This window comes from Sphingomonas sp. M1-B02 (genome assembly GCF_026167525.1).
Lineage (GTDB): Bacteria > Pseudomonadota > Alphaproteobacteria > Sphingomonadales > Sphingomonadaceae > Sphingomonas.
This window is the reverse complement of sequence record NZ_CP110679.1, coordinates 1,847,501-2,070,585: the sequence shown is the minus strand read 5'-3', so window position 1 is coordinate 2,070,585 and position 223,085 is coordinate 1,847,501. Positions and strand designations below refer to the sequence as shown.

Annotated in this window: 216 protein-coding genes and 4 tRNA genes (2 of these 220 running past the window's edge); 99 read left to right on the top strand and 121 right to left on the bottom strand. The window is 66.3% G+C overall.

Annotated elements, in window-relative coordinates:
• Positions 1–1,744, bottom strand: the 5' portion of a protein-coding gene (topA, locus tag OKW87_RS09945) for a type I DNA topoisomerase (RefSeq protein WP_265539107.1). Its footprint begins 851 nt before the window's first position; only the first 1,744 of its 2,595 coding nucleotides appear in the window; the start codon lies at positions 1,742–1,744; its stop codon lies off the left edge, out of view.
• 298 nt (positions 1,745–2,042) lie between these two features.
• Here topA and OKW87_RS09940 point away from each other — a divergent pair, with 298 nt between their 5' ends.
• Both OKW87_RS09940 and OKW87_RS09935 read left to right on the top strand, forming a co-directional pair.
• Positions 2,043–2,453, top strand: coding sequence for a DUF2147 domain-containing protein (locus OKW87_RS09940; RefSeq protein WP_265539105.1), 411 nt, complete (start codon positions 2,043–2,045; stop codon positions 2,451–2,453).
• 75 nt (positions 2,454–2,528) lie between these two features.
• Complete coding sequence (locus OKW87_RS09935) at positions 2,529–3,827, top strand: OmpP1/FadL family transporter (protein ID WP_265539103.1); 1,299 nt, start codon at positions 2,529–2,531, stop codon at positions 3,825–3,827.
• A gap of 37 nt (positions 3,828–3,864) precedes the next feature.
• Here OKW87_RS09935 and dprA read toward each other — a convergent pair whose 3' ends face one another.
• Both dprA and plsY read right to left on the bottom strand, forming a co-directional pair.
• Complete coding sequence (dprA, locus tag OKW87_RS09930; RefSeq protein WP_265539102.1) at positions 3,865–4,944, bottom strand: DNA-processing protein DprA; 1,080 nt, start codon at positions 4,942–4,944, stop codon at positions 3,865–3,867.
• Positions 4,937–5,542 carry a glycerol-3-phosphate 1-O-acyltransferase PlsY gene (gene plsY, locus OKW87_RS09925; RefSeq protein WP_265539100.1) on the bottom strand — a complete coding sequence of 202 codons (606 nt, stop codon included), beginning with the start codon at positions 5,540–5,542 and terminating at the stop codon, positions 4,937–4,939. Before plsY ends, dprA begins: the two co-directional genes overlap by 8 nt.
• An 89-nt stretch (positions 5,543–5,631) precedes the next feature.
• Between plsY and murI the strand changes: the two genes are divergently transcribed.
• Positions 5,632–6,429, top strand: a complete 798-nt coding sequence (murI, locus tag OKW87_RS09920; protein WP_265539098.1) for a glutamate racemase — start codon at positions 5,632–5,634, stop codon at positions 6,427–6,429.
• Positions 6,430–6,440: 11 nt separating this feature from the next.
• Here murI and OKW87_RS09915 read toward each other — a convergent pair whose 3' ends face one another.
• On the bottom strand, positions 6,441–6,608 hold the full coding sequence (locus OKW87_RS09915) for a hypothetical protein (RefSeq protein WP_265539096.1): 168 nt from the start codon (positions 6,606–6,608) through the stop codon (positions 6,441–6,443).
• Between the two features lie 285 nt (positions 6,609–6,893).
• Here OKW87_RS09915 and hemA point away from each other — a divergent pair, with 285 nt between their 5' ends.
• The gene (hemA, locus tag OKW87_RS09910) at positions 6,894–8,108 is read left to right on the top strand and encodes a 5-aminolevulinate synthase (protein WP_265539094.1); all 1,215 of its coding nucleotides are present in this window, start codon (positions 6,894–6,896) and stop codon (positions 8,106–8,108) included.
• 13 nt (positions 8,109–8,121) lie between these two features.
• Here the strand turns inward: hemA and OKW87_RS09905 are convergent, their stop codons facing one another.
• The 3 genes from OKW87_RS09905 to OKW87_RS09895 form a co-directional block, all read right to left on the bottom strand.
• Entirely contained in the window at positions 8,122–8,778 is a 657-nt protein-coding gene (locus tag OKW87_RS09905; RefSeq protein WP_265539092.1) for a class I SAM-dependent methyltransferase, read from the bottom strand.
• The gene (locus tag OKW87_RS09900) at positions 8,775–10,019 is read right to left on the bottom strand and encodes a DUF3419 family protein (RefSeq protein WP_265539090.1); all 1,245 of its coding nucleotides are present in this window, start codon (positions 10,017–10,019) and stop codon (positions 8,775–8,777) included. Before OKW87_RS09900 ends, OKW87_RS09905 begins: the two co-directional genes overlap by 4 nt.
• An 88-nt stretch (positions 10,020–10,107) precedes the next feature.
• Positions 10,108–10,674 carry a DUF1579 domain-containing protein gene (locus OKW87_RS09895; RefSeq protein WP_265539088.1) on the bottom strand — a complete coding sequence of 189 codons (567 nt, stop codon included), beginning with the start codon at positions 10,672–10,674 and terminating at the stop codon, positions 10,108–10,110.
• Positions 10,675–10,723: 49 nt separating this feature from the next.
• Here OKW87_RS09895 and OKW87_RS09890 point away from each other — a divergent pair, with 49 nt between their 5' ends.
• Positions 10,724–11,572 carry a LytTR family transcriptional regulator DNA-binding domain-containing protein gene (locus OKW87_RS09890; RefSeq protein WP_265539087.1) on the top strand — a complete coding sequence of 283 codons (849 nt, stop codon included), beginning with the start codon at positions 10,724–10,726 and terminating at the stop codon, positions 11,570–11,572.
• Here OKW87_RS09890 and OKW87_RS09885 read toward each other — a convergent pair.
• Positions 11,569–11,838 carry a hypothetical protein gene (locus OKW87_RS09885; protein ID WP_265539085.1) on the bottom strand — a complete coding sequence of 90 codons (270 nt, stop codon included), beginning with the start codon at positions 11,836–11,838 and terminating at the stop codon, positions 11,569–11,571. The two genes, OKW87_RS09890 and OKW87_RS09885, sit on opposite strands and share 4 nt — an antisense overlap.
• A gap of 63 nt (positions 11,839–11,901) precedes the next feature.
• On the opposite strand from OKW87_RS09885, the gene rpiB reads away from it, so the two are divergent.
• From rpiB to rpsD, 6 genes are all read left to right on the top strand, one after another.
• Entirely contained in the window at positions 11,902–12,348 is a 447-nt protein-coding gene (gene rpiB / locus OKW87_RS09880; RefSeq protein ID WP_265539083.1) for a ribose 5-phosphate isomerase B, read from the top strand.
• Positions 12,345–13,655, top strand: coding sequence for a serine hydroxymethyltransferase (gene glyA / locus OKW87_RS09875; RefSeq protein ID WP_265539081.1), 1,311 nt, complete (start codon positions 12,345–12,347; stop codon positions 13,653–13,655). The genes rpiB and glyA overlap by 4 nt, the downstream gene beginning before the upstream one ends.
• Positions 13,655–14,116 (top strand): transcriptional regulator NrdR, encoded by a 462-nt coding sequence (gene nrdR, locus OKW87_RS09870; protein WP_265539079.1) that lies wholly within the window; start codon positions 13,655–13,657, stop codon positions 14,114–14,116. Before glyA ends, nrdR begins: the two co-directional genes overlap by 1 nt.
• Positions 14,113–14,829 carry an RNA methyltransferase gene (locus OKW87_RS09865; protein WP_443025046.1) on the top strand — a complete coding sequence of 239 codons (717 nt, stop codon included), beginning with the start codon at positions 14,113–14,115 and terminating at the stop codon, positions 14,827–14,829. The genes nrdR and OKW87_RS09865 overlap by 4 nt, the downstream gene beginning before the upstream one ends.
• A 62-nt stretch (positions 14,830–14,891) precedes the next feature.
• Positions 14,892–15,161, top strand: coding sequence for a hypothetical protein (locus tag OKW87_RS09860; RefSeq protein ID WP_265539077.1), 270 nt, complete (start codon positions 14,892–14,894; stop codon positions 15,159–15,161).
• A 263-nt stretch (positions 15,162–15,424) separates the two neighbouring features.
• Complete coding sequence (rpsD, locus tag OKW87_RS09855; RefSeq protein ID WP_265539076.1) at positions 15,425–16,039, top strand: 30S ribosomal protein S4; 615 nt, start codon at positions 15,425–15,427, stop codon at positions 16,037–16,039.
• Between the two features lie 59 nt (positions 16,040–16,098).
• Here rpsD and OKW87_RS09850 read toward each other — a convergent pair whose 3' ends face one another.
• Complete coding sequence (locus OKW87_RS09850) at positions 16,099–18,081, bottom strand: alpha/beta hydrolase family protein (RefSeq protein ID WP_265539073.1); 1,983 nt, start codon at positions 18,079–18,081, stop codon at positions 16,099–16,101.
• A 184-nt stretch (positions 18,082–18,265) separates the two neighbouring features.
• On the opposite strand from OKW87_RS09850, the gene OKW87_RS09845 reads away from it, so the two are divergent.
• The 3 genes from OKW87_RS09845 to OKW87_RS09835 are packed head-to-tail and all read left to right on the top strand — an operon-like array spanning position 18,266 to position 20,779.
• Positions 18,266–19,252: an agmatine deiminase family protein gene (locus tag OKW87_RS09845; protein ID WP_265539070.1), complete on the top strand. Its 987-nt coding sequence runs from the start codon at positions 18,266–18,268 to the stop codon at positions 19,250–19,252.
• A complete protein-coding gene (gene aguB, locus OKW87_RS09840; RefSeq protein ID WP_265539068.1) occupies positions 19,249–20,112 on the top strand; it encodes an N-carbamoylputrescine amidase in 864 nt (287 codons plus the stop codon). Before OKW87_RS09845 ends, aguB begins: the two co-directional genes overlap by 4 nt.
• A 10-nt stretch (positions 20,113–20,122) precedes the next feature.
• Positions 20,123–20,779 carry a sulfite oxidase-like oxidoreductase gene (locus OKW87_RS09835; protein WP_265539066.1) on the top strand — a complete coding sequence of 219 codons (657 nt, stop codon included), beginning with the start codon at positions 20,123–20,125 and terminating at the stop codon, positions 20,777–20,779.
• Here the strand turns inward: OKW87_RS09835 and OKW87_RS09830 are convergent.
• On the bottom strand, positions 20,776–21,036 hold the full coding sequence (locus tag OKW87_RS09830) for a hypothetical protein (RefSeq protein WP_265539065.1): 261 nt from the start codon (positions 21,034–21,036) through the stop codon (positions 20,776–20,778). The two genes, OKW87_RS09835 and OKW87_RS09830, sit on opposite strands and share 4 nt — an antisense overlap.
• Before the next feature lie 46 nt (positions 21,037–21,082).
• Complete coding sequence (locus tag OKW87_RS09825; protein WP_265539062.1) at positions 21,083–21,688, bottom strand: uracil-DNA glycosylase; 606 nt, start codon at positions 21,686–21,688, stop codon at positions 21,083–21,085.
• A gap of 23 nt (positions 21,689–21,711) precedes the next feature.
• Between OKW87_RS09825 and folK the strand changes: the two genes are divergently transcribed.
• The 3 genes from folK to OKW87_RS09810 all read left to right on the top strand — a co-directional run bounded on the left by folK (position 21,712) and on the right by OKW87_RS09810 (position 23,072).
• Complete coding sequence (gene folK, locus OKW87_RS09820) at positions 21,712–22,191, top strand: 2-amino-4-hydroxy-6-hydroxymethyldihydropteridine diphosphokinase (RefSeq protein WP_265539060.1); 480 nt, start codon at positions 21,712–21,714, stop codon at positions 22,189–22,191.
• A 13-nt stretch (positions 22,192–22,204) separates the two neighbouring features.
• Positions 22,205–22,280: transfer RNA gene (locus OKW87_RS09815), tRNA-Lys, on the top strand.
• 72 nt (positions 22,281–22,352) lie between these two features.
• Positions 22,353–23,072 carry a phosphatase PAP2 family protein gene (locus tag OKW87_RS09810; RefSeq protein WP_265539058.1) on the top strand — a complete coding sequence of 240 codons (720 nt, stop codon included), beginning with the start codon at positions 22,353–22,355 and terminating at the stop codon, positions 23,070–23,072.
• Here OKW87_RS09810 and galE read toward each other — a convergent pair.
• Entirely contained in the window at positions 23,069–24,061 is a 993-nt protein-coding gene (gene galE / locus OKW87_RS09805; protein ID WP_265539056.1) for a UDP-glucose 4-epimerase GalE, read from the bottom strand. The two genes, OKW87_RS09810 and galE, sit on opposite strands and share 4 nt — an antisense overlap.
• A gap of 66 nt (positions 24,062–24,127) precedes the next feature.
• Here galE and msrA point away from each other — a divergent pair, with 66 nt between their 5' ends.
• Positions 24,128–24,673 carry a peptide-methionine (S)-S-oxide reductase MsrA gene (gene msrA / locus OKW87_RS09800; protein ID WP_265539054.1) on the top strand — a complete coding sequence of 182 codons (546 nt, stop codon included), beginning with the start codon at positions 24,128–24,130 and terminating at the stop codon, positions 24,671–24,673.
• Here the strand turns inward: msrA and OKW87_RS09795 are convergent.
• Positions 24,670–25,626: an L-threonylcarbamoyladenylate synthase gene (locus OKW87_RS09795; RefSeq protein ID WP_265539052.1), complete on the bottom strand. Its 957-nt coding sequence runs from the start codon at positions 25,624–25,626 to the stop codon at positions 24,670–24,672. The genes msrA and OKW87_RS09795 overlap by 4 nt on opposite strands.
• Positions 25,627–25,674: 48 nt before the next feature.
• On the opposite strand from OKW87_RS09795, the gene OKW87_RS09790 reads away from it, so the two are divergent.
• Positions 25,675–27,369: an acyl-CoA dehydrogenase gene (locus OKW87_RS09790; protein WP_265539050.1), complete on the top strand. Its 1,695-nt coding sequence runs from the start codon at positions 25,675–25,677 to the stop codon at positions 27,367–27,369.
• Between the two features lie 274 nt (positions 27,370–27,643).
• On the opposite strand, the gene OKW87_RS09785 is transcribed toward OKW87_RS09790, so the two are convergent.
• Entirely contained in the window at positions 27,644–28,240 is a 597-nt protein-coding gene (locus OKW87_RS09785; protein ID WP_265539049.1) for a hypothetical protein, read from the bottom strand.
• Entirely contained in the window at positions 28,237–28,413 is a 177-nt protein-coding gene (locus OKW87_RS09780; protein ID WP_265539048.1) for a hypothetical protein, read from the bottom strand. The genes OKW87_RS09785 and OKW87_RS09780 overlap by 4 nt, the downstream gene beginning before the upstream one ends.
• Between OKW87_RS09780 and OKW87_RS09775 the strand changes: the two genes are divergently transcribed.
• Positions 28,412–28,537: a hypothetical protein gene (locus tag OKW87_RS09775; RefSeq protein WP_265539046.1), complete on the top strand. Its 126-nt coding sequence runs from the start codon at positions 28,412–28,414 to the stop codon at positions 28,535–28,537. The genes OKW87_RS09780 and OKW87_RS09775 overlap by 2 nt on opposite strands.
• A gap of 150 nt (positions 28,538–28,687) precedes the next feature.
• Here OKW87_RS09775 and OKW87_RS09770 read toward each other — a convergent pair whose 3' ends face one another.
• From OKW87_RS09770 to OKW87_RS09750, 5 genes are read right to left on the bottom strand one after another with little or no spacing between them, the layout of a single operon-like run.
• Positions 28,688–30,085 carry a hypothetical protein gene (locus OKW87_RS09770; protein ID WP_265539044.1) on the bottom strand — a complete coding sequence of 466 codons (1,398 nt, stop codon included), beginning with the start codon at positions 30,083–30,085 and terminating at the stop codon, positions 28,688–28,690.
• A gap of 5 nt (positions 30,086–30,090) precedes the next feature.
• Positions 30,091–31,149 (bottom strand): ribonucleotide-diphosphate reductase subunit beta, encoded by a 1,059-nt coding sequence (locus tag OKW87_RS09765; protein WP_265539042.1) that lies wholly within the window; start codon positions 31,147–31,149, stop codon positions 30,091–30,093.
• Positions 31,150–31,154: 5 nt separating this feature from the next.
• Entirely contained in the window at positions 31,155–31,376 is a 222-nt protein-coding gene (locus OKW87_RS09760; protein ID WP_265539040.1) for a hypothetical protein, read from the bottom strand.
• Positions 31,373–31,591 (bottom strand): hypothetical protein, encoded by a 219-nt coding sequence (locus OKW87_RS09755; RefSeq protein ID WP_265539038.1) that lies wholly within the window; start codon positions 31,589–31,591, stop codon positions 31,373–31,375. The genes OKW87_RS09760 and OKW87_RS09755 overlap by 4 nt, the downstream gene beginning before the upstream one ends.
• On the bottom strand, positions 31,588–31,920 hold the full coding sequence (locus OKW87_RS09750; RefSeq protein ID WP_265539036.1) for a hypothetical protein: 333 nt from the start codon (positions 31,918–31,920) through the stop codon (positions 31,588–31,590). Before OKW87_RS09750 ends, OKW87_RS09755 begins: the two co-directional genes overlap by 4 nt.
• A gap of 98 nt (positions 31,921–32,018) precedes the next feature.
• Between OKW87_RS09750 and OKW87_RS09745 the strand changes: the two genes are divergently transcribed.
• Positions 32,019–32,288, top strand: coding sequence for a DUF2171 domain-containing protein (locus OKW87_RS09745; protein ID WP_265539034.1), 270 nt, complete (start codon positions 32,019–32,021; stop codon positions 32,286–32,288).
• A 71-nt stretch (positions 32,289–32,359) separates the two neighbouring features.
• Here the strand turns inward: OKW87_RS09745 and OKW87_RS09740 are convergent, their stop codons facing one another.
• Together OKW87_RS09740 and OKW87_RS09735 are read right to left on the bottom strand one after the other, a co-directional pair.
• Positions 32,360–32,737, bottom strand: a complete 378-nt coding sequence (locus OKW87_RS09740) for an endonuclease domain-containing protein (protein ID WP_265539032.1) — start codon at positions 32,735–32,737, stop codon at positions 32,360–32,362.
• A 62-nt stretch (positions 32,738–32,799) separates the two neighbouring features.
• A complete protein-coding gene (locus tag OKW87_RS09735) occupies positions 32,800–34,695 on the bottom strand; it encodes a ribonucleoside-diphosphate reductase subunit alpha (RefSeq protein WP_265539030.1) in 1,896 nt (631 codons plus the stop codon).
• A gap of 513 nt (positions 34,696–35,208) precedes the next feature.
• On the opposite strand from OKW87_RS09735, the gene chrA reads away from it, so the two are divergent.
• Positions 35,209–36,510, top strand: a complete 1,302-nt coding sequence (gene chrA, locus OKW87_RS09730) for a chromate efflux transporter (RefSeq protein ID WP_265539028.1) — start codon at positions 35,209–35,211, stop codon at positions 36,508–36,510.
• Positions 36,511–36,560: 50 nt separating this feature from the next.
• Positions 36,561–38,159, top strand: coding sequence for an amidase (locus tag OKW87_RS09725; RefSeq protein ID WP_265539026.1), 1,599 nt, complete (start codon positions 36,561–36,563; stop codon positions 38,157–38,159).
• A 7-nt stretch (positions 38,160–38,166) separates the two neighbouring features.
• On the opposite strand, the gene OKW87_RS09720 is transcribed toward OKW87_RS09725, so the two are convergent.
• Both OKW87_RS09720 and OKW87_RS09715 read right to left on the bottom strand, forming a co-directional pair.
• Positions 38,167–38,568, bottom strand: a complete 402-nt coding sequence (locus OKW87_RS09720; protein ID WP_265539024.1) for a DUF4345 domain-containing protein — start codon at positions 38,566–38,568, stop codon at positions 38,167–38,169.
• Positions 38,565–39,020: a DUF2721 domain-containing protein gene (locus tag OKW87_RS09715; RefSeq protein WP_265544078.1), complete on the bottom strand. Its 456-nt coding sequence runs from the start codon at positions 39,018–39,020 to the stop codon at positions 38,565–38,567. Before OKW87_RS09715 ends, OKW87_RS09720 begins: the two co-directional genes overlap by 4 nt.
• A gap of 75 nt (positions 39,021–39,095) precedes the next feature.
• Here OKW87_RS09715 and OKW87_RS09710 point away from each other — a divergent pair, with 75 nt between their 5' ends.
• Together OKW87_RS09710 and xth are read left to right on the top strand one after the other, a co-directional pair.
• Positions 39,096–40,196, top strand: a complete 1,101-nt coding sequence (locus OKW87_RS09710) for a GNAT family N-acetyltransferase (protein WP_265539022.1) — start codon at positions 39,096–39,098, stop codon at positions 40,194–40,196.
• 44 nt (positions 40,197–40,240) lie between these two features.
• Complete coding sequence (xth, locus tag OKW87_RS09705) at positions 40,241–41,011, top strand: exodeoxyribonuclease III (protein ID WP_265539020.1); 771 nt, start codon at positions 40,241–40,243, stop codon at positions 41,009–41,011.
• A gap of 3 nt (positions 41,012–41,014) precedes the next feature.
• Here the strand turns inward: xth and glf are convergent, their stop codons facing one another.
• Entirely contained in the window at positions 41,015–43,372 is a 2,358-nt protein-coding gene (gene glf / locus OKW87_RS09700; protein ID WP_265539018.1) for a UDP-galactopyranose mutase, read from the bottom strand.
• A gap of 165 nt (positions 43,373–43,537) precedes the next feature.
• Between glf and OKW87_RS09695 the strand changes: the two genes are divergently transcribed.
• Positions 43,538–45,712 carry a sugar nucleotide-binding protein gene (locus OKW87_RS09695; protein WP_265539016.1) on the top strand — a complete coding sequence of 725 codons (2,175 nt, stop codon included), beginning with the start codon at positions 43,538–43,540 and terminating at the stop codon, positions 45,710–45,712.
• A 7-nt stretch (positions 45,713–45,719) separates the two neighbouring features.
• Here the strand turns inward: OKW87_RS09695 and OKW87_RS09690 are convergent, their stop codons facing one another.
• Positions 45,720–47,984: an FdhF/YdeP family oxidoreductase gene (locus tag OKW87_RS09690; protein ID WP_265539015.1), complete on the bottom strand. Its 2,265-nt coding sequence runs from the start codon at positions 47,982–47,984 to the stop codon at positions 45,720–45,722.
• A 140-nt stretch (positions 47,985–48,124) separates the two neighbouring features.
• Between OKW87_RS09690 and fdhD the strand changes: the two genes are divergently transcribed.
• Positions 48,125–48,907 (top strand): formate dehydrogenase accessory sulfurtransferase FdhD, encoded by a 783-nt coding sequence (fdhD, locus tag OKW87_RS09685; protein WP_265539013.1) that lies wholly within the window; start codon positions 48,125–48,127, stop codon positions 48,905–48,907.
• 2 nt (positions 48,908–48,909) lie between these two features.
• On the top strand, positions 48,910–49,431 hold the full coding sequence (locus OKW87_RS09680; RefSeq protein ID WP_265539011.1) for a molybdenum cofactor guanylyltransferase: 522 nt from the start codon (positions 48,910–48,912) through the stop codon (positions 49,429–49,431).
• A gap of 144 nt (positions 49,432–49,575) precedes the next feature.
• Here OKW87_RS09680 and OKW87_RS09675 read toward each other — a convergent pair whose 3' ends face one another.
• On the bottom strand, positions 49,576–50,208 hold the full coding sequence (locus tag OKW87_RS09675; RefSeq protein ID WP_265539010.1) for a hypothetical protein: 633 nt from the start codon (positions 50,206–50,208) through the stop codon (positions 49,576–49,578).
• 353 nt (positions 50,209–50,561) lie between these two features.
• Here OKW87_RS09675 and OKW87_RS09670 point away from each other — a divergent pair, with 353 nt between their 5' ends.
• Positions 50,562–51,245, top strand: a complete 684-nt coding sequence (locus OKW87_RS09670; RefSeq protein ID WP_265539009.1) for a hypothetical protein — start codon at positions 50,562–50,564, stop codon at positions 51,243–51,245.
• Between the two features lie 849 nt (positions 51,246–52,094).
• Here the strand turns inward: OKW87_RS09670 and trmB are convergent.
• Genes trmB through OKW87_RS09655 form a run of 3 tightly spaced genes read right to left on the bottom strand, consistent with a single transcriptional unit; the run spans position 52,095 to position 54,683 of the window.
• On the bottom strand, positions 52,095–52,775 hold the full coding sequence (gene trmB, locus OKW87_RS09665) for a tRNA (guanosine(46)-N7)-methyltransferase TrmB (RefSeq protein WP_265539007.1): 681 nt from the start codon (positions 52,773–52,775) through the stop codon (positions 52,095–52,097).
• A 43-nt stretch (positions 52,776–52,818) separates the two neighbouring features.
• Complete coding sequence (locus tag OKW87_RS09660; protein WP_265539004.1) at positions 52,819–53,610, bottom strand: hypothetical protein; 792 nt, start codon at positions 53,608–53,610, stop codon at positions 52,819–52,821.
• Positions 53,607–54,683, bottom strand: coding sequence for a hypothetical protein (locus tag OKW87_RS09655; RefSeq protein ID WP_265539002.1), 1,077 nt, complete (start codon positions 54,681–54,683; stop codon positions 53,607–53,609). Before OKW87_RS09655 ends, OKW87_RS09660 begins: the two co-directional genes overlap by 4 nt.
• Positions 54,684–54,776: 93 nt before the next feature.
• Here OKW87_RS09655 and OKW87_RS09650 point away from each other — a divergent pair, with 93 nt between their 5' ends.
• Both OKW87_RS09650 and OKW87_RS09645 read left to right on the top strand, forming a co-directional pair.
• Positions 54,777–55,370: a phosphatase PAP2 family protein gene (locus OKW87_RS09650; RefSeq protein ID WP_265539001.1), complete on the top strand. Its 594-nt coding sequence runs from the start codon at positions 54,777–54,779 to the stop codon at positions 55,368–55,370.
• Positions 55,367–55,651, top strand: a complete 285-nt coding sequence (locus OKW87_RS09645; RefSeq protein WP_265538999.1) for a UvrB/UvrC motif-containing protein — start codon at positions 55,367–55,369, stop codon at positions 55,649–55,651. The genes OKW87_RS09650 and OKW87_RS09645 overlap by 4 nt, the downstream gene beginning before the upstream one ends.
• Here OKW87_RS09645 and OKW87_RS09640 read toward each other — a convergent pair.
• The 3 genes from OKW87_RS09640 to lnt form a co-directional block, all read right to left on the bottom strand.
• Positions 55,648–57,033, bottom strand: a complete 1,386-nt coding sequence (locus OKW87_RS09640; protein ID WP_265538997.1) for an RNB domain-containing ribonuclease — start codon at positions 57,031–57,033, stop codon at positions 55,648–55,650. The genes OKW87_RS09645 and OKW87_RS09640 overlap by 4 nt on opposite strands.
• Before the next feature lie 89 nt (positions 57,034–57,122).
• A complete protein-coding gene (gene metK / locus OKW87_RS09635; protein WP_265538996.1) occupies positions 57,123–58,334 on the bottom strand; it encodes a methionine adenosyltransferase in 1,212 nt (403 codons plus the stop codon).
• A 70-nt stretch (positions 58,335–58,404) separates the two neighbouring features.
• Positions 58,405–59,937 (bottom strand): apolipoprotein N-acyltransferase, encoded by a 1,533-nt coding sequence (gene lnt, locus OKW87_RS09630; protein ID WP_265538994.1) that lies wholly within the window; start codon positions 59,935–59,937, stop codon positions 58,405–58,407.
• A gap of 163 nt (positions 59,938–60,100) precedes the next feature.
• Here lnt and OKW87_RS09625 point away from each other — a divergent pair, with 163 nt between their 5' ends.
• Entirely contained in the window at positions 60,101–60,520 is a 420-nt protein-coding gene (locus OKW87_RS09625) for a VOC family protein (RefSeq protein ID WP_265538992.1), read from the top strand.
• Complete coding sequence (locus OKW87_RS09620; RefSeq protein WP_265538990.1) at positions 60,520–60,822, top strand: polyhydroxyalkanoic acid system family protein; 303 nt, start codon at positions 60,520–60,522, stop codon at positions 60,820–60,822. Before OKW87_RS09625 ends, OKW87_RS09620 begins: the two co-directional genes overlap by 1 nt.
• Here the strand turns inward: OKW87_RS09620 and OKW87_RS09615 are convergent, their stop codons facing one another.
• From OKW87_RS09615 to OKW87_RS09545, 15 genes are all read right to left on the bottom strand, one after another.
• Positions 60,823–62,193, bottom strand: a complete 1,371-nt coding sequence (locus OKW87_RS09615) for a PQQ-dependent sugar dehydrogenase (RefSeq protein WP_265538988.1) — start codon at positions 62,191–62,193, stop codon at positions 60,823–60,825. It abuts the gene before it with no gap.
• Between the two features lie 4 nt (positions 62,194–62,197).
• Entirely contained in the window at positions 62,198–63,109 is a 912-nt protein-coding gene (locus OKW87_RS09610; protein WP_265538986.1) for a hemolysin family protein, read from the bottom strand.
• An 8-nt stretch (positions 63,110–63,117) separates the two neighbouring features.
• Entirely contained in the window at positions 63,118–63,627 is a 510-nt protein-coding gene (gene ybeY / locus OKW87_RS09605; RefSeq protein ID WP_265538984.1) for an rRNA maturation RNase YbeY, read from the bottom strand.
• Positions 63,620–64,027, bottom strand: coding sequence for a type II toxin-antitoxin system VapC family toxin (locus tag OKW87_RS09600; RefSeq protein WP_265538982.1), 408 nt, complete (start codon positions 64,025–64,027; stop codon positions 63,620–63,622). The genes ybeY and OKW87_RS09600 overlap by 8 nt, the downstream gene beginning before the upstream one ends.
• Positions 64,024–64,281, bottom strand: coding sequence for a type II toxin-antitoxin system VapB family antitoxin (locus tag OKW87_RS09595; RefSeq protein WP_265538980.1), 258 nt, complete (start codon positions 64,279–64,281; stop codon positions 64,024–64,026). The genes OKW87_RS09600 and OKW87_RS09595 overlap by 4 nt, the downstream gene beginning before the upstream one ends.
• 47 nt (positions 64,282–64,328) lie before the next feature.
• Positions 64,329–65,339 (bottom strand): PhoH family protein, encoded by a 1,011-nt coding sequence (locus tag OKW87_RS09590; protein WP_265538978.1) that lies wholly within the window; start codon positions 65,337–65,339, stop codon positions 64,329–64,331.
• A gap of 213 nt (positions 65,340–65,552) precedes the next feature.
• Entirely contained in the window at positions 65,553–66,866 is a 1,314-nt protein-coding gene (gene miaB / locus OKW87_RS09585) for a tRNA (N6-isopentenyl adenosine(37)-C2)-methylthiotransferase MiaB (protein WP_265538976.1), read from the bottom strand.
• A gap of 98 nt (positions 66,867–66,964) precedes the next feature.
• Positions 66,965–67,816: a lysophospholipid acyltransferase family protein gene (locus OKW87_RS09580; protein WP_443025045.1), complete on the bottom strand. Its 852-nt coding sequence runs from the start codon at positions 67,814–67,816 to the stop codon at positions 66,965–66,967.
• A 51-nt stretch (positions 67,817–67,867) separates the two neighbouring features.
• Positions 67,868–68,290, bottom strand: coding sequence for a Fur family transcriptional regulator (locus OKW87_RS09575; RefSeq protein ID WP_265538974.1), 423 nt, complete (start codon positions 68,288–68,290; stop codon positions 67,868–67,870).
• 111 nt (positions 68,291–68,401) lie between these two features.
• Positions 68,402–68,815, bottom strand: coding sequence for a MucR family transcriptional regulator (locus OKW87_RS09570; protein WP_265538972.1), 414 nt, complete (start codon positions 68,813–68,815; stop codon positions 68,402–68,404).
• Between the two features lie 101 nt (positions 68,816–68,916).
• Positions 68,917–69,405 carry a GNAT family N-acetyltransferase gene (locus OKW87_RS09565; protein ID WP_265538971.1) on the bottom strand — a complete coding sequence of 163 codons (489 nt, stop codon included), beginning with the start codon at positions 69,403–69,405 and terminating at the stop codon, positions 68,917–68,919.
• A complete protein-coding gene (tsaB, locus tag OKW87_RS09560; protein ID WP_265538969.1) occupies positions 69,402–70,037 on the bottom strand; it encodes a tRNA (adenosine(37)-N6)-threonylcarbamoyltransferase complex dimerization subunit type 1 TsaB in 636 nt (211 codons plus the stop codon). The genes OKW87_RS09565 and tsaB overlap by 4 nt, the downstream gene beginning before the upstream one ends.
• Before the next feature lie 12 nt (positions 70,038–70,049).
• Complete coding sequence (locus tag OKW87_RS09555) at positions 70,050–70,643, bottom strand: malonic semialdehyde reductase (RefSeq protein ID WP_265538967.1); 594 nt, start codon at positions 70,641–70,643, stop codon at positions 70,050–70,052.
• A gap of 27 nt (positions 70,644–70,670) precedes the next feature.
• Positions 70,671–71,246: a NifU family protein gene (locus tag OKW87_RS09550; RefSeq protein ID WP_265538964.1), complete on the bottom strand. Its 576-nt coding sequence runs from the start codon at positions 71,244–71,246 to the stop codon at positions 70,671–70,673.
• A gap of 246 nt (positions 71,247–71,492) precedes the next feature.
• Positions 71,493–71,765, bottom strand: a complete 273-nt coding sequence (locus OKW87_RS09545; RefSeq protein WP_265538963.1) for a hypothetical protein — start codon at positions 71,763–71,765, stop codon at positions 71,493–71,495.
• 157 nt (positions 71,766–71,922) lie between these two features.
• Here OKW87_RS09545 and OKW87_RS09540 point away from each other — a divergent pair, with 157 nt between their 5' ends.
• Positions 71,923–74,775: a M16 family metallopeptidase gene (locus tag OKW87_RS09540; RefSeq protein ID WP_265538961.1), complete on the top strand. Its 2,853-nt coding sequence runs from the start codon at positions 71,923–71,925 to the stop codon at positions 74,773–74,775.
• 35 nt (positions 74,776–74,810) lie between these two features.
• Here OKW87_RS09540 and OKW87_RS09535 read toward each other — a convergent pair whose 3' ends face one another.
• From OKW87_RS09535 to OKW87_RS09525, 3 genes are read right to left on the bottom strand one after another with little or no spacing between them, the layout of a single operon-like run.
• Entirely contained in the window at positions 74,811–76,598 is a 1,788-nt protein-coding gene (locus OKW87_RS09535) for an AMP-dependent synthetase/ligase (protein WP_265538959.1), read from the bottom strand.
• 38 nt (positions 76,599–76,636) lie between these two features.
• Positions 76,637–78,355 carry a gamma-glutamyltransferase gene (gene ggt / locus OKW87_RS09530; protein ID WP_265538956.1) on the bottom strand — a complete coding sequence of 573 codons (1,719 nt, stop codon included), beginning with the start codon at positions 78,353–78,355 and terminating at the stop codon, positions 76,637–76,639.
• 45 nt (positions 78,356–78,400) lie between these two features.
• Complete coding sequence (locus tag OKW87_RS09525) at positions 78,401–79,405, bottom strand: quinone-dependent dihydroorotate dehydrogenase (protein ID WP_265538953.1); 1,005 nt, start codon at positions 79,403–79,405, stop codon at positions 78,401–78,403.
• A gap of 237 nt (positions 79,406–79,642) precedes the next feature.
• Between OKW87_RS09525 and OKW87_RS09520 the strand changes: the two genes are divergently transcribed.
• From OKW87_RS09520 to OKW87_RS09465, 12 genes are all read left to right on the top strand, one after another.
• On the top strand, positions 79,643–80,593 hold the full coding sequence (locus tag OKW87_RS09520) for a helix-turn-helix domain-containing protein (RefSeq protein WP_265538951.1): 951 nt from the start codon (positions 79,643–79,645) through the stop codon (positions 80,591–80,593).
• Positions 80,594–80,611: 18 nt separating this feature from the next.
• Positions 80,612–81,115 (top strand): RrF2 family transcriptional regulator, encoded by a 504-nt coding sequence (locus tag OKW87_RS09515; RefSeq protein ID WP_265538949.1) that lies wholly within the window; start codon positions 80,612–80,614, stop codon positions 81,113–81,115.
• A 1-nt stretch (position 81,116) separates the two neighbouring features.
• Positions 81,117–82,580: a Fe-S cluster assembly protein SufB gene (gene sufB, locus OKW87_RS09510; RefSeq protein WP_265538946.1), complete on the top strand. Its 1,464-nt coding sequence runs from the start codon at positions 81,117–81,119 to the stop codon at positions 82,578–82,580.
• Positions 82,577–83,059 (top strand): hypothetical protein, encoded by a 483-nt coding sequence (locus OKW87_RS09505; RefSeq protein ID WP_265538944.1) that lies wholly within the window; start codon positions 82,577–82,579, stop codon positions 83,057–83,059. Before sufB ends, OKW87_RS09505 begins: the two co-directional genes overlap by 4 nt.
• A 24-nt stretch (positions 83,060–83,083) precedes the next feature.
• Positions 83,084–83,515 carry a hypothetical protein gene (locus OKW87_RS09500; protein ID WP_265538943.1) on the top strand — a complete coding sequence of 144 codons (432 nt, stop codon included), beginning with the start codon at positions 83,084–83,086 and terminating at the stop codon, positions 83,513–83,515.
• Between the two features lie 9 nt (positions 83,516–83,524).
• A complete protein-coding gene (sufC, locus tag OKW87_RS09495; RefSeq protein ID WP_265538941.1) occupies positions 83,525–84,268 on the top strand; it encodes a Fe-S cluster assembly ATPase SufC in 744 nt (247 codons plus the stop codon).
• Positions 84,269–84,416: 148 nt separating this feature from the next.
• Positions 84,417–85,499 (top strand): SufD family Fe-S cluster assembly protein, encoded by a 1,083-nt coding sequence (locus tag OKW87_RS09490; protein ID WP_265538939.1) that lies wholly within the window; start codon positions 84,417–84,419, stop codon positions 85,497–85,499.
• Positions 85,500–85,579: 80 nt separating this feature from the next.
• The gene (locus OKW87_RS09485; protein WP_443025099.1) at positions 85,580–86,842 is read left to right on the top strand and encodes a cysteine desulfurase; all 1,263 of its coding nucleotides are present in this window, start codon (positions 85,580–85,582) and stop codon (positions 86,840–86,842) included.
• Positions 86,839–87,309: an SUF system Fe-S cluster assembly protein gene (locus OKW87_RS09480; protein WP_265538935.1), complete on the top strand. Its 471-nt coding sequence runs from the start codon at positions 86,839–86,841 to the stop codon at positions 87,307–87,309. The genes OKW87_RS09485 and OKW87_RS09480 overlap by 4 nt, the downstream gene beginning before the upstream one ends.
• Before the next feature lie 128 nt (positions 87,310–87,437).
• A complete protein-coding gene (locus OKW87_RS09475; protein WP_265538933.1) occupies positions 87,438–87,794 on the top strand; it encodes a HesB/IscA family protein in 357 nt (118 codons plus the stop codon).
• Positions 87,795–87,959: 165 nt separating this feature from the next.
• Complete coding sequence (gene mgrA / locus OKW87_RS09470) at positions 87,960–89,021, top strand: L-glyceraldehyde 3-phosphate reductase (RefSeq protein WP_322740308.1); 1,062 nt, start codon at positions 87,960–87,962, stop codon at positions 89,019–89,021.
• Positions 89,018–89,485: a GreA/GreB family elongation factor gene (locus tag OKW87_RS09465; RefSeq protein WP_265538932.1), complete on the top strand. Its 468-nt coding sequence runs from the start codon at positions 89,018–89,020 to the stop codon at positions 89,483–89,485. Before mgrA ends, OKW87_RS09465 begins: the two co-directional genes overlap by 4 nt.
• Before the next feature lie 20 nt (positions 89,486–89,505).
• On the opposite strand, the gene OKW87_RS09460 is transcribed toward OKW87_RS09465, so the two are convergent.
• The 5 genes from OKW87_RS09460 to infA all read right to left on the bottom strand — a co-directional run bounded on the left by OKW87_RS09460 (position 89,506) and on the right by infA (position 91,536).
• Positions 89,506–89,581 (bottom strand) — tRNA-Phe (locus tag OKW87_RS09460).
• 30 nt (positions 89,582–89,611) lie between these two features.
• Entirely contained in the window at positions 89,612–89,794 is a 183-nt protein-coding gene (locus tag OKW87_RS09455; RefSeq protein ID WP_265538931.1) for a DNA gyrase inhibitor YacG, read from the bottom strand.
• A complete protein-coding gene (locus OKW87_RS09450) occupies positions 89,791–90,744 on the bottom strand; it encodes a ribonuclease E/G (RefSeq protein ID WP_265538930.1) in 954 nt (317 codons plus the stop codon). Before OKW87_RS09450 ends, OKW87_RS09455 begins: the two co-directional genes overlap by 4 nt.
• Positions 90,737–91,306 carry a Maf family protein gene (locus OKW87_RS09445; protein ID WP_265538929.1) on the bottom strand — a complete coding sequence of 190 codons (570 nt, stop codon included), beginning with the start codon at positions 91,304–91,306 and terminating at the stop codon, positions 90,737–90,739. Before OKW87_RS09445 ends, OKW87_RS09450 begins: the two co-directional genes overlap by 8 nt.
• A gap of 11 nt (positions 91,307–91,317) precedes the next feature.
• Positions 91,318–91,536: a translation initiation factor IF-1 gene (gene infA, locus OKW87_RS09440; protein WP_010162480.1), complete on the bottom strand. Its 219-nt coding sequence runs from the start codon at positions 91,534–91,536 to the stop codon at positions 91,318–91,320.
• Positions 91,537–91,766: 230 nt separating this feature from the next.
• Between infA and OKW87_RS09435 the strand changes: the two genes are divergently transcribed.
• The 3 genes from OKW87_RS09435 to OKW87_RS09425 are packed head-to-tail and all read left to right on the top strand — an operon-like array spanning position 91,767 to position 94,845.
• Positions 91,767–92,918 (top strand): acetyl-CoA C-acetyltransferase, encoded by a 1,152-nt coding sequence (locus tag OKW87_RS09435; RefSeq protein WP_265538870.1) that lies wholly within the window; start codon positions 91,767–91,769, stop codon positions 92,916–92,918.
• Positions 92,919–92,929: 11 nt separating this feature from the next.
• Complete coding sequence (locus tag OKW87_RS09430) at positions 92,930–93,709, top strand: SDR family NAD(P)-dependent oxidoreductase (RefSeq protein WP_265538868.1); 780 nt, start codon at positions 92,930–92,932, stop codon at positions 93,707–93,709.
• Positions 93,706–94,845 carry an acyl-CoA dehydrogenase family protein gene (locus tag OKW87_RS09425; protein WP_265538866.1) on the top strand — a complete coding sequence of 380 codons (1,140 nt, stop codon included), beginning with the start codon at positions 93,706–93,708 and terminating at the stop codon, positions 94,843–94,845. The genes OKW87_RS09430 and OKW87_RS09425 overlap by 4 nt, the downstream gene beginning before the upstream one ends.
• Positions 94,846–95,062: 217 nt before the next feature.
• Here the strand turns inward: OKW87_RS09425 and OKW87_RS09420 are convergent, their stop codons facing one another.
• The 5 genes from OKW87_RS09420 to nusB form a co-directional block, all read right to left on the bottom strand.
• Positions 95,063–98,527 (bottom strand): class I SAM-dependent DNA methyltransferase, encoded by a 3,465-nt coding sequence (locus tag OKW87_RS09420; protein ID WP_265538865.1) that lies wholly within the window; start codon positions 98,525–98,527, stop codon positions 95,063–95,065.
• 83 nt (positions 98,528–98,610) lie between these two features.
• Positions 98,611–99,429, bottom strand: a complete 819-nt coding sequence (locus OKW87_RS09415; protein ID WP_265538863.1) for a DUF6454 family protein — start codon at positions 99,427–99,429, stop codon at positions 98,611–98,613.
• Positions 99,430–99,597: 168 nt separating this feature from the next.
• On the bottom strand, positions 99,598–101,841 hold the full coding sequence (locus OKW87_RS09410) for a sodium-translocating pyrophosphatase (protein ID WP_265538860.1): 2,244 nt from the start codon (positions 101,839–101,841) through the stop codon (positions 99,598–99,600).
• A 103-nt stretch (positions 101,842–101,944) separates the two neighbouring features.
• Positions 101,945–102,802 (bottom strand): thiamine-phosphate kinase, encoded by an 858-nt coding sequence (thiL, locus tag OKW87_RS09405; RefSeq protein ID WP_265538859.1) that lies wholly within the window; start codon positions 102,800–102,802, stop codon positions 101,945–101,947.
• Between the two features lie 196 nt (positions 102,803–102,998).
• A complete protein-coding gene (nusB, locus tag OKW87_RS09400; RefSeq protein WP_265538857.1) occupies positions 102,999–103,460 on the bottom strand; it encodes a transcription antitermination factor NusB in 462 nt (153 codons plus the stop codon).
• Between the two features lie 117 nt (positions 103,461–103,577).
• On the opposite strand from nusB, the gene OKW87_RS09395 reads away from it, so the two are divergent.
• Complete coding sequence (locus OKW87_RS09395) at positions 103,578–104,324, top strand: SDR family oxidoreductase (RefSeq protein WP_265538855.1); 747 nt, start codon at positions 103,578–103,580, stop codon at positions 104,322–104,324.
• A gap of 113 nt (positions 104,325–104,437) precedes the next feature.
• Here the strand turns inward: OKW87_RS09395 and hisD are convergent, their stop codons facing one another.
• A complete protein-coding gene (gene hisD / locus OKW87_RS09390) occupies positions 104,438–105,727 on the bottom strand; it encodes a histidinol dehydrogenase (RefSeq protein WP_265538853.1) in 1,290 nt (429 codons plus the stop codon).
• A complete protein-coding gene (hisG, locus tag OKW87_RS09385; protein ID WP_265538851.1) occupies positions 105,724–106,494 on the bottom strand; it encodes an ATP phosphoribosyltransferase in 771 nt (256 codons plus the stop codon). The genes hisD and hisG overlap by 4 nt, the downstream gene beginning before the upstream one ends.
• Positions 106,495–106,544: 50 nt before the next feature.
• On the opposite strand from hisG, the gene OKW87_RS09380 reads away from it, so the two are divergent.
• Complete coding sequence (locus tag OKW87_RS09380; protein ID WP_265538850.1) at positions 106,545–107,630, top strand: DUF2332 domain-containing protein; 1,086 nt, start codon at positions 106,545–106,547, stop codon at positions 107,628–107,630.
• Between the two features lie 142 nt (positions 107,631–107,772).
• Here the strand turns inward: OKW87_RS09380 and OKW87_RS09375 are convergent, their stop codons facing one another.
• The 3 genes from OKW87_RS09375 to OKW87_RS09365 all read right to left on the bottom strand — a co-directional run bounded on the left by OKW87_RS09375 (position 107,773) and on the right by OKW87_RS09365 (position 109,975).
• Entirely contained in the window at positions 107,773–108,663 is an 891-nt protein-coding gene (locus OKW87_RS09375; RefSeq protein WP_265538848.1) for an alpha/beta fold hydrolase, read from the bottom strand.
• 125 nt (positions 108,664–108,788) lie between these two features.
• Entirely contained in the window at positions 108,789–109,688 is a 900-nt protein-coding gene (locus OKW87_RS09370; RefSeq protein ID WP_265538846.1) for a pirin family protein, read from the bottom strand.
• Positions 109,685–109,975: a BolA family protein gene (locus OKW87_RS09365; protein WP_265538845.1), complete on the bottom strand. Its 291-nt coding sequence runs from the start codon at positions 109,973–109,975 to the stop codon at positions 109,685–109,687. The genes OKW87_RS09370 and OKW87_RS09365 overlap by 4 nt, the downstream gene beginning before the upstream one ends.
• Positions 109,976–110,010: 35 nt before the next feature.
• Here OKW87_RS09365 and OKW87_RS09360 point away from each other — a divergent pair, with 35 nt between their 5' ends.
• Positions 110,011–110,622 carry a DnaJ domain-containing protein gene (locus OKW87_RS09360; protein ID WP_443025044.1) on the top strand — a complete coding sequence of 204 codons (612 nt, stop codon included), beginning with the start codon at positions 110,011–110,013 and terminating at the stop codon, positions 110,620–110,622.
• Here OKW87_RS09360 and OKW87_RS09355 read toward each other — a convergent pair.
• Genes OKW87_RS09355 through OKW87_RS09320 form a run of 8 tightly spaced genes read right to left on the bottom strand, consistent with a single transcriptional unit; the run spans position 110,619 to position 114,922 of the window.
• The gene (locus OKW87_RS09355) at positions 110,619–111,278 is read right to left on the bottom strand and encodes a dihydrofolate reductase family protein (protein ID WP_265538843.1); all 660 of its coding nucleotides are present in this window, start codon (positions 111,276–111,278) and stop codon (positions 110,619–110,621) included. The two genes, OKW87_RS09360 and OKW87_RS09355, sit on opposite strands and share 4 nt — an antisense overlap.
• Positions 111,271–111,729, bottom strand: coding sequence for an SRPBCC family protein (locus OKW87_RS09350; RefSeq protein WP_265538840.1), 459 nt, complete (start codon positions 111,727–111,729; stop codon positions 111,271–111,273). The genes OKW87_RS09355 and OKW87_RS09350 overlap by 8 nt, the downstream gene beginning before the upstream one ends.
• Before the next feature lie 10 nt (positions 111,730–111,739).
• On the bottom strand, positions 111,740–112,513 hold the full coding sequence (locus OKW87_RS09345; protein WP_265538838.1) for a VOC family protein: 774 nt from the start codon (positions 112,511–112,513) through the stop codon (positions 111,740–111,742).
• Positions 112,514–112,536: 23 nt separating this feature from the next.
• Positions 112,537–112,896: a DUF1428 domain-containing protein gene (locus tag OKW87_RS09340; protein ID WP_265538836.1), complete on the bottom strand. Its 360-nt coding sequence runs from the start codon at positions 112,894–112,896 to the stop codon at positions 112,537–112,539.
• A gap of 25 nt (positions 112,897–112,921) precedes the next feature.
• On the bottom strand, positions 112,922–113,581 hold the full coding sequence (locus OKW87_RS09335; protein ID WP_265538835.1) for a glutathione S-transferase family protein: 660 nt from the start codon (positions 113,579–113,581) through the stop codon (positions 112,922–112,924).
• Positions 113,582–113,604: 23 nt separating this feature from the next.
• Positions 113,605–114,087, bottom strand: a complete 483-nt coding sequence (locus OKW87_RS09330) for a VOC family protein (protein WP_265538833.1) — start codon at positions 114,085–114,087, stop codon at positions 113,605–113,607.
• A gap of 11 nt (positions 114,088–114,098) precedes the next feature.
• Positions 114,099–114,488 (bottom strand): DoxX family protein, encoded by a 390-nt coding sequence (locus tag OKW87_RS09325; protein ID WP_265538831.1) that lies wholly within the window; start codon positions 114,486–114,488, stop codon positions 114,099–114,101.
• The gene (locus OKW87_RS09320; RefSeq protein ID WP_265538829.1) at positions 114,485–114,922 is read right to left on the bottom strand and encodes a VOC family protein; all 438 of its coding nucleotides are present in this window, start codon (positions 114,920–114,922) and stop codon (positions 114,485–114,487) included. Before OKW87_RS09320 ends, OKW87_RS09325 begins: the two co-directional genes overlap by 4 nt.
• A gap of 95 nt (positions 114,923–115,017) precedes the next feature.
• On the opposite strand from OKW87_RS09320, the gene OKW87_RS09315 reads away from it, so the two are divergent.
• From OKW87_RS09315 to OKW87_RS09275, 9 genes are all read left to right on the top strand, one after another.
• A complete protein-coding gene (locus OKW87_RS09315; protein ID WP_265538827.1) occupies positions 115,018–115,692 on the top strand; it encodes a winged helix-turn-helix transcriptional regulator in 675 nt (224 codons plus the stop codon).
• Positions 115,693–115,706: 14 nt separating this feature from the next.
• On the top strand, positions 115,707–116,006 hold the full coding sequence (locus tag OKW87_RS09310) for a DUF6958 family protein (RefSeq protein ID WP_265538826.1): 300 nt from the start codon (positions 115,707–115,709) through the stop codon (positions 116,004–116,006).
• Positions 116,007–116,104: 98 nt separating this feature from the next.
• Positions 116,105–117,109 carry a cobaltochelatase subunit CobS gene (cobS, locus tag OKW87_RS09305; protein WP_265538824.1) on the top strand — a complete coding sequence of 335 codons (1,005 nt, stop codon included), beginning with the start codon at positions 116,105–116,107 and terminating at the stop codon, positions 117,107–117,109.
• A gap of 50 nt (positions 117,110–117,159) precedes the next feature.
• On the top strand, positions 117,160–117,447 hold the full coding sequence (locus OKW87_RS09300) for a type II toxin-antitoxin system Phd/YefM family antitoxin (RefSeq protein WP_265538823.1): 288 nt from the start codon (positions 117,160–117,162) through the stop codon (positions 117,445–117,447).
• Positions 117,444–117,833: a type II toxin-antitoxin system VapC family toxin gene (locus OKW87_RS09295; protein ID WP_265538822.1), complete on the top strand. Its 390-nt coding sequence runs from the start codon at positions 117,444–117,446 to the stop codon at positions 117,831–117,833. The genes OKW87_RS09300 and OKW87_RS09295 overlap by 4 nt, the downstream gene beginning before the upstream one ends.
• Entirely contained in the window at positions 117,833–119,659 is a 1,827-nt protein-coding gene (cobT, locus tag OKW87_RS09290) for a cobaltochelatase subunit CobT (protein WP_265538820.1), read from the top strand. Before OKW87_RS09295 ends, cobT begins: the two co-directional genes overlap by 1 nt.
• A 19-nt stretch (positions 119,660–119,678) precedes the next feature.
• A complete protein-coding gene (locus OKW87_RS09285; protein ID WP_265538818.1) occupies positions 119,679–119,939 on the top strand; it encodes a ribbon-helix-helix domain-containing protein in 261 nt (86 codons plus the stop codon).
• Between the two features lie 77 nt (positions 119,940–120,016).
• Positions 120,017–122,404 carry a TonB-dependent receptor gene (locus OKW87_RS09280; RefSeq protein WP_443025043.1) on the top strand — a complete coding sequence of 796 codons (2,388 nt, stop codon included), beginning with the start codon at positions 120,017–120,019 and terminating at the stop codon, positions 122,402–122,404.
• A 25-nt stretch (positions 122,405–122,429) separates the two neighbouring features.
• On the top strand, positions 122,430–123,113 hold the full coding sequence (locus OKW87_RS09275; RefSeq protein ID WP_265538816.1) for a Fe2+-dependent dioxygenase: 684 nt from the start codon (positions 122,430–122,432) through the stop codon (positions 123,111–123,113).
• A 6-nt stretch (positions 123,114–123,119) separates the two neighbouring features.
• Here the strand turns inward: OKW87_RS09275 and OKW87_RS09270 are convergent, their stop codons facing one another.
• The 6 genes from OKW87_RS09270 to OKW87_RS09245 all read right to left on the bottom strand — a co-directional run bounded on the left by OKW87_RS09270 (position 123,120) and on the right by OKW87_RS09245 (position 132,158).
• Positions 123,120–124,010 (bottom strand): FAD:protein FMN transferase, encoded by an 891-nt coding sequence (locus OKW87_RS09270; protein WP_265544073.1) that lies wholly within the window; start codon positions 124,008–124,010, stop codon positions 123,120–123,122.
• An 86-nt stretch (positions 124,011–124,096) separates the two neighbouring features.
• Positions 124,097–124,960 (bottom strand): DUF4198 domain-containing protein, encoded by an 864-nt coding sequence (locus tag OKW87_RS09265; RefSeq protein WP_443025042.1) that lies wholly within the window; start codon positions 124,958–124,960, stop codon positions 124,097–124,099.
• A gap of 16 nt (positions 124,961–124,976) precedes the next feature.
• Complete coding sequence (locus OKW87_RS09260) at positions 124,977–125,498, bottom strand: DUF2271 domain-containing protein (protein ID WP_265538814.1); 522 nt, start codon at positions 125,496–125,498, stop codon at positions 124,977–124,979.
• Between the two features lie 12 nt (positions 125,499–125,510).
• Positions 125,511–126,152, bottom strand: coding sequence for a PepSY-associated TM helix domain-containing protein (locus tag OKW87_RS09255; protein WP_265538812.1), 642 nt, complete (start codon positions 126,150–126,152; stop codon positions 125,511–125,513).
• Positions 126,153–126,225: 73 nt separating this feature from the next.
• Entirely contained in the window at positions 126,226–130,830 is a 4,605-nt protein-coding gene (locus OKW87_RS09250; RefSeq protein ID WP_265538810.1) for an NAD-glutamate dehydrogenase, read from the bottom strand.
• 71 nt (positions 130,831–130,901) lie between these two features.
• Positions 130,902–132,158 (bottom strand): PAS domain-containing protein, encoded by a 1,257-nt coding sequence (locus OKW87_RS09245; RefSeq protein ID WP_443025041.1) that lies wholly within the window; start codon positions 132,156–132,158, stop codon positions 130,902–130,904.
• A 210-nt stretch (positions 132,159–132,368) separates the two neighbouring features.
• Here OKW87_RS09245 and OKW87_RS09240 point away from each other — a divergent pair.
• Positions 132,369–132,444, top strand: a tRNA-Thr gene (locus tag OKW87_RS09240).
• A gap of 158 nt (positions 132,445–132,602) precedes the next feature.
• Here OKW87_RS09240 and OKW87_RS09235 read toward each other — a convergent pair.
• The gene (locus OKW87_RS09235; protein ID WP_265544070.1) at positions 132,603–133,241 is read right to left on the bottom strand and encodes a TetR-like C-terminal domain-containing protein; all 639 of its coding nucleotides are present in this window, start codon (positions 133,239–133,241) and stop codon (positions 132,603–132,605) included.
• Positions 133,242–133,385: 144 nt separating this feature from the next.
• On the opposite strand from OKW87_RS09235, the gene OKW87_RS09230 reads away from it, so the two are divergent.
• From OKW87_RS09230 to OKW87_RS09220, 3 genes are all read left to right on the top strand, one after another.
• Positions 133,386–134,681 (top strand): serine hydrolase domain-containing protein, encoded by a 1,296-nt coding sequence (locus OKW87_RS09230; protein ID WP_265538809.1) that lies wholly within the window; start codon positions 133,386–133,388, stop codon positions 134,679–134,681.
• 94 nt (positions 134,682–134,775) lie between these two features.
• Positions 134,776–135,810, top strand: a complete 1,035-nt coding sequence (locus OKW87_RS09225; RefSeq protein WP_265538807.1) for an alpha/beta hydrolase fold domain-containing protein — start codon at positions 134,776–134,778, stop codon at positions 135,808–135,810.
• 99 nt (positions 135,811–135,909) lie between these two features.
• Entirely contained in the window at positions 135,910–137,178 is a 1,269-nt protein-coding gene (locus OKW87_RS09220) for an alpha/beta hydrolase family protein (protein ID WP_265538805.1), read from the top strand.
• Position 137,179: 1 nt separating this feature from the next.
• Here OKW87_RS09220 and OKW87_RS09215 read toward each other — a convergent pair whose 3' ends face one another.
• Positions 137,180–138,139: a LysR family transcriptional regulator gene (locus tag OKW87_RS09215; protein ID WP_265538803.1), complete on the bottom strand. Its 960-nt coding sequence runs from the start codon at positions 138,137–138,139 to the stop codon at positions 137,180–137,182.
• A 96-nt stretch (positions 138,140–138,235) separates the two neighbouring features.
• Between OKW87_RS09215 and OKW87_RS09210 the strand changes: the two genes are divergently transcribed.
• Positions 138,236–138,565: a nuclear transport factor 2 family protein gene (locus OKW87_RS09210; protein ID WP_265538801.1), complete on the top strand. Its 330-nt coding sequence runs from the start codon at positions 138,236–138,238 to the stop codon at positions 138,563–138,565.
• Complete coding sequence (locus tag OKW87_RS09205; RefSeq protein ID WP_265538799.1) at positions 138,562–139,350, top strand: SDR family oxidoreductase; 789 nt, start codon at positions 138,562–138,564, stop codon at positions 139,348–139,350. The genes OKW87_RS09210 and OKW87_RS09205 overlap by 4 nt, the downstream gene beginning before the upstream one ends.
• 370 nt (positions 139,351–139,720) lie before the next feature.
• Here OKW87_RS09205 and OKW87_RS09200 read toward each other — a convergent pair whose 3' ends face one another.
• On the bottom strand, positions 139,721–141,079 hold the full coding sequence (locus OKW87_RS09200; protein WP_265538797.1) for a serine hydrolase domain-containing protein: 1,359 nt from the start codon (positions 141,077–141,079) through the stop codon (positions 139,721–139,723).
• Between the two features lie 272 nt (positions 141,080–141,351).
• Between OKW87_RS09200 and OKW87_RS09195 the strand changes: the two genes are divergently transcribed.
• From OKW87_RS09195 to OKW87_RS09185, 3 genes are all read left to right on the top strand, one after another.
• On the top strand, positions 141,352–143,634 hold the full coding sequence (locus tag OKW87_RS09195; protein ID WP_265538795.1) for a TonB-dependent receptor: 2,283 nt from the start codon (positions 141,352–141,354) through the stop codon (positions 143,632–143,634).
• 201 nt (positions 143,635–143,835) lie between these two features.
• The gene (locus OKW87_RS09190; RefSeq protein WP_265538793.1) at positions 143,836–146,499 is read left to right on the top strand and encodes a glycoside hydrolase family 2 TIM barrel-domain containing protein; all 2,664 of its coding nucleotides are present in this window, start codon (positions 143,836–143,838) and stop codon (positions 146,497–146,499) included.
• Positions 146,500–146,639: 140 nt separating this feature from the next.
• Positions 146,640–147,422 carry a FadR/GntR family transcriptional regulator gene (locus OKW87_RS09185; RefSeq protein ID WP_265538790.1) on the top strand — a complete coding sequence of 261 codons (783 nt, stop codon included), beginning with the start codon at positions 146,640–146,642 and terminating at the stop codon, positions 147,420–147,422.
• Between the two features lie 103 nt (positions 147,423–147,525).
• Here OKW87_RS09185 and OKW87_RS09180 read toward each other — a convergent pair whose 3' ends face one another.
• Positions 147,526–147,885 (bottom strand): hypothetical protein, encoded by a 360-nt coding sequence (locus tag OKW87_RS09180; protein ID WP_265538788.1) that lies wholly within the window; start codon positions 147,883–147,885, stop codon positions 147,526–147,528.
• 51 nt (positions 147,886–147,936) lie between these two features.
• Between OKW87_RS09180 and rsgA the strand changes: the two genes are divergently transcribed.
• On the top strand, positions 147,937–148,941 hold the full coding sequence (gene rsgA / locus OKW87_RS09175; protein ID WP_265538787.1) for a ribosome small subunit-dependent GTPase A: 1,005 nt from the start codon (positions 147,937–147,939) through the stop codon (positions 148,939–148,941).
• Between the two features lie 15 nt (positions 148,942–148,956).
• On the opposite strand, the gene asd is transcribed toward rsgA, so the two are convergent.
• From asd to OKW87_RS09150, 5 genes are all read right to left on the bottom strand, one after another.
• Positions 148,957–149,808, bottom strand: a complete 852-nt coding sequence (gene asd / locus OKW87_RS09170) for an archaetidylserine decarboxylase (protein WP_265538785.1) — start codon at positions 149,806–149,808, stop codon at positions 148,957–148,959.
• Between the two features lie 71 nt (positions 149,809–149,879).
• A complete protein-coding gene (locus tag OKW87_RS09165) occupies positions 149,880–151,433 on the bottom strand; it encodes a S1C family serine protease (RefSeq protein WP_265538783.1) in 1,554 nt (517 codons plus the stop codon).
• Between the two features lie 52 nt (positions 151,434–151,485).
• A complete protein-coding gene (locus tag OKW87_RS09160) occupies positions 151,486–153,039 on the bottom strand; it encodes a hypothetical protein (protein ID WP_265538781.1) in 1,554 nt (517 codons plus the stop codon).
• Between the two features lie 69 nt (positions 153,040–153,108).
• Positions 153,109–155,277 (bottom strand): primosomal protein N', encoded by a 2,169-nt coding sequence (locus OKW87_RS09155; RefSeq protein WP_265538780.1) that lies wholly within the window; start codon positions 155,275–155,277, stop codon positions 153,109–153,111.
• Between the two features lie 71 nt (positions 155,278–155,348).
• Positions 155,349–156,014, bottom strand: coding sequence for a DUF2490 domain-containing protein (locus OKW87_RS09150; protein ID WP_265538778.1), 666 nt, complete (start codon positions 156,012–156,014; stop codon positions 155,349–155,351).
• A gap of 56 nt (positions 156,015–156,070) precedes the next feature.
• Between OKW87_RS09150 and OKW87_RS09145 the strand changes: the two genes are divergently transcribed.
• The 3 genes from OKW87_RS09145 to OKW87_RS09135 all read left to right on the top strand — a co-directional run bounded on the left by OKW87_RS09145 (position 156,071) and on the right by OKW87_RS09135 (position 158,125).
• Positions 156,071–156,457 (top strand): hypothetical protein, encoded by a 387-nt coding sequence (locus OKW87_RS09145; protein ID WP_265538776.1) that lies wholly within the window; start codon positions 156,071–156,073, stop codon positions 156,455–156,457.
• Positions 156,458–156,473: 16 nt separating this feature from the next.
• A complete protein-coding gene (gene fsa / locus OKW87_RS09140) occupies positions 156,474–157,127 on the top strand; it encodes a fructose-6-phosphate aldolase (RefSeq protein ID WP_265538774.1) in 654 nt (217 codons plus the stop codon).
• A 104-nt stretch (positions 157,128–157,231) separates the two neighbouring features.
• A complete protein-coding gene (locus tag OKW87_RS09135; RefSeq protein WP_443025040.1) occupies positions 157,232–158,125 on the top strand; it encodes a tyrosine recombinase XerC in 894 nt (297 codons plus the stop codon).
• Here OKW87_RS09135 and OKW87_RS09130 read toward each other — a convergent pair.
• Genes OKW87_RS09130 through OKW87_RS09120 form a run of 3 tightly spaced genes read right to left on the bottom strand, consistent with a single transcriptional unit; the run spans position 158,122 to position 160,087 of the window.
• Positions 158,122–158,709 (bottom strand): DedA family protein, encoded by a 588-nt coding sequence (locus OKW87_RS09130; RefSeq protein ID WP_265538770.1) that lies wholly within the window; start codon positions 158,707–158,709, stop codon positions 158,122–158,124. The two genes, OKW87_RS09135 and OKW87_RS09130, sit on opposite strands and share 4 nt — an antisense overlap.
• The gene (gshB, locus tag OKW87_RS09125) at positions 158,706–159,671 is read right to left on the bottom strand and encodes a glutathione synthase (RefSeq protein ID WP_265538768.1); all 966 of its coding nucleotides are present in this window, start codon (positions 159,669–159,671) and stop codon (positions 158,706–158,708) included. The genes OKW87_RS09130 and gshB overlap by 4 nt, the downstream gene beginning before the upstream one ends.
• Positions 159,672–159,712: 41 nt before the next feature.
• Complete coding sequence (locus tag OKW87_RS09120) at positions 159,713–160,087, bottom strand: YraN family protein (RefSeq protein WP_265538766.1); 375 nt, start codon at positions 160,085–160,087, stop codon at positions 159,713–159,715.
• A gap of 96 nt (positions 160,088–160,183) precedes the next feature.
• Between OKW87_RS09120 and OKW87_RS09115 the strand changes: the two genes are divergently transcribed.
• Positions 160,184–160,384 (top strand): hypothetical protein, encoded by a 201-nt coding sequence (locus OKW87_RS09115; protein ID WP_265538764.1) that lies wholly within the window; start codon positions 160,184–160,186, stop codon positions 160,382–160,384.
• Here OKW87_RS09115 and rsmI read toward each other — a convergent pair.
• Positions 160,381–161,214, bottom strand: coding sequence for a 16S rRNA (cytidine(1402)-2'-O)-methyltransferase (gene rsmI / locus OKW87_RS09110; protein WP_265538761.1), 834 nt, complete (start codon positions 161,212–161,214; stop codon positions 160,381–160,383). The genes OKW87_RS09115 and rsmI overlap by 4 nt on opposite strands.
• A gap of 13 nt (positions 161,215–161,227) precedes the next feature.
• On the opposite strand from rsmI, the gene OKW87_RS09105 reads away from it, so the two are divergent.
• Complete coding sequence (locus tag OKW87_RS09105) at positions 161,228–162,436, top strand: penicillin-binding protein activator (protein WP_265538759.1); 1,209 nt, start codon at positions 161,228–161,230, stop codon at positions 162,434–162,436.
• A 44-nt stretch (positions 162,437–162,480) separates the two neighbouring features.
• Here OKW87_RS09105 and hemW read toward each other — a convergent pair whose 3' ends face one another.
• The 3 genes from hemW to OKW87_RS09090 all read right to left on the bottom strand — a co-directional run bounded on the left by hemW (position 162,481) and on the right by OKW87_RS09090 (position 165,008).
• Positions 162,481–163,626, bottom strand: coding sequence for a radical SAM family heme chaperone HemW (hemW, locus tag OKW87_RS09100; protein ID WP_265538757.1), 1,146 nt, complete (start codon positions 163,624–163,626; stop codon positions 162,481–162,483).
• 18 nt (positions 163,627–163,644) lie between these two features.
• Positions 163,645–163,718: transfer RNA gene (locus OKW87_RS09095), tRNA-Gly, on the bottom strand.
• A 135-nt stretch (positions 163,719–163,853) separates the two neighbouring features.
• A complete protein-coding gene (locus OKW87_RS09090) occupies positions 163,854–165,008 on the bottom strand; it encodes an extracellular catalytic domain type 1 short-chain-length polyhydroxyalkanoate depolymerase (RefSeq protein WP_265538755.1) in 1,155 nt (384 codons plus the stop codon).
• Positions 165,009–165,260: 252 nt separating this feature from the next.
• Between OKW87_RS09090 and OKW87_RS09085 the strand changes: the two genes are divergently transcribed.
• The 5 genes from OKW87_RS09085 to OKW87_RS09065 all read left to right on the top strand — a co-directional run bounded on the left by OKW87_RS09085 (position 165,261) and on the right by OKW87_RS09065 (position 167,366).
• Positions 165,261–165,482, top strand: a complete 222-nt coding sequence (locus OKW87_RS09085; RefSeq protein WP_265538753.1) for a hypothetical protein — start codon at positions 165,261–165,263, stop codon at positions 165,480–165,482.
• Between the two features lie 37 nt (positions 165,483–165,519).
• Positions 165,520–165,762: a hypothetical protein gene (locus OKW87_RS09080; RefSeq protein ID WP_265538752.1), complete on the top strand. Its 243-nt coding sequence runs from the start codon at positions 165,520–165,522 to the stop codon at positions 165,760–165,762.
• 179 nt (positions 165,763–165,941) lie between these two features.
• Complete coding sequence (locus OKW87_RS09075; RefSeq protein WP_265538749.1) at positions 165,942–166,148, top strand: cold-shock protein; 207 nt, start codon at positions 165,942–165,944, stop codon at positions 166,146–166,148.
• 95 nt (positions 166,149–166,243) lie between these two features.
• Positions 166,244–166,477, top strand: a complete 234-nt coding sequence (locus OKW87_RS09070; protein WP_265538747.1) for an antitoxin Xre/MbcA/ParS toxin-binding domain-containing protein — start codon at positions 166,244–166,246, stop codon at positions 166,475–166,477.
• A gap of 25 nt (positions 166,478–166,502) precedes the next feature.
• Positions 166,503–167,366, top strand: coding sequence for a transglutaminase family protein (locus OKW87_RS09065; RefSeq protein ID WP_265538745.1), 864 nt, complete (start codon positions 166,503–166,505; stop codon positions 167,364–167,366).
• Between the two features lie 133 nt (positions 167,367–167,499).
• Here the strand turns inward: OKW87_RS09065 and galA are convergent, their stop codons facing one another.
• From galA to OKW87_RS09050, 3 genes are read right to left on the bottom strand one after another with little or no spacing between them, the layout of a single operon-like run.
• Positions 167,500–170,391, bottom strand: coding sequence for a beta-galactosidase GalA (gene galA, locus OKW87_RS09060; protein ID WP_265538743.1), 2,892 nt, complete (start codon positions 170,389–170,391; stop codon positions 167,500–167,502).
• Positions 170,392–170,402: 11 nt separating this feature from the next.
• A complete protein-coding gene (locus tag OKW87_RS09055; RefSeq protein ID WP_265538742.1) occupies positions 170,403–171,362 on the bottom strand; it encodes a glycoside hydrolase family 43 in 960 nt (319 codons plus the stop codon).
• Positions 171,362–172,993 carry an MFS transporter gene (locus OKW87_RS09050; protein WP_265538740.1) on the bottom strand — a complete coding sequence of 544 codons (1,632 nt, stop codon included), beginning with the start codon at positions 172,991–172,993 and terminating at the stop codon, positions 171,362–171,364. The genes OKW87_RS09055 and OKW87_RS09050 overlap by 1 nt, the downstream gene beginning before the upstream one ends.
• 102 nt (positions 172,994–173,095) lie before the next feature.
• Here OKW87_RS09050 and OKW87_RS09045 point away from each other — a divergent pair, with 102 nt between their 5' ends.
• The gene (locus OKW87_RS09045; RefSeq protein WP_265538737.1) at positions 173,096–174,412 is read left to right on the top strand and encodes an oligogalacturonate lyase family protein; all 1,317 of its coding nucleotides are present in this window, start codon (positions 173,096–173,098) and stop codon (positions 174,410–174,412) included.
• Between the two features lie 150 nt (positions 174,413–174,562).
• Here the strand turns inward: OKW87_RS09045 and bglB are convergent, their stop codons facing one another.
• From bglB to OKW87_RS08985, 12 genes are all read right to left on the bottom strand, one after another.
• A complete protein-coding gene (gene bglB, locus OKW87_RS09040) occupies positions 174,563–175,678 on the bottom strand; it encodes a beta-galactosidase BglB (RefSeq protein WP_265538736.1) in 1,116 nt (371 codons plus the stop codon).
• A 44-nt stretch (positions 175,679–175,722) separates the two neighbouring features.
• Positions 175,723–176,916, bottom strand: coding sequence for a glycosyl hydrolase 53 family protein (locus OKW87_RS09035; protein WP_265538734.1), 1,194 nt, complete (start codon positions 176,914–176,916; stop codon positions 175,723–175,725).
• A 145-nt stretch (positions 176,917–177,061) separates the two neighbouring features.
• Positions 177,062–180,052, bottom strand: coding sequence for a glycoside hydrolase family 35 protein (locus tag OKW87_RS09030; RefSeq protein WP_265538732.1), 2,991 nt, complete (start codon positions 180,050–180,052; stop codon positions 177,062–177,064).
• Positions 180,049–180,366, bottom strand: coding sequence for an L-rhamnose mutarotase (locus OKW87_RS09025; RefSeq protein ID WP_265538729.1), 318 nt, complete (start codon positions 180,364–180,366; stop codon positions 180,049–180,051). The genes OKW87_RS09030 and OKW87_RS09025 overlap by 4 nt, the downstream gene beginning before the upstream one ends.
• A 64-nt stretch (positions 180,367–180,430) precedes the next feature.
• Positions 180,431–181,891 (bottom strand): rhamnogalacturonidase, encoded by a 1,461-nt coding sequence (locus OKW87_RS09020; protein ID WP_265538726.1) that lies wholly within the window; start codon positions 181,889–181,891, stop codon positions 180,431–180,433.
• 142 nt (positions 181,892–182,033) lie between these two features.
• A complete protein-coding gene (locus OKW87_RS09015) occupies positions 182,034–183,230 on the bottom strand; it encodes a rhamnogalacturonan acetylesterase (RefSeq protein WP_265538725.1) in 1,197 nt (398 codons plus the stop codon).
• Positions 183,231–183,351: 121 nt separating this feature from the next.
• On the bottom strand, positions 183,352–185,238 hold the full coding sequence (locus tag OKW87_RS09010; protein WP_265538722.1) for a rhamnogalacturonan lyase: 1,887 nt from the start codon (positions 185,236–185,238) through the stop codon (positions 183,352–183,354).
• A gap of 160 nt (positions 185,239–185,398) precedes the next feature.
• Positions 185,399–186,940 (bottom strand): alpha-N-arabinofuranosidase, encoded by a 1,542-nt coding sequence (locus OKW87_RS09005; protein WP_265538720.1) that lies wholly within the window; start codon positions 186,938–186,940, stop codon positions 185,399–185,401.
• A 61-nt stretch (positions 186,941–187,001) separates the two neighbouring features.
• Positions 187,002–190,013, bottom strand: coding sequence for a TonB-dependent receptor (locus tag OKW87_RS09000; RefSeq protein WP_265538719.1), 3,012 nt, complete (start codon positions 190,011–190,013; stop codon positions 187,002–187,004).
• Between the two features lie 222 nt (positions 190,014–190,235).
• Positions 190,236–191,036, bottom strand: coding sequence for a rhamnogalacturonan acetylesterase (locus tag OKW87_RS08995; RefSeq protein ID WP_265538716.1), 801 nt, complete (start codon positions 191,034–191,036; stop codon positions 190,236–190,238).
• Complete coding sequence (locus OKW87_RS08990) at positions 191,033–191,797, bottom strand: SDR family NAD(P)-dependent oxidoreductase (protein WP_265538715.1); 765 nt, start codon at positions 191,795–191,797, stop codon at positions 191,033–191,035. Before OKW87_RS08990 ends, OKW87_RS08995 begins: the two co-directional genes overlap by 4 nt.
• Before the next feature lie 19 nt (positions 191,798–191,816).
• Positions 191,817–192,644, bottom strand: coding sequence for an IclR family transcriptional regulator (locus OKW87_RS08985; protein WP_265538713.1), 828 nt, complete (start codon positions 192,642–192,644; stop codon positions 191,817–191,819).
• 202 nt (positions 192,645–192,846) lie between these two features.
• Here OKW87_RS08985 and rhmD point away from each other — a divergent pair, with 202 nt between their 5' ends.
• The 6 genes from rhmD to OKW87_RS08955 all read left to right on the top strand — a co-directional run bounded on the left by rhmD (position 192,847) and on the right by OKW87_RS08955 (position 199,108).
• Complete coding sequence (gene rhmD / locus OKW87_RS08980) at positions 192,847–194,043, top strand: L-rhamnonate dehydratase (RefSeq protein ID WP_265538710.1); 1,197 nt, start codon at positions 192,847–192,849, stop codon at positions 194,041–194,043.
• A gap of 22 nt (positions 194,044–194,065) precedes the next feature.
• Entirely contained in the window at positions 194,066–194,920 is an 855-nt protein-coding gene (locus OKW87_RS08975) for a fumarylacetoacetate hydrolase family protein (RefSeq protein WP_265538708.1), read from the top strand.
• On the top strand, positions 194,917–195,666 hold the full coding sequence (locus tag OKW87_RS08970) for an SDR family NAD(P)-dependent oxidoreductase (RefSeq protein ID WP_265538706.1): 750 nt from the start codon (positions 194,917–194,919) through the stop codon (positions 195,664–195,666). The genes OKW87_RS08975 and OKW87_RS08970 overlap by 4 nt, the downstream gene beginning before the upstream one ends.
• Before the next feature lie 114 nt (positions 195,667–195,780).
• A complete protein-coding gene (locus OKW87_RS08965) occupies positions 195,781–196,683 on the top strand; it encodes an amidohydrolase family protein (RefSeq protein ID WP_265538705.1) in 903 nt (300 codons plus the stop codon).
• A 1-nt stretch (position 196,684) separates the two neighbouring features.
• Positions 196,685–197,935: an MFS transporter gene (locus tag OKW87_RS08960; protein ID WP_265538702.1), complete on the top strand. Its 1,251-nt coding sequence runs from the start codon at positions 196,685–196,687 to the stop codon at positions 197,933–197,935.
• A gap of 105 nt (positions 197,936–198,040) precedes the next feature.
• Complete coding sequence (locus OKW87_RS08955) at positions 198,041–199,108, top strand: glycoside hydrolase family 43 protein (protein ID WP_265538701.1); 1,068 nt, start codon at positions 198,041–198,043, stop codon at positions 199,106–199,108.
• Between the two features lie 12 nt (positions 199,109–199,120).
• Here OKW87_RS08955 and OKW87_RS08950 read toward each other — a convergent pair whose 3' ends face one another.
• Together OKW87_RS08950 and OKW87_RS08945 are read right to left on the bottom strand one after the other, a co-directional pair.
• Positions 199,121–200,353: a BNR repeat-containing protein gene (locus OKW87_RS08950; protein ID WP_265544069.1), complete on the bottom strand. Its 1,233-nt coding sequence runs from the start codon at positions 200,351–200,353 to the stop codon at positions 199,121–199,123.
• Positions 200,353–201,516 (bottom strand): glycoside hydrolase family 88/105 protein, encoded by a 1,164-nt coding sequence (locus OKW87_RS08945; RefSeq protein WP_265538700.1) that lies wholly within the window; start codon positions 201,514–201,516, stop codon positions 200,353–200,355. The genes OKW87_RS08950 and OKW87_RS08945 overlap by 1 nt, the downstream gene beginning before the upstream one ends.
• A gap of 117 nt (positions 201,517–201,633) precedes the next feature.
• On the opposite strand from OKW87_RS08945, the gene OKW87_RS08940 reads away from it, so the two are divergent.
• Positions 201,634–202,542 carry a DUF4861 family protein gene (locus OKW87_RS08940; RefSeq protein WP_265538698.1) on the top strand — a complete coding sequence of 303 codons (909 nt, stop codon included), beginning with the start codon at positions 201,634–201,636 and terminating at the stop codon, positions 202,540–202,542.
• A 133-nt stretch (positions 202,543–202,675) separates the two neighbouring features.
• Here the strand turns inward: OKW87_RS08940 and OKW87_RS08935 are convergent, their stop codons facing one another.
• The gene (locus OKW87_RS08935; RefSeq protein WP_265538696.1) at positions 202,676–203,605 is read right to left on the bottom strand and encodes a Gfo/Idh/MocA family protein; all 930 of its coding nucleotides are present in this window, start codon (positions 203,603–203,605) and stop codon (positions 202,676–202,678) included.
• A gap of 124 nt (positions 203,606–203,729) precedes the next feature.
• On the opposite strand from OKW87_RS08935, the gene OKW87_RS08930 reads away from it, so the two are divergent.
• From OKW87_RS08930 to OKW87_RS08920, 3 genes are read left to right on the top strand one after another with little or no spacing between them, the layout of a single operon-like run.
• On the top strand, positions 203,730–205,535 hold the full coding sequence (locus tag OKW87_RS08930) for an IlvD/Edd family dehydratase (protein WP_265538695.1): 1,806 nt from the start codon (positions 203,730–203,732) through the stop codon (positions 205,533–205,535).
• A gap of 25 nt (positions 205,536–205,560) precedes the next feature.
• Complete coding sequence (locus OKW87_RS08925) at positions 205,561–206,709, top strand: aldose epimerase family protein (RefSeq protein WP_265538692.1); 1,149 nt, start codon at positions 205,561–205,563, stop codon at positions 206,707–206,709.
• Between the two features lie 59 nt (positions 206,710–206,768).
• Complete coding sequence (locus OKW87_RS08920; RefSeq protein ID WP_265538690.1) at positions 206,769–207,029, top strand: hypothetical protein; 261 nt, start codon at positions 206,769–206,771, stop codon at positions 207,027–207,029.
• A gap of 10 nt (positions 207,030–207,039) precedes the next feature.
• Here OKW87_RS08920 and OKW87_RS08915 read toward each other — a convergent pair whose 3' ends face one another.
• The 4 genes from OKW87_RS08915 to OKW87_RS08900 all read right to left on the bottom strand — a co-directional run bounded on the left by OKW87_RS08915 (position 207,040) and on the right by OKW87_RS08900 (position 209,512).
• Entirely contained in the window at positions 207,040–207,753 is a 714-nt protein-coding gene (locus tag OKW87_RS08915; protein ID WP_265538688.1) for an EAL domain-containing protein, read from the bottom strand.
• A 185-nt stretch (positions 207,754–207,938) separates the two neighbouring features.
• Positions 207,939–208,349 (bottom strand): hypothetical protein, encoded by a 411-nt coding sequence (locus OKW87_RS08910; protein ID WP_265538687.1) that lies wholly within the window; start codon positions 208,347–208,349, stop codon positions 207,939–207,941.
• Between the two features lie 19 nt (positions 208,350–208,368).
• A complete protein-coding gene (locus tag OKW87_RS08905) occupies positions 208,369–208,620 on the bottom strand; it encodes a hypothetical protein (protein ID WP_265538685.1) in 252 nt (83 codons plus the stop codon).
• Between the two features lie 133 nt (positions 208,621–208,753).
• Positions 208,754–209,512 carry a FadR/GntR family transcriptional regulator gene (locus OKW87_RS08900; protein WP_265538683.1) on the bottom strand — a complete coding sequence of 253 codons (759 nt, stop codon included), beginning with the start codon at positions 209,510–209,512 and terminating at the stop codon, positions 208,754–208,756.
• Between the two features lie 196 nt (positions 209,513–209,708).
• Between OKW87_RS08900 and OKW87_RS08895 the strand changes: the two genes are divergently transcribed.
• Genes OKW87_RS08895 through OKW87_RS08885 form a run of 3 tightly spaced genes read left to right on the top strand, consistent with a single transcriptional unit; the run spans position 209,709 to position 212,826 of the window.
• Positions 209,709–211,343 carry a sodium/sugar symporter gene (locus tag OKW87_RS08895; RefSeq protein ID WP_265538681.1) on the top strand — a complete coding sequence of 545 codons (1,635 nt, stop codon included), beginning with the start codon at positions 209,709–209,711 and terminating at the stop codon, positions 211,341–211,343.
• Positions 211,337–212,206, top strand: coding sequence for a 2-dehydro-3-deoxygalactonokinase (locus tag OKW87_RS08890; RefSeq protein WP_443025039.1), 870 nt, complete (start codon positions 211,337–211,339; stop codon positions 212,204–212,206). The genes OKW87_RS08895 and OKW87_RS08890 overlap by 7 nt, the downstream gene beginning before the upstream one ends.
• The gene (locus tag OKW87_RS08885) at positions 212,203–212,826 is read left to right on the top strand and encodes a 2-dehydro-3-deoxy-6-phosphogalactonate aldolase (protein WP_265538678.1); all 624 of its coding nucleotides are present in this window, start codon (positions 212,203–212,205) and stop codon (positions 212,824–212,826) included. Before OKW87_RS08890 ends, OKW87_RS08885 begins: the two co-directional genes overlap by 4 nt.
• Before the next feature lie 93 nt (positions 212,827–212,919).
• Here OKW87_RS08885 and OKW87_RS08880 read toward each other — a convergent pair whose 3' ends face one another.
• From OKW87_RS08880 to OKW87_RS08870, 3 genes are read right to left on the bottom strand one after another with little or no spacing between them, the layout of a single operon-like run.
• Entirely contained in the window at positions 212,920–214,428 is a 1,509-nt protein-coding gene (locus tag OKW87_RS08880; protein WP_265538677.1) for an efflux transporter outer membrane subunit, read from the bottom strand.
• A complete protein-coding gene (locus OKW87_RS08875) occupies positions 214,425–217,610 on the bottom strand; it encodes an efflux RND transporter permease subunit (RefSeq protein WP_265538676.1) in 3,186 nt (1,061 codons plus the stop codon). Before OKW87_RS08875 ends, OKW87_RS08880 begins: the two co-directional genes overlap by 4 nt.
• Positions 217,611–217,616: 6 nt before the next feature.
• Positions 217,617–218,780: an efflux RND transporter periplasmic adaptor subunit gene (locus tag OKW87_RS08870; protein WP_265544068.1), complete on the bottom strand. Its 1,164-nt coding sequence runs from the start codon at positions 218,778–218,780 to the stop codon at positions 217,617–217,619.
• 233 nt (positions 218,781–219,013) lie between these two features.
• Between OKW87_RS08870 and hisS the strand changes: the two genes are divergently transcribed.
• The 4 genes from hisS to OKW87_RS08850 form a co-directional block, all read left to right on the top strand.
• Positions 219,014–220,261, top strand: a complete 1,248-nt coding sequence (hisS, locus tag OKW87_RS08865) for a histidine--tRNA ligase (protein WP_265538674.1) — start codon at positions 219,014–219,016, stop codon at positions 220,259–220,261.
• A gap of 136 nt (positions 220,262–220,397) precedes the next feature.
• Positions 220,398–221,468: a peptide chain release factor 1 gene (gene prfA, locus OKW87_RS08860; RefSeq protein ID WP_265538673.1), complete on the top strand. Its 1,071-nt coding sequence runs from the start codon at positions 220,398–220,400 to the stop codon at positions 221,466–221,468.
• 121 nt (positions 221,469–221,589) lie between these two features.
• Complete coding sequence (gene prmC, locus OKW87_RS08855) at positions 221,590–222,399, top strand: peptide chain release factor N(5)-glutamine methyltransferase (RefSeq protein WP_265544067.1); 810 nt, start codon at positions 221,590–221,592, stop codon at positions 222,397–222,399.
• Positions 222,400–222,649: 250 nt separating this feature from the next.
• Positions 222,650–223,085: the 5' portion of a DUF4167 domain-containing protein gene (locus OKW87_RS08850; RefSeq protein ID WP_265538671.1), read on the top strand. Its footprint extends 419 nt past the window's final position; 436 of the gene's 855 nt are visible here — the first part of the coding sequence; the start codon lies at positions 222,650–222,652; its stop codon lies beyond the right edge, outside the window.

Genomic DNA, 223,085 nt, shown 5'->3' with positions numbered 1-223,085 from the left:
CGAGGAACTTGTCGAGCTCGGCGGTGATCGCCGAGGGCTGTTGCTCCATCACCTCGGCGGTGCGCGGCTTGAAGTCTTTCCAGAAGGCTTCGAGCACGGCCTGCCATGCGGCGCGGCCGCCCGACACGTCGTCGAGCTCGTCCTCGAGCCCCGAGGTGAAGTCGTAATTGACGTATTTCTGGAAGAATCGCTCGAGGAACGCGGTCAGCAGCCGGCCGCTCTCCTCGGCGAAGAAGCGGTTCTTCTCGACCCGGACATAGAGGCGGTCCTTGAGCACCTGGATGATCGAGGCATAGGTCGAAGGCCGGCCGATGCCGAGCTCCTCGAGCCGCTTGACCAGCGACGCCTCGGAGAAGCGCGGCGGGGGCTGGGTGAAATGCTGCTCGGCGTTGACCGCCTTCTTGGCGGGCGTCGCGCCTTCGCTGAGCTTGGGCAGGCGGCGGCTATCCTCGTCGGCATCCGCGTCGGCCTGTTGGCCAGAGCGGCCAACGGGGTCGTCGCGGCCTTCTTCGTAGAGCGCGAGATAGCCGGGGAAGAGCACGACCTGGCCGGTGGCGCGCAGGCCGTGCTGGCCGGTGGCGTCCTCGAGGTCGATCGTCGTGCGCTCCATCCGTGCCGAGGCCATCTGGCTCGCGAGCGCGCGCTTCCAGATCAGATCGTACAGCCGGGCATGATCGCCGCCGCCGGCTTTGTCCTTGGAGAAATCGGTCGGCCGGATCGCCTCATGCGCTTCCTGCGCATTCTTGGCCTTGGTCGTATAGACGCGCGGCTTTTCCGGCACATAATGGCCGTCATAGCGGTTCACGACCGCTTTTCGGGCCTCCTGGATGGCATCGCCGTCCATCGTGACGCCGTCGGTCCGCATATAAGTGATCGCGCCGTCCTCGTAGAGACCCTGGGCGATGCGCATCGTGTGGCTGGCGGAGAAACCGAGTTTCCGCGCGGCCTCCTGCTGGAGCGTCGAGGTGGTGAAGGGCGGCGGCGGATTGCGCATCGCGGGCTTGGTCTCGACCGATGCGACCGAGAAGCGGCCTTCCTCGACGGCCTTCCTGGCGGCCTCGGCGGTCTTGCCGTCGCCGATCGTCAGGCGATCGATCTTGTCGCCCTTATATTTGTTGAGCCGCGCGACGAAGGGCGTGCCGTCCTGCTCCATGTCGGCGGTGACCGACCAATATTCCTGCGGGCGGAAGCTTTCGATCTCGCGCTCGCGATCGACGATGATGCGCAAAGCCACCGACTGGACCCGCCCCGCCGACTTGGCGCCCGGCAGCTTGCGCCACAGCACCGGCGAGAGGGTGAAGCCGACCAGATAATCGAGCGCGCGGCGGGCGCGATAGGCGTCGATCAGATCGGTATCGAGCTCGCGCGGATGCGCCATCGCATGGAGCACCGCGGGCTTGGTGATCGCGTTGAAGGTGACTCGCTCGACTTCCTTGGGCAGCGCCTTCTTGTTGCGGAGCACTTCCTGGACGTGCCAGCTGATCGCCTCGCCCTCGCGATCGGGATCGGTCGCGAGGATCAGGCGATCGGCGGTCTTGGCGAGATCGGTGATCGCCTTGAGCTGCTTGCTTTTGTCGGCATAGGCTTCCCATTCCATCGCGAAGCCCTCGTCGGGGTTCACCGATCCGTCGCGCGCCGGAAGATCGCGGACATGGCCGTAGGAGGCGAGGACGCGATAGTCCTTGCCGAGATATTTCTCGATGGTTTTGGCCTTGGCGGGCGATTCGACGATGACAAGCTGCATGGAGTTTTCGCGTTCCTCACGTGTACGCGTGTAAGGTGGGGGGGCTTTTGGCGGGGCGTCAAGGGTGCCGCTTATGGGTGCCGGACGCCACGCGACGCTAGGGAAAGCGGGCAAGCGTGCGACCTCGGGCTCGCCACCGCCTTGGCATTGCAGGGCTATCTGCCGGAAATCACCCGGGAAATCGACCCGATCGACTGGGCGCAGCCGCCCTTGAAATCCGGTTTCGGCACCCGACTATGGAAGGCCCGCGTGCAAGCGGACTCCAGGAGAGGGCAACCCCATGTTTTCGATACTATCCATGCTTGCGCTCGCGCCGGCGCTCGTCGCCAGCGCGCCCGCGCCCCAGGACGCCACGGCCGCAGTCGGGCGCTGGAAGACCGAGACGCGCAACGCCGTGGTCGAAATCCAGCGCTGCGGCGCATCGATCTGCGGCCGGATCCTGACCTCGGACGCGCTGCGCACCAATCCCAACCTGCAGGACGCCCGGAATCGCGACGCTGCGCTGCGCAGCCGGAAGCTGCGCGGTCTGCAGATCCTCGGCGGGTTCAAGCAGCAGGGCAATGGCTGGACCGGCGGCAAGATCTACAATGCCGAAGACGGCAAGACCTATGGCGCGGACATCAGCCTGGCCGACGCCAACACGCTGAAGCTGCGCGGGTGCGTGTTCAAGCCGCTCTGCAAGACCCAGACCTGGACCCGGATGCGCTGAGGCGCGCTGGCCACACCGTTCAACCACCCGCATTCGACCACCGTTACCAGTTAATAGCGTACAGGATTGCCCAACATGCTTCTCAAGGCCTCGCTCGTCGCCGCTTCCGCTCTCACCTCCATCTTCGCCTTCGCCGGGCCGGCCAACGCCCAGGCCTTCTACCTCCAGGAGCAATCGGCGCGCGGCGCGGGCCGCGCCTTTTCGGGCGAAGTCGCCGATACCGGCGCGCCGTCGCTGTGGTGGAACCCCGCCTCGATCGCCGGCATGACCCAGGCCGAGGCGGCGATCGCCGCCGCGGCGATCCTGCCCAAGGGCGACGTCGTCAACAATGCCACGCTGATCCGGCGCCTGGGCCAGGCCTTTGCGCCGGTCGGCGGCGAGCAGGTTTCGCGCAATCCGATCAACAAGGGGGTGCTGCCTTCCGGCGCGATCGCGATTCCGCTCAACGATCGGATCGCCTTCGGCCTCGCGCTCTCCTCGCCCTACAGCTTCACCACCGATTATGCCGAGGATAGCTGGGCGCGCTATTCGGCGGATCGCACCAAGCTGCTGACGATCGACATCCAGCCTTCGGTCGCGGTGGCGCTGACCGATTGGCTGCGCGTCGGCGCCTCGCTCAACGTCGAATATGCCGACGCCAGTCTCAGCAACGCGCTGCCCAACGTCCTCGCGACGCTTCCCGACGGCCGGCAGGAGCTCAAGGGCAATGGCTGGGATTTCGGCTGGAGCGCCGGCGTGCAGATGCACAACGACTTCATGACCGTCGGCATCGCCTATAAATCGGGCATCAAGCATCATCTGACTGGCGACCTGACGGTCAGCGGGCTTGTCGGGCCGCTCGCCGCGTCGAACCGCTCGCTGTCGGACGTCGAAGCCACCTTCAGCACGCCCGCGCAGATCATCGTCGGCACGCGCCTCCGCGTCGCCCCGAAGGTCACGCTTAACGCGCAGGCGGTACGCTTCACCTGGGCCGATTTCGACGCGATCCGGCTCGGCGCGCCGGTCAACGAAGCGCTGCCGCAAAGCTATCGCAACACGCTGAGCGTCGCCGGCGGTATCGACTATGACGCCAGCGACAGGCTCACCGTGCGCGCGGGCGTCCAGCGCGGCCAGACGCCGACCCAGAACGGGCTGCGCGATGCGCGCGTGCCCGATTCCAACCGCTGGAACTATGGCGTCGGCGGCAGCTACCAGCTGACCCCGCGGATCGGAGTCGATCTCGGCGCCAATTATGTGACGTTCGAGGACCAGACGATCGATCGCCCGACCGCCGCCTATGCCGGCACCGCCGCGCAGACGGCGATCCTGAGCGACGGTACGCTGCAGAATGCGCATGCGATCGTGCTTTCGCTCGGGGCCCGCGTCGGCTTCTGAACCAAGACGGCGGGCGCGGCTTCCGCGTCCGCCGGTTCTAGCGAAGGCTTACCCGACCGCCGGCATGGCGCTCGAGCCGGCCGGCGAGTTCGAGTTCCAGCAGGACGGTTTGCACGACGGCGGGAGCCAGCCCGGCCTGGCGGATGAGTTCGTCCACAGCGACCGGCACCGGGCCCAGCAGGCCTTCGACGGCGCGGCGCTCGGGATCGCTCGCGTCCTGCGGCGGCGGACCCGCGAAGCTGCCGCCGGGCGAACGCACCACGCGGGCATCGATCGGGCGGACGGCCTCCAGGATATCGTCCACCGACTGCACCAGCGTCGCACCTTCGCGGATCAGCAGATTGCAGCCCTGCGCGCGCGGATCGAGCGGAGAGCCGGGGACGGCCATGACGTCGCGACCCGCCTCGGCGGCGATCCGAGCGGTAATCAGCGAGCCCGAGCGTGGCGCGGCCTCGACCACCACGGTGCCCCGCGCCAACCCGGCGATGATTCGATTGCGCGAGGGAAAGAAGCGGGCGAGCGGTTCGGTGCCCGGTGGCTGTTCGGCGAGGAGCAGTCCTTCGCGCGCGACGCGTTCCTGCAGGTCGGCATTTTCGGGCGGGAAGGCGATATCGATGCCGCTGGCGATGACGCCGACGGTGCCGCCCGCGAGCGAGCCGACATGCGCGGCGGTGTCGATGCCGCGGGCGAGGCCGGAGACGACGGTGGCGCCTGCCTCGGCCAGGCCCAGCGCCAATTGCCGCGCGAAGCGGCAGGCGGCGGCGGAGGCGTTGCGGGCGCCGACCATCGCGATGCAGGTCCGCTGGAGCAGTTCGAGCCGGCCGCGCAGGATCAGGGCGGGCGGGGCGCTGTCGGTTTCCGCGAGGAGCGCCGGATACTCCGAGTCGCCGAGGAACAGGTAGCGGGCCCCGAGCTTCTCGACCGCGGCGATCTCGCGCCGGACCCTGCCGATGTCGGCGATCGCCGGCGCGCGCCCGCCGCCGCGCGCGGCCAGCATCGGCAAGGCTTCGAGCGCCGCCTCGGCGGTGCCGAACCGGGCGATCAACTGGGCATAGGTGACGGGTCCGATATTCGCCGAGCGCAGCAGCCGTAGCCGTGGCTCGCGCGGATCAGCCATTCTTGCGGCCGACTCGCGGCTCGGTGCCGTTCAGCAGCCGAGCGATATTCTCGCGATGCTTCCAAATCACGATCAGCGCCAGCCCGACCAGCGGCACGACCAGGTCGATCCGTCCCCAGAGCGCGACCGCGACGGGAGCGCTGACCGCAGCGGCCATCCCCGCTACCGAGGAAATGCGCAGCGTCGCAAGCACGCCCAGCCAAACCAAAGCGAAGACAAGGCCGGCAGGCCAGTGCAACGCGACGACGATTCCCATCAGCGTCGCCACGCCCTTGCCGCCACGGAATTTGAGCCAGACCGGATAGCAATGGCCGATGAAGGCGCCGAGCCCGCCCAGAATTGCGGTGCCCGGGAACAGCCCTTCGGCAAGCAGCACCGCCGCGGCGCCCTTGGCCATGTCGAGCAGCAAAGTCGCGGCCGCCAAACCCTTGCGTCCGGTACGCAGCACGTTGGTTGCGCCGATATTGCCCGATCCGATCTGGCGCAGATCGCCAGCGCCGGCCATCCGGGTCAGGAGCACGCCGAACGGGATCGAGCCGAGCAGATAGCCGAGCACGAGCGCCGCAGCGGGACCCGCCCATAGAATTTCGGTTGGCACTTGCGCTCCCCTTGATCGCGACGATCATAGCCGTTGCCGGGGGACGCGCAACATTGACCGCGGCGGGCGACCGGGCCATCCGGCTGCCAATGTCCGACGATCGCCCGATCCTGTTCTTCGATTCCGGCGTTGGCGGGCTTTCCGTGCTCGCGCCGACCGCGGGGCTGCTGCCGCAGGCGCCGTTGGTCTATGTCGCCGATTCGGCGGGCTTTCCCTACGGCACGCGGAGCGAAGCCGAGATCGCGGCGCGGGTGCCGGCGCTGCTGGGGCGGCTGGCCGAGCGATTCGACCCCCGGCTGATCGTCATTGCATGCAACACCGCATCGACGATCGCGCTCCAGCATGTCCGCGCGGCGCTGGACGTGCCGATCGTCGGCACCGTGCCCGCGATCAAGCCCGCAGCCGAATCGAGCAAGACGCGCGTCATCGGCGTGCTCGGCACCGAGGCGACGGTGCGCCAGCCTTATGTCGACGATCTCGCGGCGCGCTTTGCGGGGGACTGCACGGTGCTGCGGCATGGCTCCGCCGAACTGGTGGAAATGGCCGAGGCGGCGCTGGCGGGCACGGCGCCGGGACCCGATCGGCTGCGCGCGGTTCTGGAGGGATTGCTCGACCAGCCTGGCGGCGAACGAATCGACGTGATCGTCAACGCCTGCACCCATTTCCCGTTGATCAAGGGCGACCTGGCCGGCGTCGCGCCGCGGCCCATCGCGTTTGTCGACGGGGGGGCGGGGATCGCACGGCGGGTTGCCCATCTCACGCAAGGGCAATCCTGGCCGGAAAAATCCGTAGCGGGGAAGGCTGTGTTCACCGCGATGGATGCGCGGGCCGAGTCGTTGCGCCCGGCGCTCGCGCGTTACGGTCTGGTCCAGGTCGTCGCGCTTTAGGCCTGTGCGATTCAGGCCTGTGCGATCGCCGGCATCTTCATCGGATCGCGCAGCTTCGCCGAATAATGTTCGGCCAGCTCCAGATGAACACGCCGCGCCGACGAATCGTCAGCCCGCGCTGCATGTTCCCGCTCCTGGCGGAGGCGCTGCTCGTAGTATTCCAGGTCCCGGTTCGACATTTTTCCGCTCCGTTTCTGGTTGGCGAGGGCGAATGCCCTCAATCGCAGACTTGCTTGTTTGCCCGAGTCGTCTGCGATGTATGGAGTTTTATCATATTGATGCAGATGCGAATTAACCGAAATCAGATTCGGCGACGGACGGTGCAAAAGATGGAGAACCTTTCACTGCCGCCAGCCTTTGCGGGCGCTCCCAAGCAAATTGTGGGCGTCCGGCGGCTGGAAATGCCCAGATTTTGGGCGTAGGGGACCCTTCCTATGCGCACCCAAGACAGCCCGTCGCCCGCCATGGACTATTCACGGGTATTCAACCAGGCGATCGACCGGCTGCATGCCGAAGGCCGCTACCGCGTGTTCATCGACGTGCTGCGGAACAAGGGCGCCTATCCCAATGCCCGCTGCTTTGCAGGGCATAATGGCCCCAAGCCGATCGTGGTGTGGTGCTCGAACGACTATCTGGCGATGGGCCAGCATCCGGATGTTATCGCGGCGATGGAAGAGGCGCTCCACGACGTCGGCGCCGGTTCGGGCGGCACGCGCAACATCGGCGGCAACACCCATTATCATATCCAGCTCGAGCAGGAACTGGCCGACCTGCACGGCAAGGAATCGGCACTGCTGTTCACCTCGGGCTATGTCTCGAACGAGGCGACGCTCTCGACGCTGGCCAAGCTGATGCCGGGCTGCATCGTCTATTCGGACGAGCTCAACCATGCATCGATGATCGCCGGCATCCGCAGCTCGGGCTGCGAGAAGCGGGTGTTCCGCCACAACGACCTGGCGCATCTGGAAGAATTGCTGGCAGCCGACGACGCCGGCGCGCCCAAGCTGATCGCGTTCGAGAGCGTCTATTCGATGGACGCCGACATCGCCCCGATCGCCGAGATTTGCGATCTGGCCGACAAGTATAATGCGCTCACCTATCTCGACGAGGTCCATGCCGTCGGCATGTATGGCCCGCGCGGCGGCGGCATTTCCGAGCGCGAGGGGCTGGCCGAGCGGATCAACATCATCGAGGGCACGCTGGGCAAGGCGTTCGGGGTGATGGGGGGCTATATCGCCGCCGATCAGGTGATCATCGACGTGATCCGCAGCTATGCGCCGGGGTTCATCTTCACGACCTCGCTCTCGCCCGTCCTCGTCGCAGGCGCGCTGGCGAGCGTACGGCACCTGAAGGGTTCGAGCAGCGAGCGCGAGGGCCAGCAGGCGTCGGCCGCCAAGCTCAAGCAATTGATGGCGGACGCCGGCTTGCCCGTGATGCCCTCGACCACGCACATCGTCCCGCTGATGGTGGGCGATCCGGTGAAGGCCAAGAAGATCAGCGACGTGCTGCTCGCCGAATATGGCGTCTACGTCCAGCCGATCAATTACCCCACCGTGCCGCGCGGCAGCGAGCGGCTGCGCTTCACCCCCGGCCCCGCGCATGACGAGGCGATGATGCGCGAGCTGGTCGACGCGCTGGTCGAGATCTGGGGCCGGCTGGAGCTGCGCAAGGCGGCTTGAGCGTGGCGGTGGGTCAGGCCCGGCGGAGTACGCCGCTCCAGGCATAGCCACGCAGAAGCGATCGGAATTCCAGCGAAAGGCCAAGATCCTCGGCGACTCGCTTGAGGACCGCGGGCAGTTCGCGGCGGGGGAAAACATGGAAATCGTTGAGTGACTTGAAGTGCAGCCGTTTGGCCAGCGCCGGCAAACGCTCATATTGGCCGAAATCGACGATGTGGAGGCTGCCCCCCGGCGCCAGGCACCGGGCACCACGCGCGATCGCGTCCTGCCAGGGCGGGATCATCGACAAGGTGTAGCTCATGAACACCCGGTCGACCTTGTCGAGACCGAACAGCGATTGCGGATCGAAGCTGCCGGCATCGCCCTGCGCCAGGATCACCTTGTCCGAAAGCCCGGCGCGCGCCACCGATTTGCGCGCGGTCTCGAGCATCGCCTCGCTGATGTCGAAGCCGTAGAAGCGGGCATCGGGCCATTGCTTCGCGGCCATGATCAGATTGCGCGCGGTGCCGCATCCCACTTCGAGCACCGTCCCCCGGGGGGGCGGGGCAAGCTGGCGGATCAGCCGGTCGCGGCCCAGCAGATAGAAGCGGCGGGTGAGATCGTAAAAGTGGCGATGAAGCGAATAGACATCGTCCATCAGCGCTTTCTGGCCCGTCACCGCTTCGCTCATCCCTGCGGCTTCAGCGTCCAGAGGTGGGTGGCGCCATAGACGGCCGAGCGATCGCGCCGGGTCCAGTCGTCGCGCAGCGCCTTGGGGGCATAGTCCCACTGGTCGAGGATCGCCTCGGGAACGTGGCCGGCGACGACATCGGGGATGGCGGCGGTACGATAGAGGACACGCGCTCCGGGCTTCGCGGTGCGCGTGACTTCGCTCCACAGCTGGGTGAGCTGGGCGTCGGTCATCCAGTCCTGAGCGTCGAGGAAGAGGTAGCGGTCGAGCGACTGGGCGGGCATCGACTGGAGATAGTCGACCATATTCTGGTGGCGGATTTCCACGCGATCCGCGCGCTCGCGCACGGTGTCGTAGTGGCGTGCCTGCAGATAGGGCGGCAAGGGCGCATCCGGACCCTTGCCATAGCCGCGGCCAAAGGCCTGCCAGGCGAAATAATTGTCCTTGAGATCGAAGTCGCAGGCAAGCTTCTCGAGCCGGCTGCGCAGCGCGCCGGCGATGCCCTGCTGATCGTCGGCCTTGAGCAGGTCGTATTGGACGGGCGGGATGCCGAAGCCGAACAGGGCGGCGGGCTGATCGATCAGCCAGCGCAGCAGCTTCTTCTCGAAGATGGGCGCATAGCTGGCCTCGAAGATCGCCCGCTGTTCCTCAAGCGTGCGGGCCCTCAGGATCCGGGTGGGATCGGTGCCGTAGAAGCGCGCAATCTTGTGGATGAAGCCGATCAGCCGGCCGAGCAGCCCATGGCGATAGAAGCCGCGACGAAAGGCGTCGATCCGACGCGCGCCACCGGGGGTGCGATGGTCCCAATATGCGCGCGAGGTCTCGTCCAGATGCGGCCGGATATGCGCGCGATAGGCCATGATGTTGGCGGCGCTGTCGGCCGCGCCGAAGAAGCGATGAAAGGCGGCATAGTCCGGCAAATGGAGCGCAGCCTGCTGCTTGAGCTTGTTGAGCGCGACATGCGCCGGATTGAGATCGACCGCGGTAATTTTCTTCGGGTTCGCGGTAAGATAGGAAAAGACGTTGCAACCGCCCGAGGCGATCGTGACCACATGGCAATCGGGCGTGATCGCCAGCGCTTCCATGTCGATGTCGGGATCTTCCCAGATCTGCGCATAGACCAGGCCGCGGAACGCAAAGGTGAAGGCCCGTTCGAGGAGGCCTTCCTTGCTCAGATGTTCGTGCCGGTGCACCGCGCCGCGCACGGCGCCGTTCTTTGGCGTCTTCGCAATGTTTCCCATCGTCGAACTCCCCGGGCGCCCGCACGCTCGCGAAGCGATGCGAGCGCCCTAACCGCTGCATGTGGCAGTCCGGTGACGATGGCTGCCGTCAGTTCTTCGTCACGCCGCCGGCGAGCGGCCAGTCGGTGTCGCCGATCCGTGTTAGGGTCATCTCGAAAAAGCGCTGCGGCGGCTGGCCGGGGGCAATGCGATCGCCGACCTCGGTCCATTTGCCGCCTTCGAACCGTGCTTCGTAATGGATCATCGCCGGCCCGGCGGGAATGTCCCACGTCCATCCCGTTCCGGTCAGCTTAAGCTCGAAACGGCCGCTGCGGCCCTGGGCGTGGCTGTTCATCCAATAGGTTTTGGTCGCCACGTCGTAGGAGATCGTGGCGAAGGCGTTGAAGCCGACGCTGCCATCCTCGAGATAGGCCTTGCCCTCGACCAGCGTCAGGGTGCCGTCCAGGAAGGGGCCGACGCGCTCGGTCTGGGTCATGCGGATCTCGCCCTGGGGCGTCTTCGTGCTGGCGGGCCCCCGCCAGATCCCGCGCATCGGCGCGATCTTCGCCATCGCCGCCTGCTGCGCCGTGATCGCACCATGATCCATGCCCTGCGCCTGCGCTGCGATCGGCGCCAGCAGGAGCGCGCCTGCGGCTAGCCAATATCGTCTTGTCATCCTTCATCCCCGATTGCTCTGCCGGGCGCGCGGTGGCAGCCTCTCCGCCATGCTCTTCGCCCGGACCGCATCGCCAGACCGTCGCGAGGCCGCGCCCGGCAAGTCCGGTTTCGCGAATCGCGCAGGCGACTTCGCGAAACGCGTCCGGCTTGATCGGGCGCCGCCGGGTTTCCCGATCCTGTGGATCGCCTGCGCGGCCGCGGCGGGGCTGATGATCGTGACCGGCGGCTTCCGCACCGGCGAGCTGCCGCTGGCGCAGCGCGCGCTGTTCTGGATCTTGCTGATGGGCTGGAACGCGGCCAAATGGCAGAGCTGGTTCCTCCTGACCGTCCGCAAGCCGGCCGACTGGCCGCGCGCGTCGCTGTTGGGGACTTTGCTGCTCAACCTGCCCTTACCGCTCGAGATCGGGCTGTGCGGGCGGCTGGTGGGTCTGTCGATGCGGGCAGGGCCTTGGGAAACCTGGGGGCGCGCGCTGGCAATCTCTTTCCTGATCGTGGCCGTGGCGGGGCTCGTCAGCTGGACCGTGCTGCGGCGTGCGGGATCGCAGGAAAAGGGCGAGGTGGAGGATGGCCTGCTGGCGCGCGCCCGGATCCTCCCCGATAGCCTCGCTTCCATCCAGGCGGAGGATCATTATTGCCGGGTGCGCGGTCGCGACGGCGAGACCGCTCTGGTCCATTATCGCTTCGGCGATGCGCTGGCCGAGGTGGCGGGTATCAATGGCGCCCGGGTGCATCGGGGCGCCTGGGTGGCGGCGCAGGCGGTGCTCGGAGCGCGTCGCCAGGGCCGGCGCTGGCGGCTGCTGCTTGCCGACGGGAGCGATCTGGCGGTCAGCGCGACCTATTTGGGGGAAGCTCGGCGGCGGGGCTGGTTGCACCCGCCGCCTCGCCGGATGAATTAGTCGACCGTATTGTCGATCGCGTTGCCGGTATTCTCGGCACCGTTGGCGAAGGCGTCGCCAACATCGTCCGCGGTGTTCTCGATCACGGCGCCGGCGCGGTCCGCACCGTTCTCGATCATCGCGCCGGTGGCGTCGGCGGCATTTTCCAGGCTTTCACCGGTCTGATCGAGCGAATTGCTCAGATTGTCCTGCGTCGACTCCGAGCAGGCGCCGAGCGCCAGGCCGAGTGCGAGGGCGGGGGCGATCATGAGAAGGGATTTGCGCATTTTGGTCTCCAGAAAGAATGACTCGGTCTAGCCAGCTTGGTCCGGGCGGCGTAGGGACGCGCCATGTCGCGCCGCATCGCCATTGCCTCGGATCATGCCGCTTACGTCATGAAGACCGAACTTGCCAATTGGTTGCGTGGCTTGGGCCATGATCTGGTCGATCTCGGCACGCACGGCCCCGAAAGCGTCGATTATCCCGATTACGGCTTTGCCCTGGGCCAGGCGATCGAACGCGGCGAGGCGGAGATCGGCATCGCCTTGTGCGGCTCGGGGATCGGCATCTCCATCGCAGTCAACCGCAATCCCGCCGCGCGTTGCGCGCTGGTCGCCGAGCCGCTGTCCGCCAGCCTTGCCCGGCAGCATAATGACGCCAACGTCATCGCGCTCGGCGCCCGCCTGATCGGGACCGAGATGGCGCAGGCGTGCATCAGCGCCTTTCTGGAAACCGAATTCCTGGGCGACCGCCACGCGCGGCGCGTCGACAAACTCAGCCAAAGGAGCCCGTCATGAGCACCAACCCGCAGATCGCCGGGCTGCAGCCCGACGGCTTCTTCACCAAGACGCTTTCCGAGGTCGATCCGCAGGTGTTCGCCGGCGTCCGCCACGAACTGGATCGCGAGCAGCACCAGATCGAACTGATCGCCAGCGAGAATATCGTCTCCAAGGCGGTGCTCGAGGCGCAGGGCTCGGTCTTCACCAACAAATATGCCGAGGGCTATCCCGGCAAGCGCTATTACCAGGGCTGCCACCCTTCGGACGAGGTGGAGACGCTGGCGATCGAGCGCGCCAAGCAATTGTTCAACTGCGGCTTCGTCAACGTCCAGCCGCATTCGGGCGCGCAGGCCAATGGCGCGGTGATGCTGGCGCTGACCAAGCCCGGCGACACGATCATGGGACTCAGCCTCGATGCCGGCGGGCACCTGACCCATGGCGCAAAGGCGGCGATGAGCGGCAAATGGTTCAACGCGGTCCAATATGGCGTCGATCCGGTCAGCCATCTGATCGATTTCGACGAGGTTCTGGCCAAGGCCAAGGAGCATCGCCCGAAACTGATCATCGCGGGCGGCTCGGCCTATCCGCGGATCATTGACTTCGCCAAGTTCCGCGCGATCGCCGATGAAGTCGGCGCACTCTTCATGGTCGATATGGCGCATTTCGCCGGTCTCGTCGCCGGCGGCGCGCATCCGACGCCGTTCGGCCACGCGCATGTCGTCACCACCACGACGCACAAGACGCTGCGGGGCCCGCGCGGCGGCATGGTGCTGACCGATGACGAGGCGATCGCCAAGAAGATCAACTCGGCCGTGTTCCCGGGGCTCCAGGGCGGGCCGCTGATGCATGTGATCGCCGCCAAGGCGGTTGCGTTCGGCGAAGCGCTGCAGCCCGATTACAAGCGCTACATCGCGGCGGTGGTCGAGAATGCCAAGGTGCTCGCCGCGACGCTGAACGAGCGCGGCGCCAACCTTGTCTCGGGCGGGACCGACACGCATCTGGCGCTGGTCGACCTGACTCCGCTTGGCGTCACCGGTCGCGACGCCGACGAGGCGCTCGAGCGTGCGTCGATCACCTGCAACAAGAACGGCATTCCCAACGATCCGCTGCCGCCGGTCAAGACCAGCGGCATCCGCGTCGGCTCCCCGGCCGGCACCACGCGCGGCTTCGGCGCGGGCGAGTTTCGCGAGATCGGCAACATGGTCGCCGACGTGCTCGACGGGCTGCGCCAGAAGGGTGAGCAGGGCGACGCCCAGGTCGAGGCCGCGGTCCGCGAGCGCGTCCGGGCGCTGTGCGCGCGCTTCCCAATCTATCCGGATGCCTGATGCGCTGTCCCTTTTGCGCCAATGAAGACAGTCAGGTGAAGGACAGCCGCCCCACCGAAGACGGGGCGGCGATCCGGCGCCGGCGGCAGTGCGAGGCGTGCGCGGCGCGCTTCACGACCTTCGAGCGCATCCAGTTGCGCGACCTGACGGTGGTGAAGAGCCAGGAGCGGCGCGAGCCGTTCGAGCGCGACAAGCTCATCCGATCGGTCACGCTCGCCGCGCGCAAGCGGCCGGTCACCGCAGCGCAGATCGAGCGGCTGGTCTCGGGCATCCAGCGTCAGCTGGAGACGCTGGGCGACAGCGAAATCCCGTCGCAGCGGATCGGCGAACTGGTGATGGAGGGGCTCAAGGGCCTCGATTCGGTCGCCTATATCCGCTTCGCCTCGGTCTATAAGGATTTCCGCGAGGCGCGCGACTTCGAGGAATTCGCGGGCAATGTCAGCGAGGTCGGCAAGGGGTGAACCCGGTCATCGTCCTGGTCCGGCCCCAGCTTGGCGAGAATATCGGCAAGGCGGCGCGGGCGATGCTCAATTTCGGGCTGACCGAGATGCGGCTGGTGACTCCGCGCGACGGCTGGCCCAATCCGTCGGCAGGCCCGGCGGCGAGCGGCGCGGACATCGTCCTCGAACAGGCGCAGGTCTTCGCTAGCGTGGCCGAGGCGGTCGGCGATTGCGCGCAGGTCTATGCGACCACGGTGCGCAAGCGCGGCGTGACCAAGCCGGTGGTGACGCCCGAGGAGGCAGCGCGCGAGGTTCGGGCCGCGCCGGGACGCTCGGCGATCCTGTTCGGGCCCGAGCGATCGGGGCTGGCGACCGACGATGTCGCGCTTGCACGGAAAATCCTGACCGTGCCGATCAACCCCGAATTCGGATCGCTCAATCTCGCGCAGGCTGTCATCCTCGTCGCCTATGAATGGTCGAAGGGGCAGGGGCTTGCGAGCCCGCCGACGACCCATCTCGAACCTCCGGCGCCGCAAGAAGAGCTTGAGGGGATGATGGCGCAGCTCGAGGGGATGCTCGCCGATACCGGCTATTATTACCCGCTGGATCGCGTGCCGACGATCCGCCGCACGCTGCGCACCCTGCTCACCAAGCCGAGCTGGTCTTCGCAGGAAGTGCGCACCGTGCGGGGGGTGCTCTCTGCGCTGGCGGGCCGGAAACAGCATCGCAGCTGATACCTTCTCGAACTCGCAAACTTATGTTAAAGCGCCCAATTCCGATCTTTGGAGAGTTCTCAATGCGTTTCGTACCGCTGTTCGCTTTGCTTGCACTTTCAACGCCTGCCTTTGCGCAGGAAACCCCGAGCGCTGGCGCGCACCCGCAAGCGGCCAAGCCTGCGGACAAGCCGATCTGCCGTCGCATCAACACCACCGGGACCATCATGGGCGGCAAGAAGGTGTGCCATAGCAAGGCGGAATGGGCGACCATCGACGGCAGTGATGGCAACGATGGCCGCGACAATCGCCGTGCCCAAGGCAATGACGGCCAGTCGCTCAACCGCAACTAAGGCTCAGCTCCGGTCGAACGCCGCGAGTCCGTACGCGATCGAGGCTTTGGCATTTCGGTACAGCCGGGTCCGATCGGGTCTCGCATGGCATTCGCTATGGGCGGCTGCCTGACCGTCCAGCTTGACTCGGGCGTGCCCTGAGTCTAACCGCGCGCCTTCGCAATGGCCCCGCACCCCGGTGAAGCGGCGGCCCTGCCCTCCCTCAAAAGAGACGTAGAGCGATTACCGGGACCAACGTTGTTCGAATTGCACAAGGATTATCCATGTCGAAGCGTCATAGCGCGAAGCACAAGCTCGATCGCCGGATGGGCGAGAATATCTGGGGTCGTCCCAAGAGCCCGGTCAACAAGCGCGAATACGGCCCCGGCCAGCACGGCCAGCGCCGCAAGGGCAAGATGTCGGACTTCGGCATTCAGTTGCGCGCCAAGCAGAAGCTCAAGGGCTATTATGGCGACATCACCGAGAAGCAGTTCAAGAAGAACTATGAAGACGCTTCGCGGATGAAGGGCGATACCAGCCAGAATTTGATCGGCCTGCTCGAGACTCGTCTCGACATGATCGTCTATCGCGCCAAGTTCGCGCCGACGATCTTCGCCGCACGTCAGCTCGTCAACCACGGCCATGTCCGTGTCGGCGGCGAGAAGTGCAACATCGGTTCGCGCCGCATCAAGGTTGGCGAAGAAGTGTCGCTGAGCCCCAAGGCGCAGGAAATGGCGCTGGTGATGGAAGCGCAGAGCCTGGCCGAGCGTGACATTCCCGATTATGTCGTGCCGGACGGCGCTTCCAAGATCACCTTCACGCGCATCCCCACGCTCGACGAAGTGCCCTATCCGGTGAAGATGGAGCCGAACCTGGTCGTCGAATTCTACTCGCGCTGATCCGACTTCCTGCGAACGAATGAGGGCGGTCCCGCGGGGCCGCCCTTTTTCGTTATCCTTCAGGGCTTCGCCGGCAGCCCCATTGCAGTGCGCAGGAAGCGGTCGCTCTGGTCGAGCATCTGGATCCGTGCCTTGTCGTCCTCGAGCTGGTGATCGAGCCCGTCGAATTCCACATAGTCGACCTTCTTGCCCGCGCTGCGCAACCGCGACGCCATCAACCGCGATTCGCCGACGCCGACGTTCAAATCCTTGTCGCCGTGGAACAGCAGCACGGGTGCCTTGATCCGATCGACATTCTGCGCGGGCGAGCCTTCGCGGACATGGGCCCCGCGACCGATGAAGGCGTCGACCTGCTTGTAGTTGGTGAAATTCTCCGATTCCTTGCGCAGCGTTTCCAGATCGGTGACCGGCGCGATCGCGACGATCGCCTTGAACAGATCGGCATCGAGGACCTGCGACTGGAGTGCTGCATAGCCCCCATAGGACCAGCCGACGATGCCGAGCTTACCCGGCGCGGCAATGCCTTGCTTGAGCAGCCAGCGGCCTCCATCGTTGACGTCGCCGACCGCGGTTTGCCACGATTGGAAGCCGTTCTTGCGAAACCAGGCATCGCCATAGCCGGCCGAGCCGCGGAAATTGGGCTGGAGGACCGCGAAGCCCCGCGCCGCATAATATTGCGAGAGCCAGTCGAAACCCCATTCGTCGCGCGCGCCGGGGCCGCCGTGCGGCATCACGATCCCGGGGAGGTTCTTACCATCGCTCCCGGCCGGCAGCGTGAGATAGCCGGGGATCATCGTGCCGTCCGCGGCAGGGAAGGTGATCGGCGTGACCTTGGCGAGGCGGACGCCGCCGAGCTGAGGGCGGACCGGGCTGACCTCGGCCATCTTCTTGGTCTTGCGATCAAGCAGGTAATAATTGCCGGCGTCGCTGTCGCCGCCCGCGAACAGCAGGAGCTTGCTCTCGTCGGCGCTGGCATCGATGAAAGTCACGATCGGCTGGCCTGGAAGTGCCTTCGACAGCGACGTTGCGAGCGCCTTGAGCTCGGGATCGAAGAAGACCCCGCGGCGCTTCTCGGTGGCGTAGGACAGGCCGACGACGCGCTGCTGGCGGCCGATCCGGATCAAACTATCCACGTCGACGACGCCATGCTCGAATACGAGCTCGCGCTTCATGCTCCCGTCCAGCGCGATCCGGTACAGTGCGCTTCGGCCGTTCTGATTGTCATAGCCGTAGACGGCGTTGAGCGCGCGATCGACCGCGAGCGGCACGAAGCCTTTGGTGCCCTGCGGCGTGATCGTGACTTCACTCAGATCCTGCCAGTCTCGGCTGCCGGGCAGGCGATAGGAATAAAGCAGGCGGTTGCCGTCATAGCCGGTGGTCGTGTTGGGCCGGATGCCGAGAATGCGGACTGCGCCATGGCCATCGGTCCAATAGCCGAACGCGTTGCCCTTGGGCTGCTCGACGGTGCTGCGCTTGAGGCTCACGGTGTCCACGCGCTCGACGCCGAGCCCGCCGCTGGTGCGCGCGACGAGGCGGCCGGTAGTCGCCTCGGGCACGAAGGTGCGTTCCATCAGCACGGCGCTTCCCGAATCCTCGGGCAGCCAGTCCAAGATGTCGCCGCCGAACTGCGCGGCGCCGAGCGCTTCCGAATTGGCGCGGGCGGTGAGCTGCTTCAGCCCCGAGCCATCGGCATTGACTGCGACGAGGCGGGTGTAGGCGACCATCGTCGCGCCGGTGAATTCGATGAAGTAGACCGAGCAGATCAGGCGGGCCGGGGTCGACCAGCGGCAATAGCGAAGTTGGTCGGGCTTGCCGCTCGAACTCAGGATCGGTTTAGGCGCAGCGCTGCCGTCGACCGGCGCGACCAAAACTGCGGCGCCGGCGCCGACCGGCGAAATCATCGCGATCTTGCTGCCGTCGGGAGACAGGCTGGCCTGAAGTACGGCCTCCCGCGACCCGAATTTCTGCGCGTCGGCGCTTTGACCGTGGGCCGGTACGGCAACAAGCAGCGATGCGCCAAGCGTCGTGGACCAAATCTTCATCAGAACCCCCCATTCGTCATACGTCGACATTTTTTGACCCCCAGCGTGCCGGAAACAGTCGCCACGGTCGGACAATAGACCGGGGGGCGTTTCCGCCATATTGCATCGCATCTCCTTTCGCGCGAGGGCAAGCGGCTCGCTTGAGCCGAGACAAATGCCGTGCCCACTAGTATGAGCGCCCCTCATGACTTCAGCTCCTCCGCCCGAATGGGCTCCGCACGACGCCGTATGGATCGGCTTTCCGAGCCATCCTGAATTGTGGCTCGACGATCTCGAGCCGGCACGTGCCGAGGTGACGGCCTTCGCGACTGCTGTGCATGCCGAGGGGCGGGGCGAGAAGGTGATCCTGGTCGCGGCGGACGAGGAAGCGGCAGCGGCGGCGCGCAAGCATGCCGGGAGCGTCGCGCGCGTGATCGTCGAACCCTTCGGGGACATCTGGCTGCGCGATACCGGTCCGATCATCGATGGCGCGGGCGTGGCGCACGATTTCGGCTTCAACGGCTGGGGCGGCAAATATGACCTCGAGGGCGACGACGATGTCGGGCTGCGTCTGGCGCGCCGGCAGCATCTTCGCGCCGAGGGGCACGACTGGATCCTGGAGGGGGGCGCGATCGACGGCGACGGCACCGGGCTGGCGGTGACGACCGAGCAATGCCTGCTCAACCACAACCGCAATCCGGGGCTGAGCCGCGCGGAGATCGAAGGGCTGCTCAAGGCGGATTTGGGTTACTGCCGGGTGCTGTGGCTGGGCGACGGCTTGGTCAACGACCATACCGACGGCCATGTCGACAATCTCGCACGCTTCGTCGGCGAGAATAGGCTGCTGATTCCGGAGGCCACCGACAATGATCCCAACTGGCGCATCTATCAGGATGCGGCGCAGCGTGCCGCGCGCTTCGGGGTCGACGTCGTGCGCTTTCCCTCGCCCGGTCGGGTGCTGGGGCCGGACGAGGAGATCGTGCCCGCAAGCTATATGAACTTCTATATCGGCAATGCCGCGGTGGTCGTGCCGCTCTACGGCAAGGAAAATGACGAGGCGGCGATGGCCGCGCTGGGCGAACTCTTCCCGGGCCGGGCTATTGTCGGCCAGCGCGCCGATCATATCTTGACCGGCGGCGGCAGTTTCCACTGCATCAGCCAGCAGATCCCGCGGCGCCAGGAAATCCAATGACCCAGATCACCGTCGCGGCGCTCCAGCTCGCCTTCACCAGCGATATCGATGTCAACATCAAGGCGGTTTCCGAATTGGTGCGCGAGGCCGCGGGCCGGGGCGCGCAGGTCGTGTTGCCGCCCGAACTGTTCGAGGGCGAATATTTCTGCCGCGTCGAGGATGAGGGCCTGTTCGCCAATGCCAAGCCGGTGGGCGAGCATAAGGCGGTGCTGGCGATGCAGCGGCTGGCGAGCGAGCTGGCCATTCATATCCCGACCAGCTTCTTCGAGGCCGACGGTCCGCATCATTATAACAGCCTGGCCATGATCGGCCCCGACGGCGCGGTCGAGGGCGTCTATCGCAAGAGCCACATTCCCGACGGCCCGGGCTATGAGGAGAAATTCTATTTTCGCCCGGGCAATAGCGGCTTCAAGGTGTGGAACGGCCCCGGCGCGCGGATCGGCGTGGGGGTGTGCTGGGACCAATGGTATCCCGAGACGGCGCGGGCGATGATGCTGATGGGGGCGGAAATCCTCTTCTACCCCACCGCGATCGGATCCGAGCCGCATGACGATTCGCTCGACACCGCGCGGCTGTGGCGGCGGGCGATGGTGGGGCATGCGGTCTCGAACGTCGTGCCGATCGTCGCCGCCAACCGCGTCGGCACAGAAGGTTTAAAAGACGGTGTGGGCCAGACCTTCTACGGCACAAGTTTCATCACCGACGAGCGCGGCGACATCCTGGCCGAGCTCGACCGCGAGGAGACCGGGGTCATCGTTGCGACGCTGGACCTCGATCGGGTCAAGCGCCACCGTGCCGCCTTCGGCTTCTTTCGCGACCGGCGGCCCGATCTGTACGGACGACTGGTCCAGGATATCTAGGAGCCGCGCGATGGACGAGCCCGAGCCCCCCGAGACGAGCAAGCTGACACGATCGAAGCAGCGCTGGGCGAGCGAGGGCAAGTTCCTCACCGGCCATGCCGCGCGGCCCGAGGAGGATCGGCTGCCGCCCGGGCAGCATCTCGTCCGCGACTGGCCGGTGCTCGATCTCGGCCGCCAGCCCGACATCGCCCGCGAACGCTGGCGGCTCGAAGTGAATGGCAGGGTCGAACGGCCGGCGTCGCTCGACTGGGCGGGGCTGATGGCGCTTCCGCAGAGTCGGGTGACCAGCGACATCCACTGCGTCACCACCTGGTCGCGCTACGACAATGACTGGCAGGGCGTGCTGACCCGCGACCTGCTCGATCATGTCCATCCGCGCGACGAGGCGGTGGCGGTGATGCTGCACGGCTATGACGGCTATACCACCAACGTGCCGCTCGCCGATTTCGCCGCGCCGAATGCCATGCTCGTCCATGGCTGGCAGGGTCAGCCGCTGGCCCGCGAGCATGGCGGGCCGGTACGGCTGGTGATCCCGCACCTCTATTTCTGGAAGAGCGCCAAGTGGGTCAGCGGCATCGAGTTTCTGGGCGCCGACAAGCCCGGCTTCTGGGAGGTCAACGGCTATCATATGCGCGGTGACCCCTGGGCCGAGGAACGCTATAGCTAGCGTCGCCTCTCGTGCCTGCGGCCGATCCAGTCACTGGTCTTGATCGGCAGGTCGCAGCCCTGTTTCGCATAGACCATGCCCAGATACTGGTTCGCGGGCGGCTCCTCGCCGAGCTTGCGCAGGATAAGCGGCCTTTCTGACTTCACATTTTCCGGGCTGAATCTGGCGCAGGGCGTAACTTCCTCGACCGCCGGGGCGAGCGGATCGGGATCGGTCAATCCCGGCAAGAATGCGAGCGCGAGCAGCAAGCTGTGCATGAGGACCTCCTTCACGGACGGCCAAGCATAGCATATCGCCGGGCGCTTATCGAGCGTCGCGCAGCGCCACCGCCCGCGCGAACACCGCCTCGAACATCTCGGAGGTCAGCCGGTTGGTGTTCTGGTTGTAGCGCGAGCAGTGATAGCTATCGATCAGGATGCGACCGCTGGGCACGCGGTGCTCCGCCAAATGCGCGAACTGGCATTTGGGCAGGCGCCCGCCCATCGCCTTGACCGCCGACTGGTGGGCGATCTGGCCGAGCGCGATGACGATGGGCGCGACCAGTTGCCCGGCCAGGAACGGGCGGCATGTGTGGATCTCGACGGGGATCGGTTTGTTGGCCGGGGGGAGGCAGCGGACCGCATTGAGGATGACGACGCCTTTGGGTTCGCCGGCTTCGGCCAGGCCGAACTTTTCCAGCGTCGCGAATAACAGGTCGCCCGATGCGTCGCCGGTGAAGGCACGGCCGGTGCGGTTCGCGCCGAGCCGGCCGGGGGCGAGGCCGACGATCGCGATCGGTGCGTCGAGGTCCCCCAGCGCGGGCACGGGCGCGTTCCACCAATCGGGATGTTCGGCGCGCAAGGCGGTGCGCAGCGCGACGAGGCGCGGACAGAGCGGGCAATCGCGCGGCGGTTCGGTGGACGGGATCATCGCCACGCGATAGGCCCGGCGGCGTGGAAACGACAAGCTATGCCATCGCGCTCGGATCGAACCGGCGCGGCCGCCACGGCGCGCCCGAGGCAGAGATCGCCGCAGCGCTTGCCGCGCTGGGCGGGGTTCAGGCCGTCTCGCCGATGCTGCGCACCGCGCCGCTGGGCCCCTCGCGCCGCCGTTTCGCAAACGCCGTAGCGATCGTCGAGAGTCGCGAATCGCCGCCCGAACTGCTTCGCCGCCTCAAATGCATCGAGCGGCGCTTCGGGCGACGGCGCGGGCAGCTGTGGAGCGCCCGCGTGATCGACCTCGACATCATCCTGTGGTCGGGCGGGAGCTGGGGCGCGCGCGATCTGGTGGTGCCGCATGCGCTGTTCCGCGAGAGAGCATTCGTGCTTGTCCCGCTGACCCGGATCGCGGCCGAATGGCGCGATCCGGTTACCGGTCGCACGGTGCGGCAATTGCTCGCGCGGTTGACCCGCCCGGTGCCCGCCCCTAGGTGAGCCGCCTTGGTGTGGGTCCGTAGCTCAGTTGGTAGAGCAAGCGACTTTTAATCGAGAGGTCCCGGGTTCGAGCCCCGGCGGACCCACCATTTCTCGATTCCTACTACCGTTGTCATCCGGCGACGGTTGCGGCCCGGGCGCTCGCGGGCCAGACTGGCCCGATGCATGAAGTACCCGATTCCATCGAGCCGCTGGTATCCCTGAACCCGAGGCGCAGGCCATCGCTGCGCGTCCCCTGGCCGATGGTGTTCGCGGCCGCGATCGCATTGATCTTCGCCGTGATGATCTGGTTCGGGATGGAAGTCCGCGAGGGCGACGGCGCCGATCTCGACCGCGAGATCATGCTGGCGATGCGCGTGCCCGGCCATCCCGAGCAGCCGATCGGTCCGGCCTGGCTGCCCTCCGCAGTGCGCGACGTGACGGCGTTGGGAAGCAGCACGGTGCTCACCTTCGTGGTGGCGGCGACCTGCCTGTTCCTGGCGATGCGGGGCCGGATGCGGAGTGCGCTGCTGGTCCTGGCGGCGACGATCCTGGGTTCGTCCGCGGTCACGGTGGTGAAGGCGCTGGTGGCGCGGACACGTCCCGATCTGTTCGAGAAACTGATGGCGGAGGCGTCGCACAGCTTCCCCAGCGGCCATGCCGCGAACAGCGCGATCGTCTATCTCACCATCGCGACCTTGCTATTCCCCGTAGTGCAGGAACGCTCGGTGCGTGCATTCCTGTTGGGGGCCGCGCTGGCGCTGGTGGGGGCGATCGGCGTGAGCCGGGTCTATCTGGGTGTGCACTGGCCGAGCGATGTCGCCGCGGGCTGGGCGTTCGGGTCGATCTGGGCCCTGCTGTGGTGGCAGATCGAGTTGCGGGTGATCCGCCGGGCGCCCTAGCGCTCGGCTAGTTTTCGCTCCCAGGCGAGCGCATCCTGGACGATGCCGTCGAGATCGTCGTGCTTCGGCCGCCAGGGGAGGGCGGCGAGGATCGCGCTGTTGTCCGCCACCAGCGCATCGGGGTCACCGGCGCGGCGGCCCTCGAACTTGCGGACGATCTGGCGATTGGTGACGCGATCGACCGCGTCGAGCACCTGCAGCACCGAGAAGCCGCGGCCATAGCCGGCATTCAGCGTGTGGCTCTCGTCCGGTTTGGCGATCAGCAGGTCGAGCGCGTCGACATGCGCCGCCGCTAGATCGGTGACGTGGATATAGTCGCGTACCCCGGTGCCGTCCGCGGTTGCGAAGTCGGTTCCGAAGACCGAGACGGCATCGCGCTTGCCGGTGGCGGCTTCAACCGCGACCTTGATCAGGTGGGTGGCGCCAGCGGTCGACTGGCCGCTGCGACCCTGCGGATCGGCGCCGGCGACGTTGAAGTAGCGCAGCGCGCAATAGTTGATCGGATGCGCCGCGGCGACGTCGCGCAGCATATGCTCCGTCATCAGCTTCGACATGCCATAGGGATTGATCGGCACTTTCGGCGAATCTTCGCGCACCGGCACCACTTCGGGAATGCCATAGGTGGCGGCGGTGGAGGAGAAGATGAAATGCTTAACGCCGGTGGCGACCGCGCTTTCGAGCAGCGCGCGGCTGGCGACGGTGTTGTTGCGATAATATTTGAGCGGATCGCTGACCGATTCGGGCACCACCACCGATCCGGCGAAGTGCATCACCGCGACCACGTCATTGTCCCGCATCGCCTGGCGGACGGCGGCGTCGTCCTCGATGTTGGCGACGACCAGGGTCGCGCGGGCGTCGACCGCCCAGTCGAAGCCGGTGACGAGATTGTCGACGACGACGACCTTCCAGCCCGCATCGAGCAGCGCCAGCACCGCATGGCTGCCGATATAGCCTGCGCCGCCCGTCACCAGCACCGAACCGTCCCGCATCCACCGTCTCCGCATTGTCCTTGGCTCGCTCAAACCTATCTTGGGGGCACAAGCAAGGAGTTCGACATGGCTATCGAAACCGCAACGATCGCGGGCGGATGTTTCTGGTGCACCGAGGCGGTGTTCAACGACGTGATCGGCGTCACCAAGGTGGAGAGCGGCTATATCGGCGGCACCGTCGCCAATCCGACCTACAAGCAGGTCTGCGGCGGCGCGACCGGCCATGCCGAGGCGATTCGCCTGACCTTCGACAGCGACGTGATCAGCTATGCCGATCTGCTCGACGTGTTCCTGGGGACGCATGATCCGACGCAGCTCAACCGGCAGGGCAACGATGTCGGCACGCAATATCGTTCGGCGATCTTCCCACATGACGCGGCGCAGGAAGCCGAGGCGCGGGCCGCGATTGAGCGCGCCGGGGCGGACTGGCCCGCGCCGATCGTCACGACGATCGAGCCGCTGACCGAATGGTATCCGGCCGAGGATTATCATCAGGAATATTGGCAGGGCGAGGGGCAGCGGAACCCGTACTGCCTGGCGGTGATCCCGCCCAAGCTCCGGAAACTTCGGAAGAGCTTTGCCAATCGGCTGAAGGAAGGGGCCGCCGCTTAACGATGTGCGGCGCGGCGGAGGCGATCGTTGATCGCCACGCCGATGCCGACGTTCGGGATCGGGGCGATGGCGATTGCCGGGGCGGGGGATGCGTCGGCGCGGTGGAGGGCTGCGAAGAGGTTGGCGGCGCCTTCGGTTAGGTTGGCGGTGGCGGAGAGGGTTTCGTTGCCGGGGATTGGGCCGAAGCCGATTAGGTACTCGCCGGTCTCCGTTTGGGTGGCGTTGAGGCGGAGCGGCTTGCTCGGGGCGTAGTGGCTGTCGAGTTGGCCGGGCGCTGTTATCCCCCCCGGCGAAGGCCGGGGTCCAGAATCGGAGGACGTGGTAACTGGGCCCCGGCCTTCGCCGGGGTGGAGTTGTGCTTTGGTCAACGGGCCCGGCCGCAAAATCCGTTCTCCCTGTACGATGGTTGACTCCAACCCCGCCAGGGTCGGCCCATCGTCGATCACCAGAGGTATCCGCCCTGCCAAACTCGCCGCCACATGCTCGGCGCGGGTCGGGCTGATGCCTCCGCTGGCGTTGGCGGAGGGGGCGGCGAGGGGCTTGCCCGTCGCCGCGAGCAGGGCCTGCATCGCGCGGTGGGCGGGGACGCGGATGGCGATGGTCGGGAGGCCGGCGGTGACCAACGAGGCGATCCCCGAGTCCGGCCGCAGCGGCAGCACCAGCGTCAGCGGGCCGGGCCAGAAGCGCTCGGCCAACGAGCGCGCCGTTTCGTCGAACTCCGCGATCAACTCCGCCGCCGCGAGATCGGGAACATGGACGATCAGCGGATTGAAGCTCGGTCGGCCCTTGGCTTCGTAAATCCCCGCCACTGCGCGCGAATCGGTGGCGTCCGCGGCCAGGCCGTAAACCGTCTCGGTGGGCACCGCGACGCAGCCGCCGGCGCGGATCAGCGCGGCCGCCTCGGCGATCGCGGCCTCGCCGTAGGGTAAGATGCGGGGATTTGTCGGGCTCACCCCAGGGGGGCTATAGCGCTTGGCAAAGAGCGACAAGAGAGGTTTCCGATGTTCACCCCCGCCACCGCCGAGCAGCGCTTCGTGCTCGACCATATCGTCCGCCTGCACGAGATCAGCGAAGAGGCGACGCCCGATCTGGTCGAGGCGGTGCTGGACGGCGCGGGGCAGTTTGCGGCGGGCGAATGGGCGCCGCTCGATCGAATCGGCGACCAGGTCGGCGCGCAGTGGAGCGATGCGGGCGTCACTTTGCCCGAGGGCTATGCCGCGGCCTACCGCGCTTATGTCGAGGGCGGCTGGGGGACGATCGGATCGCCCGCGGAATATGGCGGGCAGGGGCTGCCGGTCAGCCTCTCGATCGCGGTGCTCGAGACGTTGGGCACCGCGAACATGGGCTTCGCGCTGGCGCCGATCCTCACCGTTGGCACCATCGAGGCATTGGTCCACCACGGTTCGCCCGAGCAGCAGGCGCTGTATCTGCCGCATCTCGCCACCGGCGACTGGACGGGGACGATGAACCTGACCGAGCCGCAGGCGGGCAGCGATGTCGGCGCGCTCAAGACCAAGGCCGAGCCGGTCGGCGACGGCAGCTTCCGGATCAAGGGCACCAAGATCTACATCTCGTTCGGCGACCATGACCTGGCCGACAATATCGTCCATCTGGTGCTGGCCCGCACCCCCGATGCGCCCGCGGGCACCAAGGGGCTCTCGCTGTTCCTGGTGCCCAAGTTCCGGCTCAATGCCGATGGCACGCCGGGTGCTTTCAACGACATCAAGGTCGTCTCGATCGAGCATAAGATGGGGCTGCACGCCTCGCCGACCTGCGTGCTCTCCTTCGGCGACCATGACGATTGCATCGGCGAGCTGGTCGGCCCCGAATTTGGCGGGATCCGGGCGATGTTCACGATGATGAACAATGCGCGGCTCAACGTCGGCCTGCAGGGCGTGCAGGTCGCCGAGCGGGCGACGCAGCGCGCGGTGGCCTATGCCCGCGAGCGCATCCAGGGGGTGCGGGGCGGCAAGCCGGTGGCGATCGTCGAGCATCCCGATGTGCGCCGCATGCTGCTGCGGATGAAGGCGCAGACCCAGGCGGCGCGGGCTTTGGTCTATTATGCGTTCGGCCAGCTCGATCGCGGGCTGGCGGGCGATGCGGCGGCCAAGGCGCGGGTCGAGCTGCTGACGCCGCTGGCCAAGGCGCATGGCACCGATCTGGGCAACGAAGTCGCTTCGCTGGGAGTCCAGGTCCATGGCGGGATGGGCTATATCGAGGAGACCGGCGCGGCGCAGCATTTCCGCGATGCGCGGATCACGCCGATCTATGAGGGCACCAACGGCATCCAGGCGGCCGATCTGGTCGGGCGGAAACTCTCGGGCGACAATGGCGGGACCTTGCTCGGGCTGCTCGCGCAGATGCGCGGGGATGCCGAGGATGACGGGCTGATCCGGCTGATCGACGCCTGTGAGGAGGTCGCGCGCAACCTGCTCGGCGTCGACACGGACGGCCGGCTCGCGGCGAGCTATCCCTTCCTGACGATGCTCTCGGTCGCGACTTGCGGCTGGCTGATGGAGCATCAGGGGCGCGTTGCGGTTCGATCCGAGGGGGATGCGGCGTTTTTGGCGATGAAGGCGGCGGCGGCGCGCTTCTATGTCGAGCAGATCGTGCCCGAGGCGATGGGGTTGAAGGCCGCGGCGATGGCGAAGGCGGATGTGCTGTATGCGATCGATGCGGCGGCATTTGCGGCCTGAGGGGGCTTAGCTTCGCACTTTTCACGCGTTTTGTGACAAAAAATTGCGTGGTTGGGTTGTTTCGTTGCGCTTGGCTGGGGGGTGGTTCGACGGTGCAAAGAGCGGACGCGTGCTGAGTCGCGGCAAGCGTATCAGGCGGAATCCTACTTTGGTAGCGTCGGTCGATGTGGGGCGGAAAAGGGGAGGCGGAGCGTGACGGCGGCCCCAACGCTGATCCGGACGAGCTTAATCATCAACATCGGCTCGCTCCTTATGGGACGATGACTTGACCAATCTAGCGCGGCAAGAAGAGCCCTTTGATGCAATCGTCGCTGCGGACGGCGATCTGGACGTGGCTCTTCTTGCGAAATCCGCTGCCTTTGTAGAGGCGACCGCCCTCCGTGAACATCCCTCGAACGGTGTCGAAGGGCTCGATCGTGCGCGCTTCCGCCGGCACCGCGTCGAGCACGCTGTGCAAATGCCTCAAGACCGCACAATCCAGATAGCGCAGGACGCGATCCGCATTCGGCTCGCCCTTCGCGCTCCTGTTCTCCGGCATCGGCAAGCCCGACCGGCGTTGGATCTCCATGAACGATTGATAGGCGGCACTGACCAGTTTCAGGTCGTCACGGGAAACCAGATCGAGACAATGCCTTAGATCGATAACGGCGCCGACCACGGCTGCGGTGGAATAATGGCCGATGCCAACCTTCCACTGGGCCCATTCCAAGGCGCGTTGCGGATCGGATTCCCAGAAATAGGCGCCCGGGCCGAGCCAGTCATAATCGCGGTCGCTTTGCAGGAGCGAGATATCGCCGCTGATCGCCCTGGAAGCCGTCGCCTTGTCGCAGCCGTGATAGCCGAGTACGAACGAGGTAGCGAGCCGGCTCAAGCGGCTGCAGTTTCCTTCTTGCCGCCGCCAAACTCGGCGCGCAGCTTACCCTTCTTGGTGTAAATGCCTTCGTTGATCAGCGTCTCACGAGCAGTAGCCTTGGACACGGTCGCGCGCTTGGTTTCTTCCTCAAGCATTTTGAGAATCCCAGCGTTGCGCTGCGCATGCGTCATGGGGTTCGGCCTCCTTTTGCCGGGAACCTTCAACCGTTTCAGCGCATATTTGGATGCGGATGAACGTGCGATTGAACGTTGCGAAATTGATGCGGTAAAAATTGCTCTGCTGCAATTGCGATGATTGCATATTCGTTAATGCAGTTTGCGCCCCTATCGGGCGAAATCTAGGAGTGCACGGTCGCGGAGCCTCGTCTGCGGTAAGTTTTGTGTCCCGGAACCGGTGGTGCCCCAGGTGTCCGCGGAGCCCCCAGAACCGTGCGGTTTGCGCCCTTTACCGCTTCACTGGATACGGGCCTCTTGGGCCAGTCTGGGTAATGCGGGGTCCAGCATGCCTAGGTATAACTGACTCGCGAATATACGGCACTTGGGCCATTTTATCGAACAATGAGTGAAGCAGGTCGCCCTGCTCATCGCCTGCCTCGTGGTTCTCCTGCACTCGTTGCCGAAGGTAGTACACAAACGTCGGCTCGATTATGTGAAGCATTTCACGAGTGGGCTGCCACTCCAGAAGAGTTTTTGCCATTCTTTTCTGGTGCGAGGATAGTGCTTTCAAAGCGGAATTTATCGAGGCGATTGGTATCGCCTCTTTGGTGCTAAGCTGGTTAATGCGCTCCACTAACTCAGATTTCGACAAAGAGAACTTTATTGGGTCCATGACAAATGCGCTTAATATCATACCATATGTGTCGTGCTTTCTGGCACGACTTCTCGGGCCCTCGACTAGGCGTTCGTAGTCTCTCTCAAATCCGGAATAAAACTCTTTAGCGACGTTTCGGACATTTTCTTTGATATGAGTAGGGTGATAGTTTTTTCGGACATCATTCGATGATCTACTTAGATCTAAACGAGAAGCGAAATCGAAGCAAATCTGCTGAGTAATTATAGGAACGCCTACGGATTCAGTGGCGACATATTGGCGAATGGCTTCGCCATTTTTAATCCCTAAATAATCAAATCCCACCTTAACAATCTTTGCTAGATCATCACTTCGCCACTGGCCCAAATCAAGAACTCTTGTTCGGCCAGATAAATCGGCATTTGCAGAGAACAGTTCGTTCGAATGATGTGCCGTGCTGAAAACTAAAACAGAAATACCCTCATCAACGAACGATTTCCACTGCTGGAATATCTCGCGCTTGACCTCAACATCCAAATAATGAAAATCTTCCACAATTAACTGCAAAGGCATTTCTTTTAAAAGCGGTATCAAATGGGATGCCGACAGCTCTGCTTGAGCAAAGTGACGCTTGTTTGATATATTTCCGTCTGCTCCCAACTTTAGGTTCAACGTCGGCATGATAGTAGAAAGCCATTTCCACCCACTCTCCCCCGACGTGCCAATACTAGCTTCAGTTCTAAGGCCCCATGCATTGCCTCGCTCAGCCAGCCGGGAGAAATCCAGGCGCTCAAGTGCGGTTGCCCAAAAATTTCTGTGGTCAAGCTTTCCTGAGCAACGAATTACGAGGGGCTCACGCTTTAGAGTAGGAACAACTTGCTGATACAAGCTGGTTTTACCAAGCTTCGAGGGACCAGTAAGCATGCAGATTTGACCTGGCGTCTGAAGAGAGGCGGTCAGTTTTCGTTCAGGCGCTCCATCGTCCCGTTCGATATATGTAACAGTAGGCTTGCCCACTGTAGGAAACACCTCGTTCAGAACTAGCCGGGACATCTGTTTTACTCCGCCGCAATCCCAGCCTTCGAGAACATATCCCCACCCAAATCCGCGGCATCCTCATTCGCCACCGGCAAGACCTTCGCCTTCTGCCGCTTGTCGAACGAGTCCCAAACCTCGTTCCAGGCCCCCCGCGTGGCCCCCTTTGAATATTCGGTCGCGCGCTGTTCGAAGAAGTTGGCGTGCTCCACCCCGTTGAGCAAAGGCGCGAGCCAGGGGAGGGGGTGTTCCTCGATCATGTAGATCGGCTTCAGCCCCAATTGGCCCAGCCGCCAATCGGCGATGTAGCGGATATACTTCTTGATCTCCTTCGGGGTCATGCCGGTCACCGGGCCATGCTCGAAGGCGAGATCGATGAAGGCGTCTTCCATGCGGACCGTCGTCTGGCACATGTCCATGATGTCGGACTTGACCGATTTGGTGAGGCAGTCGCGCTCCTTGCAGAAGGCGTGGAACAGGCGGATGATGCCTTCGCAGTGCAGGCTCTCGTCGCGGACCGACCAGCTGACGATCTGGCCCATGCCCTTCATCTTGTTGAAGCGCGGGAAGTTCATCAGCATCGCGAAGCTGGCGAAGAGCTGGAGCCCCTCGGTGAAGCCGCCGAACATCGCCAGCGTCTTGGCGATATCCTCGTCGGTGTCGACGCCGAAGGTGCCGAGATAGTCGTGCTTGTCCTTCATCTCGGCATATTCGAGGAACATGCCATATTCGCTCTCGGGCATGCCGATCGTGTCGAGCAGATGGCTGTAGGCGGCGATGTGGACCGTCTCCATGTTGGAGAAGGCCGCGAGCATCATCTTGACCTCGACCGGCTTGAACACGCGGCCATATTTCTCGTGGTAGCAATCCTGCACCTCGATATCGGCCTGGGTGAAGAAGCGGAAGATCTGGGTGAGCAGATTGCGCTCATGATCGGTGAGCTTCTGCGCCCAATCGCGGCAATCCTCGCCCAAGGGCACTTCCTCGGGCATCCAGTGGATCTGCTGCTGGCGCTTCCAGAACTCGTACGCCCAGGGATATTCGAACGGCTTGTAGGTCTTGCGGGCTTCGGTGAGGGACATGGGGGTTACTCCGAGACGAACTGAAATAAGAGGAAGGCGGCGACCGTACAGACAGCTGCGCCCATGATGCGATAGAGAAGGAAGGTGCCGTTGCCGGGCTCAGCTGGGCGCGCGCCGATCACGCGATATTTCCAGAGTTCAAGCGCCGCGAAGCGTCGTGGCGCGAATAGCATGGCCAGACCTTGCATCGCCAACAACGCGGCAAAAACGAGAAGCGCGATTTTCATGCCGCCAACACCAGACTGCCTACAGTCGCGAAGCTGCCCAGCATCAGGCCGAGCGCCGCCAGCATCATGCCGGCGATTCGCAGCGCGTAGAGCGCGGGCTCGCCCTCAGGCACGCTTAGCAGCGCCCGCGCGGCGGCGGGCTTCACCAGCAAGGTGAGCCCCGCGGCGCCCGCGGCGGTGGCCACGCCGGCCATGATGGCGAGGTCGAGCCTCATTGGTCGATGATCGTCCCGCGGTCGCGGCGTTCGCGGACGATGCGGTCGCGGTAGATTACCTTGCGCCCGCCGCCATGCGCGCCGACGCCAAATACGCAGATGCCGAGGAAATAGCCGAAATCATACCAGCCGCCATTGTTGGGCACGGCATAGACCGCAACGTCGGGGATGAGCAGCGATAGGAACCAGGCCACCGGGAAGATGAAGCCGTGCCACAGGCCGAACAGGAAGCCGGGGGCTTGCGGCGAGACGCCGCTCGAGACCTGGGTGGCGCAGGCGGCGAGCAGGGTGAGCGCGGCGAGCGCGAGCGGGGTGCGGATCGGCGTCATGCGGCTATCCTTATGTATGCGTGACTCGATGCATTCACTGCTGCATCGTTTCGCGTGCGGGTGCGTTTAGCGCCCGGACCCACCAACGGAGAATGATCATGGCCGACGCAAGCGCAATCCAGGAACATATGGAAGTCATCGGCGCCGACGGCGTGCATGTCGGCACCGTCGACAAGGTCGAGGGCGACCGCATCAAGCTGACCAAGAAGGATTCGGGCGCCGAAGTGGTCGAGGGCGAGGGATCGCATAGCGGGCACCACCATTATATCTCGCTCGGCCTGGTCGCCGATGTCGAGGGCGACCAGGTTCGGCTGAGCGCTACCGGCGCGAATGCGGTGTTGTTCGAGGAGGAAGAAAACGAGGGCTGACGTCGACTTTCCCTCTCCCGTTGGGAGAGGGAGGGAGGCGCGTAGCGCCGGAAGGGTGAGGGCAGTGTCGTTCATGCGATGCTGCCCTTTTCCATTTTTGGATTAAGCACAGCCGCGACAGCCGCGATCGCACCGTCCAGGCTCTGCATCACATCCGCATTCGTAAAGCGGATCACGCGATAGCCTTCGTTCTGGACGAAGCGCGTGCGGGCGGCGTCGCGTTCGGCCGTATCGGCATGCGTATCGCCATCCACTTCGATCACCAGCTTTTCCGAGAAACAGAGGATGTCGGCGTAGAAGGGGCCGACCGGCGCCTGGTGGCGCCATTTGTAGGTGGGGAAAGCTTCGCGCAGCGCCCTCAGCAACCGCCGTTCGGGCTCAGGCGCCTCGCGGCGGAGTTGCCGCGCGCGCGGTACCGTTCCGATCGGCTGGTTTGCATAGAGGCGCATTTGTCCTCACCCTTCCGGCGCTACGCGCCTCCCTCCCTCTCCCAAAGGGAGAGGGAATTAGCTCACTGGCACGCCAGGCATTCGTCATAATCCTTCGACTCGACTTCGATCTGGCGCAGGTCGATCGTGTTGTCGGCTTCCACGCCGCCGGCGAAGCCCGCGCGCTGGATGCTCTTCGAGCGGAGGTAATACAGCGACTTCACGCCCAGCTCCCAGGCGCGGAAGTGGAGCATCAGCAGGTCCCATTTCTCGACGTCGGCCGGGATGAACAGGTTCAGCGACTGGGCCTGGTCGATATAGGGCGCGCGGTCGCCGGCGAGCTCGAGGATCCAGCGCTGGTCGATCTCGAACGAGGTCTTGTAGCAATCCTTTTCCTCCTGGCTGAGGAAATCGAGATGCTGGACCGAGCCGGCCTGCTCGAGGATCGTGTTCCAGACCGCGTCCGAGTTCTTGCTCTTCTCGATCAGCAGCTTTTCCAGATAGGGATTCTTGATCGAGAAGCTGCCCGAGAGCGTCTTGTGGGTGTAGATGTTAGCCGGGATCGGTTCGATGCAGGCGCTGGTGCCGCCGCAGATGATGCTGATGCTCGCGGTGGGGGCGATCGCCATCTTGCAGCTGAAGCGCTCCATCACGCCCATGTCGGCGGCGTCGGGGCAGGGGCCGCGCTCGACCGCGAGCTGCATCGACGCTTCGTCGACCTGGCCCTTGATCTGCTTGAACATGCGCAGGTTCCACGATTTGGCCATCGCCCCTTCGAAGGCGATGCCGCGCGCCTGGAGGAAGGAGTGGAAGCCCATCACGCCGAGGCCGACCGAACGCTCGCGGCTGGCGGAATAGGCGGCCTTCTCCATGCCGGGCTCGGCGCGCTCGATGAAGTCCTGGAGGACATTGTCGAGGAAGCGCATGACGTCCTCGACGAAGCCCTTCTCGTCCTTCCACTGGTCCCAGGTCTCGAGGTTGAGGCTCGACAGGCAGCAGACCGCAGTGCGCTCGTTGCCGAGATGGTCCTTGCCGGTGGGCAGGGTGATCTCCGAGCACAGGTTCGAGGTCGAGACCTTGAGGCCCAGATCGCGGTGATGCTTGGGCATGTTCGAATTCACATGATCGGCGAAGACGATATAGGGCTCGCCGGTCGCCAGCCGCGTCTCGACCAGCTTCTGGAAGAGGCCGCGGGCATCGACCTTGCCGCGCTCGCTGCCGTCCTTGGGGCTCTTGAGCACCCATTCCTCGCCGTTGCGCACGGCTTCCATGAAGGCGTCGGGGATGAGCACGCCGTGGTGGAGGTTGAGCGCCTTGCGGTTGAAGTCGCCCGAGGGTTTGCGGATTTCGAGGAATTCCTCGATCTCGGGGTGCGAGATGTCGAGATAGCAGGCGGCCGAACCGCGGCGCAGGCTCCCCTGGCTGATCGCGAGGGTCAGCGAATCCATGACGCGGACGAAGGGGATGATGCCGCTGGTCTTGCCGTTGAGGCCGACGGGTTCGCCGATGCCGCGGACATTGCCCCAATAGGTGCCGATGCCGCCGCCGCGCGAGGCGAGCCAGACATTCTCGTTCCAGGTGTCGACGATGCCGCCCAGGCTGTCCGGCACCGAATTGAGGAAGCAGGAAATGGGCAGGCCGCGCCCGGTGCCGCCGTTCGACAGGATCGGGGTGGCGGGCATGAACCACAGACGCGAGATATAGTCGTAGATGCGCTGGGCGTGCGCCTGATCGTCCGAATAAGCCGAGGCGACGCGCACGAACAGGTCCTGGAAATTCTCGCCCGGCAGCAGATAGCGGTCGCGCAGCGTTTCCTTGCCGAAATCGGTGAGCAGGGCGTCGCGCGAATGATCGACCTCGACCGCATAGAGCTGGACGTCGACGCGGTGCGAATCCTTGGCCTTGGCGGACTTGGGGGCCGTGACGGCTGCTTCGGTGATGGTTTCGCTCACGCTGTTCTCGGTGTCCCTGAATTCCATGACTCTCGCCCCTACTGACCCATATCGGCCCCCATACCGGGAGGCGCTCGGTTCGACTCGGGGCGACAAGCCGATGGTAGCATCGGCGCGGCGCGGCCACGAGAACAAAAAGTGACCGTCGCCCGCTTGCAAAGCATGGCAAAACCTGACTCGCATATGGAGATGCGAGGTCAATTCTACCAGTGCTTGAGCCTGCCCCTCATTGCAACCACTACAGATTGTGCCATTCCGAGTCCGGGCACAAGACGGTAAATCACTTAGTCACCGCTCGGTTCGTCGCTAAAATGAATCGTTTCGCGGATGGCCCAAAGCCGCGACGCACGGACTTCCAACGGGTTCGGGGAACGCAAGGGAACGGAGCGCGAACTGCAAATAAATTGGCGTGGGGGAATCTGTGGACACTATGGCTTGTGTCCGGTGCCAATCCAAAGCCCCGATATGGGCGCACAAAGATTCGCATGCTTCAATTCCCACCGATCCGATGCATGATCAGCGCGATCCGGGAGGCCGCCCATGTCCGACTTCGCTCCGCCACCGTTTTCCGAACTCGTCCGCGTTTCGGCGCGGATCGGCTGGCTGAGCTTCGGTGGGCCGGCGGGCCAGATCGCGCTGATGCACCGCGAGCTGGTCGACGAGCGCAAATGGATCAGCGAGGCGCATTTCCTCCACGCGCTCAATTTCTGCCATCTGCTGCCGGGGCCCGAGGCGCAGCAGCTCGCTACCTATATCGGCTGGAAGCTGCACGGCGTGCGCGGCGGGCTGGCGGCGGGGCTGCTGTTCGTTGTGCCGGGCGCGCTGGTGATGCTGGCGCTGGCGGCGGCCTATATCAGCGCGGCGCAGCTCGGCTGGTTCGCGGCGCTGTTCCTGGGGGTTAAGGCGGCGGTGATCGCGATCGTCCTGCAGGCGCTGCTGCGCGTCGGCGGGCGGGCGCTGACGACCAATTTCAAGCGCGGAATCGCGCTGGTCGCCTTCCTGGCGCTGTTCCTGTTTTCCGCACCCTTTCCGCTGGTGGTGCTGGGGGCGGGGGTGATCGGCGCGCTTGCGCCGGCGGAATGGCTGGGGGTGAAGGACGGGCGGAGCGAGCCGCCGGGGCCGCGGCCGCGCTTGTGGAAGACCCTGGCCACGGTGATCGCCTGGGGCGCGGTGTGGGCGGCGCCGATGCTGCTGGTGCTGCTGCTGTTGGGGCGCGAGCATGTGTTGTGGGAGATTGGCATCTTCTTCTCGCAGCTGGCGGTGGTCACCTTCGGCGGCGCCTATGCGGTGCTGGCCTATATGGCGCAGGAGGCGGTGCAGACGCATGGCTGGCTGAGCGCGGGCGAGATGGCCGACGGGCTGGGGCTGGCCGAGACGACGCCGGGACCGCTGATCCTGGTGACGCAATTCGTCGGCTTCCTGGCCGGGTGGCGCGAGGGCGGCGTGCTGGGCAGCTGGGGCGGCGGCATCGCCGGCGCGGCTTTGACCACCTGGGTGACCTTCGCGCCCTGTTTCCTGTGGATCTTCGCCTTCGCGCCGTGGATCGACCGGCTGCAATCGGCGACCCGGCTCAAGGGCGGGCTGGCGGCGCTGACCGCGGCGGTGGTCGGCGTGATCGCCAATCTCTCCGTCTGGTTCGCGATCCATGTGCTGTTCGCGCGGGTCGACGAGCTGCGCGCCGGGCCGCTGCGGGTGGGGGTGCCCGACTGGGCGAGCTTCGAGTGGCGTGCGGGATTGCTGGCGGCGGTCGCAGGCGTGCTGCTGATGCGCTTCAATCTGAGCGTGCTGACGGTGTTGGCGATCGCCGCGGCGGGCGGACTGGCGCTTTCATTCGTGGCTTGAGCGGAAAGCGCGCTTTGGTAATGCTGGGCACCTGAGCGAGGGGGCACGGCATGCGACATTTGGGATTTCTGGTACTGTTGCTGACGACCGCGCCGGCGGCGGCGCAGAATGGGGTGGCCCGGGAAATGCCGGCCGCCGCCGCCGCCGTGAGCGAGAAATCGATCGACGAACTGCGCGCGATGATCGCCTCGGGCGCATCGTCGAGCGAGCAGCTGACCAAAGCCTATCTCGATCGGATTGCGCTGCTCGACCGCAGCGGCCCGATGCTGCGTTCGGTGATCGCCACCTCGCCCGACGCGCTGGAGCAGGCGCGCGCGAGCGATGCGCGGCGCAGGGCGGGCAAGCCGCTCGGGCCGCTCGACGGCGTGCCGGTGCTGATCAAGGACAATATCGAGACGAAGGAGCTGCCGACCACCGCGGGCAGCCTGGCGCTCAAGGACAATCACACCAGGCGCGACGCGCCCGTGGTGGCGCTGCTGCGTGCGCAGGGCGCGGTGATCCTCGGCAAGACCAACCTTTCCGAATGGGCGAACATCCGATCGAGCAAGTCGATGAGCGGCTGGAGCGTGGTGGGCGGGCTGGTGCGCAATCCCTATGCGCTCGATCGCTCGTCCTGCGGCTCTTCGAGCGGATCGGGCGCGGCGGTGGCGGCGAGCCTGGCGGCGGTCGCGGTGGGGACCGAGACCGACGGATCGGTGGTGTGCCCCGCGGCGATGAACGGGCTGGTGGGGCTGAAGCCGACGATCGGGCTGGTCAGCCGCACGCATGTCGTGCCGATCAGTCATAGCCAGGATACGCCGGGGCCGATGGGGCGCAGCGTCAAGGATGTGGCGTTGCTGTTTTCGGGGATGATCGGGGCCGATCCGGCGGATGCGACGACGGCGGCGGCGGACAGGCATCGCCGCGACTATGCCGCGGGGCTTTCGGCCGAGGGCTTGAAGGGCATGCGAATCGGCTATTGGCGGCCCGAGATGGCCGACGATCTGGGCGTGGCGTTCGACGCCGCGCTGGCGCAGCTGCGCGCCGCCGGGGCGACCGTGGTCGAGGTGAAGATGCCCAAGCTCGACGGGCTGGGGGACGCCGAGTTCCTGGTGCTCAAGGCGGAATTGAAGGCCGATCTGGACGCCTATCTGGCGACCACCCCGGCGAGCGTGAAGACGCGGACGCTGGCGCAGGTGATCGCGTTCAACGACGCCAACAAGGCGGCGGAAATGCCCTTTTTCGGGCAGGAAATCTTCCTCGACGCCGAAAAGACCAAGGGGCTCGCCGATCCCGACTATAAGGCGGCGCGCGAGAAATCGCTGCGGCTGGCGAAGCAGGGGCTCGATGAGATGATGAAGGCTGCCGGCGCGCAAATCCTGGTGACGCCGACCTATGGCACGCCCTGGCTGAGCGATCCGGCGCATGGCGACCAGTTCAGCGGCCCGTCGGCGAGCGAGCTGCCGGCGGTGTCGGGCTATCCGCATCTGACCGTGCCGATGGGGCTGGTCGACGGTCTTCCCGCCGGCCTGTCGTTCATCGGCGCGGCATTTTCGGACGGGCTGCTGCTGCGCGCGGGCTATGCCTATGAGCAGCAGGCCAAGGCACGGGTGGCGCCGAGCTTCGCGCCGACGATCGCGGTGGATCTGGGGCCGCGGGGGATCCGCTAGCCGGCGCTTAGCGTGCGAAGCGGCCGGCGACGCGCGCCTGCCACAGCACGAACAGCGGGACCACGCCCAGTTCGACGCACAGCGCCATGATATGCGTGTTCGAGGGCGGGCCGATGTCGATCAGCGACCAGAGCCGGCATAGCCCGCCGACGATCGGGAAGATGGCGAGCAGGCGCATGCGGGCGCCCTTTTGCTCGATGTCGGGCACGCAGCTGAGGAACAGCAGCGACATCGCCAGCAGCAGCCCCGAAAGATAGCGGAAATGGCTATCGAGATCGCGGCTCGCGCCGTCGCCGCGGAGCCATTCCGGGCCCGCGGCGATCCCCATCACCGATCCCATCAGCGGAAAGACCAGTACGACCGCGACGATCGCGATCTGGAGCAGGCGCTTCTCGAGCGCGGGGCTCATTTCTTGTCGAGCTCGAGCAGTTCCTGGCGGACGTGGATCGCGCCGAGCGACATGCGGACCTCGAACAGGAAATAGACGAGTCCGACCATCAGCAGCAGCATGGCGACGACGAAGGCGACCGCGACCACTGCACCGACATGGAGCGCGAACAGCCGCGAGACGAACATCAGCGCCACCACGAAGCAGGTCGCCAGCGCGCTCGCGACGCACAGGAAGATCGCCATGTTGATCACCGAGATGCGGCGATCGATCAGGCGCAGCTCCCAGACGTGGCGATCATGCTCGGGACCGGTGGAGCGGGGATGGAGCTGTTCGAGCCCGCGCGCGCGATCGACGATGCGCGCCAGCCGGCCGACCATGACGTTGAGGATCGCACCGATCCCGGCCAGCAGGAAGACCGGCGCGATCGCGGTCTGGATCGTTTCCGATACCGTGGAGAGATAGGGACCCATCAAGGCGCATCTATGCGGGAGTCTGGGGTGCGAGGTCAAACCGCTTGGTAACCGATTTGCGATACTGGAGGCCGGATGACCAAGCCAATGCCGCTCGATAGCTTTACGCGCCTGCCGCCCGCCGTGGCGGTGGACTGTGTCGACGGGCTCGCGGCGAGCCTGGACAGCGTGGCGGCGCGTGCGGCGCCGTCGCACCGGTTCCTGCGCTACGGCTGGTATGAGGCGGCGCTCAAGGCCTATGGCGGCGCGGCGCGGACGCTGACCGTGGCCCGCGAAGGCGAGGCGATGGCGGCGATGCCGATCGTGGCGGTGGGGCCGGCGCGACTCGGCCTGGCGGCGGTGCCGGGCAGCTATTGGCCGTTCCGCAGCTTTCCGGTGCGCAGCGATGCCGGACTCGAAGTCGGCGAAGCGCTGCTGGCGCGGCTGGGGCGCGAGGCGCGGGTGCTGCGGCTGGGGCCGGTCTATGACGGGGATCCGGGGCTCGAACTGCTCAAGGCCGCGGCGAAGGCCAAGGGCTGGGCGCTGATCGACCGCTATATGGCCGAAAGCTACCTGCTCGATATCGACGCGCTGCGGGCGGAGGGCGGCTGGCCGCGCAACTCGACGCTGCGCAAGAACCGCTTCCACGAAAAGCATCTCGCGAGCCATGGCGCGCTCGACTGGGGGTTCGTGTCGGGCGCGGCGTGGAACGCGGAAAGCTTCGATGCATTGGCGGCGATCGAGGAGAAGAGCTGGATCGCGGCGAAGACCGACGGATCGGACGCCAAGTTCACCCGCACCGGCCATGGCGCCTTCTGGCGCGCGGCGGCCGCGGATCCGGTGGTGGCGGAAATGATGTGGGCGGCGCTGCTGCGCGTCGACGGCGAGCCCGCGGCTTTCTCGTTCGATCTCAATGCGGGCGCGCTGAAATATGCGGTCGCCAACAGCTACGACCCCGCCTTCGCCAAGCATTCGCCGGGCAAATTGCTATATTATCGCAATCTGGTGCGCGGCATCGAGGACGGCATCGCCAGCGTCGACTGGGGCGCGGGGGACAGCGGCTATAAGAGCGTGATCGGCGCGACACGGGGCCCCGCGATCCGCGACTGGCTGTTCGTGCGACCGGGGGTGTCGGCGATCGCGGCAAAAGCGCTGGGCGGCCTGTGGCGGCGCGGCGGGCGCGCGCCGACCGAATAGCCGCGCCCGGCGGAACCGAAGGCCTTCGCCGGGCATGATGCCGGATGAGGATTGCCACCTATAACGTCAACGGCGTCAACGGCCGGCTGCCGGTGCTGCTGCGCTGGCTGGAAGAGACGCAGCCCGATGTCGTGTGCCTGCAGGAGCTGAAGGCGCCCGACGAGAAATTCCCGGAGAAAGCGATTCGCGACGCGGGGTACGGCGCGATCTGGCACGGGCAGAAGAGCTGGAACGGGGTGGCGATGCTGGCGCGCGGCTGCGACCCGGTCGAAACCCGGCGCGGGCTGCCGGGCGATCCCGACCCGAGCCAGAGCCGCTATATCGAGGCGGCGGTGGAAGGCGTGCTGATCGCCGGGCTCTATCTGCCCAACGGCAATCCCCGGCCGGGCCCCAAGTTCGACTATAAGCGCGCCTGGTTCGATGCGCTGATCGCGCATGCCGGGACGCTGTTCGCGATGGGCGCGCCGGTGGTGATCGCGGGGGACTATAATGTGATGCCGACCGAGCTGGACGTCTACAAGCCGGAGCGCTGGGGGGAAGACGCCTTGTTCGCGCCCGAGATTCGCGCCGCCTTCGGGCAAATGATGGATCAGGGCTGGACCGATGCGCTACGCGCGCTGCATCCGGGCGAGACGATCTACACCTTCTGGGATTATTTCCGGAACGCCTATACCCGCAACGCCGGGATGCGGATCGATCATCTGCTACTCAACGCGCCCGCCGCCAAACGGCTGGCCGCCGCGGACGTCGATCACTTCGTCCGCGGCTGGGAAAAGAGCAGCGACCATGCGCCGGTGTGGGTGGAACTCGGCTAGCGCCTAGGCCGCCGCGGCGGTCTCGGGCGGGGCCATTTCCAGTGCGGGAGCGTCGAGCTTCTCGGCGAGGCGGCGATAGGTTGCCAGCGCCTGGCCGACGACCTGGTCCATATTATAATAGCGATAGGTGGCGAGCCGCCCGACGAAGGTCACGTTGGATTCGGCCAGCGCGAGCGCTTCGTAGCGCTTGAACAGCGCCTGATTCTCCTCGCGCGGGATCGGATAATAAGGATCGCCTTCCGCGGCCGGATATTCGTAGGTCAGGCTGGTGCTTGATGCTTCCTGGCCGGTCATATGCTTATATTCGGTGACGCGAGTGTAAGCGACCGACTCCTGCGGATAGTTCACCACCGCGACATCCTGGAACTTCGCCTGGTCGACATTGCGATGCTCGAAGCGCAGCGAACGATAGGGCAGCTTGCCGTAGCGATGGTCGAAATATTCGTCGATCGGGCCGGTGAAGACCAGATGCGCGTGCGGATAGGCCGAGCGTACGTCGAGATAGTCGACGCCGAGCAGCAGATCGATATTGGGATGATCGAGCATCCGCTCGAACATGCGCGTATAGCCCTCCGCCGGCATCTGCTGGAAGGTATCGGTGAAATAGCGGTCGTCGATATTGGTGCGGGTGGGGACGCGCGCGGTAACCGACTTGTCGAGCTCGCTCGGATCCATCCCCCATTGCTTGCGGGTATAGCCCTGGAAGAAGGTCTCGTAGAGCTCGCGGCCGACTGCCGAGATCACCACGTCCGCCGAGGTGCGCACGACGTCGACCGGCTCGGCGCGATCCGCCAGGAAGGCGGCTGCATCCTCGTCGGTCTTCAGGTTCGCATCGTAGAGCAGATTGAGCGTGGTTCGGTTGATCGGCATCGGCACAAGCTTGCCGTCGCCGACATCGGCGAGCACGCGATGCTCGTAGGCGCGCCACTCGGTGAACTGCGAGAGATAATCGACGATCTGCGCCGAATTGGTGTGGAAGATGTGCGGGCCATATTTGTGGATGAGGATGCCGGCCTCATCGAGATGATCGAAGGCGTTGCCACCGATATGGGGTCGCCGATCGACCACCAGCACCTTCTTGTTCGACTGCGACGCCAGCCGCTCGGCCATCACCGCGCCCGCGAAGCCGGCGCCGACGATCATCACGTCATAGCGCTGCGGCGCTTCGGTCGGCCAGCGGGTGGGCGAGACGATCGGCTGGACGCGGCTTGCCTCGGCAATGACATTCTCGACCAGATCGGCCATCCGGCCCTGGGTGCGATCCCAGCTGCCCTCGGCGAGCAGCGCATCGACTTCGGGCCACCAATCCCGGCTGCGCGATTGGGCGAGCGCCGCATCGCAAGCGGCGATGAAGGCAGGGGTGTCGCCGGCGATGTGGACCGCGCCGACATCGCCATAATGGCGGATCACGTCCTTGATCGGCGTCGATACGACCGGGCGTCCGGCAGCCAGATATTCGGGCGTCTTGGTGGGGCTGATGAAACGCGTCGCCTCGTTGATCGCGAAGGGCATCAACGCGACGTCCCAGCCGCGCAGATAGTCGGGCAGCTCGGCATATTGCTTGCCGCCGAGGAAATGGAGGTTGGCGCGCTGGGGCAGGTCGGCCTCGCTGATCTTCACAACGGGACCCACGATCACGATCGACCAATCGGGGCGCGCATCGGCGATGGCGGCCAGCAATTGGAGGTCCATCCGCTCGTCGACGACGCCGTAGAAGCCGAAGCGGGGGCGGGGCAGCGCGATCTGGTCGACCGGCTCGCTGCCCGCCTTGCGCGCGGCTGCGAAATGCGCGGTCTCCACGCTGGAGGGGAAGGGGTGGATGTTCGGGTGGCGGTCGCGCTTCGCCTCATAGAGGCTGTAGCCGCCGGTGAAGACGAGGTCGGCACGCTCGAACAGCCGCGTCTCGAGCGGGATCAGCTCGGGCGGGGCGTTCTTGAAATTGGCGAGCTCGTCCATGCAATCATAGACGACGCAGTCACTGAGGACATGCTCCGAAAACGGCAGCATCATCGGCGTATAATACCAGCGGATCAGCGGCGCCCTGGTGCCTTCAAGCGCCTGATCGAGCAGCCGGCGAAGCGTCGACTCGTCGCTCGCGCGGTCATCCTCCGCGCGCAGATGCGGCACCAGTACTACGACGCCGGTATCCGGGCAGATCGAGACGTGCAGCCGCGGCGCATCGGCGCCCTCGACCAGGATCTGCTCTTCCCAATACAGGACGCGGCCGGTCCGCGCGAAGCGGCTCATCACATGTTGCGGCCGTTGAAAAACGAAGTTCCAGCGCAGATGGCTGAAGCAGATCAGCGTCGCCTCGGCACCGCGGATCGAATGAAATGACGCTGCCGAAGAAAGACGCTGCATATTCGAGACCTTGCTGCTGGATGAACCAGAGGAACGAGCCCATTAGTTCGCGGTTCCGACACGCAGTTGAGTAATAACCTGGATTAGCTCGATTTTCCGAAACCAAGCGCGACTGGTTTCGTTTGAATTGCGCGGCATGGTGTCGCGACTGGGAGCTTGGGTTCGATGGAGCTTTGGGGCGGCATCGAATGCACGGTCAATCGCGTCGGCGATGGCTGGCAGGACCAGAGCCGGCTCACCGGTCACCAGAACCGGCTGTCCGATATCGACCTGTTGGCGGATCTGGGCCTCGAGGCAATTCGCTATCCGGTGCTGTGGGAGCGGACCGCGCCCGATCGGCCCGATGCGCAGGATTGGTCCTGGATCGATCCGCGCCTGGCGCGGCTGCGCGCGCGGGGCCTGCGCATGATCGCCGGGCTGATCCACCATGGCAGCGGTCCGGCTTACACCGACTTGCTCGATCCCGGCTTCGCGCCCGGGCTGGCACGGCATGCCCAGGCCGTGGCGGAGCGCTTTCCCTGGATCGAGGATTGGACCCCGGTCAACGAGCCGGTGACGACGGCGCGCTTCTCGGCGCTCTATGGCCTGTGGCATCCGCATCGCCGCGACGAGGGCGCCTTCTGGCTCGCTCTGCTCAACCAGATCGACGCCACCCGACTGTCAATGCGCGCGATCCGGCTGGTGAACCCTGCCGCGCAGCTGATCGCGACCGACGATCTGGGGCGCAGCTATGCGACTGCGCCTTTGCGCGAGCAGGCCGGCTTCGACAATATCCGGCGCTGGGCGGGATGGGACCTGCTGTGCGGGAAGATCACGCCGCATCACCCGCTGTTCGCTAGGATCGCTGCCTTCGGTCTCGACGACCGGCTGCGCGCTATCGCCGACGATCCGTGCCCGCCCGACATTATCGGGGTGAACCATTATCTCACCAGCGACCGCTTCCTCGATCACCGGACGGGCCGCTATCCCGGCATCGGCAGCGGCGGCAACGGCCGCGACCGCTATGTCGATATCGAGGCGATCCGCGTGCTCGATCCGCCGCCCCAGGGGCTCGAAGGCGCGCTGCGCGAGGCATGGCAGCGCTACCGCATCCCGCTCGCCGTCACCGAAGCGCATAATGGCTGCACGCGCGAAGAGCAGATGCGCTGGATGGCGCGCGCCTGGGACGTGGGCATGGCGCTTGCGGGCGAGGGAGTCGATGTTCGTGCGGTAACGAGCTGGGCGCTGCTGGGGAGCAGCGGCTGGAACACCCTGCTCACCGCGCCCGGACGCTATGAGGCCGGCGCGTTCGACGTCAGCAGCGGCGCGCCGCGGCCGACTGCAATTGCGCCGCTGCTGAACGCCCTTGCGCAAGACGGGCCGCGGCCCGAGGCGGCGAAGCGAGAGGGCTGGTGGGAACGGCCCGCGCGGCTGCTGCATGGCCGCGTCGCTTTGCCCCTGCCGATCCAGCACCGGCTTCGCCTAGGCGATGCCCCGGCCGCGCCGATCCTGATTTGCGGCGCGAGCGGGACGCTGGGTCGGGCGCTGGCGCAGGCGTGCCGGCAGCGCAACCTGGCTTTTGTCCTTACCGACCGCGCCGGGCTGGCGCTCGACGATGTTGCGAGCATCGAGCGGGCGCTGGACCGGCATCGACCCTGGGCGGTGCTCAATGCGGCGGGATGGGTGCGCGTCGACGATGCCGAGGCGCACGAGGTCGAATGCTTCGCGGCGAACGCGATCGGCGCGGCGGATCTTGCCCGCGCCTGCGATGCGCGCGGGATCGCCACGGTGAGCTTCTCGAGCGACCTGGTCTTCGACGGCGCCGCCGGGCGGGCCTATCATGAGGAGGACGCGGCGCGTCCGCTCAACGCCTATGGCCGCAGCAAGCGCGCGGCCGAGCAGAGGATCGGCGCACTTGCGGGCGATCATCTGATCGTTCGGACCGCGGCATTCTTCTCGCCCTTCGATCCGCATAATTTCGCCTGGGGCGTGGTCGAGACGCTGCGCGGCGGCAACCGCTTCCAGGCCGCGGAAGATCAGATCGTCTCGCCCACCTTCGTGCCGCATCTCGCCGACGCCGTGCTCGATCTGGCGATCGACCGCGCGAAGGGAATCTGGCATTTGAGCAACGGCGTGCCCGTCAGCTGGAGCGATTTCGCATGCGCGATCGCCACGGCGCGGGGGCTCGACGCCGGGTTGATCGACCCGGTTCCGGGAGCCAGCCTGGGCCTCCGCGCAGCGCGGCCCGCTTATGCCGCCCTCGCGAGCCGGCGCGGTACTCTGCTGCCCCCGCTCGACGAGGCGATCGCCGCCTTCGCGCACGGAATATCCGCGCATCCGGCAGCGCGCGCGGCCGCCTGACCTCGGTTCAGGGCGCGATGCGTACCGGCACGGCCTTGCTCGCGGGGGTCTTCGACGCGCGATCATGGTGCTGGATCGGGATCAGCGGATTGAGCTCGGGATAATAACCGACGATCGTGCCGTCGGGCAGGTCGAAGGGGACGATCTCCAGTCGCTCGATCCGACGGACGTGCCCGTCGCCCGCGTCGCCGACCAGCGCCACCCGTTGCCCCGCGGTCAGCCCGGCGCGTTCGATATCGGCGGGGTTGATGAGGATGACGTCGCGCTTGCCCTCGATGCCGCGCAGGCGATCGCTATAGCCATAGATGGTGGTGTTGAACTGGTCGTTCGAGCGGACGGTGACCAGCCGGTAGCGGCCATCGGCATCGGCGACGTCGGTTGCGGAGAGCATCTCCGGCGCGGTGAACTCGGCCTTGCCGCTCTTGGTCTTCCACACCCGCTCGCGCGCGCTGTTGCCGCGATAGAAGCCGCCCGGCTCGAATATCCGCGCATTCATGTCGTGGAACTGCTCGTGATAGGTCTCGGCGATCAGGTTACGCACCAGGCCATAATCGCCGGTCCACTCCTGCCAGCGCACCTTGGGATTGGGCGGCAATGTCGCCATCGCCATTCCCGCGACGATCGCCATTTCGGATTTGAGATGCTTGCTGGCCGGGGTGCGATGCCCGAGCGAGCCGTGGATGTGGCTGAAACTGTCCTCGATCGTCACCGTCTGCGGGCCGCCGGCCTGCATATCCTTTTCGCTGCGGCCCAGGCAGGGCAGCAGAAACGCGGTCTTGCCGTTGAACAGATGGTTGCGGTTGAGCTTGGTGGCGATCTGCACGGTCAGCCGCATCCGTTCCCATTCGGGTTCGACCCGGCCCAGATCGGGGATGGCGCGCAGGAAATTGCCGCCGAGCCCGATGAACGCCTGGACGCTGCCGTCCAATATGCCTTCGCAGACATCGACCGTGGTCATGCCGGTGTCGCGCGGCGGCTCGAAGCCGAACTGCTCGGCGAACTTGTCGAGCGGCACCAGCTCGGGCTTTTCGGACATGCCGACGGTGCGCTGCCCCTGCACGTTGGAATGGCCGCGCACCGGACAGATTCCCGCGCCGGGGCGGCCGATATGGCCGCGCATCAGCAGCAGGTTGAGCAGCATGGCGATATTCTCGAAGCCATGGACGTGCTGGGTCAGCCCCATGCCATAGACGCCGACGACGCGCTCGGCCTCGACATAGACCTTGCCCGCCGCCTCGATATCGGCGCGGGCCAGCCCCGATTCCTGCTCGATCCGCTCCCAGCTGGTAGCATCCGACTTGACCTGGAATTCCTCGAAGCCGGTGCAATGCTCGGCGATGAAGGCGCGGTCGATCAGCGTGCCGCCGCGCCGCGCGTCCTCGGCGAACACGAATTTGCACAGCCCCATGATCGCGGCGATGTCGCCGCCCGCGCGCACCTGCAGGTAATGCGAGCTGATCTTGGTGCCCTTGCCGCTGAGCATCTGCGCCGGGTTCTGCGGGCTGATGAATTCGATCAGGCCTTTTTCGCGGATGGGGTTGAAGGTCACCACCTTGCAGCCGCGCTCCACCGCCTTTTGCAGCGGATGCAGGAAGCGCGGACTGTTGGTGCCGGTATTCTGGCCGAAGAAGAAGATCGCGTCGCATTCTTCGAAATCGTCGAGCGTGCAGGTGCCTACCGGCGAGCCGATCAACTGCTTGAGCGTCACCGACGTGGTCTCGTGGCACATGTTCGAACTGTCGGGCAGATTGTTGTGCCCATAGAGCCGTGCGAAGAGCGCGTAGAGATAGGTGGTCTCGAGGCTGGCGCGGCCCGAGGCGTAGAAGATCGCCGATTTGGGATCGATCGCCTTGAGCTCGGCGCCGATCGCGGCGAAGGCCTCGTCCCAGCTGCACTCGACATAATGATCGATCGTCGCGTCGTAGCGCATCGGATGGGTGAGGCGGCCCTCATGCTCGAGGTCATGGTCGCTCCAGCCGCGCAATTCCGTGACGCTGTGCCTGGCGAAGAAATCGGGCGTGCAGCGATGCGACGTCAATTCCCACAGCGTCGCCTTGGCGCCGTTCTCGCAGAATTCGAAGGCGTGTGGATGCTTCGGCTTGCCCCAGGCGCAGCTGGTGCACATGAAGCCACCGGTCTTGTTCTGGCTGAGCAGCGTGCCCAGCGCGCCGGGCGTCGGCATTTCGCGCAGCGCGGTCTGGCCCATTCCGCGCACCGACCCCCAGCCGCCGGTCGGGCTCTTATACTCGACTGTCTTCGGCCGATCGGTCATGGCTCACTCCACTGCGCTGGAACCTGCAACCACAACGCGGTTGTGCGAAGGGCGATAGCATGCTCGATCGGGCGGCGTGAACCACGTGCGGTCGGCCTTTTTGATCCGGGGGTCCCTTTGTGTCGACGGGAGTGCAAGAGATGGACGCGGGCGCCGCGCTTCTGCGCTTCGAGCGCGTCGAGGCGGCAGGCGAAGCGACGCCGATCGAGCGGGCGATCGCCAGCGAAGTGCCGATCGCGATCGAATTCAACGGCATCGGCTATGCGGTGCTGATGGCGACGCCGGCCGATCTGGTCGACCTGGCCCATGGCTTCGCGTTGGCGGAACGGCTGATCGATGCGGCGGGCGACGTGCTCGACGCGGAGGCGCATCCGGCCGAGGGGGGCATCCTGCTGCGCGTAACGCTGGCGCAGGGCCGGGCCGATCGCGTGGTCGAGAGGGTGCGCCACCGCGTTTCGGAATCGTCGTGCGGACTGTGCGGCATCGAGAATCTGGAGCAGGCACTGCGGCCGATCCCGCAGGTCTCGGCGGTCTGGCGGGGTGACGACGCGGCGGTGTTTCGCGCGTTCGCGGCGCTCGAGGCGCACCAACCGCTCAATCGCGAGACGCGGGCGGTGCACGGCGCCGCGGCCTGCTCGGCGGATGGGGGGCTTCGGCTGGTGCGCGAGGATGTCGGCCGGCACAATGCGTTCGACAAGCTGGTCGGGGCCATGCTGCGCGCGGGCAAGGGCTGGGAGGGCGGCTTCGCGCTGCTGACCTCGCGCTGCTCGTACGAGCTGGTCGAGAAGGCGGTGCTATCGACGTGCCCGATGCTCGCGACGATTTCGGCGCCGACGACGCTGGCGGTGCAGCGGGCGGCGGACGCCGGTCTGCCGTTGCGGGTATTGGTTCGCGGCGACGCGCTGCTGGCGCCGGTGCGCTAGACATGCGGATCCTCGGCGCGATCCTTGCGGGCGGCCGGTCGCGCCGCTTCGGCAGCGACAAGGCGCTGGCGGTGGTGGACGATGCGATGCTGATCGATCGCGTCCATGCGGCGCTGATGCCGCAGGTGGAGGCGCGGGTGATCTGCGGACGATCGTGGCGCGACTGGCCGAGCCTTGTCGACCGGCCCGAGCCCGGCCTCGGCCCGCTGGGGGGACTGAACGCGGCGCTGCACCATGCGCTGGACCAGGGCATGGACGGGGTGCTGAGCGTGGCCGTGGACATCGATCCGCTGCCCGCGGACCTGCGCGTGCGGCTCGCCGGGGACAGGCCGCGAACCCTGTTGCGGCAGCATGCGCTCGGCTATTGGCCCGCGGCCCTGGCGCCCGCGTTGGACCGGCATATGGCCTCCGGCGCGCGCTCGATCCGCAGCTGGATCGAAGCCTGCGGGGCGGAGCTGCACGACGACGCCGGCCTCGGGCTGCGCAACATCAATCGACCGAGCGACCTCGACGGCGACCGGTGACACGCCCGAGTTGCGGCCTCCCTCAAGCGAAAGCGCCGGGATCAGGCGACTGCAAAGGCACGCCTTGGTGATTACGCCATGCTTGACGGTATCGGCAACGAAGAGCGGAGGCACCCGTGGCGTGCCTCCGCTTCCAACGTGCGTTCAGAGGGTCGTAGTGCGGGCGCGCGAGGCGGAATGTCCGCCATTGCGGTAGAGCACTTCTTGCGCCTGATCGCGATCGGCACCGCCGACACGGGCGGTCACCAGAACACCGCCGCCTTTGAGTCTGTCGCCATAATAAGCGGCATCGTCGTCACCTACGCCATGCTTTTTGAGCGATTCATTGAAGGTTCCTGCGGCCGCACCCGCGACCGCGCCGATGGCCATGGCCTCCGGCGCCACGGAAGCTGCAATCGCGCCCAACGCTGCAAGCGGGCCAACGCCGGGGATGGCAAGCGCTGCGACGCCCAACCCCGCACCGAGTGCGCCGCCGCCGAGAATGCCGCGAAGGATGTTCGTATGCTCCTCGTCCGTGATCTCGCCGCCGCCTTCGCGCGTCGTCATCGTGCCTTTCGATTGAGCGATGAGCGAGAGGTCGGCATCGGTCACGCCTAGTTCGCGCAATTGGGAAACCGCCTGCTGGGCTTCGTCGTTGCTATCGAAGATTGCGGAGATCACGCCGCCACCTTCGGCGCTATGCGAGCCATGGGCACTCATCCCGGCATCTGCTCCCCGATCCATATGACGGCCATTCTGGTCGTCGAATCCGAATGCACTATTCTCGTTGTTGCTCATGGTTTCTCTCCTGGCGGTCGAGGGACGAAGCGAGCAGTTTCTGGCGCTGCTAACGAGCTTGCTCACTTCGATTACGACTCAACTCACCGGGCCGACTTAAGGTTTCGAACGCCAGGATCGAAGCGCGCCCAGGGTGGGATCAAACCCGCGCCTCTTCCCGCAAGGATCGTCGATGCAAACGATGCGAAATCGAAAGCCGATAGGGGCCGGCAGTTGCCCGGATCGTCCCGGCGGCGGCATTTGGAAGTACGATATGAAGGCAAGCCCGAGGCCATGGCGGCGGTGGATGCGGTGGTCACGAGCCAAAGTCGAAATTCGACCAGTGACGTCCGTTGGACGACGGAGTGCCGCGCATGGCGAAACCGTTCTCGGCGATCGACGTTTCGGTTTCCATGAAACATCTGTCCGCCTCTTCGACTGCTATTCTGGCCGTTACCCTTGCCGCGGCTGCATGCTCTTCGGGTCCTGATGAGCCTAGCGCGGCGGCCCCCACGCCAGGCGCGACGGACGTTTTGCGCACCGCCCCTGCCCCTGCTGCGCCCCCGAACCCCCTCTCTAACCGAGCAGCGGACGCTCCTGGCCCAGTCTCGCCTGCAGCCACTCCGGCGAAGCTGCTTGCGCTCGAGGGTCTCGGCAATCTTCGAATCGGGCAGCCCGTGCCTGAGAATGGCCCGTGGAGGGAGCGTGGCGCCCAGACGTCCGACGCATGTCGCACCGTCAGTTCGCCCGAATATCCCGGCGTTTACGCCATCGTCTCCGAAGGCAAGGTGCAGCGGATTACGGTTGGCAAGCGATCCGACGTGAAGCTGGCAGAGGGGGTTGGCGCGGGCGCGAGCGAAAAGGACGTGAAGAAGTGGTTCGCTGGCTTCCGCGAGGAGCCCCACAAATATGAGGACGCGCCTGCCAAATATCTGACGGCGCCAAACGCGGCCGCCGGCGGACCCGCGCTTCGCTTCGAGATCGGACGTGACGGTGAAGTGAGTCTCATACACGTAGGTACGATGCCGGTGCTCGCTTACGTCGAAGGATGCGCCTGATACTCCCGACGAACCCGGTCCGTCGCACTTTGCCCACCTACGGGCGTATCGTTCTCGACGGTCCGGCTTTCGGTCATCTAGGAGGGAGCCGATCCCGAGCGCTCCGGCACTAAGGGTGCGCCAAGGCCGGGCGGGGGACCGTCCGGCCTTTTGGCGAATAGCGCTCGGCCGGCGCATTTCTGACACGGCTGCGCTCCTTGGCTGCGACCGCGAACGGGGCTTCTTCTTCGTCGGAGCCGGCAAGCGTTCCAGCATCAGGGGCCGTCGTCGCGACCATCTTGACCCGTGCAGTGGCATCGCGATTTGGCAGGCTTACTCAACGCTAATAAGACAGACCGGATCGCCGGCTAGAAGATCTACGGCGCTGATGGTCTTGAGGCCTGAGCGCCCTAGTCGGTCAGGGTCGGTGTCAGGCGGGCAGTGGCGGGGTCTTCTCCGATACCTGTACGCCACCTAACAAGGCCTTCGATCGCTGCTCGCGGCGCCGGTTTATGATTGTTGCACTAGGAAGAATGCTCTGATTTAGTATCCGAATATGCGACTCGCCTGTGTCTTCCGCCATAAAGCTGGCCGCTGGGTGTGGAACAGGGGCATATATTTCAGCGCCTGCGTCCGGTGCGATCGGCCGCTAATCCGTTCCCAGGACAGCCGGTGGTACCCCTTGCCCAAAGGCCATGTGGTAGCATGGAAGGCGAAAGGCGCTCACACCTGCTCGAGCAAGGATGTGATCAGCCTCGCACGGAAGCAAATGCCTTTGCTGCATAGACTGGGTCCCCCTCCGCCCGTCAGTGGCTACATTCTGGATTAGGATCGCTAATCGGTATCCATCGGGCAGGGGTCTTCGGATCGTCACACCCGCACATATCGGAAATACCACACTTCGCGTCCCTGCCGCCGCGCCTTGCGCTCGTAGCGCGTCTCGGGCCAGTCGGCCGGGCGTTCGAGGAAGTCGGCGGGGACCTTTGCCTGCCAGTCGAAGTCGCGGCGGCCGTTCATCACCATCATCGACCAGCGGCAATAGGTCGGGTCGTCGGTGCCCAGGCGGAATTCGCAGCCGGGCTTGAGCTTGGCGGCGATGACGTCGAGCGGGCCGGGATTGACCATGCGCCGCTTGGCATGTCGTGCCTTGCGCCAGGGATCGGGGTGGAGGAGGTAGAGGCGATCCAGGCTGGCGTCGGGCAGCCGCTCGAGCACGGTCAGCGCGTCGCCCATGTGGAGGCGGATATTGTCAAGGCCATCGTCGCGGACATGGTTGAGCGCGCCGACGACCCCGTTGAGGAAGGGCTCGCAGCCGATGAATCCGTGATCGGGGCGGGCCGCGGCCTGGCCCGCGAGATGCTCGCCCGCGCCGAAGCCGATTTCGAGCTCGAGCGGGCGATCGTCGCCGAACAGCGTCTGCGCGTCGAGCGGTCCGTCTTCGGGGATGCTGATCTGCGGCAGCAGCTCCTCGACGAGCGCGGACTGGCCGAGGCGCAATTTGTGGCCCTGGCGGCGACCGTAGAGGCGGCGGATCGTGGCGGGATCGGACATAAGCGGGGCGGGTAGCGCAGCCGGGCGGCGCTGTGAACCGCGTTCAGTCCTTCAGCGGCTGTTCGGCCTTTATCCCCTTGTCGCTGATCGACCAGAGCCGTTTGTCGCTGGTGCCGACCACGAGCTGTACGCGTGCCGCCAATGCGCTGAACACGTGGATCTCGGTCGGGATCGGATCGAGGACATGACTGACGAACATGATTCCGCGGCGTTGCGCCGCGGTCGGCCGCTGCATTTCCAGGCAGCTATTGGCGAAGCCGCGTATGGTCGGAGCGCTGGAATCGGGGCCGACTTCGATCCGGTAATGGCCGCCGAACGGGAAGCTTTCGAGCGCGCTTTGCGGGGTAAGCATATAGACCAGCGTCGGGGCGCCAGGGGCGGTGGGCGGCAGGACGACGCTGTTGACCCGGGCGCGGGTGCATAGCTTCGGGCCGGATGCGAGCCAGGCGGCCGTCGCCTTGTCGCGCGCCGCGATCAGCGCCCGCCGCTGCGGCGAGAGGGTGCGATCGTCACCGGGTCCGAACAGCTTGGCGCTGGCCAGCCGGCTGCCCCTGAACCGCGCACTGTAGACTGCGTGCGGCTCGGCCTTGTCCTGGTCGTAGAAGATCAGCTCGGGCGCCTCGGCGGGTCCGTCGACGATCCAGCCTCCGACCGTCTTTTCCGGCTGCTTGACCTTCTGCAGCATGTCGTCGGTGCCGTGCCAGGCGGCCTGGTCATAAGCGTAGAGCAGTTTGCCGCGCGCGAAGGCGAGATCCAGCATCGTTTGCTCGCCCGGGGCAAGCTGCGCGGCTGCGGGCGCCGATGCGAGAATGAGGGGCGCGAGCCAGCGGATCATTTCAGCGCATCCGGGTGGAGCTGGACGTCCCGCTTCTTGCCCCAGCTAGTGACCATGGAATCGTAGCGCCCCTGCTTGATGATATCGATGACCTGTTGCGGGGCGGGCAGGCGATCGACCGCCGGGAAATTGATATGCCGCGCCAGTTCGATCATCCCGATCGACCAGCTCGGCTTGCTGTCGCGCTTCATGTCCTTGGCCAGGATCGCGCTGGCCAGATTGGGCCCCACGCGAACGCCGCGGCCGGCATCGTTGATGGCGATCAGATAGCTGCTGGCGGAGGCGTCGGGGCGATACACCGCCCCTGCCTCGACCAAGGCGGGATCGCGGCACCAGCTTGCCGGCGCGGCCGGGCGTTTGACGGGGTCGTCCTTGGCGCCCTCGGCAGTCGCCATCAGCGCGGCCATCAGGGCCGATCCGCTATCCTGCTTCGCCGGGTTGGCCTTGCCTGCGAAGATGAGCGGGGTCGCGCAGGGCTCGATCGGCACGGCTGCGGGCGCGGCGCCGATCTTGTCCGGCCAGGTGAGGGCGGCGAGCACCGCTTGCACGCGCGGGGCAAGCTGTTCAGGCGCCAACGTGGCGGAGGAATAGCGCACCTTGACCAGCCACTCGCCCATCGGCAGCAACGCGACCCCGGTGCTGCGAAATCTGCCCTGGGTGGCGTAGGTCGTCGCGAGCCCGCTCGCGGTGGATTGGCCCGGCGGCACGAACGCCATCGCGCCGGGAAGCCGCGTAACGCTGCCATAGACATCGGCGCGCGTCTCGATCGCCACGCGCGCGCGATCGAACCATACAGGCACCGCGCCCAGGACGAAGCGATAGACATAGACGCTGATCGCCTCCTTGTTGTCGGGGCTGTCCCAAAGGGCGACGACATCGAGCTGGTCGGGCGCATTCTCGATCAGGCGGGTCATCCTGAAACCGAGCAATTCGCCGGGGAGGCGCAATTTGCTGTGCTGGTGCTCGAACGCCTTGCCGGTGATCGGCAGATTGCGCGGTTGGGCCTGCGCGATCGCCGGAATGGCGATCGTCAGCAACATGCCGGCTGCCAGTGCTGCGAATCCCCGATGCATGCGGCACTCCCCATCCGATGGCGGGAAGACTGACAGCGGGGAACGGCCACCGCAAGCGGCGAACCTTTGCGCCGCTCGCTGGTTATCCCCGGCATGAAACCTATAAAGGCTCCGCCCGGGGCGCAGCACGCCGGCACGATCGAGCGGACCGACGCGGCGCTGGCGACCGCCGCCGCGCGATATCGCAAGCATCCCGTGGTGCGCACGCTCGGCACGGTCGCCGAGATCGCCGACCAGCCGCCGCTGATCAGCCTCTGCGTCGGCACGATTGCCGCCGGAGCGTTGCTGCGCCGGCCGCGGCTCCTGCGCGCCGGGCTGCGCATGCTGGCGAGCGAGATGGTGGCGACCGGCGCGAAGGCGGTGGTCAAGCGCTACGTCAATCGGACGCGCCCGAACAAGGCGATCGAGGATGGCCGCTATGCGCTGCATGCCGACTTGAAGGGCAGCAAGGACGAGGGGCCCTGGAACAGCTTCCCCTCGGGGCATACTGCGGGGGCAGTTTCGGTTGGACGGGCGTTCGTGCGCGAATATCCGGGCGCGGCGCCGGCGGTGGGCCTGGCAGTCGCCTTCGTCGCGGCGATCCAGCCGTTCATCGGCGCGCATTATCCGAGCGACGTCGCAGCGGGCGCGGTGGTCGGGCTGGGGTCCGAAGCCCTGGTCGACGCAGTTGCCGGTGTGCGGCTTTGAGCCCCGAGGCGATCGCGGAGCTTGAGCGGGCGATGCACGAAGCGGCCGAACGTGACGATTTCGAGGCGGCGGCGGCGCTGCGCAATCGGCTGGCGGTGGTGCGGGCAGGCGGCGGCGATCCGGCTGCCGACGAAGGCGATTTCGCCGGGCTCAAGCGGCAGCAGCCTGGAGCGATGGGGATCGGCACGCAGCACCCCAAGCCGGCGCCGCCTGCGGGCTGGAAGAAGCCGGTCAAGCCGAGCCCGATGACCGCAAATACGGCGCGGCGCGGGAAGCGCTAGGCGATCGGCTCGAAGCGGATCGTGCGCCGATCGGTATCGACGGCCGACAGGCGGACCTGCAGGCTATCGCCGGGCGCCATGCCGTTCACGTCCACGCGCGCCGTGATCGGCAGGCTGCACAATTGGATGCGCGCGCCGCGATCGTCGAGATCGGTGACCGTGGCCGCGAAGGCAGTGCCAACCTTGCCGGTCAGCATCACCGCCTCCGCCAGATCGATCACCGCGCGCTCGATCTGCCCCGCGCGAGCGTCGGCGCGCGCCATTACCTTGGGCAGGCGCTCGAACGCCTGGGTCACGGGATCCGGCACTGCCCGCCCGTTGGCGACGGCCAGCGCGGCCTGGACGACATAGCGATCGGCGAGGCGGCGGAGCGGCGCGGTTGCCTGCGCATAGGTCGCGGCCATCGCCGAATGCCATGGAGTCACGCCGGCGCGATAGGGCGTGTAGGAGGCGCCGCGCCCCGCCCGGCGGATCGCGAGCATGAACGCCGCCTCGACCGGCACCGCCGCATCGAGCTTGCGTTCATATTGTTCGAGCGTTGCCGCCTCGGGCCAATCGAGCCCGAAGGCGCGGGCGGTGAAGCGGAGGCGGCGCACTGCCGCCGCGTCGGGCTCGGCCATCACGCGGAACAACCCGGTGGCATTCGCCTGCAGCGCCTGCGCCACGGCAAGATTGGTCGCGAGCGAGAGGGCGGCGTTGTGCGCCTCGGAGGCGAGCCTGGGGCGGAAGACGAGCGCGTATTGGCCCTCGCCGGTGGACGCGACTTCCTGTTCGGGCGGATCGACCCGCGCGGCGCCGCGCCGGTCTTCCGCCGCTTGCATGCGGCGCGCTAGCTCGGCGAAGTCGGGCGGAAGATCGCTTTCGCGCACGCCGTCATAAGCGAGCTTCGCGCGGCTGCGGACTATAGCGCGTTCGGCGCCGTCGAGGCTGGCGGCGCCGTCGGGCGCGACCCGGACAGCGAAGATGACCGCAGGGCGTGGTCCGTCGGGGAGCAGGCTCGCGGCGCCTTCGGCCAGTATCGGTGGGTGGAGCCCCGCCTTGCCATCGGGCAGATAGAGCGTCTCGCCCCGCCGCCAGGCCTCGGCGTCGATCGCGCCACCTTCGTCGACGAACCAGGCGACGTCGGCGATGGCGTAATGGAGGATCAGGTCGGCGCCCGATCGCTCGATCGCGAAGGCCTGGTCGAGATCGGTCGATGACGCGGGATCGAGCGTGACGAAGGGCAGGGCGGTCCGGTCGACATGGTCGGTCAGGGGGCGGCGTGCCGTCTCCGCGGCCTCGGCGAGGACGTCGGCGGGGAAGCTTTCGGGGACCTGATATTCGCGACGGATCGCGGATAGCCCGCGAGCCAGGGCCTGGGTGGGATCAGCTAGGGTGCGCATCGCCTTGTCCTAGGCCTGCGGCGGAAGCGCGACCACAGAAAAGGGCCGGGGATCGCTCCCCGGCCCTTTGCAAGTCGCTGTTCGCTGGATCAGGCCAGAGCGGCCTTGAGATCGTCGACCAAGTCGGTCTTCTCCCAGGGGAAATAGTCGCCCTCGGGCTTGCGGCCGAAATGGCCGTAGGCCGCGGTCTTCTGGTAGATCGGCTTGTTGAGCGCCAGGTGCGTGCGGATCGCGCGCGGGGTCAGGCCGCCGAGCTTCTCGATCGCCATGATGGCTTCTTCGATCTTGTCGTCGCCGACGCTGCCGGTGCCGTGGGTGTCGACATAGAGCGACAGCGGCTTGGAGACGCCGATCGCATAAGCGAGCTGGATCGTGCAGCGCTGGGCGAGGCCCGCGGCGACGATGTTCTTCGCCAGATAGCGGGTGATATACGCTGCCGAGCGATCGACCTTCGTCGGATCCTTGCCCGAGAATGCGCCGCCGCCGTGGGGGGCGGCACCACCATAAGTGTCGACGATGATCTTGCGCCCGGTCAGGCCGGCGTCGCCGTCGGGGCCGCCAATCTCGAAGCTGCCGGTCGGGTTGATGTGATATTCGGTCTCGCCCGAGAAAAGCTCGGCGGGGAGGACGCTCGCGACCACCTTCTTCACATAAGCGTGAAGCTCGGCTTCCTTGTCGCCCTCGTCATAGCCCTTGCCGTGCTGGGTCGAGACGACGATCGCGGTGCAGGCGACCGCCTTGCTGCCTTCGTAGCGCAGCGTCACCTGGCTCTTGGCGTCGGGCTCGAGGAAGGGGGCTGCGCCCGAATGGCGGTCGGCGGCCATCTGCTCGAGGATCTTGTGGCTGTAATAGAGCGTGGCGGGCATCAGATCGGGGGTATCGTCGGCGGCATAGCCGAACATGATGCCCTGATCGCCGGCGCCTTCATCCTTGTTGCCGCCGGCATCGACGCCCTGCGCGATGTGCGCCGACTGCGGATGCAGGTTGTTCTCGAAGCGCAAAGTCTCCCAGTGGAAGCCTTCCTGCTCATAGCCGATGCGCTTGACGGTGGCGCGGACGGTCTGCTCGACTTCGTCCTTCACGCCCGGCGCCCAATTGCCGGCCTCGTCCATGATCCCCTTGCCGCGGATCTCGCCGGCCAGGACCACGAGCTGGGTGGTGGTGAGCGTCTCGCAGGCGATGCGCGCCTCGGGATCCTTGCTCAGGAACAGATCGACGATCGCGTCGCTAATCTGGTCGGAGACCTTGTCGGGATGGCCTTCGGAGACCGACTCGGACGTGAAGAGATAATTGGAACGCATGATTTTCCTCTAGGCAGGTGGGAGGAAAGCAGGCCGTTGCCATGCCATATAAAGCTTTCCTTATATCGCCCTAGCTTGCGAGACGGCGAAAGGCAAATGCCAAGGCGAGCAGCGCGCCGGCGACCAGGAAGGCGAGCCAGTTGCCGAGCCGCGCGAAGAGCGTCGGCGGGAGCGGCTCGGGGAGGGGGAGTTCGATCGCCCCCGCCTGACCGAGCGGGATCGAAGCCAGCACGCGGCCCTGCGCGTCGATCACAGCGGAAATTCCGGTCGGCGTCGAGCGGAGGACGGGAAGCCCCTCCTCGATCGCGCGCAGCCGTGCCTGCGCCAGATGCTGCGGCGGGCCCCAGCGGCCGAACCAGGCGTCGTTCGAAGGGTTGAACAGGAATGCCGGGCGATTGGCGCGGTCGACGACCTGGCCGGAGAAGACGATCTCGTAGCAGACCTGGATGCCGGCATTGCCGAAGCCCTTGAGCGGCAGGCCGCGTGGGCCGGGGCCGGAGATGAAGTCGACGTCGCCCATCACCAGTCGGGCGAGGCCGAGCGGGGCGAGCAAGGTCCGCATCGGTAGGTATTCGCCGTAAGGGACGAGATGCGCCTTGTCGTAGCGGGGGCCGAGCGTGGCGCTGATGTCGAGCGGCCAGACCGAATTGCCGGCGCCGGCGAGTTCGCCCTTGGCGTCGAAGAACAAGGCCGTGCCGCTGATCAGCGCGACGTCCTGCGGTCCCAGCAGCGCGGCGATGCGCGCGCGGACCCAGCGCGGATCGCCGCGCGCGTAGAAGCGGGGATCGGGATAGCCGTCCTCGACATAATAGTTCACCAACCCCTCGGGCCAGACGATCAGCCGCGGCGTGGCGCCGGGCCGGCCGCTGAGCTCGAGCAGCTTGACCAGCACCTGCTCGGGATAATCGACATCGCCGACGGCTTCCTGCCCGATATTGGGCTGGACGACTCGGACCAGCGGCTGCGCGGGGGCGGGGGTAGGCGCGCTCAACGGACTGGTCAGCAGCCCGAGCGCAAGCAACAAAGGAGCGCCGATCAGGATCGGGCGATAGGTGCGCCGTGCCGCGAGCGTGAGCAGGCCCGCGGCGAAGACGGCCACGCCCGACAGCGCATAGGTGCCGATCCACGCGGCGATCCCGGTGATCGGGGTCGGCAGCCACAGCACCCCCAGCGGGTTCCACGGATAGCCGGTGAACAGCACCCCGCGCAGATATTCGGTGACGATCCAGGCGGCCGACGCGGTCAGAATGAAGGCCATGTCCGGCTGCGGCCGGCGGGCGAGCCGCCAGGCCAGCCCCATCGCGACGGCGGGGTAAATCGCCAGATACAGCGCCAGCAGCGCCACCGCGGCATAGCCGAGCGCGGGCGGCATCTTGTCCTGATAGTCGAAGGCGTGCTGGATCCAGTTGTTGCCGACGGTGAAATGGCCGACCCCGAAAACCCAGCCGCGCAGCAGCGCCGATTTCAGCGTCGGCGCCGCGTGCACCAACCAGAGCAGGATTGCGAAACATAGCAAGGCGACCGGCCACCATTCGAGCGGGGCGAAACCGGTGGCGGACAGCAGGCCCGTGGCGAGCGCAATGAGGAGGGGGCGGAAAGACATTGCGAGGCTCTACACAATCCTCCCCGGCACGGGGAGGGGGACCAGCGAAGCTGGTGGAGGGGGCGCGCCGCAGACCAACTGCTCGCGGAAAGCCCCCTCCACCACGCGACTTTGTCGCGCGGTCCCCCTCCCCGTGCCGGGGAGGATAGGCTAAAGCTCACCCATGACCCTGCGCCCCTTCCACCTCGCTTTTCCTGTCCACGATCTCGCCGCCGCGCGCGCTTTCTATGGCGGGGTGCTCGGCTGCCCGGAGGGGCGATCGTCGGACCAGTGGATCGACTTCGATTTCTTCGGACATCAGATCGTGGCGCATCTGGACCCTGCGGCCAAGCCGGTGGCGGTCGCCAACGAAGTAGACGGGCATCACGTGCCCGTCCCGCATTTCGGCGTGGTGCTGACGATGCCCGACTGGGAGGCGCTCGCCGCGCGGGTCGAGGCGGCGGGGGTTCGCTTCGGGATCGCGCCTCATGTCCGCTTCAAGGGCCAGGTCGGCGAACAGGCGACGATGTTCTTTCTCGACCCCAGTGGCAACGCTCTCGAGTTCAAGGCGTTTGGGGACGATGCATTACTGTTCGCACGCTGATGGCTGAGCCGATAACCGTCGATATCCCGCACAAGCTCGGCCGCGAAGCCGTGCGCGCGCGGCTGGCCGGGGGCGTCGGCAAGCTGGCCGACATGTTCCCCGGTGGGGGCCATGTCGAGCAGCGTTGGGAGGGCGATGTCCTCCACTTCACCGTCAGTGCGATGGGACAGACGATCGCGAGCCGCCTCGAGGTGTTCGAGGACCGGGTCCACGCCGTGGTCGATCTGCCGCCGATGCTGGCGCTGTTTGCGGCGAAGATCCGCGAGAAGCTGAAGACCAAGGCGACGACGCTGCTGAAATAATCAGCGCGCCTCGCTCACCCGCCAGATCACATTGCCGACATCGTCCGCGACCAGCAGTCCGCCGCGCGCATCGGTGATCACGCCCACCGGGCGACCGCGCGTCGTCTTGCCGTCGGGCGAGAGGAAACCGGCGAGCACATCGATCGGCTTGGCCTGGCGCTCGGGGAAGCCGTTGTCCGCGAAGGGGACGTAGACGACCTTGTAGCCCGATTTGGGCTCGCGGTTCCAGGATCCGTGCAGCCCGATGAAGGCGCCCTTGGCGAAGCGATCGCCCAGTTGCGCGTCGGCAGCGAAGGTCAGCCCGAGCGGGGCGACATGCGCGCCGAGCGCGAAATCGGGGCGCTTGCTATATTCGCGCAAATCGGGCCGCTGGGGGCTGACGCGCTTGTCGACATAGCCGCCCCAATAATTCCACGGCCAGCCATAGAAAGCGCCGAAATCGACCTGGGTCAGATAGTCGGGCGGCATGTCCGAGCCGAGCATGTCGCGCTCGTTGACCACGGTCCACAGCGCGCCGGTGACCGGCTCGAACGCCATCCCGTTCGGGTTGCGCAGGCCCCAGGCGAAGACCCGCGCCGATTTGTTGTCGGGATTGACCTGCAGGATCAGCGCCCGGCTCTTCACGCCCTGCGCGACCGAGCCGCCGTCATAAAGCGGGCCTTCGACATCGAGGCCGTTCTCGGCGATGTTCGAGGCCGAGCCGACGCTGACATAGAGGCTTTTGCCGTCGGGCGCGGCGACGACGTTGCGCGCCCAGTGATTGCCGCCGCCTGGCAAGTCGATGATCTTTTCGGGCGCGGCGCTGATCCTGGTCTGGCCCGGGGTGAAGGGATAGCGGACCAGCGCGTCGGTGTTGGCGATGTAGAGCCAGTTGCCGACGAGCGCCATTCCGGTGGGCGAATTCAGCCCGGTGAGCAGCGCCGAGCGCTGGTCGGCGACGCCGTCATTGTCGGTATCGCGCAGCAAGGTGATGCGGTTGGCCGAGGGCGCGGTCGCGCCGGCGCGGCTCAACAGCAGGCCCATGACCCAGCCGGTGATCCCGCCACCCTCGCGCGGCGGGGAATTGGTCTCGGCGACCAGCACGTCGCCATTGGGCAGGCGATAGAGCCAGCGCGGATGATCGAGCTTGTCCGCAAAGGGTGCGACCTGGAGCCCGGCGGCGGGGGTGGGCTTGGCGCCGCCTTCCCAGCCGATCGGCTTCGCAATCCCGATCGTCGGAAAACCCTCGTCGCGCGGCGGGGTAAGTTGCGGCGCGCGGCCGGTGACGGCCTGCTCGCTCAGCTGCGCCCGATCGGGCCGGGCGAACAGCCACCAGGCGGCTGCCGCAAGCGCGACCAGCAGGGCCAGGAGTATGAGGATCCGCTTCAGCATGGTGTCACTCTTCGGGCTCGGCCAGCTTTTCCGGCGGGTGGAGGCGCAGGCGGGTGACCTTGCGCGAATCGGCGGCGACGACTTCGAGCGTCCAGCCGCTGTCATGCTTCAGGCATTCGCCGACCTGGGGAACATGGCCGGCGAGCACGAAGGCAAGGCCACCCAGCGTATCGATATCCTCGTCGACTTCGCCCAGCCGGGGATCGACCGTCTCGGCGACGTCTTCGAGCTCGGCGCGGGCATCGGCATCCCAGCCGCCGCCTTCGATCGGAACGAGCATCGCCATCGGCGCATCGTCATGCTCGTCCTCGATCTCGCCGACGATCTCCTCGATCAGATCCTCGATCGTGATCAGCCCCTCGGTGCCCGAATATTCGTCGAGCACGATCGCCAGATGGGTGCGCGAACCGCGCATCTGGGCGAGCAGATCGAGCGCGCCCATCGATTGCGGGACATAGAGCGGCTGGCGCATCATCTCGGCGATGCTCGGCGGGTGCGGCGCATTCTTGGCGAGGATCGCGAAGACATCCTTGATATGGACCATGCCGATCACCGTATCGAGCGCATCGCGATAGACCGGCAGGCGGCTATGCCCCGCCTCGGCGAAGAGCTGGACGAGATCGTCGAAGCTGGTCTGTTCTTCCACCGCGATGATGTCCGCACGCGGAACGCCGACGTCGCCGGCATCGCGCTCGCCGAAATGCAGAAGATTCTTGAGCATCTGCCGCTCGATCGGGGCCAGGTCGCCCGCGGGGCCCTTGACGCCATCCTCCTCATGCTCGTCGATCGCCTCTTCCAGGCGGTCGCGCAGCGTCTCTTCCTGATCGTCGCCGAACAGCAAGGTGCGGATTCCCCGCCATATCCCGCCGTCCTGACTAGAGTCGCCGTTACCGGTGCTACTGGGGCCGTCGGCCATCTTGCGTATCAGTCCTCGCGAACAGGATAGGGGTCGTGCAGCCCGAGCGAGGCGAGCGCGGCGCGCTCCATCTCCTCCATCGCCTCGGCCTCGCCGTCCCCCATATGGTCATATCCTAACAGATGCAGCACGCCGTGGACAATCAGATGCGTGGCATGATCCTCGACGCTGATGCCGCGCTCTGCCGCCTCCGCGACGCAGACGCCGTGCGCCAGGACGATATCGCCCAGGATCACTTCGCCGTCGTCGCTATGCTGCGTAACGGTGTCGAGCAGATCCGGTTGCACCATCGGGAAGGACAGGACGTTGGTCGGCTTGTCCTTCTGGCGATATTGGCGATTGAGCGTCTGGACTTCGTCGTCCGAAGTCAGGCGGACGGCGATCTCGATCGCGGTGGGCGATGTCAGCCATTCGGCGAAGGGGGATTGCTCCAGCGCCGCGGTGGCGGCGCGGAGGGCTAGGGGCTCCCACTCGCCTTCCGGCCAGGGGGCTTCGGGCAGGGCGGCGACGTCAAGCACCGGACCAAGCCATGTCGGTCTGCTCGAAATCATTGCCCTTGTAGAGCAAGCGCGCGCCGTGCGCCTTGGCGCAGGCATAGGCAAAACAATCGCCCATATTGAGTCCTGCGGGATGGCGTTGCTTGCCGAAGGTTGCGTATGCCTGGATCGCAAGGCGGCTCTCGGTATCGCTCACCGGTACGATCCGAATAGCGAAGCTGGCGGAAAGTTCATCTACCTTGGCCTCGGCTTCGTTGATATCGAATTTACGCACGCGGGCAAGATTCACGACGGTTTCCCAGCGCGCGACGCCCGACCAGATTCGATCCACATCCCGATCAAGCTCGTCCGTGAACCAGTCTTTCTCGGGTTCATCGAGAAGCATGGCCACCATCGCTGACGCATCGACGAACAGCGTCACAGGTCGCCGGACAATTCATCGAAGAAAGCCTTGTCCGCCTTCAACCCGGTTGGCGGCGGCAGAGGATTATTCCGGTGAAACTCAGCGAGAATTTCCCGCGCGGAGCGTCGCACCGGAGCAGCTGCGGCCTGTGCTTCGTCAAGCTTGCCCTGGACGGCGACGCGTACCGCCTCGGTCTTGGTCGTACCCATCGTCTGCGCCAGTTCCTCGACGAGTGCCGCAGTACGGCTATCCTTGATGAACAATGATGCCATTTCTACCTCCTCGGGATATCCCGATATAGGCTAGGATATCCCGCCGTTCAACTCCCCGGCCCCTCATAGGCATTGACGATCCGCCCGACGATCGGGTGCCGCACCACGTCGCCGACGCCGAAGCGGACGATCGAGATGCCCTCCACGCCGTCGAGCCGGCCCACCGCATCGTTCAGCCCGGAGGTGGGCGGCCCGCCGGGCAGATCGGTCTGGTTCGGATCGCCGCAGATCACCATCCGGCTGTTCTGGCCGAAGCGGGTGAGGAACATCTTCATCTGCGCGGGCGTGGTGTTCTGCGCCTCGTCGAGGATCACGAAGGCGTCGGCCAGCGTGCGGCCGCGCATGAAGGCGATCGGCGCGATCTCGATCTCCCCGCTGGCGATGCGGCGCTCGACCTGCTCGGCGGGCAGGCAATCGTAGAGCGCGTCGTAGATCGGGCGGAGATAGGGATCGACCTTCTCCTTCATGTCGCCGGGCAGGAAGCCCAATCGCTCGCCGGCCTCGACCGCGGGGCGCGACAGGATCAGCCGCTGGACGCTGCCGGTGATCAGCTGGGCGACTGCCTGGGCGACCGCGAGATAGGTCTTGCCGGTGCCCGCCGGTCCGAGCGCGAAGATCATGTCGTTGGAGACCAGCTCGCGCATATAATGGACCTGCGCCGCCGAGCGCGGCACGATCGTCTTCTTGCGCGTCCGGATCATGATCGCGGGCGGAGCACCCCCGCCGCCCGGCAGATCGGCCTTGACGATGCCGGTGAACATCGGCTCGCTCGACATGGCGATCACCGCCTCGATCAGGCCGGTGTCGATCACCTCGCCGCGGATCACCCGGGCGTGGAGTTCCTGGAGCACTTCGCGGGCATGCGCCACGGCTTCCGCAGAACCCTCGATCTGCACGCGCTGGCCGCGTGCATGGATATAGACGCCCAGCCGCTCCTCCAATGCGAGCAGATTGCTGTCGAACTCGCCGAAGAGCTGCGGCAGGAGCTGGGGTTTGTCGAAATTGACTTCGGCGCGCGAACGCTCGCCGGACTGGGCTTGAACAGGCTTGCGGCTCATGCGGCTCCTGGGGGCTGGGGTCGGGCACAGTCGCCCGAGATGGGCTGCATTCGTAACGTTTGAAAAATGGGAGATGCGCGGCCCGGAGAGGCGAAACCGAGGCGGGTGCGTGGGGTTCCGTGGCGCATGTGCAGATGCGAGATTGGCAGAGCATTCCCTCCAAGGACAGCGAAATCGGCTGTCCCGGCGAGAAAGTGAACCGGCGGATACAGCTCAGGCGGCGGCGCGGATCCGCTCTATCCCGGCGAGCGAATTGGGGTCGGCGCGGACGATCTCCACTTCGACCATATCCCCGACTTGCGCGTCGGTGATCAGATGGACCGATTGCAGCCAGGGGGATTTGCCGAGCATCTGGCCGGGCAGCTTGCCGGTGCGTTCGATCAGCACGTCGCAACTGCGCCCCGCAGTCGCGGCGTTGAACGCGGCCTGATCGCGCGCGATCGCCGCCTGGAGTCGCTGGAGGCGTTCGTCCATGACCTCCGCCGGCACGAAGCCGTCGGTCATCTCGGCCGCCGGCGTGCCGGGGCGGGGGCTATATTTGAAGCTGTACGCCTGAGCGTAGCCGACCTGGGCGATCAGGGTCAGCGTGTCTTCGAAATCCGCTTCCGTTTCACCCGGAAAGCCGACGATGAAGTCGCCCGAAAGCGCGATGTCGGGGCGTGCGGCGCGGACCCGGTCGAGCAGGCGAAGATAGGAATCGCGGCTGTGGCTGCGGTTCATTGCCTTCAGGATGCGGTCGCTGCCCGACTGCACCGGCAAATGGAGATAGGGCATCAGCTTGCCGACCTCGGCATGCGCGCGGATCAGGCCCTCGCGCATGTCGTTGGGGTGGCTGGTGGTGTAGCGGATGCGGGCGAGGCCCTCGATCCCGTCGAGCGCGGCGATCAGCCCGTGGAGGCCGCGGCCCTCGGCATCGTCCCATGCATTGACGTTCTGGCCAAGCAAGGTGAGCTCGCGCGCGCCGGCGTCGACCAAGGCCTTCGCCTCGTCGACGATGGCGTCGAACGGGCGGCTGACTTCGGCGCCTCGCGTGTAGGGCACGACGCAATAGGTGCAGAATTTGTCGCAGCCTTCCTGGACCGTCAGGAAGGCCGAGGGGCTGACTTTTCGGCGCGACGGCAGCGCGCCGAACTTGCTGATCGCGGGCATATCGGTGTCGAGCGCCGATTCGCCGCGCACGGCCTTGCCGACCAGATCGGGCAAATTGTGATAGGATTGCGGGCCGACGACCACGTCGACCTTGGCCCGGCGGACGATCTCCGCGCCCTCGGCTTGTGCCACGCAGCCGGCCACCGCGATCATCGGGGTGCGGCCATGCTTCCTGAGACGCCCGATATCCGAATAGACCTTTTCGGTGGCCTTCTCGCGGATGTGACATGTGTTGAGCACGACGAGATCGGCGGCATTGGCGTCGTCGGTGGCGGTCAGGCCCTGCGCGGCCATCAGCTCGCCCATGCGCTCGCCGTCATAGACGTTCATCTGGCAGCCGAACGATTTGACGTGGAAGGTCTTTGGAGTGGGTTTCATTTGGTGGGGGCTATAGCCGGCTTGATCCTCCCCTGAAAGGGGAGGGGGACCACGCGTAGCGTGGTGGAGGGGGCGTGCCTCCACGGTTTCGCTCGCGGTTAGCCCCCTCCATTTGCCTTCGGCTGGTCCCCCTCCCCGTTCCGGGGAGGATTTTTATACCCGATCCCCTCTTCGGCGAAGGCGAAGGGGCGCAAGGGGTGGCCGAGCGTCGCGACCAGCGCCGCCTCGATCCGCCGCCGGCTTTCCGCGGCGATCGCCTTCCGCCCGGGGAAGTCGGACGGCAGGAAGGGTTCGAGATAATGGACCTTCAGCGCGAAGCTGCCGCGGCGGGAGAGGATTCGCCTGGCGTTATCCACGCCGCGTTCCTGGCCGATCCAGCCGATCTCCTCGCCCGCATCGCCATAATCGAGGAGCACCGGCTGGACCATCACCCCAGGCGGCGGCGGTTCGAGCACGCGGAGCATCGGCGTCTTGAAGGGCAGCAGCGACTTGCCGTCGGTGGTGGTGCCTTCGGGGAAGATCGTGATCGCCCAAGCATCCTCGAGCGCATCGCGCAGCTGGTTGATCTGGTCGGCCACGCCCAGCCGGTTCTCGCGCTTGACGTATACGGTCCGGTTGAGCCCGGCGAGCCAGCCCACCACCGGCGCGGTGCCGATCTCCGCCTTGGCGACGAACGCGGTGCCGCTGGCGCCGCCCAGCGCCAATATGTCGATCCAGCTGAGATGGTTGGAGACGTAGAAGACGTCGCGGCGCAGCGGCGTCCCGATCTTGGTCACCCGCGCACCGACGATCCGTGCGGCGGTGCCCAGGAAGTGGCGTGGCCAGGGGGAGGGGAGGCGGAACAGGCGCCACAGATAATGGAGCGGCACGAACAGCAGGACGGCGCCCACCAGCATCGCGACGCGGGACCAGAGCCGGAACTGCTCCGCCAAGTTCAGCGGCGCGGACACGCCGCCCGCCGCCTCAGCGCGCTTTCGTGCGGCCGCCGGGTCCAACGCGGATCAGACCTTCCGGTCGAGCGAAACGCCGTAAAGCTCCATGCGATGATCGACGAGGCGGAAGCCGAGCCGCTCCGCGATCTGTTTCTGGAGCAGCTCGAGTTCGGGATCGACGAACTCGATCACGCGGCCGGTTTCGACGTCGATCAGATGATCGTGATGCGCCTCGGGCGCCGGCTCGTAGCGCGCGCGGCCATCGCCGAAATCGTGCCGGTCTAGAATGCCTGCCTCTTCGAACAGCCGGACGGTGCGATAGACCGTGGCGATCGAGATGCCCGGATCGATTGCCGAGGCGCGTTCATACACTTTCTCGACATCGGGATGATCCTCTGCATCGGAAAGCACGCGCGCGATCACCTTGCGCTGTTCGGTGATGCGCAGTCCCTTTTCGTGGCAGAGCGCTTCGAGATCAATCTTGCGGGGCATGGCGCCGATGTAACCGCATTGCCCGTCAGGGGAAAGGGAGCAAACAGCAAAACGCCGGCCTGGGCGCTAGCCCGGCCGGCGTCTGCAAAACCGCAATATGCGGTGTCGGGCTCAGCCCTTGCGGCGCTTGGTGCCGAGGCCGATCTTCTTGGCGAGCGTGCGACGCTGCTCGGCATAGTTGGGCGCGACCATCGGATAGTCTGCGGGCAGGTTCCACTTGGCGCGATACTGCTCGGGGGTCATCTGATAATGAGTCATCAGGTGGCGCTTGAGCATCTTGAGCTTCTTGCCGTCTTCGAGGCAGACGATGAAGTCCGGCTTCACCGAAGAACGGATCGAGACCGCAGGCTCCTGCTTCACTTCCGGCTCGACAGCGGCCTCACCGAGTCCCGCGAGCGCGCCGTGCACGTTTGCGATGAGCTGCGGAAGATCCGAAACAGCAACGCTATTGTTGCTGACATGTGCAGCTACAATATCCGCGGTGAGCGAGATGAGCGTCTCTTCAACGTCTGACGAAATGTTCATGGTATCCCTTTCGACCCAATTTTCTATGGGCAACTATATATGGTGCCCTGGCGTGCGCTATCGTACCTTCGCCCAGCAAAGGCAAGGCAGTTAACTTTAATCTAAATAATATTTGCGGCGAGATCGCGCGCGTAGGTATGCGCATCGAAAGCCTGGCCCGACTTGCCTCTATAGTAATTTCGGCGCTCGCCGACCTTTATGAAGCCTTCGGTGCTGTATAACCGCACTGCATCGTTGTCCGCCCGGACTTCGAGGTGCAATCGAGAGACTCCGCGACCTTCCGCTTCGGCGATGACAGCGCGCAGCAATGCTCCGCCGACTCCGCGGCCGCGCGCCTTGGGGTGGGTGGCGATCAGCAGCAACTCGGCCTCTTCTCCGGTAGATCGCGCGAGAGCGAAGCCCGCATCGGTGCCGTCGAGGCTCGCGACGATCAGCCAGACGCCGGGGAGCGACAGCATCCCCAGGCATTGCGCGCTGGTCCATGCCTCGCCGTAGCGAGGGTCGAAGGCGTCGAGCATGATCTTGCTGATCTCGCTCAGATCCTGCGCGCCGCCCTCGCGGATTTCGGTCAGATGAAGCGCGGCGCTCATGCCAGCCCGCGCTCCGCCAGCGTCTTCGCATCGGGCGCTCGTCCATAGATCGGGCGGGGCGGCAGCGCAGCGAAGGCGGGGGGGAGAAGCGCCGCGTCGGCCGCATCGGGCAGCGTCTCGCAGAACGCCCCGCCGGGATCCACCGCCGCGAGGCGGTGGACGCCGCTGCCGATCGCCTGCCGGTTGCCGAGCTTCGCCAGCGCAGCCGCAGGGCCCAGCGATAGAAAAGGCCCGTCTTCCTTCAGCGGCGAGGAGGTGAACAGCTGCATGAAGACCTCACCGTGCCCCCCTTCGAGCACCACCGCAAGCGCGGCGCGGCCCGGATCGGCGGCGAAACCCGCTGCCGCGAGCAAGGCGAGCGACGAATAGCCCTGGACGCTGCTGCCCCAGCCGATCGCCAGTCCGCGCGCGGCCGCGAGCCCGACGCGCACGCCGGTGAAGCTGCCCGGTCCCACGTCGACGAGGATATGCTCCGCGCGACCCTGGCCGGGCAGGGCGCCGATCATCGGGATCAGCAGTTCGGCATGGCCGCGCTCGACCACGTCGTGCCGGTGCGCCACGACCTTGCCGTCCTGCAGCAGCGCCACCGAACAGGCCGCGGTCGCGGTCTCGATCACCAGCGTCGTCGTCACGGAAGGCAGAGTTCAGACAATGCGATTGAACCGTTCGAATTCGGGACGCGGCAGCCGATCGAAGACGGTGGCGGGATCGCCATAGCCGAGCGTCGAGATGAAGTTGGATTTCACATTCGGCTGGTCGGCGAAGAAAGCCGCATCGACCTTGGCATTGTCGAAGCCCGACATCGGCCCGGTGTCGAATCCCAGCGCGCGCGCAGCCAGGATGAAATAGCCGCCCTGCAGCGTCGAATTGCGGAAAGCGTGGGTGTAGCGCACTTCGTCGTCGGCGAACCAGTCCTTGGCGGTCGGCGCGTGCGGGAAGAGCCAGGGGAGATGCTCGTTGAAGGCCAGGTCCATCGCAACGATCACGGTGGCGGGCGCCTTGCGGATCTTCTCGCCATTGGTGCCGCTGGAAAGCGCGGCCAGCTTGTCCTTCTGCTCCTGGCTCAGAAGCCAGACGAAGCGCGCGGCCTGCTGGTTGGCCGAGGTCGGCCCCATCTTCACCAGATCGTAGATCCGGCGGATATCGGCCTCCGTGACCGGCTGGTCGGTATAGCCGTTATAGGTACGCGCAGTACGAAAGATCGTATCGAGCCCCGCCTCATCCAGGGGTTCGCCCATATATTCTATCCTTTTCAGCGATGCGCGTCAGACCGCGCGAACCTCGGTCACTTCGGGAACATAATATTTGAGCAGTTGCTCGATCCCGTTCTTGAGCGTCGCGCTCGACGAGGGACAGCCGGCGCAGGCGCCCTGCATCTGGAGATAGACCTTGCCGGCATCGAAGCCGCGATAGACGATATCGCCGCCATCATTGGCGACCGCGGGGCGGATGCGGGTCTCGATCAGCTCGCGGATCTGCGCGACGATATCGGCATCCTCGGGATTGTCGCCATAATCGCCGGCTTCCGGGGGCACGGCGATGCCCGCCGCCGATCCGGGGCGGAACAGCGGCATGTTCGCCGAGAAATGATCGAGCAGGATGCCGAGCACGTCGGGCTTGAGCATCGGCCATTCGACGCCGGGGGCGGCGGTGACCGAGATGAAGTCGCGGCCGAAGAACACGCCGGTCACGTCGCCCAGCCCGAACAACGCATCGGCGAGCGGGGACGCCTCGGCCTCCTCGGGTGTCGCGAAGTCGCGCGTGCCCATGTCCATCACGGCGCGGCCGGGGAGGAATTTGAGCGTCGCCGGGTTGGGCGTCGGTTCGGTCTCGATCAGCATGGGTGGCATGTGGCGCTTAGCGGCGCGCGGATCAAGCATCGCTGCGCGGAGACGACGTTGGGCGGCGTTGGAGGATCCTGCCGCTTTCCACCGTCATCCCCGCGCAGGCGGGGATCCAGAGCCACGATGGAAGCGATCGGCGCACAACAGCATCTCCGGCAAACGCGCGCTCGATCGATGGCATGTCGTGAACTACCCTGGCTCCGCCTGCGCCGGGATCACGAAGGCTCGGGGAGGTGAGTCGCCTCAGCCCTGCGCCGCGTCATCCTGGTTGGTCGCGTCGGTCACATTCTGGTCGTGGCCGCTCTTGTCGCTGAAGAAAGCGGCGGCGAACAGCCCGCAGCCGAGCAGGGTCGAGATGAATACGCCGCCGACCGTCGCCAGGATCATCGACAGGTAAAGCGGCCCGAACAGCGACAGATACCATAAGGCGCCGGCAACCATCAGCACGCCGCACAAGGCGATCACGATCAGCATGCGCCGGAAATCGGACCATGCCTTTTCACGTACGCTGTTCATTATCGATTCCCTGGAACGGGGCGACAGATGCCCGCCCCCATCTCGGTCCTCCGGTAGCCCGGTTCAACTGGACAGATTGTCCCGCGTACATCTGCCGTACATCTGCGCGAAAGGTGAAAGCTGGCATGCGCGGCCGTTCACGACTAGATCGGAACCCATGCTTCGTTTCCTGCGGCTGCCGCTCCTCGCTTCCTTTGCCCTTGCAACCCTTGCCCCGACGGTCTCCGCCCAGGCGCAGACCGCGCCGCGCCCGGTCCAGACCGCGGACGATCCGTGGCTCTACAAGGGCAGCGACCTCGTCCATGACGATGAGTGGAAGTTCGGACGGCTGCCCAACGGCGTGCGCTATGCGGTGCGCAAGAATGGCGTGCCGCCGGGCCAGGTCTCGGTTCGGGTACGGATCGATGCGGGCTCGCTCCACGAGCAGGATAGCGAGCGCGGCTTTGCGCATCTTCTCGAGCATCTTTCATTCCGCGGTTCGGTGCATGTACCCGACGGCGAATCGAAGCGCGTCTGGCAGCGGCTGGGGGTGACCTTCGGGTCGGACAGCAATGCCAGCACCACCTTCACCCAGACCGTCTACAAGCTCGATCTGCCGATGGCTTCGCCCGCGGGGCTCGAGGAAAGCTTCAAGATCCTTTCGGGGATGATGACCGGTCCCGCGATCACCAAGGCGGCGCTCGACGCCGAACGCCCGGTCGTGCTCGCCGAGCAGCGCGAGCAGCCGGGGCCGCAGGTCAAGATGCAGGATGCGATGCTCGACCTGATCTTCGCCGGCCAGCCGGTGGCGAATCGCGAGCCGATCGGCACCACCGCGACGCTGAACGGCGCGACTGCCGAGAGCGTGAAGGCGTTCCACGATCGCTGGTATCGCCCCGAGCGCGCCGTCGTCGTGGTCATCGGCGATGCCGATCCGGCGATGCTGGAGGCGCTGGTCCAGAAGCATTTCGCCGACTGGAAGGGCAACGGCGCGGCGCCGAAGGACCCCGATTTCGGCAAGCCCGCCGCAAACCATGCGGTCGCCGCGAGCATCACCGAGCCTGCCCTCCAGCAGGTGGCGATGATGTCGATCGTGCGCCCCTGGACGGTATTTTCTGACACGGTGATCTTCAACCAGAAGCGCATGGTCGATCTGGTCGCCATCCGGATCATCAACCGGCGGCTGGAGACGCGCGCGCGCGCCGGCGGCAGCTTCATCGCGGCAGGCGCCGACCTGAGCGATATTGCCCGCTCGGCCAACGTCACCACCGTCCAGGTGCTGCCGACGGGCGACTGGGCCACCGCGCTGCGCGACGTGCGCGGGGTGATCGCCGACGCGCAGGCGACTCCGCCCACCCAGGCCGAGATCGACCGCGAACTGGCGGAGATTGAATCGTCGATGAAGCAGCGCGTCGCGACTGCCCCGGTGGAAGCCGGCATGAAGATCGCCGACGATCTGGTCGAGGCGGTCGACATCAACGAGACGGTGACGACGCCCGAGGCGAGCTACGATATCTTCAAGGGCGCGGTGAGCGCGAAGATGTTCACGCCCGATACCGTCCAGGCGGCATCGAAGCGCGTGTTCGAGGGCGTGGCGGTGCGGGCGCTGGTCAACAGCCACACGTCCGATCCGCAATTGCTCGCCAAGGTGACCGCGGCGCTGACCGCCGACGTGTCCGGCAGCGGCGCCAAGCGCAACGTGCTGGGCGACGTCAGCTTCGATCAGCTGCCAAGGATCGGCGCGCCGGGCGTTGTGGCGAGCCGCACGCCGATCCTGCCCGAGCTCGAGGTGGAGAAGGTCGTCTACGCCAACGGCGTGACGCTGCTGATGCGCAAGGACGCGTCCGAAGTCGGCAAGGTCTATGTCAACGTCCGCTTCGGCGGCGGGCTCAACGCGATTCCGTCGCGCGATACGCCGGCCTGGGCCGGGCCGATGGCGCTCGTCTCGGGCGGCATCGGCAAGCTGGGCCAGGAAGAGCTCGACGCGCTGATCGGCCGGCGGCAGATCGGCTTCGGCTTCGATGTCGACGACGATGCCTTCCGCTTTACCGGCCAGACCAACAAGGACGACCTCGCCGACCAGCTCAAGCTGTTCGCGGCCAAGCTGGCGGCGCCGGCCTGGGATCCGAACCCGGTGATCCGCGCCAAGGCAGGCGTGCTTTCGGGCTATGCGGGCCTCTCCGCCTCGCCGGACGCCGTGCTCGGCCGCGATCTCGAGCGGCTGCTCCATTCGGGCGATCCGCGCTGGGGCATTCCGTCGCGCGCGGTGATCGAGGGGACCACCCCCGCCTCGTTCCGCAAATTCTGGGAGCCCTTGCTCGCCAGCGGCCCCATCGAAGTGATGGTCTTCGGCGACATGGACAGCGAAGCCACCGTCAAGGCGGTGGGCGACACCTTCGGCGCGCTCAAGCCGCGCGCCGCGAGCAAGACGCCGGCAGCCGCGGTCAGCTTCCCCGCGCACAACGCCAAGCCCGTGGTCCGCACGCATACCGGCAAGCCCGATCAGGCCGCGGCAGTCATCGCCTGGCCGACCGGCGGCGGCAGCGCCGGCATCACCGAGAGCCGCAAGCTCGACGTGCTGGCGGCGGTGTTCCGCGATCGTCTGATCGATCAGCTGCGCAGCCAGGCGGGGATCAGCTATTCGCCCAACCTCGCCAGCGATTGGCCGCTGGGTATGGCGAGCGGCGGCAAGCTGATCGCGCTCGGCATGGTGCCGCCCGACAAGACCGACTTCTTCTTCACGCTGGCCCGCGGCATCGCCGCAGACATGATCGCCAAGCCGATCGACGCCGACGAGCTCAACCGCGCGCTGACGCCGATCAAGCAGCAGCTCATCCGCCAGTCGAGCGGCAACATGTTCTGGATGCGCCAGGTGGAAGGCGGCAGCGGAGACCCGGCGCGGATCGCCGCGGTGGAAACGCTGCCCCGCGACGTGGCCTTGACGACTCCCTTGGAGATACAGGCGCTGGCGGCGAAATATCTGCGGCCGGATAGGGACTGGACGATGGTGGTGGTGCCGGAGAAGAAATGATCTTCCAAGCCCCCTTGAAGGGGGGTTGCGACGGCTCAGTACAGCGCGTCGAGCCTCTCGCCATAGGCCTGCTTGAGCACGTGCCGGCGGATCTTCAGGCTCGGGGTCAGCTGTTCGTTCTCGATCGTGAACGGTCCGTCGGCGATGATGAATTTCCGCACCCGCTCGATCACCGATAGATCCTTGTTCACCCGCTCGACCGCCGCGGCCAGCGCCGCGCGGTAATCGGGGTCGTATGCGAGCCGCTTGAAATCGCAGCGCGCGCCGCCGCGCGCGCACCATTCCTGGGTCCATTCGGGATCGGGGACGATCACCGCGGTCATGTAGGGCCGCTTGTCGCCGGAGATCATCGCCTGGACGATCTCGGGCTGGAGCGTCAGCATCCCCTCCACCTTCTGCGGCGCGACATTGTCGCCCTTGTCGTTGACGATGATATCCTTCTTGCGGTCGGTGATCTGGATGCGGCCCTTGTCATCGATCAGGCCGATATCGCCGGTGTGGAGCCAACCGTCCTTGAGCACCCGCAAGGTCTCGGCCTCGTTGCGCCAATAGCCGTGCATCACCAGCTCGCCGCGCACCAATATCTCGCCGTCGGCGGCGATCCTGACTTCGACTCCTTCCATCGGCGGGCCGACCGTGTCCATCTTGAGCCCGACCCTGGGGCGGTTGCAGGAGATGACCGGCGCGGATTCGGTCTGGCCATAGCCCTGGAGGAAAGTGAGCCCGAGCGACTGGAAGAAGATGCCGACTTCGGGATTGAGCGGCGCCCCGCCCGAGACCATCGCCTTGATCCGCCCGCCGAACTTCTTCGAGATCTTGGGCATCAGCGTCGCCTTCAGGATCAAATCCATCGGCCGATCGCGCAGCGGCACGCCGCCGGCCGCCTTCTTCGCGCCGATCGCGATCGCGCGCTCGAGCAGATAGGCGGAAAGCTTGCCCTGCTTCTCGACGGTCTTGGTGATCCGCGTGCGCAGCACTTCGAACAGCCGCGGCACCACGACCATCATCGTCGGGCGGACTTCCTCGATGTTGGAGGCGAGCTTCTCGAGCCCTTCGGAATAATAGATTTCCGCGCCCAGCCCGATCGGGAAGAACTGGCCGCCGGTATGCTCATAGGCATGGCTGAGCGGCAGGAAGCTGAGGAACACCTCGTCGTCCCAGCCGAAATCCTCGGAGATGATCGTGCAGCAGCCCTCGACATTGTGGAGGATCGCGCCGTGATGCTGCATCACCCCGCGCGGCGAGCCGCCGGTGCCGCTCGTGTAGATGATGCAGGCCAGATCCTCGCGCTTGAAGGTCGCGCGCGCCGCGGCATCGGCGGCGTCGCTGGCGTGGCGGGCGATCAGCTCGTTCCAGTCGTGATATTCGATGCTGCCTTGCTGCTGGCCGATCCGGACCTCGTCGATCCCGATCACCATCCGCGCCGAGGAAGAGCGGATCGCGGCAGGGAGCAGGGTCTTGATCAGCTTGGCGTTGGAGACGACGATCGCGCAGGCGCCCGAATTCTCGATGATATGCTGGTGATCGCGCTCGGTATTGGTGGTGTAGGTTGGCACGGTCACGCAGCCCGCGGCCATGATCGCCAGATCCGTGATGCAGAATTCGGGGCGATTCTCGGAGACGAGCATCACCCGATCGCCGTCCTTCAGCCCCATCGCGCGGAACGCCGCGGCGAGGCTGGCGACCTTGCGCGCCGCCTCCGCCCAGCTGGTCGGCTGCCATGCCCCCCCGGCCTTGTGCCACAAGAAGGGCGCGTCGCCTTTTTCGCGCGCGCGCGTGAAGAACATCTGGACGAGATTGTCGAACCGTTCGAGCTTACGCATTCCTCTTCCCTTTCAGGCGCTGCTTGTGCAGCGTCCCTTCATTCCGATGGCCGGTTCGGCACCGCGCCGACCCGGCGAATCGCCTCGATTCGTCCGTCCTGATGCATCGCCACGCCTTCGCTGCGCGGATCGGCCGCGCCGGCCCAGCGGCCGCCCGTCAGCTCCACCGCATTGGCCTTGAGACCCATCGGCGCCGATTGCACCTTCTCACCCAGCGCCTGCAGCGCCGGGAGCATCGCGTCGAGCTGGGTGCCCTTCTCGGCGGTTGCGCCGGGGCCGGGGGCATAGAGCAAGCCGAGCGCGACGGCGTCCTGCGCGGTCAGCTTCCAGTCGATCACGCCGATCAGCGCCTTGGCGACCTGCGCGATGATCGTCGATCCGCCCGCCGCGCCGATCGCGATCCGCACCTTGCCGTCGGGGCCATAGACGATCGTCGGCGCCATCGAGCTGCGCGGACGCTTGCCACCCTCGACGCGATTGGCGACCAGATAGCCGTCCTTCTCGGGCGCCTTGTCGAAATCGGTGAGCTCGTTGTTGAGCATGATCCCGTCGACCGACAGGCCCGAGCCCCAGGGCCCCTCGATCGTGGTGGTCACCTGCGCGACATTGCCCGCACCGTCCGCGACCGAGAGCGAGGTCGTGCCCGGCACTTCGCTGGGGGTGACCCGGATGCGCGCCGGTGCGCCGGCGGGGGTGCCGGCGGCGACCCGCGCCATCGTCGCGGCGGGATCGATCAGCGCCGAGCGCCCGGCGATGTAGCGCGGCGCCAGCAGGCCCTTCAGCGGCACCGCGACGAAATCGGGATCCCCCAGATAGAGGTCGCGATCGGCATAAGCGAGGCGCGACGATTCGGCGAACAGATGCCAGGCGGTCGGCGAATCCTTGCCGAGCCGGGCCATGTCGAACCGCTCGAGCTGCTTGAGGATCAGCAGGACGGTGATGCCGCCCGAAGACGGCGGGCCCATCGAGCAGATCTTGTGCCGGCGGTAGCTGCCGCAAAGCACGGGTCGTTCCTTCGCGTCATAGGCGGCGAGATCGCCCAGCGTCATCCGCGAGGGGTTGCGCGCCGCGCCGTTGACCGCGGCGACGAGCTTTTGCGCCTGCGGGCCGACATAGAAACTGTCGGGGCCGAGCCGCGCGACACGATCCAGCATAGCCGCCTGCTCGGGATTTCGGACCTGAGCGCCTACGGCAAGCGGCTTGCCATCGGGTCCGAAGAAGATCGCGCGGGCGCCGGCATCGATGTGGCGCGCAAACTGGACCAGCGAATTGCCGAGCCGCGGCGACACTTCGAAGCCGTCGCGCGCGAGCCGGACGGCGGGCTCGAACAAGGTGGCCCAAGGAAGCTTGCCCTGGCTGCGGTGCGCCAATGCCATGGCGCGGAGCGTGCCGGGAACGCCCACGCTGCGGCCGCCGGCGACTGCGTCCATATGCCCCATCGGCCTGCCGTCGGGGCCGAAGAACCAGCGCCCGTCGGCCGCCATCGGCGCGGCTTCGCGGCCGTCGATCGTGGTCGTGCGCTTTCGCTTGGCATCATATTGGATGAAGAAGGCGCCGCCGCCGATGCCGGCGCTCTGCGGCTCGACGACGTTGAGCGCGAGCATCGTTGCGATCGCCGCATCGGTGGCGCTGCCGCCCTTGCGGAGTATTTCCACCCCCGCCGCTGCGGCACGGGGATCCGCGGCGCTGACGATGCCCTGCGCCTGCGCGGCGAAGGGCAGGAAAAGAGCGACGAGCAGCGCGACCATTTTCTTCATTGCTACAGCCGTAGCGAGCTTTGGAGCCGCGGCAAAGACGCAACGTCAGGCCCTCGCGATGCCCTCGACGATCGCGCGCACCAGCCCCGGGCCGCGATAGATCAGCGCGCTATAGACCTGCACCAGACTTGCGCCCGCCTCCAGCCGCGCGCGCGCCTCGTCGGCGCTGTCGATGCCGCCGGCGGAGATCAGCGGCAGTGCCCCGCCCGACGCGGCGCGCGCCTCGGCCAGCTTGGCGCGCGCCAGCACGGCAAGCGGCGCGCCCGAAAGTCCGCCGGCTTCGCGCGCGTGCGGCGACCGCAGGCTCGCGGGCCGCGAAAGCGTGGTGTTGGAGACGATCAGCGCGTCGACCCGGTTGTCGATCGCGGCGCGGATCGCACCTTCCATTCCGGCCCGATCGAGGTCCGGCGCGACCTTCAGAAACAGCGGGCGCCGCGTGCCCGCGGCCGATCGCGCGGCGTCGCAGGCCGCGAGGAGCTCGTCGAGCGCCGGTCGCGACTGGAGATCGCGCAGGCCGGGCGTGTTCGGCGAGCTGACATTGATCGTGATATAATCGGCATGCACCGCTGCCTTGGCGACCCCCAGCGCATAATCGGCGACTCGATCCGTCGACTCCTTATTGGCGCCGACATTGATGCCGAGGATGCCGGGGCGCCGCTTCAGCCCGACGATTCGCGCGAGCGCGGCGTCGATGCCGTGATTGTTGAACCCCATCCGGTTGACGATCGCTGCATCCTCGGCGAGGCGGAACAGCCGTGGCTTGGGGTTCCCCGGCTGGGGCAGGGGGGTGAGCGTCCCCACCTCGACCGCGCCGAAGCCGAGGCCGAACATGCCCGGGATCGCCTCGGCATCCTTGTCGAGCCCGGCGGCAAGCCCGACCGGGTTGGGAAAATCCAGTCCGGCGAGCCGGACTCGCTGCGACGGGTCCGTTTCGGAGTCGATGCCGAACGGCGCGCCGATTCTGCCCCAGGCGCGCAGCGCTGCGATCGCGGCGCGGTGCGCGGTTTCGGCATCGAGCGCGAAAAGTGCGGAACGGATCGGATAGGCCATCGGGGCATCGCCTTCGCACCACCGCGCGGCTGCGTCAAAGCAGCCATGTCGAATCCGTCCAATACTCCGCTCAACTCTTTGGCGTAAGACGACTTTGCGACCCGAGGGGTTTCCGCTCAATGGGGGGAACCTTTCCACTGGCCCGGCCGGGTAACTGGCCGGGCCTCTTTTTGTCCTCGCCTGCCTTCGACTATGGGCTTACCATGGGTCCAACGAGGGCGGGGGTACTCGAAGTCCATGCGCAGCAACGTCAATTGCAGGGCCAGACCGGATTCGGACGATCCCGATGCGCCGTCGCTCCCGACGATCGAGCTGAGGCATGCGACCGGGCGGCTGCTGCCCCACGTCGAATCATATTATCTGTTCCGCGGCGACGGACCTGAATATTTCGGTCTTGAGCGAGTCAATCTGGGCCAGATCCGCTTCCTGATTCGCGGCGAGGGCGAGATGACCTTTCCCGACGGTCATCGCGAGGCGTTGAAGCCGATCATGGTCGCGGGCCCCGGCAGCGCGGCAGCGAGCTATCGCATCGGCGGTTGCTTCCTGTGCTTCGGGGTGGTGCTGCGCGCGATCGGCTGGAAGGCGCTCATCGGCATTCCCGCGCACAAGGTGACCGACCATATCATGGATGGCGAACGGCTGTTCTGCGACCAGGCGCCGCAGGCGTTGGAGCGGATGCGCGGGATGGAGAGTCTCGACGACATGATCGCGGTCATCGCCCCGCTTCTGATCATGCGGCAGGAGGAAGTGAATCCGGTGCCGCCGCTTCATTTCCCTTTCCTGCGCGCGGTGCGCGAATGGGCGGCGAGCGAGGATCCGACGATCGATGCGCTCTATGCCGCGGTCGGCGCCGGAAACGGGCTCGGCGAGCGGCAGGTGCAGCGGCTGTGCCTCGAATATTTCGGCGGATCCCCGACCACGCTCAAGCGCAAGTTCCGCGCGATCCGGGCGGCGATGAAGCTCTATCAGGGCGCGAACCTGAGCGAGGTGCTGGAGCCCTTCGCCGATCAATCGCACATGATCAACGAAGTCCGCCACTTCACCGGCTACACGCCGACCTCGCTGCGCGGCAGCAACGATCCCACGCTCGCCTTCACGCTGCACAACGAAACGCTTCATTTCCTGCCCGAAGTTCTGCCCGAACCGGTTGACCTGAGAGGCAAGGGAGCCCATTTGCAATCGGACTGAATTTGTCCGATTGGGATCATGCGTCTTTCGAGCCTTGCCGATTATGCCGTGGTTATGATGGCCGCCGCCGCGCGCCATTGCGGCGTGGCGTGTCGGCTCAACGCGACGCTGCTCGCCGAAGAGACCGGGCTGCCGTTGCCGACCGTGCAGAAATTGGTCAGCAGGCTTTCGGCCGCGGGGTTGCTTGAAAGCGCGCGCGGCACCGGCGGGGGCTTCCGCCTCAGCCGGCCACCGGCGGCCATCTCGATGGCCGATATCGTCGAGGCGATCGAGGGGCCGATCGCGCTGACGACCTGCGTCGATGCCGGCCGGCACGATTGCGCGGTCGACGGCACCTGCCGGGTCAAGCCGCATTGGGATGCGGTCAACGGCGCGGTTCGCGGCGCGCTTGCGGGGGTCAGCCTCGCGAGTCTCAATGGGCCCACCGCTTCCGCGGAGGGGGCCGCTCAACGCCCGTTCATCTCGGATACGGCAATGCAAAGGGAGGGCGGGGTTGCGTTGCACCCGGCCCGTACGGGATAATATGGCCACCAGGAATGCTGAGGCGCTTGCCGCCGCGAACAAGAAATATGAATGGGGTTTCAGCTCGGATATCGAGCAGGAATTCGCCCCCAAAGGGCTGAGCGAAGATACGGTCCGCTATATCTCGGCCAAGAAGAGCGAGCCCGAATGGATGCTCGACTGGCGGCTGAAGGCGTTTCGCGTCTGGCAGACGATGGAGCTGCCCGATTGGGCCAAGCTCAAGATCCCGGCGATCGATTATCAGGACGCATTCTACTACGCCGAGCCCAAGGTGAAGAAGACGATCGGCTCCTTGGACGAGCTCGATCCAGAGATCCTGCGCGTCTATGAGAAGCTCGGCATTCCGATCGAGGAGCAAAAGGTGCTCGCCGGCGTCGAGGGCGCACGGAAGGTCGCGGTCGACGCGGTGTTCGACTCGGTTTCGGTGGCCACGACGTTCCGCAAGGAGCTCGAATCGGCGGGCGTGATCTTCCGCTCGATCAGCGAGGCGATCCGCGAATATCCCGATCTGGTGCGCAAATATCTCGGCAAGGTCGTGCCGGTGCGCGACAATTTCTTCTCTGCGCTCAACGCCGCGGTCTTCAGCGACGGCACTTTCGTCTACATTCCCGAAGGCGTTCGCTGCCCGATGGAGCTCAGCACCTATTTCCGGATCAATGCCGAGAATACGGGGCAGTTCGAACGCACGCTGATCGTCGCCGACAAGGGGTCCTACGTCTCCTATCTCGAAGGCTGCACCGCGCCGATGCGCGACGAGAACCAGCTCCACGCCGCGGTGGTCGAGCTGATCGCATTGGACGATGCCGAGATCAAATATTCGACCGTCCAGAACTGGTATCCCGGCGACGAGAACGGCCTGGGCGGCATCTTCAACTTCGTCACCAAGCGCGCCTTGTGCGCGGGGACGAATTCGAAGGTCAGCTGGACCCAGGTCGAGACCGGCAGCGCGATCACCTGGAAATATCCCAGCTGCATCCTGCAGGGCGACGGCTCGGTCGGCGAATTCTATTCGGTCGCGGTGACCAACGGCATGCAGCAGGCCGATACCGGCACCAAGATGCTCCACATCGGCAAGAACACCCGCTCGACGATCGTTTCCAAAGGCATCTCGGCGGGCCGCTCGGACAACACCTATCGCGGCAAGGTGCTGGTGAACGCCAATGCCGAGAATGTCCGCAACTTCACCCAGTGCGACAGCCTGTTGCTCGGCGATCAATGCGGCGCGCATACCGTGCCCTATATCGAAGTGAAGAACCCGACCGCGCAGATCGAGCATGAGGCGACCACCTCGAAGATCAGCGAAGACCAGATGTTCTACGCGATGCAGCGCGGGCTCGATTCGGAGGCCGCGGTGGCGCTGATCGTCAACGGCTTCGCCCGCGAAGTGCTCAAGCAGCTGCCGATGGAATTCGCGGTCGAGGCGCAGAAACTGCTCGGCATCAGCCTCGAGGGGAGCGTGGGGTGATCCTGCCGCTGCTCCTTCTTCTCGCGCAGGACATGCCCGCCACGCAGGCGGTCGAAGAGCAGGATATCGTCGTGCGCGCGACCTATGGCCTGACCACGATGCTGTTCGACAAGGGCGGCGACGGCAAGCTGCGCAATTGCCGCATCATGGTTTCCAGCGGCAGTTCGCGGCGCGACACCGCGGCGTGCGAGGCGACTCCGGTCTGCTATGCGGCGACTGCGGAGAAAGTGCCCGATTGCGTCGCCCTGACGGCGATCGCGCCCGGCGTGCCGCCGCCTTCACCGGCGAAGGGCACGGAAGCGGTGTTCGACATGCCCGGCCTCGCCCAGCCCAAGCCGGCAGACCCCGCGGCGATCGGCCCCAGCATCGACCAGGACGAAAGCCGCGAAACCGCGCGCCAGCGCGTCAAGCTGCCGCCTTTGCCCAAGGCCCCCTCCAGCGGCGCCGTGATCCGGATCAACAATGGCGCGGATGACTGACCCCGCCGCGCGAAAGGTAAGTATATGAGTATCGCATTGGTAATGGCAGTCCTGCTGCAGACGGTGAATGTCAGCGGCGGCGTCGCGGTGAACGACGTGCCGCAGATCGGCATCGCCACCCGCCATGCCCGCTGCATCGTCCGCCGCGTCGGCGTGGCGCCCGAAGCGGAGGCCGCGCGCACTTCCGCGGTCAACGCCGCGGTGCGCGAATGCCGCAGCTATATCGAGGCCAATTTCGCGCAGGGCCGGGTCAAGGTGGGCGACCGCGTCGTCAATGCCCGCTGGTGGCGGCGGATGCAGGACGTGCTCGATTCGGTCGAGCAGGACGTCGCCGCCGCGATCGTCACGCCCAAGCAGTATAAGATCATCTGGCAGCTGCCCGATGGCGGCCGCGTCGACGCCTATGACGCGTCCGACCCGCTGACCACGGTGCGGCTGCTCACCGTTCCGCTCTGAAAGACCGACATGCTCAACATTCGCGACCTTCATGCCGAAATCGACGGCAAGGAAATCCTCAAGGGCCTGAGCCTCACCGTCAACGCCGGCGAGATCCATGCGATCATGGGTCCCAACGGCGCCGGCAAGTCGACGCTCGGCTATGTGCTCGGCGGCCGGCCGGGCTATGAGCCGACCGGCGGCTCGGTGACCTTCGGCGGCGTCGACCTGCTCGAACTGGCGCCGCACGAGCGCTCCGCGGCGGGGCTGTTCCTCGGCTTCCAATATCCGGTCGAGATACCGGGCGTGTCGAACGTCCAGTTCCTGCGCGAGGCGCTCAATGCGCAGCGCCGCGGGCGGGGCGAGGCGCCGCTCTCGGGCGCCGAGTTCCTGAAGCTTGCCCGCGCCCAGGCCGATGCGCTGGGGATGGACCAGGAAATGCTCAAGCGGCCGGTCAATGTCGGTTTCTCGGGCGGCGAGAAGAAGCGCAACGAAATGGTCCAGATGGGGATCATCGGCCCGAAGCTGGCGATCCTCGACGAGACCGACTCCGGGCTCGACATCGATGCGCTGAAAGCCGTCGGCGACGGCATCAACCGCATCATGCGCGCGCCGGACAAGGCGGTGATCCTGATCACCCATTACCAGCGGCTGCTCGACTATGTGCGGCCCGATTTCGTCCATGTGCTGAGCGACGGACGCATCACGCGCACCGGCGGCGCCGAGCTGGCGCACGAGCTCGAGCGCGAAGGCTATGGCGCGGTGGCGGCGTGAGCGGGATGAATTTTATCCTCCCCGGCACGGGGAGGGGGACCGCCAGCGCAGCTGGTGGTGGAGGGGGCTCTCCGCGAGCACATCCCCTGCGGCCCGCCCCCTCCACCATGCTGCGCATGGTCCCCCTCCCCGTACCGGGGAGGATCGAATGACAGTGCTCGATCTTCCTTCGCCGCGCTCGGAAGAGTGGCGTTGGGCGGATATGCAGGCGCTGCGCGCGGCTGCTGCTGCGGAACCGCGTACGACAGTAAGCAGTCCCGGCGAACTGTTCCTCGACATCGAAGGTCCCCGCTTGCTGTTCGTCGACGGCATGTTCGAGCCCGCGCATAGCCGCCCCGGCCCGATCGAAGTGGCGCAGATCGATCCCCAGACTGCGCACCCGCTCGGCCAGCGCGCGGTGGGCGAAGGCTGGTCGCTGCGGCTCGATCGCGCGGAAGCCGTAACGCATATCCAGATCGTCCACATCGGCTCGGGCGGCGAGAATCATGTTCCCGCGCGGATCCTGCTCGCCGACGATGCGGTCGCGTCGATCGTCGAAACCTATGCAGGCTCGGGCTGGGCCAATCGCTTCACCAGGATTTCGCTCGGCACCGGCGCGCGGCTGATGCGCTCGGTGCGGCTGCTGCAGGACGATGGCTTCGTCTCGATCCGCGACGAGGCCGAGATTGGCGAGGCCGCGAGCCTGGTGTCGATCTTCCTCGGCGCGGGCGGGATGGGCAGCCGGATCGACGGAGCCTTGACGCTGACCGGCAAGGGCGCATTCGCAGAAATGGGCGGGGCGCTGCTTACCCGTGGGAGCCAGCGGCAGGAAGCCGCGGTCGCGGTGCGGCATGAGGCAATCGAAGGCAGTTCGCGCCAGACGTGGCGCGCGGTCGCCGCCGATCGCTCGGTCGCGAGCCTGGCGGCGCGGGTCGAGGTGGCGCGCCACGCGCAGCAGACCGACGGCGAGCAATCGCTGCGCGGGCTGCTGTTGGATCGGGGCGCGACGGTGAATCTGAAGCCCGAACTCGAAATCTTCGCCGACGACGTGAAATGCGCGCATGGCGCGACGGTGGGCGAACTGGATCGCAATGCGCTCTTCTACCTGGAGAGCCGCGGGATTGCCGAAGCGCGGGCCAAGGCGCTGTTGACGCGGGCCTTCGTCGCCGACGCGCTGTCGCGGATCGGCGAGGATGCCGTGCGCGAGGCGTTCGAGGCGGATGCAGACAAGTGGCTGGGGGCGGCGCTGTGAGTGCGGACGGAAATATCCTCCCCGGTACGGGGAGGGGGACCGCCGCCGAAGGCGGTGGTGGAGGGGGCGTGCCTCAAAGTATGTCGCCGGCGGAGAGCCCCCTCCACCAGCCTGCGGCTGGTCCCCCTCCCCGTACCGGGGAGGATAACAAGGCAGCCCTCGACCTCGTCGCCGATTTCCCCGCCATCCCCGTCGGCTGGGCCTATCTCGATACCGCCGCGACCGCGCAAAAGCCGCGCCCAGTGATCGATGCGATCACCCGCGGCTATGCCGAGACCTATGCCACCGTCCACCGCGGCGTCTATCAGCGCTCGGCCGACATGACGCTGGCCTATGAAGCCGCGCGCCGCCGGGTCGCGACCTTCATCGGCGGCACGCCCGAGGAAGTGGTCTTCGTCCGCGGCGCGACCGAGGGGATCAACCTCGTCGTGCAGTGCTGGGCCGGCACGCAGCTGAAGGCGGGCGACCGCATCCTGCTTTCCACGCTCGAGCATCATTCGAACATCGTGCCGTGGCAGATGGTCGCCGAGCGCATCGGCGCCGAGATCGACGTGATCCCGCTCACCGAAGACCATCGCATCGATCTCGACGCGATGGCGGCGATGCTCACCGATCGGCACAAGCTCGTCGCGCTTGCGCATGTCTCCAACGTGCTCGGCTCGCAGCTCGATTGCCGCCGCGCCGCCGATCTGGCGCACGGCATAGGCGCGAAGATCCTGCTCGATGGCTGCCAGGCGGTGCCGCGGATGCCGGTCGACATGGCCGCGCTCGATTGCGACTTCTATGTCTTCTCGGGGCACAAGCTCTACGGCCCTACGGGGATCGGCGTGCTGTGGGGTCGCAGCGCATTGCTCGAAGCGATGCCGCCCTATCAGGGCGGCGGATCGATGATCGATCGCGTGACGTTCGCCAGGACCACCTATGCCCCGCCACCGGGGCGGTTCGAAGCCGGGACGCCGCACATCGTGGGCGTGGTCGGGCTGCACGCGGCGATCGACTATGTCGAGGGCATCGGGCTCGAACGCATCCATGCGCATGAGACCGCTCTGGTAACCCAGGCGCGCGACGCGCTGTCGCAGCTCAACAGCGTGCGGGTCTATGGCCCCGCCGACAGCGCCGGGATCGTCAGCTTCGCGGTCGAGGGGGTGCATCCGCACGACGTCGCCACCATCTTGGACGAGGGCAATGTCGCGATCCGCGCAGGCCATCATTGCGCGCAGCCGCTGATGGACGCGCTCGGGGTGCCGGCGACGGCGCGGGCGAGCTTCGGGGTCTACAATAACGCAGCCGATATCGCGGCTTTGGTGAAGGGCGTGGAACGCGTGACGAGGATATTCGGATGAACGAGGAGCGCAGGATCGAAGTCGAACAGGTCGACGCCGTCGAGCCGCCGCCCAAGGCGCGGGTTCCGGTCGAGGATGTCCAGCAGACGTTCGAGCGCAAGCGGGACTATCTGGCCGGCTTCCTGGCGCAGAAGCCCGAGCCCGATCCCGCCGGCGGCCCCGGCGGCGAAGTCTATGAGGCGATCGTCACCGCGCTAAAGGAAATCTACGATCCCGAGATTCCGGTGAACATTTATGATCTCGGGCTGATCTACGGCGTCGAGGTCACTGACGACGGCCATGCGGTGGTCAATATGACGCTGACGACGCCGCACTGCCCGGTGGCGGAAACGATGCCAGCGGAAGTCGAGCTGCGCGTGGGATCGGTGCCCGGCGTCGGGCATGCCGAAGTCAATCTGGTGTGGGATCCGCCCTGGGATCCGCAGAAGATGACCGACGATGCGAAGCTTGAATTGGGGATGCTGTAATTAATCAAGAAGCCCCTCGCCTTCAGGGGAGGGGTTGGGGGTGGGGGGATGTCTCACAGAGACTGAGCCCGCGGATAGACCCCACCCCAACCCCTCCCCTAAAGGGGAGGGGCTTGAAGGAAGAAGAGATGACCGAAACCAAGACCCGCAGTCGCCCCGCCGCGCTCAACCTCACCGAGCGCGCATACGCCCGCATCGCCGCGTTGATGGCACAGGCGCCCGAGGGCGTGATCGGGGTTAAGCTGTCGACGCCGAAGCGCGGCTGTTCGGGGCTGGCTTATTCGGTCGACTATGTCACCGAAGCCAAGCCGTTCGACGAAAAGATCGATACTCCGGGCGGCACCTTGTTCGTCGACGGCGCGTCGGTGCTTTACCTCGTCGGATCGACGATGGGCTGGGTCGAGGATGATTTCACCGCAGGCTTCGTCTTCAACAATCCCAACGCCAAGGGCGCCTGCGGCTGCGGCGAGAGCTTCACGGTTTAAGCTTTCCTACAGGCACCCCAATGTGCCAAGTTGCCGATATGTTCTATTCTGCCAACCAGTTCTTCTGCCCGGTTTGAACGAATATTGCGCTCGGCTGTTCGTTAATTCCCCAATTCGCGAGAAAAGTGCGAAGCTAAGCCGCGAATCGGAACGCAAGGAAATCTGATGCCCGCCCCAATTCCCTATGCCGCCGATCCCCAGCGCTACGAGGGTCGCATGCCCTATCGCCGAACCGGGCGCTCGGGGCTCGATCTTCCGGCGATCAGCCTCGGCCTCTGGCAGAATTTCGGCGGCGCCGACGTCTTTGAGGCCGGCCGCGCGATCCTGCGCCGCGCCTTCGATCGCGGCGTCACCCATTTCGATCTCGCCAACAATTACGGCCCGCCCTACGGCTCGGCCGAGGAGAATTTCGGGCGGGTGCTGGCGACCGATCTCGCCGCGCACCGCGACGAGCTGATCGTCTCGACCAAGGCGGGCTGGGATATGTGGCCGGGGCCCTATGGCGACGTCGGCGGATCGCGGAAGTATCTCATCGCCTCGTGCGACCAGAGCCTAAAGCGGATGGGGCTCGATTATGTCGATATCTTCTATTCGCATCGCGTCGATCCCAAGACCCCGCTGGAGGAGACGATGGGCGCGCTTGCTCACCTCCACCGCCAGGGCAAGGCGCTCTATGTCGGCATCTCGTCCTACTCGCCCGAGCTGACCCGTCGCGCCGCGGCGATCCTGGCCGAGGAGCGCGTGCCGCTGCTGATCCACCAGCCGAGCTATTCGATGCTCAATCGCTGGGTGGAGGACGGCCTGCTCGACACGCTGGACGAGCTCGGCGCGGGCGCCATCGCCTTCTCGCCGCTGGCGCAGGGGATGCTGACCTCCAAATATCTCGACGGCGTGCCGGATGGCGCGCGCGCTTCGAAGGGCGGCTCGCTCAACCAGAAGCTGCTGAGCGACGACAATCTCGCGCGCATCCGTGCGCTCAACGCGATCGCCGAGCTGCGGGGCCAGACGCTCGCGCAGATGGCGATCGCCTGGGTGTTGCGCGATCCGCGCGTCACCTCGGCGCTGGTCGGCGCGCGCACGGTCGAGCAACTCGACGATTCGCTCGATGCGGTGAAGAATCTGGCGTTCACGCCCGAGGAACTGGCCGAGATCGACACGCATGCCACCGAGGGCGCGATCGATCTGTGGAAGGTCTCTTCCTCGCTCGAGGACCTCCCCCAGCGATGAGCGTAGCCTTCCGCCGCGAGAGCGACGAGGAGCATCTCGAACCCAAGTTCGAGCTGCCGCTCCCCGCCGGGCCGAACATGGTCACCGCGCGTGGCTTCGCGATGATCGAAGCCCGGGTCGCCGAGCTCGAAGATGCCATCACGGCCGAGACAGAAGACGCCGCCCGCGAAGACCGCAAACGCCAGCTACGCTATTGGAAGACCCGCCGCGCCACCGCGCGCGTTGCCCCACCGCCCGAGGCGGGCGTGGTCGGCATCGGCGCGCGCGTCCGCATCCGGATGGCCGGCAAGGAAAGGCTGCTCGATATCGTCGGCCATGACGAGGCCGATCCCGCCGCCGATCGAATCGCCTTCTCCGCCCCGCTCGCGCACGCACTGATCGGTGCAGAAGTAAGCGAAAAGGTCGATTTCAACGGCAAGGTCGAGGCGATCGAGGTGCTGGGGAGCGAAGCGATCCCGGATTGAGAGCATGCTTCGGGGAAAAGTGGTGCCCGGGGACGGATTCGAACCGCCGACACTGCGATTTTCAGTCGCATGCTCTACCAACTGAGCTACCCGGGCATCTGGCCGGCGAACGCCGGAGCGGGGCTATTAGTCGCGGTCCGCCGCGCTGTCCAGTGCGCTAAGTGCTTCCGGGTCGACGGATTCGGCCGGCACCCGATAGCCTTCGCCCAGCCAGTTGAGCAGATCGCGATCCTTGCAGCCGCGGCTGCAGAAGGGCGTGTACTCGGGGTTCGTGGGTTCGCTGCACAATGGGCAGGTATCGCGCTTCAACTGATTTGCTCCTTGGCGGACGTGAAGGCCGTCGTGCCGCCCGTGCGCCGGGCAAGTTCGTCGAGCCAGCCGGGCTCCTGCGCCAGGCGACGGGCGATGCGGCTGGTCACCATATGGGTGGCCGGGGGCGGTGGGGGAAGGCGTTCGACGCGGCGGAGCTCGGCGCGCGTCTCGGCGCCGATCGGATCGGCGCGCAGAAGCTCGAGCAGCGAGGGCCGGGTGCGGCGGCGGACGATCTGGAGGAAACCGAAGCCGTTGACGGTGGTGCGCTCGAACGGCTGGGGCAGTGCGGCGTCGATCGCCTCTGCCACCGCCTGGCGTGCCGATTTGCTGGCGAGCGTGGGGAAATCGATCCCGATCGAGCCGGCGATCCCGTGCCGCTCGATCGCGCGCGCAACGGCATGCGCCGCCGCGACCGCGAGCGGCTCGAGCGGCGCGGACCCGTCGACGTCGAACAGGGTCATGGCCGGGGTAGGCGAGACGCGCAGCGCGCCGCCGGCGAAGGCGATCTCGCCGGTCACCGCCTCGTCCAGTACCTCGGACCAGCCGGCTTCCTCCAGCGCGTCTGGCTCATGCGCGCGGAGCTGGCGGACCGGCAGGCCGCTTGCGCTGATCCGCTCGAGCAGCGTCGGTCCGGGAGCCGGCGCGGCGTCCGAGGGCACCGCCTTGGGTAGCTTGGCACGGCCGGGCTCGGAAATCGCCTCGCGGACGATCTTGACCCGCAGCGTCGATCCTTGGGTGATCCCCTTGGGCAGCGGATCGCACAGGGCTTCGCCGCCGCCGTCGAGCGCCACCTTGCCGGTGCCGCGGTCAATCAGCCGCGCGCCGGTCACCGTGCCGACACGGACGCCCACATTTTCCAGTTCGATCCGCGCCTTCCAGATGCTCCCGCGCGAGACCAGGGCGGCGCGCGCCTCGCCGATCCCGGCTTCGTAGAGCCACTCAGCCAAGCGCATATCCGGCGGATTCGAGCAGCGCCCGGGTCTCGAACAGCGGCAATCCGACCACGCCCGAATGGCTGCCCGAGAGGAAACGGACAAACGCCTCGGCCTTGCCCTGGATGGCATAGCCGCCCGCTTTGCCCATGCCTTCGCCGCTGGCGACATACCAGTCGATCTCGGCGTCGCTCAGCCGCTTGAAGGTGACGATCGTGTCGGAGACGCGCGTGCGCGCCTTGCCGTCGAGCCCAATCACGCAGACCGCGGACAGGCAGTGGTGCCGCCGTCCCGAGAGCAAAGCGAGCATGCGGCGCAGGTCCGCTTCATCCTGGGGCTTGGCGAGGATGCGGCGGCCGACTGCGATCGTGGTATCGCCGGCGAGGAGGATCTCCTCGGCTCCGCGCGGAACCGCGTGCGCCTTGTCGATCGCGATGCGCAGCACATAGTCCCGCGGGAGCTCGGCCTTGCGCGGCTCCTCGTCCACATCGGGCGCGGCGATGCGATCGGGCATGGCGCCGATCCGCGTCAGCAAATCGAGCCGCCTGGGCGATGTGGATGCTAGAACGAGCCGCACGGGGCGACCGCTTATTTGAAGCGGTAGGTGATACGGCCTTTGGTCAGGTCGTAGGGCGTGAGCTCGACGAGCACTTCGTCGCCCACCAGCACGCGGATGCGGTTCTTGCGCATCTTGCCGGCGGTGTGGCCCAGGATCTCGTGGTCGTTCTCGAGCTTCACGCGGAACATGGCGTTGGGCAACAGCTCAACGACTTGGCCCCGCATCTCAAGCAGTTCTTCTTTCGCCAAAAATAAGCCTCTCAGGTGAGCGCGCGCAGGAACGGCGGTGCCTTTACTCTGCCGCGCGCAAAAAGGGAAGGCGCGGGAACCAGATCGGCATCCCGCATACTCGAGGCATATAGCGCATCAAGGGCAGCATTTCCATGCCCTACGCTGCAGCCCTTGCCTTTGGCGCCGTCCCTAACTTACACTCTTGTCAGTTGACGGTCGATCAAGGCCGCGGTGGGCAGGAGTGCGGGATGGCAGAGGCATATATCGTCGCGGCGGTGCGTAGCGCGGGCGGACGTCGCAACGGGCGGCTGATGGGCTGGCATCCGGTGGATCTGGCAGCAGCGGTGCTCTCGGAAGTGACCGACCGCAGCGGAGTCGATCCGGCTGCGATCGACGATGTCATCATGGGCTGCGTCGGCCAGGCCGGCGAGCAGGCGCTGCATGTCGGCCGCAACGCGGTGCTCGCCTCGAAGCTGCCCGCCAGCGTCCCCGCGGTGACGATCGATCGCCAGTGTGGCAGCTCGCAGCAGGCGATCCAGTTCGCGGCCCAAGCGGTGATGTCGGGCACGCAGGATGTGGTCATCGCCGCCGGCGTCGAACATATGAGCAGGGTGCCGATGGGCACGTCGGTCGCGGGCGCCAAGCCGTTCAGCGACGCCCAGCTTGCCCGCTTCGGCGTACGCGGGTTCAGCCAGTTCACCGGCGCCGAGATGATCGCGCGCAAATATGGCTATGACCGCGCGCAGCTCGATGCCTATGCGCTCGAAAGCCACCGCCGCGCCGCCGCCGCGGTCGCGCGCGGCGATTTCGACGACGAGATCCTCGCGCTCGACGTCGAGACGGCGGAGGGCAGCCAGCGGCACAGCGTCGATGAAGGCATCCGCTTCGACGCAAGCCTTGAAGGGCTCGGCGCGCTCAAGACGCTGGCGGAGGGCGGCACGATCACCGCGGGCAATGCCAGCCAGATCTGCGACGGTGCGTCCGCCGTGATGATCGTGTCTGAGGCCGCGCTCAAGGCGCATGGCCTCACCCCGCTCGCGCGCATCGTCAACCTCACCGTGACCGCCGGCGATCCGGTGATCATGCTCGAGGAACCGCTATTCGCCACCGATCGCGCGCTCCAGCGCGCAGGCATGAAGATCGGGGAGATCGACCTGTATGAAGTCAACGAGGCCTTCGCCCCGGTGCCGCTCGCCTGGCTTGGCCATGTCGGCGCCGATTCCGATCGGCTCAACGTCAATGGCGGCGCGATCGCGCTCGGCCATCCGCTCGGCGCATCGGGCACCAAGCTGATGACGACGCTGGTCCACGCGCTGCGCAAGCGCGGATTGCGCTATGGCCTCCAGACGATGTGCGAAGGCGGCGGCGTCGCCAACGTCACCATCGTCGAAGCTCTCTGAAGGGACAGGATATGAAGTTCGAAGGCACCGCAGCCGTGATCACCGGCGGCGCATCGGGATTGGGCGCGGCGACGGCGCGGGCATTGGCGGCGGCGGGGGCGAAGGTGGCCTTGTTCGACATGAATGAAGAGAAAGGCGAGGCGCTGGCCGCCGAGCTGGGGGGCATCTTCTGCAAGGTCGATGTCCGCTCGGACGAGGAAGTCGATGCCGCTTTCGCCAAGGCGCGCGAAGCGAACGGGCAGGAGCGGATCCTGGTCAACTGCGCTGGGGTCGGCAATGCCTACAAGACCGTGAGCCGCGATCGCACCACCGGCGAGATCAAGCAATTCCCCGCCGCTGCGTTCGATTGGGTGATACAGGTCAACCTGGTCGGCAGCTTCCGCTGCATCGTCAAGAGCGCCGCGGGGATGCTCACGCTCGACCTTCCCAAGGGCGAGGAGCGCGGGGCGATCGTCAACACCGCCAGCGTCGCCGCCGAGGATGGCCAGATCGGTCAGGCCGCCTATGCCGCGTCGAAGGGCGGGATCGTCGGCATGACGCTGCCGATCGCGCGCGACCTTTCGGGCGAGGGCATACGGGTCAACACGATCCTGCCCGGCATCTTCGACACGCCGCTGATGAACGCCGCGCCGCCGCAGGTGAAGGAGGCGCTCGCCGCCGCGGTGCCCTTCCCCAAGCGGCTCGGCGTGCCCGAGGATTATGCCAGCCTCGCGCTCGAGATGCTGCGCAATCCCTATTTCAACGGCGAGGATGTGCGACTCGACGGCGCGATCCGCATGGCGCCGCGATGAGCTGGCGCGACGATCCCGAGCTGGCGGCGCTGGCCGACAGCGCCGCGCGCTTCTTCGAGCGGGAAGCCCCCCCGGAACGCATCGCCGGCTGGCGCGAGGCGGGGCAGGTCGAGCGCGCTTTCTGGCGGCAGGCGGGGGAAGCGGGGCTGCTCGGCGTCTCGATTCCGGCGGAATATGGCGGCGCGGGGGGCGATTTCCGGCATGACGTGGTGCTGGTCGAACAGGTCGGCAAACATGGTGTCGAGGGCTTCGCGCTCTCGCTGCACAATGTCGTCATCCTGCCTTATGTCCTCGCCCACGGCACCGAGGAGCAGAAACGCCGCTGGCTGCCCAAGCTCTGCTCGGGCGAAAGCGTCTCGGCGATCGCGATGAGCGAGCCGGGCGCCGGCTCCGACCTGCAGGCGATCCGCACCACGGCGATCCGGGACGGCAACGGCTATCGGATCAACGGCGCCAAGACCTTCATCTCGAACGGCCAGATCGCCGATTTCATCATCGTCGTCGCCAAGACCGATCCGGCGGCGGGGGGCAGGGGCGTCTCGCTGCTGGTGGTCGAGACGGCGGAGGCAGAGGGCTTTCGCCGCGGCCAGGCGCTCGACAAGATCGGGCTCGATGCGCAGGACACGTCCGAACTCTTCTTCGACGATGTCTGGGTGCCCGCGGACAATCTGCTGGGCAGTGCCGAGGGCATGGGCTTCCGCCAGCTGATGGCCGAGCTGCCGCGCGAACGGCTGGTCATCGCGGTCTCCAGCGTGGTGACGATGGAGAAGGCGCTGGAGGTCACCACCGCCTATGTCCGCGAGCGCCAGGCGTTCGGGCAGGCGGTGTTCGATTTCCAGAACACCCAGTTCAAGCTCGCCGAATGCAAGGCCAAGGCGGTGGTCGCCAAGGTCTTCGTCGACGATTGCATCGAGCGCCAGCTGGCCGGAACGCTGGATTTGTCCACCGCGGCGATCGCCAAGCTGTGGGTGACCGACAGCGAATGGCAGGTGGTGGACGAATGCCTCCAGCTGCATGGCGGCTATGGCTATATCAACGACTATCCGATCGCGCGGATGTGGCGGAATGCGCGGGTGCAGCGGATCTATGGCGGATCGAACGAGATCATGAAGGTGCTGATCGCGCGGGGGCTTTAGCGGGCGGCTTGTAGGGAGTGGCGCGGTTAGCTTCCCACTTTTCTCGCGTTTTGTGAAAGTTCGTTTCAGGGGTGCGCAGCATTGTTGCGTGCCCGGTTGCGGGCAGTGAGCGGGGATCAGACGATGCGAAAGAGCCGATCCTAGCTTCGCATGTTTGGCGTCAAATTGACAGCAAAAAGAACAAAAAGGGAATATATATTACCTTAAAGTGCAACGATTAGGCTGCGTAGCGCCCATCTTCCAGCTTGCGCAACCGGCCCATGCCGGCGAGCGTATCGAGCACCGGGCCGACGCCCTTGGCGTTGGTGCCCTTGAAGGCGCGGGCGACGTCGTTGGCGGCGATCGGCCGGGCCGCGCGATCGACCACCGCGGCGACCGCGACGAACCGATCGGGCAGGGCTGCCGGCCAGGCGAGGATGTCGGCCGTGGGCTGGACGGTCTCGGGCAGCGCGAGCGTCTTCTGTTCCCTGGGCGCCGAATAGCCGGGCTTCTGGAAATCGGGGCGCAGCCACTTGATCTCGCCCTTGGCTTCTTCGGCCGCGCGGACTTTGTTGAGTGCGACGAGCTCTTCTAGGATCTGCTCGTCGGTCAGGTCGGCGGGCCAGCCATAGGCTTCGGCGACGGCGGCATCGATCGTGTCGTGATACTGGCGGATCAGCGAGACGCAGCCGCGCGACGCCATGTCGCGATCCTTGTCCGACAGCACGGTCCCGGCTTTCTCGGCGGCGCGCAGCGCTTCGAGGACGTTGTAGAGCTTGGTGAGGGTCAGGTCCTCGTGGCGCGCGAGCACGTCTTTGCGGAGCGCGTCGAGCTTCTCGGCGGCGTCACGGATGCGGTCCTTGAGGGCTTCGTCGGTGGTGTCGGGGAAGGGGAAGGGGTCGAAGCAGCGCGATTTATTGTACCGAGGGTCGTTGCCAACACCCAGCCGTCCACCAGCCGCTAGCGCCCAAACAAGGTGGAACTGGCTTGAGAGCACGCCGAGCGCATAGGCGTCGTCCAACCCAAAAGTCACAAGAGCGCTGTCAGGTGCCGTATCGACGGACAAGAACACGAAAAAGCGATGCTTCGCCGTTTCGAGGGTTGCAACATATCGGCGAAGGTCAGCTGTGAATCGCCTGAACAATGGTCTCGGGTGCCCGATCACCCACCAATCCCGCGCGAACTTATCGTTCCGGCTTTGAACTCGTTCTGGCTTAACCGTAGAGATTAGATGATTATAGAGCGCTGGAAATCTGGACTGTACCCACGCTTCGCTATGACCAAAAAAGTCGATCACGAAGACATCCCGCGAACGTTGCGATAGATCGCGACCATTGAGATATGGGCGGACAAACTCTTCGAGGCTCGCATCTGACTCGGTTGCGAAATTGTTCCGTTGCTCCCGGGAGATAACAAAGCCGTCCCCGATGACTTTCATACCGACGCAACAAAGATCTTCACTCGCTCGTAGGGCCTTTGCCGAAGCTACATCAGCACCCACTCTGAAGTCAGCACCAACATATCCGATCTTCGCGATCGGAAGTGTGGCATCGCCATTGGCGACACGCTCGATAAGCGAACCCGACTTTTCACCAGCAGCGATGACGCTCATCGAAATCCGCACAGCTGCGCCGTCGCCTTCATCAACCCAAGGGTGGTCGGCAATCGCGTAGACCAATGAAACGGGCTTGGATTTGCTGGCTAGATGGCGCTCAACAATTCTGCGGTTGTAGGCCTGGGTAATTGAATTGGTGCCGATTAGGCCTGCGCGACGAGCATGGCCCTTTCCAACGATGGCCGCCGCTACGTGCCACCAACGAAGCACAAAATCCGAAGCTTCAGGGATGTCAGACTGCGCTTGCTGGATCGCGTCCACATATGTGTCGCCCAAGATCGCCCGCATACGCTTCGAGCCAATAAACGGTGGGTTCCCAATGATAAAGTCGGCCTTCGGCCACTTCGCCGCTTTCGGATTGACGTAGCGATACACCTCCACCCGCGCCGTTTCGTCAGGCACATTCTTCCCCGTAACCGGGTGAAGCTTCATCGTTTCGCCATCCCAGCGCGTCACCGGTTTGCCGGCCTCATCCCGCTCCAGCTCGCGCTTGTCCCACGTAATCAGCGCATCGCGGTTCTCGATCGTCTTGACGTCGCGCAGCACCGGATCGGGGGGCATACGGTCCTCGCCGTTCACGCGGAAATGCCATTGCAGATAGCCGATCCACAGCACCAGCTGGGCGATGTTGGCGGCGCGCGGATTGATCTCGATCCCCAGGAAGTTCTCGGGCGTGATCGTGTGGCCGCTGATCTCGGCGAGATACTGGTCGTCGCCAAGCTCCTGGAGAAGCTCCAGCACTTCGCCCTCAAGCTCCTTCATCCGCGCCATCGCGACATAAAGGAAATTGCCGGTGCCGCAGGCGGGGTCGAGCACTTTGGTCTGCGCCAGCTTGCCGTGGAAAGTCTCGACGATCTTGCGCGCGCCATCCTTGTCGCCGGCTTCGGCAGCTTCGGTGGCGGCGGCGCGCGCGCCGATCCAGTCCTCGCGCAGCGGCTCCATGATCGTCGGCCCGACCAGCCGCTCGACATAGGCGCGCGGCGTATAATGCGCGCCCAGCTTGGCGCGCTCCTTCACGTCGAGCGCACGCTCGAGCAACGTGCCGAAGATCGCCGGCTCAACCTGACGCCAATCGGCCGAGGCGGCGGCGATCAGCACGTCGATCTCCTCGGGCTCGAGCGGCAGCGCGGCGGTTTCCTTGAAGAGATAGCCGTTGAACTTGCGCACGGTTTCGCCGGCATCGCCGAGCGCGCCGACGAAGCCGCCGGTATCCATCTTCGCCCATAGATCGGCAAGCATCGGCGGCAGGTTCTCGGGCCGGTCGCGCACCTTCTTCAGCAGCGCGCTGAAGCTGTGCTTGGGGATCAGCCCGGTATCTTCGGCGAACATCGTGAACAGCAGCCGCATCAGGAAGGCGGCGGTGCGATCGGGGTTCTGCTCGCGCGCCTCGATCCGCCGCGCCAGCGTGGCGAGATGATCGGCGATCCCGCGCGTGACGCGCGCCGCCTCTGCCGAGGGATCGAGCGCCATCGGGCGATCCCAGATATCGCGCAGCCGTTCGCGCACCTGCTCGTCGCGCAGATCCTCCAGCGTGATGCGAAAGCGGCGGCGATCGGGGAAGGGCGCATAGCCCTTCCCGCTGCGCGCGAAGTCCGAATAGACGTCGATGCAATAGCCGACATCGGTGATCAGCAGGAAGGGCGGCCAGCCATGATCCGCGGGCAGCGCCTTGGCGTAGCCTTCAGCCTGGCCGGCCGCGCGCTGCATCGCGCCGGTCCATTGCCCGGTGCCGCGCTTCGCCATGCCGCGCTTGAAGCGTTCGCCGGCGGTCTGGCCGAAGAAGTCGCGCAGGGAGTCGCCCTGGCCTTTCTCCACCGCCTCGATGTCGGCGGCGCTGCCCTGCTTGGCCTCCAGGATGAAGCTGTCGCGCTTGTAGCAGTCGATCCAGCCGTTCGACGTCGTGCCGTCGATCTCGGTCTTGATGACGTTGCGCTCATAGACATAGTCGTTGGCGGCCGCGTCGGATCGTGTCGGCTGTGGTTCGCGCACGCCGATCAGGGCGCACAGATCGTTGACGAACAGATGCGTGTTGGCACGCTCGTTTCCGCCCGACTTGCTCCACTTTTCGATGAACTCGTCGACGGTCACGCATCCCCCTGGGCCGCAACTCTGCGCATGTCGGGGAGTGGGCGCAAGCGAAACCCCGCCCAAACCGGCGGGCGCCGCTCAGTTCAGCCCGTCCCCTCCAGCCGAAACCGAAACAGCCTGCTCGGCCCATCCTCGGGCAGCACGTACAGATCGCGCCCCTCGATCGCCATGCCTTCGCCGGTGAAGGGGCCGCCGCGGCCCAGGGGGCGGACGGGGCCGATGGCGCCGGTGCGCAGGGTGCGCTTCAGCTGCATCGAGGGCCAGTCGATCCAGTCGAGGGTGCCGCTCCACAGGGTCTGCGATCCGCCCGCGACCAACTGGTCGCCGACGAACTTGATGTCCTGATAGCTGGTGGCGGACGGGTTGCGGACGGTGCGGGGCGGGGCGTCGCGCGACAAGTCGAAGACGTAGAGCAGCTTGCTGTCCCAATTGCCCGCGACGAGCGTGTCGCCCGAGGCCGCGACGCAGCCGAGATGATCGGGGACGTGGATTTTCCGGCGCACCTTCAGGCTTTTGGTGTCGATTTCGACGAGGGTCGCGCTGCTGTTCGGCCTGAGCTCGGCGACGGGGACCCAGATCGAGCCGCCGGACACGGAGATGCCGCCGGGATGGTAGCGCGCGCCGTCGGTGAGATCGAGGCGGCGCAGTTGCGTGCCGCTGGCCCGGTCGAACTCGTGGAGATAGGCCTTGCGGTTCGGCTGGTCGATCGAGGTGACCCAGATGCGGGTGGGCTCGAGCGCGAGGCCCTGGACGTGGAACAGCGCGCCCTCGAGCTGCTGGGTGCCCGCCAGGCTGGCCTGCTCGATCGCGCTGCCCGAGGGATCGGGCGCGGCGGCGACGATGAGGCTGGACAGGCCCAAAAGGAGCGCAGGCAAACTCGATCGGATGGTCTTGCGGATCATCTGGCGGGCCCCGGCGCTTTGCGTGTCCGGATGCCTTGGCAGGCTTATGCGTCAGCGACGCTGCGGGCGCGTGACGCTACTGCGTAGCCGGGGAGTCGCCTTCGTGAAAAACCCCGCCCGGAGAGGCTCCGGACGGGGTTGTTCCTGTGCCCATGGTAGGTGCGCGGATCAGCCGGCGCCGCCGCCTGCCAGCGCCGCTAGCAGCAGCAGGGCGACGATGTTGGTGATCTTGATCATCGGGTTCACCGCGGGGCCCGCGGTGTCCTTATAGGGATCGCCGACGGTGTCGCCGGTCACCGCGGCCTTGTGCGCCTCGCTGCCCTTGCCGCCATGATTGCCGTCCTCGATATATTTCTTGGCATTGTCCCACGCGCCGCCGCCCGAAGTCATCGAGATGGCGACGAACAGGCCCGAGACGATCACCCCGAGCAGCAGCGCGCCGACCGCGGCGAAGCCCTGCGAGCGGCCATAGGCGTCGGCGCTGTCATAGCCGGTCGGCAATATGTCGGGCGCGCCGAAGGTGGCGACCCAGGAGATGGCGAAGAACACCACCACCGGCGCCAGCACCGGCAGCAGCGAGGGGACGATCATCTCCTTGATCGCCGCCCGGGTGACGATGTCGACGGTGTGCGCGTAATTGGGGCGGCTGGTGCCCGCCATGATGCCGGGATTTTCGCGGAACTGGCGCCGGACATCCTCGACCACCGCGCCGGCCGCGCGGCCCACCGCGGTCATCCCCATCGCGCCGAAGAGGTAGGGGAGCAGCGCGCCGAGCAGCAGGCCGACGATCACATAGGGGTTGGAGAGCGAGAAATCGACCGGCTGGGTGAGGCCGAGCTCGACCGAATAATGGTCGAGATCGGTGGTGTAGGCGCCGAACAGGACCAAAGCCGCGAGCGCCGCCGAGCCGATGGCGTACCCCTTGGTGACCGCCTTGGTGGTGTTGCCCACCGCGTCGAGCGCGTCGGTGCGATGGCGGACGTCGTCCGGGAGCCCCGCCATTTCGGCGATGCCGCCGGCATTGTCGGTCACCGGGCCGTAGGCGTCGAGTGCCACGACCATGCCCGCGAGCGCGAGGAGCGAGGTGGCGGCGAAGGCGACGCCGATGATGCCGGCGATCTGATAGGTGGCGATCACCGCGACGACGATCACCAGCGTCGGCAGCGCGGTCGATTCGAGACTGATCGCCAGGCCCTGGATGACGTTGGTGCCGTGGCCGGTCTCGGATGCCTTGGCTATCGAGCGGACCGGGCGGTAATTGGTGCCGGTATAATATTCGGTGATCCACACCAGCAGCCCGGTGACGCCCAGGCCGACCATCATGCACCAGAACAGGTCCATGCCGGTGAAGCTCGGGCCGGCCGCGAGCACCGCGCTGAACGCGTCGGTGCCGGTGGTGTCGCTGATTGCGTCGCTGAGGCCGCTGGGGCCGCCGAGCAGCGCGTTCATGTCGCCGCCCAGCGCATATTGGGTGGCGAAGTAGATTGCGGGGACCGAGAGGCCGACGGTGACCCAGAAGCCCTTGTAGAGCGCGCCCATGATCGACTGGCTCTTGCCGAGGCGGACGAAATAGGTGCCGATGATCGAGGTGATGATGCACACCCCGCCGATGATCAGCGGCAGCGACATCAGCCGCATGAGGGTATCGCTGTCGAGCCCGGTCATCAGCAGCGCGATCGAGACCATCGTGAGGCCGAGCGTGACGACATAGGTTTCGAACAAGTCGGCGGCCATGCCCGCGCAGTCGCCGACATTGTCGCCTACGTTATCGGCGATGACGGCGGGGTTGCGGGGATCGTCCTCGGGGATGCCGGCCTCGACCTTGCCGACCAGATCGGCGCCGACATCGGCCGCCTTGGTGAAGATGCCGCCGCCCAGCCGCGCGAAGATCGAGATGAGCGACGCGCCGAACGCGAGCGCGGTGAGCGCCGCGATGACTTCGCGCGAATTGGGGGCGAAGCCGCCTTGCTCGATCAGATACCAGAAGATGATCGCGATCGAGAGCAGGCCGAGCCCCGCCACCAGCATGCCGGTGATCGCGCCCGAACGGAAGGCTAGGGTGAGCCCGCCCTGCAGCGAGGTGCGCGCGGCCTCGGCGGTGCGGACGTTGGCGCGCACCGAGATGTTCATGCCGACGAAGCCGGCGACGCCCGAAAGCACGGCGCCGATGAGGAAGCCGGCGGTCGAAAGCCAGCCGAGGGTGAGGAACAGCACCACCGCGACGACCGCGCCGACGATGGCGATGGCGGTATATTGCCGGGTGAGATAGGCGCCCGCCCCTTCCTGGATGGCGGCGGCGATATCCTGCATCTTCTCGTTGCCGGCAGGTGCGCGGAGCACTTGCTGGCTGGTAAAGAAGCCATAGGCCACGGCAATCAGCCCGCAGACCATGGCAATATACACAATCGTCATGTGGTGAAGTCCTTCCCCTAAGACCTTTGAACTCGCATCGGTCGAACGCCGATTGTTGCGTGGTCGCCAAGGTATAAGCGGGGTTCGGGCGAGCGCAAGCGGCTCAACTATGCGCGTAGCCGAGCTTTTCGGGGGGCGAGTTGCCGTCGAGCAGGAGGGGGAGGGGCCCCTTCGCGATCATCGTCCCGACGCGTGTCGCGGGGATGGGCAGCGCCACATCCGCGGATGCGGCGAACAATAGCTCGTAATCGTCGCCCCAGCTTGCCGCGGCGATGCGATCGTCCGGCGCGACGCCGTCGGCGAAGGGGATCGCGTCCAGCTCGATCGCGGCGGTGCAGTTGCTTGCCCCGGCCATGCGCGAGGCGTCGAGCAGGAGGCCGTCGGAGACGTCCATCATCGCGTGGACCATAGGAGCGAGCGCCCGGCCCTCGGCCAGCCTGGGACGGGGGCGGAGGTAAGCGGGGCCGTCGCCCGCGCGGAAGCCGAGCATCGCCGCGCCGATCGTGCCGGTGACGTAGAGTGCGTCTCCGGCCTGCGCGCCGCTGCGCAAGGGAACCGGGCCGATCGCGCGGCCGATCGCGGTGCAGCCGAAGCTTGCGGGGGTGCCGGGGGCGACGGCGATCGTGTCGCCGCCGAGAAGCATGACGGCGTAGGTTTCGAGGATCTCGCGGAGGCCCGCGACGAAGCGGTCGCTGGCTTCGAGCAGGGTGGCGCCGAGCAGCACGCCGATCGGCTCGGCGCCTTTGGCGGCGAGGTCGGACAGGTTCACCGCGACCAATTTCCAGGCCACGTCGGCGGGATTGGTGCCAGGGCGGTAGTGGACGCCCTCGGCGATCATGTCGTGGGTGAGGATCAGCGTTTCGGTGCCGAATGCCAGCATGGCGCAATCGTCGCGCAGCCCCTGCGCGCCCGGGTGGAGCGGAAGGCTGCGCAGCGCGGCGATGAAGTCTAGTTCGTTCATATCCTCCCCGGCACGGAGTGCGAGGTTGGATTGCCCCCGGCAATCCAAGATCGTGCCGGGGGCACGATCGACCACGCACTGGGGACCAGCCGAAGGCTGGTGGAGGGGGCTATCCGCCTGCGACCGTCTTTGTGGCGCGCCCCCTCCACCACCAGCTGCGCTGGCGGTCCCCCTCCCCGTGCCGGGGAGGACAGGGTCACCCGCGCACTTCCTTCGCGATCGCGTCGAGCAGGCCGTTGACGAAGCCCTTTTCGCGACGGTCGTAAAAGGCGTCGGTCACGTCGAGATATTCGTTGATCACCGCGCCCACCGGAATGTCGGGCCGGGCGAGCAGCTCATAGGCGCCGGCGCGCAGGACCTGGCGCATCGGCTTGTCGAGCCGCTCCATCGACCAGTCGTCGGCCAGCTTGCTGGCGATCAGCCGGTTGATCTCATCGCTGCGCGCGGTCACGCCCTTCACCAGATCGTCGAAGAAGCCGACATCGGCTTCGGCATATTCGACATCCTCGATCGTCGCGCCCAGCCGATGCTGGTGGAATTCGTGGAGCAGGGCCGCGACCGGAGTCGCTTCCATGTCGTGCTGGTAGAGCGCCTGAACGGCGGCGAGCCGAGCGGCGGAGCGGGCCTTTGAACGGCTCTTGGCTTTGGGACTGGACATGGCGGCGCAGATAGGACCGCAGCCCGCCCAAGGCAAAGACAAACGCCCGTTTGGCCGCAAGCGCCGGGAAGCTGGGCGCCGCCCACGCCCCTAGCCGTCGCCCAGAAGGAGACGGAAATGCAAACACTCGAAGGAAAGACAGCGATCGTTACCGGCGCATCCTCCGGCATCGGCCGCGCAACGGCACGGCTCTTTGCTCGGAACGGCGCCGCCGTCGTGCTCAATGGGCGGAACGAGGCGGCGCTCGCCGACGTGCAGGCGGAGATTGAAGCCGATGGCGGGCGCGCTTCGACAGTCGTCGGGGATGTAGGCGAGGAAGCGACGCACCGGGCGCTGATCGAAGCAGCGGATCGGCTAGGCGGCCTGGATATGGCCGTCAACAATGCCGGGGTCGTCGGCGCCTACGGACCGATCGAGACGGTGTCGCTCGAAGATTGGGAGGGGCTGATGCGCACCAATCTGGCCGGCGCATTCCTGGGGGCACGTGCGCAGATCCCGGCGATGCGGGCTTCGGGCGGCGGCTCGATCGTTTTCGTCTCGTCCTTCGTCGGCACCAGCGTCGGCATCCCCGGCATGGCCGCTTACGGCACAAGCAAGGCGGCGCTGATGGGGCTGGTCAAGGGCATCACCGCCGATCACGCCGCCGAGGGTATCCGCGCCAACGCACTGCTGCCCGGCGGCACCGACACGCCGGCGGCCGGTGATACCGCGCAGAAGGAGTGGGCGGCGGGGCTCCACGCGATGAAGCGGATCGCCGAGCCCGAGGAGATCGCCCAGGCCGCGCTGTTTCTTGCCAGCCCGATGAGCAGCTTCGTCGCCGGATCCGCGCTCTACGCCGATGGCGGCAATGCGGCGGTGAAGTAAGTTTGACCCTATTCTACGATCGTCATCGCGGCGACAGCCGGGATCCAGGGTCGGGAGCGACGGCCATGTGATTCTGGATTCCGGCGTTCGCCGGAATGACGAAGTATGGAAAGCTAGTCCGTCAACCGGATCGCCACCGACCGGGCATGCGCAGGAAGCCCCTCGGCATTCGCCAGCGCCACGGCGGCGGGCCCGATCGCCGCCAGTCCGGCCGGGTCGAGCGCCAGAAAGCTGGTGCGCTTCATGAAATCGAGCACCGAGAGCCCCGACGCGAAGCGCGCGCGGCGGCCGGTGGGGAGGACGTGGTTGGGCCCCGCGACATAATCGCCGACCGCCTCGGGCGTGTGGCGGCCGAGGAAGACCGAGCCGGCATGGCGGACCAGGTCGAACAGCGCCTCGGCGTCGTCGCAGGCGAGCTCGAGATGCTCGGGCGCGAGCCGATCGACCAGGGGGATTGCCTCGGCCAGGCTCGGCACCAGGATGATCGCGCCATTGGCGTCCCAGCTGGTGCGCGCGGTCTCGGCGGTGCTGAGCATCGGGATCTGGGCGTCGACCGCGGCGGCGACGGCATCGGCGAAGGCGGCATCGTCGGTGAAGAGGATCGACTGGCTGGTCGGATCATGCTCGGCCTGGCTGAGCAGATCGGCGGCGATCCAGTCGGGATCGTTCTTGCCGTCGGCGACGACCACGATCTCGGACGGGCCGGCGACCATGTCGATGCCGACGACGCCGTAGAGCTGGCGCTTGGCCTCCGCGACCCAGGCGTTGCCCGGGCCGGTGATGACGTCGACCGGCGCGATATGATCGGTGCCATAAGCGAGCGCTGCGACCGCCTGCGCGCCGCCGACGCGCCAGATCTCGTCCACGCCGGCGATGTGCGCGGCGGCGAGCACCAGCGGGTTGATCTCGCCGTTCGGAGTCGGGGTGACCATCACGAGGCGACGCACGCCCGCCGCCTTTGCGGGGATGGCGTTCATCAGCACCGAGGAGGGATAGGCCGCCCGGCCGCCGGGGACGTAGATGCCGGCCGCGTCCACCGCGCTCCACCGCGCGCCGAGGCGGATGCCCTGCGCATCGATCGTGTCGCTGTCCGCGGGCTTCTGCTTGGCGTGGTAGATCGCGATCCGCTCCGCGGCGAGTTCGAGTGCGTCGCGCAGGCTCGGTTCGAGGCCTTCCCAGGCCGCGAGGCAATCGGTGCGATCGATCGCCCAGCCGGTCTGGTCGAGATCATGCTTGTCGAAGAGGCGGGTGAGGTCCTTGACCGCGGCATCGCCTTCGTCGCGGACGCGCTTGATGATGTGGGTGACGTTGCGCGCGACGTCCTCGTCCGCCTCGCGGCGGGCGTTGACTAGGGTGGTGAAGGCGGCGGCGAAACCGGGGATGGTGGAGTCTAGGCGGATCATGACGTTTCTCGCCCCTCCCCTTCAGGGGAGGAGTTGGGGGGGGGCCTATCCGCGGGCGCTAGTCTCCGTGAGACATCCCCCACCCCCGACCCCTCCACTGAAGGGGAGGGGCTAAGAGGGGCCACGGCCCTCCGGAATGCATCCACCAGCGGGACGACTTCGCCCGCGCGCATCTTGAATGCGGCGCGGTTGACGATCAGTCGCGAGGTTATGTGCGCGATCACCTCGACCTCGACCAGGCCATTTTCCTTGAGCGTCTTGCCCGAGGACACCAGGTCGACGATCCGCGGGGCGAGGCCCAGCACCGGAGCCAGCTCCATCGCGCCGTTGAGCTTGACGCATTCGGCCTGCACGCCGCGCGCCTCGAAATGGGCGCGGGTGATGTGGGGATATTTGGTGGCGATGCGGACGTGGCTCCAGCCGCGCGGATCGTCCTTCTCCGCCATGTCGGCGGGCTCGGCGACCGAGATGCGGCAATGGCCGATGCCGAGATCGACCGGCGCATAGAGCTCCGAATAGTCGAACTCGGCCAGCACGTCGGAGCCGACGATGCCGAGCTGCGCGGCACCGTGCGCGACGAAGGTCGCCACGTCGAAGGCGCGGACGCGGATCAGGTCGATCGCCGGATTGTCGGTCTTGAAGCGCAGCGCGCGGCTCTTCTCGTCCGAGAAAGCGGGTTCGGGCACGATCCCGACGCGCGCGAGGAGCGGCAACGCCTCGTCGAGGATCCGGCCTTTCGGCACGGCTAGGATGAGCGGTTCTTGCATGTGTGGCCGGGGCTTTACTTGGGGGGTGGGCCGGGCGCAACAAGGGTGCCGTGGCAGACGAACCGACCAATCGCGACGCTTTCCGCATCCAGGCGGGCTATTGCGAGGCGATGGCGGCGCCGATCACCGCGCGGATCGCCACCGTGCTGGGTCCGACGATTTCGCGAGAGAGCGCGACCGGGCGGCGCGTGCTCGATTGGCCGGGCGAACCGGTGGCGGACGCGCTCGTGCTGCGGCTGATCGGGGGGCTGCATGCGCTGTATCGCCGCGGCGTGGGGGCGCTTGCGCCGGTTTTCAGCGGCCAGCTTTCCGATCCCGATGTCGTGGCCGCCATCCTGCAGCGTGTGTTCGTCACGCATGACGCGGAGTTGCTGCCCTGGCTGGACGGTCCCCCGCAGACCAACGAAGCGGGCCGCTCGGCCGGGCTGATGACCGCGCTCCTTCACTTGGCCGCGCGCTATGGCTCGAAATTCGAAATACTCGAAATCGGATCGAGCGCCGGGCTCAACCTGCTGATCCACCGCTATCGCTTCGACCTGGGCGGGGTTCGCAGCGGCCCCGCCGACTCGCCGGTCGAGATCAGGCCCGAGTGGCGCGGACCGCCGCCGCCCGATGTCGCGGTCGAGATCGTCTCCACCCGCGGCGTCGACATCCAGCCGCTCGATCTGTCGGGCGATCGCGATGCCGAACGGCTCCAAGCCTATTGCTGGGTCGAGAATGTCGAGCGGCAGGCGCGGCTGGAAAAGACCATCGCGATGGTGCGCGCCGAGGGGGTGGATCTGGTCGAGGGCGATGCCGCCGATTGGGTCGAGGCGCGGCTGGCCGAGTCGCAGGCCGAAGGGGTCACGCGGGTGCTGATGCATTCGGTGGTGTGGCAATATCTGCCCGATGCGACCCAGCAGCGGATCGCCGATGCGATGCTGGCGGCGGGCGCGCGGGCTACGGCGGAGCGACCGCTGGGCTGGGTGATGATGGAGCCCAATCGCGATCTCCACCGCCACGAAGTGCGGGTTCGGGGTTGGCCGGGGGAGGTGCCGATGCAGCTTGTGGCGCTGACCCACGCGCATGGGGCGTGGGTCGAGGCGCTGGCGCCGCCTTATGCGACGCGGCCCTATGTGATGCGGGCTTACTCCTGAGAGCCTCCCCTCCCTGAAAGGGAGGGGATCAAGGGGTGGGTTTAGCGGAGGCGAGGCTCGATGCCTCGCCTTTGCTGTTGGCGCAGGAGCGCGGCTGGCGCCGCGCACCCACCCCCAACCCCTCCCTTTGCAGGGAGGGGAGCTAGTGGCGCAACAGCCACTCGCGCATCGCCGCGGTGACCGCCTCGGGCTTTTCCCAGGGGATGAAATGGCCGCCCTCCGCAATCTCCACCAGCGTCAGATCGGGCACCAGTGCGCCCAGCCCCTCCAGCTGCACCGGCAGCAGCGCGAAATCCTTCATCCCCCAGATCACGAGCGTCGGCTGGGGGATCGGCGGGAAGGGGGCGTCGAGCCAGGCGGGGCGCTCGGCATCCTCGTCGGGCAAGGGCACCTGGATCGCGCTGGCGCGGTACCAGTTGAGCATCGCGGTCATCGCGCCGGGCTGGCCCCATTCGTCCATATAGGCCGCCTTGTCCTCGCCGGCGATCCCGCCGACGATATGCTGGGCGAAGGTGGAGGCGAAGAAGCGCTCCAGCCCCGCGCCGACCAGGCCCTGGTCGAGCCGGGTGTCGCGGAAGCGATTGATATATTGGCTCGCCTTGCGTTGCGCGGGATCGTCGAACAGGCTCTTCTGGAAGACCTTCGGGTGCGGGGCGTTGAGGATGATCAGCCGCTCGATCCGCCTGGGGTTCTGCAGCGCCGCCATCCAGGCGATCGCGCCGCCCCAATCATGGCCGACGAGCGTAAAGCCTTGAATGCCGAGATGATCGGCGAGCGCGAGCAAATCCTCGACGATCTTGGCGGGGGTGTATTGCTCGACGCCTTCGGGCTTGGACGAGCGGGCGAAGCCGCGCTGGTCGGGGGCGACGACATAATAGTCGCGGGCGAGCTCGGGGATCTGGTGGCGCCAGGTGCGGTGCGATTCGGGGAAGCCGTGGAGGAGGATGATCGGCGGGTTCGCGGGGTTTCCGGCGATGGCGACGTCGAGCTCGACCCCGGTGGGGAGGGCGATGCGGGTTAGATCGACGTCCATGGCCTGCTCCTTCTTGAGCCCCTCCCCCTCGGGGGAGGGGTGGGGGGTGGGGGGCGTCTCACCGAGACCGTCGCCCGCGGATAGCCCCACCCCAACCCCTCCCCTGAAGGGGAGGGGCTTATTGGTTACGGATAGCTGACCGTCTTCGGGACCTCGGGGATCGGGATCCATTCCTTGTCGTCGCCCGGCACCCTGGGGAAATTGCCGGCGTTCCAGTCTTCCTTGGCCTGGTTGATGCGATCGCGGCTCGACGAGACGAAGTTCCACCAGACGTGGCGCGGGGTGGTGAAGGCCTCGCCGCCGCACAGCATCACGCGCGCGCCGCCGGCCGAGCGCAGCGTCGCATGCGTGCCGGGGCGCAGGACGTAGAGCGTCATCGGCTCGAGCGTCAGTCCGTCGAGTGTCGCGTCGCCCATCGAGACGTAGAGCGCGCGTTCGTCGGCGGCCGGATCGATCGGGATGCTGCTGCCGGCCTCCAGCGCGATGTCGCCATAAATCGTCTGGGCATAAGTGGTGGTGGGGGCGCTGGCGCCCCACAGGTCGCCCATGATCACGCGCGCGGTGGCGCCGCTCGCCTCGATCACCGGGAGATCCGCCGCGGCGACATGCTCGAAGGCGGGGTCCGCTTCCTCGTCGCGCTCGGGGAGCGCCAGCCAGGTCTGGATGCCCGACAATTCGGGGCCGACCGCGCGCTCGGCCGAGGGCGATCGCTCCGAATGGACGATGCCGTGGCCGGCGGTCATCAGGTTCACCGCGCCCGGCGTGATCACGGCCTCGGTCCCCAGCGAATCGCGGTGGCCGATCGCGCCGGCGTAGAGATAGGTCACCGTCGCCAGGTTGATATGCGGATGCGGCCGGACGTCGATGCCGTTGCCGACGTCGAGATGCGCCGGGCCCATCTGGTCGAAGAAGATGAAGGGGCCGACCATCGTCCGCGGGCGCGAGGGGAGGGTGCGGTGGACCTTGAACCCGCCGAGATCGTGGGTGACGGGCGCGATGGTGTGGAGGATCAGATCGTCGGTCATGCGGCTTCCCCCGGTGCGCGGGCGCGGATGGCGAGGGCGTGGATGCGCTCGGCGAGCAGATCGGCGAGCGCGCGGTTGACCAGCCGCTGCCGCTCGACGCGCGACACGCCGGCGAAGGCGGGGCTCTCGATCGTCACCGAGAAATGCGATTCGCCGCTGCCGTCGTCGCCCATATGGCCACTATGCTGGGCGCTGTCGTTGCTGACCACGAGATGCGTCGGGTCGAGCGCGGCGGTGAGACGGGCGGCGATCTGATCGGCCAAGGGGCCGCTGGCGGGAGCGTTCATGGCGCCTATATAAGCGGTTTGCCCGAGAGTGTCGCGTGCCTGCCAGCAATTCCCGCAAAGATCGTCCCAATGCCCGCTTCCACGGTCGCGTGGAGGCGGAGGGGCGGATGTGCGCCGAGCCGGGATGCGCGGAAGCCGGCGAGTTCCGCGCACCGCCGCTGGAGGGCAGCGGCCATGCCGCCGACGGTCCGCCGCGCTTCCGCTGGCTGTGCCTCGATCATGTTCGCGCGTTCAACACGGGCTATAATTTCTTCAAGGGGATGAGCCCCGACGAGATCCATGACGCGCAGAAGCCCTTCGCCGGCTGGGAGCGCGAGACCCGCGCCTTCAACGCCACCGGCGGCGCCGATCGCCCGCCGCGCTGGGCCGATTTCAGCGATCCGCTCGACGCGATCGGCGCCCGCTGGCGGGGTAGCATGCCGGTGGAGCGCAAGGACGGCAGGCCGCTGTCCGGGCGCGATCGCGAGGCGCTGCGCACGCTCGCGCTGGAAGTCGATGTCGATCGCACGGGGCTGCGCAAACGCTATTCGGAGCTGGTCCGGCAATATCATCCCGATCGCAACGGCGGGGATCGCAGCCATGAGAGCCGGCTGCAGGATGTGATCGCCGCCTATCAGCAGCTCAAGGGTTCGCCCGCCTTCGCCTAGCCTTCGCGCTGCAGCTTCTCGCGGCGTGCGATTTCGCGCGGATTGAGTTCAGGCACTTCGAACGACCCCGTCTCTACCGGGCCCGCGCGATCATAGGTGCCGATCGCCATGCCGCCGCTGCCGGTCCGCTGTTCCACCAGCATCCAGCGACCGGCCGGGGTGCCGTCGCCGAACAGCTTCTTGCCGCTGCCCAGCAGCAGCGGCGCGACCAGCAGGACCAGGCGGTCGATCAGCCCGCGCTCCAGGAGCTGCGGATAGAGGGTAGAGCTGCCCTGGATCAGCAGGTCCGGGCCCTCGCCTTGCTTCAGCTCGGCGAGCGTCTCGAGATCGGGGATGCGCTCGCTTCCGGCCCAGTCGAGCGCGATGTCCGAGCGAGTCAGCACATATTTGCGGCAGTCGCGGAAGCTGGTGGTGATCGGGCCGTTATCGGTCATGAACGGCCAGTGCGCCGCGAAGATCTCCCAGGTCCGGCGCCCCAGCAACAGATCGAAGGGCCGGCTGAAATAGGTCATGATCTGGTTGCCGAGCGCCTCGTCGTCGACCGCGGGCAGCCAGCCGCCAAGCTCGAAGCCGCCGGTGGGATCCTCGTTCGGTCCGCCCGGCGCCTGCATCACGCCGTCCAGCGACACGAACGCCATGCCGATGATCCTACGCACCCGCCGCGATCCGCCGGGCGACTTCCTCCCATTGCTCGGCCATCACCCCCCAGCCCTGCTCGAAGCCCATCTCCGCATGCTGGTTGCGCGCTTCCTCGGTCCAGTGGCGCGCGCGGCCGCGGAACAGCGTCTTGTCGCCCTGCGGTTCGAACTCGAACGACCCGACGAAGAAGGGGCCCGCCGGCTCCCAGCCGACAGTGAAGGCATCGGTGAAGACCAAGCGCCGCTCGGGGACGACTTCCAGATAGACGCCGTCATTGGGCATCACTTCGCCGTCCGGGCCATACATGGTGATCGACGAGCGACCTCCCGCGCGCAGGTCCATTTCGACCACTTCGGCCCGCCAGGGCTTTGGGCAGAACCATTCGTTGAGATGATCGGTGTAGGCGCGCCACAGCGCTCCGGCGGGAGCGTCCATCAGACGCTCGACGACGAGTTCATGCTCGGACATGGGGTGTTCCCTATCGGCTGCCGACGACGCCGAAGCGGGCGCCCTGCGGATCGGTTGCGTAGATGACGAAGTCGCCGCCGGGTACTTCGATCGGCCCATGACGAATGGTGCCGCCGGCATCGGTGATGCGCGTCTCCGCCTCGTCGATGTCGCCGACGCGGAAGAAGTAGTTCCAGCGGGGCTGCTCGCCGGGTGGGGTGCGCATCACCGCGCCGATCATCTGCCCGCCATGGCTGAGGAAGCTATAGTCGCCCATCGCGCCCATCGGCATAGCGCCATCCTTTTTCCAGCCGAACTGCGCGGCGTAGAAGTCGAGCGCAGCGGCGTCGTCGCTTGTGCTCAGCTCGTTCCATTCGCCGTGCCCCAGCGACATGCGCTTGAAGGCCGTGCTCGGTTCGGGGCTGGCACCCTTCATCACATAGAAGGGCACGCCCTGCGGATCGGTCACCATCGCCATTCGGCCTACGCCCTCGAGCGTGATCGCGGGCATCTGGATGCTTCCACCGGCGGCGGTGATGCCGGCAACCGCGGCGTCGACATCGTCAACCCCGACATAGCCGAACCAAGCCGGCTGCGGTGGCGCGCCGTCCGGAATTTTCATCAATCCGGCCACGCCTTCGCCGTCGCTTGCGGAGAAGACCCGGTAATCCTCCGGTCCGGCGACGGTCGCGCCATCGAAGCTGCCGACGCTCCAGTCGATCACCTTGGCATAAAAGGCGCCGGCGGCGTCGGGGTCGCTGGTGATCAATTCAAACCAGATCGGGGTGCCGTGTGGGTTGGTCATCCTCTGTCTCCCTGGCTTGCCGCTCAGCCCTCGCCTTCGTCGAGGATCGGATCGAAGCCGCCCCAGAACATGCGCTTGCCGTCGAACGGCATCTCGCCAAAGGCCTTCATACGCTCGTCGGACGTCATCTTTTCCCAGCCGGCGTCGCGCACTTCCTTCGAGGGCCAGAGGATCCAGGAGAAGACGATGACTTCGCCTTCCTCGGCCTTCGTCGCCATGTAGAAATCGGTGTTCGTCCCGTGCGGCACATCGTTGCCCCAGGCTTCCACCACCCGGGTCGCGCCGGATTCGCGGAAGATCGTTGCGGTCACGGCCGCCATGGCAAGATAATCGTCCTTATTGCCTTCGGGCACCGCGAGTACGAAGCCGTCCATATATGCCATGTCTCATCTCCTATTCGGTAGGGTCCTATCGATCTTCGAAGTCGGCGAGCTGGGCGGCCAGCGCCCGGCCGAATGCGGGCCGCGCCTCGGCCCGCGCCTGGTAGGCGGCGAGGTTCGGATATTGTTCGACGATGTCCTTGCCGTTGAGGATGCGCAGCACCGTGGTCATCATCAGGTCGCCGACGGTGAAGCGGTCTTCCAGCCATTCCCGTTCGCCGAGATGGTCGGCGATCTGCTTGAGCCGAAGATTGACCATCTCGAGCACCTGCGGACGGCGCTCGCGGGTCCAGGCCTCGTCCTTGTGGAAGAAGTCGATCGAGCCGAGCTGCTGGACCTGCGGTTCGAGCGTGTTGAGCGCCGCGAACAGCCAGGCGGCGGCGCGGGCGCGTTCGCCGGGATCGGCGGGCAGGAGCGCTTCGGACTGTTCGCCGACATGCAGGACGATCGCGCCCGATTCGAACAGTTCGACATCGGCGTCGCGATAGCTCGGCACCTGTCCGAACGGCTGTTCCTCGAAATAATCGGCGGGGCGCGCCGTCATCGCTTCGAGCTTGCGCACCGAATAGGGAATGCCGGCTTCCTCCAGCGCCCAGCGGACGCGTAGATCGCGGACCTGGCCGCGGGCGAATTCCGGGACCCAGGCAAAGGCGCTGATCCGGACCGGCGCATCACTGTCAACGGGCATATTCTCTCTCCTGTGGTCGGGGTTCAGGCAGCGTCGGCGGCGGCCTGGATCGTGGCTATATCGATCTTCCGCATCGTCATCATCGCCTCGAACCCGCGCTTGGCGCGGCCGGGAATAGGATCGATCAGCAGGTCGAGCAGGACGCGCGGCGTGATCTGCCAGTTGAAGCCCCATTTGTCCTTGCACCAGCCGCACATGCTCTCGGCGCCGCCATTGCCGACGATCGCGTTCCACAGCCTGTCGGTCTCTTCCTGATCCTCGGTGACGATCTGGAACGACACGCTTTCGTTGGGCTTGAAATCGGGGCCGCCGTTGAGCGCTGCATATTTCTGCCCGGCGAGCGTGAAATCGACTACCAGCGCCGCACCTTCGCCGCCGCTGGGATTGTCCGATGGCGCGCGGATGACCTGATCAATGCGGCTGTCGGGCAGCAGCGACACGTAGAAGGCCGCAGCTTCCTCGCCGACATGGTCGAACCACAAAACGGGGGTGATTTTCTGACTCATCGGCGCTCTCCTCAAGTCGAAAGGGGTAAGAGATCACGCAGCCGGGCATCGCGCAGCCACAGGCCGGCCCAAAGCAGCACTCCGATATAAACGCCGAACAATGTGTGCGTGAACAGCGGGCTGGATATCCTGGCGTGCGTGGCTACCGCTCCGCCGAGATAGGCCGTTATCAGGATCGCGCCGAGCAGCGATGTCCGCGGAAAGGCATAGAGCGCAGTGGCGATCAGCAGGATCGCGGCGAGGATGCGGATGGTAGCGGCATCGCTCGGCCAGCCCAATTGCGCATGGGCGTCGATCACCGGCTGGAGCAGGGCGAACTTCATGCCCATATCGACCATGAGGAACAGGATCAGCAGTCCGCTCAGCGACCACCCGCCGATCGTCATTGCCTGCGGGCTCATTCGGCGGGCTCGGCCTGCGCCGACATCGCCTTGAGCGCTGCGTCGACGTCCATATGCATCGGCTCGAAGATATGGCCGTCGAGATCCTCGAACGCGCGGCTGTACATGAAGCCCATATCCTGTGCCTCCCGGATATCCGCCCTACCGCCCGCCGCCGCGGCCCGCGCCACAATCGCGTCCACATCGGCGCGGCTTTCGCGCGAGATGCAGATCAGCACTTCGGTGGTGGCATGGGCGTCGGCGATCGGCTTGGGCGTGAACCCCGCGAAGAAGCTGTGGCCCAGGATCATGAACGTGATCGTGTCCGACAATATCATCGCCGAGGCATGATCGCCGCTGAAGCGCGCATCCCTGGTGCAGCCGATCGCCTCGTAAAAGGCAGTGGACGCGGCGACATCCTTCACGGGCAGATTGATGAATACCATTTGCGGCATCGGCCGTCTCCTTTTGCGAAACAGTGCGTTGCGAATCGCGTCGTTGACCTTGATGCGGGCATCAGTTATTAAAAGCAACCAGGAAGTTACAAAAAATGACCAAGCCGCCAAGGCCGCTCGAAAATCGCTGGTATGACGACGCGTGCGGGACCGCGCTGGCGCTCGAGCTGGTGGGCGAGCGCTGGTCGCTGCTGATCGTTCGCGAACTGATGTTCGGCGGACGGCGCTTTTCCGAACTGAAGGCGAGCCTGGGTGCGATCAGCGCCAATATCCTGACGCAACGGCTCGATAGCCTGGAGGCAAGCGGCGTGCTGCTGCGCCGCAAGCTGCCGCCGCCGGCTTCGGTACAGGTCTATGAGCTGACCCCCTGGGGCTATGACAGCGAGATCGCGATCCAGGAGCTGGGCCGCTGGGCCGCCAAATCGCCGCTGCACGATCCCACGTTGCCGCTGTCGGCCGCGTCGATCATGATGTCGTTCCGGACGATGATCAGCCGCGAGCGGGCGGCGGGATGGGATTCGCGCGTCGGTTTTCGCTTCGGTGCCGAGGGGTTCGTCGCGCAGGTAGCCGGTCAAGCAATTACGATAGAACGGGCCGAGCCGGAGACTGCGGATACCCTGTTCGATACCGATCCGATGACGCTGGCGTCGCTGGTCTATGGCGGGCGGCCCTTTGCCGACGCCGAGGCGGCCGGGGTGCTGCGCCTTGGCGGCGATCGTGCGCTGGCCGGGCGCTTCGTCAGCTTGTTCGTCCTTCCCCCCAAGATGTAGAAAAGGAGGCCAGCATGGCCGGCAAATCCGAGCGGATCGCGATCGAGAATGTGCTGCAGCCCGGCAAGACCTATCCGGTCGACGCCGCGAAGTTCAATGCGATGCGCGAAGCCGTGCTGGCGGTGCTGCCCGATGCCGCGCCGGGGGTGACCGTGCCCAAGCTCAAGGAGGCGGTCCTGCCGCGGCTGCCGGAATCGCTCTTCCCCGGCGGCGACAAGGCCGGCTGGTGGATCAAGGCGGTGCAGCTCGATCTCGAGGCCAAGGGCGTGGTCGCCCGTGCGCCGAGCGCTCCGGTGCGGCTACACCGCACCTGATCGCATCGCGCCGGAAGCTTTGACGTTGCGGTGCGGGATGGGACGCTCTACCTCGCATAGCCCATTCCGCGCGACATGCGGACTTCCAGGAAGCAGCGATGGCCGACATTCCCAACACCCAGCCCGACAGCCGGGAGACCACGATCCTCGACGCGCCGGACAAGATGATCCGCGTCCGCGAGCTGTTCGGGATCGATTCGGACATGGAATGCCCGGCGTTCAGCGAGGCCGACGAGCGGGTGCCCGATCTCGATCCGGCCTATGTGTTCGATGCCGATACCACGCTCGCGATTCTCGCGGGTTTTGCGCACAACCGGCGCGTCATGGTGCAGGGCTATCATGGCACCGGCAAGTCGACGCATATCGAGCAGGTCGCAGCGCGGCTGAACTGGCCCTGCATCCGGATCAACCTCGACGCGCATATCAGCCGGATCGACCTGATCGGCCGCGACGCGATCGTGCTGCGCGACGGCCAGCAGGTGACCGAATTCCGCGAGGGCCTGCTCCCCTGGGCGCTGCAGACGCCGACCGCCCTGGTGTTCGACGAATATGATGCCGGCCGCCCCGACGTGATGTTCGTGATCCAGCGCGTGCTGGAGACCGAGGGCAAGCTGACCCTGCTCGACCAGAATCGGGTGATCCGGCCCAACCCCTATTTCCGGCTGTTCGCGACCGCCAATACGGTCGGCCTGGGCGACACCAGCGGGCTCTATCACGGTACCCAGCAGATCAACCAGGGCCAGATGGACCGCTGGAACATCGTCGTCGCGCTCAACTATCTGCCCGCCGCGGTGGAGGCGCAGGTCGTGCTCGCCAAGTCGGGCGAATATGACAAGCCCGGCGGCAAGGAAGCGGTCGAGAATATGGTCCGCGTCGCCGACCTGACGCGCAAGGGCTTCATCAACGGGGACATTTCCACGGTGATGTCGCCGCGGACGGTGATCACCTGGGCGCAGAACGCCCTGATCTTCGGCGATGTCGGCTTCGCCTTCCGCCTGTCGTTCCTCAACAAATGCGACGAGGCCGAGCGCGCGCAGGTCGCCGAATATTATCAGCGCGTGTTCGGGAAGGATTTGCCCGAGAGCGTGGTGGCGAAAGCTTGAGTCCACCTGGCGAGTGGGCTAACTTAGCTAAGTCCAGTTTGGAGCACGCTATGGCCGATGCCGATCCGCAAAAGACGTTCAACGTCCACGATGCGAAGACTCAGCTTTCGAAGCTGATGGATCGTGCCCATGCTGGCGAAGAGATATTGCTGGCCAAGGCCGGGCAGCCTTGGGCTCGATTGGTGCCGCTTGATCACGCTCCAGCGGTAAAGCCAAAGCGGCAGCCCGGCGGACTCAAGGTTTTGAGAGAGATACCTGATTCGGTGTGGTTCGATCCCTTGCCGGAGGACGAACTTGAGCTCTGGGAAGGCAAGCGGCTCGACAAGTATTTTCCGTGAGCCGGTATCTGCTCGATACGCATAGCCTGATCTGGTGGTGGACCGATGCAAGCCGGCTTGGCCAAGCAGGCCGCAACATCATTGAAGAAGGTGCCAGCGAAATTTGCGTTAGCGTCGCAAGCGTGTGGGAAATCGCGATCAAAAGCTCGTCGGGCAAGCTGCCTGAAATTGAGGATTTTCGCCGCGACGATGCACCGCTGATGACGGCCAACGGCTTCATGGCCCTCGACATTCTCGATCGACACGCATTGCGGGCTGGATTTCTGGAAGGCAAACATCGCGATCCGTTCGATCGCCTGATCGCGGCGCAGGCAATAATCGATGATCTGACGGTGATTACCAAGGATCGAGAAATTGCCGCTTTCGGCTGCAAGGTACTTTGGTAATGGCGACCGACACCCCTCTCGAACAGCTGCGCACCGTCCTCGGCGGCACCGCGCGTGCGCTGTCGGGCGAAGGCGAGGCGGAGCTGTCCTTCACCTCGGACGCGCCGAACCAGAGCGGGCGGAGCATCCGCGTGCCGATGCCGTCGCGCACGCTCCCCGCCGAGCAGGTGGCCGAGGCGCGGGGATTTGCGGACGGCTTTGCGCTGCGGATCAAGCATCACGACAGCGCGATTCACAATCGCGGTGCGCCTGTCGAGCCGGTGGCGCGCGCGGTGTTCGACGCGATCGAGACGGCGCGGGTCGAGGCGCTGGGCTCGCGCGGTTTTGCCGGCATTGCCGACAATCTCGATCATTCGCTGGGTGTGCGGCTGCGCTCCGATCCGATCACGCGTGCGCGCAATCGCGAGGAAGTGCCGCTCTCCACGGCAGTGGGGCTGATGGTCCGCGAGCGGTTGACCGGGCGCGAGGCGCCGGCGAGCGTCGCGCTGGGCATGGCGCTGGTCCGTGAGTGGATCGAGGCGCGGGCCGGCAGCGATCTCGATTCGCTGGCGCTGGCGATCGACGACCAGAAGGTATTTGCCAGCCTCGCCGCCAAATTGCTTCAGGATCTCGACCTCGTCGAGGGCGAGATGGTGCCCGACGAGAGCGACGAGGGCGGCGGCGAGGACGAGGGCACCGACGAGCAGGAGCAGCCCGGCGACGAGGAAGGCGACAGCGAAGCCTCCGAAGGCGACGGCCAGGTCGAGGCCCGCGGCGAGCAGAGCGACTCCGACCAGAGCGAAGATGGCGAGCAGAGCCAGTCCGAGGCGATGGAGGATGGCGACGGCGAGCCCGGCGACGATGGCGAGGACGGCATGCAGCCGGTCCGCCCCAACCGGCCCTGGGGCGACATGCCGCCGCAGTTCGAATATCGCCCCTACACCACCCAGTTCGACGAAGTGATCGCCGCGACTGAATTGTGCGACACCGAGGAGCTCGATCGGCTGCGCTCCTATCTCGACCAGCAGCTGGTCCATCTGCAGAGCGCGGTGACCAAGCTCGCCAACCGGCTCCAGCGCCGGCTGATGGCGCAGCAGAATCGCAGCTGGGACTTCGATCAGGAAGAGGGCATCCTCGATGCCGCGCGGCTGGCGCGGGTCATCGTCAATCCGATGCTGTCGCTCAGCTACAAGTCCGAACGCGACACCGAGTTCAAGGACACGGTGGTCACGCTCCTGATCGACAATAGCGGATCGATGCGCGGGCGGCCGATCTCGATCGCGGCGATCAGCGCCGACATCATGGCGCGCACGCTGGAGCGGGTGGGGGTCAAGACCGAGATCCTCGGCTTCACCACGCGCGCCTGGAAGGGCGGGCAGAGCCGCGAGAAATGGCTGGCCGAGGGGCGCCCCGCGCAGCCCGGGCGGCTCAACGACGTCCGGCATATCGTCTACAAGCAGGCCGACGAGCCGTGGCGCCGCGCGAAGAAATCGCTCGGGCTGATGATGCGTGAAGGGCTGCTCAAGGAGAATATCGACGGCGAGGCCTTGCTCTGGGCGCACAGCCGACTGATCGCGCGGCATGAGGATCGCAAGATATTGATGGTGATCTCGGACGGCGCGCCGGTCGACGATTCGACGCTGTCGGTCAATTCGGGCTCCTATCTGGAGCGGCATCTGCGTCAGGTGATCGGTTGGATCGAGGGGCGATCGCCGGTCGAGCTGGTGGCGATCGGCATCGGGCATGACGTGACGCGTTACTATCAGCGCGCCGTGACGATCATGGATGCGGAGCAATTGGCCGGCACGATGGTCGAGCAGCTCGCCGCCCTGTTCGACACGGAGTGAGCGCGCTCGGAGCGCGGGCGTGAAGGTCGATCCGCCCCCCGGCGGCTTTCAGGGCCCGTGCAAGCGTTCGGTGACGATTGCCGGGCATGCGACTTCGATCAGTCTCGAGCCGATCTTCTGGGCCGCGCTGGAACGCGCGGCCGTGGAACACGCACTTCCGCTCAGCGCGCTGATTGCGGCCATCGACCATGCCAGGATCCAGGCGGACGACCCACCCAACCTCGCCAGCGCGCTACGCAGCTGGCTGTTCGCGGCGCCGATCCAATCACCTCATAGATGAGAATTGTTCGCATTAGCGTTGACTCTGCGAACGCTTCGCAATAGCTGAATGCGTAACGACACCTAAGGGGGATCATCGTGACGCGTTCCGTTTCTGCCGCTTCGCCGGCCTTTTTGGCGCTTGCCTGCGTGGGATTCATTGCCAGTGCTCCGGCATATGCGTCGGACCCGACCGATCCGATCACCGGCACGTCGGAAGTGGCGGATCAGGATGCGCGCCAGGATCGCGAGCAGATCATCGTCAGCGGCGAAGCCTATCAGCCGCATCAGGCGAGCCCCAAGGCGACTCGCACCGTCCGCGATACGCCGCAGACGGTCACCGTCATCACCGGCGAGACGATCGAGCAGCAGAATCTACTGACGCTGCGCGATATGCTCTCCACCGTGCCGGGCATCACCTTCGGCGCGGCCGAAGGGGGCAGCCCGCCCGCCGATTCGATCAACCTGCGCGGCTATTCGGCGAGCAGCGACATCACCCAGGACGGGGTGCGCGACAGCGCGGCCTATAGCCGGTCGGATTCGTTCAACCTCGAGCAGCTCGAAGTCGTGAACGGCGCAAGCTCGGTCTATGGCGGCTCGGGCTCGGTCGGCGGTTCGATCAATATCGTTACCAAGCGTCCGCTGGCCGAGACGCGCGTGTTGGCCAGCGCCGGCGTGGGCACCGACGAATATTATCGCGGCACGATCGACGCCAATCTCCGCGCAAGCGATCTGATCGCGGTGCGCCTCAATGCGATGGTCCACCGCAACGATGTGCCGGGCCGCGACGTGGAGAATTACAAGCGTTGGGGCATCGCGCCCTCGGTGACGCTGGGCATCGGCGGGCCGACCAAGCTGACGCTGCAATATGTCCACCAGGAAGACGAGAATATCCCGCAATATGGCGTTCCTTATTACCAGACCGCGGTGAATGCGGGGCCGATACCGGGCGTCGATCGCAGCGATTATTTCGGCTATCGCAACGTCGACACGCAGGAAATCACGGTCGACCAGGCGACCGCGATCTTCGAGCATGAGCTGAGCGACCAGGTCTCGATCCGCAACCTCACGCGCTGGCAGCAGGTCTCCCAGCTGACCGTCGTCGGGCCGCCGCAGGGCACCTATTGCCTGACCGGCGGGGTGCAGCCGAGCGGCGCGGCCTGCCCCGCGACCGTGCCGGTGGGCTATTATCTGATCGGCGGGCCGCGCGGCAATTTCCGCGATTCGCAGAACGAGCTGATGTACGACCAGATCGACCTGCGCGCGGTGTTCGACACCGGCGGCATCGAGCATACCCTGGTCGCAGGCGCGTCAGCGAGCTGGGAGAAGTATCTGCTCTCCACCGGTAACGCGCTGCGCAACGCCAATGGCACCCTGGCCTATAGCGCCTATCCGCTCATCAATTTCTCCAACCCCAACGAAGTCGTGCCGGGCCCTGCAGGCTTCACCTATGGCAGCAACGTGTACACCGGACCCGTCAACCGGATCGAGAGCGGGCGTCAGCGCGGCGAAGTCACCAATTACGCGCTCTATCTGTTCGACGCGATGAAGCTGGGCAAGTTCGAGCTCAACGGCGGTATCCGCTGGGAGAGCAACAGCGGCAATTTCCAGACCGACAGCTCGACCGCGGCGACGCTTACCGTGCCGCAGGGCCCGATCGTCATCGGCCCGCGGCTGCATAACGACGCGGAGATGTTCTCCTACCGGGTCGGCTTGCTCTACAAGCCGGTGGAATCGGTCAGCCTCTATGGCGCGTTCGGCAATTCGAAGACGCCCTCGCAAAACGCCGTCAACGGCGCCTGCACCGTCGCCACCTGCAACGTGAAGCCGGAGGGGGCCAAGAATTACGAGATCGGCGCCAAGGCAGAACTGGCCAATGGCCGGCTGTTGCTGAGCGTCGCGGCGTTCCGCAACGAGCGCGACAGCTATCGGATCGCGTCGGGCGACCCGACCATTCCCGATCAGGTGCTCGACGGCCATTCGCGCGTCGACGGTGTGGCGCTCAGCGCGATCGGGAAGATCACGCCGGCCTGGTCGATCACCGCGCATTACACCTATCTGAAGAGCGAACTGATCCAGTCGGTCTCGGACTTCTGCCTGGCCAATCCCAGCGCGGCGTGCGGCAACAGCGTGGCGGTGCGCGATCCGGGGGCCGGGGCCTCGCTCCAGAATACTCCGGAACATTCGGGAAGCCTGTTCACCACCTATACGCTGCCGTTCGGCCTGACGCTGGGATACGGCCTCACCTATCAGGGCAAGTTCGTGTTCAACCTGCCGACGCTCGCGGCGCCGACGGTCTTCAGCGTCGACGATTATCTCGTCCACAGCGCCTATGTCGCTTATGACGTGACCAAGAATCTGAGGGCGCAGCTCAACGTCAAGAATATCGGCGACAAGGAATATTATACCCGCATCCGCAACAATGGCTGGGCCACTCCCGGCGATGGCCGCGCCGCGGTGCTGTCGCTGAACTACGCCTTCCAGTAGAAAGAAGCCTGTCCGAGGCCCGCTTATGATGATCACCGTTCCCGACCTGCTCGATCGAGCCGCAGTTGCGCGGGTGCGGGCGATCATCGATGCGGCCGAATGGGTCGACGGCAACGTCACCTCCGGGCATCAGTCGGCGCTGGCGAAGCAGAATGAGCAATTGCCAGAGGGCAGCGCTGCGGCGCGCGCGGCGGGGGCGATCGTGCTCGAAGCGCTGGGCACGTCGCCGCTCTTCTTCGCGGCCGCGTTGCCGCTCAAGGTCTTCCCGCCCTTGTTCAACCGCTATGGCGAGGGGCAGACCTTCGGCACGCATGTCGACAATGCGATCCGCATCCAGCGCGGCACCGACTTTCGCATTCGCAGCGACCTGTCGATAACGCTCTTCCTCGAAGACCCCGCCGACTATGACGGGGGCGAACTGGTGGTGGAGGATCATTTCGGCGTGCACAGCGTCAAGCTGCCCGCGGGGCATGCGATACTCTATCCCTCGTCGAGCCTGCATCATGTCACGCCCGTCACGCGCGGGCGGCGGGTGGCATCCTTCTTCTGGCTGCAATCGATGGTGCGCGACGATGGCAATCGCCGGATCCTGTTCGATCTCGACCAGGCGGTGCAGCGGCTGACGGGCCAGCTCGGCGGGGCCGACCGATCGGTGATCGAGCTGACCGGCGTCTATCACAATCTGCTGCGGAGCTGGGCGGACAGCTGACGCCGATCAGCCGAGCATCGCCTCGAGCGCGGGCGAGAATATCTCCCGAACTCCCGCGCCTTCGCGGACTACCATGTGCATCGCCAGATCCTCGCGCTCGGCGATGGCAGGACCGCGCTCGGGCCCCAGTACCGTGAGCGCGGTGGCCCAGGCGTCGGCGAGCATGCATTCGGCGTGCAGCACGGTCAGCGAGGCGACCTGGTTTTCCAACGGGCGGCCCGTGCGCGGGTCGAGCGTATGGCCGAGCCGCTTGCCGTCCTTTTCGACGGTGCGCCGATAATCGCCCGACGTGGCGATAGCCAGGCCGTGAAGCGCGACGCGGAGGCCGGGCAGGCGGAGGCCGGGCGGCTGCTCCAGCTCGACCCACCAGGGCTGACCGTCGGGCTTGATGCCGTGGCCCGAAAGCTCGCCGCCAATCTCGACGAGGAAATCGGTGAGACCGAGCTGGTGCAGATGCGCCGCGACGCGATCGACGGCATAGCCCTTGGCGATGCCCGAGAAATCGAGCGCCGCGCGCGCGGTGCGGCGGGCGCGGAGCAAAAGCGCGTCCAGCTCGATAGATGCTCGGCCAGAGGGGACGGCTTCCAGTTCGGGCCGGCTCGGCGGCTCGCTCGCGCCGAAGCCCCAATGGTCGGCGGCTATTCCCAGCGCGGGATCGAATGCGCCTTCGCTTTTGTCCGAGACGGCCAGCGCGGTGGTGAGGACATGGACGAACTCGGGCGGGAGGCGTTGCCAGCTGCCGGGGGCGGAGCGATTGAAGCGGCTGATGTCGGAGGAGGGCTCCCACTGGCTCATCTGCGCGATGATGCGTGCGAGCACGGCCTCCACGCCCGCCTGCAGCCCGCCGGGCAGCCCCCGCTTGGGGGCGACCAGGCGGACGGACCAGCTCGTGCCCATCGTGGCGCCGCCGAGCGTGGTCACGGCGGCGCCCGATCGGCGTCGGTGGAAGGCCTGCGCCGAGAGCCCAGGCGGAATGGCGATCCTCAGGGAGCGAGAACCTCGAGCGTGGTCACGTAATTGGCGCGACGCGGGGCGGGGCCGACCGGGGCCGCCGCCGGGGCGGCACCCTGGGCACCGGGGCCCATCCCGCCTTCGCGGCCGCCGCCGGTGGTGACGTTGAGCCAGTACATGCCGGGCTCGGGCCAGCTGATTTTCACATTGCCCTGCGCATCGGTCTTGAGGTCCATCTGGTTGAGCTTGTCCCGGTACCGAATGCCGCCGGGGATCACGGTCACCGCCTGGTTGGCCATCGGCTTGCCGTCGAGCAGGAACTGGAAGGTCGCGGTCTCGCCGGCGACGAGGTCGTTGGGATGCGTGACCGGGACCAGCTCGATGCCGACGCCGGTCGGCTTGAGCACGGTGGTGGTGGGTTCGCCCGAGGTGATGAACACCTCGTTGCGGCTCGAGGATTCGCTGGTGCGCACGTCGGTGGCGCCGGCGGGGATCGCGTTTGCCAGCGTCGCGGTGGTGGTGCCGCGCGGCAGCGGCTTGCGCTCGCCGTTCAGCATGTAGCTGCCCATCAGCCCGGTGCTGACGACGGCGACCTTGTAGGTGCCCTTCTGGGTCAGATGGACGTCGAAGGTGGTGCGATAGCGGCCCGTCGCCTTATTCTCTACATCGAGCACGGTGCCGTCGGGCGCGAAGACCTTCGGGTCACCACGCAGCGGCTGGTGCTCGAAATAGAAGAGATCGTTCGAGACGGCGGCGTCGATCGTGACCCAGACGTCGTCGCCCGAGACGACGGTGGCGGAAGGGAGCATCCACTGGCGATGCGCCTGAAGCGCGGCGGGGGTGGCAAGTGCCAGCATCGCGGCGGCGGCGAGGATGGTGGTGCGGAATTTCTTCATGGTCTTTCCTCCCTGATCAGCGGCGTATGGTGAGCCGGACGGCGCCGAGCTCGCTGGTGCCATTTGCGGATGCGGTGCCGCCGGCGGGCCAGGCGAAGGGCAGGCGGACCAGCTCGCGGCCGCCGACTTCGCGGGCGGCCTCGACCACTAGCGTATAGTTGCCCGGGCTGAGCGTGGGCATCGCGCCGCGGCCGCCGGTGAAGCTTATCCTGTTGGCGCCGGGCGCGCGGGTGGCGCCGGTGACGCCGTCGGCGGGGAATTTCATCGAGCGGCCGGATACGCGCCACCATTGGCGCACGTCGCGGAGCCATTTGGTGCCCTCATTGGCCTTCATGTCATGATCGTACCAGACCGCCAGCGTGCGCGGCGCGGCGCCCTCTTTCTCGAGCCAGATCGCGACGTAGGGCCGGTGATACTCGGCGACGGTCAGGCGCGGAATGGTGACGGTCAGGTCCAGCGTCTGCGCGGCGGCGGGGACCGCGAGCATGCCGGTCGCGCCGAAGGCGGTCAGGGTGAGCCCGGTGAGGCGGATCTGCATATGGCCTGTTCCCTAGTGGATGAAGAAGATGGCGAGCGCCGCGGGCACGATCAGCCCGAGCCCGACCAGCGGCCAGGTGCTCTTGCGGTGGCGCGAATGGAGCTGGAGCAAAACGAGGCCGGTCAGCGAGAAGATGATGCAGGCGGCGACGAAGATGTCGATGAACCACTTCCACACCGTGCCCGAATTGCGGCCCTTGTGGAGATCGTTGAGGTAAGCGATCCAGCCCCGGCTGGTCTTCTCGCTGGTGACGGCGCCGCTGGTACGGTCGATCGCGATCCAGCCGTCGCCGCCGGGGCGCGGCTGGGCGAGATAGATTTCGTCGGCCGACCATTCGGCCTCGCCGCGCGCCGACAAGGGCAGCTTTTCGGCGAGCCAGGTCGATACCGCGGGGGGAAGCGGCTTCTTGCTGTCCGGCGCGCCGTCCGGGGCGACCTGGCTCAGCAAGACGGGCGGAAGCTGCGCCGCGACCTCCGCGGTCTGCGGCGAGCCCTCGATCTCCGCGGCGTGGTTGAGCGTGAAGCCGGTGATCGCGAACAGCAGCAGCCCGATCAGGCTGAGCGCCGAGCTCATCCAGTGCCAGGTGTGGAGCTGCTTCAGCCAGAAGCTCTTCCGGCTGCGCTTAGCTTTGGCCGGTGCGGCAGTTCCATGCATGGGGAGGGCGTTCCAGAAGTCGTTGCGCAGTTGATAACGCGAACGACTCGCAATTGCAATTTGGAATCGCGCGCTATCTCCCCAGCAGCAACCGCGCCTGTCCCGCTATCTGTGCGAGCATTGCCGCATTGGGCGCCGCCGCCTGGCGCGCACGGCGGACGAGGTGGGCGAACTGGTCGACGCGCGGGCGCTGCTCGACGAGCCATTTCTCCACGCCCGCGGCGGGATCGCCCTCCAGCCGGCTCAGGAATTCCAGCCGCAATTGCTGGAAATCGCGCGCAAGGCCGGCGATCAGCAGCCGCTCCCAGGGGTCGGCGGTTACGATGCGCGCCGCAGTCGACTGCGCCCAGTCGAGCCCCAATACCTGGCCGAGATGGGTGAAGGCGCGGGTCAGCTCGGTCTCGTCGATGCCCTTGCGCATGCCGAGTTCGGCGAGGCCCACGGCACCGTCGAGCTCGAACAGCCGCACGACCTTGGCGACCAGCTCGGCCGGTGCGCCGGTCGCCTCGAGCTTGGCGGAGATGCGCCCGCTCTGCGCGCGAACCTCGTCGAGAAGCAGCGCCTTCGCCTGGCGATCGAGCGCGTCGATGCCGGGCTTGAGCCGGGCGACGATCGCTGCGGGACTGTCGCCCGGACGGCAGATGCGCAGCAGATCGGCAACCTGGCCGCGCGCGGCGACCGCCATTTCGTCGAGCAATGCGAGCCTTGCGCCTTCGCTGATCGGCGCGCTCTCCACCGCTGCCCAGGTCTCGGGCAGGCAGAACAGCCGCTCGGCGACGACGAACATCGCGGCGATGTCGCGCACCGACGCGCCTTCCTCCTCGGCGAGCTCGAACGGGTGAAGCACGCCGAGCCGGTTGATGACGCGATTGGCGAGCTTGGTCGCGACGATTTCCTTGCGGAGCCGGTGGTCCTCGATCGCCTGGGGGAAGCGCTGCTGCATCGCCTGCGGGAAGGCGGCGAGCAGATCGTCCAGGAGTTCGGGATCCTCGCCGAGCGTGCTGTGCTCGATCGCATCCTGCAGCGCGAGCTTGGTCGAGGCGAGCAGCACCGAAAGCTCGGGACGGGTGAGCCCGCGGCCCTCCTGCGCGCGGCGGAGCATATCCTCGTTCGATGCGAGGCCTTCGACCGCGCGATCGAGCCTGCCCGCCGCCTCGAGGATTTCGATCACCCGCACATAGCTGGGCAGCGACATCGCCCCGTCATTCTCGAGGAACGAGAGCGCCAGCGTCTGGAGCCGGTTATCCTCGAGCACGAGATGGGCGACGTCGTCGGTCATATCGGCGAGCAAGGCGTTGCGGTCCTCGAACGAAAGCCGGCCCTCGATCATTTCGCGGTTGAGCGCGATCTTGATGTTGACCTCATTGTCCGAGCAATCGACCCCGGCCGAATTGTCGATGAAATCGGTGTTGATCCGCCCGCCCAGCGAGGCGAAGGCGATGCGCGCGGCCTGGGTCACGCCCAGATTGGCGCCTTCGCCGACGGCCCGCACGCGCAGATCCTCGGCGTTGACGCGCAGGCGATCGTTGGCGGGATCGCCGACATCGATATGGCTCTCCGCCGCGGCCTTCACATAGGTGCCGATGCCGCCGAACCAGAGCAGGTCGGCGGGCGCCTTGAGGATCGCGGAAATCAGGCCGGTCGGATCGATCTCGGCCACGTCGAGTCCTAGCATCGCCTGGACCTCGGGGCTGAGCGGGATCGACTTTTCGGTGCGGGCGAACACCCCGCCGCCCTTCGAGATCAGCGCGGGGGCATAGTCCGCCCAACTCGATCGCGGCAGCGCGAACATCCGCGCGCGCTCTTCCCAGCTGGCTGCGGGATCGGGCTCGGGATCGAGGAAGATGTGGCGATGGTCGAAGGCGGCGACCAGCTTCAGCGCCTTCGACAGCAGCATACCGTTGCCGAACACATCGCCCGACATGTCGCCGCAGCCGACGACGCGGATCGATTCGGTCTGCACGTCGGTGCCGAGCTCGAGGAAATGGCGCTGCACCGAGATCCAGCCGCCGCGCGCGGTGATCCCCATCGCCTTGTGATCGTAGCCGTGGCTGCCGCCCGAGGCAAAGGCGTCGCCGAGCCAGAAATCTCGCTCGATCGCGATCGCGTTGGCGACGTCGGAGAAGGTTGCGGTGCCCTTGTCCGCGGCGACGACGAAATAGGGGTCCTCGCCGTCGAGGATCGCGACCTGATCGGGATGCACCACCGCGCCCGCGACGATATTGTCGGTGATCGACAGCAAGGCGCGGATGAAGATGCGATAGCTCTCGGTCCCCTCGGCGAGCCAGGCGTCGCGATCGGTGGCGGGGGAGGGGAGGTTCTTGGGGTAGAATCCGCCCTTCGCCCCGGTGGGCACGATCACTGCGTTCTTGACGCGCTGCGCCTTCATCAGGCCGAGTATCTCGGTGCGGAAATCGTCGCGGCGATCGGACCAGCGCAGTCCGCCGCGGGCGATCGGGCCGGCGCGCAGGTGGATGCCCTCGACGCGGGGGCTGTAGACCCAGATCTCGCGCCACGGCAGCGGCTGGGGAAGCCCGGGGACCTTTGCCGAATCGAGCTTGAAGGCGAGCGCCTCGCGCGCGGCGGGGGCGAAGGCGTTGGTACGCAGCGTCGCCATGACGACGCCGCGCAGCGTGCGCAGGATGCGATCGTCGTCGATCGCCGAAACGGCGTCGAGCCCTGCGTCGATCGCCCGGGTCGCGGCCTCCACGGCGCTTTTGTCCGTGCCAGCGCGGACGGGATTGTGCGCCGCCTCGAACCGCTCGATCAGCGCCGCGGCCACCGCGGGGGCGCGGCGGAGCGCATCGACCACGGTCGCCATGCCGTAACTGAGGCCGGTCTGGCGCAGATAGCGGAACCAGGCGCGGAACAGGATGACCGAGGCGGGGGCCATGCCGCCCTCGACGATCAGCCGGTTGAAGAGGTCGTTTTCGGCAGTCCCTTCGAGCACCGCGACCAAGGCGTCCTCGATGACCGCAAGGTCGCCCCGCAAATTGCCCGAGGCGACGACGAAATCGTGCAGGAAGGTGCCGCCCGCCAGTTCGGTGGGCACTTCCTCGATCACGCGGAACCCGAAATTCTCGAACGCCGGCACCGCGTCCGACAGAGCGAGCGGAGACCCCTGGGCATAGAGCTTGACGCGATATTCGCCGGGACGATCGGGCAAAGGGATGATCCGGGCGGAGCGATCGCCGGGCGCGCCGAGCTTGGCGATCCGCAGGATGTCGCGCGCCGCTTCTTCGGGCGTGCTGGTGGTGCGATAGACAGCCGGGAAGGCGTGTGCGAACCGCAGCGCGAGACGCGTGGACGCGGCGCCGGCCTGCTCGACCAAGGCGGCCTCGACCGCGGGCACCCAGCCGCGCACCATCCGCTCGAGCCGTGCATCGAGCAGCGCCGCGTCGGGCATCACCCCGCCGCCGCGCAGATCGAGCGTATAGCGCAGCAGCGCGACGACGCCGTCTTCGAGCGAAATCGACCAGTTGATCAGCGGGCCGTTCGCCGCCTCTTCGAGCATCGCGCCGATCGCCTCGCGGCGGCCGGTGGAGACTTCGTCGCGCGGCAGCCAGACGAAGGCGAACAGATGCCGGCCGAGCAGGCTGCGGACCAGCGCCAGCTTCGAACGCGGGCGATCGGAGACCGACATCGCGGTGAGCACGAGCTTCTCGAGTGAATCCTGATCGAACGCCGTCGTCAGATCGTGCGGCAGCGCGGTCAGCGCATGCGCCATCGCCTTGCCGGTATGCCCCTTGGGATCGAAACCGAGCTTCTTCTCCAGATCGGCGAGGCGCGCGCGCAGCACCGGCACTTCCTCGGGCGAGTCGAACAAGGCCGCGCTGGTCCACAGGCCGGCGTGGATCGAAAGACCGGTCACGTCGGCTCCCGTGAGGATCGGCACCACAACGATATCGAGCGGCGCGCGGCGATGGACGGTCGAGATCGAATTGGACTTGAGGAGCAGGGGTGCATCGCCGCCGCTGCGGAAATGCTCGATCGCCGCCTGGCGCGACGCCTCGGCGAGGATAGGCGTGTCGAGCGTGTAGCGGGCGAGGCCGAGCTGATCGGCGCTGGTGCCATCGCTGCGCCACGCCTCGTGCGCGAGCAGCGTCATCGCGCCATCGTGGAACCAGCGCAGCAATGCCGCGCCCTCGACCGAGTGAATCGACGCGGCGTCGGCCGCCATCGCGGCCTGGAGTGCGGGCCAATCTTCGACCGCGTCGCGGACCTGATCGAGCGTGCGTTCGAGCTCGGACACCAGCGCGCGCCGGGTGCGGGCGTCGCCGCGCTCCATCTCGATATAGATCATCGATTCGCGGTGGCCGCCGGTGGCGGGATCGATCGAGACCAGCTTTCCGTCGGCGTCGCGCTCGACCGGCAGGATCGGGTGGATGATGCGATAGACCGCTATATCGTGCGCGGCGATCGCGCCCGAGATCGAATCGACCAGGAAGGGCATGTCGTCATTGACGACTGCGAGCCGCATTCGCCGCCGCTCTTCGTCGAGATAGGTTTCCAGCCGGATCCGCGGGGCGCCGGGCGGGCGGATCGCCGCGGTCTCTGCGACGAAGCTCGCTGCTTCCGCGCGCTCGCTCTGGTCGAAACCTTCGAGCTCCCCTGGCAGCGCTCCTTCGAGCAACCGCGCTTCGAACGCCTGCGTCAGCGACGTCATCATGCTTTTCATGGCCGCGCTATGCGCCCGGAGCCGCGCGACCTCAAGAGTCCGGGGGGTAGAAAGTATCGTGTGAGACTATCTCAGGCGGCGGCGCGGCGGATCATCCGTTCGGTGAGCGCCGGATCGTTGTCGACCCGCGCGACGATATCGAGGCCCTGCTTGCCGGCGCGCGCCAGCAGGAGGACGAATTCGTCGTCGCCTGCCTCCATCGCGACATGGGCAAGCGGCGGGCGCCCCCGCATCTCGGCTGCGGCGCGGGCGAAGAGGTCGAGGGTCGGGGCGGGGCGGCGGTGCGCGCGCTCGGCCTTCACGATCCCCTTGATGCCGCCCTCGGCCGCATCGAGGAACGCGTCGAGCCCGCCATGCGGGACCGCGCTGCGCTTCGCATGGCTGAGCACCGCGGCGAATTCGGTGACGCGGGTCTTGTCGTAATCCGCGCCGAAGACGAGCTTGACCGCGGGCGTCAGCGGCGCGCGGGCCTGGACGCTGAGCTGGGCGTCGGCGAGCAATTCGGCATAGCCCTCCCCGTCCTGCTCGGCGGCCAATGCGAAATCATAGGCTCGGCCGAGCGCGCGATAGAGCGCGGCGCGGCTGCGCGTGTCGGATGCGCGGGCGGCGGCGGCCGATTCGCGCGCGAGCATCAGCTGATCGGCGAGGCTGGCGCCGGCATCGTTCGCGGTGACCGGCTCCTCGGGCGTATCGAAGCCGCCGCTCGGTCCATCGGCCCAGACCGGGGCGCTCGCGCTGGCCTGCGGGGCGCTGCGCCGCGATTCCTCGATCTCCGCATGAAGCCTGGCCTGGGTCTCGGCGTCGACCATCTCCTTCCAGTTGATCACGCCATAGATGAAGTCGATCGAGGCGCCGTCCGACGAGAAGGGCATCAGGATGCCGCGATACAGCGTGTTGTGCCCGCGCTGGCCGACGAATTCGGCCTCGAAGCCGATCGGCGCGCGATTCGCGATGATCTGGAGATAATGATCGGTCAGCCGTGAGAGCAGCGAGCGGCTCGGCACTTCGGCGACATGGGTGATGAAGGCAGTGACTCCGCACTCCTCGCGCAGCGACGCGCCGAGATAGCGGATCGCCGGATTCTCGACCCCCGCGGTGAAATCGAGCAGCACGCTGTGCGGCCCGAAATCGGCGATATTGCCTGGATCGAGGTCGTTGATCGACGGATAGGGCCTGCCCTGCAGCAGCGACACCCAGTGATTGTAGGCGCGGACGTGCATCCGCCGCTCGTCATTGCCGATTTCGAGCGGGCGATCCGATACGGCCTCCTCCCCACCGACGTCGGGACCCGAGTCGAAGGGATCGTTGATGCCGCGAGACATGTCCATGCGCCTGCTCCATTTCGGGCCGACGGGCCCGGTACCAAGAGCGGCGCTTGTGCACCGTCCGTGGTAAACGCCGCGTAAAGCCGAGCGCGATGGCGCAACTTTTTGCAAGTTGGCCCCGCGCGCGCGCCCGGCAACCAAATCGCAACGCTTGTCAGCCATGAATCATGCTGGTAAGCGCGCCCCTCTCTTCGGGCGGATGCGCCTGGACGGGCCGCTTTAGCTCAGCTGGTAGAGCATCGCATTCGTAATGCGGGGGTCACAGGTTCGAGTCCTGTAAGCGGCACCATCCCTGGAAACCCCCGGAAAAGCTGGGTTTCGGCAAACCCCCATAGAGGATTGTTTGAGAACCGGAGCTGGTCGCGAGGCGGCTAGCGTCCAATCACCGTCGTTCAAATTGGCGATGCGGTCCCGAAACCTGCCACTCCACCATCGGCGCGACTCCATTCAGGTGCTTGCGCCTTTGGCCAACAGTCCCGTCAGTAAGATATCGACGAAGCTCTCGATAAAGGCATCGTCGATCGGCTGTCGGGTGATGAGCGCTCGCACATAAAGCGGGCCGAGGGCGAGGTCCAAGGCGGTTTCCTCGTCGATACCGGCGCGAAGTTCGCCCCGGTCCGCGGCGCGGCGGATCATCATCCGCATTGCGTCAAAGCGGATTCGCATGAACTCGGCACGATGATCGGCGAATGCTCGGTCATTGTCCGCGTTGGCGACGAACATCTGCAAGATAGACCCTCCAATAGGCGATGCGAAATAGGCGGACAGTGTTCGGGACATTGCCACGAGGTCACCGCGTAGCGATCCGGTGTCGGGCACGGGAATTGCCTCGGTGCCGAAGCTGAGGAGCGCGTCGAAGAGCACATTTTCCTTCGAGCCCCAGCGACGTTGGACCGAGGTGCCATGCACGCCGGCACGGCGGCCGATCTCGCTGAAGTTCAAGCCATCGACGCCAAGCTCCAGCAATGCTTCCCAGGTCGCTCGCAACACCGCTTCGCGCACGCGCGCCGAGCGCCCGCCGTTGCGCTTTCGCGCGGCTGGCTGCGCATCGCTTCCCTGGTTCACCACGTCTGCCACTGCACGCATCTCCTTCAACGCCTCCCAGCTAAGGCGCGGCGCGCGCTAACGCAAGGGACCTGCATTTATTTAACGCAGGGGTATTGCGTTAATGCATCGACTCGCATATTGAGCCTTTAACGCAGATGGGCTGCGTTTAAATAGGAGGCCTTCATGAGCATCCATACGCTTCACACCGATGCTGGGACACACGACCGCAGCGCTCTGCCCCTCAGCAAGCCTGAAGACGTGGGCTTCTCGCCGGAACGTCTGGCCGGCATGGACGGAGCGATGCAGGCGGAGATCGACGCCGGGCATTATGCCGGGATCAGCGTCATGGTCGCTCGCCACGGCAAGCTCGTGAAGTCCTCGCGCTACGGATATCAGTCGCTCGAGACCCGCGAGCCGATGCGCGAGGATGCGATCTTCCGCATCGCCTCGATGACCAAGCCGATCATCGCGACCGCCATGCTGCAGCTCTGTGAGGAGGGCAAATGGCAGCTCGACGATCCGGTGACGAAGTTCATCCCCGAGTTTGCCGACCTCAAGGTGCTGCAGGAGGGGCAGCTCGTGCCGCTCGACCGGGCGATGCAGATGCGCCACATCATGTCGACCTGCGCCGGCTTTGCCTTCGGGCCGGCCTTCGGTTCGACCAACCCCGCGGTCGATGCCCTTTATATGGCCGCGGACATGTGGAGCGGGACCAACGAGGATTTGATCGCCAAGCTCGCCACGCTCCCGCTGGAGACGCAGCCCGGCACCCATTTCCGCTATGGCCTTCAGCAGGAGGTGCAGGGCGTGATCCTGCAGCGGCTGACCGGTCTGCCCATCGATGTGATCTTGGAACAGCGCATTTTCACGCCGCTGGGCATGACCGACACCGGGTTCGGCGTTGCGCCCGAGCAGCGTCACCGCATCCCGCCGCGCTACATGCTCGACGAGAACCTGAAGCTGGGCCTGGCACCCGACCAGTCGGCCTTCCCAACCATCGCCGGCACCCCGCCGGGCGTGAAGCCCAAGCTGCTGCTGTCGATCGCCGGGCTCTACGCAACGGCGCAGGATTATCTGCGGTTCGCGCAGATGCTGGCGAATGGTGGCGAACTCGACGGTGTGCGCGTGCTCGCGCCATCCTCGGTGAAACTGATGACCAGCAACCTCCTGCCCGAGGGCGTGCCGGTGCACATTGTCGAGGACTTCGTCGGGGTCGGATACGGCATGAACGTCGCGATCGTGCTTGATCCGTCGCATGCCAGCTTCAACGGCGGCCCGATCGGCGCCGGCACCTTCTTCTGGGGCGGCGTCCACGGCACCTGGTTCTGGGTCGATCCCGTCAGCGACATCGTCGTGGTCGGCATGGTCCAGCAAGTGGATGCCGGAAACCCGGTGACCGGGCGCCCCTATCCGGTGGCCGACCTGCGCGGCATCTCGCGCTCGATCACCTACGCCGCGCTGCTCGACCCCACGCGCTAGGCGCCCCTCCGACCATTCTCGAACCAAGCCATCGACGCCGGCCCCGCCGGCGATCGATCCCCCATGTCCAAAGCTGAGCAGAAAGGATCCTGCAATGACCTCCAAGATCGATACCGACCCCCGCCTCGACCCGCGCATCAAGGCCGCCTTCGCCGGCATGCCGCTGGGCCAGCCGCAGCCGAATGTCACCAGCCGCGAGGAACTGCTGGCGCAGGAACTCTCGCCGCAGGGGTTGGCCATCTACGCCAGCCAGGTCGCTGTCTTCGACAGCATGGACCGCGAGGATATCGCGCCCTCGGCCGGGCTGACGGTGCGCACGCTGAGCTTCACCTCGGCGCCGGACGGCAACATTGTGCAGATCCAGTATGTCCGCCCGGAGGGCGATCAGGTTCTGCCGTGCCTTTATTACATCCACGGCGGGCGCATGATGTTCAGCTCCTGCTTCGAGGGCAACTACAAGGCGTGGGCCCGCATCATGGCCGCGCGGGGCGTCGCCGTCGCGATGGTCGATTTCCGTAACGCGGTGCATGCCGACAGCGCGCCGGAGATCGCGCCGTTTCCCGCCGGCCTCAACGACTGCCTGTCCGGGCTGCAATGGGTGCGCGACAACGCCGCCACGCTCGGCATCGATCCGGCGCGGATCATCGTCACCGGTGAAAGCGGCGGCGCCAATTTGGCCCTGGCCGTCGCCATGTCGTTGAAGCGCAGCAATGGGCTGGACGCGATCAAGGGCATCTACGCCATGTGTCCTTTCATCGCGGGTGCATGGCCGCAGCCCCAGTATCCGTCCTCGACCGAGAACGAAGGCATCTTCATCTCGGTGCAGAACAACCGCAGCGCCATGGCTTATGGGATCGAGGCATTCGAGGCACGCAATCCTTTGGCGTGGCCCGCCTTCGCGACGATCGACGACGTGCGCGGCCTGCCGCCGACGGTAATCAGCGTCAACGAGTGCGACCCGCTGCGCGACGAGGGCATCGCTTTCTATCGGCTGCTGCTCGGCGCGGGCGTCTCCGCGCGCTGCCGCCAGGTGATGGGCACATGCCACGGCATCGAGATCCTGCCGGTGGTTTGCCCCGACATTGCTCGCGCCACCGCCGCCGATATCGCCGACTTCGCGCATAGCTGACCGATTTCGCAGCCCGGGCAGCGGCGCCGGGCACGCGGAAGTCAAAGGCTGACGCCGCTGCACTCAACATTCGTCACACCCCCATCGGGAGGAACTACGATGAACGCCCTGACCCAAGCTCCAAAGCCCACCGAGAATACCGGAACCGAAGCGCTGATCTTCCAGGATGATCCGCAATTCTGGTTTGAGATCGTGCGCCTGTTCGGCGCGGCCGAATATGGCGGCAGCACGTTCGGCGAGGTGATCGCCATGGCCAGCACCATCAAGTCCGGCGATTATGACAGCTGGTACGACGGCATGAACCGCTTTGCCGACCGGCTCGCGGACGAAGCCGCCGATCAGCTTGCGCGCGGCCACAAGGTCAGCGCCCGCGACAATTTCCTGCGCGCCTCCAGCTATTATCGCAGCGCCGACTTCTTCCTCCACGCCCATGCCGACGATCCGCGGGTCAAGCGCGCCTTCGAACGCAGCACGGCCTGTTATCGCCAGGCTGCGGCGCTGTTCACCCCCGCGATCGAGCCGGTGGAGATCCCGTTCGAGGGCACCACCCTGACGGGCTATTTCCACAACGCCGACACCACCGGCGAGCCGCGCAAGACCTTGCTGCTCAACGGCGGCCTCGACGGGTCGCCGGAGGAGCTGCACTGGCTGGGCGCGCGAGCGGCGGTCGAGCGCGGCTTCAACGTTCTCGTATTCGACGGTCCGGGACAATATTCCGCGGTCCACAGCCAGGGGTTGCACTTCCGGCCCGACTGGGAGAGCGTCGTCACCCCGGTGGTCGACTATGCGCTGACCCGCAAGGAGGTGGATCCCAAGCGGATCGCGCTCCATTGCGAAAGCCTCGGCGGCTACCTCGCGCCTCGCGCGGCGGCATTCGAGCATCGCCTGGCGGCCTGCATCGCAGACGACGGCGTCTATGACCTCGGGGCTACTTCGCTCGGGCTGCTGCCTCCGGAACTGCGGGAAACCGCCGGGACGGCGCTGTTCGCACCAAGCGCGCCGGAACTGGACGCCGCCCTCGATCACGCGATGAAGACGAACACCGTGGCGAAATGGTATCTTACCCACGGCATGTATGCCTATGGCGTCGACACGCCGCGTGCCTATCTCGCAGCCTGCATGGGCTACCACCTACGCGACGGCATCGCCGAGCAGATCCGCTGTCCGACCCTGGTCTGCGAGGCGGAGAAGGACCTGTTCTTCCAGGGCCAGGCGCAGCAGCTCTACGACCATCTGACCTGCCCAAAGGCGATGATCCGGTTTACAGACGCCGAGGGCGCGGGCGCGCACTGCGAGGTTGGTGCGAGCCGCTTGGCCTATGCCCGTATCTATGACTGGCTCGATGAGACGCTGGCGACGGTCAGGTGACTCAGGGGGCGGCTGCGCGATCCACTCGTCGGCCGCCCGCACTAGGAAAAGATTGTTGGGAGAGCCGTCCGGCGGCGAAATCGCGCGCGAGCGCGATGAAGGCTTGAAAGGCCGCTGAGGAATTCCGCCGGTTGGAATAATAGAGGCACAGCGGCGCGAGCAGCGGCGTCCAGTCTTCGAGAATGCGGACGAGCCGACCCGCCTCGATGTCGTCGCGGACATCGGCCTCCATGAAATAGCCAATCCCAACGTCGTTCATTACCGCGATCCGGGCGAGCGACGCCTCGTCGAGCGTGATTGGGCCCTCAACCTCGATCTGCAGTTCGTCGCCGCCCTTCTCAAATCGCCACCGGAACAAGGCACCGTTGGGAAGTCGCACGCGAAGGCAAGGATAGGCGAGCAGATCCCGTGGCACCTGGGGGATCGTCCTGTTTTCGAAAAACGCAGGGGATGCCGCCACCGCCATCCGCCGCGTTAGACCCAGTGGGATGGCGATCGCGTCGCTGGGCACCAGATCCGCGCTGCGCACGCCCAGATCGAAGCCCGCCGCCACGACATCGACGAGCCGACCCTCGGTGACGAGGTCGATATGAACCTGCGGATAGCGGTGCAGATAGCTCAGCACGAGCGGCGCCATGATCTCGCGCGCAGCCGTCGCGAAGGCATTGATACGCAAGGTTCCGGACGGCGTCTCCTGCTGGGCGCGCGCCATATGCATCGCTTTGTGGATGTCCTCGAGCGCTGGTTTGATCTGTGCGACGAATATCCGTCCGGCATGGGTGAGCGAGACGCTGCGCGTCGTGCGATTGAAGAGCCGCACGGCAAGCTCGCGCTCGAGCTTGCCCACCGCATTGCTGATGGCCGTGGTCGACATACCGAGATCGAGCGCCGCCGATCGAAACGAGCCGCACCGAACAATTGCGAGAACCGCCTCGAGTTCGATCAGCGAATGGCGAGTCATTGTCCCGTTCTCCGTGATACCTCATGCCGATTTGTCTCGATTATCACGCCTAAAGTCCATCGCTAGATAAGCTTCGTCACCGTCCAGGAGATGAACATGTCAATGCAGCTACCCACGCCGATCGCCGATTATGTCGAGGCAAATGCCCGTCTCGATATCGACGGCATGCTGAAGCCATTTGAGCGCGACGCCGTCTTCATCGATAACGGCAAGCGCTTTGAGGGACAGGCTGCGATCCGCCTGCTTTTCCATGAAGAAGTGATCCCGGTGAAGGCGATTTTCACGCCCGATACGGTTCGGGAAGAGGGTGGCGACGTCGTCGTCGAAGGTCTCGCGCATGGCGACTTCCCGGGCAGCCCGCTCCGCTTCACCTATCGCTTCACGCTGGCGAACGGCGCCATCAAGGCACTGGAGACCACGGTATGAGCATCAAGGCAGATCCTACCGAGTTCGCCGGCAAGCGGGTGCTCGTCAGCGGTGGCACCAAGGGTCTCGGCCGCGCCACGGTCGAGCGCTTCCTGGCCGGCGGTGCGCGCGTCATCACCGCCGCCCGGGCGATCAGGGACACCATCGAGGGCGTCGAATATGTCCAGGCGGACCTGACCACGCCCGAGGGCGGCGAAACGCTGGCCAAGGCGGCGCTCGAGCGGCTGGGCGGCATCGACATTCTCGCCCATGTCGTCGGTGGCTCGGCGTCGCCGGCCGGTGGCTTCGTCGCGCTGACGGACGAACACTGGCTTGCCGAGTTGAACCTCAACCTGCTGGCGACCGTCCGCCTCGATCGCCTGCTGATCCCTCAGATGATCGAGCGGGGCGAAGGCGTCGTGGTGCACGTCACGTCGATCCAATCAGTCCTGCCGCTCCCCGAATCCACGACCGGCTACGCTGCCGCAAAGGCAGCGCTCAGGACCTACAGCAAGTCGATTTCGAAGGAGCTCGGTCCCAAGGGCGTGCGGGTCAATGCCGTCTCGCCCGGCTGGATCATGACGGAGGCAACCGGAGACTTTTTGGGAATGCTTCAGGCTGCCAATGGCGGCACGATCGAGGACGCGCGTCAGTCCGTGCTCGATGCCCTGGGCGGCATTTCGATTGGGCGTGGGGCCGAACCCGAAGAGGTGGCCGACCTTATCGCCTATCTCGCCGCCGACCGTGCTGCCGCGATCCATGGTGCCGAGATCGTCATCGATGGCGGAACCATCCGCACCGTTTGAGGGTGCCGATCTGGTGCTCGCCACGCTCTTGGGGTGAGCGGCGACGCGCGATCCCGGATTTATCAGCGCCGCGGCAGCCAAATTCCCAATGATCTGAGTGCCCAGCTTTGTCCCCTGTGGGGCGCCACTCCCGATCAATGGAGGGCACCATCGGGGCCTGCTGATTGGGAAGCATCGTGAGCGGCGATTTCCAGCGACGTGACGAGCCCGGTGAACCTGATGACGTCGAGTGCGACTACCTCGGCGATGAAGCGGCGCCTAACGCTGCCGTGCGGGGGATCGTTGGAGCGCAGCGCATCCGGCAGTTCGAGTGGCGCGCGCGAGTAGGTCGGGATAGGGACGCCGGGGCCGCGCCTGCCGGCAACCGCAGTCAGTCGATGGCCTGATAGACCAGCGCGCGCAGCTTGCCATGGTCGTCAATGTCCCCCGAAGGCAGCAGCTGAGTCATGTAGACGATGGTGAGCCCTTCCTCCGGATCGACCCAATAGGTGCTGTGATAGGCGCCGCCCCAACCGAATTCGCCGGTAGAGCCCGGCTGGCCCGCCGCCCCAAGGTCCATGCGGATCGAGAAACCCAGCCCAAACCCCATGCCGGACGAATATTCAACCGACCCCAGATGGTTGGACACCATGAGCTCCACCGTCTTGCGGCTCAGATAGCGGCGGCCGTCGAGCTCGCCGCCGCGTCGCATCATCTCGAGGAAGCGGCTATAGTCGGCCGCGGTGGACAGAAGGCCTGCTCCGCCCGAATGGGCCAGGCGCGGACCATCGAGATAGTGCCCCTGGCCGAAATGGCCCCCGGCTTTCCAGACGTTTGCGTCCGACGCTCGCCGCAGCTTGCCTTCATCGCCTTCGTATACGACCGCGAACCGGCCGGCTTTTTCGCGCGGTAGAAAGAAGGAGGTGTCTTTCATCCCGAGCGGCTCAATCAGGCGCTCGTCGAGGAATGCCTGCAGCGACTTGCCGCTGAGCTTCTCGATCACCACGCCCAGGATGTCGGTGTTGTAGCCATAGACGAACTTTTCGCCGGGCTGAGCCGCCATGGGTAGCGCCGCCATGCGCGCAACGAAGCCGGATACAGGCTCGTTGCGGTCGGCGAAATACCAGCCGAATAGGCCTGCATCGCGCCAGGCCTTTTCCGCGGGGCCCGCGCCGTAGGAGATTCCGGCCGTGTGGGTGAGAAGGTCCCGGATCGTGATCGGCCGCTTGGCGGGAACGGTCTCGTAGCCACCGCCCGGCTTGGCCACCGCTACGGTCGTTTTCTTCCATTCCGGCAAGTGCTTGCCGACCGGATCGTCGAGCAGCAGCTTGCCCTCCTCCATCAGCATCATCACCGCGACGCTGGTCAGCGCCTTGGTCTGGGAGGCGATGCGAAAGATGCTGTCTTCTCTCAGCGGATCGCGTGCTTCCTTGTCCCGCCATCCCACTGCCGCCGAGAAGACGAGCTTCCCATCCTGTTGGATCCGGACCACCGCCCCCGCCAGCCTGCCTTCGTCGACATAGCGTTGCAGTTGGGCGCGCAGTCGGCCGAGCCGCTCGGCGGAAATTCCGGAGGGTGCCGGTGCCTCGATAGTCCGGACGGGTGTTTGTGCGTTCGAAGCAGCGACGCCATTGAACAAGGCCGCTGAAACCAAGATGGCCGAAGCGATTCCCCGCATGATCAAATTCATTCGTTGCTTACCTTTCCGCCGAGCACCTTCGTCATGCGGGCGCTGCGCCGGCCAGGTCAAGTGAAGGGCGCGCGCATTACAGTAGCGCCGCGGCGGGATCGGCAGCAGCAGCCGCAGGCGGATCGTCGGGGGCAGCTTAGCGAGCCCCCGAAAGATTGCCGGGCGATAGGCGCGCCCTAGATCGCGGCATGCATGAATATAATTGATCGCAGATCATCATTTATATCGATTTTTCACAGTGAAAAAGCCCTGCTAGCGGAGCTCGACGGTCAATCGGCCTTACCAAAATAAAATGATTGGTCTTCAATCCAGTCAAACAGGAGGGGATATTCATGCGCGGATTATCGATATTGCTGGCGACCACGGCGGTCCTGCTGAGCCCGGCGGCGATGGCTCAGGACGTGCCGCCCTCCGGCGACCCGGTCGAGGAAGGCGAGATCATCGTCACCGCGCAGAAGCGCGAGCAGAATGTCCAGGACGTGCCGGTCGCGATCACCGTGGTCAGCGGCGACGACCTCGCCAGCGTCGGCGGCAGCCAGCTGCAGGACCTGACCAAGCTAACGCCGAGCCTGACGATCACGCAGGGTGGCGATCTCAATAACAATGTCATTAGCCTGCGCGGCGTCGGCACCTCGGCCTTTTCGGTCGGGGTCGAGCAGAGCGTGCTGGTGATCGTCGACGGCGTCGCCGGCGGCTTGCCCGGCCAGGGCTTCAACGATCTCGCCGATATCGAGCGGGTCGAAGTGCTGCGCGGCCCGCAGAGCACGCTGTTCGGCAAATCGGCCTCCGCCGGCGTGATCAGCGTCACGACCAAGGCGCCGACGTCACGCTTCTCCGGCAACGCCGAGGTCATGCTGACCGATGATGGCGAACAGCGCTACTCAGCCGGCATCTCCGGTCCGATCACCAGCACCCTGGGCTTCCGGGTCAACGGATCGGTCGGCCGGTTCGACGGCAACATCCGCGAGCTGCAAAGCGGCAACGACATCAATGGCCGCGACACCGAGAATGTGCGCGCGAAGCTGCAGTTCGAACCGTCCTCCGATTTCGACGCGACGCTGATCGGCTACTACACCAATACCCGCACCAATTGCTGCGGTTTCGTGGCGATCGAGCGCACGCCCGGCGTGGTGTCGTCGTTCGGCACGCCGTCGACCGTAAGCCTCGCCGGGATCACGCCGGGGCGGGACAATTTCTCCGTGCGGGTGGATCCGATCCCGGATGCCGATTCCGAAAGCTATGGCGGGTCGCTCGCGATGAACCTTGCGGTCGGCAGCCATACGCTGACCCAGATCTTCGCGATGGGCTATTATAATTCGCAGGATCTCTCGGACTTCGACGGCGCCTATGGCCCCGCGCTGGGACTTGCCACCGGCGTCTTCCAGTCGGGCACCTTCGAAGGCGAGACGCTGAGCCACGAGCTGCGGCTCACCTCGCCTTCGGGTGGCGCGCTGCAATATGTCGTCGGGACCTATTATGCCCGTAACGAGAACCGGCGGACCTTCTTTCGTCCTGGCCCGGTCGCCAATGCCAATTGGTATGGGCGCACGGTATCCGAAACCTTCGCGCTGTTCGGCCAGGCTGATTGGCGGATCGCGCCGGGCACCACGCTGATCGGCGGGCTGCGCTGGAACAACGAGAATATCGGGTTCCAATATCAGCGCTTCAACAGCAACGGCGGCAATCCGCCCTTCTTCACGAGCGGCAAGACCGATGATTCGGTCATCACCGGCAAGGTCGGGGTCCAGCAGGATCTGTCCGACGATATCATGGCCTTCGCCACCTATTCGCGCGGCTATAAGGGCAAGGGCTATGATCTGACCTCGTCGTTCGTGCGTCCGAACTTCCCGGCCAGCCGCCCGCTCGAGGCCGAAACCGCCGACAGCTATGAGGTCGGGCTGCGCAGCACGTTCCTTGACCGCCGGGTCACGCTGAACGTCACCGGCTTCTGGACCGACTATAGCAATTTCCAGTCGCAGACGCTCGAGCCCGGCCTGGGCGGCGCCTTCATCCTGGCCAATGTCGGTTCGCTGCGGACCCGCGGCGTCGAAGCCGACATGCTGGTTCGCGCCAGCAATTGGCTGCGCCTCAACGCAAGCGTTGCCTATGTCGATGCCAAGATCAAATCCTATCCCAATGGCGAATGCTATTTCGGCCAGACGCCGGCGCAGGGCTGCGTGCCCAATGCGGTTGGTGGCCGTGCGCAGGATCTATCGGGCTCGCGTCTCGCCAATTCACCGGAATGGAAGTTCAACGTGGGCGCGGACATGAACATCCCGCTGGGCAGCCTGCCGGTCGATCTGACGGTCAACGGCAACTACACATGGCAGAGCGGAACCTTCTTCGCGCTGACGAACGACCCGGTGAGCTTCCAGGATTCCTATGGCATCGCCAATCTGAGCATCGGCTTCGAAGAGAAGAACGATCAGCGGTACAGCATCACCTTCCTGGTGCGGAACCTGTTCGACGAGAATTATTTCGGCACGATCCGCAACGACGCCGGCACTTTCTCCGGCAATCCTTATCCGAACCCGTCGGCGGTCACCAATATCATCGGTCTGCGCGCCCGCGATTCGGCTCGTTATCTCGGCGTTCGACTGGGGGTCAAATATTGATCCGGGCGACGTCCGAGACACGCTGATACTCCCCCTGACGGCCGGGCAGTGCGCCCGGCCGGCTTTTTTGTCCGGGTGGTTCGCAATTACGGTTATGGCTGAACTTCAGTCACTTCCCTCCCATTTGCCCTATCAATGATGGCGGAGAGTCAGATGCGCGTTTCAAGGATTGCACTGTTCGGCGCAGCCGGTATCGCCGCGATGGCCATGCTTCCCTCGGGTGCGGTCGCGGGTGGTCCGACTCTCCCGGGAACGGCCGCCGCAGAGGCGGCAAGCCCGCGTCAGGTGACGTCGCTGACCTCCGGCTGGCGCTTCCGCTTCGGCGGCGATGCGGCGGGCGTGACCGACGCGACCTTCGACGATAGCGACTGGGAGCGTGTCGAACTGCCGCACACGTGGAACCGGCTGGGCGAATATGCGCTCACTCGCTCGCCCCAGAGCAATATGGAGCAGGGCGTCGGCTGGTATCGGCTGGCGCTGAAAGCCCCGGCCCGCGCCAGGGGGCAGCGTCAGGTGATCCAGTTCGACGGGGTCGGCGCGGTCGCGGACGTGTGGGTCAACGGGGTGCGGGTCGGCGGCCATGCCGGCGCCTTCTCGACCTTCCGCTTCGACATCACCGACCAGCTGCGCCCCGGCGCGGCGAACAGGATCGTGGTCAAGGCCGACAACAGCAAGCCTGCCCCCGGCAGCGCCACCGCCGATGTCATCCCGCTCGGCGGCGATTTCTTCGTCCATGGCGGCATCTATCGCGGGGTGTCGCTTCTCACCGTCGATGCCGCGCAGTTCGACACGCTCGATCATGGCGGCCCGGGCATCTACCTCAGCACCCCCCAGGTGACCGAAGGCTCGGCCAGCGTCGCGCTGCTCGCGCGGCTGCGCAACGCCGGGGCGGCGCGGCGCACGCTGACCATGAACAGCCGGATCCTCGACGCAAGCGGCGCAGTCGTCGCCAGCGACAGGGCCCCCGCGACCCTGACCGCGAACGGCACGCTCGAGCTGCGGCGCGCGATGACGATCGCACGGCCGATCCTCTGGCAGGGGCGCGAGAATCCCTATCTCTACCGGGTGGTCGCCGAACTGGTCGACCGCGGCCGCGTCGTCGATCGGGTCGAACAGCCGCTCGGCGTGCGCACCTTCGCCTTCGATCCCGACAAGGGCTTCATCCTGAATGGCAAGCCGACCCCTCTACACGGCGCCTCGCGCCACCAGGATCGCCAGGGCAAGGGTTGGGCGCTGAGCGCGCAGGACCATGCCGAGGATATGGCGATCATGGCCGAGATGGGCGTGAACACCGTCCGTCACGCGCATTATCAGCATGCACAGGCATGGAGCGACGAAGCCGACAAGGCAGGGATGGTCGTGAAGGCCGAGCTGCCGTTCGTGCACCAATCGTCGCTGGGCGACGGCCCGCCGACCGCCGCGCTGATCGCCAATGCCCGCGCCCAGCTCGTCGAGCTGATCCGCCAGAACTATAACCACCCCTCGGTCATGATCTGGTCGGTCGGCAACGAGATCGATATCGGCGCCGCGATCAACGCGCTGCGCAGGGGCGGCAAAGGGCCCAACGCCCAATCGCGCGCCATGCTCGTCGAGCTGAACGCGCTGGCGCGAAGCGAAGACCCGAGCCGCCCCACCGCCTATGCCGATTGCTGCGAGGCCACGCCCTCGCCGCTCTCGCGCCCGGGTGCGGAAGTTCTGAACGATGTAACCGACGTGATCGGCCTCAATCGTTATTTCGGTTGGTATTACGGGAAATCCGGCGATGCCGCGGCCGCTCTAGGCGCGCTGCATGCCAAATATCCGAACCGTTCGATCATGCTGACCGAATATGGCGCGGGCGGCGCGCTGACCCAGCATAGCGACAACGTGCTGGGCGGGCCCGTCAATGCGAATGGCAGGCCGCATCCGGAAGCGTTCCAGGCCTATGTCCACGAGGAAACCTGGAAGGCGCTGAAGCAGCAGGATTATCTGGGCGCCACCTGGATCTGGAACATGTTCGACTTCGCGTCGAACAGCCGCGAGGAAGGCGATGCGATCGACCTCAACGACAAGGGGCTGGTCAGCTACGATCGCAAGATCCGCAAGGACGCCTTCTATTTCTACAAGGCCAATTGGTCCACCGAGCCGGTGCTCCATCTGACCGGCCGCCGCTATGTCGACCGCGCCTATCCGGTCGCTGAGGTGCGCGCCTACAGCAACGCCGATGCCGTCAGCCTGACGGTCAACGGCGCGCAGATCGGCACGGTTTCCTGCCCCGACCGTATCTGCGTCTGGCCCGGCGTTGCGCTGAAGGCAGGGGAGAATGCCGTGACAGCGACGGCCACCGTCGCCGGCAAGCCCCTATCGGACACGATCCGCTGGACTGCGCCCGACGCGTCCGCCGGGCTGCATATTCGTGCCGGAAGCCTGACGGGGCTCACGTCCGCTGCTGGTGTGCGGTTCGGATCGGATAGCTTCTTCGTCGGCGGCGCCGTTCCCGAAATGCGCATGGGCGCGCGCGGGAAGCCGGCGCCGAGCGAAGTGAAGGGGACCGGCGACGCCGAGCTCTACGGATCCTATCGCGAGGGAGATTTCGTCTATGAGCTGCCGCTGCCCGACGGGCGCTGGATGGTGACGCTGCACATGTTCGAGCCCGATCCGGCTAAGGCAGCGACGCGGACCTTCGACGTCGCCGCAAATGGCGTCAATATGGTCTCGAAGTTCAATCCGGCGCAGGCGGCCGGCGGCCCGATGATTGCAGTCACACGCACGTTCCCGGTGCGCGTGACGAGCGGCAAGCTATCGCTCCGCTTCACCGGCGTCGGCGGGCCGTCGCTGGTGTCGGCGATCGCCGTGGTGCCGGATAAGGGCGGCGCTCGCCGCTAGGAGACGACCGCGCCGGCCCTGTCGGCGCGCGTCCGGCGCTTCGCGTCTCACGCGATCCGCCTGCGCCGGGCGTGTGCATGCGCGGGGACTCTTGCTGCCGATTCGCCTGATTGGTAAGACCTGTCTTGAAGGGGATGATCTTGATCGCTGCCGAAAAACCCCGGGGCGCAGTGCCGGCCGGCGGCGCCGAGCGCCTGTATCAGAAACTCGCGCGGCACTTGTTCGAGGATCTGGCGGGCGGCCGCTATGCGGTGGGCGACAGACTCCCCGCCGAGCGCGAACTTTCGATCCAACATGGAGTCAGCCGTCCAGCGGTGCGCGAAGCGATGATCGCGCTCGAGGTCCAGGGCCTGATCGAGGTTCGGCTCGGCTCGGGCGCCTATGTGCGTGCATTGCCGGGGGCACGGGATCGTCCGGATTTCACCGTCACCGCGTTCGAGTTGATGGAAGCGCGCTTGCTGGTCGAAGGCGAGGCGGCGGCGCTTGCGGCCGTGCATATCCGCGACGACGAACTCGACGAGCTGGACCGGCTGGTGGAGCAGATGGCCGACGAAAATCGGTTGCCGGGGGTGACCACCGATGCCGACCAGGCCTTTCACCTGCTGATCGCGACCGCGACGCGCAACGCTGTGATTCACAGCCAGATCGCCCAGATGTGGCGGCTGCGCTCCACCTCGCCAGACTGTGCATTGCTGCTAGCCAAGGCGCGGACGGCAAACATCCAGCCCGTCGTGGCGGAGCATAGTGTAGTGGTGGACGCGCTGCGCGCCCGCGATCCTGCGGGGGCGCGTGCGGCGATGCGTGCGCACCTCGCGTCGGTCATCGATCACTTGCTCTTCACGACCGAGGAGGATGCGATCGAGCTCGCCCGTCGCAGCATCGCCTCTACCCGGGCACGCTATGGACGCGCCGCAACGTTGTAGCCCGCAGCCTTGCATGGCGGCCTGGTCGATGCGTCATAGGGCAACCGAGCCGCGCGGTCCGCTTTTCCCGAATATGGAAGGGATAGCGGGCGCGACTGGCAAATCACTGAAATCGCAACGTCTTCTCGAAGCCAACATTCTCCTTGGTCATCTTGGCCACCTTCCTGAGATGGCTGCGGACATGGCGCTCGAACCGCGCGTCGTCATAGATGCCCGTGGCCTGATAGGCTGGCTCCCCGATCAGCTGCTTCAGGCGCTTGGCGAACGCGTCCTGCTCATCGGCGAACGCCCCAAGGGTCAGCGCGCGGCAGGCCCATTCCTCGGCAGCTGCCTTGTCATAGTCGTCCTGCGCCTCATATCCGCGTCTGTCCGCCGCCGCCTGATCCAGCCTTGCGGCCCCGAGCCGGCGCTCGAGCCATTGCCGAACCAGTTGCCCGTCCCACGTCCCTGTGGAATCGCCCATCACATTCTCCAAAATCCGACCATTGCCCAGAAAATGCGGTACAATGAAGCCATGATATCGACCGAAGAGACATTGGCCGAACTGGGCTGGCGTGATCATTTCAGCGCGCAGCTGTCGGTCGAGGAGGCCGATCGCTGCCATCCGGTGCGGGTGATGGCGGTCCATCGCGGCAAGATCGCCGTCCAGGGCGTCGGGTCCCAGCATTTCGTCTCCCCCTATATCCTGGGCGCGCGGCCGGGGGACGATCACCCGACCGTCGGCGACTGGCTGCTGATCGACCGCGAGTCCGGACTGGTCACGCGCGTCCTCGATCGCCTCAACCTGTTCACCCGTCGCGCACCCGGGGATCCGCGCAAGCAGCAGATGATCGCCGCCAACATCGACACGCTGTTCATCGTCGCATCGTGCAACCAGGATTTCAGCGTCGCCCGGCTCGAACGCTATCTGGTGCTCGCGCGCGAGGTCGGCGTGGCGCCGGTCGTCGTCCTGACCAAGACCGATCTGACCGAAACCCCGGAGCAGTTTGCCGAGGCGGCGCGCGCGATCGAGCCCGGGCTGTGCGTCGAGGCCGTCAACGGGCGCGATCCCGCCAGCGTAGCGCACCTCGCCGCTTGGTGCGGGCAGGGGCAGACCGTGGCGTTGCTCGGATCGTCGGGGGTCGGCAAGTCGACGCTCGTCAACAGCCTGCGGGGGTCGAACGACATCGCCACCCAGCCGATCCGCGCTGCCGACGACACCGGTCGTCACACCACGACCGTCCGGGCGATGCACCGGCTCGCCTGGGGCGGGTGGCTGCTCGACACGCCGGGCATGCGCGAGCTGCAGCTCACCGAAGCGGCCGCGGGCGTTTCGGAAGTGTTCGACGATTTCGTCCTGGCCGCGCAGCAGTGCCGCTTTTCGAATTGCGGGCATGGCGGCGAGCCCGGCTGCGGCGTGCGGGCGGCGATCGCCGAAGGCGCCCTCACGCTCGAACGGTTCGACCGTTGGCAAAAGCTTGCAGACGAGAATGGCGGGAACACCGCACGCCCTGCAAGATATCCGCGTTCCCGGCGCTGATATCTCGCAGAAGACTTAGTGTGGGCGATCGCCCATTCTTTCGCCAAGGCGCACCGCCCGTTCGGGGGCCCAGTCCTGGTTGAACCTGATGGCACCGGGCCGGAAAAGCATCACGATCGTCGAGCCGAGCAGGAAGCGACCCATCTCCTCGCCCTTTTTCAGGACGACGGCCTGATCGGCATAGCGCCATTCGCAAAGCGCGCCGGTCCGCTTCGGATTGACCACGCCATGCCATGCGGTTGCGATGCTGCCGACGATCGTCGCGCCCACCAGCACCAGCACGAAGGGGCCATGTTCGGGCGAGTCGAAGACGCACGCCACTCGTTCGTTGCGCGCGAACAGGTTCGGCACGCCGCGCGCAGTCACCGGATTTACCGAGAACAAGGCGCCGGGGACATAGATCATCCGGGTCAAGCGGCCGTCGCAGGGCATGTGCAGCCGGTGATAGTCCCTGGGCGACAGATACAGATTGGCGAAGCTGCCATGTCGGAACTCGGCCGCCAGCGCGGCATCGCCGCCGATCAGCTCCGTCGTCGTGAAGCGATGGTCCTTCGCCTGCAGGATGTGATGGTCGTCGATCGCGCCGAACTGGCTGATCGCGCCGTCCACCGGACAGACGAAGTCGGCTGACGCCAGCGGGCGCGCGCCATGCTTCAGGGGCCGCGTGAAAAAGTCGTTGAAGCTTGCATAGGCGGCGATGTCGGGTTCGGCGGCTTCGCGCATATCGACGCCGTATCTGGCCACGAACCAGCGGATGAGCCGGGTCGTCATGGCGCCGCCGCGCGCGCGCGCGACACGGCCGGCGAAGCTCGTCAGTACCTGCTTCGGCAACAGATATTGGAGCAGGACCTTCAGGCGATCGGACATCATGAACCTCGGGTTTTTGGGTAGCACGCGCGCCGCGCTTCAGGCGGTTCGGGCCGCTGCGCGGACGGGCTCTACGGGGTGGACGCCCCTGTCGGAGCCACCGCCGGCGGCCCGGTCAGCGCAGGGCTGCAGCGATAGGTCAGCTTCTCGTTATACACCGGCGGCAGCGCGGCGCGCAGCGCCTGTTGCTGGGTGGCGAGCGCGGCGCGTGCGGCCTGATCGGCCGAACAGCTCTTGAGCGGAACCCCGGCGCGGAGCTGGCGCGCCTTCGTCATCTGTTCGGCGGAGAGCAGATAGCGGGTGTTGGTGTAGATGCGCGTCGCCGGATCGTAATCGAGCACCGAGACCGACTGTTCCTGCTCGGGCACCAGGATGCGCTGCCAATGTGTTCCCGCTTCGGCATATTGGGTGCGGCCGTTGATGCAGCCGTCGGCGCCCAGATCGAGATCGACCTTGTCGATCGCCGTCACGGTAACGCGGCTGCGCTCGGGGATCAGGGTGCACACCATCCGGCCGCGCTCGCTTTCGCTGGGGCCGACGGCGGCTTTGGTCTTGGGCACCGCGGCGATCGCAGATTCATCGAAGCCCGGCCGGCTCAGGAACAGCGCCACCGCGCCCGCCATCAACACACCGCCGCCGACCGCCACGCCGATCGCTTCGCGTCTCCGGTCGCGCGACAATAGCAGCCCGGCGCCGCCCAGCGCGAGCGCGCCCAGGACCAGCATCACCGCCGCCCCGGCCATGAAATTCTCGCGCGTCGCGCTGTTGCGGGCGCGTGCCAGAGCGAGCGCTTCTTCGCGCTCGCTGGCCGACTGGGCGGCGGCGGCGCGCGCGGTCTGCTCTGCCTCGAGCCGCGCCTTCTCGTCGGCGTTGCGTTCGGCCGCCATCGCCTCTTCGACGCTGGTGCAGGGTACCGCGACCGACGCGATCGGCTGCTTGGCCTCGCGCAGGAAATCGGCGACCTCCTTGCCGGCGATCGCGAAGGCGAAGCTCGCATCGCCCTCGTCGCCGCGGGTGATCGCCGAATTGACGCCGAGCACCCGGCCGCAGCGATCGAGCAGCGGGCCACCCGAATTGCCGCGGGCGATGCTTGCCGTATGAAGCAGCACGCTGGTGCCCTGGAGCAGGCGGCCGCCGGCGAAACCGCCCTGCGAGCGTACCGGCGATTGCGGCGTGATGAAATCCGCCGCCGAGCGCGCGGTAGCGAGATCGACATTGCCGGGATAACCCAAGGCGATCAGCGTCTCCCCCTCGGCCGGAGCGCCCGTAAAGAGCGTGAGCGGGGCGAGCCGCGCGCCGGGGAATTCGATCAGTGCCAGGTCGCGATCCTTGTCGATCGCGACCAGCCGGCCGCGGAACGACTTGTCGCCTTCGGACGGCACCACGCCGATCACGACATTGTCGGGATAGCGATCGGCCAGCTCGACGACATGCGCGTTGGTGACGATGCGATTGGGCGCGACCGCGAAGCCGCTGCCGTGGCCGAAGCCGACCACTTCGTCGTCCACCACTGCGATCGTGACGATCCGCACCACGCCCCGGCCCGCGGCGGAGATGTCGTCGGCGCGTGCGGGAGCGGTCCAAGCGAGCAGCAAGGCGACCAACAGCAGCAACCGACGCATCATCGAATTCGACCCCCAGGAATCGCGGCAGCTTTCGGGCAAAAGCCCCTGCGGTTCAAGACGCGGGGGACGGATTGCCGGTCGGCTCGCCGTCGGCTTCGGGCTCCTCGGACGGTTGCCCGTCGAGCGCCTTGAGCGCGCCCTCGACATCGCTTGCGTCGATCTGGGCGATCAGCCGTGTCGCGCGCTGGGCCAGGCCGCGGGCGTGGGGGCTGTAGGCGAGCGGTGCCAGCAGTGCGCGGGCCTTCTCCTTGTTGCCGTCGCGCAGATACATGCGCGCCGCGTTGAAGCGCAGCATCCGATCCTGCGGCGCAAGATCGTGCGCGCGCGCCAGCCCGTCCTTGGCGATCTCGGTCGGCGGCTGGCCGAAATCGGTGAAGGTGCGGAAATAGAGGATCAGCAATTCGGGATGGTCGCGCTCAAGCTTGTTGCCCGCGACGATGATCCGGCGAATCGCCGCAGCGGTCTCCTTGCTGCGGTCGCGGGCGACAAGTGCTGCGGCGAGACGCGCCTTCGCTTTATGGACATAGGCCTCGGTCGATTTGGGATCCGCGGCAATGGCACGGTCGGCCGCGGTCTCGGCGGCGGCGAAATCGCGCGCATCGAAGGCAGCTTCGGCCAGTACGACCTGCGCGCCCGGATCGTCGGGATAGGGCGCGGCGGCCTTGCGCGCCTCGGCATAGACGCCGGCGGCGGTTTTGGCATTGACCCCGCGCCTGGACCGAATGCGCACCTCCATCGTGGCTGCCTCGCCCGGGGTGAGCTTGCGCAGGACGATCTCCGGCGCGGCGCCTTCGAGAGGAACCACATGGCGCATGATCTTGCCCGACTTGTAGCGATCGAGGTCGCGATCGAGCGCGCGCAGATCGCCGAAGGACGCGGTCGCCTCGCTCGCGGGCTTGCCTGCGTTGATCGCGCGCAGATAGTCACCCAGCTGGCCCTGGCGCTGCTTGGCGACCAGCAGATAATGCGACAGCAGCCAGCCGCGGCCATAAAGAGCGGCGCGCTGGCTGTCGCTGAGCCGGATCGTGTCGGCCATCAGCAATTGCTGGGCGGGCAATGCGTTGCGCACGTTCATCAGCGTGCGCGCGCGATATTGCGGCGGCCCGCCGACGATGACGCCGGCCTTGTCGAACTCGGCTGTGGCGTGAAGCTCGGCGAATCCCTCGACATACCAGGCCGGGATGATCGCATTGGGAAACGCGCTGAGCATCATGTGGTGCGTATATTCGTGGAGGAGTATCTGCTGCTCATCGAGCGCAGTCTTGCTGCCGTTGCCCGAAAAGCGGGGGACCACGGCCATCGATCCGCCCGCACGCGCCTTGTAGAAGCCCGCGACGAAGCTGCTGCCGGCCAGCTTCGACACGTCGTCGCGATCGTCGAGGACGTAAACGGTCAGCCGATTGGGGCGCGCCTGCTCGGGATCCTGCCACCGGTAGAGCTGGCGCATCACGCGATCGAATTTTTCGAGATTGGCGACGAATTCGCGAATGCCTTCGGGCCGCTGGTCCGAATAGACCGTAAAATGCCGGGTGCTGGCCTCATGCCAGTCGGCACGGGCAGTGGCCGGGGTCAGCAGCAACAGCAACGGCAACAGGGTGCGAAGCATCTCAGATCCCTCCCGATTCACACATGCTAACCCGGCAATGTGACGGCGGATAGGGGCAAGTCGGCAAGGTTAAAGGAAGCTGTACGGGTCCACGTCGACCGCGACGCGCACTTTGGCGCTCCATTCCAGCGCGCCCAGCCACTCGCGGATCATGTCCTGCACGTCGAAGGCGCGGCGGGCGTGGACCAGCAGGCGGAAGCGGTGGCGGCCGCGCAGCATCGCCATCGGCGCGGGGGCGGGGCCATAGACGTGCATCTCGTCCACCCGCGGCGCGGTTCGGCCGATCAGGCGGGCGGTTTCCTCGGCGGCGGCTTTGTCTTCGGAGGAGACGATGATCGCGGCGTAGCGGCCATAGGGCGGGGCGCCGGCCTCGCGCCGCGCCTCGGTCTCGGCGGCGTAGAAAGCGGCGCTGTCGCCCGAGACGAGCGCCTGCATCACCTGCGCGTCGGGCGCGTGGGTCTGGATATAGACATGGCCGGGCTTCACCCCGCGGCCGGCGCGTCCGGAGACCTGCATGATCTGCTGGAAGGTGCGCTCGGCCGCGCGCAGGTCGCCGCCGTCGAGCCCCAGATCGGCATCGACCACGCCGACCACGGTCAGGTTGGGAAAATGATAGCCCTTGGTCACGAGCTGGGTTCCGACGACGATGTCGATGTCGTGATGCTCCATCCGCTGGACGAACTCGGCCGCCTTGGCAGGCGACCAGAGCGTGTCCGAGGTGACGATCGCGGTGCGGGCGTCGGGCCAGAGTGCCGCCACTTCGTCGGCGATCCGCTCGACGCCGGGGCCGCAGGCGACGAGGCTATCCTCTTCCTCGCATTCGGGGCAGATTTCGGGCGTCGGGTAGGTGTGCCCGCAATGGTGGCAGGAGAGGCGGCGGATCAGCCGGTGCTCGACCATCCACGCCGTGCAATTGGGGCACTGGAAGCGGTGGCCGCAGTGGCGGCAGAGGGTGAGCGGCGCATAGCCGCGGCGATTGAGGAAGAGGAGCGACTGTTCCTTGCGCTCGAGCGCCGCGTCGATCGCGAGAACGAGCCGGGGCGCCAGCCAGCGGCCGCGCTCGGGGGGCTCGGCGATCAGGTCGATCGCTTCGATATCGGGCATCTCGGCTGCGCCAAAGCGGCCGGGGAGCTTCAATTCCTCATAGCGGCCGAGTTCGACCTGGTGCCGCGTCTCGATCGCGGGCGTGGCCGATGCCAGGACGACCGTACATTGCTCGAACTTGCCGCGCATCACCGCGACGTCGCGCGCGTGATAATGGACCCCCTCTTCCTGCTTGAAGCTGGTCTCATGCGCCTCGTCGACGACGATCAGCCCGAGCTTGGGGTAGGGCAGGAACAAGGCCGAGCGCGCGCCGACCGTCACCATCGCCTCGCCTCTGGCTATGGCGCGCCAGGCGCGGCGCCGCTGCGAAGTGCGCAGGCCCGAATGCCAGGCGATCGGTTCGCAGCCGAAGCGCTGGGCGAAGCGGGTGAGGAAGGGCTCGGTGAGTGCGATCTCGGGCAGCAGGACGAGCGTCTGCTTGCCCGCGGCGAGGGCGGCGGCGACGGCTTCGAAATAGACTTCGGTCTTGCCGGAGCCCGTGACGCCGTCGAGCAGGAAAGGCTGGAAGGCGCCGGCGCCGACCGACTGGCGCAGGATGCTGGCGACGTCGGCCTGGTCGGCGCTGAGGTCGGGCGGGCCGAAATGCGGGTCGGGCAAAGGGAAAGGCGAATCGGTGTCGACCGTCACCGCCTCGATCGCGCCGATCTTGCAGAGGCCGCGGATCACCCCTTCGGACACGTCGGCGACGGTGGCGAGCTCGCGCACCAGCCCCTGCCGGTCGCCGATCCGCTCGAGCGCTTGCGCGCGCTGCGGGGTCAGGCGATCGGGCACGAGTCCCGTAGCGCGATATTCGACAATGGTCGGCGCGCCCTCGAACGCTGCCGAGGTGCGCAGCGTCATCGCCAGCACCGCGGCGGGCGGGCTCAGATAATAGTTGGCGGTCCATTCGATCAGGCGGCGGACCGGCTCGGGGATCGGCGGGGCATCGGCGACCGCGATCAGATTGCGCAGCCGATTGTCGCCGACTTCGGCGTCCGAAGGCATGCGATCGGCTTCCCAGACCACGCCGGCAAGTTGGCGAGGTCCGAGCGGCGCGACCACGATCGAGCCGGGTTCGACCTGCATACCCGCGGGCACGCGATAGTCGAGCGGGCCGAGCGCGGAGTTCATGACGAGGACACGGGCGCGGGACATCAGCGCCTCATATGGGGATTCTTGCGCGCGTGGGAATCCCGTATCTGCGCCGCGGTACGACGCCGGGCGCGTCAGAGACTGAGCGTCAGCGCGAAGACCGCGATATGATCCATCTCGTCGCGATCGCCGTCGCGGCCGAAGCTGTACTGGTTGAGATAAGACACCTCGCCGCTCAGTTGCTCGCCGAGCGGAATCTGCAGCCCGATCGTGTGGCGCATCCGATCATAGCCGCTTTGCTGGCCCCAACCAGTATCGTTGACCAGCAGGAAGCTCTCATGCGCGGCAAAGGCGTCGACCCCGCCGCCGATGGCGTGCTCGTAGCGCAATTGCTGCCGCGCGCGGACGCCCATGCCGGGGCCGTCGCTGCTGAACGTCTCCTCGATCCGGGTGCGGGTGGTGAGGCCGGGGGCGAGGGTGAAGGTGATCGTCTGGCGAAACCGCTCGAAGTTCGGCAGCGGGCGGCCGCGATCATAATCCTGGACGTGGCGAAAGCCGAACGCGACTTCCACCGAATCGCTGAGCGTGTGCGTGACGATTCCACCGAACTCGCTGTGTGCGAAGCCGCCGACCTTATCATAAAAGCGGCCGATGCTCTCGAGCATGATCGTAGTGTCTTGGTCCAGGTCGGTGATGCCGTTGGCCTGGAACCAGAGCTGCTCATCGACCTGCTGTGCAGCCGCGGGCAGCGCTACGAGCAACGCGAAGGCCAGGCCAAGGACTCGTAACATTCCAGTCATATTTGCCGCTTTAGCTTGTTCCGGTTACGATCCAACCCTCAACCGAAGGGGGACATATGATCCTGACCGCCTTGGCGCTCAGCGCCGCACTTGCGCCGTGCCGCAGCTTCGACACCCGATTGCCGAGACCGCTCAGCGGCTGGACGCGCGCCGGGCAAGGCCTGGATACCGGACATTCGGTGGTGCTGCCGGCGCGGCGGGGCGAAGCCGCCACCAGCGTCCGCATCCGCAAGGCCGGAACGTTCGGCATCGCGATCGATCAGGCCGGCTGGATCGACATCGCGCCGCCGCGCGGGCGTGCGCTGCGCTATACCTCCGAGGCGAAGGGCCCTGCCTGCTCGACCATCTCGAAGATCGTTCGCTTCCGGTTGCAACCGGGCACCTATCGCGTCAGCGCATCGCGGCTTAAGGGCGGTCGGGTAAAGCTGATGCTGGTCCGCTGACTCACAAGGAATCCCCATGAAGTTCTTCGCCGACACCGCCGACACCGCCGAAATCCGCGACCTGGCCGATGCCGGGCTTGTCGACGGGGTGACCACCAATCCCTCGCTGATCCACAAGGCCGGGCGCAACTTCCTCGAAGTGGTGGCGGAGATTTGCGGGATCGTCGACGGGCCGGTTTCCGCCGAAGTCGTCGCGCTCGATTATGCGACGATGATGCAGGAAGCCGAGATCGTCCGGAAGATCGCCGACAATGTCGCGGTCAAGGTGCCGCTGACGATCGACGGGCTCAAGGCGTGCAAGACGCTGACCGACGACGGGACGATGGTCAACGTCACGCTCTGCTTCTCGGCCAACCAGGCGCTGCTCGCGGCAAAGGCCGGCGCGACCTTCGTTTCGCCCTTCGTCGGCCGGCACGACGATAATGGCTTCGACGGCATGGCGCTGATCGCCGACATCCGCCTGATCTACGACAATTACGGCTTCGACACCGAGATCCTGGTCGCGAGCGTGCGGCACCCGATCCATGTGCTGGAAGCCGCACGGATCGGCGCCGACGTGATGACGGCGCCGCCCGCGGTGATCCGCCAGCTGGTCAAGCATCCGCTGACCGACAAGGGGATCGAGGGGTTCCTGGCGGACTGGGCGAAGACCGGGCAGCGGATTGGCTGACGCCCGTCATCCCAGCGAAAGCTGGGATCTGTTGCAGCGCGCGTACCACGATTGCCTGCGATCCCAGCTTTCGCTGGGATGACGGAAGGGGGTAGGGTATGTGCGTGACCCAACCCGCCCTCCCGCTCCTCTACGCCCAGCACCTCGCGCGCGACCGGCGTCGCTCGGCGCATACCGTGCGGGCCTATGGCGCGACGGCCGAGCGACTGGTCGCCTTCCTCCAGGCGCATTGGGGCGGCGAAGTCACCCGCGAAACATTGGCCGCGATCGGCACCGCGGACCTCCGCGCCTTTCTCGCCAGCCGGCGCAACGACGGGCTGGTGAATACCTCCGCGGCGCGCGAGCTATCGGCGGTGCGCGGGTTCCTCAAATTTGCGGTAGGCGATCATGCCGATCTGCCGCGGCTGCGTGGGCCGCGGGTCAAGAAGGGCGTGCCCCGGCCGATCGCGCCGCACGAGGCAGTGGCGCTGGCCGAACTCGTCTCCGAGGAGGCGAGCGAACCCTGGATCGCCGCGCGCGACTGGGCGGTGTTGCTGTTGCTCTATGGCGCCGGGCTGCGCATCGGCGAGGCCGTGGGGCTGACCGGCGCGGTGCTGCCGCTGGGCGAGACGATGCGCGTCACCGGCAAGCGCGACAAGACCCGGACCGTGCCGCTGCTGCCGCAGGTCCGCGAGGCCGTCGAAGCCTATGCGGCGCTATGTCCATACGGCGTGTCGCGCGACGCGCCGCTGTTTCGCGGCGCCAAGGGCGGGCCACTGCCGCCGGGGGCGATTCGCAAGGGGGTGCGTTCCGCACGGGCGGCGCTGGGATTGTCGGAGCGGACGACGCCGCATGCGTTGCGGCACAGCTTTGCGACGCATCTGCTCGGCCGCGGGGCGGACTTGCGGGCGCTGCAGGAACTGCTCGGCCATGCGAGCCTGAGCTCGACCCAGATCTATACCGCGGTCGACGCCGCGCATCTGCTCGACGTCTATCGCAACGCCCATCCGCGGGCTTAGCGCTGGTCGCGCGGCTTCCAGGTCACGACGCGCCAGATATAGAGCAAAACCGCAACGACGACGATCGCCACCACCCCCGGCGCGATCCAGCGATCGATCGTCTCGAAGCTCGCGCCCAGCCAATAGCCCGCGCCGACCAGGATCGTGTTCCAGATCGCGCTGCCCGCGGCGGTATAGATCACGAAGGGCCAGAAGGGCATCTGGAGGAGCCCCGCGGGGATCGAGATCACGGTGCGGCCGATCGGCATGAAGCGAAAGACGAAGACAGTGATGCCGCCCCAGCGATCGAAGAAGCGGCGCAGCTTCTCTACATCCTCCCAGTCCATCGTCAGCCAGCGGCCCCAGCGATCGATCGCCGGGCGCAGCCGCTGATAGCCATAGCGGCGGCCGATCTCGTACCAGAAGAGATTGCCGAGGATGCAGCCCGACGTGCCGACCAGCACGAGCAGCAGGAAGTTCATCTTGCCCTGGCCCGCAGCGATGCCGCCCAGGCCCATGATCACTTCGGAGGGCACGGGCGGGATCACATTTTCCAGCACCATCAGCAGGAAGATGCCGAGATAGCCCCAATCGAGCCAGTTCATTTGGCTGCGCCGCGCTCGGCGACGCGGCGCTCGATCGCCTGCCAGATCAGGGCGGCGGTATCGGTGCCGTTGAAGCGATCGATCGCGACGATGCCGGTGGGCGAGGTGACGTTGATCTCGGTCAGCCACTCGCCGCCGATCACGTCGATACCGACGAAGATCAGCCCGCGGCGCTTGAGCTCCGGCCCGAGGACGTCGCAGATTTCCTGCTCGCGTGGCGTCAGTTCGGTCTTGAGCGCGCTGCCGCCGACCGCGAGGTTCGAGCGGATCTCGCCTTCGCCGGGGATCCGGTTGATCGCACCGGCGACTTCGCCGTCGACCAATACGATCCGCTTGTCGCCCTCGGCCACGCTCGGCAGGAAGGCCTGGATCATGTGCGGCTCACGCCACGCGGTGTTGAACACCTCGATCAGGGCAGAGAGGTTTGCGCCGTCGCTGCCCACCTTGAAGATCGCCTTGCCACCATTGCCATGGAGCGGCTTGATGACGATCTCCTTGTGCTTGGCCAGGAAATCACGCGCCTCGTCGAGGCTGCGGGTGATCAGCGTCGGCGGCATGAAGCGCGCATAATCGAGCACGAACACCTTCTCGGGCGCGTTGCGGACGCTGGCAGGATCGTTGACGACCAGCGTCCTGTCCGCGATCCGCTCCAGCAGGTGGGTGGCGGTGATATAGCCGAGGTCGAAGGGCGGATCCTGGCGCATCAGCACCACGTCGGCCTCCGCGCCGAGATCGAGCTTCACCGCCTCGCCGAACTCGAAATGATTGCCCTCGACTCGCTGGACCGTGACCGGGTGCGCGCGGGCCCAGACGCGGCCGTCGGCATAGTTCAAGTACTCGGCGGCATAATGGAACAGCCGGTGTCCGCGCGCCTGGCCCGACAGCATCAGCGCGAAGCTCGAATCTCCGGCGATGTTGATCGCATCCAGCGGGTCCATCTGCACGGCAACGGTTAGGGTCATTCGGCCTCCTCGCGCCTTCGTAGGTGACTTATGCGGGTAAGTCACCCTATCCAGGCGTTCTCGATATGGCGAGGGAGCTTGCCGGGGGCAATGAGGATCACGTCGACTCGGATATCGTCGCCCGGCGCAACATAACGCGGCATCAGATATTCGGCGGCGGCGGCAACGCGCGAGAGGCGGCGCTCGTCGATCGCGAAATCGAGCTCGGCATCGGTAGCGCGGGTCTTCACCTCGACGAAGGCGACGAGCGCGCCGCGGCGGACCACCAGGTCGACTTCGCCGGCGGGGGTGCGCACGCGACGATCGAGAATCTTCCAGCCGCGCAGCCAGAGCCACCATGCGGCGCGCCGTTCGCCCTCGCGACCGCGACTTTCGGCGGCCCGCCGGTCCCTTGTCGCGCCTTTATACCGCCTCATCTGCCCGGACTCGCGCCTGTGGATAACTTTAGTTACTTTGCACCCAACGACTCGAATTCATCGAGTCGATTCGTCGCACCGGGGGGTGTCGCACCCATGGAATCGAACGAACGTTATTATCGGCGCCGCGCCATCCAGGAAATCGCCGCCGCGCGTCGGGCGGTCACCGAGAGCGCGCAGGCGCGTCGCCGCGAACTGGCGGAATCCTATTTGCGCCGTTTATCCGAGCTTACCGGCTCGGATGAGAGCAGGATGCTCGATTGGTCGTCGGAGGCGCTCGTTCGCGAGTTCGCCTAATTTTTCAGGGCGATGGCGCGGGCATAGAGCGTCTTGCGGTCGAGCCCGAGCTTCTTGGCGACCTCGCCCGCGGCCTTCGCCGCCGGCAGCCGGGTAAGCGCCTCCAGCAGCGCCGCTTCGCCATCCTCCGCTGTGGCAGGCGCGGCTTCGCCGGGCGGGGCGACAATCACGACAATCTCTCCCCTGGGCGGGGCCTCCGCATAGCGATCGGCGAGCTGGGAAAGGCTGCCGGTCACGCATTCCTCGAACTTCTTCGTGATTTCGCGCGCGACCGCCGCCTCGCGGTCGCCCAGGCCCTCCGCCAGCGCGGCGAGGCAGGCCCCCAGCCGCGGCCCCGACTCATAGAGGATCAGCGTCGCGCGGATGCCCGCCACCTCGGCGATCGCCTCCGCGCGGGCCTGTTGCTTCGAAGGCAGGAAGCCGACGAACAGGAAGCGGTCGGTCGGCAACCCCGCCAGCGTCAGCGCGGCGATGGCGGCGCAGGGGCCGGGAACCGTGGTTACGGCATGTCCCGCCGCGCGTGCGTCGCGCACCAGCTTGAAGCCGGGATCCGAGATCAGGGGCGTGCCCGCATCCGAGACCAGGGCCACCACTTCCTGCCCCATCCGCGCGACCAGCCCGGGGCGCACGGCATCGGCATTATGATCGTGATAGGGTGTCATCCGCCCCTTCGCGCCGAGATGGCGAAACAGCCCGGCCGTCACACGCGAGTCTTCGACGGCGACGATATCGGCGTTGAGCAATATCTGCGATGCACGCGGACTGAGATCGCCGAGATTGCCGATCGGGGTCGCGACGATATAGAGGCCTGGGGCAAGTGAAGCGTTCATCCTAAGGAGAGTCATGGCAGACGCCCAAGCAGTCAAGCAACGCGGGATTTGGAACAGCGTCCGCGTCGCTACGATCGGCGCGACGATGTTCCTCGCCGCCTGCGCCAGCGGCCCCCGCATGATCCCCGAAGCGAACCGCCCCGCGCCCGCGCCGCCGCCGGCGGAGCGGCCTGTCGCGCGCCCGATCCAGCCCGGCCTGCCGCAGGATAGCGAACGCCACCGCATCGCGTTGCTGGTGCCGCTGAACGGCGCCAATGCCGGGGTCGGCCGTTCGCTGCAGAATGCCACCCAGCTCGCGATCCTCGACACCAAGAGCGATGCGATCCGGATCACCACTTACGACACCAGCGGCGGCGCGGGTGCCGCGGCGACGCAGGCCATCGCCGACGGCAATCGCCTGATCCTGGGTCCGTTGCTCGCGGAAGATGCCCGCGAGGTCGCCCCGATCGCGCGGCGCGCCCGCGTGCCGGTGCTCAGTTTCTCGAACGACACCAATGTCGCGGGGAACGGCACCTTCGTGCTCGGCTATTCGCCGATCCAGGCGATCGAGCGCGTGGTTCAATATGCCGCGCGCAACGGCGTGACCGAATTCGTCGGGCTGATGCCCTCGGGCGACTATGGCCAGCGGGTGGCGACGCCCTTTCTGCGCACCGTCGAACAGGCCGGGGGCAAGGTGATCGCGATGGAAAGCTTCGACGGGAGGCCGGGCTCGCTGACCAGTGCGACCGCCAAGTTGACCCGCTCGCCCTTCCAGGCGATCCTGATCGCCGGCAGCGCAGACAGCGCGCGGACCGCGGTCCCGGCGATCCGCCGCTCGGCGAACGGCAAGACCGCCCGCGTGCTGGGCACCGAATTATGGAACACCGATTCGTCGATTGGCAGCAAGGGCGTGCTCAACGGCGCCTGGTTCGCGAGCGTGCCCGACAATTATTACCGCCAATATGCCACCAAATATCGCGCGCGCTTCGGCACTGCGCCCTATCGCATGTCGACGCTGGGCTATGATGCGGTGCTGCTGACGGTCCGGATCGCGCGCGACTGGCGGCCGGGTTCCGAATTCCCCGAACGGCGGCTGACCGAGCGCGATGGCTTCGCCGGGCTCGACGGTGCGTTCCGCTTCGGCCGCGACGGCGTGGCGGAGCGCGCGCTGGAAGTGCAGGAGATACGGGGCGGAACGACTGCCACGGTGTCTCCCGCGCCGCCGAATTTCACGGGCAATTGAGCAAGCCCGTCATCCCCGCCTGCGCGGGGATGACGGGTTGGGGACTATGTCCGCACCAGCTCGCGCAGGATCGCCTCGAGCACCGGCATGCCTGCGTCGGTGACTCGGAGCCGGTCGCCGTCGCGAACTGCCAGGCCCTGCGTCTGCATTACTGCGACCGCGCGGAAGTCGATCGGGGCCGTGCCGCCCGCGATGCGCGCGATGCGGGCTAAGTCCACCCCTTCGCCCAGCCGCAGCCCCATCAGCAGCGCCTCGACCCCGCGATCGGCGGGGCTCAGCGCATCCTCGCGCTCGAGGCCATGGCCGTTGCGCGCGATCGCCGCGAGCCAGTTTTCGGGCTTCTTGTGGCGTATGGTCGCCGTCCCGCCGCGGCGGCCGTGCGCGCCGGGGCCCACCCCGGCATAATCGCCATAACGCCAATAGGTCAGGTTGTGCCGGCTCTCGGCGCCGGGGCGGGCGTGGTTGGAAATTTCATAGGCCGGGATGCGGGCCTGCGCGGTCATCGCCCGCGTCGCCTCGAACAGATCGGCGCCGCGATCGGGGTCGAATGCGGCGAGCTCCCCCTTCTCGAACAAGGTGGCGAAGCGGGTGCCGGGTTCGATCGTGAGCTGATAGAGCGAGAGATGTTCGGTGCCGAAGCCGATCGCGCGGGCGAGTTCGGCTTCCCATTGCGGCTGGGTCTGATCGGGGCGGGCGTAGATCAGGTCGAAGCTCACGCGCGTGAACACCGATTGCGCGGTCTCGAGCGCGGCCAGCCCCTCGGCGACGCCGTGCGCGCGGCCCAGAAAGGCGAGGGCATCGTCGTCCAGCGCCTGCAGTCCGAGCGACACGCGGTTGACGCCGGCGGCCGCAAGGTCGGCAAAACGCGCCGCCTCGACCGAGGAGGGGTTTGCCTCCAGCGTGATCTCGATTTCCGGCTCGAACCCCCAATGGCGCTCGGCGGCGGCGATGATCGCGGCGACGGTCGCGGGCGGCATCAGCGACGGCGTGCCCCCGCCGAAGAAGATCGAGCCGAGCCGGCGCCCGGGGAGCAAAGCGGCCTCATGCGCCAGATCGGTGAGCAGCGCCGCGCGCCAGGCGTCCTGATCGACAGACTCGCGGACGTGGCTGTTGAAGTCGCAATAGGGGCATTTGGACACGCAGAACGGCCAGTGGACATAGAGCGCCAGTGGAGGTGCGTCGGGGGTCATCACTATGCCTGGAGGGGCTGGAGCGGGTAACGGGAATCGAACCCGTGTATTCAGCTTGGAAGGCTGCTGTACTACCATTGTACTATACCCGCCTGGAGCCGGAGGCCGGTCGGCGTTGCGGGCGGCCCTTATGAGCAACCCGAGCGAAGCGCGCCTGCCACAAATTCGCGGCGATGGTCAACCGATGTCGGACTTCCGAATTCGCGCGAGGAGGCCCCCGTCTGAGGCTAACGCATCAGCCCGGCGGCGCGCAGTGCGTCTTCGATGATCTTCGTGACGCCGCTGGCGGCGGTGGGGGCCGGCGCGGGTTTCGGCTTGGCGGGCTTTGCCGGCGCGGGCTTTGCCGCCTTGGAAGAAGCGGGCTTCGCGGCCTTCGCCGCGGCCGGCTTGGCGCGGGCGACCTTTTCCTTCGGTGCTACCTCGGCGTCGAGCAGGCCCCAGAAGTTCGCGATGTGCCGGGTCGAGCTGATGTTCGCCTCGAGCATATAGGGGCCCGCTGTGCCGACGCCGTCTTCGCCCTGGGTCTCGAGCGGGGTGCCGTGGCCGAGTCCGGCGATGCTATATTCCTCGATCACGTCGCGGCCCTTGGCGTCGCGCCACACGCGGCGGGTCTGGCCGTCGACCGTCTCCGACAGGCTGGGCTCGGCGGCGGCGCCGTGGAGCGGGCGCCACTGGCCGATGATCGCCGCCGCGTTCGACTTGCTGACGGTGGCGTCGGCGGTTCCGTGCCACACCGAAAGCGTCGGCCAGGGACCTTCATGGCTGGACGCGTCGCGGACGAGCGCGGAGAGATCGGCCTCGCTGGGGCTGCCATGGCCGCGCATCCGATCGAATGCCTGCGGCACCGAATTGGCGGTGGCGAAGGGCAGGCCGGCGATGATCGCGCCGCTGGCGAACAATTCGGGATAGGCCGCGAGCATGACCGACGTCATCGCCCCGCCGGCGGACAGCCCGGTGACGAAGATTCGCGAATGATCGATCGAAAGCTCGGCAATCATCGCTTCGATCATCTGGCGGATCGATTCGGCCTCGCCGCGGTCGCGCCGGGCGTCCTCGGGCGCGAACCAGTTGAAGCAGAGATTCGAATTGTTGGTTCGCTGCTGCTCGGGGAAGAGCAAGGCGAAGCCATGGCGAGCGGCGAGCGTCGACCAGCCCGAGCCATGATCGTAGCCGGCAGCGGTCTGGGTGCAGCCATGGAGCACGACGACGAGCGGCGCGTTCGCGGCCAGATCCTCGGGCACGAATCGGCGGGCGCGCAGCGCACCGGGGTTGCTGCCGAAATCGATCAGGTCGGCCAGCGGTGCGGCCGGCTCGGGCTTGCCCAGCCCCGGCATGGCGCGCAGCGCCGCCAGGCGCGTGATCGTATCGTTCAGGTTACGCATTGCGGCTCACTCCCGGCCACGGCGGCGGCCCTGACACAACGCATCAACGTGCCTGGACACCGGTTGTTGCTGCGCTGCACAATAAATGGCCTCGCTCGGCGGCCCGCGCAAGGTGTGAATTCATGCTGCGTCTGCGCTGGGCTAGTAAAATCCCGGTGTATCGCCCATATAGGTCGCATCGCTCCGCTTCTATACGGGCAGGGACGCGACTGAGAGATGCACATGCTCCCGCTCTGAAGACGGAGCCCCGCCATGTCCCGTGCGCTCAATATCAATGCCACCGAAGCCCATGTCCGTTCGACCTCGGCGAAGCATAATGCTGCGATCAGCGCGATCGAGCCCTTGCTCCCGCGCGGAACCCGCGTCGTCTATATGAACGCCACCGATGCCGCGACCGTGGCCGAAGTCTATGGCTCCAAGGTGCTGACCGGCCCGGTCACCCGCACGCCTTTCCGGCCTGCGCGCCCGCGCTGAGCAGGCGACGCCCATCCCCCTTCGGAAAGGAATTCGCATGCAACCGACCTCGACCTTCTGCCGCGCGCAGGAAGCGCTTCAATTGAACCGCGCCACCGAATCGACGCTCGACAACCCGCGCCGCGTTGCAAATCTCGCCGCCGCGGCCTGGGCCAAGGAAGCGCTGGCCGCCGACAAGCGCGAGCAGCGCCAGGCGCGCAATCGCGATGCCGCGGCGGGCCTGCAGGTGAGCGGCGACACCGATTTCGAGCTTTCGGACGGTCCGGAGGATGTCGACTAAGCGCGCCTTTCGCTGTCCTCCCGCGGGCAGTCATTGCATTTTGCCGCGTCCTGCCTTATATAGGCTGGGCTATCGTCGCTTGCGACGGAACTAAGCTTACGAGCCGAACTTCCTTTTCTCGCTTCTGGCTCCATCCGCCTCTTGCGTGTGGACATCATGTTTCGTGAAAGGAACGCATCATGCCAATCGGCAAAGTAAAATTCTTCAATATGGACAAGGGTTATGGCTTCATCGCGCCTGAGGACGGCGGCGCTGACAGCTTCGTCCATATCAGCGCAGTCGAGCGCGCCGGCATGTCCACCCTCCAGCAGGACCAGCGCGTGTCGTACGACATCGAGCAGGACCAGCGCGGCAAGTCTTCGGCAGTGAACCTGCAGTCGGCATAATTCGGCCTCGGTCGAATAGCTGCTAATCTACTCCGCGGCGGGATGAAGCTCGGCTTCGTCCCGCCGTTGGCATGTCTGCCGAGAAGGATCGCATCATGAACAAGCCATTTCGCAAGCGCTTCGATTCGGTCAAGCTCACCAAGGAAGAGGCCGAGCGCCAGGGCAAGGCGGCAACGCTGGCCTGGAAGGCGTTTCCCGAGCCCGGCGCCGCCGTCGCCTTCATGAACGAGCATGACGACGCATTGGGCGGACGCCCGATCGACCTGGTCGTCGCCAGCGAAGAGGGCCTGCGCGCCGTCGAGCAGGCCATCGCCGCCCGCCAGGCCTGAGTCCTCCGATACGGGAGCGACGGCGATGCTGCTGACGATCCACCACAAGACCATTTATCGCTACAGCCAGCCGGTCTCGCTGCTGCCGCATCGCATGATGCTGTGTCCGCGCGGTACCCAGAATCTCAAGCTCGTCTCCGCGCGCTTCGAGTGCGTGCCCGAGGCGAAGCTCGACTGGACGCAGGATCTGTTCGGCAATCTGATCGCCACCGCGACCTTCGCCGCGCCTTGTGACCGGCTGGAAGTGACGGCGCACATGATCGTCGAGCAGGCCGCCTCTGCCTGGCCGATCTTCCGGATCGCGCCGCATGCGCACAGCTACCCCTTTGCCTATACCGATGACGAGCGGACCGATCTGGGCGCGCTGCTGGTGCCCGAATATCCCGATCCGGACGGCCGCCTGTCGGCCTGGGCGCGCGAGGTGGTGCTCGTCGAGCCCGCCGATACGCTGGCCCTGCTCCAGGACGTAAACGCCGCGGCGCGAATCGGCATGGACTATGTCGAGCGCCCTGAAGAGGGGACGCAGGCGCCGCTCGAGACGGTCGACCTGGCGCAAGGCTCGTGTCGTGACCTGGCGACCTTGTTCATCGAGGCGGTGCGCCATCTCGGCTTCGCTGCGCGCGCGGTCTCGGGCTATCTGTACGATCCGCCCGTGGAGGGTGAGGAGCCCAACCAGCATGGCTCCACCCACGCCTGGGCCGAAGTCTATCTGCCGAATGCGGGCTGGGTCGCCTTCGATCCCACCAACGGCCGGATGGGGGAGGGGCATCTCGTCCCCGTCGCGGTCGCGCGCAACATCACCCAGATCAAGCCGATCGAGGGGAGTTATGTGGGCACCGCGAATTTGCTCGAGGCGATGACGGTCGAGGTGACGGTGAAGCAGGCCTGAGGCCTGGACCTGTCGATTATCCGTCACCCCGGCGAAGGCCGGGGCCCATCTCGTGCGCTTTCCCGCTATTCCACAATTGTATGCGCTGCCCGTCTGGGAGATGGGCCCCGGCCTTCGCCGGGGTGACGATGTTTCATCGTTCTCGAACGACCACCAGCTTGCCGAAGCCCGAGGGCTTGCCCGGTTCGGCTTCCACCAGCACGGCCAGCGTCCGCTCGGCCTGCCCGGTGGGCAGCGTCACTTCGAGCGCCGCGGGCGCCGGATCGCGCTTTTCGGCGACCTTCACCCCGTCCAGCCATATCTCGGCCCTGCCGACCAGTTGGGTGAAGACCAGCACGCCGCCGCGCGTGCGGACACGGGCCTGCGGCCTGAACTGCACGCGATAGGCGTTCCACCGGCCCGTGCCGCTCGGACCCTCGAGCCGACCGGAACGGCCGCGCATCGTCGCATAGCGATCGTCGCTGGCCATCTGGGCGTTGGGATCGGGCCTGGCCTCGGTGAACGGGGCGCGCTGCCACGAACTCAGCAGCATCTCGGGCCGCGTCGGCTCGACGAAGCCGCGGGGCGCGGCGGCGATCCGATCGACGATCAGCGACGCCGGCTTGAGCCCCGGCGCAGTCGCCCGCAGCCGCAGCTTGCCGCGGCCGGGCGCGGCGCGGACGATCACCTGCGCCAGCCCGTTGAACAGCTTTCGCGCATTGCCCTTTTCGGGATCGTGATCGTTGGGATCGCCGTTGCCCAGGCCGATGATCTCGCCGCCCTCTATCGCGAAGCTGGCGGGCAGGTTTGCGGTCGGCACATGACGGCCTTTGGCGTCGACCGCGTCCACGGTGACCGGCTGCGCATCCTCGCTATCGCCCGCCATAACCCGGCGATCGGGGGTGAGCCGCAGCGCGACCGGCGGGCCGACCGTCTCGATCCTCGCGCGCACCACTTCGCGCCCGCCCCGATAGCCCACGGCCTCCAGCCTGCCGGGGGCATAGGGCACCTTGAATTCGGGCATTGTGAGCCGATCGACCGCCTGCTCGCCGACGGGCTTGCCGTTGAGCAGCAGCGCGACGCGCTCGACATTGGCGAGCGCCACCACCCGGATCGGCTGGCCTTCCTGGCCGGGCCAATTCCAGTGCGGCTGGAGCGCGAGCACCGGCTCGCTATCGACCCATTGCGCGCGATGCTGGTGGAAGGCGAGCTTGGGGAAGCCGCAAAGGTCCATGATCCCGAAGAAGCTCGAGGTGGAGGGCCATTCGAACGGGGTCGGCTCGCCATGATAGTCGAAGCCGGTCCAGACGAACGCGCCGGCCAGGAAGGGGCGTTCCGCTATGGCCTTCCAGCCGACGGTGTGGGTCGAGCCCCAGGGCGCGCCTTCGTCGTCATAGCTGGTCATGATGTTGCGCGCCTTGTCGGTCTTATATTCACCGCGGGTGGAGAAGGCGCTGGTATCCTCCGAGCTGGTCAGCGGCTTGTCGGGGAATGCCGCGTGATATTTGTCATATTGCGCGATCTGATAGTTGAAGCCGACGACGTCGACCGCCTGGCTGACGTTCAGGGGCGTGAACATGCCGTCGTTCATCGCCGCGGTGACCGGGCGGCTGTCGTCGAGCGCCTTCACCGCCGCGGCCATGCGGCGGACCATCTCATAGCCCTGGGGCGAGCCCTGCATCGGCTCTTCGTTGAACACCGACCACATGAAGACGGACGGGCGATTGCGATCGCGGCGGACCAGCCATTCGAGCTGCTCCATATAGTCGGGGCTGGGATTGAACACGCGGTTCTCGTTCATCACCAGCAGCCCGTGGCGGTCGCAGGCATCGAGCAATTCGGTGGGCGGGGCATTGTGCGACATGCGGATCGCGTTGGAGCCGAGCGCCTTCAAGCGCCGCACGCGCCAGTCCCACAGCGTATCGGGAATTGCGGTGCCGACGCCGGCATGGTCCTGATGGTTGCAGGTGCCCTTCAGCTTGAGCGGCTGGCCGTTGAGGTGGAAGCCGGTTCGGCTGTCGAATCGGAAGTGGCGGAAGCCGATCGGGATGCGGCGTTCGTCCATGAGCTTGCCGTCGCCGCTGACCCGCACCCGGATCGTGTAGAGCGTCGGCACGTCGGGCGACCAGAGCTTCGGATCGCTGACCGGCAGCGTGACGCGGGCGGTGGCCGGGACGAGCGGGCGAATCTCGGCGCTGGTGCCGAGCGCCGCCACGGTCTCCCCGGCGGGGCCGAGCAACTGCGCCTCGACCGTCACGCTTCGTGCGGTCTCGCCGATATTGCCCAGATCGACCGAGACCGGCACGCTCCAGCTGCCGTCGGCGGCGCGGCGCGGGTCGCAATGGACGCCATCGGTGGCGATGTGGACGGCCTCGCGCACCGCCAGCCAGATGTGGCGATAGATGCCGGCGCCTTCGTACCACCAGCCCTCCATCGGATCGGCATCCACCCGGATTGCGATCGTGTTGAGCTCATCGCCGAAGCGGGCGAGGGGGGTCAGGTCGACATGGATGCCGTTATAGCCGCTGAAGTTGCGATCGACGATCGTGCCGTTGACCCAGATCGTCGCATGCGTCGCGATCGCGCCGACATCCATCTCGAGATATTTGCCCTTGAGCGCCGGATCGAGCCGGATCGTCCGGCGATACCAGCCGACGCCGCGGCGCCGGTAGCCCTGGGCGATGTTGGCCTTGGGATCGACGGGGGCCTCGATCGCCCAGTCGTGCGGCAGTTCGACTTCGCGCCAGTCGCTGTCGTCGAAGGTCATCGCGGCGGCGCCGTGCGAGGCGCCGGCCTTCGCATTTTCGTAGCTTGGCTGGTGGCCGATGATCTCGGGCATCGCGATGTCGCCGAGATGGAAGCGCCAGCCATGATCGAGCCGCAGCCGGCCCGGCTCCTCGGGCAGCGGGCGGGGATCGAGGCCGTCGCGCGGGGCGGGCATCGGCAGGTCCGAGCCGCTATAGGGTTCCGCCTGCGCCGCGCTGGCGGTGAAGGGCGGGAAGGCGCTCGCCAGCGCGCTGGTTGCCAGAAAGGATCGCCGGTCCATGATATCCCCCGTCAGTTTGGTTTGAGCCGCACGGTCACCGGCGCGCTGCGATCGACGCGGATCGCGCCGCCCTCTTCCTTCAGCTCGGCGATCTGGAGCAGGCTGCGCCGCGCCCAGTTCGGATCGGCCGCGCCCTCGCCCGATTGGTGGACGAAATAGATGAGGTAGGCGCGCTCGCCCGCGACGATCACGTCCGGGTGCTGCGCCTTGGCGCGATCGGTGGGGCGGGTGCCCGCTTCGCCCAGCAGATGGCCGGGCTGCGCGGTCCAGTTGGTCGCGTCGGTCGAGCTTTGGACGAGCAGCCCCTTCCACGCGTCGCTGATCAGCCACCAGCGGCGTTTCCAGCGGAACGCCTTGGGGCCTTCGCCCGGGGTGGAGACGGCAGTGCCCTTCACCGTCCAGCGCTTGAGGTCCGGGCTGTCGGCGTAGCGGATCGCCTTTCCGGCGCGCTCGTCGTTGAACCACAGCCGGTAGCCGCCGCCGGGCAACGCGACCACGCTGGCGTCGATGACCCGGTCCGAGCCGAGATCGAGCCGCTCGCCGCACTCCCAGGTCTTGAGGTCGCGGCTGGTGAGATGGACCAGGAAGCGGGGTGCGTTCCAATCCTTGAACACGCCCGGCACCACCGTCAGCCACATGTGCCAAGTGTCGCCGAAGCGCTGGACCTCGGGCGCCCAGAGCGTCGCGCCGGTGCAGGACGCGGGGATCGCCGCGGTGCCGCCGTAGCGCCACGCAGCCCCGTCCTTCGATCGCGCGACGCCGATCGCGGTGCCGTGGACCCAGCTGACATCCTTGGGATCGGTCAGCTTCAGGTCGGCGCGGCGATTGGTGTAGAACAGCACCCATTCGCGCGTTGCGGCGTCGTAGACGGTCGAAGCATCCGCCGCGCCGTCATGCACCGGATCGCGGAAGAGCGGCACCGGTGCGACCGGATCGGACGACGCCAGCAACAGCGCCAGCGCCGCCAGCATCAGCGCGTGCCTGCCAGGCTGTTCCGGCCCCACAGCTGCGCATATTTCCAGCCCGACAGATCTTCGACGATCGTCTTCGCCTCGGGCGAGGTCGGCTCGGTGCCCCCGGCGCGGAGATGGTCGATCTCGGCCATCAGCACGTCATGGGTGCGTGCATTGAGCCGGAAGTGCCACGAGGCGACCAGGCCGGCGAGCATGACCAGGATCGGCCCGAGGATCAGAAGCCAGGTGATCGTGGCGATCGCCTGCGGGGTCTGCTGCATGGCCGCGCCGGGCCCTGCGGTGGGCGAGACATAGCCGCCGAGGTCAATGATAAAGCCCGTGCAGATGATCGCCGCCGACTGGGCCAGCTTGCGCACCAGCGTCATCACCCCGGCGAAAATGCCCTCGCGGCGCTGGCCGGTGACTGCCTCATCGACGTCGGGCAGATAATTGTAGATCGACCAGGGCACGAAGTTCAGCGTGCCGCGGCCGAGGCCCGCGAGCAGGATCGGCACGAACAGCCAGAAGATCAGCACCGGGCTGAACGCCGCCGAGGCCGGGTTGAGCGCCGAGAGGATGTTGCCGTCGAGCGCGGCCAGATCGGCGACGAACGCCGCGGGCCTCAGATAATAGAAAGCTAGGAACAGCAGCAGCCCGGCGGTGAAGAAGCTGATCGCGATGCGATAGGCGACCACCGGCCCGGTGCGGATCACGATGTTGATCGCGATCATCACCGAGAGCAGCTGCGCGATATACATCGTCGTCAGCAATTGCGAGATGATCAGCGTCGCCCCCATCATCACCGTCACGACGAAAATCGGGAAAGCGGTGTTGAAGATATCCTGCGAGATATAGCCGCCGAGGTAGATCGACAGATGCTGGCGGAAGGCGCGGATGCGCAGCGTCGAGAAGAGATCGCGGAACATCACGAAGGGGATCATCGCCGCGGTCTTCAGGTCGAGCGGGACTGGCCGGATCTGCTTTTCGGCCTCGCTATAGGGGCGCTCCCAGGTGAAGATCACGACCAGCGTCACCACCAGGCTGAAGATCGCGCCGAAGATCGCGGCCATGATCAGGAAGGTGCTGGGCGAATCCGCGCCGCCGAGGCTGGCGATGATCACCGTCGGCAGATAGGAAGCGAGGATCGCCGAGCTCTGCGCGACGATCATCCGCGCGCCGGCGAACTTGGCCTTCTTGCGATAATCGTTGGTCATCTCCGCGGCGAGCGTCTCCCACGGGATCAGGAACATCGTGTAGACGAATTCGAAGAAGATGAAGGTCAGCAGATAATAAGTGAAGCTGTGCCCGGCGACGAAGATCAAGGCGAAGCTGGGCAGCAGCGGAATCGTCGCGATGAGAAAGATTTTCCGCCGTCCCACGCGCCGGCCGATCCAGGTATGCCGCAGATTGTCCGAGATATAGCCGATCAGCGGGCAGGTGATCGCCTCCAGCAGCCGCGGCAGGCCGAGGATCAGCCCTGCCTCGGCGGCGGACAGGCCGCAGAAGGTGGTGAAGAAATAGAGCAGCCAGCCGGTGATGACCGCCTGCGCGCCCGCGCCGAGCATGTCGCCCGAACCCCAGCCCCAATAATTGTACCAGCGCGGCTCGCGGAGACCGGTTGCAGTGGGCGCGGCGGCGCTGGGGGCCATTCGGGTTCCTCTCGAGCGACAGGCTCGGCCTGTTCTTTACTCCATATTCTGAACTGCTATCATGATATGTGGAACGACATCAAGTCGAACGGGAGCGAGAGGATGCGGCTGGGACGCCTGTTTTGCAATGCGCTGGGGCTGTTCGCGCTCGCCGCATCCGGGGCCGCGATGGCGCAGCCCGCCGCCGAATGGATCGATCCGCTGACCGGGCACAAGGTCGTCCGGATCAGCCGCGAGGCGGACACGGCCAGCCTCTATTTTCACCAGAACAGCTATACGCCGCAGGGCGACAAGATGGTCGTCTCCGTGCCCGACGGGATCGCGGTGGTCGATCTCAAGACCTGGTCGATCAAGCCTTTGGTCAAGGACAAGCAGATTGCCTTGCTGTTCACGGGCCGCAAGACGCGCACGGCCTATTATTCGACGCGTGATCGCACCGATGTCGGCGGGCCGGGGCCGTCGACCGTGTTCGGCGTGGATATCGACAGCGGCAAGGTCCGCAAGATCGCCGACATTCCGGCGGGCTCGATCGGGTCGATCAATGCCGACGAGACGCTGCTGCTCGGCCAATGGGCCGAGAGCGATCGTCCGCTCCAGCCGGGCTCGACCGCGCAGGATCGCCGCCAGTTCGGACAGGTCAATTATCAGGCGCTGGGGCCGGACGGGAAGCCGCTGAGCTTTGCCGATGCCAAGGAAGTCCGGCTCAACGACCGGCTCGAGGCCCGCATCCCGATGGAGATCTTCACGATCGACATCCGCACCGGCGCGCGCAAGGTGGTGACGGCCTCGACCGACTGGCTCAACCATGTCCAATTCTCGCCGACCGACCCGCAGCAGATCATGTATTGCCATGAGGGCCCGTGGCACAAGGTCGATCGCATCTGGACGATTCGCGCCGACGGGATGGGCAAACGCTCGATCCATCCGCGCACGATGAACATGGAGATTGCCGGGCACGAGTTCTTCGCGCCCGACGGCAAGACGATCTGGTACGATCTGCAGACCCCGCGCGGGCAGGTCTTCTGGCTCGCCAGCTATGACCTGACGAGCGGCAAGCGCCGCTGGTACAATGTCGAGCGCAACCAATGGTCGGTGCATTTCTACCAGTCGCCCGACGGCAAGCGTTTCTCGGGCGACGGCGGCGACAGCGAGATGGTCGCGCGCGCGCCCGACGGGAAATATCTGTATCTGTTCACGCCGAAGGACATTCCCGACGTGGCGGGGATTCATGCGCCGGGGGCGGAGAATCTGATCTCGCCGGGGACGTTGGTGTCAGAGAAATTGGTCGACATGCGCAAGCATGACTATCGGCTCGAGCCCAACATGACCTTCACGCCGGACGGTAAATGGATCGTGTTCCGCGGCAATTTCGAGGGCGCGGCGCATGTCTATGCGGTGGAGGTCGCGAAGGCGCGATGATCAATTCCCCTCCCTGAAAGGGAGGGGCCAGGGGTGGGTTTAGCGCTGGTCGGGCTCGATGCCCGGCCGGCGCTTTTGCTTTGAGCTCGGGAGGCTCGCTCCGCTCGCCACCCACCCCCGGCCCCTCCCTGAAAGAGAGGGGAGAAGGCATCAGATATAGGTCCGCAGGAACTCACCCAGCGCGCAGATCGCCAGGCTCTGGCCATAGGGCATCGAGGTCAGGCGGATGTCCTTGTAGAATTGCAGATCGCTGCCCATCGCGGTGCCGAAACTGACCTGCTGGAGCTCGCCACTCTCGTCGATATTGGCGAGGACGCCCTGCACTGCCTTGATGCCGACCGTCTCATATTCCCGCGGCAGATAGCCCTTCCGGACGCCCTTGAGGATGCCATAGGCGAACCCCGCGGTGGCCGATGCTTCGAGGTATGACGTGGGATCGACGATCAGCGTGTGCCACAGGCCGGTCTCGGGATCCTGCGTCTCGGCCAGCGTCTTGACCTGCGCCGCGAGCGTATCGACCAGGAAGGTGCGGAAGGCATCGCCCTCGGGCAGGTCGAGGATCTCGATGATCTCGGGGATCGCGATCGTCACCCAGCAATTGCCGCGCGCCCACAGCGCCTCGGCATAATTGTGCCGGCCGTTGAAGTCCCAGCCGTGGAACCAGAGCCCGGTCTTCCTGTCGAACAGATATTTGATGTGGACGAGGAACTGGCGCTTCGCCTCCTCGATATAATGCGGGCGCTCGAGCAAGAGCCCGATCTTGGCGAGTGGCAGCACCGACATCATCAGCGTGTCGTCCCACAGCTCGCCGGGATTCTCGTCGTTGAAGACGATATGCTGGAAGCCGCCTTCCTCGGTCTTGGGCAGGCCGTCCTTGGCCATCAGCCACTCGGCCCAGGTGTCGAGATAGGGGATGTAGCGCAGGTCGCCCGTCTCTTCGAACAGATAGGCCAGCGTGATGAACGGCGCCATCGTGTTGATATTCTTGGTCGGCGTGCCCTCGGCAAAACGGTCCTCGAACCATTGCAGCATGATCTGCATCGCCTTGTCGTCGCCGGTCTGCTCATAATAGCGCCACATGCCGAACAGGCCGACGCCGTGGGTCCATTCCCAGCCGGCCCAGCCCTTGGTGTCGATGATCCGGCCATCTTCGAGATGGAGCAGGAACTCGCCGGTCTCGTCCTTGATGTTGACGAGGTTGTGAATCAGCTTGTCGATCGCATCGGTGATCTCGCTGCGGGGAATGTCGTGGGTGAGGGCGGCCAATTTTCGTCTCCTGGGGTCGGTTGCGGCGCGAGCGAATCGCGGGGTTATTTCAGGACGCCATAGTCCTTTGCCATCTGTTGGTAGAGGCGAATGAAGGTCGGATCGGCGTCATAGCGTCCGCCCTGCTCGCGCTTGCGACGCGGGGCGGGGGTGGCGGCGGGCGCGGCGCCGGGGGCTTCGGCGCTGTTGATGCCCTGCGCGAGCAGGTTAGGGCGCGGGCCTTCGCCGGCATTCTCGCCATTCTGCAGGAAGATCGCCTCCTGGTGGCGGGTCGGCTCCCAGATATAGCTGCCCCAGCCAGTGGGCCGGGCGCGGACCAGATCGTTGAGGTAGCGCTTGCGCGACGAATATTCGATCGCGAAGAAGCCCTTGCCCGGATAGCGCTTGCCGAACTCCGCGAAGGTTCGCTCCCAATCGCCCTCGGCCTGCTGCTGATAGCAGGATAGGCCCAGCGCATCGAAATCGACGCCGCGCTCGACCAGGCTGTCGGTCCAGTGGCGCACGATCGGCCAGTGGCGGCCGAGATGGTTGTGGAGCGCGATCGGCACGCCCGGCAACGTCTCGCGCGTCGCGGCGACCCCGGCCTTGAGCAAGGCGGCGAAGCGATCATAGCCGCCCGCGCCGACCACCTTCATATGGACGTCGTCGGTCTGCGGATTGCCGGTCGGGATCGTCAGCGGCACCCGGCCTTCGGGCCAGAGCATGCCGAACGTCGTCTCATTGCCGAGGATTGCGATGTCGGGCGCGGCGTCCGCCGCCTTGATCGCGGCCCAGGTCTCGCTGGTGTAGCGATGAACCGTGTCGACCAGCCTGGCAAAGGGCAGGTCCGCCCAGGCCGCAGGCTTGTCCTGATGCTGCGGATCGGCCCAGGTGTCCGAATAATGGAGCGTGGTGGACAAGTGGAAGCCCGCCGCCTTGATCCGCTTCGAGAAGGCGATCGTCTGCTCGAGCCCGCACCAGGGGCCACCGGGCTTGTTCTTCGAATAGCCCTGCGACGGATCGACGAAGAGACGCAGCTTGAGCGCGTTGAACCCGGCTTCGCGGAAGATTTCGAGCGGATCGCGGCGGACGCCGTCGAGATAATAGGTCGCGCCCCGGGCCTCATCCTCGGGGATCCAGGAAATGTCCGCGCCGATGAGGAAGTCGCGCGGGCGTGGGCCGGACATGGCGCGGGCGGGGAGCGGCCCAAGCGCAAGCGCTGCGCCGCCCGCGCTGATCGTCTGACGTCGCGTGAGCATCACCGAGCTGCCTCCAACGGGATGCACCCCGGCGAAGGCCGGGGCCCAGTATCGGCGCAGTCGGCAAGAGTGGTCCGCCCGATGATCGGCATCGCAACTGGGCCCCGGCCGTCTCCGGAGAACAGCACTTCAATCGTGACTCCGATCATTTGAGGTCTGCCGGCGTGGCGGGGGCGGGAACCATCCGGACGGGGATACCGCCCTTGACGTTGCGCAGCGTGACCAGCTTGACCTCCTCCAGCGCATTGCCCGGCGCGCCGTCGGATGTGACCGCCAGCGCGATGCTGTTGCGGCCGCGATGGTTCAGGATGCCTTCGGGGATCGGGAAGACGCGCTGCGGGCCGACATGCGCGATGAACTGGCCCATATTCCAGCCGTTGACGAAGATCAGCACGCGATAGGCATTGGCCGAGCGCGGCTTGCTCGTGTCGCCGAACGCGAGCCCGATCGTCGCATCCTGGCCCTTGGGCACAGCGAGATCGAAGCTGGTGCGATACCAGCTCGTGCCGGGCGCTGCCTCGGCGGCGGGGACGCCGACGCTCTTCCAGCCACGATCGACGAAGCCGGGCAGGTGCCAGCCTTCGCGCTCGCCGTGGAGGCCGCCATTGTTGGGCACGCCGCGGACCGGATCCTTGATGTCCTCGCCGCCCGCGCGGCCCTGGATCTTCCAGGCGATCGGGACCGAGAAGCTGGGTCCGGCGACGGGTTCGACCGAGGCCGAGACGAGGCCGCGGGCTTCCTTGTGGAAATCGTCGGCGTCGAGGTCCCAGTTGTGGCCGTTGTTGCGGACCATCACCGACAGGACATGCTCGCCGGGCACGCGCGCCGCATCGGGCAGCGTGAAGCTGGGCGCGCCGGTGGTGATCGGGCGGGGGAGGCCCGCGGGGATCTCGTCCTGGCCGACCAGCTTGCCGTCGAGGAAGACCTGGACCAGCCCCGCGCCACCCGCGCCGTAATGAAGCTTGAGCCGCTGCGCGTCGGGGGTGCCGGTGAAGCGGCCGCGATACCAGACATCGCCTTCGTGGAAGCCATAGGCGTCCATCAGCATGTTGGGCTGGCCATCGGCGCGCGCGGTGGTGCTGGCATAGGCCCGATTGTCGATCTTCGCCCAGTCGCGATCGTCGAACTTCGGATCGGCTTCGGGCGAACCCGCCGCGACGCGCCATTCGCCGAGCGCGGGCAAGGCGAAGGCCGCCGGGGCGCCGAGCGACGCAAGCAGCGTGCCGGTGGCCGAGCGAGTGGTGGCGAGCCTGGCGCCGTTCCAGCTTACCGATCGCACTGCGGCGGGGGCCCAGATTTCGAGCGGGGTCGCCTCCTTGGCGTCGCCGGTCAGCGTCAGCGCCGAACCCTTGAGCGTCGCCGCCCGCACCAAAGCCGGCCCGCGCACCAGCGCATCGCCATGCTGCCAGAATTTCGCGCCTTCGGCCTCGTCGCCGATCAGCAGCGTCAGATCGGGGCGTCCACCGCCGCTGATGCGCAGGCGGGTGAGGCCGCGATGCGCGTAGCTGAGCTTGAGGTCGCCCTTGGCCGCGTCGAACGCCGACGTCGCCCCGCCTTCGAGCACGGTCACCTTGGGCGCGCTGGCATAGCGCAGCACGGTCTCGCCCGGCTCGCCCGTGCGGCCATAGAGCAGCGCAAGATCGCGACCGTCGAGCTTGCGCGCGGTCTGCAGCTCGGAGGTCGAATAGACCAGCCGCTGCCCGCCCAGATTGACCCCCGCTACCAGCCATTTGGCGTCGAAGCCGTTGAGCTGCATCGGCATGGCATAGCGGCCGTCGGGCAGATCGGCGGTGACGGAGAAACTCTCATTGCCCGAACCATTGGAAGGCTTGTGCGTGATAAGCAGGAAGCGCGCGTCACTCTCGGGCGACTTGTTGTGATAGACTTGGATTTTGTCCGACGAGATCTTGGGCGTGCCCGCGGGCACCATCCCGGCGAGATCGGGCACCGCCGCGATCAGCCCGCCGAGCTGCTTGAGTTCCTCCGCCTTGGGCCGCACTTCGCGCGTTTCGGAGATCGCCGCGCCATAATCATAGCTTGTGAACACCACCGGCGCGGGCAGCCAGCCCCAGCTGGTGCCGCCATAGCCCATGTAAAAGCTCTGGATGCCGATGCCGTTGGCGAGGTTGGTGCCGTAGAAGACGCGCTGGAAGCGCTTGCCGCGCTGTATCGCGTTGCACTCATAGCCGCCGTTCGAGCCCCAATAATCGAACCAGCCGCCGCCGAATTCGGCGGCGAAGCCCGGCGTGTTGGGCGAGGCGGAAGCGCCGCCCTTCGCGCCGCCGGGGCCGTAATAGCCCCAATCGGGTGCCGCGCTGCCGCGGGTCGGCTTGCCGGTGACGGTGCAGGTGCCGCCGGGATAGCCGTCAAACGCATACAGGTCGTTCGGGCCTTCGACGGTCTTCTCGACGCCGGCGCCGGGCGGGACCCAATAACCGTTGCGGCCCTGATCGTTGTGGAAGACCGGCACGTTGATGCCGTCGGCGCGGACCTTGGCGTAGAGATGGTCCATGTAGCGGCGCTGCGCCGGGGTGGTCAGCGCGAGCTCATTCTCGATCTGGTGGAGGATGACGTTGCCGCGATTGCCCTTGCCGTCGCCGTTGATCTGGTGGCGGGCGATGATCGCGTTGACCTGGGTCAGCCATTCGTCGGCGGCCGCCATATATTCGGGATCGTCGGTACGCGCGCGGCCGCGCTGGTTGACCAGCCAGCCGGGGAAGCCGCCGCGGGTGAGCTCGGCATTCACATAGGGGCCGGCGCGGGTCATCACCCACAGCCCCTCTTCCTCGGCCATCGTCAGCAGGCGATCGATGTCGCGGATGCCGCTGAAATCATAGACGCCCTTCTTCGGGCTGTGGAATCCCCAGTCGAAATAGAAAGCGACGGTGTTGAAGCCGCTCGCCTTCATCTTCTGCAGCACGTCGCGCCACAGATCGGGCGAGGGCAGGCGGAAGGCGTGCATCTCGCTCGACCAGATGACCATGCGCTTGCCGTCGATCATCAGCGAGCGCGCGTCGTAGGAGACTCGGCCGAAGCTCTTGACGGGGGCCTCGAAGTTCGCGGTCTGCCGGGCTTCCTGCGCGGCGGCGGGCGCGGCGAGCAGGGCGGCGGCGGAGAGGAGGGCCGCGCGGATCATGCGAGGTGGAACATGGGCTTGAGGCTCCATTCCCTGGGCTTGTTGCCGGGTTCGACGAGCATCAGCGGGGCCATATGATCCCACCATTTGCGCATGACGGGATGATCGGGCAGCGCGTCGCGCTTGTTCGCGTCGGCGAGCTTGAGCACCGCGAACAGCGACAGCGTGTCTTCGTCGAGGAAGATCGAATAGTCGCTGATGCCGCTCTCGCGCAGCAGATCGGCGAGTTCGGGCCAGATCGCATCGTGGCGGGCCTTATATTCGTCCACCACACCGGGCTTCAGCTGCATCTTGAATGCGTGGGTGGTCGTCATGCCCTCTCCTGCCCATTATGTGGGATTATGCTGCAGCATTTGGTAGCGAAAAGCCGTCACGAGGTCAAACCGGCGCGGGCCAATCGGGTGCATTTTCAACGCGCGCGACGCTGGCATTGTCCAGCCGCACCGGGGGGCGGGGATCGCCGGCGGGGCGCGACAGGCGAAGGCCGCTGACCTGCAGGCCGTTCACATGCCGCGCCCACAGGCCCCAGGCCGGGCTGGGGCCGAACATGCTCGGCTCGGGATAGGCGTCGGCGAGTTCGGCGGGCAAAGCGGGGGCGGGGCCGGTGAAGCCTCCTTCGAAGGCGAGGTCTATGTCGCGGAGCTGGACGCCTTCGATCGGATGGTCGGGTAGCCCGGCGAGCGTCGCGGCGAAGCGCGGGTCGATGCCGGTCGCCTTCAGCCCGCGTATCGCGATGTTGCGCATCGCGCCGGGCCGGGTGCCCTCGGGCCCACGCAGTCGCGCGCCGAGGCGGAGGAAGAGGGGGGCGGTGGTGACCTCCTCCATCTCGATATTCTCGACGAGGACATCCTCGATCGTGCCGCCGTCGACGGTCTCGATCGCGAGGCCGCGGCTGCGCTCGAAGCGGCAGTTGGCGATGCGGATGCGGCGGAAATCGCCATTGCTCTCGGTGCCCAGCTTGATCCGGCCGGTGACGCGATCGCGATCGGGCGAAAGTTCCTGCGTGCGCTGGCGGGTACCGTCGAGCATCGTGCCTAGGTCGAAGCCGCTGACGGTGCAGTCGCGGATCGATATGTCCTCGCACGACGAGCGGCGGCCGAGGCCGAGGCTGGTCTTGAGGACGATCGCGTCGTCATTGGGGGTGTTGACCCGGCATCGCTCGATCCGCGCGTCGCGCACGCAGTCGAGGTCGAGCCCGTCGCGATCGGTGTCGATGCTGAGCCCCGCGATGTCCAGCCCGTCCACTTCGCTGGCCAGCAAGGCGAAGTGGCCGCCCTTCAAGAGGGTGAAGCCGTCGAGCGTCACCCGGCGGCAGTGCGCCAAGGCGATCGCCTTGTTTCCCAGGCCCTGCATTTCGGCATGGCTGCGCTCGAGCTTGTCGATGTCCGCCGCGGGCATCTGCGCCATCGAGAGCGGGCGTTCGCCCTTCTGCGCGCTCCGGGGGGTGCCGGGGCCGTCGCGGGTGAGCCCGATCCCGTCGATCCGGCCCGCGCCGATGATCGCGATATCCTCCGCGCCTTCGGCCCAGATCAGGCTGTTGCGCCAGTGGCTGTGGCCGAAATCCTGGTAGAGTTGCGGGCCGCGCTCCTCGGGCAGGTCGTATGCGCCGAGCGGGCCTTTGGTGGCGGCGATCAGCGTCGCGCCCGCTTCCAGCACGAGAGTCACCCGGCTCTTGAGGCGGAGCGAGAAGCTGAGATAGTTGCCCGGCGGGAGGATCACCATCCCACCGCCCGCGGCTTCGGCGGCGAGGATCGCGGCGTTGATCGCCGGGCTGTCGAGCGCGATGCCGTCGCCCTTGGCGCCGTGGTCGCGGACGTCGAAGGTGTGGCCGGTCCTCATACTATCCTCCCCGGCCCGGGGAGGGGGACCGCGAAGCGGTGGAGGGGGCGTGCCTCACCGGATTCGCTCGGGGAGAGCCCCCTCCACCATGCTGCGCATGGTCCCCCTCCCCGTTCCGGGGAGGATAAGCGCGCCGCGATGTTCAACTTCCCGCCGGTCTCACCGCACTCGCGACGATGCTCGGCGCTATCCGGATCGTGTCGAGCGCCGGGCGCGTCGGATCGAAGCTCCGCGCCTCTGGCCGCAGATGCGCAGCCAGCCCCGGCACCTGCGTCGCCACCTCCGCCGCCACCGCGCGCGCCAGCAGCCAGGCGCCGGGATTGTTGTGGTGCGTCTTGTCCTTGCCGCCGTCGTTGAACAGCGCCGGCGCGGCATCCGGCCCGAGCGCCTCGTAGATCGCCACCGTGCGCGGCTGGAGGTCGATCAGCGGCACGCCATCCTCGCGCGCGACCTTCCGCACCGCATCGGCATAGGCCGCCAGCGTCGGGCGGATCCGCCCCGCATCGAAGTTGCGCCGTTCGGGCGAGGTCACCAGAACCGGATGCGCGCCGCGCCGCCGGGCTTCGGCGATATAGGTCCGCAGCCAGGCGGGATAGGTGATCGCCGGGTCGGCATAGGTTTGCGGCCACTCGGCCTTCTGGTCGTTGTGGCCGAACTGGACGAACAGCCAGTCGCCCGGCCTGATCTGCGACAATATCTTGTCGAGCCGGAGCTCGGCCATGAAGGATTTGAGCGTCTCGCCAGACTCCGCATGGTTGGCGACCGCGACGCCCGGGCCGAACAGGGCCGGCAGCATCTGGCCCCAGCTTGCGGCGGGCTCGGCGCGCTGGTCGGTCACGGTCGAATCGCCGGCGAGATAGACGGTCGGCACGGTCACCGGCTCGATGTCGATCGACACGACCTTGGGGTCGCCGAGGAATTCGAGGGTGAGCTTGTCGTCCCAGCTGTAGCTGCCCACCTCGCGCGGCTTGAGCTTGACCGCGCTCCCGCCGGGCGCGTTGAGCGGGGGCGCGGCGAGCGCCGCGGTGCGGACGTTCACGATGAAGCTGGCGGTGGCGTATGTGCCCGGCCTGGCGACGATTTCGCCCGTCATCAGCCGTCGCGATTCGGCCTTCACCGTGGAGCGGCCGCTCAGCCGCACGGTGACGCGATAATTGCCCTCGGGCACCGCGGCGGAGAAAAGGAATTCGCTGCCGCGGCGCTCGGGCTCATAGCCATAGCCGCCGGCCTCGTACGGCTTGCCCGCCGCGACGGCGGTGCGGCCGTCGGCGGATTTGCCGGTGAGATCGAAGCGCAAGGTCGGCTGGGCGGCGGCCATCATCAGCGCGGTCAGCAGCATAGGGCCAGTTCCCCTATTTCGTCATCCCGGCGAAAGTCGGGATCCAGGGCGGCAAAGGACGTCGTTCGTGGCGCTGGATTCCGGCGTTCGCCGGAATGACGGATTAGGGGGTGGAGGCGCATCACTTCGTCAGTGAATAGGATAGATGCGGCGGCTGGTTGTACGCCGTATTCTGCCACGCAACCCCCAGCCGATAGACGGGATCGTGCATCAGCGTGACGATCCGCTCGCTGGTGGGGTAAGGCGTCGCATAGATGCGCAGCTCGCGGCTGTCGGCGCTCGGCACCACCAGTTCCTCGCGCCAGTCGCCGAGGATATCGGCGGAGAGCGACGGGTTCTGCTTGGTGCCGTTGTTCGACACGACATCCGCCGGATCGAGCAGCGTCTTCTCGGTGCTGCTGGTCCAGTCCCATTTGCCGATCTTCTTGCCGTCGAGCAGTTCGCGCAGCCGATCGCCGTCCCACCAGATCGCGAAATTCGCCGCGCGCGGATGCCCGCCGGGGATCACCTTGCCCTTCACGTCATACAATTCGCGCGAGTTCGAGCTCCAGGCCTCGGCGCCCGGATGGCGCGGGTCGATGTCGATCGCCAGGCCGCGGCCGGTATCCTTGTCGGCAGGGGTCGACCAGAGGATCTCGCCGGTGCGCGCGTCCAGCATCGCCGAGCCGCGATTGCCGCTCATCCGCATATTCTCGTGGATGCCGAACTTCTCGAGCCCGGGACGGCTGGGGTCGAGGTCAGAGACATGCATCGCATCGCCATGGCCGAGCCCGGAGGACCACAACCCCTTGCCGTTATCATCGATCACCATCGAACCGTAGAACACCTCGTCGCGCCCGTCGGCGTCGACATCGGCAATCGAAAGCTGGTGATTGCCCTGGCCGCCAAACTTCTCGTTGCCGGGCACGGCGCTGTCGAACAGCCAGCGCTGGGTCAGCTTGCCGGCGCGATAGTCCCAGGCGGCGATGGTGGAGCGGGCATAGTAACCGCGGCCGAAGACCAGGCTGGGGCGCTTGCCGTCGAGATAGGCGACGCCCGCCAGATAGCGATCGGAGCGATTGCCATAGCCGTCGCCCCAGGCGGCGGTCATCGCCTCCTTGGTCGGCTGCTGCCCCTCGGGCACGCGCGGCGGGGTGTAGGGCGCGGAGGCCAGGGCCCGGCCGGTCGCGCCATCGAACACGGTCAGATATTCGGGGCCCTTGAGGATGCGGCCCTTGAGCTCGGAGACGCGGCGGCCGTCGGGAAGCTCCTTCGATCCGGTGCGGTCGGAGATGTCGACTTCGCCCTCGCTGCTGGCCCAGCGAGCGTTGGCGTCGCCGATCGCGCGCCCGGCGCCGTCGATCGTGCCGTCGCCGGTCTTCATCGATACTTCGGCGCGGCCGTCGCCGTCGAGGTCATAGACCATGAACTGGGTATAATGCGCGCCCGAGCGGATGTTGGGGCCCATGTCGATCCGCCACAGCTTCTTGCCTTCCAGCGTGTAGGCGTCGATCAGCGTCTCGCCGCTCCAGCCCGAAAAGGCATTGTCCTTGGCGATCGAGGGATACCATTTGACGATCAGCTCGTAACGGCCGTCGCCGTCGAGATCGCCGACCGCGGCGTCGTTGGCGGAATAGCTGTAGGTCTCGCCGTCGGGGCTCTTGCGATCGGCGGGCTTGTCCAGCGGGATGCCCAGATAGCCGCCGCTCCAAACCGCGACCTGCGCGCCGGCGCGGCCGTTGCCGGTGGCGATCGCATAGCGCGAGGCGGCGGTGCCGTCCTTGTCGTGGACGCTGGTCGCGCCGCTGCCGCTGACCTTCGCGATCGCCTTGCCGTCGCGATAGAGGGTGAAGCGCGTGCCCTTGGCGTCGCTGGCCAGCAACCGCCACGAGACATGGATGCCGCCGCCGTCGATCGCCGGGATCGCGGTCAGCCCGCGGTCGAGCCGCTCGACCTGCCGTCCCGCCTGGATCGGCGCGGCTTGCGCGACCAGCGGACTCGTCGATGCGATGATGATGGCTGCCAGCATGTCACTCTCCCTACGCTTTTTCTTACGCTGCTCCTGCCGCGGCCCGGAGTCAATCCCGTCCCAACTAATGATACGACGAAACACATTTCGGGATTATTTCTCCAAACAAAACGGGCCGCGATCGTCGATCGCGGCCCGCTGCCTTGTTTTGCAAGCGCGCTTAGCGGAGCGTGAGCACCACCACCGAAGCCGGCGGCAAGGTCGCGGTCAGCGTGCCGCCGGCGAGGCTCGCGCCACCGAAGGCGACCGGCTTCACCGTCTCGGGCGCGTCGAAGCTGTTATGCGCGCCGATCGCCCCAGTCAGGATGCGACCCTGAACCGACGCGGCGTTCACCCCGGTCAGCGCGGCGCTGATGCTCGCGGGTCGATTGGGATCGACATTGACCAGAGCGACATGCACCGCCCCCGCCGCGTCGCGCGCCGCGGTCGCGCTGACCGACGGCATCGTCCACTGCTCCTTGTTGTACCAGGGCGATTTGAGCGTGATCGGCAGCATCGTCGCGTCCTGGAAGGGCCGGTACATCTCGAAGACATGGTAGGTCGGCGTCAGCACCATCCGCGGCCCGTCGGTCAGGATCATCGCCTGGAGGACGTTCACCATCTGGGCGATGTTGGTCATCCGCACGCGATCGGCATGATGGGTGAAGATGTTGATGTTGAGCGCGGTCACCACCGCGTCGCGAACCGTATTCTGCTGGTAGAGAAAGCCGGGGTTCGTGCCGGGCTCGACATCGTACCAGGTGCCCCATTCGTCCACCGCCAGGTTCACGCGCTTGGCCGGATCATATTTGTCCATGATCGCCGAATGCTTGGTGACCAATTCCTCCATCAGCAGCGTCTTGGAGATGGTGCGGGCATAGTCCTCTTCGCTGAAGCCGGTCGCCGGGCCCTTTTTCTGCCAGCTGCCGGGGACGGTATAATAATGCACGCCGATGCCGTCGACGAAGCGCCCGGCCTCGCGCATCATCACTTCGGTCCAATCATAGTCGACCGAATTGGCGCCGCTGGCGATCTTCCAGGTCTTGGTGCCCTCTGGCACCTTCACGAAGGTCGCGTAGCGCCGGGTGAGGTCGGCGGCATATTCGGCGCGCATCTGCCCGCCGCAGCCCCACAGCTCGTTGCCGAGCCCGAAATAAGGGAGCTTCCACGGCGTCTTGCGGCCATTCTTGGCGCGTTCGTTGGCGAGCGTGCCGGCGGGCGCGGTCATATATTCGACCCACTCGGCCATTTCCTGCGGGCTGCCATTGCCGACATTGCCCGAGACATAGGCCTCGGCGCCGATCAGCTCGGCGAAGTCCATGAATTCATGCGTGCCGAAGCGGTTGTCCTCGGTGACGCCGCCCCAGTGGGTGTTGATCTTGGTCGGGCGCTTTGCGCGGGGGCCCACGCCTTCGCGCCAATGATATTCGTCGGCGAAGCAGCCGCCCGGCCAGCGCACCACCGGCACCTGCAGCGCCTTAAGCGCCGCGACGACATCGTTGCGATAGCCGCGGGTGTTGGGGATCTTCGAATTGCTGCCCACCCAGATGCCACCATAGATGCCGGTACCGAGATGCTCGGCGAACTGGCCGAAGATCCGCTTGTCGATCTTGGCGCCCGGCGTGTCGGCGCGGATCGTGAGGGTGGCGGAGGGGGCCTCCTGCGCGAGGGCGGGGCTGGCGAAGGCAAGCGCGGCCGCCAGGATGCTCAAATGCAGTTTCATCGGGTCTCCGCAGATAGGATGCGGGCCGCCGACCGGACGGCGGCCCGCAAATGAGGCTCGGCTAGAACTGGAAGTTCGCGCCGAAGGTGAAGGTACGGCCGATGCGCGTTTCGAACAACGTGTCTTCGCGGACGCTGTCGATATAGAGCGTGTTGCGCGCGTCGGTCAGGTTCTGCGCCTCCAGGATCAGCTTGATGTTCTTGGTCAGGTTGTAGGAGGCCGATGCGTCGACGAAGGTGTTGGGCGCATTCGCGCGGATGTCGCTGCCGTTGGCGCCGATGATCGCGCGGGTATAGCGATCGCGATAGCTGGCGGTGCCCCGGATGCTGAAGCGATCGTCCTCATAATAGAGCGTGCCGCTTGCCGAATTCTTCGACAGGTCGATCAGGTCCGAAGTGAAGGTCGCCCCGGCCGCGCCGACGAAATAGTCGATTTCGGAGGTGACGTGGGTGTAGTTCGCCAGTGCACCGAAATTGCCGAGGAAGCCCGGCAGGAAGCGGAACTGGATCTGCGCATTGACCTCATAGCCCTTCAGCGGGCCGCCCGGCGTATTGAGCGGCTGGCGGACGGTGAAGATCTCGCTCGGCGAGGTGTTGGTGCCGGCGAGCAGGGCATCGGGCAGGCCGAGCTGGTTGAACGGAATCTGGGCCGACGCCGTCTGGATGAAGGATTTGATATCCTTGTAGAAATAGGCGACCGACAGCAAGGATCCCGGCTGGAAATACCATTCGAGCGCCAGGTCGATCGTATTGGCCCGGATGGGATCGAGGAACGGATTGTTGGTGCTCGCATTGCGCGTGGTCGCGGTGATCGACGCCGAGCTCGGGATCAAGGGACCGAATTCGGGGCGCGACATCACGCTCGCCGCCGAGGCGCGGACCAGCAGGCTCGGCGTGATCTCGCCCACGACGTTGATCGACGGCAGCCAGTCCTCATAGGTGCGATCGACCACGTTGGCGGTCGCGGTCACCCCCGTCGGGCTGGTGGCGAGTGCGCGGGTCAGATAGCCGACTGCGCGCTGATCGGTCTGGACGAAACGCACCCCGGCATCGCCGCGGATCGTGATCCCCATCGTCTCCGACGTGTCGAAATTGACCATCAGATAGCCGCTCTTCACCCGCTCGCGGATCTGCGCGGTGCCGACGCCGCACTCCGGCGTGGTGCAGAAGTCGAAATTATCGGGGAAGCCGAAGGTCGCCCGCCATTTGTCCGGATCGATCGCGGTCCAGCTCGCGGGTGCGCCGGTGCCGAAAATCTCGTCGACTCCGGTAATCTGGCGGGTGATGCTGGCGAGCGTGGTGCCGGCGGGGAGCGCCCGCGTCACATTCTGGCCGGTATATTGAGTCGCGCCGCGGGCGCGATAGTCGCTCTCGCGGAACTGCCCGCCGACCTTCACCTTGAAGCCGGGGGTCACGTCCCAGGCGGTGTTGAGCTCGAAGGTCTTGTTCTCGGTCTTGTTCATCGACGGCTTGCCCTGGGTGCTGAAACCGCCAAGGAAGGTGAAGCCGCCATCGGGGCTGGGCGCATAGGAGAAGTTGGCCGGGTTCGCGACGTCGAAGCCGAAGCCGATCTTGGGATTGTTGCCGCCATCGCGGAAATCGATCGTGAAATTGTCCACGTCGATCGCGTCGATGAAGGTCTGCAGCCGCTCCTTGCCGTCCCACAGCGAGCTCGAAATACCGGCGAAGGCGGTGATCTCGAAGCTGTCCGAGAAGCGATGCCGGAAGTTGAGGTTCGCCTGCTTGAAGGTCGAGACATAGGTGTCGACGAGGCCTTCCGAGCGCACGTCGACGCCGTCGAACAGGCCATATCGCAGCGAGCCGTTCGCATCGAATTCGATATCGCGCACCGAGACCATCGGCTGGCCGTTGTTGGTGATGCTGCGCGCGAAGGAGAGGCCGGCGATATAATTGTCGCGGCGCTCGACGTTGAGCCGCGAATAGAGGCCGTCGATCGAGATGTCGGTATCCTCGGTCGGCTTCCACTGCACGCTCAGCGTGCCGCCCAGCCGCTCGGTATCCTGTTCGGAGTTCACGTAGCGGGGGATGCGCGGGAAGAAGGCGCCGCTGCCCGGCGTGTTCGCAAAGTCGGGGTCACGCAGCGCCATGATCGTGTTGTACGCAGCGACCGTGCCGGTGCGCGGATTGCCGGTGCTGCACATCGTCGCGGTGGTGCCGCGGCCGGCGAAGGTCACCGGCGAGGGGCTCACGGGCGTGTAGCCGATCGGCGTGCAGAAGGGCTGCGCGGCGGCGCCGGTGCCGATCTGGTTGCCGCCCAGCGTGGAGGACAGGATGTCGACCGCCGAATAGCCTGCCTCGCGCAGGTGGCGCTTCTGATAGGCGAACGAGCCGAGGATGCCGAAGGTGCCGTCGGCGAACTTCTTCGAAACGATCACCGACGCACGCGGATCGAGCTTCTTGCTGACCTGGTTATAGACGCCGCGCCCGGTGGCGCTCAGCACGAAATCCTTGTCGAAATCGAGCGGGTGGGGCGCCTTCAGATCGACGGTCGCGCCCAGCGAGCCTTCCTCGACATCGGCCGACGGCGTCTTGCGCACCGCGAGCGACGAGAAGATTTCCGAAGGGAAGACGTTGAAATCGAAGCTGCGGCCCGAATTGCCCGCGCCGTAAATGTCGGACGAGCCGGTCTGCGACGTGCCTTCCATCCCGTTGATGCGGACGCGGGTAAAGCCGGCGCCCAGGCCGCGGACCGAGATGTTGCGGCCCTCGCCGCCGTCGCCGCGCGAGAGCGAGACGCCCGGGATGCGCTGCATCGATTCGGCGAGGTTGCTGTCGGGGAACTTGCCGATATCCTCGGCGACGATGCTGTCGACCGCGGCGGTCTCTTCGCGCTTGAGGTTGAGCGCAGTGTTGAGCGAGGCGCGGAAGCCCTGGACGAGGATCTCCTCGTCCTGCGTGGAAACCGGTGTCGCGCTGTTTTCCTGCGCGGTCGAATCGCCGCTCGGCGCAGTCTGCGAAAAAGCGGGGGATACCCAGGCGATCGAGGCGGCCAGCGCCGCTCCGGACACGCCGAAACTCCGGAACAAAGACGCGTGCCTGCTTTGCTTGCTCATCATGGGATCCCCTCCATTGCCAGTGCCCGGTCGCACTTTGCGTGCTGACCAATCTCAATTCTTGTTCTTATTTCCCAATATATGACTCAACATGAAGGTGTCGCCAATCCCCATTTTCGCTATTGTCCGAGCAATGTGGGAATAGGGCCACAGTCGCGCGCGGGCAGGCGCGCGCACGTTGCGGAAACCGGTGTCAGTTCAGCGATTTAGCAGACCACCGGTTCAGCGGCAGGCGGCGCTGCCCAGCGGCCTGCTGCGCGTGAGATCGGGCCGTTCGGCGAGGACCTGTTCCGCCACCGGCACTTTCAGCCCCTTCAGTTCCTGCGCAACGAGGTTCGCCACCCCGCGCGCGCCGAGTTCGCTGAAATGGGTATCGTCGGCGATTCCCTCCGGGAAGGCGGCGACCTTGTCCGCCGGGCGGTAATGGAGGAAATATTTGCGCGAGCCCTCGACTCCCGCTTGCCCGACCCAGTCGCGCGAGCGCGCCTCCAGGTCGATCATCGGTGTCGCGGTGGTGAACACGAGATCGCGCATCACTTGCGAATATTCGGCGAAATCGGCCTTCACGCGGGTGCCGTCGAACGAGCGCCGCGCCGGCGGGGTCACGAGGACCGGGAACGCACCCTTGCCGCGCGTCTCCCAGATCATCCGCAGCAGATTGTCGCGATAGGCGGTCGCCGCGGGGGCATAGCGTTCGGGGCGCGAGACGCTGGCATCGTTGTGCCCGAACTGGATGAGCACCGTGTCGCCGGCGCGCACGTCCTTGAGCAGCGCGTCCCACAGTCCTTCGGCGATGAAGGTGCGGGTGCTGCGCCCGCCGCGTGCACGGTTGACGATCTCGACGCCGGGCGCGAGCCCGCATTTGAGCATCATCCCCCAGCCCATCTGCGGATAGCGGCCAGGCGCATAATCCGCCGCTGTCGAATCGCTGGCGATGAAGATGCGCGACGGTGCGGGGGTCTGGGCCAGCGCGGGCGCGGCGACGGCGAGCAGGCTTGCAGTGACGGCCAGCAGCGCCCTCATTGCAGGTTCACGAACGCGCCGCCGTCGACCAGCAATGCCGCGCCGGTGACATAGGCGGCCATGTCGGACGCCAGGAAGACGATCGGCCCCGCCAGATCCTCGGCCTCGCCCAGCCGGCCGAGCGGGATGCGCTTTTCCATATATTCGCGCTTCGCCGCGTCGGCGAGATCGTCCTTGTTGATCTCGGTGAGGATCGTGCCGGGCAGCACCGAATTGCAGCGGATGCCGTGCTTGCCGAGCGCGATCGCCGCCGACTGCATCAGCGAATGGAGCCCTGCCTTGGTGGGGGTGTAGTGCGTCTGGAATTCGCCGCCGACCAGGGCCGAGATCGAGGAGACCGCGACGATCGCGCCGCCATTCCCCTGCGCCACCATCTGCCGCGCCGCTGCCTGGCACATATAATAGCCGCCGAGCAGGTTCACCTGCACCGTCCGGTCGACCACCTCGACGGGCATGTCGAGGAAGCTATGGAAGGGGCAGATGCCGGCGTTCGAAACCATCACGTCGACCTTGCCGAACGCCTCGACCGCCTTCGCGACGAAATCGGCCGCGGTCGCCGGATCGGCGACGTCGCCCTTCACCGCGATGCCGCGCTGCCCGGCCGCCTCGATCGCGGCGACGCAGGCCTCGGCATCGGCATCGCGGCTGTGATAGTTGATCGCGACATCGGCGCCGGCCTGTGCCGCGCCGATCGCCGCGGCGCGGCCGATCCCCGTCGATGCGCCCGTGACGAGCACGGTCTTGCCTTCCAACAACTTCACTACAGGCTCTCCTTGGAAACTATCTGCGCAGGCGTCGCGGGCCCCGCACGTCGGGGCTCCAGCCCAGATCGGTGCTGATCTTCTGCGCGGTCTCGCGGACCTCGCTGCTGAGCTCGGACATGCGATCGTCGTCCATATATTGCGCCGCGCTCGACACGCTGATCGCGGCGACGATCTTGCCCGATACGTCGCGCACCGGCGCGGCGACGCAGCGGATCAGATCCTCATTCTCCTCGAGATCGAAGGCGTGGCCCTGGTCGGCATAGCCGCGCATCCGATCGAACCAGATCGTGCGATCGGCGCGCGGCGCGCCGTGCGACTGGTCGGCGACGAACAGCCGCTCCCATTCGGCTTCGCTCGCATCGACCAGGAGCGCCTTGCCGAGCCCGGTCGAGGTGAGCGGCTGGCGATCGCCGATCCGGCTCGAAATCTCGACGCGGCGGCGCCCGGGGATCTTGTCGAGATAGAGCGCCAGATCGCCGTCCATCCGGCCCAGGTGGACCGTATCCTCGGTGCGGGCGGCGAGATCCTCCATCCGCGGGCGGGCGATCTGGACGATGTCGGCCTGGCTCTGCGCCAGGAAGCCGAGCTGGATGAGCTTGGGACCGAGCTGATAGCCGTCGCGCGGCAGATAAGTGAGGAAGCCGCGGTCGATCAGCGCGTTGGCCAGCCGGTGCGTGGTCGAACGCGTCAGGCTCATTCGCGCCGAGAGTTCGGCCAGCTTGACCGGGCCGTCGATCACCTTGTCGAGCATGTCGAGCCCGCGGACCAGCGTCTGGCTGCCCGTGACTTTCGGGGCCGGCGCGTCCGGGATTTCCGATTCAGCGTTTGACGTGTCGCGTCTCATCTCATAACATCCTATCCCATAAAGTGAGAAAGTAAAGCATCGGGAGGGGCTTGCAGTGCGGGAGCTTGAAGGCTCCAAATCCCACCAACATCAGTGTCGGACGCGCGCATATCACATGATGGTATGCGCTGCGCCAGAATTTTCACATAGTCGAACGTGGGTCGCACATCTGGTACGCGCGGCCCCTTAGGAGATCAGCAGCGTGGCTTCAGCGGGACTTTCGCGGATCAAGCATGTGCGGGCCTTCACCGTACGGGGCGGCGGGGCCGATTATCACGATCAGGGCGGCGACCACTGGATCGACGATCATATCGCGACGCCGATGTCCAAATATCCCGACTATCGCCAGTCGCGCCAGAGCTTCGGCATCAACGTGCTCGGCACCTTGGTGGTCGAGATCGAGGCCGAGGACGGCACGATCGGCTTCGCGGTGACCACCGGCGGCGAGCCGGCCTGCTTCATCGTCGAAAAGCATCTCGCCCGCTTCCTCGAGGGCCGCGATCCGCGCGAAGTCGAGAAGATCTGGGACCAGATGTATTTCTCGACCCAATATTATGGCCGCAAGGGCCTGGTCGTGAACGCCATTTCAGGCGTCGATCTCGCTTTGTGGGACCTGCTCGGCAAGCTGCGCGGCGAGCCGGTCTATCAGATGCTCGGCGGCGCGGTGCGCGACGAGCTGCAATTCTACGCGACCGGCGCGCGTCCCGACGTGGCCAAGGAACTCGGCTTCATCGGCGGCAAGATGGCGCTCCACCACGGCCCCGCCGAGGGCCTGGAGGGGATGCACAAGAATATCGCCACGCTCGCCGACATGCGCAGCAAGGTCGGCGACGATTTCTGGCTGATGCTCGATTGCTGGATGGCGCTCGACGTCGAATATGCCACCCGCCTGGCGCACCGCGCGTACAACGAATGCGGCCTCAAATGGATCGAGGAGGCGATCAGCCCCGACGATTATTGGGGCTATGCCGAATTGAAGCGCAACGCGCCGAAGGGGCTATTGGTCACGACCGGCGAGCATGAGGCGACTCGCTGGGGCTTCCGCATGCTGCTCGAGATGGACTGCTGCGACATCATCCAGCCCGATGTGGGCTGGTGCGGCGGCGTGACCGAATTGCTCAAGATCAGTGCGCTCGCCGATGCGCATGGCAAGATGGTCGTGCCGCACGGCTCGTCGGTTTACAGCTATCACTTCGTTATCACCCGCCATAATTCGCCCTTCGCCGAATTCCTGATGATGCATCCGGGGCCGACCGAAGTGGTGCCGATGTTCCACCCGCAATTGATCGGCGAGCCCGTGCCCGAAGGGGGCCGGCTCAAGGTCAGCGCGCTCGACAAGCCCGGCTTCGGCGTCGAGCTCAACCGCGATCTGCCGATGCACCGTCCCTACACCCATTGATCCAGAGAGAAGACCAGACCCCATGAAACTCTGCAGATTTGGACCCGTCGGCAGCGAACGCCCCGGCCTGGTCGACGCCGACGGCGCGATCCGCGACCTGTCCGGCATCATCGCCGATCTCGGCCCCGCCGAAATCTCGCCCGAGGGCCTTGCCAGGCTCGCCGCAATCGACCCCGCGTCGCTGCCCAAGGTCGAAGGCAATCCGCGCTACGGCGCCTGCGTCACCGGCACCCGCCAGTTCGTCGCGATCGGACTGAACTATGCCGATCACGCCGCCGAATCGAACCTGCCGATCCCCGAGGAGCCGGTGGTGTTCCAGAAGTGGGTGACCTGCATCCAGGGGCCCAACGATCCGGTGACGATCCCCAGGGATTCCAAGAAGACCGACTGGGAAGTCGAGCTGGGCGTGATCATCGGCAAGCGCGCCTCCTATGTCGAGGAAGCCGACGCGCTTTCTTATGTCGCCGGCTATTGCGTGGTCGACGACGTGTCCGAGCGCCACTGGCAGACCGAGCGCGGCGCGACCTGGGACAAGGGCAAGGGCTTCCCGACCTTCGGCCCGGTCGGCCCCTGGCTGGTCACGTCCGATGAAGTGGGCGATCCGCAGAACCTGACGATGTGGCTCGACGTGAACGGCGAGCGCAAGCAGGACGGTTCGACCAAGACGATGATCTTCACCGTCGCGCAGATCATCGCCTATCTCTCGCAATTCATGGTGCTCGAGCCCGGTGACATCATCACCACCGGCACGCCCCCCGGCGTCGGCCTCGGCCAGAAGCCCGAGCCCTGGTATCTGAAGGCAGGCGACGTCGTCACGCTCGGCATCGAGAAGCTCGGCGAGCAGCGCCAGGACTTCGTCGCATGGGTGGCCGAATGACCGTCTATACCGGTCGTTTCGAGGGCCGCACCGCGGTCATCACCGGCGGCACCGGGGGGCTCGGCCTCGCGGTGGCGCGTCGCTTCATCGCCGAGGGCGGCAAGGTCGCCTTGTGGGACATGAATGGCGAGGCGCTTGCCAAGGCGGCTGACGAGATCGGCGCGACGCACACCGTGGCGCTCGACGTCGCCGATCCCGCGGCGGTCGCGGCAGCCGCCAAGGAGAGCGCCGCGGCGCTCGGCCGGATCGACGTGCTGGTCAACTCAGCGGGAATCACCGGCGCGACCGTGCCGGTGCACGAATTCCCGCTCGAGAGCTGGCAGCGCGTGATCGACATCAACCTCAACGGCCTCTTTTATTGCTGCCGCGAAGTGATCCCGGTGATGCTCGCCAACGGCTATGGCCGCATCGTCAACGTCGCCTCGGTCGCGGGCAAGGAAGGCAATCCCAACGCCTCGGCCTATTCGGCGTCGAAGGCGGGGGTGATCGGCCTCACCAAGTCGCTGGGCAAGGAGCTTGCGGGGAAGGGCATCATCGCCAACGCGCTGACGCCGGCGACCTTCGAGAGCCCGATCCTCGAACAGCTGCCGCCGAGCCAGGTCGATTATATGCGCTCGAAAATCCCGATGGGCCGGCTGGGCGAGGCCGAGGAAAGCGCCGCGATGATCCTGTTCATGGCGAGCGAGGAATGCAGTTTCACCACTGCCTCGACCTTCGACACGTCGGGCGGGCGGACGACCTACTAACCACCAACGCGTCATCCCCGCGCAGGCGGGGATCCAGGGTGGCAGAGGACGTCGCCCGCGACTCTGGATCCCCGCCTGCGCGGGGATGACGAAATAAGAAGGCGAGGGGACCGAATGGCAAGCGATCTGCCTTTCATCGATGCGCATGTGCATCTGTGGGACCTCGACCGCATCGCCTATCCCTGGCTTACCCCGCCTTTCGCCGACGACGGCCCCAATGGCAGCGTAGAGGCCATCGCCAAGACCTATCTGCTCGACGACTACCGCGCCGATGCCGCGGGCTGGGACGTGCGCGGGATCGTCCATGTCGATGCCGGCGCCGAAGCCTCCGCCACGCTCGCCGAGACCGAATGGCTGCAGGACATGGCCGACGCGCGCGGCATGCCCAATGCGATCGTCGCCTTCGCCGCGCTCGACGATCCAGATGTGGAAGCGCTGCTCGAAGCGCATGCCGCGCATCCCAACGTCCGCGGCATCCGCCACATCGTCAACTGGCATCCCGATCCGCGCCGAAGCTACACGCACCGCGATGTCACCCAGGACGAAGCATGGGGCAGGGGCTTCGGCCTGCTCGCCAAATATGGGCTGAGCTTCGACCTCCAGGCCTATCCGGGCCAGTTCCCCGGCCTGGCAAAACTGATCGAGCGTCATCCCGAGACCCAGGTCATCATCAACCATAGCGGCATGGCGGTCCCCGGCGAATGGGAGCAGTGGCGCAGCGGCATGGCCGCGCTTGCCGCGCTCCCCAACGTTGCGACCAAGCTTTCGGGGCTCGGCTTCACCCACCGCCCCTGGACGCTGGATCAGGCGCGGCCCTATATCCGCGAGGCGATCGACCTGTTCGGCACCGATCGCGCGATGTTCGCGAGCGATTTCCCGACGGACAAGCTCTTCGGCAGCTTCGCCCGGCATCTCGATGCCTATGCCGAGATCAGCGCCGATTTCAGCGAAGACGAGCGCCGCGCGCTGTGGGCGCGCAACGCAAACCGCATCTATCGCCTTGGACTGGACGTCTAAAATGAGCGCCGCCCCCGATCACAAATGGCGCAACACGATCCTCGCCGGCCTCGCAAACTATATCGACGCCGGCAGCATCGTCGCGGGCTCGGTCGCGCTGGCATTGTGGAAAGAGATATACGGCCTGTCGGACGGCTTCATCGGCCTGATCGGCGCGTTCAGCGCCAACGCCATTTCCGCCGGGGTCGGCGCGCTGATCGGCGGCATCCTGTGCGACAAGTTCGGCCGCAAGAAGATCTACCAGTACGACATGCTCTTCTACGCGTTCGGCATGGCCTTCCTGGTCTTCGCCTCGGCGCCGTGGATGATCGTGCTGGGCTTCGTCCTCGTCGGCCTCGCGGTCGGCGCGGACATCCCCGCATCCTGGTCGCTGATCGCCGAGCAGGCGCCCGACAAAAAGCGCGGCGCGCATTCGGGCGTCGCGCAATTGCTCTGGTATCTCGGCCCGGTGGTCGTCCTGGTCTCGGCCTATTTCCTCCAGCCCTGGGGAATCACCGGCATCCGCTGGCTGTTCGCGCATCTCGCGGTGCTGGCGATCGCGCTGACCTTCCTGCGCTCGCGGATGCAGGAATCGCAGCGCTGGGAGGAAGCGCAGGCGATCAGCGCCGGCCAGGCGCTCAGCCGCGGCTGGCGCGAATTGTTCAGCCCGCTCTATCTGCGCTCGATGCTGTTCCTCGCCTCGATGTACGGCTTCTGGAACCTGTGGGCGGGGTATAACGGCTTCTTCACGCCCTATCTGATCGAGCAGAACAATCTCCCGGCCTGGACCGCGACGATGCTGCCCGCCTCTTATTTCCTGATCGGCATGTTCTCGATCCTCGGCATCTTCATGACGCTGTCGGACCGGGTCAACCAGCGGCTGCTGTTCGGCATTTCGGCGGTGCTCCACGTCGTCGGCATGGCGCTGCTCGCGATCTTCGGCTTCAAGCTGGAGGTGGTCGTGCTCCACGTCATCATCATGGGCGTGGCCGGCGGCTTCGGCGCGCAGAGCTTCTTCCAGCTCTGGTCGGCGGAGATGTTCCCCACCGCGATCCGCTCGACCGCGCAGGGGCTCACCTTCGCGGTGGTCCGCGTCGGACTCGGCATCTGGAGCCTCGCGGTGCCGACGCTCGCGGCCTATGATTTCACCACCCTCGCCTGGATCCTCACCGGCTTCCTGGTCGTCAGCGGGGTGATTGGGGTGGCCTGGGCCCCGCGCAACGAAGGCAAGTCGCTCGAGCAGATCGAAGCCGGGCGTCAAACGACACTCTAACGTCCGTCATCCCCGCGAAGGGGGGGATCCAGAGCCACAAAGACCGCAGCCCGTGACCCTGGATCCCCGCCTTCGCGGGGATGACGATGAGAAAAGGAACGAGCGTTGTTCAGAATCATATTCCTGGCGCTGGCACTGCTGTTCGCCATTCCCGCCGCCGCCCAACCCGCGCCGCCCGAAGCCCCGTTGCTGCTCCCCCAGATGCAGCTCCACGACCCCTTCATCGTCGCCGACGAGACGACGAAGACCTACCATCTCTTCACCCGCAACCAGGCGGCGATGAGCGGCGATCGCCGCCTCGGCACGATGGTCTATACCAGCAAGGATCTGAAGCATTGGACCCGCCCGCGCGTCGTCTTCGCGCTGCCCGAGGGGACTTGGGCGAAGGAGGGCTCCTGGGCGCCGGAGGTCCATGCGTGGAAGGGCAAATGGTACCTCTTCACCACCTTCCACAACGAGGCGATGCCGCTCCCGGCCAACGGAAAGCGCCCGCTCTATCGCCGCGGCACCATCCTGGCGGTCGCCGACAAGGTCGACGGCCCGTACCGCGTCGTGCGGAACGGCGAGCCGATCGCGCCCAAGGAACGGATGACGCTGGACGGCACGCTCCACGTCGATCCCGCGGGCAAGCCCTGGCTGGTCTATGCGCATGAATGGCTGCAGACGACGGTGGGCACGATCGAGGCGATTCCGCTAGACGACGATCTCGCCGCGATCGGCAAGCCGCGCATCCTGTTCCGTGCCAATGAGGCTCCCTGGGCGAAGGGCCAGCTCCAGCCCGACGGCACCAGCGTCTTCGTCACCGACGGCCCCGAATTCCATCGCACCTCGAACGGCAGCCTGGTCATGCTCTGGTCGAGCTATGGCGAGCGCGGCTATGTCCAGTCGATCGCCCGCTCGAAATCGGGCAAGCTCGAGGGGCCCTGGGAGCAGCTCGCGCCACTGGTCCGCCGCGACAGCGGCCACGGCATGCTGTTCCGCGCGTTCGACGGCCGGCTGATGATGGTCCTCCACCGCCCCTTCACCTTCGCGCTCGGCAAGCTCTACGAGATGCGCGACACGGGGGACTCGGTGGAGGTGATCCGCGAGGCGACCGAGCTCGACCTCGAGGGCTATCCGACCCACCCTTGCGTCCAGCCGCACACGCCGACCGAGCGCAAGGTGGAGTGCTGATCCTCACGGCGGTTAGTTGGGAATGGTGAGCCGCAGCACGCTCGACTCCGGCACATTCTCGCGCGGCAAGTCACGGTTCGGCGGCAAGGTCAGCCAGGTGAGCGCAATCCCGGACGGGTCGTTGACCCGGTTCAGCTGCATCCCCGCCGGTGCCGCCTCGCTCGCAACCGCCCGTTCCCCAAGCCGGGCCAGCGTCACACCGTCCAGCAGCAGGTCCGAAGCCTCGCCGTCGCGCACCACCGGCACCCGCAGCAGCTTCCCCTCCGCCACCGCGCCGCCGACGTGGAGCCGGAAGTCGAGCGAGCCATTGCCGCCAAACTCCCAGCGAAACCCCGTCCAGTCGCTGGCCTGCACCACGCACCAGCCGCGATCTTCTCGCCGCGCCAGATAGACCTGCGTATTCCCGGCCGAGTCATACTTGTGGAAGCTGATCGTCGTCCGGCCCGCGCCGTCGAACCCCACCACGCTGTTGTTATTGATCATGCCCGAGCGCACGGGCACGGGATCGACGACCTCGGCGTCCCCCAGCCGGATCGGCAGCGCCAGCGGCGTCCCGTCCGACCGCTCCCAGCGCACCAGATCGCGGCTGCGGGCGTAGGACAGGTCGTGGTTGGTCGTCGCATCGGGGGTGTCGCGCCACATCCAGGCGAGATGGAAATAGCCGTCGGGGCCCAAGGTCGGTCCGACGAAATAGGCGCTGCGCTTGCCCTCGCCATCGGCCAGCGGCGTGTCGAGCAATCGGCGCCACTTCCCCCCTTCGAGCACATTGTAGAGTTCCGCACCCCGCCCGCTGCCGCCGTCGCGATATTTGAAGATCAGCCGCCCGCCCGCATCCTTCAAAAAGACCGGATAGGTCACGCTCCTCTCGCGGACGCCGGTCATCGGCGCGGGCTCCAGCGTTCGCACGTCGCCGGCGGTGCGCGTGCGGAAATAGACGAGCGGATCATTGTGCATGTTCGCCGCGACGTGGAGTTGCCCCGCGGCGTCCACCGCCATCGCGATCGCGTTGTGGCTGTCCCAGCCGGTCCAGCTCGGCAGCCTAGTATAGGTCCACCAGGCCGATTTGCGCGACCGGCTGGCTACGCTCAGCTGGCGGGCCGCGTCGTAATAGCCGACGAAGATCCGCTCCTCGGTCACCACCAGCGCGAAGTCGACCGGATGCCCGGCCCACACCCGATCGATCGCCGACACCTCCTGCGCCGCCGCCGGCACGCACCAGCAGAGTGCCAGCGCGAACCGCAGCATCAACGATCGAGCTTCAGGTCGGCCACCGCGGTCGCCGCGAGCAGGAAGGCGCCCACGCCATAATATTGGGTGTCGGTCGCCAGGACATGTTCGGGCTGGTCGCTCACCTGCTGGACATAGCCGAGCCGCCCATCGGGCTGGATCGACCGCTCGAGTGCGGCCCAGCCCTTGCGGATCGCGGGCTCGTATTCCGCGCGCGGCAGCAGCCCCGCCTTCACCCCCCAGGCCAGGCCGTAGGTGAAGAAACCCGTCCCGCTCGATTCGGGCGGCGACTCCTCCGGCGCCAGCAGCGAGGGCGCCCAATAGCCATCGGGCTTCTGCGTCGCCTTCACCTTGGCCGCCATCTCGACGAACAACGCCTCCAGCTTGCCTCGCTCGGGATCGCTTTTGGGCAGCTTGGGGATCATCAGCGCCAGCCCGGCGACCACCCAGCCATTGCCCCGGCTCCAGAACATCTTCCGCTCCTTGGCGTCGCGCCGATCGAAGAAGCGGCTGTCGCGGTAGAAGAGGCGCTCGGCGGGATCGTAGAGGAAGTTGACCGTCGCCCAGGTTTCGCGGATCGCATAGTCGCGGTAGCGGCGATCCCCGGTCTGGCGCGACAATTCGAGCATCGCCGGCGGGGCCATGAACAAGGCGTCGCACCAGCACCAGCGCTTTAGGCATTCGGTGGCGTTATACCCGCCTTTGGGCGGCACGGTGAAGGCCAGCGTCACCCGCGGCGGATTGGCGAGGACGTGATCGAACGTCGCCTTGGTCGGACGCAGCGCCGCGGTTCCCGCGCCATTCCGGGCCGCCCATAAATAGCTCTGCGTGATCGCGTGATCGTCGGCGTGATAGGGCCGAGCGGCCGGCTTCCATGCGTTGGCGCGGCCCATGTCGAGGATCGCCTTGGCGATATCGGGCGACGCGCCATGATCGGCGAGGGCGGTCATCCCCACCCAGAATGCCGCCTGCTCCCACGCCCGCGGGTTGCGCGTCTCGCCGCCGGCGCGCGCGATCAGGCTGGGATCGTTCATCCGCGCGAGCTGCCATCGCGCCAGCCGGGTCGCCTGCTCGATCGCAGGGCTGGTCTGCGCCGCAGCGTGCGACTGGGGCGGGGCGGCGGGCGCCGTCGATGCTCCCGATGCCGACAGGAGCAGGGCTGTGGCGATACGCAGCGTCATGGGGTTCCTCTCCGGCATTTTCGCCATTCATACCGATGTGGTAACCGGTAACAACAGTCGCTTGTGCAGCTCCGGGGCGCGCGATAGCCATTGGCCAAAGCCAACCGGGAGAGAATGATGCGCAAGGCCTTTCTGCTCATGTCGCTGGCGATCGCCGCTTTGCCCGGCGCCGCGCCCGGGCAGGACCGCAAACCGATGGCGGAAGCGGCCGACAAGACCCCGCGCGCCTCGGTGGTGGTCGCGCCCTATCGCTACGACGATCTCCTCTGGGAGAATGACCGCACCGCGCACCGCATCTACGGTCGCCCGCTCGAGACGAAGGAACCGCCGTCGAGCAGCGGGATCGACGCCTGGGGCAAGAATGTCCGCTATCCCTTCATGGAGCGCCAGCTCCAGACCGGCGACCAGCATGGCTTTCACGGCGAGGGACTCGATTTCTACAATGTCGGCACCGCGCGCGGCGCCGGCGGGCTCGGCATCTGGCACGACAACAAGCTCTGGGCCTCGCGCAACTATCGCGCCGTCCGCATCCTGAAGAACGGGCCCGACGTCGCCCGCTTCGAAGTCGATTATGCCCCTTGGCCGGTCGATGTCGTCCGGAAAGTCTGGGAAACGCGCCGTTTCAGCCTGCCGATGGGCACCAACTTCACGCGGATGACCTCGACCCTGCAGTCCGACAAGCCCGATCCGCTGACGGTGGCGATCGGCCTCGCCCGGCTGCCGCATGCCGGCGCCAAGCCCGGCACCTTCACCGCCGACGTGGCACGCGGCATATTCACCTGGTGGGGCCCCGCCGACGCCGAGCAGGGCGTGATGGGCCTGGCGCTGCTGATTGATCCCAAGACGATCGAGCGAGTCGGGCAGGACAGCAGCGACCATCTGGTCCTCGTCCGCCAGACGCCGGGCAAGCCGTTCGTCTATTATATGGGCGCGACGTGGAGCAAGAGCCCGGACTTCCAGACGCGCAAGGCGTGGGAAGCCTATGTCCGGGCGGCGAAACCGGATTTCGATCCGTCGCGCGATTGACGGGTGCGCTTCATCCACCTTGTCCGTCATCCCGGCGAAGGCCGGGATCCAGAGTTACTCTGCCGTGTCGCCTGTGACCCTGGAACCCGGCCTTCGCCGGGATGACGGAATGAAGGGGGTAGGGGAGCCCCCCTCAGAACGCAAAAGCCTCGGTCACCCGCCGTTCCGCCAGCATGAAAGCGTCCGCGACGATCTGCAGCGGCCGCACATCGACGTCGCTTTCCCCCCGCGCCACCAATTCAGCGAAGCGCGCATAGAGCCGCGGATATTCGCGGTCCGGCTGCTTGCGCTCGGCTTCGCCTGGAAGCTGAAGGATGCTCCCGCCCATGCCGAGCTTCAGCATGCCCGCATCGGTATCCACCTCGATGTCCCAGGTCTGCGGCCCGGTCTGCAGGAAATCGAGCGCCACCTCGACCTTCGCAGCGCCCGAGCGCATCGCCATTCCCGCCGCCAGCGGCGCGGCGCGGCCCTCGGGCACGTCCATCCAGGCGCTGTCGAGCAGCAGCGGATCGGGCAATATCTTGGTCGCGATCGAGAGCGCGTTGATGCCGGGATCGAAAACCCCGAAGCCGCCCGCCGCCAGGATCCATTCCTGCCCCGGATGCCAGCGGCGGATATCCTCGCGCCACGCGATTCGCACCGCGTCGATGCGCTTGTCGCGCAACCAGTCGCGCGCCGGATCGACTCCCGCCGCCTCGCGCGAATGCCAGGTGGTGAACAGCACCACGCCCTTGTCCCGCGCCCGCTCGGCCAGCGCGAAAATCTCGGAGAGCGTGGCTGTGGGCGGCTTTTCCAGCATCACGTGCAGCCCGGCATCGATCGCCGCCGCCGCCTGCTCGTAGCGTCCGTCGGGCGGGGTGCAGAGCGAGACCGCATCGAGATCGGGCACCGCCGCGATCATCTCGGCCACGTCGCCATAGCCGGGCACGTCGTCGAGCCGTGCATTGCGGCTGGCTGTGGCGACCAGTTCGAATCGGTCGTCCGCGGCAAGCGCGGGGAGATGCTGATCGCGCGCAATCTTCCCGATGCCCACCAGCCCCAGCCGGATCCGCGAAACTGCCATGAAGCGCCCTCTCTCTTTTATACGATAATATGGTTCCTATTGCCAGGCGGTAGCGGTATCAACCCCGCTGGCACCGCCCGCGCAATGGCGGGCTGGATCGGGCGCGACGCCCTTGGAGAGACGAATGAACGACGCGGAAATTGGTTCGAACGGCAAATGGCCGAAGTTCAGATCGCGTGCCTGGTTCGATAACCCCGCCAATCCCGACATGACCGCGCTCTATGTCGAGCGTTATCTGAACTTCGGCATCAGCCTCGAGGAAATCCAGTCGGGTCGGCCGATCATCGGCATCGCCCAGACGGGCAGCGATCTCGTGCCGTGCAACCGCCACCATCTCGTGCTGGCCGATCGCGTCCGCGAGGGCATTCGCGACGCCGGCGGCATCGCGCTCGAATTCCCGACCCATCCGATCCAGGAAACCGGCAAGCGCCCCACCGCGGGGCTCGACCGCAACCTCAGCTATCTGAGCCTGGTCGAATCGATCTACGGCTATCCGATGGACGGCGTCGTGCTGACGATCGGCTGCGACAAGACCACGCCGGCCTGCCTGATGGCCGCCGCCACCGTGAACATCCCCGCCATCGCGCTGTCGGTCGGGCCGATGCTCAACGGCTGGTTCAAGGGCGAGCGCACCGGATCGGGCACGATCGTGTGGAAAGCGCGCGAGATGCTCGCGGCGGGCGAGATCGACTATCAGGGCTTCCTCAAGCTCGTCGCTTCCTCGGCGCCTTCCACCGGCTGGTGCAACACGATGGGCACCGCGACGACGATGAACTCGCTGTGCGAAGCGCTCGGCATGTCGCTGCCCGGCTCGGCGGCGATCCCCGCGCCCTATCGCGACCGGCAGGAGAATGCCTATCGCACCGGGCTCCAGATCGTCGAGATGACGCTCAATGACCGCAAGCCGAGCGACGTGCTGACCCGCGCCGCCTTCCTGAACGCGATCCGCGTCAATTCCGCGATCGGCGGATCGACCAACGCGCCGATCCACCTGAACGCGATCGCCCGCCACATCGGCGTCGAGCTCAGCCTCGCCGACTGGGAGGAGCATGGCTCGGATATCCCGCTGGTGGTCAACCTCCAGCCCGCCGGCAAATATCTCGGCGAGGATTTCTATCGCGCCGGCGGGGTCCCCGCGGTGATGGGGCAATTGCTCCGCGCCGGGCTGATCGACGGCACCGCGCTCACCGTCAACGGCAAGACGGTCGCCGACAATGTCGCGACGTCCGAGAGCGAGGATCCCGACGTCATCTTCCCGCTCGACGCGCCGATGAAGACCGCCGCGGGGCTCACCGTCCTCTCGGGCAATCTGTTCGACAATGCAGTGATGAAGCTCAGCGTGATCTCCGACGAGTTCCGCGCACGCTATCTCAGCAATCCCGACGACCCCGAGGCGTTCGAAGGCGTCGCGGTCGTGTTCGACGGGCCCGAGGATTATCACCGTCGCATCGACGATCCCGCGGTCGGCATCGATACCGATTCGATCCTGATCATGCGCGGCGCCGGCCCGGTCGGCTATCCGGGCGGCGCCGAAGTGGTGAACATGCGCCCGCCCACCGCGCTGATCCAGGCGGGCGTGCACGCGCTCCCCTGCCTGGGCGACGGACGCCAGTCGGGCACCAGCGGCAGCCCCTCGATCCTCAACGCCGCGCCCGAAGCGGCGGTTGGGGGTGGGCTCGCGATCGTCCGGACCGGCGATCGCATCCGCATCGATCTCAACAAGCGCACCGCCGATATGCTGGTCGAGCCCGCCGAGATCGAACGCCGCCGCGCGGCGCTCGCGATCGACTATGTCCCCGAATCGCAGACCCCCTGGCAGGAAATTCACCGCGATCTGGTTGGCCAGTTCGATACTGGCGCGGTGCTTGAAACTGCGGTCAAATATCAGCGGATCGCCCAGACCAAGGGCATCCCGCGCGACAGCCACTGACGACATAAGAAAGAGGGAGAGGAATATGAAGAATATCGCAGCCCTGGGAGCCTTGGCCATCATGGCATTCGCTGCCTCCGCGGCAGACGCCGCAACCGCCAAGCGCTCGACCTTCGGCAAGCTGCCCGACGGCCGCGCCGTCCCCGCGGTCACGCTGACCAACGCGCGCGGCGTATCGACCACGATCATCGCGTATGGCGCATCGATCCAGTCGCTGGTGATGCCCGATCGCGCCGGCAAGAAGGCGGATATCGCGCTCGGTCACAGCACGATCGACGACTATCTGAAGCATCCCAACTTCATCGGCGCCACCGTCGGCCGCTTCGCCAATCGCATCGCCGGCGGGCGTTTCGAGCTCGGCGGGCGCACCTATCAGACCCCGCTCAACGACAAGACCAACGCCCTCCACGGCGGAACCGTCGGCTTCGACAAGGTGCTGTGGGACGTCGTCTCGGTCAGGAACGGCCCCACCGCCTCGGTGACGCTGCGCTATGTCAGCCCCGACGGCGATCAGGGCTATCCCGGCACGCTCACCGTCGACGCGACCTATTCGCTCGACGAGCGCAACAACCTCACGATCGAGTATAAGGCGACCACCGACAAGACGACGATCGTCAACATCTCGAACCACGCCTATTGGAACCTGTCGGGCGAGGGCGCGTCCAACGGTGCGATGGGGCATGTCGTGACCATCCCGGCCGAGACCTACACGCCGGTCGATGCAACGCTTATCCCGACCGGCCAGCTGCGCCCGGTCGCCGGCACCGTGTTCGATTTCCGCCGGCCCCGCGCGATCGGTGATCGGGTGCGCGACGCCAGCGACCAGCAGATCGTCTATGGTCGCGGCTACGATCACAATTGGGTCATCGGCAGGAAGGTCATCGCCGGCACCCAGCTGATGGCGCGGGTCGCCGATCCGGTCTCCGGACGCAGCTTCGAGCTTTGGTCGAACCAGCCGGGACTGCAATTCTATTCGGGCAATTTCCTCGACGGAACCTTCTGGGGCAAGGCGAAGAAGATCTACCGCGAGGGCGACGCGATCGTGATGGAACCGCAGATCTTCCCCGACGCGATCAACCAGAAGGGCTTCCCCGAGGCCCGGCTCGAGCCCGGCCAGACCTATCGCAACGTGATGGTCTACAAGCTCAGCAGCGGCGCGCCCGCGCGGCGCTAGGGAAGGGAGCCGGACGGCGCATTCGGGCGTTGTCCGGCTTCAACTTGTGCGGAGCATCCATGGAAATCGTCAAGCTACCCCCCGGCGAAGCCGCCCCGGCCGACAGCGACTGCATCAAGATCCTGCGGCAGGCGGACGGCCGCCACCGGCTCGAAGGGTCGGTCCTGCTCCAGTGCGATGAGGGCGAGGAAGCCGAATCCGAATCTCTGCTCGATGGCGATCCCTATGCGTCGTTCGAAGATGCCGAGGCGGCAGGCCTTGCCTGGGCATCCGAACATTGCGTTGGGACGCTCTATGTCAGCACGCAAGACGCAGCCTGAGCGCGACCGACTAGGCGGTCAGTCGCAGGTCCGGCGCCGGGATCGTCACCACCGGCAGTGTTTCGAAGGCCGGCTTGGCGAAGTAGAAACCCTGGATATAGCGGACCCCCATTGCCCGCAGGGCCTCGAGTTCGCCTTCGGTCTCAATGCCCTCGGCGATGACCGTGACGTCGAGTGCGTTGCACATCCGTACCACGCCTTCGACGATCATCCGCCGCGGCAGGCTCGCGTCGAGCCCGCGGATCAGGTCCATGTCCAGCTTGATGATGTCGGGCTGGAACTTCGCCAGCAGGTTCAGCCCCGCATGCCCTGCGCCGAAATCATCGAGCGCGGTTCCGAAGCCCATCTTCTGATAGGTCGCGATGATGTTGGCGACATGGTCGGGGTCGACCATTTCCTCATTCTCGGTGAATTCGAAGATTAGCCGGTCGGTCGGGAAGCGAACTTTCTTGGCGGTCTTGAGCGTCAACTGGATGCACGCGGCGGGCGAATAGACCGCATTGGGCAGGAAGTTTATGGATAGCCGCGCCTGCGTGCCGATCAATCCGGCCCTTGCCGCGGTCTCGATCGCCTTCACCCGGCATTGCTGGTCGAACGTGTAGCGGTTCGCCTCGGAGACCTGCGCAAGCACGCTGGCCGCGCCCTCGCCGTTCGGGCCGCGCACCAACGCTTCGTAGGCGAAGGGCACGCGATCGACCACGTCCATGATCGGCTGGAACGCCATCGAGAAATCGAAATCCAGCCCGGCTCCGTCACGGCAACCGGTGCAGGGGGCGGGACGTGGCGACGTCGGGGGGGCTGTCGTGCGCATGCAGGATCAAGTGCATGAAAAGTTTTAAGATATACCTCTCACGCGGACGTCCGGTCTCAAAAAGACCAAAGGATTGGCGATCCTCCGTTCGCGGTCGTTCAATGCAGGTTGAAATTGATCGCGCCGCCATACCAGCTGGCTTTGTCCGCCCCCGTCGGGAGGAAATCGCCGGCGTCGGACCGCGCGATGGCCGCATGGCCGACCAGTACCTCGAGTTCGGGGCACTTCATGTCGGAAACGACGACACGGCTGACCTTGCCGTTCGGCTCCACCAGCGCCGCATAGGGTACGGTGATGTCGAAGCGTCGGGCCGACTGACCCGGGATCTTGCAGCCGCGCTTCAGGATGCCCTCGACCTTCGTCGCGAGGTCGGCATAGTTGAGACGGCCCTCGCGTTCCTTCAGGGCGGGGAGCTTGCTCCAATTGACCGTCCCCACATCGACGGTCTGCGCCAAAGCGGATGTGGACGCGAGGCTCAGTGCGATCGCCGCGATTGCAATTTTCGTCATGCTTCCCGTCTCCGTCCTGTCAATTCCCCAATGTCCGGCTGCTCCTGATATGCTCAAGGGCGCGGTCGCGCTCCAAAGTGCGCTGCGCGTCCGTCTGGCCGCGCGAGGACATTGCGTCCCATTCGCTCTTCGTCCGGCAACTGACTTTCGCCATCACCGATCCGGTCGAGGCGGCACGGCGGCACACCTTCTTCTCGGCCGCGACCGGCGCGGCCTTCGTGTTTCCATGATCCTGCGCGGCAGGCGTCGGCCCGGTGGCGGTGAGGATCATTGCCAATGCGAGTTGGTGCAACATTGCTACGAAGACTCCCTACGATATGCATCAGGATTGCGCAGAAATGATCTTTTCACAAGCTGATCCAGACCGGCTGGTCTCGACGCCCTGTGCGACCATTGCCGGCAACTCATTTGGCTGGGTGGAGGTGCTGCTCGCCCGCTTCGACCTGCTCGATCAGTTCCAGCACATCGCCGATGAGCGCGCGCATCGCCGCATGTGCAGCAGCGGGATCGCGCGCAACGATCGCGTCGCGCACCGCGGCATGGTCGGCCAGGTTCGCGGTGCGGCCCTTCAGCCGGTTGGTGAAGCGGATCGAGGTGCGCAGCGCGGTCGCCACCATGTCGCGAAACTGTGCGTAGAAAGGGTTTCCCGATGCCCGCAGGATCGCCACGTGGAAGGCGATATCCGCGTCGAGCGGATCATCTTCACCGCGTTCGGCGTCGGCCATTCGCGCGAGTCCTTCGCTTATCCGCTGCAGGTCCGCTTCGGTCGCCACGCGCGCCGCCAGCGCCGCCGCCTCGGGCTCGATCGCCACGCGCAGCTGGTTGAACTGGCGCAGCAGGTCCACCGAGAATTGCCGCTCCAGCAGCCAGCTCAGCACATCGGTGTCGAACAGGTTCCAGCTGGTGGCGGGCTGGACGATCGTGCCCTGGCGTGGCCGCGCGCTCAGCAGGCCCTTGGCGGTCAGCATCTTCACCGCCTCGCGCGTCACCGATCGGCTCACGCCATGCTGCTTGGCAAGCTCGGCCTCGGTGGGGAAGGGCTCCGCCTCGTAGCGCCCGGTCACGATTGCCCGGCCCAGGCTGTCGAGCATGCCATAGGTCAGGTTGCGGCCAAGCTGCGGTCGCGCATGGTCCGCGCCGAGCGACGGGTATTTGGTCGACATCCTCCGAGCCCCCTTGATCGATCCCGGCAACGATATCAGGTCCCTGCTCGCTGCCTCTTCCGACATCGTAGCGACGCGACGGCGCTGGACAAGGTCCATATATACGATAAATGAACCCGCGCTGCGGAGCTGCAGCGTCCAGAGGCGAAGAGCGCGGCGGGAAGCTGCCAATGCCTCGCAGGGAGGAAGCGGGAATATGACGAGCCTGTCGAATATCGATCTCTTCGTGGTGATCCTCTACGCCATCGGCATCTTCGGCCTGGCGCAATATGTCAGTCGCGACAAAGCCGGGCACACCAAGGATACGTCGGATTATTTCCTCGCGTCCAAGTCGCTGCCCTGGTGGGCGATCGGCGCCTCGCTCATCGCCGCGAACATCTCGGCCGAACAGATCGTCGGCATGTCCGGCTCGGGCTATGCGATCGGCCTCGCCATCGCCTCCTACGAGTGGATGGCGGCAATCACGCTGCTGATCGTCGGCAAATGGTTTCTGCCGATCTTCCTGAAGAACGAAATCTACACCATGCCCCAGTTCCTGGAGCAGAGGTTCGGGCCGACGATCCGCACGGTCATGGCGATCTTCTGGCTGGCGCTGTACATCTTCGTGAACCTGACCTCGATCCTGTGGCTCGGCTCGATTGCGGTGACCCAGGTCGCCGGCGTCAACCAGGACGTTGCCTTGGTCGGCCTCGGCGCCTTCGCGCTGCTCTATCAGCTGCGCGGCGGGCTCAAGGCGGTGGCGCTGACCGACATCGTCCAGGTGACGCTGCTGGTGTTCGGCGGGCTGGTCATCTCCTATCTCACGCTGAGCGAGATCGGCGGCGACGCCGGCGTGCTCGGCGGCTTTACGCGGCTGACCACCGAACTGCCCGAAAAGTTCGACATGATCCTCTCGCAGGACAATCCCTTCTACAAGGATCTGCCCGGCCTCTCGGTGCTGATCGGCGGGATGTGGATCGCCAACCTCAGCTATTGGGGCTTCAACCAATATATCATTCAGCGCGCGCTGGCCGCCAAGAACCTGTCCGAAGCGCAGAAGGGCGTGGTGTTCGCCGCCTTCCTCAAGCTGCTGATGCCGGTGATCATCGTGCTCCCGGGCATCGCCGCGGTGCTGCTCGCGCCCGATCTCGCCAAGCCCGACCAGGCCTATCCGACGATGATGCGGATGCTGCCGGTCGGCCTGCTCGGCCTCGTCTTCGCGGCGTTGGTCGCGGCGATCATCGCGTCGATGGCTTCGAAGATCAATTCGATCGCGACGATCTTCACGCTCGATCTCTATGCCAAGATGAAGGGGGTCGAGAGCCAGGCGCTCGATGCAAGCGGCGATGCCGTCCTCACGGCGGGGCATGAAAAGCAGTTGGTGCGCGTCGGCCGGATTGCCGCCGTCGTCGCGACGATCGCGGCGATCCTCACCGCGCGCCCGCTGCTCGGCAGCCTCGACCAGGCGTTCCAATATATCCAGGAATTCTCCGGCTTCGTGACCCCGGGCATCACCGTCATCTTCCTGCTCGGCCTGTTCTGGCCGCGCGCCACCGAGGCGGGTGCGCTCGTCGGTGCGGTCGCGTCGGTGGTGCTCAGCTTCGTCTTCTGGTTCCCGGCGGATTGGGGCGGCGTCGCCGCGCTCAACGCAGTGCCGTTCATGAACCGGATGATGATCGTCTTCTTCGCCAGCCTTGCGCTTGCGGTGATCGTCTCGCTGGCGCGCCCGGCGCATGCCGACAGCAACCGGATCCAGATGCAGGGCGTATCGTTCCGCACCACCACCAGCTTCAACATCGCGGCAGTGATCATCGTACTGATCCTGATCGCGCTCTACGCGACCTGGTGGTGAGCAAGGCCACGCGCTTCCTGGCGGTCGATTGGGGGACGACCAATCGGCGTGTGTTCCTGATCGATCAGGGCCAGGTCGTGCGCACCGAGCGCGACGATCGTGGGGTCACCGCAGTCGAGGATTTCGAGAGCGACGCAGCGGGCATCCGCGCGCAGTTCGGCGATCTGCCGATGCTGATGGCGGGGATGGTGGGCTCGACGGTCGGCTGGCGGGTCGCACCCTATGTGCCCGCACCGGCCGGCCTCGCAGACCTCGCCGCGAACCTGCTGTGGATCGACGATCGCACCGCGATCGTGCCGGGCATCTCGACGATGGTCGGCGGTCGGCCCGATGTGATGCGCGGCGAGGAGGTCCAGTTGCTCGGTGCCGTCGCTGCCGGGCTGGTCCCGCCCGATTCGCTGCTCTGCCAGCCCGGCACCCACTGCAAATGGGTGGAAATGGAAGCGGGCAGGGTGGCCGATTTCACGACCGCGATGACCGGCGAGCTGTTCGCGATGCTGCGCAAGCATGGCCTGCTCGCAGCCCAGCTCGGCGGCGAGGTCAGGCCCGGCGCGGCTTTTCGAGAAGGCGTGGAGGAGGCAAGGCGCCGCGACCTGACGGCGTCGCTGTTCGGCATCCGCGCGGCCAAGATGCTGGGGGTGCGCGACGATGCCGACGCCGCGTCCTACGCCAGCGGGCTGCTGATCGGCAGCGACGTCGCCGCGCGGCTCGCGACCACGGGGCACGACACCGTCCACATCCTTGCCGATCCCGTGCTCGGCGCCCTATATTCGGTGGCGATAGAGACGCTGGGCCGTTCGGCCCGGCTGGTCGACAGCCAGTCCGCCTTCGTGGCCGGCATTATCGAGATACGAAACCAATGACCCAGATCACCTTCGATTCCGCGTTCGCCGCCTGCCCGCTGATCGCGATCCTGCGCGGGGTAAGGCCCGACGAGGTCGAGGCGATCGGCGACGCCCTGGTCGACGCCGGCTTCACTTTGATCGAGGTGCCGCTCAACTCGCCCGATCCGCTCGACAGCATCGCAAGGCTGGCGAAGCGGCTGGCCGGCAAGGCCGTGATCGGCGCCGGCACCGTGCTGCGTATCGCCGACGTCGAGGCGGTCCGCGCGGCGGGCGGCACGATGATCATCTCGCCCAACGCCAATGTCGAGGTCATCGCCGCGAGCGCCGCGGCGGGCATGGTCTCGCTCCCCGGCATCGCCACGCCGACCGAGGCCTTCGCCGCGCTCGAGGCTGGCGCCACTGCGCTCAAGCTGTTCCCGGCCGAGGGTTCGAGCCCGCAGATCCTGAAGGCAATGCGCGCCGTCTTGCCGAAGGACCTCAGCATCCTTCCCGTCGGCGGAATCGCGCCGGACAATATGGGTCCCTGGATCGAAGCCGGGGCCGCAGGCTTCGGGCTCGGCTCGGCGCTCTACAAGGTCGGGCTGAGTGCGGATGAAGTGGGGGCCAACGCGCGCGCCTTCGTCGCGGCGCTGGCTTAGCCACCCTAGCGTCATCCCGGCGAAAGCCGGGACCCGGAGCCAAGCAGGTCGGACCTCCGCCACCCTGGATCCCGGCTTTCGCCGGGAGGACGGCTAATTGTTTGCGGACGCGTTGACCGGCACGGGTCCCTGCGGCGTCGCCTGCAGGAGTGAATCGCCACCCAGCGTGCGATACAAGGTCACCAGATTGCTCGCCCGCACCAACTGCGTATTCACCAGCGAGCGTTGCGCCGCATAAAGCGAGCGCTGTGCATCGAGGCTGCTCAGGAAGGTGTCGATCCCGCCGCGATAGCGCGCCTCGGTCAGCCGATAGGTGTCCGCCGCCGCCTCGGTCTGCGCGGCGGTCGCGCGGATCTGCTCGACGATCGTGCCGCGGCGCGCCAGCGCGTCGGAGACTTCGCGGAAGGCGATCTGGATCGCGCGCTCGTAATTGGCCACCGCGGCGTCGCGCTGCGCCTGGCTCAGCCGCACATTGGCCTGCGCCGCGCCACCGCTGAAGATCGGATAGTTCAGATCCGCGCCGCCCGACCAGGCGAAGGCGCCGCCGCTGAACAGTCCGGTCAACGCATTGCTTGCCAGGCCCAGCAGCCCGGTGAGCGTGATCCGGGGGAACAGGGCCGCGCGCGCCGCGCCGATCTCGGCATTCGCCGCACGCAGCTGATATTCTGCCTGCACGACGTCGGGCCGGCGCAGCAGCACTCCCGAATCCACCCCCGCCGGCAATTCGGCCACGGTCGTGCCGGCCTGCTCGATTGATGCTGGCAGCGTGGCCGGATCGATCGTCGCCCCCACCAGCAATTGCAGCGCGTTGATATCCTGGGCCAGCGCGGTGCGCTGTTCGGCCAGATCGGCGCGTGCGGCTTCGAGCACCTGCTCGGCTTGGCGCAGGTCGGTGCGCGGCGCGACGCCGCCCTCCAGCCGCGCACGCGTCAGCCGCACGCTGCTCTGCGCGCTGGTGGCGGTGTCTTCCGCGATCTTGAGCAGGCTCGCATCGGCGGCGTGATTGAGCCAGGCGTCGGCGATGTCGCCGATCAGCGTCAGCCTGGTCGCCCGTGCCCCCGCCTCGGTCGCGAAAAAGCGGTTCTGCTCGGCTTCGGTCAGCGACGCCACGCGCCCGAACAGATCGAGTTCGAAGCCCGTGACGCCGACATCGGCAGAGAAATTGGTCCGGGTGCCTGAATTGCTGGGGACGGCGCCGGTGCCCGTGCCCGTGCCTGTGCCCGTGCCGGTCCCGCTGTTGTTGCCGCTCGTGCCGCTGGTGCGATCGCCGCCGGTCACGGTCGCGCCCGCGCCCGCGCCGATCAGGGGAAGCCGATTCGCGCGCTGGATGCGATATTGCTCGCGCGCGGCCCGGATATTGGCAGCGGCGATCCGCAGATCGCGATTGTTGACCAGGGCCTGCTCGATCAGCGCCTGCAGCCGCGCGTCACGGAAGATGTCGCGATAGGTCACCGCCGGCAGCGCCGCCTCGCTCTGCGCCAGATAGGCGTCGCCGACCGGCCAGGAAGGGGGCACGGGCGCGGCGGGCTGGACATATTTGGGCGCCATCGATGCGCAGCCGCTCAGCGCGCTTGCCGCCAGCAGCAGGATCAGCCGGTTCATGCCGTGGCCTCCGGGCGCCTGCGGCGATCGCGCAGCGCTTTCAATCCATCGCGCACGCCGCGGCGCACCAGCACGAAGAACAAGGGGATGTAGAAGATCGCCAGGATCGTCGCGGTAAGCATGCCGCCGATCACCGAGGTGCCGATCGCGATCCGGCTGTTCGCGCCCGCCCCGGTCGAGATCGCCAGCGGCAGTACGCCGAAGATGAAGGCGAGGCTGGTCATCAGGATCGGCCGCAGCCGGATCCGCGCGGCTTCGATCGCGGCGTCGATAACGCGCTTGCCTTCCTTTTCGGCACGCTCGGCGAATTCGATCATCAGGATCGCATTCTTCGCGGCGAGCCCCATCGTCGTCAGCAGACCGATCTGGAGATAGACGTCGTTCTGCAGGCCCCGCAGCGTCACCGCGAAGATCGCCCCGACCAGCCCGAGCGGGATGACCAGCAGCACCGCGAGCGGGATCGACCAGCTTTCATAGAGTGCCGCCAGGCACAGGAACACGACGATCAGCGAGACGGTGTAAAGCAAGGGCGCCTGCCCCGAGGAGAGCCGCTCCTGATAAGAGAGCCCCGACCAGGCAACGGCCGTGCCCGGTATCTGCGCGGCCAGCGCCTGGATGCGGTCCATCGCCTCGCCCGAACTCTGTCCCGGCGCCGCCTGGCCCTGGATCTCGAACGAAGGGACGCCCTGGAAGCGCGAGAGCGTCGTCGGTGCGGTCGACCAGCTCGTCTGCGCGAAAGAGGTGAACGGCGCCATCTGGCCGTTGCGATTGCGCACGAACCATTCGCCGATATTGTCGGGCGAGGCGCGGAACTGCGCGTCGCCCTGCACGAAGACTCGCTTCACCCGGCCGCGATCGATGAAATCGTTGACGTAGCGCCCGCCCCAGGCGGTCGCCAACGTCGCATTGACGTCGCCCTGGCTCAGCCCGAGCGCTGCAAGCTTCTGCTGGTCGAAGTCGACCTGGAGCGTCGCGACGTCCGGCAGATCGGTCAGGCGCACGGCGGTAAGTGCCGGGTCGCCCGCGGCAAGCTGGAGCAGCTTCTCGCGCGCCGCGGCGAATTCCTCGCGCGACATCCCGCTGGTGTTCTGGAGCTGCATCGAGAAGCCGGTCGATTGGCCCAGCCCGCGGATCGCCGGCGGCACCAATGCGAAGACCTGGGCATCGCGGAAGTTGCGGAACGCGCCCGATGCGCGCGCAACGATCGCATCTGCGCCATTCTCCGAACCCTTGCGCTGGCTCCAGTCCGTCAGGTTGAGGAAGCCCTGGCCGGTATTCTGCCCGCTCGCGCCGCCGCCCCCGCCGCCGCCGGTGACCGTGAACATCGTGGCGACATTCTTGCCCTCCTGCTCGGTGAAATAGCGTTCGATCGCGCGCTGGACTTCCTGCGTCCGGCTTTGGGTGGCGCCGGCGGGCAGCCGGAACTGGACCGAGGCCGCGCCCTGGTCCTCGCTCGGCAGGAAGCCGGTGGGCAATCGCACGAACATCAGCACGAGCAACAGGCAGATCGCGGCGTAGATCAGCAGGAAGATCCATTTGCGATCGACGACATAGCTGACCGATCGGCCATAGCGATCGACGCCCCGGTCGAAGGTGGTGTTGAACTTCTCGCTGGCGCGCGTGAAGAAGCGGCCCACCTTCGGGAAGCGGCGGCTGATGAAGCTCTCTTTCTCGTCCTGCTTGCGCTTGAGCAGGGTAGAGGTGAGCGCGGGCGTCAGGATCAGTGCAACGCCCGCCGACAGGACCATCGACGATACGATCGTCACCGAGAATTGACGGTAGATCACGCCCGTCGATCCGCCGAAAAAGGCCATCGGCAAGAAGACGGCGACGAGCACCAGCGTGATTCCCACCAGCGCGAACTGGATCTGCTCCATCGACTGGATCGTGGCGTCGCGCGGGCTGAGTTCGGGATCCTCCTCCATCAGCCGCTCGACATTCTCCACCACGACGATGGCATCGTCGACGAGCATGCCGATCGCCAGCACCAGCCCGAACAGGGTGAGCGTGTTGATCGAGAAGCCAAGCGCGTAAAAGACCGCGAAGGTGCCCAGCAGCACCACCGGCACCGCGATGAACGGGATCAACGTCGCGCGCCAGCTCTGCAGGAACACGAAGATCACGATCACGACCAGGATGATCGCCTCGATCAGCGTCTTCACCACTTCCTCGATCGAAAGCTTGATGAATCCGGTCGTGTCGTTGGCGTAGGCGTAGTTGAATCCCGGGGGGAAGCTGGTGGCGATCTTGGCCACTTCGGCCTTCACCAGCTCGGCAGTCTCCAGCGCGTCCGCGCCGGGGGCCAGGCTGATCGAGATTCCGGCACCGGGATGGCGATTGACCCGGCTGACCGCATTATAGCTTTCCGCTCCCAGCTCCACGCGCGCGACGTCGCTGAGCAGCACGTTGGCGCCGCTGGTTTCGGTCTTGAGAATGATGTTGCGGAACTGCTCGGGGGTCTGCATCCGCGATTGCGCGGTGACCGTGGCATTGAGCATCTGCTCGCTGGGCTGCGGCTGGCCGCCGATTTCGCCCGCCGCCACTTCGGTATTCTGGTTCTGGATCGCGGTGATCACGTCGCCCGGCATCAGCGCATAGCTGGCCAGCCGGTCCGGGTTCAGCCAGATCCGCATCGCATAGGGCGCGCCGAAGACGTTGGTGTCGCCCACCCCCGGCACGCGCGCCAGCGTGTCCTGCATGTTCGACGCCATCCAGTCGGAGACGTCCTGGTTGGTGCGCTGGTCGGTCTCGTCATAGACGCCGACGAGCAGCAGCGAATCGGCGTTCGACTTGGTGACGCGCAGCCCTTGCTGCTGCACCTGCTGCGGCAGCCGCGACAAGGCTTGCTGGACCTGGTTCTGCACCTGGACCTGGGCGATATCGGGATCGGTACCCTTCTCGAAGGTGACGCTGATGCTCGCCTGTCCGCGCGAGGAGGAAGAGGAGCTGAAATAGAGCAGGCCGTCGATGCCGGTGAGCTGCTGCTCGATCACCTGGGTGACGCTGTTCTGCACCGTCTCGGCCGACGCGCCCGGATAGGTGGCGCGAACGTTGACCTGCGGCGGGGCGACATCGGGATATTGCGCAATCGGAAGCGAATAGATCGCCCCCAAGCCACTCAGCATTACGATGATCGCGATCACCCAGGCGAAGATCGGGCGATCGATGAAGATACGCGACATGCGGGATCAGCCGCCTTTGGCCTTGGCCGTTGCGCTCTGGCCGCCCTTCGGCGCCTCGATCCGCTGCGGCGTAGTGACGGGAACCGGCCGGAGTTCGGCGTCGGGGCGCAGATTGGCGGTGCCCTGGACGATCACCCTGTCGCCCGCGGCCAGCCCCTGCGTCACCACCCAGTTCGGGCCGATCGTGCGCGTGGCGATCACGGTGCGGGCCACCGCGCGGTTGCCCGGGCCGACGACATAGACCGTCGCATTGCCCTTGGGATCGCGCGAAAGCCCCGCCTGGGGGACCAGGAACGCCTGCGTATCGATCGCCTGCGCAAACGCCGCGCGGACGAACATGCCCGGCAGCAGCAGCCCCTGCGGATTGGCGAAGCGCGCCCGCAGTGTCACCGTTCCGGTATTCTCGCTCACCACCACTTCCGAAAATTCGACCGTGCCGGTGAGCCCGTAATCGCTGCCGTCCTCCAGCGTCAGCCGCACCGGGGCAGTCGTGGGAGCGTTGCCGCCGGCCGCCAGCGCGCGGCGCAGCGAAAGCAGGTCCGCCGAGGATTGCTGAATGTCGACGAATATCGGGTCGAGCCGCTGGATGACCGCAAGCGGTTCGGTCTGGTTGGTGGTGACCAGCGCGCCCTTGGTGAACAAGGATCGCCCGATGCGGCCGGTGATCGGCGCAGGCACCTTGGTGAAGCGCAGGTTGATCTGGGCGGTCTGCAGCTGGGCGTTGCTTTGCGCGACCGCTGCCTGGGCCTGACGGGCCTGGGCCGCCGCGTCGGTATAATCCTGCGCGCTGACGGCTTGCATCTGCGCGAGCGGACGGAAGCGTTCGGCGCGCACCTGCGCCGCCTGGGCGGTGGCGCGCGCGCTCTGCAGGTTCGCCGACGCCTCGGAGACCTGCGCCTGATAGATGCTGGGATCGATCTGGTAGAGCATCTGCCCCGCCTGGACGATCGATCCTTCCTCGAAGAAGCGTTCCCGGATGATCCCCGCCACTTGCGGCCGCACCTCGGACATCTGGAAGGCGGTCACCCGTCCCGAAAGCTCGGTGACGACCGGCACGCTGGTGGGCTGCACGACGACGAACCCGACCTGCGCGGGCCCGGTCTGGCCGCGTCCGCCGCTCTTCTCGGCCTCGCCGCTGCTGCAGGCGCTAACAATCAATGCCACGGCCATGAGCACGGGGCCCGATCGGCGAAGGCTGGTCGGTTCGTTCGATATCAAGAGTTCGATCCGCTAAGGGCGTCCGGAGCGACGCGGTCTATGCCTAACTCGCTCATACGCAGGCGGTTGCGCCCGTTCCACCTTAGAAATGTATCAAGATGTGTCGGCCTTGTTTGCAAGGATGTATGCGCGTCGCGAAAGGGGAGTGGCGCAACGCCGCGCAACGCCCTAGAAACCCGCCCGCAATGGCACGTATCGAAACCCCCAAGCGGATCCGGGGCACCCAGGACATTTTCGGCGACGAGCAGCGGCGCTTCGCAGCCGTTCTCGAAGCGTTCGATCGCGTGCGGAAGCTTTATTGCTTTCAGCGCGTCGACATCCCCATCTTCGAGGCGACCAATGTGTTCGCGCGCAGCATGGGCGAGACCTCGGACGTCGTCTCGAAGGAGATGTATACGTTCGAGGATCGCGGCGGCGATTCGATCACGCTGCGCCCCGAATTCACCGCCGGCATCTGCCGCGCCTTCATCACCGAGGGCTGGCAGCAGCATGCCCCGATGAAGCTGGTCACCTCGGGCCCGGTGTTCCGCTACGAGCGCCCGCAAAAGGGCCGCTTCCGCCAGTTCCATCAGATCGACGCCGAGATCATCGGCGCGGCCGAGCCCGCCGCCGATGTCGAACTGCTCGTGCTGGCCGATCAGTTGCTCCACGAACTGGGCATTGCCGACGGCGTGACGCTCCAGCTCAACACGCTGGGCGACGCCGCGACGCGCGACGCCTGGCGCGCGGCCCTGGTCGCGCATTTCGAGGCGCATCGCGGAGATCTGTCGGAGGACAGCGTCGCGCGGCTGGAGAAAAACCCGCTGCGGATCCTCGATTCGAAGGACCCGCGCGACCGCCCGATCGCCGACAGCGCGCCCGATATCGACGCCTATCTGACCGAGGAGGCCGCGGCCTTCTTCAAGGCGGTGACCGACGGGCTCGATGCGGCCGGCGTGGCGTGGACCCGCAACGCCCGGCTGGTGCGCGGGCTGGACTATTATCGCCACACTGCGTTCGAGTTCGTCACCGATCGGCTCGGCGCGCAGGGGACGGTGCTCGCGGGCGGACGCTATGACGGGCTGATCGGCTCGCTCGGCGGGCCCGCGACGCCGGGCGTGGGCTGGGCCGCGGGCGTCGAGCGGCTGGCGATGCTGATTGAGGAGCCGCTGGCCAATCAGCCGGACGTCGTGGTCGCAGTAGAGGATGATCGCGCGCTTGCGTTCGGCACACGCGCGCTCAAGGCATTTCGCGCCAGCGGGCTTTCCGCCGAGATGATCGCGACGGGCTCGCCGAAGAAGCGTTATGACAAGGCGGCCAAGGTGAATGCCAAGGTGATCGTCGGCCTCGTCTGGGAGGGTGATCGGGCCAAGGGCAATGCGCGCTCCGCACCCGGAACGCCCGAGCAGCAACGCGTAGAGGCGCTCCTGCAGACCATGGCGGGCAAGCAGTGAAGCCCCCTTGTTCCCCTGCGAAGGCAGGGGCCCAGCCCTTCAACTCAATCGCACGCGGTAGCGTGCACGTCGGCGCAGTGCGCCGAGTCTGGGCCCCTGCCTTCGCAGGGGAACCGGGCTTCGCAGGGGAACGGATATGAACATCCCCCCCGACCGCATCGCCGCGATCGAGGCGCGGCGCGACGAGCTTCAGGCGATGATGGCCACCGGCGACCTCAGCGGCGAGAAGTTCGTGACGGTCTCCAAGGAATATGCCGAGCTCGAACCCGTCGCCAAGGCCGCGGGCGAGCTGCGCCGGCTGCGCGCCGAGCATGACGTGCTGGTCGGCATGGACGTCGATGGTGACGCCGAGTTGCGCGAGATGGCGCGCGAGGAGATTGAGGCGCTCAAGGCGACGATCCCCCAGGCCGAGCGCGACCTCGCGCTCTCGCTGCTCCCCCGCGACGCCGCCGACGAGCGCGCGGCGATGCTCGAAATCCGCGCCGGCACCGGCGGCGACGAGGCGGCGCTTTTCGCGGCCGACCTGTTCCGCATGTACCAGAAATATGCCGAAGGGCAGGGGTGGCGGGTCGAGCTCATCTCCTCCTCGGCTTCCGATTCGGGCGGCTTCAAGGAAGCGATCGCCTCGGTCGAGGGCAAGGGCGTGTTCGCCCGATTGAAGTTCGAAAGCGGCGTCCACCGCGTCCAGCGCGTCCCCGCGACCGAGACCCAGGGCCGCATCCACACCAGCGCCGCCACCGTCGCGGTGCTGCCCGAGGCCGAGGAAGTCGACATCAAGATCGACGACAAGGATCTGCGCATCGACATCTATCGCTCCTCGGGGCCCGGCGGCCAATCGGTCAACACTACCGACAGCGCGGTGCGCATCGTCCATATCCCGACCGGGCTGACGGTGATCCAGCAGGACGAGAAGTCGCAGCACAAGAACAAGGCCAAGGCGATGAAGGTGCTCCGCACCCGCCTCTACGAGCAGGAGCGCGAGCGGCTGCATGCCGAGCGGGCGGGGGCGCGCAAGTCGATGGTCGGCTCGGGCGATCGCTCGGAGCGGATCCGCACCTATAATTACCCGCAAGGGCGGGTGACCGATCACCGCATCAACCTGACGCTGCATCGCCTGCCCGAAATCCTGGAGGGCGAGATGGACGAACTGCTCGGCGCGCTGATCGCGCAGGACGAGGCCGATCGCCTGGCCCAGCTGGATGGGTGAAAGGGACGAGAAAAGCCCCTCCCCTTCAGGGGAGGGGTTGGGGTGGGGGCCATCCGCGGGCGAAAGTCTCGGTGAGACATCCCCCACCCCCAAGCCCTCCCCTGAAGGGGAGGGGCTCAAGATCAGGGCAGCCCTCGCGGAAGCGACGCGCCAACTCACCCCAACTTCAGCCACCCCCCGCCTCGACGCCGAACTCCTCATGGCCCACGCGCTAGGCGTCTCCCGCGAAACTCTCCTCCTCCGCCACCTCGATGATCTCGCCCCGGACGGCTTCGCCCCCCTCCTCCAGCGCCGCCTCGCCCACGAGCCGATCGCCTACATAACCGGCACCCGCGCCTTTTGGACGATCGACCTGATGGTCGGCCCCGGCGCGCTGATCCCGCGGCCGGACAGCGAAACCCTGATCGAAGCCGCGATCGACCATTTCGGAAGCTGCGCCCCGGCGACGATCCTCGATCTCGGCACCGGCCCCGGCACGCTGCTGCTCGCCGCGCTCGATCATTGGCCGCAGGCCCGCGGCCTTGGCATCGACGCTTCCGAAGACGCACTCTCTTATGCACGTGCGAACGCCGATCGCCTCGGCATGGCCGATCGCGTGCAATTTCGAGCCGGCGACTGGGCCGCGGGGATCGCCAAGCGTTTCGACCTTATCCTCGCCAATCCGCCTTATATCGGCACCGAGGAGCGGCTTCCCCCCGAAGTCCGCGAGCATGAGCCCGCCTCGGCTTTATATGCGGGGGCAGGGGGGCTCGACGACTATCGCCGCATTCTCCCCGATCTGCCGCGAATGATCGCCCCGGGCGGCTGCGCGATTCTCGAGATCGGCTGGACCCAGGCGGAGGCGGTTTCGGCGCTGGCGGCCGCGCAGGGGCTGGCGTCCCAGGTGCATGCGGACCTGGCCGGTCGGCCCCGCGTCGTGCGCCTTACTTGAAAGGATGTGCAGACGTCCCAATATTTCCTCTTGGAGATTGATGCTGCACGGGCTAAGAACGGGCCGGGGCAAGGCACTTTCAACAAGTCGTTGAAATATAGGGCTAAGGCCTACTCCATGTCATGCGAGCCGCTGCAGTCCGGCGGCCATGGCGGGTGGAATGCCGGTAACCGGCGCTCCCCGATTTGAAACTGCATCCGGGACCATTGATGGATCGACGGACGGCTTAAGTAGACAGGACAGACAGACCTTGATGAACAATCGTCAGGCTAATAACGGCCGCCGTCGCGGTCGTGGTGGTCAGCAGCGCCCCGGTGGCGGCAACGCCAATCAAGGCAATGGCAATCGCATCGACAATCGCGCCCGCGGCAATGCCGCCCAGTTGCTCGAAAAATATAAGAGCCTTGCCCGCGACGCGCAGATGCAGGGCGATCGGGTCAACGCCGAATATTATCTCCAGTTCGCCGACCATTATTTTCGGGTGTTGAGCGAAACCCGCTCGCGCTTCGAGGAAGCGAACCCCAATCAGCCGCAGCAGCGCCTCCCGCGCAACGATATCGACGGCGACGACGAGGATTTCGGCTTCGAGTCCGAAGGCAATCGCGACGAGCAGCCGCGCGACGAGCAGCCCCGCCAGCAGCGCGACGCGCGTCCCGATCGCGAGCCCCGCCAGGACCGCGAACCGC

Excerpts from the sequence above, each read along its gene's own strand:
- OKW87_RS09165 (WP_265538783.1), bottom strand. The coding sequence starts at position 151,433 with ATGATGCGTCGGTTGCTGCTGTTGGTCGCCTTGCTGCTCGCTTGGACC.
- OKW87_RS09475 (WP_265538933.1), top strand. The coding sequence starts at position 87,438 with ATGACCGAAACCAAGACCCGCAGTCGCCCCGCCGCGCTCAACCTCACC.
- OKW87_RS08970 (WP_265538706.1), top strand. The coding sequence starts at position 194,917 with ATGACCGTCTATACCGGTCGTTTCGAGGGCCGCACCGCGGTCATCACC.
- OKW87_RS09765 (WP_265539042.1), bottom strand. The coding sequence starts at position 31,149 with ATGTCCCTCACCGAAGCCCGCAAGACCTACAAGCCGTTCGAATATCCC.
- OKW87_RS09160 (WP_265538781.1), bottom strand. The coding sequence starts at position 153,039 with ATGCTTCGCACCCTGTTGCCGTTGCTGTTGCTGCTGACCCCGGCCACT.
- OKW87_RS09195 (WP_265538795.1), top strand. The coding sequence starts at position 141,352 with ATGCGCGGATTATCGATATTGCTGGCGACCACGGCGGTCCTGCTGAGC.
- ggt (WP_265538956.1), bottom strand. The coding sequence starts at position 78,355 with ATGAAGAAAATGGTCGCGCTGCTCGTCGCTCTTTTCCTGCCCTTCGCC.
- OKW87_RS09525 (WP_265538953.1), bottom strand. The coding sequence starts at position 79,405 with ATGGCCTATCCGATCCGTTCCGCACTTTTCGCGCTCGATGCCGAAACC.
- glyA (WP_265539081.1), top strand. The coding sequence starts at position 12,345 with ATGAGCACCAACCCGCAGATCGCCGGGCTGCAGCCCGACGGCTTCTTC.
- OKW87_RS09835 (WP_265539066.1), top strand. The coding sequence starts at position 20,123 with ATGGACGAGCCCGAGCCCCCCGAGACGAGCAAGCTGACACGATCGAAG.
- OKW87_RS09235 (WP_265544070.1), bottom strand. The coding sequence starts at position 133,241 with ATGCGTGCAGTGGCAGACGTGGTGAACCAGGGAAGCGATGCGCAGCCA.
- OKW87_RS08905 (WP_265538685.1), bottom strand. The coding sequence starts at position 208,620 with ATGATCCTCACCGCCACCGGGCCGACGCCTGCCGCGCAGGATCATGGA.
- OKW87_RS09760 (WP_265539040.1), bottom strand. The coding sequence starts at position 31,376 with ATGAAAATCGCGCTTCTCGTTTTTGCCGCGTTGTTGGCGATGCAAGGT.
- OKW87_RS09550 (WP_265538964.1), bottom strand. The coding sequence starts at position 71,246 with ATGCTGATCGAGACCGAACCGACGCCCAACCCGGCGACGCTCAAATTC.
- OKW87_RS09245 (WP_443025041.1), bottom strand. The coding sequence starts at position 132,158 with ATGGACATGTCTCGCGGCATCAACGATCCCTTCGACTCGGGTCCCGAC.
- galE (WP_265539056.1), bottom strand. The coding sequence starts at position 24,061 with ATGCGGGACGGTTCGGTGCTGGTGACGGGCGGCGCAGGCTATATCGGC.
- OKW87_RS09145 (WP_265538776.1), top strand. The coding sequence starts at position 156,071 with ATGATCCTGACCGCCTTGGCGCTCAGCGCCGCACTTGCGCCGTGCCGC.
- OKW87_RS09670 (WP_265539009.1), top strand. The coding sequence starts at position 50,562 with ATGGCGAAACCGTTCTCGGCGATCGACGTTTCGGTTTCCATGAAACAT.
- OKW87_RS09680 (WP_265539011.1), top strand. The coding sequence starts at position 48,910 with ATGCGGATCCTCGGCGCGATCCTTGCGGGCGGCCGGTCGCGCCGCTTC.
- OKW87_RS09115 (WP_265538764.1), top strand. The coding sequence starts at position 160,184 with ATGGAATCGAACGAACGTTATTATCGGCGCCGCGCCATCCAGGAAATC.
- cobT (WP_265538820.1), top strand. The coding sequence starts at position 117,833 with ATGGCGACCGACACCCCTCTCGAACAGCTGCGCACCGTCCTCGGCGGC.
- OKW87_RS09695 (WP_265539016.1), top strand. The coding sequence starts at position 43,538 with ATGGAGCTTTGGGGCGGCATCGAATGCACGGTCAATCGCGTCGGCGAT.
- OKW87_RS09655 (WP_265539002.1), bottom strand. The coding sequence starts at position 54,683 with ATGCATCGGGGATTCGCAGCACTGGCAGCCGGCATGTTGCTGACGATC.
- OKW87_RS09715 (WP_265544078.1), bottom strand. The coding sequence starts at position 39,020 with ATGGGTCCCTATCTCTCCACGGTATCGGAAACGATCCAGACCGCGATC.
- OKW87_RS09740 (WP_265539032.1), bottom strand. The coding sequence starts at position 32,737 with ATGCGCCTCTATGCAAACCAGCCGATCGGAACGGTACCGCGCGCGCGG.
- OKW87_RS08885 (WP_265538678.1), top strand. The coding sequence starts at position 212,203 with ATGACCCAGATCACCTTCGATTCCGCGTTCGCCGCCTGCCCGCTGATC.
- OKW87_RS09025 (WP_265538729.1), bottom strand. The coding sequence starts at position 180,366 with ATGACGACCACCCACGCATTCAAGATGCAGCTGAAGCCCGGTGTGGTG.
- OKW87_RS09590 (WP_265538978.1), bottom strand. The coding sequence starts at position 65,339 with ATGAGCCGCAAGCCTGTTCAAGCCCAGTCCGGCGAGCGTTCGCGCGCC.
- OKW87_RS09065 (WP_265538745.1), top strand. The coding sequence starts at position 166,503 with ATGCTGCTGACGATCCACCACAAGACCATTTATCGCTACAGCCAGCCG.
- miaB (WP_265538976.1), bottom strand. The coding sequence starts at position 66,866 with ATGAAACCCACTCCAAAGACCTTCCACGTCAAATCGTTCGGCTGCCAG.
- OKW87_RS09640 (WP_265538997.1), bottom strand. The coding sequence starts at position 57,033 with ATGCGCACCCTAGCTGATCCCACCCAGGCCCTGGCTCGCGGGCTATCC.
- OKW87_RS09770 (WP_265539044.1), bottom strand. The coding sequence starts at position 30,085 with ATGTCCCGGCTAGTTCTGAACGAGGTGTTTCCTACAGTGGGCAAGCCT.
- OKW87_RS09415 (WP_265538863.1), bottom strand. The coding sequence starts at position 99,429 with ATGATCCGCAAGACCATCCGATCGAGTTTGCCTGCGCTCCTTTTGGGC.
- OKW87_RS09055 (WP_265538742.1), bottom strand. The coding sequence starts at position 171,362 with ATGCTGGCGGCGCTGGCGCTGTTGCTGGCGTCGTCCGATCCGGTCGCA.
- rsgA (WP_265538787.1), top strand. The coding sequence starts at position 147,937 with ATGATATCGACCGAAGAGACATTGGCCGAACTGGGCTGGCGTGATCAT.
- OKW87_RS09410 (WP_265538860.1), bottom strand. The coding sequence starts at position 101,841 with ATGACGATTGTGTATATTGCCATGGTCTGCGGGCTGATTGCCGTGGCC.
- hemW (WP_265538757.1), bottom strand. The coding sequence starts at position 163,626 with ATGACCCCCGACGCACCTCCACTGGCGCTCTATGTCCACTGGCCGTTC.
- OKW87_RS09180 (WP_265538788.1), bottom strand. The coding sequence starts at position 147,885 with ATGGGCGATTCCACAGGGACGTGGGACGGGCAACTGGTTCGGCAATGG.
- hisD (WP_265538853.1), bottom strand. The coding sequence starts at position 105,727 with ATGATCCGCCTAGACTCCACCATCCCCGGTTTCGCCGCCGCCTTCACC.
- OKW87_RS09675 (WP_265539010.1), bottom strand. The coding sequence starts at position 50,208 with ATGAGCAACAACGAGAATAGTGCATTCGGATTCGACGACCAGAATGGC.
- OKW87_RS09500 (WP_265538943.1), top strand. The coding sequence starts at position 83,084 with ATGAGTATCGCATTGGTAATGGCAGTCCTGCTGCAGACGGTGAATGTC.
- rpsD (WP_265539076.1), top strand. The coding sequence starts at position 15,425 with ATGTCGAAGCGTCATAGCGCGAAGCACAAGCTCGATCGCCGGATGGGC.
- xth (WP_265539020.1), top strand. The coding sequence starts at position 40,241 with ATGAGGATTGCCACCTATAACGTCAACGGCGTCAACGGCCGGCTGCCG.
- lnt (WP_265538994.1), bottom strand. The coding sequence starts at position 59,937 with ATGTCTTTCCGCCCCCTCCTCATTGCGCTCGCCACGGGCCTGCTGTCC.
- OKW87_RS09120 (WP_265538766.1), bottom strand. The coding sequence starts at position 160,087 with ATGAGGCGGTATAAAGGCGCGACAAGGGACCGGCGGGCCGCCGAAAGT.
- OKW87_RS09150 (WP_265538778.1), bottom strand. The coding sequence starts at position 156,014 with ATGACTGGAATGTTACGAGTCCTTGGCCTGGCCTTCGCGTTGCTCGTA.
- OKW87_RS09345 (WP_265538838.1), bottom strand. The coding sequence starts at position 112,513 with ATGACCAACCCACACGGCACCCCGATCTGGTTTGAATTGATCACCAGC.
- OKW87_RS08965 (WP_265538705.1), top strand. The coding sequence starts at position 195,781 with ATGGCAAGCGATCTGCCTTTCATCGATGCGCATGTGCATCTGTGGGAC.
- OKW87_RS09595 (WP_265538980.1), bottom strand. The coding sequence starts at position 64,281 with ATGGCATCATTGTTCATCAAGGATAGCCGTACTGCGGCACTCGTCGAG.
- OKW87_RS08945 (WP_265538700.1), bottom strand. The coding sequence starts at position 201,516 with ATGACGCTGCGTATCGCCACAGCCCTGCTCCTGTCGGCATCGGGAGCA.
- OKW87_RS09030 (WP_265538732.1), bottom strand. The coding sequence starts at position 180,052 with ATGATCCGCGCGGCCCTCCTCTCCGCCGCCGCCCTGCTCGCCGCGCCC.
- OKW87_RS09810 (WP_265539058.1), top strand. The coding sequence starts at position 22,353 with ATGCATGAAGTACCCGATTCCATCGAGCCGCTGGTATCCCTGAACCCG.
- OKW87_RS09255 (WP_265538812.1), bottom strand. The coding sequence starts at position 126,152 with ATGCATGGAACTGCCGCACCGGCCAAAGCTAAGCGCAGCCGGAAGAGC.
- OKW87_RS09755 (WP_265539038.1), bottom strand. The coding sequence starts at position 31,591 with ATGAGGCTCGACCTCGCCATCATGGCCGGCGTGGCCACCGCCGCGGGC.
- OKW87_RS09725 (WP_265539026.1), top strand. The coding sequence starts at position 36,561 with ATGCGACATTTGGGATTTCTGGTACTGTTGCTGACGACCGCGCCGGCG.
- metK (WP_265538996.1), bottom strand. The coding sequence starts at position 58,334 with ATGCGTTCCAATTATCTCTTCACGTCCGAGTCGGTCTCCGAAGGCCAT.
- OKW87_RS09435 (WP_265538870.1), top strand. The coding sequence starts at position 91,767 with ATGGCAGAGGCATATATCGTCGCGGCGGTGCGTAGCGCGGGCGGACGT.
- dprA (WP_265539102.1), bottom strand. The coding sequence starts at position 4,944 with ATGGCTGATCCGCGCGAGCCACGGCTACGGCTGCTGCGCTCGGCGAAT.
- OKW87_RS09230 (WP_265538809.1), top strand. The coding sequence starts at position 133,386 with ATGAGCATCCATACGCTTCACACCGATGCTGGGACACACGACCGCAGC.
- OKW87_RS09850 (WP_265539073.1), bottom strand. The coding sequence starts at position 18,081 with ATGAAGATTTGGTCCACGACGCTTGGCGCATCGCTGCTTGTTGCCGTA.
- OKW87_RS09480 (WP_265538935.1), top strand. The coding sequence starts at position 86,839 with ATGAACGAGGAGCGCAGGATCGAAGTCGAACAGGTCGACGCCGTCGAG.
- OKW87_RS09790 (WP_265539050.1), top strand. The coding sequence starts at position 25,675 with ATGTTCACCCCCGCCACCGCCGAGCAGCGCTTCGTGCTCGACCATATC.
- OKW87_RS09490 (WP_265538939.1), top strand. The coding sequence starts at position 84,417 with ATGACAGTGCTCGATCTTCCTTCGCCGCGCTCGGAAGAGTGGCGTTGG.
- OKW87_RS08895 (WP_265538681.1), top strand. The coding sequence starts at position 209,709 with ATGACGAGCCTGTCGAATATCGATCTCTTCGTGGTGATCCTCTACGCC.
- OKW87_RS08870 (WP_265544068.1), bottom strand. The coding sequence starts at position 218,780 with ATGGCCGTGGCATTGATTGTTAGCGCCTGCAGCAGCGGCGAGGCCGAG.
- OKW87_RS09465 (WP_265538932.1), top strand. The coding sequence starts at position 89,018 with ATGAGCGTAGCCTTCCGCCGCGAGAGCGACGAGGAGCATCTCGAACCC.
- rsmI (WP_265538761.1), bottom strand. The coding sequence starts at position 161,214 with ATGAACGCTTCACTTGCCCCAGGCCTCTATATCGTCGCGACCCCGATC.
- OKW87_RS09615 (WP_265538988.1), bottom strand. The coding sequence starts at position 62,193 with ATGCTGAAGCGGATCCTCATACTCCTGGCCCTGCTGGTCGCGCTTGCG.
- OKW87_RS09350 (WP_265538840.1), bottom strand. The coding sequence starts at position 111,729 with ATGTCCGAGCATGAACTCGTCGTCGAGCGTCTGATGGACGCTCCCGCC.
- aguB (WP_265539068.1), top strand. The coding sequence starts at position 19,249 with ATGACCCAGATCACCGTCGCGGCGCTCCAGCTCGCCTTCACCAGCGAT.
- OKW87_RS09005 (WP_265538720.1), bottom strand. The coding sequence starts at position 186,940 with ATGAAACTGCATTTGAGCATCCTGGCGGCCGCGCTTGCCTTCGCCAGC.
- OKW87_RS09775 (WP_265539046.1), top strand. The coding sequence starts at position 28,412 with ATGGGGTTCGGCCTCCTTTTGCCGGGAACCTTCAACCGTTTCAGCGCA.
- OKW87_RS09575 (WP_265538974.1), bottom strand. The coding sequence starts at position 68,290 with ATGCCCCGCAAGATTGATCTCGAAGCGCTCTGCCACGAAAAGGGACTG.
- OKW87_RS09090 (WP_265538755.1), bottom strand. The coding sequence starts at position 165,008 with ATGCGTAACCTGAACGATACGATCACGCGCCTGGCGGCGCTGCGCGCC.
- OKW87_RS09000 (WP_265538719.1), bottom strand. The coding sequence starts at position 190,013 with ATGAGCAAGCAAAGCAGGCACGCGTCTTTGTTCCGGAGTTTCGGCGTG.
- OKW87_RS09535 (WP_265538959.1), bottom strand. The coding sequence starts at position 76,598 with ATGCGTAAGCTCGAACGGTTCGACAATCTCGTCCAGATGTTCTTCACG.
- OKW87_RS09190 (WP_265538793.1), top strand. The coding sequence starts at position 143,836 with ATGGCCATGCTTCCCTCGGGTGCGGTCGCGGGTGGTCCGACTCTCCCG.
- hisG (WP_265538851.1), bottom strand. The coding sequence starts at position 106,494 with ATGCAAGAACCGCTCATCCTAGCCGTGCCGAAAGGCCGGATCCTCGAC.
- trmB (WP_265539007.1), bottom strand. The coding sequence starts at position 52,775 with ATGTCCGATCCCGCCACGATCCGCCGCCTCTACGGTCGCCGCCAGGGC.
- OKW87_RS09020 (WP_265538726.1), bottom strand. The coding sequence starts at position 181,891 with ATGAGGACCGGCCACACCTTCGACGTCCGCGACCACGGCGCCAAGGGC.
- cobS (WP_265538824.1), top strand. The coding sequence starts at position 116,105 with ATGGCCGACATTCCCAACACCCAGCCCGACAGCCGGGAGACCACGATC.
- hemA (WP_265539094.1), top strand. The coding sequence starts at position 6,894 with ATGGACTATTCACGGGTATTCAACCAGGCGATCGACCGGCTGCATGCC.
- OKW87_RS09830 (WP_265539065.1), bottom strand. The coding sequence starts at position 21,036 with ATGCACAGCTTGCTGCTCGCGCTCGCATTCTTGCCGGGATTGACCGAT.
- OKW87_RS09250 (WP_265538810.1), bottom strand. The coding sequence starts at position 130,830 with ATGAAAAGCATGATGACGTCGCTGACGCAGGCGTTCGAAGCGCGGTTG.
- OKW87_RS09220 (WP_265538805.1), top strand. The coding sequence starts at position 135,910 with ATGAACGCCCTGACCCAAGCTCCAAAGCCCACCGAGAATACCGGAACC.
- OKW87_RS09395 (WP_265538855.1), top strand. The coding sequence starts at position 103,578 with ATGCAAACACTCGAAGGAAAGACAGCGATCGTTACCGGCGCATCCTCC.
- OKW87_RS09570 (WP_265538972.1), bottom strand. The coding sequence starts at position 68,815 with ATGAACATTTCGTCAGACGTTGAAGAGACGCTCATCTCGCTCACCGCG.
- OKW87_RS09900 (WP_265539090.1), bottom strand. The coding sequence starts at position 10,019 with ATGGGAAACATTGCGAAGACGCCAAAGAACGGCGCCGTGCGCGGCGCG.
- OKW87_RS09270 (WP_265544073.1), bottom strand. The coding sequence starts at position 124,010 with ATGGGCACGAGCTGGTCCGTCCGCCTGGTCGCCCCCAAGCGGGGGCTG.
- OKW87_RS09750 (WP_265539036.1), bottom strand. The coding sequence starts at position 31,920 with ATGACGCCGATCCGCACCCCGCTCGCGCTCGCCGCGCTCACCCTGCTC.
- chrA (WP_265539028.1), top strand. The coding sequence starts at position 35,209 with ATGTCCGACTTCGCTCCGCCACCGTTTTCCGAACTCGTCCGCGTTTCG.
- OKW87_RS08925 (WP_265538692.1), top strand. The coding sequence starts at position 205,561 with ATGAAGAATATCGCAGCCCTGGGAGCCTTGGCCATCATGGCATTCGCT.
- rpiB (WP_265539083.1), top strand. The coding sequence starts at position 11,902 with ATGTCGCGCCGCATCGCCATTGCCTCGGATCATGCCGCTTACGTCATG.
- OKW87_RS08995 (WP_265538716.1), bottom strand. The coding sequence starts at position 191,036 with ATGAGGGCGCTGCTGGCCGTCACTGCAAGCCTGCTCGCCGTCGCCGCG.
- OKW87_RS08950 (WP_265544069.1), bottom strand. The coding sequence starts at position 200,353 with ATGCTGCGGTTCGCGCTGGCACTCTGCTGGTGCGTGCCGGCGGCGGCG.
- OKW87_RS08920 (WP_265538690.1), top strand. The coding sequence starts at position 206,769 with ATGGAAATCGTCAAGCTACCCCCCGGCGAAGCCGCCCCGGCCGACAGC.
- OKW87_RS09780 (WP_265539048.1), bottom strand. The coding sequence starts at position 28,413 with ATGACGCATGCGCAGCGCAACGCTGGGATTCTCAAAATGCTTGAGGAA.
- OKW87_RS09315 (WP_265538827.1), top strand. The coding sequence starts at position 115,018 with ATGACCAAGCCGCCAAGGCCGCTCGAAAATCGCTGGTATGACGACGCG.
- OKW87_RS08880 (WP_265538677.1), bottom strand. The coding sequence starts at position 214,428 with ATGAACCGGCTGATCCTGCTGCTGGCGGCAAGCGCGCTGAGCGGCTGC.
- OKW87_RS09275 (WP_265538816.1), top strand. The coding sequence starts at position 122,430 with ATGATGATCACCGTTCCCGACCTGCTCGATCGAGCCGCAGTTGCGCGG.
- OKW87_RS09370 (WP_265538846.1), bottom strand. The coding sequence starts at position 109,688 with ATGACCGACGATCTGATCCTCCACACCATCGCGCCCGTCACCCACGAT.
- OKW87_RS09915 (WP_265539096.1), bottom strand. The coding sequence starts at position 6,608 with ATGTCGAACCGGGACCTGGAATACTACGAGCAGCGCCTCCGCCAGGAG.
- OKW87_RS09335 (WP_265538835.1), bottom strand. The coding sequence starts at position 113,581 with ATGCCCGTTGACAGTGATGCGCCGGTCCGGATCAGCGCCTTTGCCTGG.
- OKW87_RS09210 (WP_265538801.1), top strand. The coding sequence starts at position 138,236 with ATGTCAATGCAGCTACCCACGCCGATCGCCGATTATGTCGAGGCAAAT.
- mgrA (WP_322740308.1), top strand. The coding sequence starts at position 87,960 with ATGCCCGCCCCAATTCCCTATGCCGCCGATCCCCAGCGCTACGAGGGT.
- nrdR (WP_265539079.1), top strand. The coding sequence starts at position 13,655 with ATGCGCTGTCCCTTTTGCGCCAATGAAGACAGTCAGGTGAAGGACAGC.
- OKW87_RS09050 (WP_265538740.1), bottom strand. The coding sequence starts at position 172,993 with ATGGCCCCCAGCGCCGCCGCGCCCACTGCAACCGGTCTCCGCGAGCCG.
- nusB (WP_265538857.1), bottom strand. The coding sequence starts at position 103,460 with ATGTCCAGTCCCAAAGCCAAGAGCCGTTCAAAGGCCCGCTCCGCCGCT.
- OKW87_RS09015 (WP_265538725.1), bottom strand. The coding sequence starts at position 183,230 with ATGCTGCTGACCGCGCTGATGATGGCCGCCGCCCAGCCGACCTTGCGC.
- OKW87_RS09330 (WP_265538833.1), bottom strand. The coding sequence starts at position 114,087 with ATGAGTCAGAAAATCACCCCCGTTTTGTGGTTCGACCATGTCGGCGAG.
- OKW87_RS08930 (WP_265538695.1), top strand. The coding sequence starts at position 203,730 with ATGAACGACGCGGAAATTGGTTCGAACGGCAAATGGCCGAAGTTCAGA.
- OKW87_RS09540 (WP_265538961.1), top strand. The coding sequence starts at position 71,923 with ATGCTTCGTTTCCTGCGGCTGCCGCTCCTCGCTTCCTTTGCCCTTGCA.
- OKW87_RS09895 (WP_265539088.1), bottom strand. The coding sequence starts at position 10,674 with ATGACAAGACGATATTGGCTAGCCGCAGGCGCGCTCCTGCTGGCGCCG.
- OKW87_RS08940 (WP_265538698.1), top strand. The coding sequence starts at position 201,634 with ATGCGCAAGGCCTTTCTGCTCATGTCGCTGGCGATCGCCGCTTTGCCC.
- OKW87_RS09485 (WP_443025099.1), top strand. The coding sequence starts at position 85,580 with ATGTCGCCGGCGGAGAGCCCCCTCCACCAGCCTGCGGCTGGTCCCCCT.
- OKW87_RS09045 (WP_265538737.1), top strand. The coding sequence starts at position 173,096 with ATGCGGCTGGGACGCCTGTTTTGCAATGCGCTGGGGCTGTTCGCGCTC.
- OKW87_RS09075 (WP_265538749.1), top strand. The coding sequence starts at position 165,942 with ATGCCAATCGGCAAAGTAAAATTCTTCAATATGGACAAGGGTTATGGC.
- OKW87_RS08915 (WP_265538688.1), bottom strand. The coding sequence starts at position 207,753 with ATGGCGTTCCAGCCGATCATGGACGTGGTCGATCGCGTGCCCTTCGCC.
- OKW87_RS09300 (WP_265538823.1), top strand. The coding sequence starts at position 117,160 with ATGGCCGATGCCGATCCGCAAAAGACGTTCAACGTCCACGATGCGAAG.
- OKW87_RS09935 (WP_265539103.1), top strand. The coding sequence starts at position 2,529 with ATGCTTCTCAAGGCCTCGCTCGTCGCCGCTTCCGCTCTCACCTCCATC.
- OKW87_RS08975 (WP_265538708.1), top strand. The coding sequence starts at position 194,066 with ATGAAACTCTGCAGATTTGGACCCGTCGGCAGCGAACGCCCCGGCCTG.
- OKW87_RS09905 (WP_265539092.1), bottom strand. The coding sequence starts at position 8,778 with ATGAGCGAAGCGGTGACGGGCCAGAAAGCGCTGATGGACGATGTCTAT.
- OKW87_RS09860 (WP_265539077.1), top strand. The coding sequence starts at position 14,892 with ATGCGTTTCGTACCGCTGTTCGCTTTGCTTGCACTTTCAACGCCTGCC.
- thiL (WP_265538859.1), bottom strand. The coding sequence starts at position 102,802 with ATGAACGAACTAGACTTCATCGCCGCGCTGCGCAGCCTTCCGCTCCAC.
- OKW87_RS09555 (WP_265538967.1), bottom strand. The coding sequence starts at position 70,643 with ATGGGCGAACCCCTGGATGAGGCGGGGCTCGATACGATCTTTCGTACT.
- OKW87_RS09885 (WP_265539085.1), bottom strand. The coding sequence starts at position 11,838 with ATGCGCAAATCCCTTCTCATGATCGCCCCCGCCCTCGCACTCGGCCTG.
- OKW87_RS09225 (WP_265538807.1), top strand. The coding sequence starts at position 134,776 with ATGACCTCCAAGATCGATACCGACCCCCGCCTCGACCCGCGCATCAAG.
- OKW87_RS09035 (WP_265538734.1), bottom strand. The coding sequence starts at position 176,916 with ATGCTCACGCGACGTCAGACGATCAGCGCGGGCGGCGCAGCGCTTGCG.
- sufC (WP_265538941.1), top strand. The coding sequence starts at position 83,525 with ATGCTCAACATTCGCGACCTTCATGCCGAAATCGACGGCAAGGAAATC.
- OKW87_RS09565 (WP_265538971.1), bottom strand. The coding sequence starts at position 69,405 with ATGAGCGCCGCGCTTCATCTGACCGAAATCCGCGAGGGCGGCGCGCAG.
- OKW87_RS08985 (WP_265538713.1), bottom strand. The coding sequence starts at position 192,644 with ATGAGACGCGACACGTCAAACGCTGAATCGGAAATCCCGGACGCGCCG.
- sufB (WP_265538946.1), top strand. The coding sequence starts at position 81,117 with ATGGCCACCAGGAATGCTGAGGCGCTTGCCGCCGCGAACAAGAAATAT.
- OKW87_RS09205 (WP_265538799.1), top strand. The coding sequence starts at position 138,562 with ATGAGCATCAAGGCAGATCCTACCGAGTTCGCCGGCAAGCGGGTGCTC.
- OKW87_RS09825 (WP_265539062.1), bottom strand. The coding sequence starts at position 21,688 with ATGATCCCGTCCACCGAACCGCCGCGCGATTGCCCGCTCTGTCCGCGC.
- OKW87_RS09890 (WP_265539087.1), top strand. The coding sequence starts at position 10,724 with ATGCTCTTCGCCCGGACCGCATCGCCAGACCGTCGCGAGGCCGCGCCC.
- msrA (WP_265539054.1), top strand. The coding sequence starts at position 24,128 with ATGGCTATCGAAACCGCAACGATCGCGGGCGGATGTTTCTGGTGCACC.
- gshB (WP_265538768.1), bottom strand. The coding sequence starts at position 159,671 with ATGACCCTAACCGTTGCCGTGCAGATGGACCCGCTGGATGCGATCAAC.
- galA (WP_265538743.1), bottom strand. The coding sequence starts at position 170,391 with ATGGACCGGCGATCCTTTCTGGCAACCAGCGCGCTGGCGAGCGCCTTC.
- OKW87_RS09215 (WP_265538803.1), bottom strand. The coding sequence starts at position 138,139 with ATGACTCGCCATTCGCTGATCGAACTCGAGGCGGTTCTCGCAATTGTT.
- OKW87_RS09325 (WP_265538831.1), bottom strand. The coding sequence starts at position 114,488 with ATGAGCCCGCAGGCAATGACGATCGGCGGGTGGTCGCTGAGCGGACTG.
- prfA (WP_265538673.1), top strand. The coding sequence starts at position 220,398 with ATGAACATCCCCCCCGACCGCATCGCCGCGATCGAGGCGCGGCGCGAC.
- OKW87_RS09620 (WP_265538990.1), top strand. The coding sequence starts at position 60,520 with ATGGCTGAGCCGATAACCGTCGATATCCCGCACAAGCTCGGCCGCGAA.
- OKW87_RS09375 (WP_265538848.1), bottom strand. The coding sequence starts at position 108,663 with ATGGACGTCGATCTAACCCGCATCGCCCTCCCCACCGGGGTCGAGCTC.
- OKW87_RS08875 (WP_265538676.1), bottom strand. The coding sequence starts at position 217,610 with ATGTCGCGTATCTTCATCGATCGCCCGATCTTCGCCTGGGTGATCGCG.
- fdhD (WP_265539013.1), top strand. The coding sequence starts at position 48,125 with ATGGACGCGGGCGCCGCGCTTCTGCGCTTCGAGCGCGTCGAGGCGGCA.
- hisS (WP_265538674.1), top strand. The coding sequence starts at position 219,014 with ATGGCACGTATCGAAACCCCCAAGCGGATCCGGGGCACCCAGGACATT.
- OKW87_RS09940 (WP_265539105.1), top strand. The coding sequence starts at position 2,043 with ATGCTTGCGCTCGCGCCGGCGCTCGTCGCCAGCGCGCCCGCGCCCCAG.
- OKW87_RS09430 (WP_265538868.1), top strand. The coding sequence starts at position 92,930 with ATGAAGTTCGAAGGCACCGCAGCCGTGATCACCGGCGGCGCATCGGGA.
- OKW87_RS09625 (WP_265538992.1), top strand. The coding sequence starts at position 60,101 with ATGACCCTGCGCCCCTTCCACCTCGCTTTTCCTGTCCACGATCTCGCC.
- OKW87_RS09520 (WP_265538951.1), top strand. The coding sequence starts at position 79,643 with ATGCGCAGCAACGTCAATTGCAGGGCCAGACCGGATTCGGACGATCCC.
- OKW87_RS09660 (WP_265539004.1), bottom strand. The coding sequence starts at position 53,610 with ATGATCCGCTGGCTCGCGCCCCTCATTCTCGCATCGGCGCCCGCAGCC.
- OKW87_RS09105 (WP_265538759.1), top strand. The coding sequence starts at position 161,228 with ATGGCAGACGCCCAAGCAGTCAAGCAACGCGGGATTTGGAACAGCGTC.
- OKW87_RS09720 (WP_265539024.1), bottom strand. The coding sequence starts at position 38,568 with ATGAGCCCCGCGCTCGAGAAGCGCCTGCTCCAGATCGCGATCGTCGCG.
- OKW87_RS09155 (WP_265538780.1), bottom strand. The coding sequence starts at position 155,277 with ATGTCCCGCGCCCGTGTCCTCGTCATGAACTCCGCGCTCGGCCCGCTC.
- OKW87_RS09130 (WP_265538770.1), bottom strand. The coding sequence starts at position 158,709 with ATGAACTGGCTCGATTGGGGCTATCTCGGCATCTTCCTGCTGATGGTG.
- OKW87_RS09265 (WP_443025042.1), bottom strand. The coding sequence starts at position 124,960 with ATGAAGAAATTCCGCACCACCATCCTCGCCGCCGCCGCGATGCTGGCA.
- OKW87_RS09070 (WP_265538747.1), top strand. The coding sequence starts at position 166,244 with ATGAACAAGCCATTTCGCAAGCGCTTCGATTCGGTCAAGCTCACCAAG.
- murI (WP_265539098.1), top strand. The coding sequence starts at position 5,632 with ATGTCCGACGATCGCCCGATCCTGTTCTTCGATTCCGGCGTTGGCGGG.
- OKW87_RS09515 (WP_265538949.1), top strand. The coding sequence starts at position 80,612 with ATGCGTCTTTCGAGCCTTGCCGATTATGCCGTGGTTATGATGGCCGCC.
- OKW87_RS09080 (WP_265538752.1), top strand. The coding sequence starts at position 165,520 with ATGCAACCGACCTCGACCTTCTGCCGCGCGCAGGAAGCGCTTCAATTG.
- OKW87_RS08900 (WP_265538683.1), bottom strand. The coding sequence starts at position 209,512 with ATGTCGACCAAATACCCGTCGCTCGGCGCGGACCATGCGCGACCGCAG.
- OKW87_RS09010 (WP_265538722.1), bottom strand. The coding sequence starts at position 185,238 with ATGCTGGCAGCCATCATCATCGCATCGACGAGTCCGCTGGTCGCGCAA.
- OKW87_RS09650 (WP_265539001.1), top strand. The coding sequence starts at position 54,777 with ATGAAACCTATAAAGGCTCCGCCCGGGGCGCAGCACGCCGGCACGATC.
- OKW87_RS09690 (WP_265539015.1), bottom strand. The coding sequence starts at position 47,984 with ATGACCGATCGGCCGAAGACAGTCGAGTATAAGAGCCCGACCGGCGGC.
- OKW87_RS09745 (WP_265539034.1), top strand. The coding sequence starts at position 32,019 with ATGGCCGACGCAAGCGCAATCCAGGAACATATGGAAGTCATCGGCGCC.
- OKW87_RS09340 (WP_265538836.1), bottom strand. The coding sequence starts at position 112,896 with ATGGCATATATGGACGGCTTCGTACTCGCGGTGCCCGAAGGCAATAAG.
- OKW87_RS08960 (WP_265538702.1), top strand. The coding sequence starts at position 196,685 with ATGAGCGCCGCCCCCGATCACAAATGGCGCAACACGATCCTCGCCGGC.
- OKW87_RS09545 (WP_265538963.1), bottom strand. The coding sequence starts at position 71,765 with ATGAACAGCGTACGTGAAAAGGCATGGTCCGATTTCCGGCGCATGCTG.
- OKW87_RS09710 (WP_265539022.1), top strand. The coding sequence starts at position 39,096 with ATGACCAAGCCAATGCCGCTCGATAGCTTTACGCGCCTGCCGCCCGCC.
- fsa (WP_265538774.1), top strand. The coding sequence starts at position 156,474 with ATGAAGTTCTTCGCCGACACCGCCGACACCGCCGAAATCCGCGACCTG.
- asd (WP_265538785.1), bottom strand. The coding sequence starts at position 149,808 with ATGTCCGATCGCCTGAAGGTCCTGCTCCAATATCTGTTGCCGAAGCAG.
- OKW87_RS09310 (WP_265538826.1), top strand. The coding sequence starts at position 115,707 with ATGGCCGGCAAATCCGAGCGGATCGCGATCGAGAATGTGCTGCAGCCC.
- OKW87_RS09425 (WP_265538866.1), top strand. The coding sequence starts at position 93,706 with ATGAGCTGGCGCGACGATCCCGAGCTGGCGGCGCTGGCCGACAGCGCC.
- OKW87_RS08910 (WP_265538687.1), bottom strand. The coding sequence starts at position 208,349 with ATGACGAAAATTGCAATCGCGGCGATCGCACTGAGCCTCGCGTCCACA.
- OKW87_RS09735 (WP_265539030.1), bottom strand. The coding sequence starts at position 34,695 with ATGGAATTCAGGGACACCGAGAACAGCGTGAGCGAAACCATCACCGAA.
- OKW87_RS09085 (WP_265538753.1), top strand. The coding sequence starts at position 165,261 with ATGTCCCGTGCGCTCAATATCAATGCCACCGAAGCCCATGTCCGTTCG.
- glf (WP_265539018.1), bottom strand. The coding sequence starts at position 43,372 with ATGCAGCGTCTTTCTTCGGCAGCGTCATTTCATTCGATCCGCGGTGCC.
- OKW87_RS08935 (WP_265538696.1), bottom strand. The coding sequence starts at position 203,605 with ATGGCAGTTTCGCGGATCCGGCTGGGGCTGGTGGGCATCGGGAAGATT.
- OKW87_RS09260 (WP_265538814.1), bottom strand. The coding sequence starts at position 125,498 with ATGCAGATCCGCCTCACCGGGCTCACCCTGACCGCCTTCGGCGCGACC.
- OKW87_RS09320 (WP_265538829.1), bottom strand. The coding sequence starts at position 114,922 with ATGCCGCAAATGGTATTCATCAATCTGCCCGTGAAGGATGTCGCCGCG.
- OKW87_RS09610 (WP_265538986.1), bottom strand. The coding sequence starts at position 63,109 with ATGGCCGACGGCCCCAGTAGCACCGGTAACGGCGACTCTAGTCAGGAC.
- OKW87_RS09365 (WP_265538845.1), bottom strand. The coding sequence starts at position 109,975 with ATGAACGCTCCCGCCAGCGGCCCCTTGGCCGATCAGATCGCCGCCCGT.
- OKW87_RS09845 (WP_265539070.1), top strand. The coding sequence starts at position 18,266 with ATGACTTCAGCTCCTCCGCCCGAATGGGCTCCGCACGACGCCGTATGG.